This window comes from Tianweitania sediminis, from assembly GCF_017813335.1.
GTDB lineage: Bacteria > Pseudomonadota > Alphaproteobacteria > Rhizobiales > Rhizobiaceae > Tianweitania > Tianweitania sediminis.
Genome location: NZ_JAGIYY010000007.1, coordinates 1 through 196,010, shown reverse-complemented (window position 1 = coordinate 196,010; position 196,010 = coordinate 1). Strand labels below are relative to the sequence as shown.

General features: G+C 61.0%; 195 protein-coding genes and 7 pseudogenes. 139 read left to right on the top strand and 63 right to left on the bottom strand.

Annotated features, from left to right (window positions below; all coding sequences use genetic code 11):
- Nucleotides 1–90: 90 nt before the first annotated feature.
- The 6 genes from J5Y06_RS17800 to J5Y06_RS17775 all read right to left on the bottom strand — a co-directional run bounded on the left by J5Y06_RS17800 (nucleotide 91) and on the right by J5Y06_RS17775 (nucleotide 4,865).
- Nucleotides 91–510 (bottom strand): NAD(P)-binding domain-containing protein, encoded by a 420-nt coding sequence (locus tag J5Y06_RS17800; protein ID WP_209336528.1) that lies wholly within the window; start codon nucleotides 508–510, stop codon nucleotides 91–93.
- Nucleotides 510–1,118 carry a L,D-transpeptidase gene (locus J5Y06_RS17795; RefSeq protein ID WP_209336527.1) on the bottom strand — a complete coding sequence of 203 codons (609 nt, stop codon included), beginning with the start codon at nucleotides 1,116–1,118 and terminating at the stop codon, nucleotides 510–512. The genes J5Y06_RS17800 and J5Y06_RS17795 overlap by 1 nt, the downstream gene beginning before the upstream one ends.
- Entirely contained in the window at nucleotides 1,108–1,983 is an 876-nt protein-coding gene (locus tag J5Y06_RS17790) for a peptidylprolyl isomerase (protein WP_209336526.1), read from the bottom strand. Before J5Y06_RS17790 ends, J5Y06_RS17795 begins: the two co-directional genes overlap by 11 nt.
- Before the next feature lie 10 nt (nucleotides 1,984–1,993).
- The gene (locus J5Y06_RS17785) at nucleotides 1,994–2,626 is read right to left on the bottom strand and encodes a DsbA family protein (RefSeq protein ID WP_209336525.1); all 633 of its coding nucleotides are present in this window, start codon (nucleotides 2,624–2,626) and stop codon (nucleotides 1,994–1,996) included.
- A 66-nt stretch (nucleotides 2,627–2,692) separates the two neighbouring features.
- A complete protein-coding gene (locus tag J5Y06_RS17780; RefSeq protein ID WP_342453452.1) occupies nucleotides 2,693–3,409 on the bottom strand; it encodes a L,D-transpeptidase in 717 nt (238 codons plus the stop codon).
- A 448-nt stretch (nucleotides 3,410–3,857) separates the two neighbouring features.
- Nucleotides 3,858–4,865 carry a L,D-transpeptidase family protein gene (locus J5Y06_RS17775; protein WP_209336524.1) on the bottom strand — a complete coding sequence of 336 codons (1,008 nt, stop codon included), beginning with the start codon at nucleotides 4,863–4,865 and terminating at the stop codon, nucleotides 3,858–3,860.
- 532 nt (nucleotides 4,866–5,397) lie between these two features.
- Between J5Y06_RS17775 and J5Y06_RS17770 the strand changes: the two genes are divergently transcribed.
- Complete coding sequence (locus J5Y06_RS17770) at nucleotides 5,398–5,625, top strand: hypothetical protein (protein ID WP_209336523.1); 228 nt, start codon at nucleotides 5,398–5,400, stop codon at nucleotides 5,623–5,625.
- Nucleotides 5,626–5,820: 195 nt separating this feature from the next.
- Here J5Y06_RS17770 and J5Y06_RS17765 read toward each other — a convergent pair whose 3' ends face one another.
- Both J5Y06_RS17765 and J5Y06_RS17760 read right to left on the bottom strand, forming a co-directional pair.
- Nucleotides 5,821–6,477, bottom strand: a complete 657-nt coding sequence (locus J5Y06_RS17765) for a transglutaminase-like cysteine peptidase (RefSeq protein WP_209336522.1) — start codon at nucleotides 6,475–6,477, stop codon at nucleotides 5,821–5,823.
- Between the two features lie 147 nt (nucleotides 6,478–6,624).
- Nucleotides 6,625–7,095 (bottom strand): copper chaperone PCu(A)C, encoded by a 471-nt coding sequence (locus tag J5Y06_RS17760; RefSeq protein WP_280819246.1) that lies wholly within the window; start codon nucleotides 7,093–7,095, stop codon nucleotides 6,625–6,627.
- Between the two features lie 189 nt (nucleotides 7,096–7,284).
- On the opposite strand from J5Y06_RS17760, the gene J5Y06_RS17755 reads away from it, so the two are divergent.
- Together J5Y06_RS17755 and J5Y06_RS17750 are read left to right on the top strand one after the other, a co-directional pair.
- On the top strand, nucleotides 7,285–7,698 hold the full coding sequence (locus J5Y06_RS17755; RefSeq protein WP_209336520.1) for a MerR family transcriptional regulator: 414 nt from the start codon (nucleotides 7,285–7,287) through the stop codon (nucleotides 7,696–7,698).
- 308 nt (nucleotides 7,699–8,006) lie between these two features.
- Entirely contained in the window at nucleotides 8,007–9,353 is a 1,347-nt protein-coding gene (locus tag J5Y06_RS17750; protein ID WP_209336544.1) for an Nramp family divalent metal transporter, read from the top strand.
- An 11-nt stretch (nucleotides 9,354–9,364) separates the two neighbouring features.
- Here the strand turns inward: J5Y06_RS17750 and J5Y06_RS17745 are convergent, their stop codons facing one another.
- Both J5Y06_RS17745 and J5Y06_RS17740 read right to left on the bottom strand, forming a co-directional pair.
- On the bottom strand, nucleotides 9,365–9,748 hold the full coding sequence (locus J5Y06_RS17745) for a hypothetical protein (RefSeq protein ID WP_245248035.1): 384 nt from the start codon (nucleotides 9,746–9,748) through the stop codon (nucleotides 9,365–9,367).
- A gap of 179 nt (nucleotides 9,749–9,927) precedes the next feature.
- Entirely contained in the window at nucleotides 9,928–10,674 is a 747-nt protein-coding gene (locus tag J5Y06_RS17740; RefSeq protein WP_245248033.1) for an endonuclease/exonuclease/phosphatase family protein, read from the bottom strand.
- Between the two features lie 418 nt (nucleotides 10,675–11,092).
- On the opposite strand from J5Y06_RS17740, the gene J5Y06_RS17735 reads away from it, so the two are divergent.
- The 12 genes from J5Y06_RS17735 (at nucleotide 11,093) to J5Y06_RS17680 (ending at nucleotide 25,568) form a co-directional block, all read left to right on the top strand.
- On the top strand, nucleotides 11,093–11,854 hold the full coding sequence (locus tag J5Y06_RS17735) for a response regulator (RefSeq protein WP_342453451.1): 762 nt from the start codon (nucleotides 11,093–11,095) through the stop codon (nucleotides 11,852–11,854).
- Nucleotides 11,851–13,296 carry an ATP-binding protein gene (locus J5Y06_RS17730; RefSeq protein WP_209336518.1) on the top strand — a complete coding sequence of 482 codons (1,446 nt, stop codon included), beginning with the start codon at nucleotides 11,851–11,853 and terminating at the stop codon, nucleotides 13,294–13,296. Before J5Y06_RS17735 ends, J5Y06_RS17730 begins: the two co-directional genes overlap by 4 nt.
- A 358-nt stretch (nucleotides 13,297–13,654) precedes the next feature.
- The gene (gene hflK, locus J5Y06_RS17725; protein ID WP_209336517.1) at nucleotides 13,655–15,232 is read left to right on the top strand and encodes an FtsH protease activity modulator HflK; all 1,578 of its coding nucleotides are present in this window, start codon (nucleotides 13,655–13,657) and stop codon (nucleotides 15,230–15,232) included.
- Nucleotides 15,229–16,191, top strand: coding sequence for a protease modulator HflC (hflC, locus tag J5Y06_RS17720; protein ID WP_209336516.1), 963 nt, complete (start codon nucleotides 15,229–15,231; stop codon nucleotides 16,189–16,191). Before hflK (J5Y06_RS17725) ends, hflC begins: the two co-directional genes overlap by 4 nt.
- Nucleotides 16,188–17,309 (top strand): FtsH protease activity modulator HflK, encoded by a 1,122-nt coding sequence (gene hflK / locus J5Y06_RS17715; RefSeq protein WP_209336515.1) that lies wholly within the window; start codon nucleotides 16,188–16,190, stop codon nucleotides 17,307–17,309. The genes hflC and hflK (J5Y06_RS17715) overlap by 4 nt, the downstream gene beginning before the upstream one ends.
- Before the next feature lie 341 nt (nucleotides 17,310–17,650).
- Nucleotides 17,651–19,477 carry a peptidylprolyl isomerase gene (locus J5Y06_RS17710; protein ID WP_245248031.1) on the top strand — a complete coding sequence of 609 codons (1,827 nt, stop codon included), beginning with the start codon at nucleotides 17,651–17,653 and terminating at the stop codon, nucleotides 19,475–19,477.
- Between the two features lie 176 nt (nucleotides 19,478–19,653).
- Nucleotides 19,654–22,416 (top strand): heavy metal translocating P-type ATPase, encoded by a 2,763-nt coding sequence (locus J5Y06_RS17705; RefSeq protein ID WP_209336513.1) that lies wholly within the window; start codon nucleotides 19,654–19,656, stop codon nucleotides 22,414–22,416.
- An 88-nt stretch (nucleotides 22,417–22,504) separates the two neighbouring features.
- Nucleotides 22,505–23,014, top strand: a complete 510-nt coding sequence (locus J5Y06_RS17700) for a copper chaperone PCu(A)C (protein ID WP_342453450.1) — start codon at nucleotides 22,505–22,507, stop codon at nucleotides 23,012–23,014.
- Nucleotides 23,011–23,631: an SCO family protein gene (locus J5Y06_RS17695; RefSeq protein ID WP_342453449.1), complete on the top strand. Its 621-nt coding sequence runs from the start codon at nucleotides 23,011–23,013 to the stop codon at nucleotides 23,629–23,631. Before J5Y06_RS17700 ends, J5Y06_RS17695 begins: the two co-directional genes overlap by 4 nt.
- A gap of 3 nt (nucleotides 23,632–23,634) precedes the next feature.
- Nucleotides 23,635–24,084, top strand: coding sequence for a disulfide bond formation protein B (locus J5Y06_RS17690; RefSeq protein ID WP_209336512.1), 450 nt, complete (start codon nucleotides 23,635–23,637; stop codon nucleotides 24,082–24,084).
- The gene (locus J5Y06_RS17685) at nucleotides 24,081–24,737 is read left to right on the top strand and encodes a DsbA family protein (RefSeq protein ID WP_209336511.1); all 657 of its coding nucleotides are present in this window, start codon (nucleotides 24,081–24,083) and stop codon (nucleotides 24,735–24,737) included. Before J5Y06_RS17690 ends, J5Y06_RS17685 begins: the two co-directional genes overlap by 4 nt.
- Before the next feature lie 96 nt (nucleotides 24,738–24,833).
- Nucleotides 24,834–25,568, top strand: coding sequence for a heparan-alpha-glucosaminide N-acetyltransferase (locus J5Y06_RS17680; RefSeq protein WP_209336510.1), 735 nt, complete (start codon nucleotides 24,834–24,836; stop codon nucleotides 25,566–25,568).
- 207 nt (nucleotides 25,569–25,775) lie between these two features.
- Here J5Y06_RS17680 and J5Y06_RS17675 read toward each other — a convergent pair whose 3' ends face one another.
- Nucleotides 25,776–26,975, bottom strand: coding sequence for a DUF1173 domain-containing protein (locus J5Y06_RS17675; protein ID WP_209336539.1), 1,200 nt, complete (start codon nucleotides 26,973–26,975; stop codon nucleotides 25,776–25,778).
- Between the two features lie 392 nt (nucleotides 26,976–27,367).
- Here J5Y06_RS17675 and J5Y06_RS17670 point away from each other — a divergent pair, with 392 nt between their 5' ends.
- The 8 genes from J5Y06_RS17670 to J5Y06_RS17640 all read left to right on the top strand — a co-directional run bounded on the left by J5Y06_RS17670 (nucleotide 27,368) and on the right by J5Y06_RS17640 (nucleotide 31,525).
- Nucleotides 27,368–28,564 carry a DUF932 domain-containing protein gene (locus J5Y06_RS17670; RefSeq protein ID WP_209336509.1) on the top strand — a complete coding sequence of 399 codons (1,197 nt, stop codon included), beginning with the start codon at nucleotides 27,368–27,370 and terminating at the stop codon, nucleotides 28,562–28,564.
- Between the two features lie 181 nt (nucleotides 28,565–28,745).
- Nucleotides 28,746–29,123 carry a DUF2958 domain-containing protein gene (locus J5Y06_RS17665; RefSeq protein WP_209336538.1) on the top strand — a complete coding sequence of 126 codons (378 nt, stop codon included), beginning with the start codon at nucleotides 28,746–28,748 and terminating at the stop codon, nucleotides 29,121–29,123.
- A gap of 544 nt (nucleotides 29,124–29,667) precedes the next feature.
- The gene (locus J5Y06_RS23135; protein WP_245248029.1) at nucleotides 29,668–29,895 is read left to right on the top strand and encodes a hypothetical protein; all 228 of its coding nucleotides are present in this window, start codon (nucleotides 29,668–29,670) and stop codon (nucleotides 29,893–29,895) included.
- Nucleotides 29,892–30,305 (top strand): hypothetical protein, encoded by a 414-nt coding sequence (locus J5Y06_RS17655; RefSeq protein WP_245248028.1) that lies wholly within the window; start codon nucleotides 29,892–29,894, stop codon nucleotides 30,303–30,305. Before J5Y06_RS23135 ends, J5Y06_RS17655 begins: the two co-directional genes overlap by 4 nt.
- Before the next feature lie 8 nt (nucleotides 30,306–30,313).
- Nucleotides 30,314–30,454, top strand: a complete 141-nt coding sequence (locus J5Y06_RS23130; protein WP_245248026.1) for a hypothetical protein — start codon at nucleotides 30,314–30,316, stop codon at nucleotides 30,452–30,454.
- Nucleotides 30,451–30,621: a hypothetical protein gene (locus J5Y06_RS17650; protein ID WP_209336508.1), complete on the top strand. Its 171-nt coding sequence runs from the start codon at nucleotides 30,451–30,453 to the stop codon at nucleotides 30,619–30,621. The genes J5Y06_RS23130 and J5Y06_RS17650 overlap by 4 nt, the downstream gene beginning before the upstream one ends.
- A gap of 299 nt (nucleotides 30,622–30,920) precedes the next feature.
- Entirely contained in the window at nucleotides 30,921–31,325 is a 405-nt protein-coding gene (locus J5Y06_RS17645) for a hypothetical protein (RefSeq protein WP_209336507.1), read from the top strand.
- Nucleotides 31,322–31,525: a hypothetical protein gene (locus tag J5Y06_RS17640; protein ID WP_209336506.1), complete on the top strand. Its 204-nt coding sequence runs from the start codon at nucleotides 31,322–31,324 to the stop codon at nucleotides 31,523–31,525. The genes J5Y06_RS17645 and J5Y06_RS17640 overlap by 4 nt, the downstream gene beginning before the upstream one ends.
- A 4-nt stretch (nucleotides 31,526–31,529) precedes the next feature.
- On the opposite strand, the gene J5Y06_RS17635 is transcribed toward J5Y06_RS17640, so the two are convergent.
- Together J5Y06_RS17635 and J5Y06_RS17630 are read right to left on the bottom strand one after the other, a co-directional pair.
- Complete coding sequence (locus tag J5Y06_RS17635) at nucleotides 31,530–31,916, bottom strand: DUF5615 family PIN-like protein (protein WP_209336505.1); 387 nt, start codon at nucleotides 31,914–31,916, stop codon at nucleotides 31,530–31,532.
- A complete protein-coding gene (locus J5Y06_RS17630; protein WP_209336504.1) occupies nucleotides 31,913–32,533 on the bottom strand; it encodes a DUF433 domain-containing protein in 621 nt (206 codons plus the stop codon). Before J5Y06_RS17630 ends, J5Y06_RS17635 begins: the two co-directional genes overlap by 4 nt.
- A 183-nt stretch (nucleotides 32,534–32,716) precedes the next feature.
- On the opposite strand from J5Y06_RS17630, the gene J5Y06_RS17625 reads away from it, so the two are divergent.
- The 40 genes from J5Y06_RS17625 (at nucleotide 32,717) to J5Y06_RS17430 (ending at nucleotide 62,400) form a co-directional block, all read left to right on the top strand.
- Nucleotides 32,717–34,831, top strand: a complete 2,115-nt coding sequence (locus tag J5Y06_RS17625) for a ParB/RepB/Spo0J family partition protein (RefSeq protein WP_209336503.1) — start codon at nucleotides 32,717–32,719, stop codon at nucleotides 34,829–34,831.
- A gap of 99 nt (nucleotides 34,832–34,930) precedes the next feature.
- Nucleotides 34,931–35,488, top strand: a complete 558-nt coding sequence (locus J5Y06_RS17620) for a hypothetical protein (RefSeq protein ID WP_209336502.1) — start codon at nucleotides 34,931–34,933, stop codon at nucleotides 35,486–35,488.
- Between the two features lie 256 nt (nucleotides 35,489–35,744).
- The gene (locus J5Y06_RS17615; protein ID WP_209336501.1) at nucleotides 35,745–36,137 is read left to right on the top strand and encodes a hypothetical protein; all 393 of its coding nucleotides are present in this window, start codon (nucleotides 35,745–35,747) and stop codon (nucleotides 36,135–36,137) included.
- An 88-nt stretch (nucleotides 36,138–36,225) separates the two neighbouring features.
- On the top strand, nucleotides 36,226–36,489 hold the full coding sequence (locus J5Y06_RS17610; RefSeq protein WP_209336500.1) for a hypothetical protein: 264 nt from the start codon (nucleotides 36,226–36,228) through the stop codon (nucleotides 36,487–36,489).
- Nucleotides 36,486–37,778, top strand: coding sequence for a helicase HerA domain-containing protein (locus J5Y06_RS17605; RefSeq protein ID WP_209336499.1), 1,293 nt, complete (start codon nucleotides 36,486–36,488; stop codon nucleotides 37,776–37,778). Before J5Y06_RS17610 ends, J5Y06_RS17605 begins: the two co-directional genes overlap by 4 nt.
- Entirely contained in the window at nucleotides 37,775–38,458 is a 684-nt protein-coding gene (locus J5Y06_RS17600; RefSeq protein ID WP_209336498.1) for a hypothetical protein, read from the top strand. Before J5Y06_RS17605 ends, J5Y06_RS17600 begins: the two co-directional genes overlap by 4 nt.
- Nucleotides 38,433–38,609, top strand: coding sequence for a hypothetical protein (locus J5Y06_RS17595; RefSeq protein ID WP_209336497.1), 177 nt, complete (start codon nucleotides 38,433–38,435; stop codon nucleotides 38,607–38,609). Before J5Y06_RS17600 ends, J5Y06_RS17595 begins: the two co-directional genes overlap by 26 nt.
- Nucleotides 38,606–38,821 carry a hypothetical protein gene (locus tag J5Y06_RS17590; protein ID WP_209336496.1) on the top strand — a complete coding sequence of 72 codons (216 nt, stop codon included), beginning with the start codon at nucleotides 38,606–38,608 and terminating at the stop codon, nucleotides 38,819–38,821. The genes J5Y06_RS17595 and J5Y06_RS17590 overlap by 4 nt, the downstream gene beginning before the upstream one ends.
- Before the next feature lie 171 nt (nucleotides 38,822–38,992).
- A complete protein-coding gene (locus J5Y06_RS17585) occupies nucleotides 38,993–39,247 on the top strand; it encodes a hypothetical protein (RefSeq protein WP_209336495.1) in 255 nt (84 codons plus the stop codon).
- Nucleotides 39,244–40,008: a DUF6166 domain-containing protein gene (locus J5Y06_RS17580; RefSeq protein ID WP_209336494.1), complete on the top strand. Its 765-nt coding sequence runs from the start codon at nucleotides 39,244–39,246 to the stop codon at nucleotides 40,006–40,008. Before J5Y06_RS17585 ends, J5Y06_RS17580 begins: the two co-directional genes overlap by 4 nt.
- Before the next feature lie 104 nt (nucleotides 40,009–40,112).
- Nucleotides 40,113–40,313 carry a hypothetical protein gene (locus J5Y06_RS17575; protein WP_209336493.1) on the top strand — a complete coding sequence of 67 codons (201 nt, stop codon included), beginning with the start codon at nucleotides 40,113–40,115 and terminating at the stop codon, nucleotides 40,311–40,313.
- Nucleotides 40,313–40,531 carry a hypothetical protein gene (locus J5Y06_RS17570; RefSeq protein ID WP_209336492.1) on the top strand — a complete coding sequence of 73 codons (219 nt, stop codon included), beginning with the start codon at nucleotides 40,313–40,315 and terminating at the stop codon, nucleotides 40,529–40,531. The genes J5Y06_RS17575 and J5Y06_RS17570 overlap by 1 nt, the downstream gene beginning before the upstream one ends.
- Before the next feature lie 158 nt (nucleotides 40,532–40,689).
- Complete coding sequence (locus tag J5Y06_RS17565; RefSeq protein WP_209336491.1) at nucleotides 40,690–41,160, top strand: hypothetical protein; 471 nt, start codon at nucleotides 40,690–40,692, stop codon at nucleotides 41,158–41,160.
- Nucleotides 41,153–41,488: a hypothetical protein gene (locus tag J5Y06_RS17560; protein ID WP_209336490.1), complete on the top strand. Its 336-nt coding sequence runs from the start codon at nucleotides 41,153–41,155 to the stop codon at nucleotides 41,486–41,488. The genes J5Y06_RS17565 and J5Y06_RS17560 overlap by 8 nt, the downstream gene beginning before the upstream one ends.
- A 146-nt stretch (nucleotides 41,489–41,634) precedes the next feature.
- Entirely contained in the window at nucleotides 41,635–42,171 is a 537-nt protein-coding gene (locus J5Y06_RS17555; RefSeq protein ID WP_209336489.1) for a hypothetical protein, read from the top strand.
- Between the two features lie 340 nt (nucleotides 42,172–42,511).
- A complete protein-coding gene (locus J5Y06_RS17550) occupies nucleotides 42,512–44,041 on the top strand; it encodes a hypothetical protein (RefSeq protein ID WP_209336488.1) in 1,530 nt (509 codons plus the stop codon).
- A 194-nt stretch (nucleotides 44,042–44,235) separates the two neighbouring features.
- On the top strand, nucleotides 44,236–44,598 hold the full coding sequence (locus tag J5Y06_RS17545) for a hypothetical protein (RefSeq protein ID WP_209336487.1): 363 nt from the start codon (nucleotides 44,236–44,238) through the stop codon (nucleotides 44,596–44,598).
- A complete protein-coding gene (locus J5Y06_RS17540) occupies nucleotides 44,595–44,930 on the top strand; it encodes a hypothetical protein (protein ID WP_209336486.1) in 336 nt (111 codons plus the stop codon). The genes J5Y06_RS17545 and J5Y06_RS17540 overlap by 4 nt, the downstream gene beginning before the upstream one ends.
- 67 nt (nucleotides 44,931–44,997) lie before the next feature.
- Complete coding sequence (locus tag J5Y06_RS17535) at nucleotides 44,998–45,183, top strand: hypothetical protein (RefSeq protein WP_209336485.1); 186 nt, start codon at nucleotides 44,998–45,000, stop codon at nucleotides 45,181–45,183.
- A gap of 97 nt (nucleotides 45,184–45,280) precedes the next feature.
- Nucleotides 45,281–46,285 (top strand): hypothetical protein, encoded by a 1,005-nt coding sequence (locus J5Y06_RS17530; protein ID WP_209336484.1) that lies wholly within the window; start codon nucleotides 45,281–45,283, stop codon nucleotides 46,283–46,285.
- Between the two features lie 109 nt (nucleotides 46,286–46,394).
- The gene (locus J5Y06_RS17525) at nucleotides 46,395–47,024 is read left to right on the top strand and encodes a DUF1419 domain-containing protein (protein WP_209336483.1); all 630 of its coding nucleotides are present in this window, start codon (nucleotides 46,395–46,397) and stop codon (nucleotides 47,022–47,024) included.
- Nucleotides 47,008–47,445 (top strand): hypothetical protein, encoded by a 438-nt coding sequence (locus J5Y06_RS17520; protein ID WP_209336482.1) that lies wholly within the window; start codon nucleotides 47,008–47,010, stop codon nucleotides 47,443–47,445. The genes J5Y06_RS17525 and J5Y06_RS17520 overlap by 17 nt, the downstream gene beginning before the upstream one ends.
- 76 nt (nucleotides 47,446–47,521) lie before the next feature.
- The gene (locus tag J5Y06_RS17515) at nucleotides 47,522–47,956 is read left to right on the top strand and encodes a DUF4262 domain-containing protein (protein ID WP_209336481.1); all 435 of its coding nucleotides are present in this window, start codon (nucleotides 47,522–47,524) and stop codon (nucleotides 47,954–47,956) included.
- Between the two features lie 109 nt (nucleotides 47,957–48,065).
- Nucleotides 48,066–48,848, top strand: a complete 783-nt coding sequence (locus J5Y06_RS17510; protein ID WP_209336480.1) for a hypothetical protein — start codon at nucleotides 48,066–48,068, stop codon at nucleotides 48,846–48,848.
- Nucleotides 48,849–48,967: 119 nt separating this feature from the next.
- Nucleotides 48,968–49,426, top strand: a complete 459-nt coding sequence (locus tag J5Y06_RS17505; RefSeq protein WP_209336479.1) for a hypothetical protein — start codon at nucleotides 48,968–48,970, stop codon at nucleotides 49,424–49,426.
- Nucleotides 49,427–49,633: 207 nt separating this feature from the next.
- Entirely contained in the window at nucleotides 49,634–50,125 is a 492-nt protein-coding gene (locus tag J5Y06_RS17500; RefSeq protein ID WP_209336478.1) for a DUF5983 family protein, read from the top strand.
- A gap of 29 nt (nucleotides 50,126–50,154) precedes the next feature.
- The gene (locus tag J5Y06_RS17495) at nucleotides 50,155–50,463 is read left to right on the top strand and encodes a DUF4326 domain-containing protein (protein ID WP_209336477.1); all 309 of its coding nucleotides are present in this window, start codon (nucleotides 50,155–50,157) and stop codon (nucleotides 50,461–50,463) included.
- Nucleotides 50,464–50,588: 125 nt separating this feature from the next.
- Nucleotides 50,589–51,020, top strand: coding sequence for a hypothetical protein (locus J5Y06_RS17490; RefSeq protein ID WP_209336476.1), 432 nt, complete (start codon nucleotides 50,589–50,591; stop codon nucleotides 51,018–51,020).
- 122 nt (nucleotides 51,021–51,142) lie between these two features.
- Nucleotides 51,143–51,430, top strand: a complete 288-nt coding sequence (locus J5Y06_RS17485; protein ID WP_209336475.1) for a hypothetical protein — start codon at nucleotides 51,143–51,145, stop codon at nucleotides 51,428–51,430.
- Entirely contained in the window at nucleotides 51,423–51,581 is a 159-nt protein-coding gene (locus J5Y06_RS17480; RefSeq protein ID WP_209336474.1) for a hypothetical protein, read from the top strand. Before J5Y06_RS17485 ends, J5Y06_RS17480 begins: the two co-directional genes overlap by 8 nt.
- A 116-nt stretch (nucleotides 51,582–51,697) precedes the next feature.
- Nucleotides 51,698–51,991 (top strand): hypothetical protein, encoded by a 294-nt coding sequence (locus J5Y06_RS17475; protein WP_209336473.1) that lies wholly within the window; start codon nucleotides 51,698–51,700, stop codon nucleotides 51,989–51,991.
- Nucleotides 51,991–52,191 (top strand): hypothetical protein, encoded by a 201-nt coding sequence (locus J5Y06_RS17470; RefSeq protein WP_209336472.1) that lies wholly within the window; start codon nucleotides 51,991–51,993, stop codon nucleotides 52,189–52,191. Before J5Y06_RS17475 ends, J5Y06_RS17470 begins: the two co-directional genes overlap by 1 nt.
- 401 nt (nucleotides 52,192–52,592) lie before the next feature.
- Entirely contained in the window at nucleotides 52,593–57,080 is a 4,488-nt protein-coding gene (locus tag J5Y06_RS17465) for a strawberry notch family protein (RefSeq protein WP_209336471.1), read from the top strand.
- A gap of 15 nt (nucleotides 57,081–57,095) precedes the next feature.
- Entirely contained in the window at nucleotides 57,096–58,142 is a 1,047-nt protein-coding gene (locus tag J5Y06_RS17460; protein WP_209336470.1) for a DUF7146 domain-containing protein, read from the top strand.
- Between the two features lie 260 nt (nucleotides 58,143–58,402).
- Nucleotides 58,403–59,344: a DUF2493 domain-containing protein gene (locus J5Y06_RS17455; RefSeq protein WP_209336469.1), complete on the top strand. Its 942-nt coding sequence runs from the start codon at nucleotides 58,403–58,405 to the stop codon at nucleotides 59,342–59,344.
- 177 nt (nucleotides 59,345–59,521) lie between these two features.
- Nucleotides 59,522–59,782, top strand: coding sequence for a type II toxin-antitoxin system prevent-host-death family antitoxin (locus J5Y06_RS17450; RefSeq protein ID WP_209336468.1), 261 nt, complete (start codon nucleotides 59,522–59,524; stop codon nucleotides 59,780–59,782).
- Nucleotides 59,772–60,188, top strand: a complete 417-nt coding sequence (locus tag J5Y06_RS17445; RefSeq protein ID WP_209336467.1) for a hypothetical protein — start codon at nucleotides 59,772–59,774, stop codon at nucleotides 60,186–60,188. The genes J5Y06_RS17450 and J5Y06_RS17445 overlap by 11 nt, the downstream gene beginning before the upstream one ends.
- 228 nt (nucleotides 60,189–60,416) lie before the next feature.
- Nucleotides 60,417–60,950, top strand: a complete 534-nt coding sequence (locus J5Y06_RS17440) for a hypothetical protein (protein ID WP_209336466.1) — start codon at nucleotides 60,417–60,419, stop codon at nucleotides 60,948–60,950.
- 731 nt (nucleotides 60,951–61,681) lie between these two features.
- Nucleotides 61,682–62,005 carry a DUF736 domain-containing protein gene (locus J5Y06_RS17435; protein ID WP_209336465.1) on the top strand — a complete coding sequence of 108 codons (324 nt, stop codon included), beginning with the start codon at nucleotides 61,682–61,684 and terminating at the stop codon, nucleotides 62,003–62,005.
- A gap of 65 nt (nucleotides 62,006–62,070) precedes the next feature.
- A complete protein-coding gene (locus tag J5Y06_RS17430; protein ID WP_209336464.1) occupies nucleotides 62,071–62,400 on the top strand; it encodes a hypothetical protein in 330 nt (109 codons plus the stop codon).
- Between the two features lie 78 nt (nucleotides 62,401–62,478).
- On the opposite strand, the gene J5Y06_RS23475 is transcribed toward J5Y06_RS17430, so the two are convergent.
- Nucleotides 62,479–62,892, bottom strand: a complete 414-nt coding sequence (locus tag J5Y06_RS23475; RefSeq protein ID WP_342453448.1) for a WGR domain-containing protein — start codon at nucleotides 62,890–62,892, stop codon at nucleotides 62,479–62,481.
- Nucleotides 62,893–63,258: 366 nt separating this feature from the next.
- Here J5Y06_RS23475 and J5Y06_RS17420 point away from each other — a divergent pair, with 366 nt between their 5' ends.
- A complete protein-coding gene (locus J5Y06_RS17420) occupies nucleotides 63,259–63,819 on the top strand; it encodes a hypothetical protein (RefSeq protein ID WP_209336463.1) in 561 nt (186 codons plus the stop codon).
- Between the two features lie 99 nt (nucleotides 63,820–63,918).
- On the opposite strand, the gene J5Y06_RS17415 is transcribed toward J5Y06_RS17420, so the two are convergent.
- From J5Y06_RS17415 to J5Y06_RS17405, 3 genes are all read right to left on the bottom strand, one after another.
- Nucleotides 63,919–64,422, bottom strand: a complete 504-nt coding sequence (locus J5Y06_RS17415; protein WP_209336462.1) for a helix-turn-helix domain-containing protein — start codon at nucleotides 64,420–64,422, stop codon at nucleotides 63,919–63,921.
- A gap of 164 nt (nucleotides 64,423–64,586) precedes the next feature.
- Nucleotides 64,587–64,943 (bottom strand): hypothetical protein, encoded by a 357-nt coding sequence (locus tag J5Y06_RS17410; RefSeq protein WP_209336461.1) that lies wholly within the window; start codon nucleotides 64,941–64,943, stop codon nucleotides 64,587–64,589.
- Complete coding sequence (locus tag J5Y06_RS17405) at nucleotides 64,940–65,641, bottom strand: ParA family protein (RefSeq protein WP_209336460.1); 702 nt, start codon at nucleotides 65,639–65,641, stop codon at nucleotides 64,940–64,942. The genes J5Y06_RS17410 and J5Y06_RS17405 overlap by 4 nt, the downstream gene beginning before the upstream one ends.
- Before the next feature lie 91 nt (nucleotides 65,642–65,732).
- Here J5Y06_RS17405 and J5Y06_RS17400 point away from each other — a divergent pair, with 91 nt between their 5' ends.
- The 6 genes from J5Y06_RS17400 to J5Y06_RS17375 all read left to right on the top strand — a co-directional run bounded on the left by J5Y06_RS17400 (nucleotide 65,733) and on the right by J5Y06_RS17375 (nucleotide 71,983).
- Nucleotides 65,733–65,987, top strand: a complete 255-nt coding sequence (locus tag J5Y06_RS17400; protein ID WP_209336459.1) for a hypothetical protein — start codon at nucleotides 65,733–65,735, stop codon at nucleotides 65,985–65,987.
- Complete coding sequence (locus J5Y06_RS17395) at nucleotides 65,959–66,315, top strand: plasmid mobilization protein (RefSeq protein WP_342453447.1); 357 nt, start codon at nucleotides 65,959–65,961, stop codon at nucleotides 66,313–66,315. Before J5Y06_RS17400 ends, J5Y06_RS17395 begins: the two co-directional genes overlap by 29 nt.
- The gene (locus J5Y06_RS17390; protein ID WP_209336457.1) at nucleotides 66,315–69,161 is read left to right on the top strand and encodes a relaxase/mobilization nuclease domain-containing protein; all 2,847 of its coding nucleotides are present in this window, start codon (nucleotides 66,315–66,317) and stop codon (nucleotides 69,159–69,161) included. Before J5Y06_RS17395 ends, J5Y06_RS17390 begins: the two co-directional genes overlap by 1 nt.
- A 9-nt stretch (nucleotides 69,162–69,170) precedes the next feature.
- Nucleotides 69,171–69,398, top strand: a complete 228-nt coding sequence (locus tag J5Y06_RS17385) for a hypothetical protein (protein WP_209336456.1) — start codon at nucleotides 69,171–69,173, stop codon at nucleotides 69,396–69,398.
- A 26-nt stretch (nucleotides 69,399–69,424) separates the two neighbouring features.
- Nucleotides 69,425–71,653 carry a hypothetical protein gene (locus J5Y06_RS17380; RefSeq protein ID WP_209336455.1) on the top strand — a complete coding sequence of 743 codons (2,229 nt, stop codon included), beginning with the start codon at nucleotides 69,425–69,427 and terminating at the stop codon, nucleotides 71,651–71,653.
- Nucleotides 71,654–71,773: 120 nt separating this feature from the next.
- Nucleotides 71,774–71,983, top strand: a complete 210-nt coding sequence (locus tag J5Y06_RS17375) for a hypothetical protein (RefSeq protein WP_209336454.1) — start codon at nucleotides 71,774–71,776, stop codon at nucleotides 71,981–71,983.
- A gap of 28 nt (nucleotides 71,984–72,011) precedes the next feature.
- Here the strand turns inward: J5Y06_RS17375 and J5Y06_RS17370 are convergent, their stop codons facing one another.
- Both J5Y06_RS17370 and J5Y06_RS17365 read right to left on the bottom strand, forming a co-directional pair.
- Nucleotides 72,012–72,440 carry a helix-turn-helix domain-containing protein gene (locus J5Y06_RS17370; protein ID WP_280819213.1) on the bottom strand — a complete coding sequence of 143 codons (429 nt, stop codon included), beginning with the start codon at nucleotides 72,438–72,440 and terminating at the stop codon, nucleotides 72,012–72,014.
- A complete protein-coding gene (locus J5Y06_RS17365; RefSeq protein ID WP_342453446.1) occupies nucleotides 72,364–72,600 on the bottom strand; it encodes a helix-turn-helix domain-containing protein in 237 nt (78 codons plus the stop codon). Before J5Y06_RS17365 ends, J5Y06_RS17370 begins: the two co-directional genes overlap by 77 nt.
- A 316-nt stretch (nucleotides 72,601–72,916) precedes the next feature.
- Here J5Y06_RS17365 and J5Y06_RS23125 point away from each other — a divergent pair, with 316 nt between their 5' ends.
- Nucleotides 72,917–73,102, top strand: coding sequence for a hypothetical protein (locus J5Y06_RS23125; RefSeq protein WP_245248067.1), 186 nt, complete (start codon nucleotides 72,917–72,919; stop codon nucleotides 73,100–73,102).
- Here the strand turns inward: J5Y06_RS23125 and J5Y06_RS17360 are convergent.
- The 11 genes and pseudogenes from J5Y06_RS17360 to J5Y06_RS17310 form a co-directional block, all read right to left on the bottom strand.
- Nucleotides 73,075–73,411 (bottom strand): annotated as a pseudogene (locus tag J5Y06_RS17360) (Ros/MucR family transcriptional regulator); the annotation flags it as partial. The gene J5Y06_RS23125 and the pseudogene J5Y06_RS17360 overlap by 28 nt on opposite strands.
- Nucleotides 73,404–73,544 carry a YbaN family protein gene (locus J5Y06_RS17355; protein WP_209336451.1) on the bottom strand — a complete coding sequence of 47 codons (141 nt, stop codon included), beginning with the start codon at nucleotides 73,542–73,544 and terminating at the stop codon, nucleotides 73,404–73,406. The gene J5Y06_RS17355 and the pseudogene J5Y06_RS17360, both read right to left, overlap by 8 nt.
- A 7-nt stretch (nucleotides 73,545–73,551) precedes the next feature.
- Nucleotides 73,552–74,748 carry an FAD-dependent oxidoreductase gene (locus tag J5Y06_RS17350; protein ID WP_245248022.1) on the bottom strand — a complete coding sequence of 399 codons (1,197 nt, stop codon included), beginning with the start codon at nucleotides 74,746–74,748 and terminating at the stop codon, nucleotides 73,552–73,554.
- A 119-nt stretch (nucleotides 74,749–74,867) separates the two neighbouring features.
- A complete protein-coding gene (locus J5Y06_RS17345) occupies nucleotides 74,868–75,479 on the bottom strand; it encodes an SCO family protein (protein WP_209336449.1) in 612 nt (203 codons plus the stop codon).
- A gap of 657 nt (nucleotides 75,480–76,136) precedes the next feature.
- On the bottom strand, nucleotides 76,137–77,468 hold the full coding sequence (locus tag J5Y06_RS17340) for an APC family permease (protein WP_209336448.1): 1,332 nt from the start codon (nucleotides 77,466–77,468) through the stop codon (nucleotides 76,137–76,139).
- Nucleotides 77,469–78,259: 791 nt separating this feature from the next.
- Nucleotides 78,260–80,290, bottom strand: coding sequence for a type IV secretory system conjugative DNA transfer family protein (locus tag J5Y06_RS17335; RefSeq protein WP_209336447.1), 2,031 nt, complete (start codon nucleotides 80,288–80,290; stop codon nucleotides 78,260–78,262).
- Nucleotides 80,287–81,318, bottom strand: coding sequence for a P-type DNA transfer ATPase VirB11 (gene virB11, locus J5Y06_RS17330; protein ID WP_209336446.1), 1,032 nt, complete (start codon nucleotides 81,316–81,318; stop codon nucleotides 80,287–80,289). The genes J5Y06_RS17335 and virB11 overlap by 4 nt, the downstream gene beginning before the upstream one ends.
- Complete coding sequence (virB10, locus tag J5Y06_RS17325) at nucleotides 81,299–82,519, bottom strand: type IV secretion system protein VirB10 (protein ID WP_209336445.1); 1,221 nt, start codon at nucleotides 82,517–82,519, stop codon at nucleotides 81,299–81,301. The genes virB11 and virB10 overlap by 20 nt, the downstream gene beginning before the upstream one ends.
- Nucleotides 82,519–83,328 (bottom strand): TrbG/VirB9 family P-type conjugative transfer protein, encoded by an 810-nt coding sequence (locus tag J5Y06_RS17320; RefSeq protein ID WP_209336444.1) that lies wholly within the window; start codon nucleotides 83,326–83,328, stop codon nucleotides 82,519–82,521. The genes virB10 and J5Y06_RS17320 overlap by 1 nt, the downstream gene beginning before the upstream one ends.
- The gene (locus J5Y06_RS17315) at nucleotides 83,325–84,020 is read right to left on the bottom strand and encodes a VirB8 family type IV secretion system protein (RefSeq protein WP_209336443.1); all 696 of its coding nucleotides are present in this window, start codon (nucleotides 84,018–84,020) and stop codon (nucleotides 83,325–83,327) included. Before J5Y06_RS17315 ends, J5Y06_RS17320 begins: the two co-directional genes overlap by 4 nt.
- A gap of 45 nt (nucleotides 84,021–84,065) precedes the next feature.
- Nucleotides 84,066–85,076, bottom strand: a complete 1,011-nt coding sequence (locus J5Y06_RS17310; protein ID WP_209336442.1) for a TrbL/VirB6 family protein — start codon at nucleotides 85,074–85,076, stop codon at nucleotides 84,066–84,068.
- Between J5Y06_RS17310 and J5Y06_RS23600 the strand changes: the two genes are divergently transcribed.
- Nucleotides 85,063–85,191 (top strand): hypothetical protein, encoded by a 129-nt coding sequence (locus J5Y06_RS23600; protein ID WP_385932353.1) that lies wholly within the window; start codon nucleotides 85,063–85,065, stop codon nucleotides 85,189–85,191. The two genes, J5Y06_RS17310 and J5Y06_RS23600, sit on opposite strands and share 14 nt — an antisense overlap.
- Before the next feature lie 115 nt (nucleotides 85,192–85,306).
- Here J5Y06_RS23600 and J5Y06_RS17305 read toward each other — a convergent pair whose 3' ends face one another.
- The 6 genes and pseudogenes from J5Y06_RS17305 to J5Y06_RS17280 form a co-directional block, all read right to left on the bottom strand.
- Nucleotides 85,307–86,005 carry a type IV secretion system protein gene (locus J5Y06_RS17305; RefSeq protein WP_209336441.1) on the bottom strand — a complete coding sequence of 233 codons (699 nt, stop codon included), beginning with the start codon at nucleotides 86,003–86,005 and terminating at the stop codon, nucleotides 85,307–85,309.
- An 11-nt stretch (nucleotides 86,006–86,016) separates the two neighbouring features.
- Nucleotides 86,017–87,081 (bottom strand): lytic transglycosylase domain-containing protein, encoded by a 1,065-nt coding sequence (locus tag J5Y06_RS17300; RefSeq protein ID WP_209336440.1) that lies wholly within the window; start codon nucleotides 87,079–87,081, stop codon nucleotides 86,017–86,019.
- Nucleotides 87,078–89,492: pseudogene (locus tag J5Y06_RS17295) on the bottom strand (VirB4 family type IV secretion/conjugal transfer ATPase). Before J5Y06_RS17295 ends, J5Y06_RS17300 begins: the two are co-directional and overlap by 4 nt.
- A 2-nt stretch (nucleotides 89,493–89,494) precedes the next feature.
- Nucleotides 89,495–89,794: a VirB3 family type IV secretion system protein gene (locus J5Y06_RS17290; RefSeq protein WP_209336439.1), complete on the bottom strand. Its 300-nt coding sequence runs from the start codon at nucleotides 89,792–89,794 to the stop codon at nucleotides 89,495–89,497.
- Between the two features lie 3 nt (nucleotides 89,795–89,797).
- A complete protein-coding gene (locus tag J5Y06_RS17285) occupies nucleotides 89,798–90,124 on the bottom strand; it encodes a TrbC/VirB2 family type IV secretion system protein (RefSeq protein ID WP_209336438.1) in 327 nt (108 codons plus the stop codon).
- 12 nt (nucleotides 90,125–90,136) lie between these two features.
- Complete coding sequence (locus J5Y06_RS17280; protein ID WP_342453445.1) at nucleotides 90,137–90,829, bottom strand: lytic transglycosylase domain-containing protein; 693 nt, start codon at nucleotides 90,827–90,829, stop codon at nucleotides 90,137–90,139.
- A gap of 329 nt (nucleotides 90,830–91,158) precedes the next feature.
- Between J5Y06_RS17280 and J5Y06_RS17275 the strand changes: the two genes are divergently transcribed.
- The 13 genes from J5Y06_RS17275 to J5Y06_RS17215 all read left to right on the top strand — a co-directional run bounded on the left by J5Y06_RS17275 (nucleotide 91,159) and on the right by J5Y06_RS17215 (nucleotide 104,119).
- Nucleotides 91,159–91,761 (top strand): hypothetical protein, encoded by a 603-nt coding sequence (locus tag J5Y06_RS17275; RefSeq protein ID WP_209336437.1) that lies wholly within the window; start codon nucleotides 91,159–91,161, stop codon nucleotides 91,759–91,761.
- On the top strand, nucleotides 91,758–92,294 hold the full coding sequence (locus J5Y06_RS17270; protein WP_209336436.1) for a thermonuclease family protein: 537 nt from the start codon (nucleotides 91,758–91,760) through the stop codon (nucleotides 92,292–92,294). Before J5Y06_RS17275 ends, J5Y06_RS17270 begins: the two co-directional genes overlap by 4 nt.
- On the top strand, nucleotides 92,291–92,986 hold the full coding sequence (locus J5Y06_RS17265; protein WP_209336435.1) for a thermonuclease family protein: 696 nt from the start codon (nucleotides 92,291–92,293) through the stop codon (nucleotides 92,984–92,986). Before J5Y06_RS17270 ends, J5Y06_RS17265 begins: the two co-directional genes overlap by 4 nt.
- A gap of 1,148 nt (nucleotides 92,987–94,134) precedes the next feature.
- Nucleotides 94,135–94,761 (top strand): response regulator, encoded by a 627-nt coding sequence (locus J5Y06_RS17260; protein WP_209336434.1) that lies wholly within the window; start codon nucleotides 94,135–94,137, stop codon nucleotides 94,759–94,761.
- A 2-nt stretch (nucleotides 94,762–94,763) separates the two neighbouring features.
- Nucleotides 94,764–95,468, top strand: coding sequence for an FkbM family methyltransferase (locus J5Y06_RS17255; protein ID WP_209336433.1), 705 nt, complete (start codon nucleotides 94,764–94,766; stop codon nucleotides 95,466–95,468).
- Nucleotides 95,458–96,003, top strand: coding sequence for a putative pterin-binding protein (locus tag J5Y06_RS17250; protein WP_209336432.1), 546 nt, complete (start codon nucleotides 95,458–95,460; stop codon nucleotides 96,001–96,003). Before J5Y06_RS17255 ends, J5Y06_RS17250 begins: the two co-directional genes overlap by 11 nt.
- Nucleotides 96,000–97,253, top strand: coding sequence for a sensor histidine kinase (locus J5Y06_RS17245; RefSeq protein WP_209336431.1), 1,254 nt, complete (start codon nucleotides 96,000–96,002; stop codon nucleotides 97,251–97,253). The genes J5Y06_RS17250 and J5Y06_RS17245 overlap by 4 nt, the downstream gene beginning before the upstream one ends.
- A 357-nt stretch (nucleotides 97,254–97,610) precedes the next feature.
- Complete coding sequence (repA, locus tag J5Y06_RS17240) at nucleotides 97,611–98,825, top strand: plasmid partitioning protein RepA (protein ID WP_209336430.1); 1,215 nt, start codon at nucleotides 97,611–97,613, stop codon at nucleotides 98,823–98,825.
- A complete protein-coding gene (gene repB, locus J5Y06_RS17235; protein WP_209336429.1) occupies nucleotides 98,822–99,859 on the top strand; it encodes a plasmid partitioning protein RepB in 1,038 nt (345 codons plus the stop codon). Before repA ends, repB begins: the two co-directional genes overlap by 4 nt.
- 276 nt (nucleotides 99,860–100,135) lie before the next feature.
- Nucleotides 100,136–101,488, top strand: coding sequence for a plasmid replication protein RepC (gene repC, locus J5Y06_RS17230; protein ID WP_209336428.1), 1,353 nt, complete (start codon nucleotides 100,136–100,138; stop codon nucleotides 101,486–101,488).
- A 163-nt stretch (nucleotides 101,489–101,651) separates the two neighbouring features.
- Nucleotides 101,652–103,142, top strand: coding sequence for a replicative DNA helicase (locus J5Y06_RS17225; RefSeq protein WP_209336427.1), 1,491 nt, complete (start codon nucleotides 101,652–101,654; stop codon nucleotides 103,140–103,142).
- A gap of 66 nt (nucleotides 103,143–103,208) precedes the next feature.
- Nucleotides 103,209–103,640 (top strand): antitoxin Xre-like helix-turn-helix domain-containing protein, encoded by a 432-nt coding sequence (locus tag J5Y06_RS17220; protein WP_209336426.1) that lies wholly within the window; start codon nucleotides 103,209–103,211, stop codon nucleotides 103,638–103,640.
- Nucleotides 103,637–104,119: an RES family NAD+ phosphorylase gene (locus J5Y06_RS17215; protein WP_209336425.1), complete on the top strand. Its 483-nt coding sequence runs from the start codon at nucleotides 103,637–103,639 to the stop codon at nucleotides 104,117–104,119. The genes J5Y06_RS17220 and J5Y06_RS17215 overlap by 4 nt, the downstream gene beginning before the upstream one ends.
- A 22-nt stretch (nucleotides 104,120–104,141) precedes the next feature.
- Here the strand turns inward: J5Y06_RS17215 and J5Y06_RS17210 are convergent, their stop codons facing one another.
- From J5Y06_RS17210 to J5Y06_RS17200, 3 genes are all read right to left on the bottom strand, one after another.
- Entirely contained in the window at nucleotides 104,142–105,311 is a 1,170-nt protein-coding gene (locus J5Y06_RS17210; RefSeq protein WP_209336424.1) for a site-specific integrase, read from the bottom strand.
- Nucleotides 105,312–105,320: 9 nt separating this feature from the next.
- On the bottom strand, nucleotides 105,321–106,409 hold the full coding sequence (locus J5Y06_RS17205) for a hypothetical protein (RefSeq protein ID WP_209336423.1): 1,089 nt from the start codon (nucleotides 106,407–106,409) through the stop codon (nucleotides 105,321–105,323).
- A gap of 386 nt (nucleotides 106,410–106,795) precedes the next feature.
- The gene (locus J5Y06_RS17200; protein ID WP_209336422.1) at nucleotides 106,796–108,028 is read right to left on the bottom strand and encodes a site-specific integrase; all 1,233 of its coding nucleotides are present in this window, start codon (nucleotides 108,026–108,028) and stop codon (nucleotides 106,796–106,798) included.
- A 126-nt stretch (nucleotides 108,029–108,154) separates the two neighbouring features.
- Between J5Y06_RS17200 and J5Y06_RS17195 the strand changes: the two genes are divergently transcribed.
- Both J5Y06_RS17195 and scpB read left to right on the top strand, forming a co-directional pair.
- Nucleotides 108,155–109,171 carry a DUF1403 family protein gene (locus tag J5Y06_RS17195; protein ID WP_209336421.1) on the top strand — a complete coding sequence of 339 codons (1,017 nt, stop codon included), beginning with the start codon at nucleotides 108,155–108,157 and terminating at the stop codon, nucleotides 109,169–109,171.
- Between the two features lie 5 nt (nucleotides 109,172–109,176).
- Entirely contained in the window at nucleotides 109,177–109,890 is a 714-nt protein-coding gene (scpB, locus tag J5Y06_RS17190; RefSeq protein ID WP_209336420.1) for an SMC-Scp complex subunit ScpB, read from the top strand.
- 237 nt (nucleotides 109,891–110,127) lie between these two features.
- Here the strand turns inward: scpB and J5Y06_RS17185 are convergent, their stop codons facing one another.
- From J5Y06_RS17185 to J5Y06_RS17175, 3 genes and pseudogenes are all read right to left on the bottom strand, one after another.
- Entirely contained in the window at nucleotides 110,128–111,555 is a 1,428-nt protein-coding gene (locus J5Y06_RS17185; protein ID WP_209336419.1) for an MFS transporter, read from the bottom strand.
- A gap of 78 nt (nucleotides 111,556–111,633) precedes the next feature.
- Nucleotides 111,634–112,179 (bottom strand): annotated as a pseudogene (locus J5Y06_RS17180) (membrane-bound PQQ-dependent dehydrogenase, glucose/quinate/shikimate family); the annotation flags it as partial.
- Complete coding sequence (locus J5Y06_RS17175) at nucleotides 112,065–112,631, bottom strand: CoA transferase (protein WP_245248046.1); 567 nt, start codon at nucleotides 112,629–112,631, stop codon at nucleotides 112,065–112,067. The pseudogene J5Y06_RS17180 and the gene J5Y06_RS17175, both read right to left, overlap by 115 nt.
- A 117-nt stretch (nucleotides 112,632–112,748) precedes the next feature.
- On the opposite strand from J5Y06_RS17175, the gene J5Y06_RS17170 reads away from it, so the two are divergent.
- From J5Y06_RS17170 to J5Y06_RS17110, 13 genes are all read left to right on the top strand, one after another.
- A complete protein-coding gene (locus tag J5Y06_RS17170) occupies nucleotides 112,749–113,930 on the top strand; it encodes an acyl-CoA dehydrogenase family protein (RefSeq protein WP_209336417.1) in 1,182 nt (393 codons plus the stop codon).
- Nucleotides 113,927–114,703 carry an enoyl-CoA hydratase/isomerase family protein gene (locus J5Y06_RS17165; RefSeq protein ID WP_209336416.1) on the top strand — a complete coding sequence of 259 codons (777 nt, stop codon included), beginning with the start codon at nucleotides 113,927–113,929 and terminating at the stop codon, nucleotides 114,701–114,703. Before J5Y06_RS17170 ends, J5Y06_RS17165 begins: the two co-directional genes overlap by 4 nt.
- 319 nt (nucleotides 114,704–115,022) lie before the next feature.
- The gene (locus J5Y06_RS17160) at nucleotides 115,023–116,678 is read left to right on the top strand and encodes a thiamine pyrophosphate-binding protein (RefSeq protein ID WP_209336415.1); all 1,656 of its coding nucleotides are present in this window, start codon (nucleotides 115,023–115,025) and stop codon (nucleotides 116,676–116,678) included.
- Nucleotides 116,679–116,739: 61 nt separating this feature from the next.
- Entirely contained in the window at nucleotides 116,740–117,519 is a 780-nt protein-coding gene (locus J5Y06_RS17155; protein ID WP_209336414.1) for a fumarylacetoacetate hydrolase family protein, read from the top strand.
- A gap of 37 nt (nucleotides 117,520–117,556) precedes the next feature.
- A complete protein-coding gene (locus tag J5Y06_RS17150) occupies nucleotides 117,557–118,327 on the top strand; it encodes an SDR family NAD(P)-dependent oxidoreductase (RefSeq protein WP_209336413.1) in 771 nt (256 codons plus the stop codon).
- Between the two features lie 13 nt (nucleotides 118,328–118,340).
- Nucleotides 118,341–119,105 (top strand): SDR family NAD(P)-dependent oxidoreductase, encoded by a 765-nt coding sequence (locus J5Y06_RS17145; RefSeq protein WP_209336412.1) that lies wholly within the window; start codon nucleotides 118,341–118,343, stop codon nucleotides 119,103–119,105.
- Nucleotides 119,106–119,153: 48 nt separating this feature from the next.
- Nucleotides 119,154–119,459: a DUF1330 domain-containing protein gene (locus J5Y06_RS17140; protein ID WP_209336411.1), complete on the top strand. Its 306-nt coding sequence runs from the start codon at nucleotides 119,154–119,156 to the stop codon at nucleotides 119,457–119,459.
- Nucleotides 119,425–120,645: an alpha-hydroxy acid oxidase gene (locus J5Y06_RS17135; RefSeq protein ID WP_245248017.1), complete on the top strand. Its 1,221-nt coding sequence runs from the start codon at nucleotides 119,425–119,427 to the stop codon at nucleotides 120,643–120,645. The genes J5Y06_RS17140 and J5Y06_RS17135 overlap by 35 nt, the downstream gene beginning before the upstream one ends.
- Before the next feature lie 211 nt (nucleotides 120,646–120,856).
- Nucleotides 120,857–122,134 (top strand): ABC transporter substrate-binding protein, encoded by a 1,278-nt coding sequence (locus J5Y06_RS17130; protein ID WP_209336410.1) that lies wholly within the window; start codon nucleotides 120,857–120,859, stop codon nucleotides 122,132–122,134.
- Nucleotides 122,135–122,187: 53 nt separating this feature from the next.
- On the top strand, nucleotides 122,188–123,087 hold the full coding sequence (locus J5Y06_RS17125; RefSeq protein ID WP_209336409.1) for a branched-chain amino acid ABC transporter permease: 900 nt from the start codon (nucleotides 122,188–122,190) through the stop codon (nucleotides 123,085–123,087).
- Nucleotides 123,084–124,103 (top strand): branched-chain amino acid ABC transporter permease, encoded by a 1,020-nt coding sequence (locus J5Y06_RS17120; RefSeq protein WP_209336408.1) that lies wholly within the window; start codon nucleotides 123,084–123,086, stop codon nucleotides 124,101–124,103. Before J5Y06_RS17125 ends, J5Y06_RS17120 begins: the two co-directional genes overlap by 4 nt.
- Nucleotides 124,096–124,839, top strand: coding sequence for an ABC transporter ATP-binding protein (locus J5Y06_RS17115; protein WP_209336407.1), 744 nt, complete (start codon nucleotides 124,096–124,098; stop codon nucleotides 124,837–124,839). Before J5Y06_RS17120 ends, J5Y06_RS17115 begins: the two co-directional genes overlap by 8 nt.
- Nucleotides 124,836–125,552, top strand: a complete 717-nt coding sequence (locus J5Y06_RS17110) for an ABC transporter ATP-binding protein (RefSeq protein ID WP_209336406.1) — start codon at nucleotides 124,836–124,838, stop codon at nucleotides 125,550–125,552. Before J5Y06_RS17115 ends, J5Y06_RS17110 begins: the two co-directional genes overlap by 4 nt.
- A gap of 62 nt (nucleotides 125,553–125,614) precedes the next feature.
- On the opposite strand, the gene J5Y06_RS17105 is transcribed toward J5Y06_RS17110, so the two are convergent.
- Nucleotides 125,615–127,048, bottom strand: coding sequence for an NAD-dependent succinate-semialdehyde dehydrogenase (locus J5Y06_RS17105; RefSeq protein WP_209336405.1), 1,434 nt, complete (start codon nucleotides 127,046–127,048; stop codon nucleotides 125,615–125,617).
- A 37-nt stretch (nucleotides 127,049–127,085) separates the two neighbouring features.
- Entirely contained in the window at nucleotides 127,086–128,498 is a 1,413-nt protein-coding gene (locus J5Y06_RS17100; protein ID WP_209336404.1) for an FAD-binding oxidoreductase, read from the bottom strand.
- 258 nt (nucleotides 128,499–128,756) lie between these two features.
- Here J5Y06_RS17100 and J5Y06_RS17095 point away from each other — a divergent pair, with 258 nt between their 5' ends.
- From J5Y06_RS17095 to J5Y06_RS17085, 3 genes are read left to right on the top strand one after another with little or no spacing between them, the layout of a single operon-like run.
- Nucleotides 128,757–129,503 carry an electron transfer flavoprotein subunit beta/FixA family protein gene (locus J5Y06_RS17095; protein WP_209336403.1) on the top strand — a complete coding sequence of 249 codons (747 nt, stop codon included), beginning with the start codon at nucleotides 128,757–128,759 and terminating at the stop codon, nucleotides 129,501–129,503.
- A 19-nt stretch (nucleotides 129,504–129,522) separates the two neighbouring features.
- Complete coding sequence (locus J5Y06_RS17090) at nucleotides 129,523–130,452, top strand: electron transfer flavoprotein subunit alpha/FixB family protein (RefSeq protein WP_209336402.1); 930 nt, start codon at nucleotides 129,523–129,525, stop codon at nucleotides 130,450–130,452.
- Nucleotide 130,453: 1 nt separating this feature from the next.
- Nucleotides 130,454–131,665, top strand: coding sequence for a CaiB/BaiF CoA transferase family protein (locus tag J5Y06_RS17085; protein WP_209336401.1), 1,212 nt, complete (start codon nucleotides 130,454–130,456; stop codon nucleotides 131,663–131,665).
- Between the two features lie 104 nt (nucleotides 131,666–131,769).
- On the opposite strand, the gene J5Y06_RS17080 is transcribed toward J5Y06_RS17085, so the two are convergent.
- Nucleotides 131,770–132,264, bottom strand: a complete 495-nt coding sequence (locus J5Y06_RS17080) for an NIPSNAP family protein (protein WP_209336400.1) — start codon at nucleotides 132,262–132,264, stop codon at nucleotides 131,770–131,772.
- 30 nt (nucleotides 132,265–132,294) lie between these two features.
- Here J5Y06_RS17080 and J5Y06_RS17075 point away from each other — a divergent pair, with 30 nt between their 5' ends.
- Nucleotides 132,295–133,368 carry an acyl-CoA dehydrogenase family protein gene (locus tag J5Y06_RS17075; protein WP_209336399.1) on the top strand — a complete coding sequence of 358 codons (1,074 nt, stop codon included), beginning with the start codon at nucleotides 132,295–132,297 and terminating at the stop codon, nucleotides 133,366–133,368.
- 66 nt (nucleotides 133,369–133,434) lie between these two features.
- On the opposite strand, the gene J5Y06_RS17070 is transcribed toward J5Y06_RS17075, so the two are convergent.
- A complete protein-coding gene (locus tag J5Y06_RS17070; RefSeq protein ID WP_209336398.1) occupies nucleotides 133,435–134,319 on the bottom strand; it encodes an NmrA family NAD(P)-binding protein in 885 nt (294 codons plus the stop codon).
- A 68-nt stretch (nucleotides 134,320–134,387) separates the two neighbouring features.
- On the opposite strand from J5Y06_RS17070, the gene J5Y06_RS17065 reads away from it, so the two are divergent.
- The 16 genes from J5Y06_RS17065 (at nucleotide 134,388) to J5Y06_RS16990 (ending at nucleotide 150,687) form a co-directional block, all read left to right on the top strand.
- Nucleotides 134,388–135,299, top strand: a complete 912-nt coding sequence (locus J5Y06_RS17065; RefSeq protein WP_209336397.1) for a DMT family transporter — start codon at nucleotides 134,388–134,390, stop codon at nucleotides 135,297–135,299.
- 12 nt (nucleotides 135,300–135,311) lie between these two features.
- Complete coding sequence (locus J5Y06_RS17060; protein WP_245248015.1) at nucleotides 135,312–136,199, top strand: SDR family NAD(P)-dependent oxidoreductase; 888 nt, start codon at nucleotides 135,312–135,314, stop codon at nucleotides 136,197–136,199.
- Between the two features lie 49 nt (nucleotides 136,200–136,248).
- Nucleotides 136,249–137,160: an SDR family oxidoreductase gene (locus tag J5Y06_RS17055; RefSeq protein WP_209336396.1), complete on the top strand. Its 912-nt coding sequence runs from the start codon at nucleotides 136,249–136,251 to the stop codon at nucleotides 137,158–137,160.
- A gap of 30 nt (nucleotides 137,161–137,190) precedes the next feature.
- A complete protein-coding gene (locus tag J5Y06_RS17050; protein ID WP_209336395.1) occupies nucleotides 137,191–137,559 on the top strand; it encodes a MaoC family dehydratase in 369 nt (122 codons plus the stop codon).
- The gene (locus J5Y06_RS17045; protein WP_209336394.1) at nucleotides 137,556–137,981 is read left to right on the top strand and encodes a MaoC family dehydratase; all 426 of its coding nucleotides are present in this window, start codon (nucleotides 137,556–137,558) and stop codon (nucleotides 137,979–137,981) included. The genes J5Y06_RS17050 and J5Y06_RS17045 overlap by 4 nt, the downstream gene beginning before the upstream one ends.
- Before the next feature lie 2 nt (nucleotides 137,982–137,983).
- Nucleotides 137,984–139,150 (top strand): acetyl-CoA acetyltransferase, encoded by a 1,167-nt coding sequence (locus J5Y06_RS17040; RefSeq protein WP_209336393.1) that lies wholly within the window; start codon nucleotides 137,984–137,986, stop codon nucleotides 139,148–139,150.
- Between the two features lie 15 nt (nucleotides 139,151–139,165).
- Nucleotides 139,166–139,582 (top strand): Zn-ribbon domain-containing OB-fold protein, encoded by a 417-nt coding sequence (locus tag J5Y06_RS17035; protein ID WP_209336392.1) that lies wholly within the window; start codon nucleotides 139,166–139,168, stop codon nucleotides 139,580–139,582.
- Nucleotide 139,583: 1 nt separating this feature from the next.
- Nucleotides 139,584–140,819 carry an acyl-CoA dehydrogenase family protein gene (locus tag J5Y06_RS17030; protein ID WP_209336391.1) on the top strand — a complete coding sequence of 412 codons (1,236 nt, stop codon included), beginning with the start codon at nucleotides 139,584–139,586 and terminating at the stop codon, nucleotides 140,817–140,819.
- 1 nt (nucleotide 140,820) lies between these two features.
- Nucleotides 140,821–142,932, top strand: a complete 2,112-nt coding sequence (locus J5Y06_RS17025; protein ID WP_209336390.1) for an acetate--CoA ligase family protein — start codon at nucleotides 140,821–140,823, stop codon at nucleotides 142,930–142,932.
- Between the two features lie 94 nt (nucleotides 142,933–143,026).
- The gene (locus tag J5Y06_RS17020) at nucleotides 143,027–143,827 is read left to right on the top strand and encodes an enoyl-CoA hydratase/isomerase family protein (protein WP_209336389.1); all 801 of its coding nucleotides are present in this window, start codon (nucleotides 143,027–143,029) and stop codon (nucleotides 143,825–143,827) included.
- A gap of 33 nt (nucleotides 143,828–143,860) precedes the next feature.
- Entirely contained in the window at nucleotides 143,861–145,024 is a 1,164-nt protein-coding gene (locus J5Y06_RS17015; protein ID WP_209336388.1) for an acyl-CoA dehydrogenase family protein, read from the top strand.
- Between the two features lie 23 nt (nucleotides 145,025–145,047).
- A complete protein-coding gene (locus J5Y06_RS17010) occupies nucleotides 145,048–146,601 on the top strand; it encodes a long-chain-fatty-acid--CoA ligase (RefSeq protein WP_209336387.1) in 1,554 nt (517 codons plus the stop codon).
- 5 nt (nucleotides 146,602–146,606) lie between these two features.
- The gene (locus J5Y06_RS17005; protein ID WP_209336386.1) at nucleotides 146,607–147,968 is read left to right on the top strand and encodes an MmgE/PrpD family protein; all 1,362 of its coding nucleotides are present in this window, start codon (nucleotides 146,607–146,609) and stop codon (nucleotides 147,966–147,968) included.
- On the top strand, nucleotides 147,965–148,720 hold the full coding sequence (locus J5Y06_RS17000) for an SDR family NAD(P)-dependent oxidoreductase (RefSeq protein ID WP_209336385.1): 756 nt from the start codon (nucleotides 147,965–147,967) through the stop codon (nucleotides 148,718–148,720). Before J5Y06_RS17005 ends, J5Y06_RS17000 begins: the two co-directional genes overlap by 4 nt.
- Nucleotides 148,713–149,873, top strand: coding sequence for an acyl-CoA dehydrogenase family protein (locus J5Y06_RS16995; protein WP_209336384.1), 1,161 nt, complete (start codon nucleotides 148,713–148,715; stop codon nucleotides 149,871–149,873). The genes J5Y06_RS17000 and J5Y06_RS16995 overlap by 8 nt, the downstream gene beginning before the upstream one ends.
- Nucleotides 149,860–150,687, top strand: coding sequence for an enoyl-CoA hydratase/isomerase family protein (locus J5Y06_RS16990; protein WP_245248013.1), 828 nt, complete (start codon nucleotides 149,860–149,862; stop codon nucleotides 150,685–150,687). Before J5Y06_RS16995 ends, J5Y06_RS16990 begins: the two co-directional genes overlap by 14 nt.
- On the opposite strand, the gene J5Y06_RS16985 is transcribed toward J5Y06_RS16990, so the two are convergent.
- Nucleotides 150,688–151,356, bottom strand: a complete 669-nt coding sequence (locus J5Y06_RS16985) for a TetR/AcrR family transcriptional regulator (protein WP_209336383.1) — start codon at nucleotides 151,354–151,356, stop codon at nucleotides 150,688–150,690. It lies immediately after the preceding gene.
- A gap of 173 nt (nucleotides 151,357–151,529) precedes the next feature.
- Here J5Y06_RS16985 and J5Y06_RS16980 point away from each other — a divergent pair, with 173 nt between their 5' ends.
- The 5 genes from J5Y06_RS16980 to J5Y06_RS16960 are packed head-to-tail and all read left to right on the top strand — an operon-like array spanning nucleotide 151,530 to nucleotide 156,223.
- Entirely contained in the window at nucleotides 151,530–152,309 is a 780-nt protein-coding gene (locus J5Y06_RS16980; RefSeq protein WP_209336382.1) for an enoyl-CoA hydratase/isomerase family protein, read from the top strand.
- Nucleotides 152,306–153,886 (top strand): class I adenylate-forming enzyme family protein, encoded by a 1,581-nt coding sequence (locus J5Y06_RS16975; protein WP_209336381.1) that lies wholly within the window; start codon nucleotides 152,306–152,308, stop codon nucleotides 153,884–153,886. The genes J5Y06_RS16980 and J5Y06_RS16975 overlap by 4 nt, the downstream gene beginning before the upstream one ends.
- An 11-nt stretch (nucleotides 153,887–153,897) precedes the next feature.
- Nucleotides 153,898–154,683 (top strand): SDR family NAD(P)-dependent oxidoreductase, encoded by a 786-nt coding sequence (locus J5Y06_RS16970; protein WP_209336380.1) that lies wholly within the window; start codon nucleotides 153,898–153,900, stop codon nucleotides 154,681–154,683.
- A 10-nt stretch (nucleotides 154,684–154,693) separates the two neighbouring features.
- Nucleotides 154,694–155,476 (top strand): SDR family NAD(P)-dependent oxidoreductase, encoded by a 783-nt coding sequence (locus tag J5Y06_RS16965; protein ID WP_209336379.1) that lies wholly within the window; start codon nucleotides 154,694–154,696, stop codon nucleotides 155,474–155,476.
- A gap of 15 nt (nucleotides 155,477–155,491) precedes the next feature.
- The gene (locus J5Y06_RS16960; RefSeq protein ID WP_209336378.1) at nucleotides 155,492–156,223 is read left to right on the top strand and encodes an SDR family NAD(P)-dependent oxidoreductase; all 732 of its coding nucleotides are present in this window, start codon (nucleotides 155,492–155,494) and stop codon (nucleotides 156,221–156,223) included.
- Nucleotides 156,224–156,250: 27 nt separating this feature from the next.
- Here J5Y06_RS16960 and J5Y06_RS16955 read toward each other — a convergent pair whose 3' ends face one another.
- Nucleotides 156,251–157,123 (bottom strand): HpcH/HpaI aldolase/citrate lyase family protein, encoded by an 873-nt coding sequence (locus tag J5Y06_RS16955; RefSeq protein ID WP_209336377.1) that lies wholly within the window; start codon nucleotides 157,121–157,123, stop codon nucleotides 156,251–156,253.
- Between the two features lie 13 nt (nucleotides 157,124–157,136).
- Nucleotides 157,137–158,009 carry an MBL fold metallo-hydrolase gene (locus J5Y06_RS16950; protein ID WP_342453453.1) on the bottom strand — a complete coding sequence of 291 codons (873 nt, stop codon included), beginning with the start codon at nucleotides 158,007–158,009 and terminating at the stop codon, nucleotides 157,137–157,139.
- Between J5Y06_RS16950 and J5Y06_RS23470 the strand changes: the two genes are divergently transcribed.
- Nucleotides 157,893–158,171, top strand: coding sequence for a hypothetical protein (locus tag J5Y06_RS23470; RefSeq protein WP_342453454.1), 279 nt, complete (start codon nucleotides 157,893–157,895; stop codon nucleotides 158,169–158,171). The two genes, J5Y06_RS16950 and J5Y06_RS23470, sit on opposite strands and share 117 nt — an antisense overlap.
- Before the next feature lie 12 nt (nucleotides 158,172–158,183).
- Here J5Y06_RS23470 and J5Y06_RS16945 read toward each other — a convergent pair whose 3' ends face one another.
- Together J5Y06_RS16945 and J5Y06_RS16940 are read right to left on the bottom strand one after the other, a co-directional pair.
- Complete coding sequence (locus J5Y06_RS16945) at nucleotides 158,184–159,230, bottom strand: MaoC family dehydratase (protein WP_209336375.1); 1,047 nt, start codon at nucleotides 159,228–159,230, stop codon at nucleotides 158,184–158,186.
- A gap of 3 nt (nucleotides 159,231–159,233) precedes the next feature.
- Nucleotides 159,234–160,163, bottom strand: a complete 930-nt coding sequence (locus J5Y06_RS16940) for an HpcH/HpaI aldolase/citrate lyase family protein (RefSeq protein ID WP_209336374.1) — start codon at nucleotides 160,161–160,163, stop codon at nucleotides 159,234–159,236.
- Between the two features lie 305 nt (nucleotides 160,164–160,468).
- On the opposite strand from J5Y06_RS16940, the gene J5Y06_RS16935 reads away from it, so the two are divergent.
- The 6 genes from J5Y06_RS16935 to J5Y06_RS16910 all read left to right on the top strand — a co-directional run bounded on the left by J5Y06_RS16935 (nucleotide 160,469) and on the right by J5Y06_RS16910 (nucleotide 166,158).
- Entirely contained in the window at nucleotides 160,469–161,239 is a 771-nt protein-coding gene (locus tag J5Y06_RS16935) for an enoyl-CoA hydratase-related protein (protein WP_209336373.1), read from the top strand.
- Nucleotides 161,240–161,408: 169 nt separating this feature from the next.
- Nucleotides 161,409–162,191, top strand: a complete 783-nt coding sequence (locus J5Y06_RS16930; protein ID WP_209336372.1) for an ABC transporter ATP-binding protein — start codon at nucleotides 161,409–161,411, stop codon at nucleotides 162,189–162,191.
- A 10-nt stretch (nucleotides 162,192–162,201) separates the two neighbouring features.
- Entirely contained in the window at nucleotides 162,202–163,083 is an 882-nt protein-coding gene (locus tag J5Y06_RS16925) for a branched-chain amino acid ABC transporter permease (RefSeq protein WP_209336371.1), read from the top strand.
- Nucleotides 163,084–163,086: 3 nt separating this feature from the next.
- Nucleotides 163,087–164,109: a branched-chain amino acid ABC transporter permease gene (locus tag J5Y06_RS16920; RefSeq protein WP_209336370.1), complete on the top strand. Its 1,023-nt coding sequence runs from the start codon at nucleotides 163,087–163,089 to the stop codon at nucleotides 164,107–164,109.
- A gap of 84 nt (nucleotides 164,110–164,193) precedes the next feature.
- Nucleotides 164,194–165,399 (top strand): ABC transporter substrate-binding protein, encoded by a 1,206-nt coding sequence (locus J5Y06_RS16915; RefSeq protein ID WP_209336532.1) that lies wholly within the window; start codon nucleotides 164,194–164,196, stop codon nucleotides 165,397–165,399.
- A gap of 12 nt (nucleotides 165,400–165,411) precedes the next feature.
- Nucleotides 165,412–166,158 (top strand): ABC transporter ATP-binding protein, encoded by a 747-nt coding sequence (locus J5Y06_RS16910; RefSeq protein WP_209336369.1) that lies wholly within the window; start codon nucleotides 165,412–165,414, stop codon nucleotides 166,156–166,158.
- A gap of 175 nt (nucleotides 166,159–166,333) precedes the next feature.
- Here J5Y06_RS16910 and J5Y06_RS16905 read toward each other — a convergent pair whose 3' ends face one another.
- A complete protein-coding gene (locus tag J5Y06_RS16905) occupies nucleotides 166,334–169,309 on the bottom strand; it encodes a Tn3 family transposase (RefSeq protein ID WP_209336368.1) in 2,976 nt (991 codons plus the stop codon).
- Nucleotides 169,310–169,483: 174 nt separating this feature from the next.
- On the opposite strand from J5Y06_RS16905, the pseudogene J5Y06_RS16900 reads away from it, so the two are divergent.
- Nucleotides 169,484–169,645: pseudogene (locus J5Y06_RS16900) on the top strand (SMC-Scp complex subunit ScpB); the annotation flags it as partial.
- A 10-nt stretch (nucleotides 169,646–169,655) separates the two neighbouring features.
- Here the strand turns inward: J5Y06_RS16900 and J5Y06_RS16895 are convergent.
- Both J5Y06_RS16895 and J5Y06_RS16890 read right to left on the bottom strand, forming a co-directional pair.
- The gene (locus tag J5Y06_RS16895) at nucleotides 169,656–172,898 is read right to left on the bottom strand and encodes a UvrD-helicase domain-containing protein (protein ID WP_245248011.1); all 3,243 of its coding nucleotides are present in this window, start codon (nucleotides 172,896–172,898) and stop codon (nucleotides 169,656–169,658) included.
- A 32-nt stretch (nucleotides 172,899–172,930) separates the two neighbouring features.
- Nucleotides 172,931–175,582, bottom strand: a complete 2,652-nt coding sequence (locus tag J5Y06_RS16890) for a PD-(D/E)XK nuclease family protein (protein ID WP_209336366.1) — start codon at nucleotides 175,580–175,582, stop codon at nucleotides 172,931–172,933.
- A 99-nt stretch (nucleotides 175,583–175,681) separates the two neighbouring features.
- Between J5Y06_RS16890 and J5Y06_RS16885 the strand changes: the two genes are divergently transcribed.
- Together J5Y06_RS16885 and J5Y06_RS16880 are read left to right on the top strand one after the other, a co-directional pair.
- The gene (locus J5Y06_RS16885; protein ID WP_209336365.1) at nucleotides 175,682–177,469 is read left to right on the top strand and encodes an ATP-dependent nuclease; all 1,788 of its coding nucleotides are present in this window, start codon (nucleotides 175,682–175,684) and stop codon (nucleotides 177,467–177,469) included.
- The gene (locus tag J5Y06_RS16880; RefSeq protein WP_209336364.1) at nucleotides 177,462–179,243 is read left to right on the top strand and encodes an ATP-dependent helicase; all 1,782 of its coding nucleotides are present in this window, start codon (nucleotides 177,462–177,464) and stop codon (nucleotides 179,241–179,243) included. Before J5Y06_RS16885 ends, J5Y06_RS16880 begins: the two co-directional genes overlap by 8 nt.
- On the opposite strand, the gene J5Y06_RS16875 is transcribed toward J5Y06_RS16880, so the two are convergent.
- From J5Y06_RS16875 to J5Y06_RS16865, 3 genes and pseudogenes are all read right to left on the bottom strand, one after another.
- Nucleotides 179,170–180,336, bottom strand: a complete 1,167-nt coding sequence (locus tag J5Y06_RS16875) for a TniQ family protein (protein ID WP_209336363.1) — start codon at nucleotides 180,334–180,336, stop codon at nucleotides 179,170–179,172. The genes J5Y06_RS16880 and J5Y06_RS16875 overlap by 74 nt on opposite strands.
- A complete protein-coding gene (locus J5Y06_RS16870) occupies nucleotides 180,333–181,211 on the bottom strand; it encodes a TniB family NTP-binding protein (RefSeq protein ID WP_209336362.1) in 879 nt (292 codons plus the stop codon). Before J5Y06_RS16870 ends, J5Y06_RS16875 begins: the two co-directional genes overlap by 4 nt.
- A gap of 1 nt (nucleotide 181,212) precedes the next feature.
- Nucleotides 181,213–182,861 (bottom strand): annotated as a pseudogene (locus J5Y06_RS16865) (transposase).
- Nucleotides 182,862–182,928: 67 nt separating this feature from the next.
- On the opposite strand from J5Y06_RS16865, the gene J5Y06_RS16860 reads away from it, so the two are divergent.
- The 3 genes from J5Y06_RS16860 to J5Y06_RS16850 all read left to right on the top strand — a co-directional run bounded on the left by J5Y06_RS16860 (nucleotide 182,929) and on the right by J5Y06_RS16850 (nucleotide 187,647).
- A complete protein-coding gene (locus tag J5Y06_RS16860) occupies nucleotides 182,929–184,023 on the top strand; it encodes an RHE_PE00001 family protein (protein ID WP_209336361.1) in 1,095 nt (364 codons plus the stop codon).
- Nucleotides 184,024–184,223: 200 nt separating this feature from the next.
- A complete protein-coding gene (locus J5Y06_RS16855; protein ID WP_209336360.1) occupies nucleotides 184,224–185,306 on the top strand; it encodes an AAA family ATPase in 1,083 nt (360 codons plus the stop codon).
- A 52-nt stretch (nucleotides 185,307–185,358) separates the two neighbouring features.
- Entirely contained in the window at nucleotides 185,359–187,647 is a 2,289-nt protein-coding gene (locus tag J5Y06_RS16850) for a S8 family peptidase (protein WP_245248009.1), read from the top strand.
- 98 nt (nucleotides 187,648–187,745) lie between these two features.
- Here J5Y06_RS16850 and J5Y06_RS16845 read toward each other — a convergent pair.
- The 5 genes and pseudogenes from J5Y06_RS16845 to metC form a co-directional block, all read right to left on the bottom strand.
- Nucleotides 187,746–188,509 (bottom strand): annotated as a pseudogene (locus tag J5Y06_RS16845) (amino acid ABC transporter ATP-binding protein).
- Nucleotides 188,506–189,594, bottom strand: a complete 1,089-nt coding sequence (locus J5Y06_RS16840; protein ID WP_209336359.1) for an amino acid ABC transporter permease — start codon at nucleotides 189,592–189,594, stop codon at nucleotides 188,506–188,508. Before J5Y06_RS16840 ends, J5Y06_RS16845 begins: the two are co-directional and overlap by 4 nt.
- Nucleotides 189,595–189,597: 3 nt before the next feature.
- Nucleotides 189,598–190,758: an amino acid ABC transporter permease gene (locus J5Y06_RS16835; protein ID WP_245248007.1), complete on the bottom strand. Its 1,161-nt coding sequence runs from the start codon at nucleotides 190,756–190,758 to the stop codon at nucleotides 189,598–189,600.
- A gap of 37 nt (nucleotides 190,759–190,795) precedes the next feature.
- Nucleotides 190,796–191,818, bottom strand: coding sequence for a transporter substrate-binding domain-containing protein (locus J5Y06_RS16830; RefSeq protein ID WP_209336358.1), 1,023 nt, complete (start codon nucleotides 191,816–191,818; stop codon nucleotides 190,796–190,798).
- 8 nt (nucleotides 191,819–191,826) lie between these two features.
- Nucleotides 191,827–193,047, bottom strand: coding sequence for a cystathionine beta-lyase (gene metC, locus J5Y06_RS16825; RefSeq protein ID WP_209336357.1), 1,221 nt, complete (start codon nucleotides 193,045–193,047; stop codon nucleotides 191,827–191,829).
- 39 nt (nucleotides 193,048–193,086) lie between these two features.
- On the opposite strand from metC, the gene J5Y06_RS16820 reads away from it, so the two are divergent.
- Nucleotides 193,087–194,073, top strand: coding sequence for a LysR substrate-binding domain-containing protein (locus tag J5Y06_RS16820; RefSeq protein WP_209336356.1), 987 nt, complete (start codon nucleotides 193,087–193,089; stop codon nucleotides 194,071–194,073).
- A gap of 262 nt (nucleotides 194,074–194,335) precedes the next feature.
- Here the strand turns inward: J5Y06_RS16820 and J5Y06_RS16815 are convergent.
- A pseudogene (locus J5Y06_RS16815) lies at nucleotides 194,336–195,886 on the bottom strand (peptidoglycan D,D-transpeptidase FtsI family protein); the annotation flags it as partial.
- Nucleotides 195,887–196,010: the final 124 nt, after the last annotated feature.

The window sequence follows — 196,010 nt, the reverse complement described above, 5'->3', positions numbered from 1 at the left end:
GAGCACCGGCCGCACACGAGCCTGCGCGGCCTCACCCCGAACGAGTTTGCAACCCGGTCCAGATCGGACCACAAGGAGAACAGAGTCCAGTTATGAACGAGGGCTGATCGGGGGCAACGTCACGCCCGTCGCAACGATCACTTCGCTGGCGACGATTATACTTCCGTCGTCTAGCTGTGCCTCAAAACTCTCCCCGTCAGTTTTCGACAGGCGACTCACCTGCCGGCCAAGTGTGATCGGCAGCCGTAGCCGCGCCGCGTAGCTTTCGAGATACTCTGCAAACTCATCGCGCGTGGCATAAAGCTCCCGGTTGCCCACGAGCTCCAGGCCCGGCAGCGCACTGAACTGCCGCGGCGTGAAGAGCGTGAGTGAGTCATAGCGCGTCCGCCAGCTGTCGCCGACTCGGTGATGGCTGTCGACGATTTGAAACGGTACGCCGGCAGCCCGCAGATGGTACCCGGCAGCAAGTCCGGCCTGTCCGGCGCCGATCACAAGGACGTGTCTTTCCATCAGATGACGACGACTTGAGCTCCGACCGGCACCCGTTCGTAGAGATCCTGCACGTGTTCGTTCACCATTCTGATGCAGCCGTTCGAGACAGCCTTACCGATGGTCCACGGTTCATTCGTTCCGTGGATACGGTAGAGCGTGTCCCGGCCGTTGCGGTAGAGGTAGAGCGCCCGGGAGCCCAAAGGATTGTTCGGCCCACCAGGCACGCCACCCGCATAGCGGGCGTACTTTTTGGGATCGCGACGGATCATGTTGTCGGTGGGTCGCCAGGACGGCCATTTCGCTTTGCGTCCGATGAGCGCCGAACCCGTAAACGCCAGACCTGCCTTGCCAACGCCGATGCCGTAGCGCCGCGCCCTCCCATCTCCCGTGACGAGGTAAAGATACTTGTCGCGTGGAACCACGACGATCGTTCCTGCCGGGTAGTCGTATGGCGACACTATGCGCTGCGGAAGGAAACGTTCCTCGAGCTTGAACGTGCGCTTGGTCCCTTGGGCAAGTGCTTGCCCAGGCACTGCCAGCAAGCCAACCGCGCCAATCAAAAATGCCCGTCGTCCGATCCCGATGGGCGACGCTACGCCAGAATTGTTGTCGACATCAGTGCTCATGACCATCCTCCTCGCCCTGCGGTGGCGCTACGTCAGGAACCAGCTTCTCTACCTTCGCGCCGGCCTTGAGCTCGGCAATAATTCGTCTTTCCTCCGTTGCTTCCAGGGATTGTCGAATCTGCGGTGCGACGGTTTCGAACGCCGGGGCTGGCCGGTTTCGTGTTTCCTCGAGCAGGACGACGTGGAAGCCGAACGCACTGGCAACTGGCGTCTGCGTGAACTCCCCGGGCTGCAATTTCGCCGCGGCGACATCGATCTCAGGGACGACTTGTCCATCGGCCACGAAGCCGAGATCTCCGCCGTTGACGTTGGACACCTCATCGGCCGAGCGTTCCTGCGCGAGTTCCGCGAAAGATTTACCCCCTTTCAGCGCGTCGATGACGGCGAGGGCATCGGTCTCGCTGCGAAGCAGTATATGTCGGAGCCGACGTTCAAGAACGGGCGGAATCTTTGCCGCCTGCTCATCATAAGCGGCCCTGACGGACGCATCGGTTATCGCCTCTCCCACGCGCTGCTCCAGGAACAGGGAGCGGAGCGTCTGATCCTCGAAGAATGCGAGCTGTCTTTTGTAGGCTTCCTGCTCGGGCACGTTTGCCGCGCGCGCCGCCTCGGCCACGATCCTGAGGTCAATCAGGGCATCGACCAGAAGGGAACGTTTGGCATCGGCGGGCATTTGGCCGAGCTGCTGCGAATACATCTGCTCGGCAATGGCAAGGTCGTCTGCGGTAATGTCCTTGCCATTGACGCGGCCGACGACGCCGGCGTCCTGCGCGAGGCCGGCCGAGACAAGCGGCAACGACAGCGAAAGGATTGTCGTGCCGACGAGCAGGCCGGCTTTCCATCGGTTCTTGATCCTGGTGGTCATCGGAACCTCCCTACTGCTTGGCCGCGGCAACCAGCGGATCGATGATCTCGCTGAAGCGTTCGATGCTGAGGGCGCCCTTCTGCATCTGCCCATTGATGAAGAATGTCGGTGTGGAATCGACACCGAACGATCTGCCGCCTTCGGCAACAGCCGTGACCTTCTCAAGAAGAGCCTGATCCTGGAGGCATTTTTCGAAGTCGGCGGTGCTCATTCCCGTCATGCCCATGGTCGACTTCAGAGCTGCCGTCCCGTCGGGCACGCGAGCCCAGTTGTCCTGGGTCCGGTAGAGCAGGTCGATCGTCGGATACCATTTGTCGTCGCTCACGCAGCGCGCCAGCATGAAGCCGGCGGATGAACGCGGATCGAAGGGGAACTCGCGCATGATGAACCGGACCTGGCCTGTATCGACATACTTCTTCTTGAGGTCCGGCCACACATTGACGTGAAAGGTACGGCAATGAGGACACGTTAGAGATGCGTATTCGATGATCGTCACCGGTGCATCGTCAGGTCCAAAGCTTTTCTCAGGGAGAGCACCGGGTGCCAGCAGTGCCTCGGGCGTCGGCTGCGCCGACAGTAGCGCCGGATAGGTGACGACCACACCAGTGGCGGCCATGCCGAAGATCAGATTGCGTCGTTTCATGTCGAGGTCCTTTCGTGAGGACAAGGTTGTGCAAGCTCTAGCCCCTTGAGAGGCAAGCGGCTTCTGTCAGACAAATGAACGGGTGCCGCCGCGAACGACGATGGGAGTAGGCGTGGCGACACGGTCATACAGGTCAATGATGTCCTGGTTCATCAACCGGACGCAGCCACTTGAGACCGCCTTGCCGATGGTCCAGTACTCAGGCGTGCCGTGCAGCCGGTAGAGCGTGTCTTCGCCGTTCTGGAAAATGTAGAGCGCCCTCGCACCGAGCGGATTAGTGAGCCCTGGTGGCTGGCCGCCGTTTTCAGCACTCCACTTCGCAAGTTCGGGCTGACGCGCGATCATTTCCGCCGGCGGCGTCCACTTCGGCCAGCGCTGTTTCCACTGGATGACGCCTTCGCCCGACCATTCGAATCCCTGGCGGCCCAGACCAACGCCATAGCGCATCGCCTTGCCACCTGGGCGGACGAGATAAAGATAGAAGTTTCTCGTATCCACGACGATCGTGCCTGGACGTTCACCGGTCGGATCGTCGACAAGCCGCCTGTAGAAGCGCTTGTCGACCTTGGACAGATCGACGGCCGGGATCGGAAAATCCTCCTCCGGCATGGCCCGGTACATGGAGATATAGGATGGATCTTCCGCTGGTTTGACCGGCGCAGGTTCCGCAGGCAGGTTCCCGGTGGTTGAGCAGGCTGACAAAATCAACCCGCTGGTGGCGGTGGCACCAAGGCTCAGGATTTGTCGACGGGAAAACTGTACTTGTTTGTTTTTTTGGGTCACTGTTACGCTCGCAATAAGGTCATCGGGAACCGGCGTCTGCGTGCAAACAGTGCCGGTGTGGAGCAACGACCTATCGAGCGCATCATGTCTGGCAGAACTGCCAACAGTGCGACGGCGATCGGTCTCGCCTCTTCTGACGTTATCGGGGCGGTGGGACGACTGAAGGAAATATCCCCGGAGGGAGGGTACGGACGAGTCTATTCGGGGAAGAGAGATGCGCCTCACGAACTACAGGCACATGCCATTCGGCAAGCCAGCTGCAGCTGTCATGACATTTGGCAGTGGCCTCAGGCGAAGGAGCATCACCACTACCAGTGTCAGCGCCTTCGTCCCCAAGGACAGAGACGAGTTGAGCTGGCTCCTCGCCGGCTGCAGCGGCAGGCAATGCGGCATGCAGACTGACGAAGCAGAGGAGGAGAAGAGCAAGCAGCGTCCGGACCATCGCGGTTTACTCGTCTGGCGAGTGCGGGTCGGCTATCGCCGCATCCGGACGGCTAACTGGAACGGAAGATAGCGAGGTCCGCTTCGCCAACGCGGATTGGCCGCTACGCTCGAGCAGCCTACGAAAACTCGGATGCATGCCACCGTCGGCGTAAGCGTGGGCCGAAAGCACAGTGCCAGCCGTAAGGAGTTCTTCCATCGCAACGCGATCGGACTGCGTCCTGGCGGCGACCAAAGCGTCCGGCGTGTTCAGCGCAGGAGGACATGGAGCAAGCACGTCGCGCGGCTCACCTCCACCGAACTCCTTGTCGAAGACGTAGCGTCCTTCGCAATAGGACACTTTCGGCTGACGCCGGGTGACCTCGAAGATGTCATATCCCTGCTTGAGATCGGACCAAAACGTGAAGTTCGGATCGTTCCGGTTCTTCGCCATGTTTTGAGGGGTCATCCGGAAGGGAAACGCCTGGACCTGGAATGACCCTTGACCGCCCTTCAGGGCCTCGCGCGCAACAGCATAAATCTCGGCTACTCCTTCATCGGTCAGCGCGAAACACCCGGAGGACGAGCATGCGCCATGCACCATGAGCGCCTCACCTGTGTAGCCGAGGGCCGCTTCAAGCTTGTTCGGATAGCCGAGATTGAAGGACAGGTAATATTGGGAATTGGGGTTCAGCATCCCGGCGGAGACGTGGTAGAAGCCTTCGGGAGCCTGACGATCGCCGTTTTGCTTTTTCGGCCCCAGCTTTCCGGACCAGCGACACATCGGGTAAGTCTTGAGCAAGGCGAACCTGCCGCTTCGGTCGCGCTTCCAGATCTCCAGCTCGCTTTCCTGCTTGAAGATTCGCACGAGGATAGGCGCCGAAGGCGACATCGATTTGCGCGACATCTCCGCCGTAACCGCGGTGGGAATCGGCTGCGTCGCCTTGCCGTCAACCTCGAGGACGGTAGAGACGCATGCGCTCAACAAGAGCGTAAGCGCTGCAATCCCTCCGATCCTGACGGCCGTTAGCATCATTGAAAACCATTTCGTTGGCGCGCACCCTCTCCGGCGGCTCCTCGCACAGTTCGCCTATCATAGTTAAAATGGCGTTTCCGCCCACAAATTCGCGAGCGTCAAAGAACCGCAGCCGCAAAAAGCCTCAATTTGTTAGGCCGGCGCTGAGTTACGGAGACAAGGGGTCCAATCAGGAAAGAAGGCAATGCGACGAGTGATGTGTCTATTCGTTGCCGTGAGGACCAGGTAGAGCTTGGATCCTATTCCGCAATAGAGTGCATGCCAAAGCTGTTGTCAGCATTCAATTGCCTTTCAATCCGGAAACCTGAATATGCTAGCGCCATTAGGCATGTCCGAACGGCTGGCGTGGCCAAAACTGATGCCGGCGGGCCCGTGGTGACTACGGTTTCATTGAGGTAGAACCTCGTGTCCAGGGCGACAGCCTTACCTGCGAACAAAAGCTGTTCCCAAGCGCAAGCGTCAAAGAACCGCAGAACCAACCGTATGCTGCGATATCGAAGATCATCTAGGTAAGAAGCTGACCAAGGCTCGAATGGAAGAAAGACCCAACCACGCCATGCCGGAAGGATCGGAACACCTTACCCTTGAAGAATCCAAGACGCTTGCCCGCCGCAGACGGCGCATGAATTGGATGATCTGCGCGCTCCTGGTAGCGTTTGTCGTAACCGTTTACTGGATCAGCTTCAGCCACGTCCGCACTGAGACGAACGAAACGCAATCGCGCTACGAGGTCGATAACGTCGCAATCACCCACGCTTGAGTGGCAGATCGACCTTCTCGGTGTGAAGGTGGACCGGCTTGAAACCGTATCGGTCCACCTCTTGATGATTTTGCGTTTGGCATGCTTTGCGTTGGTTGCGCCTATTGCCTATCTGGCATTGGCCACGCTCTTCAGTTTGGTATGCATCGGTCTCGGGCATAACACCATGGAAATGCTGTACGGAGGAACCGCTGTCTATCTCCTGACACTCGCAGCAGCAGTGGAGGGTGCCTGGCTCCTGCCTGAGGACATCAGGAGCTCTTCCTCGTTTATGAGGCTGACCCAGCGATTCAGGTCTTCTCCAGACTGACGCTTCAGATAGTAGATTTCCGTGTCCTTCCAGAGGAGCACTTTCTGTTCGAGGTTGTCGAGAACGAAGTCGCCCAGATCTGTCACCACGGTCAGGACTGCGTGCCCGCCGCCTTTTGCATCACGAGCGACAGTCAACAGAAGTGCTCCCAGGGGATAGCCCATTTCGTTCAGCCGCTTGCGCTTTAGAAGAGCGTAATCCTCGCAATCTCCGACAGTCGTCGGGTATTCCCACCGCTCCTCAACTCCGAAGATTTCCATATCGGTTAGCGGCGCAATCGCCGTATTCACTTCGGCGTTGACCGATACGATTTCTCGCCAGCTGGGCTCGGTCAACTTGATCATCGTGCCTTCTGGTCCGCGCGCGCACTCGCCGCGATAACGACGGCAATAATCATAATAGCCCACCGGCATTGTTGTTGCGCCGTAAGTGAGCATGTTCCGTGCAGTTGTCGGCTGGGTCGGATTGAAGTGAAAGGCGTTGGCCGAAGCCACCACACAAGAAATTCCAAGCACCAAAGCACTGAGAACAAAACGCATCATTGATCGTCTCCCCGTCGTGTTGGGAAACAGATACAAGGCAAGCCTCAAAATGACGCAAAATCAGTGGGTTAAATTAAGGTCGAATTCTCGACGAATTTTAGTCCGCAATTCAAGGACACATTTACCAACACGTTAGCCGCGCAACCATCAGTCGATGGCAACATCTCCCTGGCCATGGTGATGTATCGTCAGTTGTTTGCGAAACTGCAAGGTATCGGCTGCGACTACCATTTCCTGTCCGCCTTCGAACACCAGAACAAAACTGCTTGCAGCCATGGGGTCCGAGCGCGCCACGGGCTCTTCCAGAAGCAGGCGAGTGCCATTGGGTCGCATCGTAAGTTCCGCATGCCCCGGCACCGGGACGACTCCTTCTACAGGCCTCACGTCGGGCATGTCCGAATCGATTTCGCTTCTGACGATCGAAATTTTGGCGAACGCATCGCTTCGGATGGCCTCCAGACCTACCTGCTGGCCGGTTCCGTTCCAGATCGTGAGGTAGCCCTCAGCGCGCTCCCCCTCATCGTCTGACATCAAGACTTCCGCGTGCTCCACCGTCAAACGCTGAGGCGAGTTTGCGTGATCAACCCTGCCATCGGATGCCTCTAACGGTGTGGCCATGACCAAAGTGGCAAGCGCGGCTGACGCAAGAGATGCACTGTTCACGAGCATTTGTCCCCTCCCGAATGCCTCCTTGATTAAGCACAATCTGGGCGATCCTGTGATTATCGATCCAACGGAATGCGGCAATTAAACACGTTTGCAGGAAGAAATCGTACGACATAATAGCTATAGAAACTGGAGGGAGAGATGCTGACAATCGGAGAGCTGTCACGCGCAACGGGCGTCAAGATTCCTACGATTCGGTATTATGAGCAGATGGGATTGATGGCCGCGGCCGAACGATCCGAAGGCAACCAGCGGCGATACGAATCCCGGGATCGAGAACGCCTGTCATTCATCAGGCATGCCCGCGACCTTGGATTCACAATCGAGGCCATTCGCGAGCTTCTGGAGCTAAGTGCTCATCCCGAACGTCCATGTGCCGACGCGGATCAGATCGCGGTGCGACAGCTCGAAATTGTGCGTGACAAAATTGCGAAGCTCCGGCCACTCGAAAAGGAGCTCGAGCGTATAACGGCTCGCTGCCACGGTGATCATATCAAGGATTGCTATGTTCTGCAGTCGCTGGCGAACCACGACTTGTGCGCGAGTGAGCACTAGAAAGCTGCCGGCCAGAACCGCAATTCCAGCAATCGCTTGAAGGCTAGTGCGTTCCTGACGAGCGCGGGTTCGTGTCCTGGTTGGGCAGATCGACGTGAGTGTCCAGCACGCTCTGCAATTGCCGCCACTGCGGTAATCAATGGAAGTGGGGCGGGTCGACCGATCTGCCTGCCAGTTTGAAGCCCATTCAAAAACAGCACGTGAGACAGGGTCTGTTGCAGCGCAGGCCATGGCAGCGCTCACCTTGCCAACGTTTCGCCAATGCAGTAATTGCAAATAAGATGCAACTGCAAAAGAATGAGCGAGAAATGACCGACCCGACATCGGATGGCGTCACCGGCTGGAAGCGCAGATCGTCCGTCCCCTCGATGTCGGATGTGCATCGATCGGTGGCCGTCAAGGGGATGAGTTCTTCATGGCGCCGCGCCGCCGCCTTCATCGGGCCGGGCTATCTTGTGGCCGTGGGGTACATGGACCCGGGCAACTGGGCGACGTCGATCGCAGGCGGCTCGCGCTTCGGATATACGCTGCTGGTGGTGGCCCTGATCTCCAACATCATGGCGATCATTCTGCAGTCGCTTTGCGCCCGGCTCGCCATCGCTTCCGGACGGGACCTAGCGCAAGCCTGCAAGGATGCTTACCCAAAGGCAGTCTCGCGCACGCTCTGGGCGCTCGCCGAGGTCGCGATCATCGCCACCGACATCGCCGAGGTCATCGGAACTGCCATCGGCCTGAACCTGCTGTTCGGGATCCCGCTCGAAATAGGCGTCGTGATCACGGCGTTAGACGTGTTCCTTATCCTCTATCTGCAAAGGCTTGGCTTCCGTTGGGTCGAAGCCCTGGTAATCGTGATGCTCGCGGTGATCGCCGTCTGCTTCGTGCTTCAAATCGCCCTGGCGGATCCGAACTGGGGCGACGTCATTCGCGGCTTCGCGCCAACCACCGAGATCGTCACCAATCCTGAAATGCTCTATCTCGCCCTGGGCATCCTTGGCGCGACGGTGATGCCGCACAACCTCTACCTCCATTCCGGCATCGTCCAGACCAGAAACTATGGCGACAGCCTGCCGGAAAAACGTGAAGCCCTGAAGTTCGCCACGATCGACTCGACGGTCGCCCTCATGTTCGCGCTTTGCGTGAACGCGTCCATCCTCATCCTCGCCGCGGCCACCTTCAACACGACCGGCCGGACCGAAATTGCCGAACTGGGGGAAGCGCACAGCCTGCTGGCTCCGATGCTCGGCGCGGCCATAGCGCCGACATTGTTCGGGATCGCGCTCCTGTGCTGCGGCATAAACTCGACGGTGACCGCAACCCTGGCAGGCCAGATCGTCATGGAAGGGTTCCTCGACATCAAGCTGCCCCCCTGGCTCCGCCGGCTCATCACCCGGGCGATCGCCATCATCCCGGCCGCGGCAATCACCATCTGGTACGGTGAAAGCGGTACGGCCCAGCTGCTGATCCTGACACAGGTGATCCTCAGCCTTCAGCTGTCATTCGCGGTGTTTCCGTTGGTGATGTTCACGGCCGACCGACGCAAGATGGGAGACCTCGTGGCGCCCCGCGCGCTGGTAGCGTTCGCCTTTTTCATCGCGTTCGTCATCGCCGCCCTGAACATCAAGCTGCTGTTCGACTTTCTTGCTGCAGCGGCCTGATCGGGATGCCCTTAGGCTTCGCTGTCGTCCTCAAACCGGCAGAAGTAGGATACCCTGTCGGCCGCGCCGTTCGACGAAGGAACATTGCGCAGGATGACCGTGATCACTGAGCTGTCGGCAGGCGCGACGATTGTCCCCTCTATCGTGACAGTTGGATGGTCATCCGGGACGAGTTCAAAAAGGATTTCGTCTCCACGGGTCTCGCCGAACCGCAGCGTCCCGGCATCGTAATCGCCTTCCGCAGCATAGGTGGGCTCCATCCTGCTTTGATCAAGGAACAGGTAGAATTCCACGTCCGAACCAAACGGCGCGCGGCCCCAAAGCCATGCCTCGGCCTTTTCGCGGGAGGGCCTCGTAAACCGCACGAGAGCGTCGCAATCCGCAGAGGAAGGCACTACCCCTCGCTCTGGAAACCATAGGAAGACACCGGTCGGCACTTTTGCCGCAGCCGGTGCAATGCTGGAAAGGGATGCCCCAAGAAGGAAGCCGAACAACTGCCATAGCGAGGCTCGTCTGGTCCGCTCAATCCCAAGCATCTGTTCCTCTTGCCTCCAATCCTGACCGGGGGCCAAGCCTATGGAAGTGTCAGCCTCGCAATCACGGGAAGGTGATTTGAGCCGAACGTCGGTCCCATCGCCAGTCTATCCAGACCCACGGCCGGCGACAGTACGATGCGGTCGATCGGCGTCCCAAGCTGCGTCAACGATCCAAACCTCATACTGAAGCGAGTGGGTCGAGGCCACCAACGGGATTCAGTCGTCCTGTATCCTGTAGAGGACAACAGGTCTTTGAAGAAGGGCGACCACGACGGCGTGTTCCAGTCACCCGCGACCACAACCGGCGTATCATGCTGTTCGGATCTGATCGCCTGTGCGAGGTCGCGCAGATAGGCCGCCCGCTCGCGCCACATGCGCGGACTCCTCGGTGTCTGCGGGTGAACCGCGTACACGATCAGAGTCCGGTCGCCCACGGCCAACTCATACCGCATTGCATACCGGCCGCCCGTGTCGCTGCTTTCGGGCGAGATGGTTCTCGCGGCCAGGATCGGGAATCGGCTGAACAGCTTCATGTCGGTGTTGGCATGAAGGGCGCGACTGCTTTCGAACGACCACCGGCCGCTCGCAGCCAATGCGTCCTGCCATCGCGGGGTCATCTCCTGCAGCACCAGGATTTCTGCATCCGCTACGACCGGAAGAGCTAGGAAATCCGCCGGATCGGGATTGTCGACATAGACGTTGGCGCTTACGACCGTGAAAGGTACACCGCCTTGTGTGGAAGCGGGTACCGGCAAGAAAAGGAAGGGGGATAGAGCGCTCAACATCGCAAATGCCCCAAAGGCCGCTGTAGCGAGGTGGTGGAAGAGCAAGCTCAATATGAAAAGGCACGTAGCAAGGAGCAGCAGGTGTGGTCGCAAGAAATTTGCCAGGTCCGCGGTCCATAGAGTTGTCGAGAGAACCATCGATCCTAACGATGCCACGGAAAAGCCTGCACACAAGGCTACCACGACGACGTTCCCGACCGCGCGAAATTTAGCTTTTAGAGGCGCATCGAGCATTCTTCGGCCGCAAGACAGTCGGAACATGCCAATGAATAGTCCGTCTTCCTTGCTCGTGCCACTGAGTCAAACTAACGCGGGGCGGGGTCTCTGAGCGCTCTTGAACCTCTAGCCCCTTGAGATTGTACACTATTCGGCGGAGCCGCATCGAGCGGCTGACATTGGAAGTACAAGGGTAGTACCCGTGTGCTTCAACAGCGATCGAAAAGGCCCGGATGTGTCGGCCGATGTTGTGAACGGACATATTCTGGTGGTTGACGATCATCAGGACATTCGAGACCTGGTAGCAGGGTTGCTCGCCAAGGAAGGATATCGCGTCAGCGCCGCCGCGAACGGGCGGCAGATGCGTCGCCACCTGATCGAGAGTAGCGTCGATCTTGTCGTTCTGGATCTTATGTTGCCAGGTGAGGACGGACTCACACTTTGCCGCGATCTCAGAGCCACGACCAACATTCCAGTCGTGATGCTCACAGCCAAAGGCGACGAATTTGACCGTGTGCTTGGTCTTGAGATGGGCGCCGACGACTATCTGACAAAGCCATTCGGGGGCAGGGAACTCGTTGCCAGAATTCGCGCGGTTCTTAGAAGGACTCGTTCGGTGCCAATGGGTACTCGAGGCCAAACAGCGTGCGTGTGGCGGTTCGGCCGCTGGACCTTCGATACGTCGACACGCTCCCTGAAGTCGACAACCGACGCGCTTCTGTCTCTAAGCACTGCCGAATTCAACCTACTGAGGGTGTTCGTTGAGCGACCGCAGATCGTTCTGACCCGTGACCAACTGCTGGATTTGACCCGCGGCCGGGAGTCCGAATTCATTGATCGGAGCATCGACACCAGAATCAGCAGATTACGCCGGAAAATAGAACAGGATCCACAAAAGCCTCAAATCCTCAAGACGGTCTGGGGCGACGGCTATGTCTTTGCGGCCGACGTGTCTCGTGGATGATCGGGTTGCTGCCGAAAACCCTTAGCGGTCGGACCGTCGTCTTACTCGTGTCCGGCCTAGTTGCGACGCATATCGTGACCCTGCTCGTGCTGTCGGAAGATCGGGTAGAGTCGCTGACGCGCACCGAAGAGCAGCACATCGCGCAACATATCGCATCCATTGCGAATATCGTTTCAAATGTGCCAAATGAATGGAGGGATCGCATCGTTCGGTCTTCCGATGGCCATCTGTTCAACGTCAGAATAACAGAGACAGGTAGCAGAAAGACGCTTCAATCCACCGGCACCAATACCAGCACGCTGGGCGACCTCTTGCTACGACAAGTTCGACCGAGCACGAACGAGCCGATATCGGTGGACATAAGTGACGCTGATCCCGGCAACATGACGCCTGGACGGGATAGCTGGCGTCGCTGGCTGGAATCTCGCCTTAGCCGCCTCGCCTACGGGCACGACCGCGACCAAGCTGTCCTGGTCTCCATTCCGCTCTCGGAAGGTCAAAGGCTCAGCTTCTCGACCTCGATGCCCATGGCTTCGGCGCCTGGATGGGAGCGACAGCTGGCAGTTACCGGGGCGTTCCTGGTTATCGTATTGATGCTTTCCCTGTGGGCCATCAGGAAGATGTCGAGTCCACTTGCGCTGTTTGCGAACGCCGCCACGACCTTTGCACGGAACGTGTACGCACCATCCTTGCCCGAAACAGGGCCGAGTGAGGTCCGTGAAGCAGCTCGGGCATTCAACAACATGCAGAAGCGGGTGCTCCAGATGATCGAAGGGCGCGCCTACATGCTGGGAGCCATCTCCCACGACTTGCGCACGCCGCTGACGACAATTCGTCTTAGGGCCGAGGATTTGGCCGATTCGGAAGCACGGCGTCGGATCCTCGCCTCGATAGAGGAGATGGACACGATGCTCGCTTCTACGTTGACATTCGCCCGCGAGGGCACGGCGCAGGAAGAGCTCCAGGCGACAGACATCGGGTCCCTTCTGGAGGCGATCTGCAGCGACTTTTCGGACACCGGACATGACGTCACTTTGGCCGTCAGTAGCACCATCGTTGCTGCCTGCCGCCCGTTAGCGTTGAAGCGAGCTCTTTCCAACCTTATCGACAACGCTCTCAAGTATGGAGAGCGCGCTGATGTCGCCGCCAACGTCACGGGCGGATTGGTCGACATCACCATCACGGACCAAGGTCCTGGTGTTCCAAATGAGGAACTGGAGCGCATATTTCAGCCGTTCTACCGCCTTGAGAACTCAAGGAACCGCAATACCGGCGGAATGGGCCTGGGGCTGGCTATTGCCCAGATGGCCGTACACATGCATGGCGGATCTATCCAGCTGGAGAATCGAGCAGAGACCTCCGGTCTATGCGTAAGGCTCATGCTGCCGATAGGAACTTGCGGCAACAACGACGAGTCTTCCCGGAACCACCGATCACATTAGCCCGACCGCAATCCCTCGCCGGCGGCCATGCCGAAACGATCGGCAGCGTCTCCTGCCGAGTGACGCCAGCCGGTAGAGTTTGACCGCAAGGGCTGCGCGGCTCCTTCGAAAATTGTTGCGAAATGTGTCAGGGCGACCGTCATGAAAGAACTCGCCATACCACAGCGGGTTTGCGACGAACTCCGGTAAATTCTGTCGTGTACGTGCCACTCAGCACCGTGTTTCTCCGTTGAGCAGTCTCTGTGGGAGGATAGCCACCGGACGGTCTTCGACGCTGGGGTTCGTCCTGCCTGGCCCGACCCGTCCAACGAGCATTGCGGTGGCCCAGACTTGTTCCTTGTCGCGAGAGCGGAGAACGATGGATCGAAAAGAGCGCACCGTATTCGTTACGATACTCATCAATGGGCTCCTGATCCTGTTCAAGTTCTGGCTGTCGACAGCCTCAGGAAGCCTGGCTCTTCGGACAAGCGCTATTCATTCCCTGGCTGATCTGGCGATCGGCATATTCGTGCTGATCGGTCTGTTCCTGAGCCGAACAAAACTGGCAGCAGCAGCTCGATACGGGGCTCGCGCCGTAGAAAACTGGGTAGCGCTCCTCGTTTCGGCAGCGATCTTATATGTCGGTCTCGACATTGTCGGAGAGGTCCTAGGGGGCGAACCACCCGAACTGAGAAATCTCGGGCCAATTACGCTGGCTTCCGTGGTCACCGTCATCGTCGCTTACGTCATCGCCCGCTACAAGCTCTACGTGGGTCGCCAGACGGATTCCCCCGCGCTCGTAGCCAGCGGATATCATTCCCAGGTCGACATCTACGCGTCGATCGTCGTCGTTGCTGGCTTGGGAGGTGCCGCTCTTGGCCTAGAAAACCTGGACACCGCAGCCGCGGCCATCGTCGTCGTCATGATTTTTCTGTCCGGCTTCGAGATCGCGGCGGCGGCGATCACCGCGTTACGAAATCGCGAGCAGCTGCAGGTGGAAGGTCAAGACACACACCGCCATGTCCACAGTCACAGTTGGTTGCGCGTTTATGCGCCTGTCTCAGCACTCGCCCTGGTCGGGCTCTATTTCCTCACCGGCATGTACACAGTCCAACCGGGAGAGGTGGCGGTGGTAAGGCGCTTCGGAAAGGTGATCGAAGAAGCCGGACCAGGTATGCACTATCGCTGGCCGAACCCGGTCGAATCCGTCGACATGGTCGCCCTCGACCTGGTGCGGCGGATCGAGACCGGCCCTCTCCAGATGCTGACGGGAGACGAGAACCTTATCTCTGTGCGGGCCAGCCTTCGGTTCGCGGTCGATGACGCCTCTGCATTCGTCCTGAATGTATCTGCGCCTAACGATCTCATCCTGCAGGCCGGTGTGGCGGCGTTGCGTCAGAGCGTCGGGGGGGAAGCGGTTGACGCAGTTCTCACGGTGGACAAAAGCGCGATACAGGACAAGGCCATAGTTGCCACACAGGCGTCGCTTGACCGCAGCAACTCGGGTATCCGCGTTGTCGGCGTGCAGTTGCTCGAAAGTGCGCCACCTCCGCAGGTGGCAGACGCATTTCGCGACGTGGCAAGCGCCCGGGAAGATCGCAACACGTTCGTCAACGAGGCGCTTGCCTATCGCAACGAGGTTCTTCCCACCGCGCGCGGCGATGCCGACATCATGCGGCAGACGGCACAAGCATACGCAGTCGAAAAGCTCGCTGCATCCGCAGGAGACGCGGCGAACTTCGAGGCGCGGCGACAGGCCTACGCAGCGGCGCCGGATATCACCCGCCAGCGCCTCTACCTAGAAGCCGTCGAGAAGTCGCTGGCAGGCGCGAAGAAATTCGTGATGGACCCAACGATCACATTACAGTCAACCGATCTATGGATACCACAACCGGGCAAGGCTCAATTGCTCCCCCCCAATACAATAGTGACGGGCGCGAGGACGAACATTCCATGAAACCACTTCGAATTGCCGCCTTGGGCATCTTGGGCCTTGGCTTCCTGGCAGCAACCTTGACGCTCTATCAGGTCGATACCACCGAGTATGCGATCGTGACGCAATTCGGCCGGCCCGTCCGGGTTCTGGAAGATCCCGGTCTCTATATCAAGGCACCCGATCCCATTCAAAGTGTCCTGAAGATCAGCAAGCAGATCCAAGTCTACAACCTCCTAAAAACGGAGTTCCTGAGTAGTGACAAAAAGAACATTATGGTGGAGGCCTACGCAACATGGCAAGTGACTGACGCACTGGCGTTTCTCAAGAACGTCAACAATCTGCGCGGCGCGGGCACACAGCTGAACGATATCATCAAGGCAGAGCTCGGAGCTGCGCTGGGCCAGGTCGAACTTAGCAGTCTTGTCACGGTCGATGCGTCACAGGCGAGACTCTCAGATACTTTGAACACCGTGAAAGAAAGAGCCGCAGCACGCACTGGAGCATATGGCTTCACCGTCACGGACGTCCAGCTTAAGGAGCTCACCTTTCCGGAAGCCAACCTGACAAGCGTCTTCCAGCGCATGCGCTCGGAGCGCGAGGCGATCGCCCGACAATTTCGCTCGGAAGGTGCGGAAGAAGCAGCACGAATACGAGCGGAAGCCGACACAGAGAAAGCGAAGATTCTCGCTGCGGCGAACCGCGAATCCTCAGAGACGCGTGGAACGGCCGACGCAGAAGCTATCGCGATCTATGCGAGTTCCTTCGGCAAGGACAAGGATTTCTACCGCTTTTCCCGGACGCTCGAAGCGTACGATAAGTTTATTGATGAAGGCACGACGTTGATCTTGCCCGCCGACTCCGAGCTGCTTCAATATCTCGATCCACGAAATGCTCTGAGACTGCCTTCATCTGCAACTGCGACCGCCCGATCATTGGCTAGCCCGCCCGAGATCGCCATCGGATCGGAGTTCGAAAAATGAAGGACGAGGAGGTCCCCGCATCATCCAGATCAAAATCGACGGACGACGATGGAGTCCGCAGAGTTTTTCGCAACATCACGACCAAATCGATGCTGCTCGCTCGCGCACTCGCCGAAGGTGGGCGTTTCGCCCTGACCGACCTCAAGGTATCTCTTGGCCACTTACGACCAGGCCTCCTGCTGGTTGGCGCCTTGACGCTGATCGGCATCGGCTATGCCTTGACGGGTGTCTATTCCGTTGCGCCCGGCGAAGCTGCGGTGGTGCGCCGATTTGGTGCAATCATCCAACCCAGCGTTGAGCCGGGACTCCACTACCGGATTCCGTGGCCGGTAGATCGCGTGGATATCGTTGATGTAACCAGCGTGCGTCGTGAACAAGTCGGGATCAGCGTCCCCGAGGCAGAGCACATACATCCGGAACCTCCGACGAAGCTACAAGCGCTCTCCGGTGATACCAATGTGGTTGATGTAGAAGTCATCGTTCAATACCAGGTTAGCGTGCCCGCCGACTACGTCACAAACGTCGAGTATGCCCCCTATCGCATTGTGCGGGACGCCCTGCGGGCGTCTGTAACCAGGCTCGTAACGCGGTTGCCAGTCGATGCGTTGCTGACCAGCGGGCGGCAGTCTCTACAACAAGCTATCCGCGAGGAGACGCAATCCCGCCTGGACCAATACCGTACCGGCCTCGTTATCGTCGGCGTCGACCTGCAGAAAGCGTTCCCTCCGTCCAACGTGGCGGACGCCTTTACAGCGGTCAACACAGCACGCGAGGAAAAGGCCCGGCTGATCAATGAAGCGCGGGGCTATGCCAACAGCCGCCTACCGGAAGCCAGGGGTCAAGCACAGCAAGTGCGGGCGGAGGCCTCCGCCTACAGATCCAGAATTCTCGCAAGCGCGAGCGGGACCGCACGCGCATTCGACCTTCTTTGGGACGAATATCGAAAGAACGCAGAAGCGTACGGCGAAGACATAACCCGATATCGGATGTATCTGGAAAGCATCGAAAGAATCATGCCACGTGTTCAGGTCTATGCACTGGACAATGCCAAAGGTGGCACGTTCAACCTGAGGCTCTATGGCGCACAGAATGGAACGACCGAAGAGGCATCGCGCTAGCCATGGCGGATGGGTGGCGGCAGAGTTGGTCCGACTTCCTCGACAGCATCCGAGGAAAGCCATCGCGCCAAACCAGCGAACCCGCAACTGAACCGCAGTCGGAATCGGTGACAAATCCGATCTCGGCCGTACCAGGTTCGCCCGTTCCCATCACGTCACCAGAGCCAATCGCAGCTGACGCATTTGCGGCAGCTACTCACGCCGAAGTCACCGGGCTCACTTCCCATTCCGGGGACGATATCCCGTCAGAGACAAACGGGAAAATCGAGACAGCCCCATCGCAGCCGAACCCGAGGAGACGACCGACCCCAGGGCAGTATGCGGCCAGCGTTCTCGCGATCATGGCCATTCCCGGCACGTTACTGTTCGCTTCGTCTGACTATTTCGCCGACATGGCGCTTCCGTCCCCCCCGGCACCAAACGTTGTCGCGACCTTCGAAGGCGGTCAGATAACCCTCGAAGACATCGAATCTCATCTGGACGTGCTCTTGTCGTCCAATGCCAGTCAAGGCACCATGTCGCAGGACATGCTCCTGGAAACGGTGGAAGACCTCGTATCTGATCAACTCATTCTCCGGTGGGCAGCAAATCGCAAGCCCGAAGCCGAAGAAAGCTTCCAACATGCGGTCAGGCACATAAATGAGAATCTAAACCTTGAATCTTTCGCGGACCAACTCCACACCGAAAGCATTTCAATCTCGGAAAGCAGCATCCGCGAATACTTTGACAAGAACAAAGGGCGCTACGAAGGACGCAGCTTTTCCGACGTCCGCGACGAAATACGGCAGGCCCTGATCGCTGAACAGGAACCCGCCTTTGTTGAAGACTATATACAGAAACTGCGGACCAACGCCTCGATCGCTCGCAGTTTCGAATTGCTTGATGTGCCTTCTCCCACGCAGGAGGAGCTTGAGAACTACTACCGGGAGAATGTTGATCGGTTTAAGCTCCCACGCCGTGCCATCGTCGATGAGTTGGAGTTTTCTGAATCGGAATTCGGCCCGAAGGCCCAACAGGAGGCTGCCAATGCCTTGCTGAGCCTCCAAGGCGGTACAACATTTCCTGCGACAGCCGCGCGGTTCTCCAATGCGCGTTTCTCACCTAGCGCGGAAGTAGCCGAAGGCAGTAGGAATTCTGACTGGGACAAAAGCGTCTTCACATTGGTTCCCGGGGAACTGGGAACGGTGTTTCAGGCGGGCAGGTCCTATTTCGTCGTTCGCCTCCGGCAAGTCGTGCCCGCCGGCGCGACGAGCTTTGCGGAAGTCCGCTCGGAAATCATCACGGCCGTCAGTGCGGAAAAGGAACAGCGATGGTTTGCCGACAACGGCGAAATGACGCTCTTCACGATCAAAGGGCAGCGCTACACTCTGCGTCAATTTTACAAGGAGTATGAGGAAGCTGCCCTTCGCGGCCAATTCGCTGGAGCCGAAGGCATGAAACGCTTGGCGAACGCGTTGATCGATCGAATGCTACTCGTATCGGACACCTATGACAGGTTGCTCGATGTCGCAAACAAGCCGTTAGCCGACGAGACCAGACTCCGGCTGCTACGCCAAATGATGGAGCAGGAGGAAGTAGACGACCGCATCGATGTTACCGAAGAGCAGATAGAAGCTCTGTACTCAGAGAGCCGCGATCGCCTTGTCAGCCCACCGAAATCAAGGATCCGGTACATCCGCATCGGCCTTGGATCAAACGAGGATGAGGCAAATCGCTCGCGCGAACGCGCAGATGAAGCATATGGAAAACTGACGGGAGCCGACACAGCAGCAGCGGAGTTCGCCTCAGTGGCGCAAGAATATTCCGAGGATGTCGAAACATCTTCAAATGGAGGGGAATTTCCGGAGTGGATCGGCGAAAGCGGGGATCCGTTCGGCGAATTGATGAGCCATCCGTTCCATGAAGCGATTCAAGGCATACAGCCCGGAAAACTTGGCACGCCTTTCGAGTTGGGAGGCAGCATCTACATCGTGGAGGTGATGGAGCGGACCGCGCCCCAAAAGCTCTCGATTGACGAGGCCAGACCGTATATCGAGGAGTACCTGACCAACCAACAGCATCGTAGCATGGCCGAGGAGATGCAGAGACGCCAACTGCAAGAGGCAAAAGTCCAACTGTATCCCCAGGTTCTGGAAGAATATCTAGAGCGCACTGCCTCAAACGATTAGCTGAGCTAGCCTCTCGCATTCTTCCCCTTGCTCCGAGCCCGGCGTGTATGAGCGTGCACGCATTTCACTGCATTCTCAGCGAACAACGTTGCGGTAGCGAAGATTTTCACAAAGGCCCTTGACCCTCTAGCTACTACAGGTTCTAGCTTCCTGTCCCTGCGAGACAGGAGACACCAATGACCGCTGCAGGGCGTCGCACCCGCTTTCGGGTTGAGGGCATGGATTGCGCAAGTTGCGCCGCAAAGATCGACAAGGCGGTTCGACGCATACCGGACGTCACAGACGTCAATGTGTCAGTCGTCGCCGGTACGATGAGCGTTCAACATGGTGACAAGCTCGATCTCGATTTACTGACCCAGAAGGTGAGCCGACTAGGCTATAAAGCAACCAAGCTCGGGGCGGTCAAGGGTAGGAAGCCAATGGCGCTGGTGCAAAGCTCGCACCGCGAGCAAGATCATGCCGACGCCCACGCGGGACACGATCATTCGAACCAGGCGCATGCCGGACATGTACACGGCCCGGACTGCAAGCATGATGATGCTGACCACGACCACGCGGGACACGATCATTCAGACCATGACCATGCCGGACATGTACACGGCCCGGACTGCAAGCATGATCATGGTGACCACGACCACGCCAGGCATGATCATTCAAGCCATGACCATGCCGCGCCAAATGGCATTAAGAACCAAGCGCTGGCAGCCCAGAATCAGACTCGTTTTCGCATTACCGGGATGGATTGCGCCAGCTGTGCGTCAAAAATCGACACCGCAGTGCGACGGATGCCGGACGTCACCGACGTAAAGGTGTCGGTTGTTGCCGGAACAATGACCGTCACTCACGGACGCCAGACCGACATTGACGGGCTTGCCCGAAAGGTGGCCAGCCTTGGTTATAAGGCGGCGCCGATAGTTGCCGATGGACAGGCGACGTCCGCCCTGGCGGCGCGCGACGGCCATGGACCGGACCGCAGGCACGCCCCGGATTCCGAAAAAAGTGACATGGCGTTCAGCCCGCCTGATGCCTTGGAGGGGATGCACGGACATGATCACGGACCGCAGGACGGACCGTGGTGGAAAACATCCAAAGCGCAATTGACCATCGTCTGCGGCCTCGCCTTGGCGGTCGCCTTCGGCCTTTCGCAGTTCTTTCCGCAGACTCAACCCTGGGGCTTCATTGTCGCCATGGCGGTGGGCCTCATACCGATCGCGCGGCGCGCATTGTTCGGTGCGATGAACGGAAGCCCGTTCACAATCGAGACGTTGATGACAATCGCGGCCATCGGAGCCGTCATCATCAACGCGGCCGAAGAAGCCGCCGTAGTCGTCTTCCTGTTCCTCGTCGGCGAGCTGCTCGAGGGAATAGCTACAGGTCGCGCCCGCGCCAGCATTCGTGCCTTGGCAGCACTAATGCCCAAAACGGCGCTTGTCGAACGCAATGGAACTACCGAGACCGTGCCCGCCGACAGCCTTGCTGTCGATATGATAGTCCTTGTCCGGCCCGGCGACAGAGTGCCTGCCGATGGCGTCATCGTTTCCGGGGAAAGCGCCGTCGACGAGGCGCCGGTGACTGGCGAGTCGGTGCCGAAACGCAAGGAGACGGGCGACAACGTCTTTGCGGGCACGGTGAATCAGGAGGGCGTGCTCAAGGTGCGCGTTGCGGCAACCGCCGCCGACAACACGATCTCCCGCATTATCGCATTGGTCGAGGAGGCTCAGGAATCGAAGGCGCCGACGGAGCGCTTCATCGATCGCTTCTCGAAATATTACACGCCGGGGGTGATGGTCGTCGCCGCTCTGATTGCGATCCTGCCGCCGTTACTCGCCGGCGCCGAATGGAACACCTGGATCTACCGCGGGCTCGCGGTCCTTCTGATCGGCTGCCCCTGCGCTCTCGTCATTTCGACACCCGCCGCGATCGCCGCCGCGCTGTCCGCAGGCGCGCGCCGTGGTCTCCTCATGAAAGGCGGCGCGGTGCTGGAGAATCTGGGCAAAGTGAACTACGTCGCCCTCGACAAGACGGGAACGCTGACCGAAGGCAAGCCGAAGGTCACCGACATCATCGGTGTCGCTCGGGACAACCGCGAAGTGTTGAGGCTCGCTGCCGCGCTCGAGGCAGGATCGAGCCATCCGCTAGCAGTTGCAATCTTGGCAAAAGCCGCCGACGAAAAAGTATCAATTGCCCAGGCCAGCAACGCCGGTGCCGTCGGAGGCAAAGGTGTCGTTGGCACGGTGGATGGCTTGAGACTATATCTTGCTTCGCCGCGCGCGGCGGCTGATGAGGTCTCATTGGACCAGGCGCTGTTGGCGGAGATTGCCGCACTGAACGATCACGGGAAGACCGTTTCTGTCCTGCTCGTGGGCAAGGAAGTGGCTGGGCTAGTCGCTATACGCGACGAACCGCGCGAGGATGCAAGGCAGGGAATAGCGGCCCTGCACGACCTGGGCGCCGAAACGGTCATGCTAACCGGCGACAACCAGCGGACGGCAAAGGCGATTGCGTCCTCGCTCGGCATGGAGGCGCGCGCAGAACTCATGCCGCAAGACAAGCAGAAGATCGTCGGCGAAATGCGCGCGAAGGGCAAGTTCGTGGCCAAAGTCGGTGACGGGATCAATGACGCGCCAGCGCTCGCCGCCGCCGACATTGGCATCGCCATGGGCAGCGGTACGGACGTCGCTCTGGAAACGGCCGATGCGGCCGTCTTGCACGGTCGTGTGAAGGACGTTGCCAACATGGTGGTACTGTCACGTCTCACCATGCGCAATATCTTCCAGAATATCACCATCTCGCTCGGCCTGAAGGCCGTGTTCCTCGTCACCACTGTCCTTGGCGTGACCGGCCTGTGGCCCGCCATCCTCGCCGATACCGGCGCAACGGTGTTGGTCACCGCCAACGCCATGCGCCTGCTCGCCTGGAAGGGACTTAGTGAAACATGAAATCAAGCCTCTATGCGGCGAAGTGCGTAGTGGTTCGCATGGCACGAAACGACGATAAAGGCGCGAAGATAAAACAGTTGGAGGAGACGTGTTGTCTTCCGGGTTGAAGCTGACGGTGAAGCTCACTTGTATATTGGCTGCGGCGGTGCTTTCTACATCAGCTTTTGCGCACCAATTTTCGCAAGGTGATATCAAGATTGGCCATCCGTGGTCACGCGTCTCGCCTTCGACTGCTCCGGTTGCCGGAGCCTATTTGACGGTGACAAATTCAGGGACGGAGCCCGACAGACTGACTGGCGGCTCGACTCCGATTGCTGATCGGATCGAAGTCCATCAGATGACGCTGGATGACGGAATAGCCCGCATGCGTCCACTTCCCGATGGAATCGAGGTCGCTCCAGGAGCCTCGGTCGAATTGGCGCCGGGCGGCATCCACCTCATGCTCATCAAACCCAACCAGCAACTGATCGAAGGGAGCAGCTTCAAGGCGACACTAGAGTTCGCCCGGGCCGGGACCGTAGAAATCGAGTTTGTCGTGCAAAGAAACCCCGCGGTGGAAACGGGCAGCGGCAACGAGCATGGCGGTCATGGGCAGTGAGCGGACTGCGGGCTTTCCGGTTCATGGTGTGGGCCGGCATCGTGGTGCTCGGCGTGTTCGTGATCGGGTCGACGCCACTATCCGGCGGTAGTCCCACCGACGAGGTTTCGAGTGGCACCGCGAAAGTCGGCGGGTCCTTCTCCTTAGTGTCGCACGGGGGTGAACGCGTCGACAATCAGTCATTGGTCGGCCGAGCCTATCTGGTCTTCTTCGGGTTCACCTACTGTCCCGACATCTGTCCGACGACGCTGTTCGAGCTAACGGACCTCATGACGGAGCTCGGCCCCGTGGCCGACCGCTTCAAGGTTCTATTCATCACGGTCGATCCAGAGCGCGACACCCAAGAAGCTTTGGCAAGTTACATGACGTCGTTCGACAGCCGCATCGCGGCGCTTCGCGGCACGGCTGCCGAGACAGACGCAGCGCTGAAGGCATTTTCCGCCTACGCGAAGAGGGTTCCCTTGGAATCCGGCGAGTACACGATGGATCACACCGCCGGCGTGTTCCTCATGAAAGCGGATGGAGGTTTTGGTGGAATGATGGACATGCACGAACCCCGCGAAACACGATTGGAAAAGCTTCGTCGCTTGGCGAAGGGGCAAGTAACAAGCTCTTGACCGATGCTCAATAAATTATCCAACGATGCGATCGATGAGCACAATAGCTGGTGGCTCCTATTTGCCTGGATGATCGCAGTAGCGGCAACGCTCACTGCCTTGTTCATTGGCGAGATTGTGGGTCAAACGCCCTGCAATCTCTGCTGGTTTCAGAGAATATTCATGTTTCCGCTCGCGATCATCTTGGGAATCGCAGCGTTTCGGTCTGATTCCGGCGTCAGGTTCTACGCTCTTCCGTTGGTCGGGATTGGAGCGGCGATCGCCGCCCTCCATACACTGATTTACTTCGGCCTTGTCGAAGAAGCGATAACCCCTTGCACGCGCACCGGACCATCTTGTGCTGGAGAGGCCATGACAATTCTCGGCAGCGTGCCCTTGCCACTCGCCTCGCTGCTTGCCTTCGTGGCAATCGGCGGGCTCCTTTTCCTGTGCCGCCCGGGGGTCTACCGATGAACCGTCGACAGTTGATAGTCGTATCCGCCGCCGTCGCCTCTGCCATCCTCTTCGCAGGGTCCGCACTCTACTACGACCGTGCCGGTGAAAGTGGGGCCGAGGCGATCTCCGAGGACGCCAGCCTCATCAGGGACTACTCGCCAGTCATCGGACCGGCCAGTGCCCGTGTTACGATCGTGGAATTCTTCGATCCGTCGTGCGAAGCCTGCCGCGCCTTTTATCCTATCGTAAAGAACATCCTTGCACAGTATCCGCAGGACGTCCGACTCGTCCTTCGATACGCCGCGTTCCACGACGGTTCGGACCAGGCAGTCGGGATCCTTGAAGCTGCACGGAAGCAAAATCTTTTCGAACCCGTTTTGGAAGCTTTGTTGGCTGCACAGCCCGAATGGGCCCCACATAGCGGGCCGGTCATTGACAAGGCATGGCAGGCCGCTGCCACGGCCGGATTGGACCTTGGACGCGCACGGCAAGACGCCTCTTCGGACGAAGTCGCCAAGGTGCTCGATCAGGAATCGAAGGACATCGATACGTGGCGCGTCGAGCAGACCCCAACGTTCTTCGTCAACGGCAAGAGCATGCAAACCTTTGGGCCGCAACAGCTCGTCGACCTTGTCGAGAGTGAAGTGAAACTCGCTCAAGGGACTCAATGAGCCGCGCGCCCAGAGCACTGCGTGCCAGTGGTTAAGGGACCAAGGCGCCGTGCCCGAGAACCTGCGGATCCACCGCGCACAGGCGAGACGAAGACATTGGCCCGCGGCCAGCGCATCGTAGCGATAGACATCGCACGAGGACTGGCGATTGGGGGCGTCGTCCTGTTCCATATTGTGTGGGATTTTGAATTCACCGGTATCATCAGCGGTGTAGCACGACATCCGCTCTGGCTTGCTTTCGGACGAAGCCTTGCCGGAACATTCATGTTTCTCGTGGGGGTCAGCCTGGTGCTAGCGCATAACGAAACCATCAACGTGGGAGCTTTCGTCCGCCGTCTGCTCACCATCACTGCATACGCGTTGGCCATTTCGCTGGTCACATGGTTCGTTTTCCCGGAAAGTTTCATCTATTTCGGGATTCTCCACGCAATCGCGGTCGCCACACTTCTTGGCGTGCCGTTTTTACGCGCTAGCGCTGCGGTTTGTTTGAGCGCGGCCGCATTTGTGCTGATTCTGCCATTTGTTATGGATGCACCGGCATTCAATACGCGGTGGCTGGCTTGGATCGGATTTGCAGAACGTCCTCCACCGAGCGACGATTTCGTCCCCATTTTCCCGTGGGTCGGCATAACCCTACTCGGTATGGTAGCGGCGAAGTTGTTCCCATTCCGAAAGGTTGGAATCTCCGCCACGACAAGCGGGCCACGAAGTCGACCCGCCAGGGTGCTGGTCTGGATGGGAAGTCGGAGTCTGCCAATCTACCTCTTGCACCAGCCTATTCTTTTGAGCGTCATCGTGCCCCTGTCCTGGGTTCTTTCCACGCAGCGCTGAGATATCGCGCTAGCAGCGCGTTCGACGTCTCGACGGCCAACGATCATTGTCAGGCGTGATGATGCTCGTGAGCCTCAATCGAAAACGGGGCGACAAGCGACAACCTTCTCGACGAGGCTCATAGCGCGACGATGCCGTCCATTCCGATCGGCCACACATTCCCACTTCTATTCAATCCTGGTTAAGAGGAGACCGAACATGCAGCGTTCATGGAAAATGTGGCAATCGTGGCATCTCGCCATCAGTGATCCTCCAGATCCAGGCGTCGACATCCGGCCGTGAAGAAATCATCTCATTCAACGCGTCTTCGTAGCCGCCCTCAGCCGACGACGGGACGATGTACAGGCCGACCGGTCTGCTTCCAGTCTGGAGCATCGCCACGGCACTCGGCTTGCCAGGCGGCAGATTGTAACGCAATGCCTTCACGCTGCGGGCCCTGACCTTCGCCAACGCATCGACCAGCCGCTTCTCGTAGAGGGTATCGTAAGGCACCCAATTATCCGCGACCACCATCAGCGCGATCTCCTCGATCATAGCGAGGCCAGACGGTGCGATGCCGAAGGTGGCGATCATTGTGAGATGCGATTGTTTGTCCGCATCCCACAAGGCAAGCTCGTTCTCGAAATGAACCAGCAGCCGACGGTGAAGGGTTTCGTCGAGCATCAACGGAAAATCCGGCATGTGCTTGACGACCAGACGATGCCCGCTGCGCGCCGGCGCGACATCCTTGACCTCGCCGACAAGGATCATCAATTTCCGCGGCCCGCTTCTGGGTTGCAAGGCCGGCGCCAGAGCCGCTGCCCGCCTCTGCTCGATCGCCGTCTTTTCCGTGACGCGAAACGGCTCGGGCACGAACAGCACATCGCTCAGCATGCCGCCCTTCACCGTCATCTGGCGAGCCGCTTCGATCAGATGCCATCGGATGGTGAACCAATGCCGCTTTCCCGACCAGCGAGACGTCCACGCCGTCAGTTCCGCCTGGTGCCAGAGATAGTGGAGCAGACTGCGCAAGGAAAGTTTTCGCGCATCGCTTGTGACGCTCTCCACGATACCCGCACCAGCGACTGGAGCTGCCCGGGATCCGAGTTTCGTCAGGCTGAACCCGACCTTGAGAGCCGACAGGCCGGTCTCGGGATCGATCTGAATGGCGTTTCCCATCAATACGCCGAGGCCGGACAGCTCATCAGGGGGGTCGTAAGATGAACACGTCACATCGTGCGCGCTACCTGACAACGGCATTCGCTTGACGATGTACTGATCTCCGACCTGCGCAATATACATGGCAAGACCAGCTTCCTTGCAAAGGCAAAGGGGACGAATGCGGCGACGATACGCATCGGCCAGCGCATCCTGCAGATCGGGTGAGGATTCCTCAATCTCGCGATCACCAAGTCTGAAACGTCGCATCGCCTCCATCGCTCCGGAGGCCACGGCATCCCCCTCTTGTCATTGATTCACGGTTTCCTCGACGACGCAACGGGATGGCTCCATCCCTAAACCATCAAACAGACCTGCCGCTCCCTGAATGCCGTACCGGCACGTGAAATCCCCCCCGAGGAATACGGCGCGAACCTGAAGCTCCGCAGGCCCTTATGTCAGCAGCCGGAGGTCGTTTCCTCTAAGCAGTTTACAGCGCGTCTTTGGCGCCCGTGGTAACGCGTCGATGGCGCTGCGGCTGGCCGCGGCGGCTCGCTCCGTTGGCACACGGCGCTGCCGGCAGAGGGAGAGAGCGGGCGGGGGGCGGGCGGCGGGTAAAGGTCCGGGAGAGAGGCTCCCGGCGCCCGTCGCGGAGCAAGACCATGACCCATATGGAGATTCAGGCGCCTGCGCGCAACGCGCGCAACGGCTACAGGGTTGATGCCAGCCGCGGCCAGCGCATCGGCCGCGTGTCCTCGGAATGGTTCAACCGGCCAGATGACGAACGCTACCTGTGCCTCACTGACCTCAACAATGCAGTGAAGCGGCGGTCCGAACACAGCAAGACCCGGATCGTCGAAAGTGGGGCGATCCGTGTCGAAGCCTCTCGAGACAATCCCGAACGGCTGACACTGATGCTGCCGGACGCTCCCGCGCCTGTCGCTCCGACACACTGGAGTTTTGGCCAACTCGCGAGCCTGGTCGGGGCGCCAGCAACCTATCTGCGTCAGCTGCCGGCAGCGCTCGCCGGGATCAATCTGCAGTACGGGCTTTCCACACACCGGGCCGAGCAGGTGAAAACGTTGGAGATCGAAAACGGCCGCCTCGAGCTCCGGGCGGTGACAGGACCGGACTACGGCAGGATTTTCGACCACGAACTGGTCGATGCAGTGCAGAAGATCGCCGGCAACGGCACGGGCGACACACGCTGGAAAGTGCCCGGTGTGCTCGACTGGTCGACCAGCATCTACAATCCCAATGTCGATATCTCGAAGGACACGACGACGCTTTATGCCTCGGACCGCGACATCTTCGTATTCCTGGTCGACGATCTCAACCCCATCGAAGCCGGCCGTCTCCCAAACGGCGAACCGGATCTGTACTTCCGCGGGTTCTACGCCTGGAACAGCGAGGTCGGCTCGAAAACGCTAGGAATTGCAAGCTTTTACCTGCGTGCAGTGTGCCAAAATCGCAATCTGTGGGGCGTGGAGGATTTCCAGGAAATCACCATCCGGCACTCCAAATACGCCGCCTCGCGCTTCGCCCTCGAGGCCGAACCCGCGCTGATCCAGTTCGCGGAATCCTCGCCGATGCCGTTCATCAACGGCATCAAGGCGGCACGCGAGCGGATCGTCGCACGTGATGATGACGATCGCACTGCATTCCTTCGCAAACGCGGCTTCTCGAAGGGCGAGACCGGGAAGATCATCGATGCCGTGCTTGCCGACGAGGGGCATCCACCGGCGTCGGTCTTCGATTTCGTGCAGGGCATCACACGCGTCGCTCGCGACAAGCAGCACCAGGATGACCGGCTGGAGATGGAAGGCAAGGCGAAAAAACTCCTCGACCTCGCTCACTGATCTCCACTCAGACCAGCGACCCTAGAGCACACACTGCCAGTTCGCGGTTCCCCGTCAGTGCAAGGCGCCGTCCTCCCAGCCAGGAGGACGGCGCCTTTCGTCGTGACGAGTCACGAGGTCGCACAAGCCTTGCGGCCGCCCGTCGCGGAGCAAACCGATGAACAAATCTTCCCAAACTTCCATGCCCTTGCTGACACCTAACCAGCACGTGCAGCTTCTCGCCAACAGCCGCCAGCCGGGCCTCGACCACGTTCCGGTCTTAGAATTCTTCAACCCGGTTGGCATCGGCACATGGCTTGCGACCGAGCTCGATATGAACGGCGACACCCTATACGGATTGGCGCAGCTCAACGACGCACCTGAACTCGGATCCTTCAGCTTGGCTGAACTTGCCACGCTGGTGCTGCCGTTCGGCATGCATATCGAGCGCGATCTCTTCTTCAGAGGCGCCTTCCCGATCTCGGCCTACGCCGAAGCCGCCCGGGAGACGGGCAGCATCAACGAGGCAATCAGTGTCCGTGCCGACGCCGCAAGGGCCACACGAGGGGAGTGCGCGTGATGCGCTTCCGTGCCTGGCCAAAGCCCGAACCCTATCGTGACACATCGCGCAAGCGCGCGGCCTTCAAGCGCAAGCAGCGCCTCGAACGCGAGGCGCTGCCGCTCTTTTCGGAGATGATCGCTGCCGGCCAGCACAGCGTCGACGAAGAAATGGCCCGCCGCCACATCTGGTGGGACGAGCGTGAACGCGAGCAACGTAGCCTGCGCGCCGGCCGGTGGCGCGAAGCCCGTGGCCGGCTGTTCTCATTGCCCGCTGAACTTCGCAGCACAATCCGAAACCTTTGGCGCGGTTGCCCCTATCCGGCGGATCCCACCTATCTGCTCGATCTCCTTCACCAGATTAAGGTCGGCCGCGTCGATCCACATCGGCCTCCCTGGGTTTTCGACGGCAAATTGACAGGACCACGCCGAACCCCGAAAAATTCGATGAAGCCTTTCGCCAGATCGGCCATCGAAAAATCGGCGGTGGCCCGAAGACCACGCCCGCTGACGAGTTCCTGTTCTGCGGCAATCTCGGTTCAGGCATCCTGTTCCTGCGCACCCGCGTGCGCCTCAACGACCCGCATGAGAGCTATTACACTTCATCCAGCCACCGGCTGCGCGACTCTCATGTCGGCCGCGCCGGTCACTGGATCGATCTCGAAGTGCGCGGCGACTGTTCGGATTCCGAACTCGAGCTGATCCGCCGTCTCGCACAGGACGCCGACACACGCCCCGTCGTCGTACGCCGCGTCGATACGATGGCACCCACGCGCGGCGAGGCAGCGCCATGACCACGTCCCTGGTCCCCACTCGCCGTCTTCTCGTTCTCGCCTGCTCGGCCATGAAACGACAGGACCGCGACTACATGCCGTCCCGCCTGCGCTACGACGGCCCGCTCTGGCGCACCCTTCGATCGGTTGATCCGGACGGCACCCGTGCCAAGGTCGCGTTCCTGTCGGCGCATTATGGATTCCGCGATGCCGAAACCCCGATCGCATATTACGATGCGCGGCTGACCCCGGATCTTGCCGAACGCATGATCGCCGGCGGCATGACCACACGCTGGCCGCGTCCCCGCCGTCGCAACGGTCCCGACAACGCCGGTATGCATCCTGGCACCGAGATCGCATCGATGGCGCGCTATGGCCGCGAGCCGTTCGACGATGTCGCACTTGTCGGCGCAGCCTCTATCTCGCGGTGATGCGCGCCATGCTGACCGGCTTCCAACGCATGGGGTGCGTCGTCGACGACGCATCGGTCACCACCATCAACGGCCCGATCGGCCGCATGCGGAAGGATCTGCGCCGATGGCTGCTCATGACTGCGGATGGAAGGGGAGATGCGCCATGATGAGCCATCATGAAGCGCGCCAAACGCTCTCGTGCATGGAAACTCGCCTGCGCGAGACACGGCATAATCTCCACGAACTCGAACGGTCGCTGCGGGAGAAAGCGGAGGCGGCAGCAATCGAGTCACGGCCGAAGGTGCGCCGCTACAACCGGCGCATGTCCAACTGAACCGGGCTGGATGAGGAAACCTATCTTAGGTTGCTCGACCGGCTGATCGACAATGCCGCGCCGGACCTCGATCGATTGCGCCGCAAGATCGACCGTCAGGACGCAGCGATCGAGGCGCTTCGTCGAAAATACCGCGTCAATGCGGAGCGCCCGGTCTACACGCCACTGGAGACGACAACTCCACCTCAGCGACCCCGCCACGGATATCTTCAGCCATCCCTTCGACCGAGGGGGTGGCTTTCACCGTGACGGCTTTCCCGGTCGGGACTTCTCCCGCGGCCGTCACGGAGAAAACCATCATGCTGAAGCCAGCCTGTTCCACCGACTATTCTGCCGACATAGAATCCGCGCTTGCGACCGAAGGAGGCCACCTCTCCATCGGCCGTGGCGGCTTCACGCTTCACTATCGCAATGGCGCGATGCTTTCCGGCTATGATTGCGAGGCGATCAAGGCCCACTGCATCGCGGCCGGGCTCCCTATCATCGACAGCCGGTGCGTGGCGTTCGATGTCGTCGTTCAGCTCACGCTCGGCGTACCGCTGGTCGCAGTTGGCCGTAAGCCCGAGCCCGCCCCCTGGCATGGCCTCTCCTATGCGCCGTTGCACGTGGTCGCCGCGCGTTACGCTGCGGCCGGCGCCGAAATCTGGAACATCCCCGGCGTCGAGCCGATGCCTATGTCAGGCGAACGGAGAATCGGATCATGAGCGGGCGACCTCTCCTCCATCTCTATACCACTCTTGCCGAGTTCGAGACCATGCACGAGCGGCACGATCGGACACGCAGCACCAGCAAGACGGTCACCGTGGACCGGCGAGCGCTGATCCACATCCTCATGGATCATTCCCGCATGCTGGAGGCGCTGCGCAAAGCCGGTCGCGTCGACATTGCCGAACCGGACGGATAGCGCGCTATTCTGGAAGATCGAACCGCTCGATCGTCACGACCCGCTCCGTGTCCATTGTGATCTCGAGCACTTCATTCCATGCCTCTTCGCCATCCAGTTCCGAAAGTGCGAGGCCAAAGAGCCTCATCTGAAGATCGAGGCTCATCAATCCCGGCGCCGTGTTGAACGCAACCAGACCGACATGCAGGTGCTCGCGGCTATAAAGCCCACGAAAGTCCGCGGTGTTGTGGGTGACCAGAACGTAGCCATCATCGACCGCACGCCTGGTCACCACATGATCCTTCGTGCCGGCAAGTCCGAGCCAGCGCACATGGCTGGATTCCGGATACCCACTGTCTCGCGCGAGCTTCGCAAGATCCGGGCTCAGACATTCGTCGATCAGGAACTTCACGAAGCCGCCGGCAGATCGTCCACATCGACTGTGCGCGACGACTTCGCTGGCGCCGCCCGCCAGACTGGTTTGACCGGTGGTCGCCCACGGCGCGGATAGGCCACCACGTAGTCGGCGGCGAGGCCGATCTGGTCGAAGGTCAACTGCGGATAGGCGGAGTGGATTGCCTCGACCGCATCGCCATTGGCAAGCATGTCGGCGACGTCATGAACCGGCACACGCGTTCCGGCAAAGACCGGATGGCCGCCGTGAACGTCGGCATCACATGTCACCATCGCCTTAGCCTTGCGAAGGCGGGTAAGACCGATCTTCACCTCCGCAGCGATCGGCTTGAGGTCTATCTTCAAGGGGTCCGCGGCAACCACCGATGCGGCGTCGGTTGCAATCGCGCGCTCGACGATGCGCCGCCTTGCCATTGGCGTCAGCATGTCGGCCGTCAACCAGGCCAGGCGCAGTCCGACCAGCCCCGTCCCGACGATGACGCGGCTGCCGCGACGCATCTCGACACGGCCACGCAGCAAGCCGGCATCGATGATGCGATGCACCTGCTTGAGCGGCACGCGCGTAACCGACGCCGCCTCGTTGGCGGTTAGCACCTCGGTGTTGATGCCTGCCATGACATTAATCCTTCCACGGTTGTGGAAGATATATAGCGATCCCTCGCAGCACAGTCCAGCATCCTGTCGCGGCCGGCCGCGGACGGTGCGCGGCCGCCAGAGCGGGAGGGGGGCGGGAGGTTTCCTGACGGGTTTGGAGGTCCGGGGAGAGGCCCCGGGCCGCCCGTCATGGAGAACCTGACCATGGCAAAGAGCGCCATTCAGAAGATCACCCTCAATCAGGCGGAGAACATACCCTTCGACAAGCTGTTCCTCTCGCAGAGAAACGTCCGGCGGATCAAGAACGGCGTCTCCGTCGAAGACCTCGCCGATGACATCGCGCGCCGCGGGCTGCTTCAGAGCCTCAACGTCCGGCCCGAGCTGAAGGATGGCGAGGAGACGGGCCGCTACGAAGTCCCCGCCGGCGGCCGTCGTTTCAGCGCGCTCCAACTTCTGGTCAAGCGCAAGGAAATGGCGAAGACCGCGTCGACGCCCTGCATCGTCAACCGCTCCGCCGCGACCAGCATGGAGGATGACTCGCTCGCCGAGAACATCCATCGAGAGAACCTGCATCCGCTCGACCAGTTCCGGGCCTTCAAGGCGCTCAGCGACCAGGGCCTCGGCGTCGAGGAGATCGCAGCCCGCTATCTCGTATCGGTGAACACGGTCAACCACCGTCTGAAGCTCACCGAGGTCTCTCCGGAGCTGCTCGCCCTCTATGAAAAGGGCGAGATCAAGCTCGAACAGCTCAATGTCTTCGCTATTTCTCCCGATCACAAGCGTCAGGAGCAGGTGTGGAAGCGTGTCGCCGGCACGAACATGGAGGACGCCTACTATATCAGGCGCCTTCTGACGGAGACCACGGTTCGATCGGACGATCGCCGTGCCGTTTATGTCGGCGCCGAGGCCTACGAAGCCGCTGGCGGTGTCGTATTGCGCGACTTGGTCGAGCCTGAACACGGTAGCTGGTTCCAGGATGCGGCTCTTCTCGAACAGCTGGTCTTCGACAAGCTGAAGGTGGATGCCGAGGCCGTTCGCGCCGACGGATGGAAATGGGTCAAGGCTGACCTCAGCTTCCCTTACGGCCACACCTCCGGCATGCGGCGGGTCTATGCCGAGCCGGCGGAGATGACCGACGAGGAGATCGCGCGGTATGACGCGGTGAAGGCGGAGTACGATGCGCTTGACGCCGAATATGCCGAGATGGAAGACGCCGACGAGGCCATCGAAGACAAGCTTGAGCAGCTCAGCGCCGAACTGAGTGTGTTCGACGATCGACCCAACGTCTATCCCCCGGCGCTGAAGGCCATCGCCGGAGCGTTCATAACACTCGCCACCAACGGCACGCTTCAGATCGACGCTGGCTTCGTCCGTCCTGAAGACGAACCGCAGGTCGAGTCGGACAATGAGGAAGAGGCCGACGGCGAGGAAATCGACGAGCAACAGGAAGAAGATGACGACGCGGGCTCCGTCGTCGTAAACGGCCGGCCGGTCAACGGCGCTTCCGAAACCGCCGATGAGGCCGAGGAGGAGGGCATCAAGCCGCTGCCCGAGCGCCTCGTCTTCGACCTCACGGCACAGAAGACCCTCGCGCTGCGCAACGTCGTTGCCGGTGACGTGGATATCGCCTTCGTCGCAGTTCTGCACGCCCTCGTGCTGCAGGTGTTCTATCGCTACGCCAAGGACAGCTGCCTCGAACTCACGTTGGTGAGCAACAATTTCGGCCAGGTGCAGGGTCTCGCCGAAACGCCCTGGGCGAAGGAGATCGCCGAACGTCACGAAGCCTGGGACAGGGATATGCCGGACAGTCCCGACCTCTGGAACTTCCTGCTCGGTCTTGACGAAGCGAGCCGCAAGGCGCTGTTCGCGCACTGCGCGGCGCTTTCGCTCAACGCCGTCGTCGAGCCATGGAACAGGCGTCCGGGCGCGCTTGCCCATGCCGATGCGCTTGCGGCCACGCTTCAATTCGACATGGTCGAGGCAGGATGGTCGCCGACGGTGGACAACTATCTTGGCCGCGTGACCAAGGCCAGGATCGTCCAGGCGGTGCGTGAAGCCCGCGGCGAGGATTCCGCTCAGCTGATCGACCACATGAAGAAGGACTTGATGGCGCGCGAGGCCGCCCGGCTTCTCACGGACTCCGGCTGGCTGCCGGAACCGCTCCGACTGGAGGTGGACGACATCGCTGCCGAGGCGGTGGAGACCAGCTCTGGCGACATGTCCGACGAAGCGGCTCTCGCCGACGACAGCGCCGAACTTCCGGCCTTCCTCGCCGAGAGCGTCGACGACGAGCCTGAATCCCTCGCCGCCGCCGAATAGGCCAGCTCTCTCCCGTCGATACACCAAGGCCCGGCAATCATGCCGGGCCTTTCCAGTTGCCACCAACGCCGCCCAAAGCGTGCAACCAAGGACAGTTTCATGATCCCAAGACCCTCAAACACCGCGCCGCTGCTGGACGGCGCCGACAGTGACTCCAAAACCGGCACGCGGCTGACCGGCACGGTCCGGACGATCCCGGGGAGCCTCATTTACGATCTCCCAATCGGAACCCTGATCCGGTTCAGCGACCACATTCCCGAGCCGCCAGCCAATCGGCAGGGCGACCTCGCCGTTTGGCGGCTGTTCAACGGTATCGGCCGTCTCGCCAGAAGAGATCCGCCGCCACATTTCTCGCCTCTCGCGCACCCTGCGAGCATCACCATCCGAACGGCCGATTTCGGCGAGCGCGGCGCGGTCGCGTTCACCTTCGCGCTTGGCGAACCATCCACTGCGGCCATGCGCTTCGAGGTGCTCCAACTCCCACCGGTGGGCTCGGTTCGCATCCTTGCCCGGGACGGGAACAATGCCGAGTTGCTGCATCTCGCTGAAGATGAGGGCGCGGCTGTCGCATGGCTCGCCCGACACGCCGTTCCGGCCGCGATCTTCGATCCCGTCACAGCCGATGAGATTGCTGCGATGTTGGTCGAGGGACGGTGAGCTAACGATTGACGCTACCTACTCCGAAATCCAAACCATCGCTGGCGGTGGGACAGCTTCACGCTGCTCCTTCTGATCAGCCGCTGGCTCGACACGAACGACCTCTCCTAAGGTCTGATCGCCCATCTCGGCGAGCTCGCCGCCGAGGAAGAAGATTTCGACCCCCCATGCGGCGTTTGAGCCGCATCATCCCTTCAACCGCGCGGTCCGACACCACAAGGAGTTCGGGCCGTCGCCATTTTTGAGGACCATGAAAATGTTCGACTGGAGCAAATCCTGTTCATATGACGATGCGCAGAAGCGCCGGTTCCACTCTACTGCCCGTTCCCGCCTGAAGAAACTGGCGGCTGAGCTCCATCTCCCGGCCGGATCCTACGACATCAGATCGAACAGGGCGGGCATCGCGGTCAGCGGTGAAGTCACGCTGCATCACGACGGCGCCTATATCCAGGTCGGTCAATTCGGCCTGACCTCGCATCACGGGATCCTGATCCGCACCTGCAAAGGACGCCGCGACTATACCGGCGGCCGCAACCATTTCCTCGACCTGGACAAGCTCGACGATATCCCCGCGCTCGCCGCAGCTGTCCACGCCATCACCGGCGTCGGCCAGGTTGGCCAGACCGCAGCCCGCGACCGCGCCGCCTGAACCGCTGCCCGTCGCTGTGCCCGACGTCCCGGTGCGCCGACCTCGATCAGAACCATCCACCAGATCGCCAACATGAAAGGAAATCATCATGGCCAATTACAAGAGCGGCCCATCGTCACTTGCAGAGGCCCGCCGCGCCATGGGCTCGGCATATCCAAACCTGCCTTTTGCCGATCCAGAACGCGAGGCGAGCGCTCGACTGTTCGCCCTAGCGCCGGCGATGCTGCAATCGCTGAAAGGCGTTGTCCGCATTCTCGTTGCCGTACGCTACACGGTCGGCTTGGCAGGATCACAGCTTACTCGCCTCACAGAGGCACAGGAGCTTATCGCCAGCGCGGAGGGCAGGCCATGAGCTTCGGCGCCACCACCCTCACCGAGCGGGATCTGTCCCGTCTCGCGCCGATCGAGCAAAAGCTGGCGAAGGCCTTTGCCACCGAACTCGGCAAGACCCTGCCCGTCGCACGGCCCAAGATCCCCGAACACGATTGCATTGGCATCGATCTCGGTGTTTCCGACCCTGGCGGGATGATCCGTCTCAACCTCGAAAAACTGCTCGATGGACGTCTTCTCGTGCAGGGCACGTCGGGCGCCGGCAAGAGCTGGACTCTGCGGCGACTTCTCGAACAGACGCACGGCCTCGTGCAGCAGATCGTCATCGATCCCGAAGGCGAGTTCGTGTCGCTGGCGCGGCATTTCGACTATCCCATCGTCGACGGCTCCCGCCTCGATACGGCCGCGCTTGCCATCGCAGCCTCTCGCGCCCGCGAGCACCGCCTGTCGGTCCTTCTCGACCTGTCGCAGATCGATCGCGAGGCCCAGATGCAGGCCGTGACCGCTTTTGTCGGCGCCTTGATCGCCGCACCCCGGGAGTACTGGCATCCCGCTTTGATCGCCATTGACGAGGCGCACATCTTCGCACCGTTCGGCGGCGCCGGACTCGCGGCGACCTCGGTCCGGCAGGCGGCGACCCATACGCTCACCGATTTGATGAGCCGCGGCCGCAAGCGTGGCCTTGCCGGCGTGCTTGCGACCCAGCGCATCGCTCGCCTGGCGAAGTCGGTTTCGTCCGAGGCGTTGAACTTCCTGATTGGGCTCAACACGCTGGATATCGACATCCGCCGCGCGGCCGAAACGATCGGCTGGGATGCCAGCAAGGCGTTCGACCGCCTCCCGATCCTTCAACCAGGAGACTTCGTCGCGTCGGGTCCTGCCTTTTCGCTGGCGCCGGCGACACTGCGTGTCGGTCCCGTTGAAACCCGGCATATCGGGGCGCGTCCCGAGATGATCGCACCGACGGCGATCAGCGCGGCGGATGCCGCATCGCTCCTCGACCTCGATGAACTGCAGACGGCCTCGCAGGCCGATGAAGACGTCAGATCGGAACAAAGCCTTCCCGTCGGAATGAAGGCCGTGCGATCCTTCATCCGGGAACCGGCATTCGCCGATGCCGGCAAGATACTGGAGGTGTTGACGCCCCTTTCGCCGCAGGGTGCAGCGGTGTCAGATCTCGCCGACTATCTGTCGATCGACGGGTCGCGCGTCGCAGCTGCCCTCGCGCTGCTCGACACCTATGGCGCGGTCGACATCGACGATGTCGGCGAGGGCCGCGCCGTCCGATTGGCGAAGGGGCTGACGCTATGAGCCTCAATCCCGTCTCCTTCGACAGGCCGCTCGCTCACGAACCGCGTCTTTCCGCACCCTACGTTCCAGGAAAGCGCGACAAGCGTTTCTGGACGGACGCCGAATGCGACATCATCCGGCGGTACTTCCCGCTGGGCGGTGCGGCCGCCTGCCTGCTCCGTCTTCCCGACCACCGCACGCCGCAAGGCGTGTATTGCCAGGCGAAGAAGCTCGGCGTGAAGATCCAGGGCGCGCCGTCTGCACGGCAACGACACCGCGCCACGCCGGAACTCGACGAGAGGATCCGTGACGGCTGGCGTCAGATGGATGCCGGCCGCAAGGGCGCCGTAGCCGAGCTTGCCGACCGCCTTAACATTCCTCGCTGGTGGCTCACCAAGCGCATGACCGTCCTCGGCTTGACGCTTCGCCACAAGAAGGAACCGCGCTGGACGGCGGCGGAGGATGCGCTGATGCGCGAAGTCCCCCTTCACCGTCCCGACCTGGCGGCAAGGGTCTTCCGCGAACACGGATTCCGGCGCTCGCCGATGGCCATCGTAGTCAGGGCGAAGCGCCTCGATCTGTCGCGCCGCGCCAGCCGGCCCGACCTTTCCGCCACGAAGGCGGCGTCGATCCTCGGCGTCGACTCCAAATATGTCACCGGCCGCATCCTCACCGGTGAGCTGCCGGCCCGGAAAACGTGACGACCGGCGGCTTGCCCAGCAGGGTGGCAGCTCGTGGGACATAGAACCTGCCGATCTGCGCCGGTGGATCATCGACAACATCGACGTCGTCGACCTGCGCAAGGTCGACAAGGTCCCCTTCATTGCACTGATCTCCGGAGAACCGTCATGAGATACGCTATCAAGGTCCGTAAGAGCGATACGAAGAAATGGGGCTTCCTGACGCCGAGAGGCGGCGTCACGCATCTCAAGATCCACGCCGCGCGCTGGCCGGCCAAAGACGCCTGTGAACAGCTGATCGCCGACAATGCGCCGGACAATCCCGACTGGCAGTTCAAGGTGGTCGATATGACCACAGGCGCAGGCAAGACACTCAAAACCTAGCCCGCCAGGCGCGGCCCGGCCCCGCATAGCGAGCGCGACCGGGCCTGGGCGACGCATCCAGCGCCTGGCGCAGGCCACGCGCCTCCGATCCACCATCACCCATTGCCCACGAAAAGCCCGGCCACCGCGCCGGGCTTTCGCGTTTCCAACCCAGAAATCGAGAGGATCGTCATGCCTGTCTATCGGCTTGGCTCGAGCGAGCTCATCCACGCACCCGGGGTCATCGCCTGGGCCATCAACGGCTACGCCTTCAAACGCGATCGCACGGTTCTGCGCCGCGTCATCGTCGATGGTTGGCCCGGCGTTTCCGCCGCTGCCGCCCATCAGCTGTTGTCCGGTTCGGTCCCCCACACGGTCGAGGGCGACACCGTAGTGTTCACAGTCGAGGACGCCAGCGCGGATCAGCCGGCGAGGAACGAGCCATGAAAGACTATGTCGTCAAGCTCCGCTTCTGGCTCCGCGCCTATGACAGCACCGAAATATCGGCCGCCACGGACGCCGAGGCTTTCCACCTCGCGAAGGCGGCGGCATGCCACATGATGTATTGGCATGGGCACCCCGAGGAGATCGACATGGAGGAGCGCCACGAAGGCCTGATCTCCTATGTCGACACGATGGGAGTCGCCCGATCGGAACTGGTGGAGGGTATCGCCTTCGACGGCGATCGGCCGCTGCATCCCGAGGCGCGGCGGCTGGTCCAAAAGCTGGCCGTGCTCGATCCCAACGTTGATGCGGCACAGGCGCAGGAGTTGTTGCGCACCCTGATCGCCGAAGCGCGCTCTGTCCCTACGGACGCCGTTGCACTCCTATCCGATCCTCCCGTTCAGTCGAGGCCATGGTCTGTCGATCAAACCTACGAGTATCGGGGCAGGCCGGAAGGGTTCAGGGTCGACGTCGTCGACGAGGCCGGCATTGTCCATATGCTCGATCCTCGCCTCGACCTGAACAAACACAGCCCGACGGGCTTTTCGTGGGGCTATTCCGGCTCAGGGCCGGCCCAGCTCTCCCTCGCCATTCTCTGCCATGCGCTGCACTCCGACGAACGCGCCGAAGACCTCTATCAGGAGTTCAAGGACGCCGTCGTCTCGCGGTTCGACCAGAACCAGCCCTGGCGCCTGACTACTGACGACGTGCTCGGCTGGGTGCTGAAACATCCAAGCGTCACCGGACTCGCCGTCGACGCCTGATCCCGATCCTCCAAAACCTCACTCGGACAGACGGTACGGGCGACCGGCCGCGACAGCTCGATTGCCTGACCCGATCCTCAACATCCTGCAAGGAGAAACGACCCATGATCCAATATCGAAACGTGGCGATCTCGCCCCACGAGCGCGACATGATCCTCGCCGCGCTGCGCCTCTACCAGCAGGTCCACGACCAGACCGATGGCGATTTGCCGGACGACATCGTCGACATCGCAACCGATAGCGAGTCCCATGAGGCGATCGATCTCGAAGCCATCGACGACCTTTGCGAAAGGATCAATGTGTGATGATCGAGATTACCATCTTCCCGATGAAGAACACGCCCAATGGGAGTGCCACACTGTGTGAACCTCCTGATGATCCCGATTCCTATGATGTTCTGGTCCGTGATGACGGTGACGTCGTCGCCGAGACAGAAGATCTCGCCACCTATGGCGAGGCAGTCAAGATCGCCGAGAAATACCTCGCGCAGTTTCCGGATGCCGAGATCGATTATGGCGACTGAGCGTCACCCTCAAATCGAATAGCCACGCAGTTCGCTAGAGCGTTGCAATTCCGGCGATCCGGATTCGTGCCGGTTCCGACCAATCGAACCGACTCAGCCCGTCAGCATCCGACGGCTGAATAGCTCGCTGTTCAACGACAAATTCGAAAGGTTTTAATATGCGCCAGTTTCTCGTTTCCCTTACCGTCCAACATCCGTCTCAGCTACCAGTGCCGATAGCTGACGTCGTTCAGCAAGCCCTTCTCGAAGGCATGGCGTCCGGCGATGATGACAGCCAGCCCGTCTCCCATATAGCCGTCGAGGAAATCGACCGGAATAGTCCCAACGGCACTGTCGATACTCTTGAAAGCGCCGAGAGCTTCATCGCCGGTTTTGAGGATGACGACATTCAGGAAGGCATCGACGATCTTCTGGAATCCCTGCACGGCGCGATCGTGCGTGAGCGAGCTCGCCCCGTGCTACTCGATTCCCTGAAGGGGCTGCGCGCCGCAGCAACTGGTTTCAGGGATGACGCCTATCGGCGTGAACCACATCTGCGGATCGGCAGCGAGGCAACGAACATGCTCAGCGCGTTCCTTCTCGATGCCGAACGCAGCATCGCGCTGGCGGAGGGTCGCAGCCATGGCTGATCTCTCGGGCGATTTGTGCGCCGGATACTACATGGCAACCTCGACCGTGCACACAGGTCGGCGCAATCTGTTCTCCCTGGAGCCCGGCGGCGAGCACCATATCGGCACATTGGTGAGCGGTTCCAAGACCCAGCTTCACCGCTTCGACATGGACTGCGACAAGATCGTCCGCGGTCTCGCCTTGCTGGCCGCCGAAGCCGATCTACCGACGGTGCTTCAGGTCATGGCCACATTGCCGGTCAACGGATCGTGGTCGCCAGCCGAAGTTGAGGCACGCGATCTTGCTCTCGCCCTCATCGCAAGGATCGACCGGCGGATCATCCGCTAAGCCGAGGAATCCGCCAGCATCGCCAAACTGAATGTCCTGGCCGCCGAGGCCTGAACACCCTCGATCGTCACTATCAATCCAGTCCGTTCTGCCGGCTTCACGCGGGTGGAGACGACCATGTTGTCTAAGCAAAAGGATTCAAGACAATGCACGCAGCATTTATCCGGTTCGGCCACGGCTATGAGCAGAGCGACCGCGGCCGTTGTGAGGCATTTGACGGCTTCGAGGTTATCGCGTCGCCGCTCGGCGGCTTCGATGAGCCGTCGCGTGAGCGTCGCGTCTTTCGCCGTACCTCCGGCAATGCAACCACCTATGCTAGCCATGCGATCAAGCTGGCAAGACGCGGGACGCCGTCATCGGGACTATACATCCTGATGCATCATGGCGGCGGCCGGGAAGTTCTTGCCGTTCCCTCATTCTACGACGGCGGCGATCTGGAGGCAGCAATCCTCGCCATGCCCGATCGCCTCCAATACGCGCTGCTCTACACGATCTGGAAGACGGCGAAGCACGCACGCGACGAGGCGCAGGCAGAAACCGCCCGTGACTGGGCCAAGGCCTATGTCGACAAGCGAATCCGCCGCCGTCGTGCAACGAAGACGCGCGGCCCACGCGTCGAAATCATCCCGCAATGGGAAATAGATCTCAAGGCGATGGCCTCTCAGTCTTCCCGCGGCAAATGAAGCCGCGCGCTCTGATCCGGGATCGCCTCGATCCGAGAGGGAGAGGCGGGCGGGAGGCGGTGGGCCGCTGGATTCCGGGAGAGGGTTCCTCGCGGCCGCCCGGCGCGGCACGCGAGCGTGCCGACGCCGATCCGCGATCATTCATCCAGCCCGGCCACCCCGCCAACGGTCAGCCCGGCTCAGCCTCATCAGGAGCACCTTCATGACATCCCATTTCTCCTTCAATGCGCAGGTTTCGCCCGAGGCCATCGGAAAGGTTGGACGCCTGTTCAACGCCTCGATCGGAGACATTCTCAACGAACTTCTACAGAATGCGCGCCGGGCCGCCGCCACGAAGGTCGTGATCGACCAGATTGATGATCCCCGCTTCGGCAAGGCGGTCCGTATTGTCGATGATGGGGCCGGCATCGCCGATCCGAGATCGCTCTTTTCGCTCGGCCACAGCGGCTGGTCCAAAACCCTGACCCAGTCCGAGGATGCCGCCGGCATGGGTTTCTTCGCTCTCGCCAATCGCGGCGCAGTTCTTGTCGCGCAGCAGAAAGGCACCGCAGAGTCCTGGCGCATCGAAGCGACGCCAGATGCTTTTCACGGCAAGCAGCCAATCGATGTGGCTCCCGGACCTGCAGGTCATGCCGGCGTGACCATCGTCTTTCCCGAAACAGACCACGACCATCTCGCCGGCGCTGTTCCTGGCGCCGCAAAATTCTTCCCACTTCCGGTCATCTTCAACGGCCAGGAAATGCAACGCGTGGATTTCCTCGCGGAGGCGGAACATGTCGAAGAATGGCGCGGCGTCCGCATCGGAGTATTCCAACGCGACAGCCTCTACAAAGACATTGCGAATGCAAACTTCCACGGCGTGACGCTCAGGATGCCGTTGCCGACCCTGTCGCAACATTGGCATCGCAACTATTGGGCTGGGATCGATGTCGTCGACTGCGCCCATCTCAAACTGGTGCTTCCAGCCCGCAAGGAGGTCGTGCGCAATGATATGTTCGAGGCCCTCGTAGAGGAAATCCAGCGTGTGTATTTCCGACTGGTATCCGCACACGACGCACACAGCCTTTCCTTCGAGGACTATCGGCGAGGGCGCGCCCTCGGCATTGATTTGAAAGAAGCCGAACCACAGCTGGCGCCGTTCGCGCCGTCATGCGCCGATTCCGATCGGTTTGGGCTTCACGCCCCGTTGCCGGTATCGCCGGATGCCCTTCTCTACGCTGGCGAGGGACCCCTCGAGGAACAGAATGTTGCACGAGCGTTTGCGCGAACCCAGGAATCTCTCCCGATGTTCGAGCCGCACGATGCCTTCGCCGGCTATGGATGGTACGACGGCCTGCGGCGGATTACCCTTCGATCATACAGGATGCACACGGCCTCCAACTATCAGAAGATCGAACCGTTCGACGTCTTCGAAGGTCAGGGACGGCCGGATATCCTTGAGGTCGACGTCAATGTCAGCGACGGCAAGTCCGCATGCGGCTGGCTCCTTCCGACAGATCTGATCGTCGCAGGTCCAGATTATGGTGCGCTTGACGAGGTCGATATCCGCGTCACCCACCAATCAGAAATCACGCCGCACGAGTTAGAGACATTCCTGACCGACGCGCTGTTCTGCCCCTCCGATGATGTCGATGCCGGCTCGTATGAGCAACAGCAGCAATGGTTCGGTGACGAAGCCGAGGACGTGTGCATCCGTCTGCTTCAGTCGGAGTCGGACGCCGACCTGAACGCGATCATCCGCACGGTTCGTCGTGAACTTGTCTGGCGCATGCCAAAGAAGGGCTCTTTCCTCATACATATCGAAGACGGCGAGGTTTCGATCGGCGGCCTGCCGCCGGCTTCGAACACGGACGCCGCGACGCCAGCTTGACCTTGCTGACCTGAAGCCGGACGTCGTCGCCGACGGCCTAGGCTACATCTCCGGCTGAAACATTCACCGGCGACCGTGAGGCCCTGCCGTTCGCATCAGCCGAACATTCGCCCCAGCAACCTGCGCCGAACCGCTCTCCGGGAACGACCGACTGGAGCGGCTTGCCATTGCGTTCATCCATAGGGAGAACCCCCATGTTCAAGTCCGACCATCTCACGCCAATGCAGCGCGGCCGCCTGAATGCGGCTCTCGATAAGCATTATAACTACAACGGCGCGATCAAGCCGCTTCGTCAACACATCGAATCGTTGGCCGCCGCCGGTCCCCTCGAACTCAGCGACGGAGACGGCATGATCGACTACTCGCGGCGGCATTTTAATCGCCTCGGCTCCCTGAAAGAGCAGGATGCCTACATCGCGGGCCTCAAGGCCAAACGCTACTATTGGGTCAACGACTGGAAGATCCCCAAACTGGTCCACGATGCGCTCGCGCAGAGCCTCATCGAAAGCTCCGATCGTCAACGGCCCACCCCGTCAGCAATAGAGACCTCTCGATGAAGATCACGCGCCAATTCGCACCCGCGGATCGCTACCTCTACGATTTCGGTCCCTGTTCATACGCCAATGGTTTTGCCCAGATCGATACGGCGCAGGACGCCTCCTATTTTGGGACCTGGGCCAATCCGACGACGCTTGCGATTTTCACCTACTGCGAAGGCGACACGACCCACCAGCAATGCGGTTCCATCGAGGAATTTGTCGCCGAGCTTCGTCGCATCGACTCGTGGAATATCGAGAACGGACATGGGCCGGCCCGCATCGACCCGGGCCTCGATCCGGCCATGAAGGATGCATTCCAGCAGATCGGTCTCGCCGATCTGCTGCATTAGTGCTCGGCGTCTGCACCAGGCTCGGCCACGCTCGCCTCAGATCAACCTATAGACAGGAGACATCCAGATGACCCGCACGACAAGGGAGCAGCGCCGCGCCATCCATCGAAAATGGCGACAGGCAGATCAGGGCCTTCCCTATCGATCTTTCCGCAGGCTCGCCGCGTCGGTCCCCGCCGGCGATGGAGCCATCGCCCTGCCGTGGTGCGGGATGTGGCTGTGTATCGAGGCCGACGGCTACACCCACAGCTAGGACCATTCCCGCCGCTCGACCGCACCGAGGTCCAGTCATCCTGCCCGGCGATTCCGCCGGGCTTTTGTTATCCGGGATCACAACGACGGAGGCTCCAATGCCGCTCACCCACCGGCAACGGCACCAGTTGCGCGCCAAACTTGGCGGCCGCCTTCTCGCCGTCTGCTATGGCGCGGGGGTCGATTCAACCGCCATGCTGGTTGCCCTGAAACTTGCGGGCTTACGTCCCCGCATCATTACCTGCGCCGATCTTAACGCCGAAAAGCAGCTTACCCTGGATCACCTCGACCAGATGAAGCTTGTCCTGGCGCGATGGGACTGGCCACCGATCACCATGTGCCGGAAGAAGACGCTTCCCGACACCGGCTATGACGACCTCTACGGAAACTGCATCGCCAACGAGACGCTGCCGAGCCTCGCTTTCGGCATGAAATCCTGCAGTATCAAATGGAAGCAGAAGCCGCAGGATGCCGCCATCAAGGGCGCCAGGTCCGGCCCCAACGCGGCGCCACCCCATCCGATCTGGCTCGAAGCCCAGCGAACCGGCCGGCGCATCGTCAAGCTGATCGGATACGATTGCAGCCCCGCGGACATTCGCCGGTCGCGCAACCTGCCGGAGGCCGATGCGGACTTCGACTATGAGTACCCCCTGCAGATCCTCGGTTGGGCACGCCCGAACTGCGTCGACATCATCACCGAAGTGCTCGGCGCAGACCATGTGCCGGTCAAATCGGCCTGCTTCTTCTGCCCGGCGACGAAACTATGGGAGCTGTTCTGGCTGGCGGCCCATCAGCCAGATCTTCTGGAGCGCGCCCTCTATCTGGAGCGCAACGCGCTCAGCGGCCGGCACAGCCGTTTCGATGAGGTCGAGTTCGGCGCGTCGTGGGAAGAACTGGTCCACAACGCCGACAGGTTCCCGAGTTCCAACACCACGGTCGGGCTCGGCCGAAACTTCGCGTGGAACCAGTGGGCGCGCGTCAATGGCGTCGTCGACGACAATTTCCGCGTCAAACGCGGCGCTGCCGATCGCGACCGCTTCCTGATCATGTCGAACCGCCTGAGAGGCGACGACAACGCGCGCGACGCACGCTCCGTGGCCTGAAGTCGCCAACGCTTCCACCGCCCATCGGGCCAGCATCCTCAACAAAGCCATGCGGTTGCAACGACGCGGCTCACGCCGCGCGCGGTTGAACCGCGCCCAGGAGAACCCCATGACCGCACATCCGCCTTTCCGCAAGGTGCTCGACGGCGTTGCCACACGCGAGCAAATGTTCCGATTGTTCGACCATCACAAGGATAACCCCGACTTCGACCCACTCTCCGGCAAGCCCTATTCGGGAGAATGGTTCGAGATCGAAGCCGCCAGCTACCACTTCATGCTCGGCCTCCTCCCGCCGCTGTTCCAGCGGACCGGCATGTTCGGCATGTCCGAATACCGGGCCGGCAACGTCACCAGCGTCTTTTTCTCGGTCAGGATTCGCGGCCGCGAACGCTGGTTCCACGGTTTCTGCGACCTGACCGACAGGCACAGCCCTGAAGCCATGCGGGCAGCCATCATCGCCCATGAGACGGGCGCGGCCGACAGCATGACGCGAGAGGAAAAGCTCGAAGCGATCTGGAACGCCACCCATCCGGATTTCCGAGGGATCGCCGGCGAATCCAATCCGGACGCCTGGCCCGAGGGCGACAAAGGCAAGCGCACGATCGTCGTCGGCGATCGTGGTGCCGCCGTCCTCAAACTTCTCGAGCACCTGACCGACGACGAGATCGATGCCAGGATGCCGGCCATCCTCGCCCGGCGCACCAGAAGGGGAGGCAGCAACGATGCGGACCCTTCGTAGAAAGCAAGCGGCCGCGACCCCACACAGCTATGAAGCGCGCTCTACCTATACGGCCAATCTCGGCGTTCCCGATCGCCGCCAATACCGGCGCACGTTGCCCGGCGCGCCGACTGTCGCCGACCTCGTGCGCCCCGGAGACACGGTCGCGACCTCCTACAGCACGGGAGGCGTCGTGATCGAAGTTAAGGAATATTTCTGCAAGGCGCCCACCGACGAAACGTTGTCGCACTTCACCATCGTCTACGTGCCGCCCGATCGCGCGCGAGGATACCGCGATAGCGATCGCCATTGGATCAACGAATGTGTCGCCGTCGGTGACCGCATCCTGATGCTCTTCGAGGCCAATAGCGACGAAGTCTTCGTCGTCGGCCGCATTCGGCCGGCTGATGCCGTGCGTCACAGGAGCATCCTGATCACATAGCCTCCGCCGATCCAAAGCTCACCAGATATTCCGTCCCGACAGAATGTCGGGGCCATCCCAACTGAAGGAGAAACCCATGACGATTTCAGGTTGCATGCGTGCAGTCAGGCAGAATATCGACTCCTACGGACAGCACCTGTTCCAGATCTTCGGAGACGGATCAGATCCCGGCTTTACCTATACGATCGGCAATGTCGATCGCGGTCTGCCGGAGCTTCTGCTGATCGGCGACTTCCCCTCCCACATCGCCGCGGGACTGCTCAATGAACTCGGCGCCAAGATGCGCGAAGACGGCAAGCCGCTTGTTACCGGCCTTGTCGATATCGGCTGGACGGTGCCGGTGAAGGTCCGCCAGGCCGGTCCGCTGGCACGCTCCCGCTACACCATCCAGGTCGATCAATATCTGGGCCACGACAGCTACGACGTTCTGCAGATCATGGTCTGCGATGAGAACGGCCGCTATCCCGGCGATGTCGGTTGCGCCCCACGCTACGACGTTCAGCGACCCTGATCGATGTCGTTGCCGGCCTACCGGCAAAATCTCTCCTCACCCCCATTCGCTCCGACCGCCGTCATCCCGCGAACGCAGCTGTGCGACTTGTTTGAGAAAGGAAATCGCCATGGCCAGAAAGGCCTTCTTCGCAGCCTTCATCATCGACGAAGGCGCCTATACCCCCGAGCCAGGACCCGTCGACAATCACTTCATTGCGGCAGACCTGGCGCAGTCGAATTTCGGCACGCAGTCCGGCGTGTCACACATCGTCGTCTGGGACTCAGCGGACGGTCTGATCGCCGAGCATCAGCAACGCGGTCCGATCACGGTTGATTATTTGCTCGAGGATGGGTCCAGGCACGATCAAGCGTTCCCGCACACGCCCGAAGCCTGCCCCTCCAGACACTGGAATCGCGGCGACGACATCTGTGCCGACTGCGGTGCCGACCTCAACGTGCTCACACCTGATGCGGTGACACCGACCCGGGCACCAAGTTTTTCGTTTCGCGACCACCTTTCACCCACAATGCGGGACACGCTCGCCTTCGAATATTACGAGGTGAGGCCGTGTCTCGAACGCGATCATCAGGTGCGGTCCTTCCGCGATGAGGACGCCTTCAATGTCGAACTCTCCATCGCTCAGAAGGAAGGCAGAGAGTTTCGCGTGTTCTGGTCGCTCTATGGCGTGGATCGAAACACCGCCACGGCAATCGGCGACTTCGTGTCGAAGGACGCCGCACATGAGACCATGAACGCAATCCTCGCGATCCCGGCCGGGGTCCGCAACGCACTTCAGGACCAGGAGTCCGTCAAGAACGCGAACTGCGAGCGGCTGACGCGGACGGCGCGCGTCGCTGCCGAATGGCTCGACGACATGATCAACCAATCCTCCAACCACCAGCGGATCTGACGCCGCGTCTGAGCCGCCACCTTTCCAGAAAGAACCGATCAAAGCCCGGCTCGCCGGGCTTTCGCATCTTCCGGGCCTGCCCAAGCAGCCTCCAACCCGATCCAATCAGGAGAAGCACCATGATCATGCATGACTGGCGATTGAATGACGGAATCTCTCTCAACGTCGACGCAAGGACGTGGGATGTCCAGGCCAAGGAGGCAACGCCCACAAGCTATCGCATCGAAGCGACCTGTCCCGACGGGACCGAACGTCAGCTCTGGCTCGAAATCCAGGACGGCAACCTTGTCGTCCATGCTTACGATCCGGAACACGAGGAGCCGATGAACCTGCGCATCACCATGAGCGACATCAGCGTCGACACGGAACGCGAAGGACAGGCTCCGCAGGTCGCCGACAGGAAACGCTGCGACGCAATGCAGGAATTCGTCCGGCAAATAGCAACCGTGTCGCTTCCCGAGGAAGAGACCACTGGCGATCTCGACGAGTTCATCGCCGATCTCGATGAAGAGCGCCTCTTTGGAGAGTACCACACCTTCATGGACGTGGTCCGATCAGCACGGGAGATCGTACGATAACCATGGTCGCCGGCTTCGCCATCACCAATGTCGATGCCACCATCGAGGATGAGCGATCTGTGTCGAACTGGCGCCCGCGCGCCGGCGCTGGGGTTTGGCGCGCAGGGCGCCGCCCGAGAGCCAGAGGCGGGCCGGGAGGGGCCGGTGTCTGGGACCGGAAAGGGTGTCCCACATCGTCGACCACGAGCATCAACGACGGAGCCTGCCATGAAAGCCTATATCGCCACTGTCGATCTTGTCATCCGCGCCGGATCGTGGGCCGAGGCCTGTGATGGCCTGAACTGCCTTCTGACCGCAAGCGGTATCCATGACGATACCGATCCGGTTCTTTTCGACTGGGCCTATGTGCCTGAACAGAAGTTTCCCCAAGATTGGCCGAAGGAAATCGAGCTGCCGGACGGATGGATCGATCTGCCAGGGGAGGAAAGCAACGTTGCGCAGCTCTTCCCCAATCGCGAACATATCGAGCCGATGCTGGTGATCAGCACCGCCCATCTCGACGCACAGGCCCGCATGTTCCTCGAATCCGGCAAGGGCATCGTCATCCCCTACGAGCACGGCTGGATCGTCTACGCGAAGATGCAGCACGATGGTCCGCTCACGCCCCTGCTCGATTACGCGCTCTCACACGCTTGCCTGTGGATCAAATTCGACGGCGCCGGTCCGCTGATCGATGACCTGCCGGTCTTCGACTGGTGATCGTCCTGGGGATCACGGGAGCAGGACCAATGTGCAGAGTTCTCAACAAACATGTGGACGGGATCCCGAAGGGCGCCCGTTACATTGGCCGTGGGTCAAAATGGGGCAATCGCTTCATCATCGGCCGCGACGGCGATCGGGCGACCGTTATCGCCAAATACGAACGATGGCTTGCGGACCAGCATGACCTGCTTCGCGCGCTCGATGAGCTACGGGGCTGTGACCTGGTCTGCTTCTGCGCGCCAAGGCCCTGCCACGGCCACCTGCTGCACCGGCTGGCGAACGCGACGCGTCAGGAACGCATCGCCTGGTGGCACGGGATGAAGGCTGCAGCGTAAGCGACGGCCGCGCCAAGGGGAATGAGCCAGTCGAACCCGGCCGCCCATACAGCCAATACCACTGACATCCGTACCCGGCCCGGCCTTCGCGCCGGGCTTTGTCGTTTCAAGACAGGAGCAGAACCATGCCCATCTTCACCATCGAAACAACCTATCGCATACCATACTACCGGCAGCACACATTCGAAGCCGCAACCCCCGAGCAGGCATGCCGTCTGGCCGTCGAGGATGAAGACTGGTCGGGCGAACTGCCCGACTACGAATGCGTCGGTCCCACCTATGTTACCGGGATCTGGAAGGGTCAGGATGCCGCCTACGAAGGCGAGGAAATCGACGTGCCGTCGCATTTCGACGCAACGGCGCACCGCATGGTCACCCACTTTCACGAGCTGCTTGAACAGCTCGCCTCCATCGCCCAGCCGATCGGTCTGCCGGCATCGGAATTCGACCGCTGGCTGCCGAAAGCGAGGGCCGCGGTCGACAAGGCGCACGCCATCATCGCCGGGCGATGCGATCCGGATCAGCCATCCGCAGCTGGCGTGCCGGCGGCACCATGACGATCCGCCGCGCCGGGCTTGGCGCGGGAGGTAGAGGCTGGCCGGGAGGCGCGGCCGTTTGGAGCCGGAGAGAGCGCACTTCATCCGGGCAGGTTCCTCTCGCGCTCCATGGAGAACTTCCCATGCGACATGTCGTTCATCAACGCCTGCAGATCGCCGACGCCATCGAGAAATGCGACTGGTCGGGTTGTCCCATCGGCAACAAGGAAATCCTGAAAGCGGCCGTGATCGCCCTACGGTCATTCCCCGTGCATGCCGATCTCGCAACCGACCTGGATGAGGTTCGCAAGGAGGTGTTCGGCGATGTCGGCGACGAACCTAACGTTTTTGCCGACTATGACCGGGCGTGCGAACTGTCGGGAAAGTTGCAGAACGCGATCTCCATCCTGCGGGGCGACGGCAATGCCTAAGCAATGCTGGATCATCGACTGGCAGATCGAAGGCACGGTTGAAATCGAGGCCGAGGACGCGAACGACGCGCAGCAGATATTCGACAAACGCTTCGGCTCCAGGAATTTCCTCGACCCGCCCTACCGCGTCCAGGCTCGCCGCCAAGAATAACGCCGATCCCGCCCTCCCACCGAACATCGTCGAACTGGTTCTCGAGACGGCAACGCCGTCTCGGATGCGCCGTCGTCGATCCTTCCCGACGCTCGAACAAGAACAGGAATTCACGAATGACACGCACACGAGAAGTAAACGCCGCCAATCACGCTCGCGAGGAAAGCCTGCCGAAGACATCTGCCGCGACGGTCTCGGCCATGCTGTCGGAGCTTATCGAAACACACATCGTCAAGTGTGACGAGGCATTTCCCCACCCCGACGACTGCCCCGCGCATGTCATCAGCAATGTCCACAAGACCGCAGCCCGGATCCAGAGCATCCGGACTAGCAGGACAGGTGCCTGTCATCTGATCGAACTGGCGCTGGACGACGGCACATCGTTCACCATTCGCGTGGAGGAAGTCTGATGTTGCGCAAGGTGGAAGGCTTCAAGCTGATCACGGACGGCAGCAGGGTGTACCGCACGCGGCCAGACGGGACCGGCCGGCTCAATGTGTATGTCAAAATAACCCGATGCGTGAACGACGTGTATGACGCGGTCTACTGGCAGCGCATCCCCGATGGCCCGCGCGCACGCGCGGTCATTGCCAAGATGGAGGAAGCCTGATGTCGCCTCCGAATGAATCCTGAATTACGCAGAGCAACGGCGCCAGGTTGCTGTGCGCCGCCTATCCCGAGCAGGTCTCCCGAACTCCTGTGGTCGATGCCAGGATAGGGAGATCGCTATCGAACGGTCGATAAAGTCTATGAAGACCCCGCCGATGTCCTCGGCGCGATCGTCTGGGCCGTGCTTGGCAGACAGGAGCTAGGCATCGTGCCACCGGACCGCTGAATGCCGCAACGCCGTCCCGGTGGGCGCCTCGCGAGCGGCCCCAGCGTCGACTGCCGCCGGATGCGCCACCAGCGGTCGTCGGCGGCGCGAGAGGGAGAGTGGGGCCGGAAGGGGCGTGGCCCGGAGGCGCGGAGAGAGCGCCGCCGGCGCCTTTCCTCACAAGACAGGGATCTCCCATGAACATCGTCACAACACCTTCGGCCGCTGCCGTGACGGCCGGCCCTCTCGCCACGTCTGGCCATAGGCCCGCGCAACGCGCGGCCGCTATCCTCTCGGCCGCGGGCCACCGCCTCCACGATCTGGAGCGTGGCCAGTCGATCGACGCTTCCGCGCTGCGCAGCGCGATGACCGAGGCGTTCGGCGGCACCGATGCCCAAGGCCACTGGAACTGGAAAGACGCCTATGAGGCGACCGAGGTGGCGCAGGTGCTGTTCCTGCGCAAGTTCGGCGCCGCCATCACCGCACAATCGCCATCACCGCAGGCAGCGCTTGCCATGCTGATGAAGGTCGCCGAACGTGTTCCGAGCCATACGCGTCGTTCCGAGGAGAGCCAGGCACTTCAGCAGCTCTCGACGCCGATGCCGCTTGCCTTCGTCGCCTCCCGCGCCGCCGGCGTGATGGCCGACGATGTCGTGCTGGAACCCTCCGCCGGCACCGGTCTGATGGCAATCTGGGCCGAGCTCGCACGCGCCCGACTTTCCCTCAATGAATACGCGCCGGTTCGCCATGCGCTTCTCGCGGAACTGTTCCCCCGCGCGACGGTGACGCGGCACGATGCCGCCCACATCGATGACTATCTCGACCGGCCGATCCGCCCGACCGTCGTGCTGATGAATCCGCCCTTCTCGGCGGGCATCCATGTCGAGGGGGTCGTGGCAGACGCGGCCTGGCGTCACCTGTCCTCCGCCTTCGCGCGCCTCGCGCCCGGCGGCCGGCTGGTCGCCATCACAGGCGCGGGCCTGTCTCCTGACAATCCGAAATGGCGCACCGCCTTCCTGCGCCTGCAGGAACACGGCACGGTCCTGTTCAGCGCCGGAATTGACGGTGCCGTCTACGCGCGGCACGGCACGACGGTCGAAACGCGGCTGACCGTCATCGACAAGATCGCCACGGCCGATCCGAAGCAGCTGGTCACCTCGATGGGCGTCGCGCCCGACCTTCAAACCCTGCTCCGCTGGATCGGCGATCTGCCGCCACGTTCGCCGTCGACGTCGGCGGCGTCGATCGGCGCGCTGGCGAACGGCGTCCTGCGCGATGTCGCGGCGAAGATGGCCGCCAGGAAGGCAGCCGACGCCAGACGTCCGGCTGCGGTGATCGCCCCATCCGGCCGGAAGACGGCGCCTGTCCCCAATCCACGCCCCCTCGCGCTGCGCGCCACTCCAGCCCCCTCCGAAGACGAGATCGTCGAACTCTCCTACGAGTTGCGCGATGCGCCGGCCGGCGATCACGCCGCCGCGGCCGACGGCATCTATGAGCCCTACCGGGTCCAGTCGATCCACGTCCCCGACGCCAAACCCCATCCCGACAAATTGGTCGAGTCGGTCGCAATGGCTTCGGTCGCCCCGCCGAAACCCAGCTATCGCCCGCATCTGCCCAAGCGCATCATCGCCAATGGCGACCTGTCCGACGCCCAGCTCGAGAGTGTCATCTATGCCGGCCAAGCGCATTCCGGCCATCTCGCCGGTTTCTGGTCCACCGACGCCACCTTTGACAATCTCAAGGCGGTGGCGCCCGATGCCGAAGGCGCCGTCCGGTTCCGGCGCGGCTGGTTCCTCGGCGATGGCACCGGCGTCGGCAAGGGCCGCCAGATCGCCGGCATCCTCCTCGACAACTGGCTGAAGGGCCGCCGCCGGCATGTCTGGATCTCCAAATCCGACAAGCTGATCGAGGACGCCCAGCGCGACTGGAGCGCGCTTGGCCAGGAGAAACTGCTGATCACGCCGCTCTCGCGGTTTCGGCAGGGCAAGCCGATCAAGCTCAAGGAGGGCATCCTCTTCACCACCTTCGCCACCTTGCGGACCGACGAGCGCGAGGGCAAACGGTCCCGCGTCCAGCAGATCGTCGACTGGCTCACCGGCGCCGATGAACCGGACCTTTACCCGACCGACGAAACGCACATCTTCGATGGCGTGATCGTCTTCGACGAGGGCCACGCCCTGGCCAATGCGGTCGGCGGCAAATCCGACCATGGCGCCAAGGCGCCCTCGCAGCAGGGCAGGGCGGGCCTTCGTCTCCAGCGCGCCGTTCCCGATGCCCGCATTGTCTATGATTCCGCCACCGGCGCGGCAGACGTGGAATCCCTCGGCTATGCCGAGCGGCTCGGCCTGTGGGGCAGCACCGATCTCCCCTTCGTGACACGGTCGGAGTTTATCTCGGCAGTCGAAGACGGCGGCGTCGCCGCCATGGAGGTGCTCGCCCGCGATCTCAAGGCGATGGGCCTTTACGCAGCGCGATCCCTGTCGTTCGAAGGTGTCGAATACGACATCCTCGAACACGAGCTGACACCCGAACAGATCCGCATCTACGATTCCTACGCCGAGGCCTTCCAGGTCATCCATGCCCATCTCGACGCCGCGCTCGAAGCGGCCGGGATCACCAGCAAGGACGGGACGCGCAACAAGCAGGCCAAGGCGGCAGCCCGCTCTGCCTTCGAAAGCTCCAAGCAGCGTTTCTTCAATCATCTGCTGACCTCCATGAAGACGCCGGCCCTGATCGCCGCGACGAACCGCGATCTGGACGATGGTCTTGCAGCCGTCATCCAGATCGTGTCCACCGGCGCGGCGCTGACCGAACGGCGGCTGGCCCAGATCCCCACCGAGGAATGGGCCGACATCCAGGTCGACGTGACGCCGCGCGAATACGTCATCGACTATTTGATGCACTCGTTTCCGGTGCAGCTCTTCGAGGAATATTCCGACGAGAAGGGCGACATCTTCTCGCGGCCTGTCTACGATGACGCCGGAAATCCGGTGATCTGCCGTGATGCCGAGCGGCGGCGCGACGACCTGGTGGAACGGCTCGGCAGCCTGCCAGCCGTCCCCACGGCGCTGGACCAGATCGTCCAGACCTTTGGCACGGAGCGGGTCGCCGAGATCACCGGGCGGTCGCGCCGAATTGTCCGGCGCGCCGACAGCGGGCCGATCGCCCGCTTCGCCGTCGAGAACCGGCCGGGCAGCGCCAATCTCGATGAAGCTCGCGCCTTCATGGACGACGAGAAAGGCATTCTCGTCTTCAGCGACGCCGGCGGTACCGGGCGCTCCTACCATGCCGATCTTGGCGCCAGGAACCAGCGCCGGCGTCGGCACAATCTGCTGGAAGCCGGTTTCCGCGCCTATGTCGCCATCCAGGGTCTCGGCCGCTCCCATCGCACCAACCAGAAGCAACCGCCATGGTTCCGCATGATCGCGACCAACGTCAAGGCCGAACGGCGGTTCCTGTCGACGATCGCGCGGCGCCTCGACACGCTCGGGGCGATCACCCGCGGACAGCGGCAGACCGGCGGGCAGGGCATGTTCCGCGCCGAGGACAATCTTGAATCGCAATATGCCCATGATGCGCTGCGCCAATTCTATGGCCTGCTCCATCAGGGCAAGATCGACGGCTGTTCATTGACGCGCTTCGAGGCGATCACCGGCCTGTCGCTGACCACCGAGGAGGGCGGATTGCGCGACGAACTGCCGCCGATGCACACCTTCCTCAACCGGATGCTGGCGCTCACCATCTCCATGCAGAACCTTCTGTTCGAATCCTTCGAGCAGCTGCTCGCCGCGCGCATCGAAGGCGCGATCGCCGCCGGCGTCTACGACCAGGGTCTGGAAACGCTGTCGGCCGAACGCATGACAGTCAAGGAACGTCGCCTGATCCACACCCATCCGGCCACCGGCGCGCAGTCGCACCTTTTGACCATCGAGCGCCTGATCCGGAACCGGCCGATGACGCTCAAGGAGGCCTTGTCGATGGCCTCCTTCGATCCCCGCGCCAGATTCATGGTCAATGGCAAGTCCGCTCGCGCGGCCGTGATGGTCCCGACCCGCTCGATTATGCTCGAAGACGGGACCGTGGTGCCGCGGGTCTCTCTCCACAGGCCGATGGGCGATATCCGTTTCGAAACGCACCAACTCGAGGAGACGAACTGGGAAGAGGCAGACAAGCGGGTCTTCGCTGAAGCCTGGGAGGCTGAGCTGACGACGATTCCCGAGTTCACGACCTCGACCCTGCATGTCGTGACCGGTCTGCTCCTGCCGATCTGGAAGCTCCTGCCACGCGACCACTGCAAGGTGTTCCGCCTGCAAATCGATGGTGGCGCACCGATCGTCGGCCGGATGATCGCGCCGTCCGAGCTGGCGCGGCTTTGCCGCAACTTCGGGATCGATCAGACGCAAATCATCAGCGCCGATCAGGCGTGGAAAGCCGTTCTCGCCGGATCGTCGATCATCGGCCTTGCAGGCGATATGACGCTGCGCCGGGTCCGTGTGATGAACGACTATCGCATCGAACTGGCTGGATTCAGCGAGGGCATGCGCGACTGGCTGAAATCCATCGGCCTGTTCTCCGAGCTGATCAACTGGAAGCTGCGCTTCTTCGTCCCGACCGGCGAGGAAGGGCCCGCCATCCTGGCCAGGCTTCTGCAGCGCCATCGCCTGATCGACATTACCGGCAGCTGAGCGCGGAGGACATCCATGTCATCCGCATCGGACCTGGCGCGGCGGCTCGGCCAATATGCCGAGGCCGTGTGCCGCGCGTACCTTTCCAACGGCCGTCGCTCGGGCAATCACTGGATTGTCGGCGACGTCCGCAATGCAAGCGGCCGGTCCATGCATGTCCGGCTGAAGGACAGCCCGAAGGGCCCGGCCGGAAAGTGGGTCGATGAGGCGACCGGCGAATATGGTGATCTGCTCGATGTGATCGAGCTCAGTTGCGGCCTCGCCGAATTCCGCGAGGTCGCCGACGAAGCCCGCCGGTTCCTGAACGAACCGCATCCGGAACCGGCCGCTCCAGCCCCTGGTGCGCAGCGCCAGCCGGCCGCCCAACGCGGCTCTCCCGACGCCGCCCGTCGCCTGTTCGCCATGTCGGAGCCGATCGCCGGCACGCTTGCCGCACGCTATCTTGCCGCGCGGGGCATCCTCTTGCCCGCGCGCGAGCGCGCCCTGCGTTTCCACCCCGGCTGCTACTACCGCGATCTCGTGACGGGCGAGACGTCCGCCTTGCCCGCGTTGATCGCGGCCGTGACCGATCCCGACGGGCGCGTCACAGGCATCCAGCGCACATGGCTCGATCCAGCGGGTGCAGGGAAGGCGCATCTCGACGACCCCCGCCGCTCTCTTGGTCATCTGCTGGGCAACGGCATCTGGCTCGGCCTTTGTCCCGGTGCGCCCATCCCGGTCATGGCCGCCGGCGAGGGTTTGGAGACGATGGCCTCGCTGCGCACGGTGATGCCGGTCCTGCCGGTGGCTGCCGCCACTTCGGCCAGCCACCTCTCGAGCCTGACCTTTCCGGCCGGCTGTCGACGCCTCTACATCGCGGCCGATGCGGACGCCGCCGGCCGGCACGGTATTCGGCGTCTCAGCCAGCGCGCAGGTGAGGCCGGCATCCTCACCATGGTGCTGCGCCCGCAGCTCGGGGATTTCAACGACGATCTGCGCCAACTCGGCCCGGCGCATCTCGCGGCGTCGCTCGCCGATCAGCTCGTTCCCGAGGATGCCCGCTCTTTCCTGCCGTCCGGATGACCCGCCCAGACCGGCAATCTGGCCGGCACGCAGGGAGGGGCGCGGCGTCATTGGAAAGGTCGCAGGCATGCCGGCTGACCGGCGGAGAGGCCGCGCCCGCGGCCTGCCTGAGAGGCGATCCCTGCCACCCCCCGGTCACGGCCGCAACGGCTGCGCCGTCCTCCACTGCGTTCCGGCCTTCGGTGCGGCCGCGCCCGGGGCGCGGCCGGGTTTCGCTGTCAGGCCGCGATGGGCGCGGCCACAACCGACGGAGACACGCCATGACCTACGAGCTTCCTTTCGACGACGCCTACGAGCCCTATCACGCCTCCTCGCCGACCGACCGCGTCATCCTCGAACTGCAGATGTACGGCCATCGTCCGCATCAGGACGAGCCCGATCCCCGACCGCTGCCCGACGACGGGGTGATCCGGGCCGGTCTCGCCGGGATCGTCGAGACCTTCACCGGCATGCTCGGCGAAACCAGGCTCGAACCCGACCTCGACGACCTGCTCTGGTCCTTCACCAACGTGTTTCACCGTGCGGCCGAGCGCGTCGCCCGCAACCTCGACCGCAACGAGGAAGCACAGCGGTCGAGCCAGAACGAGCAGGACGGTTCGGAGGTGAAGTCCGTCGAACTGGAACGGCTGACCGCCGAAGGCATCACCTATGTCGAGCGCCGCAACGTGCTCGAAATCATGCGCGACGAGGCCGCCGACCTCTACGAGGCGCAGACCGGCTCGGCGTGGCGTCCGCGCACCGGCTCCAAGGTCAGCCACCAGGCGATGACGTCGGCGGTGATCGACAGCCGGGACTTTCTTGCCGCACGCCGCCGCGCCGAAACCGAGGTTCTGGTCCCGGCCGGCACCAAGATCGCCTTCGCCGGCGGCCTCGACTGCAACGATCACGACCGGATCTGGGACGCGCTCGACAAGGCCCGCGAGAAGCACACCGACATGGTGCTGCTACACGGCGGCAGCCCGCGCGGCGCCGAGCGCATCGCCGCCTGCTGGGCTGAAAATCGCAAGGTCAAGCAGATCGCCTTCAAGCCGGACTGGAACCGGCACGCCAAGGCCGCCCCGTTCCGGCGCAACGACCAACTGCTGTCGGTCATGCCCTACGGGCTGATCGTGTTTCCGGGCTCCGGCATCACCGAGAATCTGGCTGACAAAGCACGCCGGCTCGGCATTCCGGTCTGGCGGTTCACGGAGGGTGGCGCATGAGCGCCACTTTTCCCGCATCTGGAGCGCGCTGCCATCATGTCGACGAACCCGACCCTGCGGCGTCGGGTTCGTCGAACGCCGACAAGTCGCGCTCCGCTATCGCGCCATCCAGCAGACAGCGTTTCTTGCGAATATGGGAAATCTGGATATTATGGAGATCACCAAGGAGACATGGCTATGCGGCAATTCACGACAGGCGATCTCAACAAGCAGGTTGGCGACGTCACCGATGCGGCCAGCCGCGAACCGATTGTGCTCACAAAGCACCGCAAGCCGCGTTTTGTGCTAATGAGCTACGAACATTACGAGCGGATGCGCACCGGCCGCGATCCGCGTCGCGTCTATCATACCGCCGACATGCCGGAGGAGCACCAGAAACTGTTCGCTGCCGAATTAGAGCGGTTGGCGCGCGGCGAAGGCTATGACGATGAGCCATGAATTCCTGCCCGGCCTGGTCATCGCCTATCCCTATCTCTGGGCATGGCAGCAGGAGCGCGGCGAGACCGAAGGCCGCAAGGTCCGCCCGACCTGTGTCGTCATCGCCATGCGCAGCGACGGTGGATTCACTCACCTGGCGTTGCTGGCGATAACCACACAACCGCCGCGTCCGGGTCGAACGGCGCTGGATATCCCGGAGATCGAACGTAAGCGCGCGGGTCTCGGCGATCTCAAGCAGTGCTGGATCGTTGTCGACGAGTATAATTATGATGTCGTTGAGCGCTCCTGGTACATTGAGCCTGGCAGCAACACCCTCGGCCGCTTCAGCAAAACATTCGTCGCCAGGATCGCCAGCGCCTTCATCGAGGCACGACAGTCGGGGCAGCGCGTCAGCCGTCTGGATTGACGCCTTCCGGCAGCCGACACGTTGTCCGCTTCCGAAGCATTGTGACATCAACAGCGACGCGAGCCGGCTTTGGGCCGGCCGGGCTCTTGGCGCGGCGTGCGGCCGCGCCCGTCTCACCACGTCTCGCCCCCAAAGGGGGCGGCTTTGCCTGCGGCGGTATCCGGCGCGCGTGAGAGGGAGGGGAGGGCCGGCGCCGGGAAGCTTTGTTCCAGAGAAAGGAGAGCGACCATGGCGATGATATTCCTCGGAGGCTCACGCGACATAATCGAACTGCCACCCCCGGCCGTCGAGCGGATTGGCGCGATCGTCGCACAAGAGCATGGCGTCCTGATCGGCGATGCGCCGGGCGCCGATGCCGAAATGCAGGGCCTGCTCGCAGGGTATAGCTACGAGCATGTCGGCGTCTTCCATGCCGGGGCCGAACCACGCAACAATCTCGGCGACTGGGCCGCCTATCACATACCGCCGCCTGATGGCGCAAAGGACTTCGCCGTCCATGCCGAGAAGGACCGCGAGATGGCCCGCCGCGCCGATTTCGGCCTGATGGTCTGGGACGGCGCGTCGCCCGGCACCTGCCTCAATATCTTGCGCCTCACGGGAATCGGCAGCCCTTGCGTCGTCTACGACATGATGCGCGGCAAGGCCGCCACTGTCCACACCATTGCGGATGCACGGGCCATGCTCGCCAGCGCCGGCGACGAGGTCCGCCGCGCCGTCGCAGCCCGCATGAGCGATGACGAGCGTTTGGCCCTGTCCGAATGATCGCCGCTGGCGCTGTCCGACCGGGCGGCGCAAGCCGCCCGCCTTAACCCGGCCGAAGGCCGACCTATGGCGTTTCCGACGATCGCAACGAACGTTCACCTGCCCCTTGCGGGCCATCCTCAGCCGCTGCTCCGGGCCTCTCCGAGGAACAGGCTGCCTGTCCGTCGCGCCAGAGACGGGAGCGAGGTTGCAGATCAGGCAGCGCATGCCGGTTCCTGCAGCTTGACCGAGATGACCGCGCCGGCGTTGGAGTCGGGCACCACCAGTCGGCTCCAATCCGGAAGCCGGGCGCGTGACGCAAGATGGGGCAGGGGATTTCGCGCGGGCGGTTGGCACGGAACGGTGCTGCAGGGGCAGTTCCGCAGGGCGGCAAAACGCTTAACCGCAACCGTCGCGCTGCGTGTGATGGATCTGCGATGGTGGCCGGAGGCATCGCCTGCGCTCACATCCGCACCATTCCCGTGTTTATGTCGCCTTTGTAGGAGACCGCCTGCTTTTGCGGTCAACCCCCGTTGGGGGTACGCTCGACACAAATTCAGGAAAATTCGATTTCGGTCTTTTGTTCGCGGGCCAGGCACTTTCCTTCCCGCAAGCGGGGCCCTTTGAAAGTGCGGCCCGCTGTCTGCGGCAAATAGAATTTTCCAGAATTTGTTGCCGAGTGACCGCAGCAGGACGGTCCCCTCCTTTGGCGCCATCGGGAATGGTCCCGATACAACCGAAGGAGAAGTACCATGGCCACCACGATCGCAAACCTCACCGCCAAGGCAGACGGCTCGATGGAAGGCGTGTTCGCCACGCTCAGGGTCAACGCCCCGATCACCCTGATCCCGAACGCCAACAAGTCCCGCGAGGATGCTCCCGACTACCGCATCGTCAACAAGCGCACGGGCTTCGAGATCGGAGCCGGCTGGCACCGCATCTCCCAGCGTTCGGGCGAGGAATACCTCTCGGTCAAGCTCGAAGCCCCCGAGATCGGCGTGATCTTCGGCAACCTCGCGCCCGCCCCGGGCGGCGAAGAGAACAAGAAGGTGATCCTCTGGAACAACCCGCAGTGAACCGCAGCGAGCCGGCCCCGCAAGGGGCCGGCTCTCTTTTTGCTCTCATCGAACAGGAGGCTTCCATGAGCCGCTACATCATCACCGTCACCAGCAGCGACGGCCGCTCCGACGCCGATGCCACGATCGGCTACGATCCGCCGCTGCGCACCTTCTTCCTGCAGGCATTCCCGGACGAGGCCGGCGACGATCTCGCCCTGTGGCTCGGCACTGCTGACCGTGAATATGAAACGATCGACACCCTGCACGCAGCCGCGCAATCACGCGGGTTCGACTTCATGCCGCTGCCCGCCGAAATCGCCGCGGACCTTATCGCCGACCTCGCCGCCGAGGCCGATCGCCCAGCGCAAGACGGGCCGCTGGCCGCGTTGCTCCGGCATCTTCAATCGGAGTAGCCAGAATCAATAAAGCCCGCGCCGGACGACCGTCCGCCGCGGGCTTTTTTGTGTCATGACATTTCGACATCTCCGCCATCATCGCTCACGCGATACATCACGATAACCGCGCTGGCGCTTGACGCGCGACAATGCCTCACACGCCGCGCATGCCTCCTCGAAGGATGCATAGAGATCAATCCGCATCCGGCCGGTTCGGCCGATCCTGCCCCACTCACGCACGAGGCAGACATCGCCGAACAGGCCCGGCATGGACGAGAGACGATAGTAGCGTGCCATGTTGCGCGCAGGATCGATGCGGTGGAGATGGATCGCGTCGTCAATGTTCATGAGACAAGTGTTGTGGATGGAAGCCTTCACGTCCAACGCGTTCTCTGAATCGGTCGGGCGCAACCGATTCAAAATGGTGATGGATGGGATGCAGAGGCCCGGTTTGGGCGAGCCGGCCTGCGGCCGACCGCGCTCTACTCGCGTCGCTGGCGCGCCGCTCACGGAGCCTGCAAAGCAGTCTCCGCCTGCGGTAACGATCGCCTCTCGCGGGGCATCGAGGACCGGATCGACCGGCCCCCGACGCCACGAGGGGCAACCCCTCGCACACCCCACCGGCTGGTCGCCGGACAGCGACGCATCCCCTGGCGGGGATGCGGGGTCTATCTCTCTGACGTCCCAGTCTACTGGCCGCTCCCATCGCCTCAAGGACTGCGCGGCCCCTCCAATTTTCAGGCCCGACCCTGACGGGCCGGACCAGAAAATCGGCACCTCCGCTTGCCGCCTCCGGCGGTCGCTTCGCGCTCCTTGACCCGATGCTCGACTTGCCCGTCGCCGGGCCTCCGTCATCAAGATGAAGGAGACCATGTCATGGCACACAACACGCTCATGCTTATCGCGCAGCTCTCCGGTTTGCGCATCAACGTCCTTGCCAATCGCCTCGGATGCGACACAGAACTGGCGCGCACCGCGCACGACACCCTCGCGGCCAAGCTCGCAACAATGATCGACGCGCAGCGTAAGATCCTCGCCGCAGAGCAGGCACGTGTCGCAGCACGCGGCACCGAGGACGAGCAGGACGCATTCTTCGACATGCATCACTACCAGACAGCCTGGTATGAGACGTGGCTGGTGGAGCCGGTCGCGCTTCTCGACAATTATCTGGTCGACGATCTCTCAAGCGAATATTTCGACTTCCGCACCGGTGAATGGCATCATCGGGACGGGGAAGTGCCGATCGCGGTGCCGGTCCCGACCGAGAAGCTGTGCGGTCTCGCTCCGATCATCGCCGAGGTCGAGGATATCACCGGCGCGCGGTTCAGCATCCAGAACGTCTACTACAGCGAGGCCGAAGCCGAGGCCGCATGGTGGCAAAACACCGGGCAGGATCCGGAAACGTTCTTCGCAAGGATGGATACCGGCTGCGACTGACGCCGGGATCGGGGCGCAAGCCGCCTCGATCCTTTGATGTGTCAGACGAGTCGCGCCACGGAGGCGGCGCCGCCTGCCTCCCGTCTTCCTTCCAGACGGTCAGGCGTCCCGCCGCTTCTTCGGGTCTTCCGAGGTCCCGTCATCCGGGGCGTCAGGCGCCAGTTCCTCGACAAGCAAGAGCAGGTTCTGCGCGGTCGCAGGTGGCAGGTCGAGGATGCGCTTGACGAGCTTGTTCTTGACCGCCGCCTCTTCCTCGCTGTCGCCCAGAAACTGCGGCGCTGCCGCATAGATCGCCTCGAAGGGCGAAAATCCCAAAAGTTCGGCCAGATGCAGCAATCGCGTAACCCGCAGCTTGGCGTCAGCCCGCTCGTGGCGCGCATAGATCTCGTGATGAATCCCGATCATCATGCCAACCTGCTCACGATTGAGGTTGAGAGCGTCACGCCGTTCGCGCAGGTAACGGCTCAACCCCTTTTCCATGTCGAGCAGACTGCGAACGCCGCCGTAACCCGGCTTGCGCCAGATCGGCTTGTCGACCTCGGAATCTTCGGTCTCGACGAGGCCGTGCTTGTCGATGAAAGTCTGGATGTCCTTGATGGCCATCTGGATGTAGCAGCCTGCCGTTGCCCGTCTATACCAAATTGGTGGCGAAATTTCCACCAACCCCGCGTGAATGTCTAAAATCCACGCTAAATCGACCTCGCTCCTAGCAGGGATTCGCGCTCCGTTTCAACTCACCTGCCCAACGATACCGCATTTCCTTTCGTTCAATAGCCATTGCCGTCAAGATATTGCCGGATCGCCTTCTCCATGATCGCCTGCATGGATGTGTCCGCATTGAAAGAGGCCAGCTTGAGCCGCCGCTTGGTCTCGCGGTCGAGATTGACATTGACGAAATGGCTCGACCCCTTCATGCGCTCGCGCTTCACCCGCCGCAGCGCCTTTTTCGCCTCACTGGACGTTTGCCCCTTGTCTACGACCGCCGGGATATCCGGTTCGGCGACGGTTTCCACGGCGGCCGACGCTTCGCTCCCGATGCGCACGGACGCAGTCCCCGTTGCCGATCTCGCCCTGTGCGGGGCGGTGGCGAATTCATCCAGAGAGAGTTTGTCCCGGCCGCTCATGCCACATATCCCGCCGCCGGTTCATCGCCGAGCAGCGCGTCGACTTCCGCGACCAGCGCCAGTGTCTCACGCCGCGCCTTGGCGATCGCCTCCGTCACCTCCTGCATTTGCAGCGTGCCGATGCCGTTATGGATGTCCTTGTAGACGTTGCGCTCCAGCACCTCGGTGCGGAACAGATACGTGCCGACCTTGTCCTCGATGATCGGCCGGACCTTGCGGTAGAGTTCCGTGTGGCGCACCGTCACCGTGATCCGGGTCCGCAGCACCCCATGCTTGCAGTTTCGGCCACTGGCCTCGTTGACGCGCAGCACACTCTCGAAACAGTCGATCGCTCCGGTTACTTCGCGTTTTGACGGCTGGACCGGCGAAATCACCAGATCGGCCGCCGCGATCACAGGGTCGACGATCGACGTGTCCTCGCCGGGCGTATCGATCAGCACATAGTCGAACGCATCGGCATGCTCTTCCATCCAGCGGCCAAGCCCGCGCGCCGTCTTGTGGCTATAGACGTCAATGCCTTCGGGCTGGAAATCCTTCTCCTGACAATCCGTCCACCATTTCATCAGATTGTTGCGCGCGTCCATGTCGATCATGGCGACGCGTCCGCCACGCAGGGCATACTCGCCGGCGATGTTCATCAGCGCAGTGGTCTTGCCAGCGCCTCCCTTGCCATTGATGGCGGCGATCACGACGGTCATCGGCTCATCTCCCACGAAAATGTGTTTCTACTCACACACGAACCCATTTCCGTGTGGTCGTGGATTCACATCGATATAGGAACACACGAACATGCAAAAACACAACCATATTGATATGGAAAATGGCATCAGATGCGCAAAAATCGCGAAAAACACTATCGAAAAGAGTTGGCAGGATACGGAAAAATGTGATACATTTTTCCTGACGATCGAGGGACAAGCCCTCGATCCGCGGCCTGCGGCCGCAACCACCACTATCAAGGGTGCGTATGTCGATGGCCGGCAGCCAATCAGATGCGTCGAAACGGAAGGACAGGGTGGCGCATGTCCGCTTCTCGCCGGCTGAGTTCGAAGCCCTGGAGGTGGCTGCGAATGCTGCCGGGATGACCGTTTCCGCGTTTGTCCGATCGCTGTCGATGGAAGGCGCCGGCGTGCGGCCGTTCCTGGCAGAGGGGGATCGTGCCGTTCTCGGTCTTCTTGCCGATGGCATGCGGGCGATCGGCGGCAATCTCAATCAGATCGCTCGTGCCATCAACACCGGTAAGAAGACGGTGGCCGATGGAGACGTGGCCGGCAGCATCCGCGACGCGCATGGGGTGGCGACGGCTCTCGCGGTCGAGCTTGGAGAGATGACCAGGCGGTCTTCCGCCGTCAGACGCGGGGAGGATGGCTGATGGAAATCCTTCCCGGCGCCTTCGAACGGGAGTGGGAACGCCGCCGCGCCGTTCTGATGCATGAAATGCAGCTTGGCCAGGTCGATAAGGGCGATTGGGAAGAGCCGCGAAGGGGAGGGGTGGCGCGGCTTCCTGAGGTGGGCGCTGGCGGCTTTGGCCGGGGGCCGCGACGGGGCGATGCCGGCAATATGCGGGGCGGGCGGGGTGGCCGCTCGATGCGGACACGGTTCTCGGCGCTGGCGCGCGGCAGTCAGCCGGCGGTGGTCAAGCTCGCGTCCTATGGCGGCGGCTCGCGCGCCGGAGCGATGATGAGCTACACGTCGCGGGGAGGCGAAATTGCTGTCGAAAACGAGCGCGGCGAGCGTATTCTCGGCAAGGACGCGCTCGCCGAACAGCGTGCAGGATGGGAGCATCTGTTCGACAATCGCACGGCCAGCCGCGATCTTGGCGTGTTCCACGTTTCGGTCGATGCGAGTTCGCTGCGCGACGATGTCGATCAGGACGATCAACTGCGCGAAATCCTGCGTTCCGGATTCGGTGACCGGCGGTTCGTCTATGCATCTCGGGAGCGGGGTGCTGGCGAGCTCCATGTGAGTGGCGTTGTCGTTCTGCGGTCGGGGGATGGCGAGCGCCTGACCGGTGACCGTAAAGCTGCCGAGATCGTCCAGCAACGCTTCGATATTTCCGATTCCGGTCGAGACGTTGAAGCGCGGTTCCGCTTCCACGGCTATGGCAATGGCGTGGAATGGGGCACGGCGCGTGTGCGCGAGCTGGTCGCCGGAACCGACGGTGAGGTTCGCGACGACACCGGCCGGTTGATCGGTGACGCCACGCAGGCCGGTGATCTGCTCCAGAAGGATTGGCGCAGCGAACTGCACAGCCGAAAGGGCAGGGACATCATGCACCTGATCGTGTCGGCGCGCGCCGGAACGGACGGGGCAGCCTTCGAAGGAGCGGTGCGGGAGTTCTTGGGCGAGCAGTTTGCCGGACATCGCTACATTTTTGCCGTCCACGATCCGGCGCTCGATCCGAAAGAGATGGCCGAGGGTGGCAAGCGTCCGCATATCCACGCCCATGCCATAGTCACCATGCGCTCGGAGACTCGCGAGCGCATCGTCACGAGCCCGCAGACATTCAGGGAATGGCGCTCCCTGATGGCCGAAAAAGCCCGGGAGCAAGGGATCGACATGGAGCTGACCGACCGTCGCGACTTCGCCAACGCGCCGGCCTACACGCGCAACCAGGTTCGTCCGGTCAGCTATCGCGGCCGGACAGAACACGAGGGAACGAGCGCGGCGGCGCACTCCCGCTATCGAGCGAAACGGACGAACGAGATCAAGCTCGCAACCACCAACCGAAGCCGGCAGTACGCAGCGCAGGCGGCGCGGGCCTGGAACGATTTGGCGAGCGAGACTCCCGACGCCCAGGAAGGCAATTTCGCGGCACTTCAGATAACCCGTCTCGAAGGCGTTTGCCATAGCAATCAAAATGACATTGTTTTTAGAGATCAGAAGCAGAGGACTGTCGAAAATGCAGCTAATATGATAGAGTTGAACCAGATCGTGAATGGTGAGGATGGACAGATGTGGGAGATGACGCGTCCGGAATTCGAAGCCTACGAAAAGCGGGTCGAGGGCGTCCTCGACAGGGTCGGCAGTTCGATCGACGAGGTGGACCGGAAGGATTTTGAGGAGGTCGCCGCCGCCGCACTCGAGGTCGTAGGCATTCGGCGTGAGTATCTGGAGCTGTCGGAACGGCAGGCTGGTGTTGGCGAAGCCCCGCATGATCGTCAGATTTTGCGCGATAGTGGTGTGCATGAGGGAGTCGTGCCGGTCGAAGTCGAGGCGACCGAGGCCCAGCAAGGCATCCGCGCGACCCATGAGGGTGAAAACCGCGTCGAATCCGTCAGGGAAATCAGCCCAACGCTGACAGCGCTGCACCAGCGCTATTTCAACGAGAATCTCGACAATGCCGCGCGCGACAGGGCAGGGGCTCAACAGCTCATGGACCATGTGGTCGAGAGCTATCCGAAGGACCAGCTCAGGGACGACACTGACCTTGGAGAAGTCGCCGATCACTATGTTCGAGAGCACTTCCCCAACGAAACGCCGGCGCGTCAGAATGAAATTGCTGCTCGCATCGAAGAAGCCAATGAAATTCGGCAGGGCTATTACTCGACATGGCGCGAATTGGAGGCTGAGGCTGCAGCTGGCGATCCAGACGTCCTCGGCTGGCAGGCCGAAATGGCTTTCGAGCGGAAACAGGACGAGGAGCGCGACGCCGCATATAATGAGGGGTTTGAGGGAAGGCCGATCCCGGACATAGCGAAGGGTAATGGTGACCTCCTCGCGAAATACGAGCAAGGGCTAAGGGCGCTCGAAATGGAGATCGCCGTGACCGATGTGGAAAATGGGATCGGGTCCGTGGGCTGGGGCCGGGTCGACGGCTCCTGGACCAGGCAGGATTCGGAAGCTGCATGGGAGAACTACAACCGGCGAAGCAGCGAACTTCAGGCGTTTCTGGCCGAACAAGAGCAGAGGGCACAGAGGCGAGAAGGTCCGGCGACTGCGGCAGAGTCGGCCAGCGACGATCGAGCACAGGAACGCCATCGTGATGATGAGCGCGCCTCGCCGCCTGAGCCTGACGAGATTGCGCGTGAGCGCGACGGCAATCTGTCAGGTCCGGAGAGGCAGCAGGTGTCGCCAGCGGTCGTTCGGGACGGTCCCGAGCGCACGGCGGACGCCGCACGGTCCGATCCACCGCAGCAGCACGTTCCACGCTTGCAAGAGCTGGAGCGCGAGATCGAGGAGCGTCGCGAACGGGATCGCGATGACCGTGAACGCTAGGTGCGACCGATGAAACGCCCTTGGGACATAAACCCGCTTCCCCCGCCGGATGGTTCGGACGACAAAGGCCCCGATCCCATCTCGACGTTCCTGCTGCTGGCGTTCGTCGTCGTCGGCCCGCTGATCTATTTCGGGCCGCAGTTGCGCACGATCGAGACCTGGCTCGTCAGCGCCTATGGCACTGTCGAAAGCTGGCTCATTCCGATCAGGGACTGGTTCCTCGGCCTGATGGGATAACACACGCCTGGATCGTGGACCGTTCGATGCAACAGATGACCCGGCCCGAGTTCGAAGCTTACGAAAGACGCGTCGAAAGCGCCCTTTCCAGCATGGAGCGGTCGCTGGACGAATCCGAGCGGGCGAGCTTCGAGGAAATCGCGGCCGCCGCGCGTGAGGTGATCGGCATTCGTCGCGAGCATGTCGAGCTGTCGGAACGCAAGCAGCTGGAGGAAGCGGAGAGGCGTGGCATCACGCCGGAATATTATCTGGTCAGCGAGGAGCAGGCGGCAAGGTTCGGCGTGCACGATGCTGCGATAGCTCATGGCACCTACACCCTGTTGATGGACATTTCCCAGGAACTCGAATTTGCCCGACGCGAGGATCGGGACACAGCCGCGCTTGAACGGGAAGAGGCCGATGCCATCAGGATCGCAGGCGAACTCGCAGCTTCAGGCAACCAATCGCTGCGCGACGACGCTGATCGTTGGCCGGAACTTCGTGAGGCGATCCATGTGGCGGAGGCGAGGCAAGTCATCGACGAGCTCGCGACGGCGCGTCAGGTGGTCGATGACGCCAGGCGGGAGATGAACGACACCGACCTCGTCGACGAAGATCTTGCGATGGCTCTGAGTAAGGGCGTGGAGCTCGCGCTGAACGGCAACCAGCACATCCGTGACTATGCCGAAGGCGATCCGCAACTGAACGAGTGGATCGATCGAGGACTGCGAGAGTCGGCCGACCGTATGGCTTCACAGGAAGCCGAGGGTCCTCATGGGGAGCCGGTGAAAGCGCTGGATGAGCAGCGGGACGACGCCACAGCATCTCGGGACCTTGCCCGCGCCAAGGCGCAGGAACTGCTGGTCGAGATCGCCGCGGCTCGCGACTTGGCCCCCACCGCTCCTGCTGGCGAACTTTCCGAGCTGAAGGCGATGAAGCACCAGATCCAGCTCGAAAAACATCAAAGTCAGCTGGATAGTGCCCTATGGAAGGCGGCCGTGCTGACCGTGAACAAGGCAAACCAATATCTGCGCGAGGCTGCGGAGAAGGATCAGGTCCTTCACGACCGCATCGCCCACCTCGAAAAGCGGGACGCATCCCTGATCGCCGGCAGGGATGGTCTGCCTGTACCGGATGTCGCCAGAGGCGACGCGGAGATGTTGGGCGCTTACGAGCTTGGCCTCGCAAAGTTCAAATCGGATCTCGTCAAAGGGGAATCGGGCGACACAGCCCACGGTCGTGCCAGCGGGACATCCGAGACGGCCTGGGCTGAATTCGGGCAGCTGGAACAGGCGCTTCGAACAGCGCGAGAGCCATTTGCCAGGAGGGAGAATGACGGCAGTTCGCCTCACGAGAAAGCTCTGCTCGGCTATGCGAATATGGCGGCCGCCCTCTCGCCGGACAATAGCTTCGCCGAGGCCATCACGCGTCATGGCGAGCAGGCCGTGCGCGAAGGCAACAAGATCCTGGCAGATCTTGATGTAGCCGATGCCGCATTCTCCTACGCCACTAACGAGGTCAGCCGAGCAGGGTGGAGCATCGTTCGGGAACGGACAACCGATGAATATCGCGATGTCGTAGGAGCGGTGTATCGCGATACGCTGGAGCAATATGAGGGCGTGATGACGCGCTATGCACGGGCCGCACTCGATGGAAACACGTATCTCTACGAGCTCTCAAAGAGCGAAGAGAATTTGCATGTAGCTATTCGCGATGAGGTCCAAAGCCGTCAGGTTCGCTATCCGAACCTGCGCTTTCGGGACGATCATTCCGCCGAGCGTCATGGCGAGGACGCGGTCCACTCGGCGAAGGAGCTATTCGCACAGATCGACGATGCCGCCGGCGCCGTTCGCGATCTCTACCAGGTCCGGGAGGAGCGTCAGTCAGGTTCCCCGAACTATGGGAGCAACCAGGCAGAATACGATGCGCGGGTCGCGAAACTGGATGAGGCCGAGAGCCGGCATGACGCGCTGCTCCAGCGCGCGGCCAGGGAGGCGCTGGACAGCAATTCCTACATGATGGAAGCGAGAAATGTCATGCCCGACCTCAACAACGAGATTCACATGGAGAGCCGACGCCGCGAGGAAGCACAGTTGGCTCGCGGTGACGATGCGCAGGGTGTTCCCAGGCAGTCTGACCGGACCGGGCACGCCGCCGCCAGGTCGAACGACGAGTATCGGGCAGATCCGCCTCAGCAGCGGATGCCTCGCCTCCGCCAGATCGAGCTGGAGCTTCAGGAGCGGCGAGATCGAGAACGCGATGCTCGCGAACGGTAGGCACCGGCCAGCTGGGAGAACGCCCATGCCGGAATTACTGCCGCCCTTTGGTCTATTCCGGACGGGGAAGAGATGAGACCTACCAGGGAGGAGCTCTACAAGCTCGTTTGGTCCAAGCCGATGACCGATATTGCCGGGCAATTCGGCGTCCGCAGCCAACTAGTGGCCAAGGCGTGTGACGGCGCCGAAATCGCGCGCCCTCGAGCAGGCCATTGGCAAAAGATCGAGCACGGAAAATCCGTATCGCAGTCCGCGCTTAATAATGATCGCTTTGCTGCGGGCGACGTCGTTGTGATCGATGCATCGGGCTGGTCGATTTTGCGAACCTAGCTGAACGTTCGCGGGCTGCTTCCTGCTGCTACGGTTGTCGCTCTGTGGACAGAGCGCGCACCAACGTCCTGACCGCGGCACGAACCCTCCGATCCTCGATTCCAGCAAGCGCCTGGGCCAGCCTGGCGTCGCGTCCATACAGCGTTGGTCGCTCGGGTTCCTGTCGCTGCGGCCCTATGCCTTCCAGGAAGAAGGACAGCGGTGCGTCGAGAACCGCGGCCGCACGTACAAGCGTCGTGACCGCAATGCGATTCATGCCGCGCTCATACTTCTGAATCTGCTGAAAGGTGACGCCCAGAGTCTCTCCCAATTTCCTCTGGCTCAAACCTAGAGATTGGCGGCGGGTTCGCAGTCGGTGTCCGACGAGAACGTCAACAGGATCAGGACCGTTTTCGTTTCCGCGCGGGCGCCTCCGGGATCGGCGGAGGTGGGTCGATGAAGAAGTCGGTCGGGGCAATATCGAGAATCTCAGCCAACTTCTCCAGCATGTCGACGGTCGGAGAATGAACTTCACGCTCCAGGCGGCCGACATAGGTGCGATACAGGCCCGCTTGCGCAGCCAATTCCTCCTGCGACATCCCTTTGATGTGGCGCATCCGCCGCAGGTTCTGCGCCACCACCGTCCTCAGCTTCATAACCGAAGACGGAACAGAATACGCAGTAAACAGCGACGCAGTATAATGCGTGTTTAAGAGAAATCCAGAGTTAGCCGCCTGTTTGTCAGCGCTCCAGGTTTCACGAACTGGTGCTGGGTTTCGCGAACTCGTTCCAGGTCCTTTGACCTGGAGAGGCGGACAAAACGTTGAGCAGCGATCTCTGTCGTAGTCGGGAGATGAGATGATTAGGTTGTCAGATTCCAGATTGATTGGTTGTTTCAGGGTTCAGGAGTCGAGGGTGTAGGCACTCGTTGGAGCGTGAGGCTGAGTGTTAGCCATGAACTGGGCGGCTCCGGCCAAGCCGATCGATCCGGCCGCCATCATCGTCGGGCATGTCAAGGCCAGCAAGGAAAGAGCCTTCAGCGTGCGGCCATCTCTGTGCCCGGCCGTTGAAGAAGGGGCTGCCGCACGACCACAAGACCAGGCTCTATTGGGTCAGGCGGTCGCCTTCCTGCGGCTATGATTCGCCGGCGGTGGCGCCGGAGCCGGCGGCTCCGGTTGCTTCGGCTTGCGACCGAGCCCATGGTCTTGGCCAATGCGGAACGGGCGGCGGCATAGATCGGCGCCACCTGCGCGTCCAGGCCCCATTCGGCCCGATATTCGCCCGGGGTCAGCCCGTAACGGGTAGGCAGACGCTGCTCAGCGACTTGAACTTCTTTCCGTCTCCGAGACAGATGATGAAGTCGTCGGTGATCGATTTCCTGATCGAAACCGCAGGCTTGGCAGGCTCGGGCGCAGATTCGGCCAAGCCGCCGCGGACACGCTCAAGCGCTGCTCAGAAAGAGCTTGGTCGGCAGGACCGGCCTTGAGGCGCCAATCAAGCCGAGCGCCACGAACAGCAGGCCGGCGGCGAGATAGACGCCGCGCAGGACAGGGTCGCCGTGCAGGTCGGACCTGTCGATCACGATCGTTTCACAGCCTGATCGCCTCCGGCCGGAAACCGATGCCGATCAATCGGCCTGTCAGATGCGGCAAGAGCCGCGAGCGGGCGATGAAGCGCATGAAGGCCGGCGGTCCGGAGGAAGGCTGTCCGCCCTGCGGCTTGCGCTTGCGCCGCATCATGAGCTGAACCTTCTGCGTCGCCTTGGTCGGGAAGCTCCTGCGTTTCTGGACGGCGCGCAGATGCGCGTCCGTCAACGTGTCTCCCCGGAGTGGTCCCGCGAGGATGTTGGCGGCCGCGATCGCGTCCTGAATGGCGAGGTTCACGCCGACGCCGCCGATCGGCGACATGGCGTGCGCCGCATCGCCGATGCACAACACGCCGGGCTTCCACCACTGCCTGAGCCTATCCATCCGAACCTTCAGCAGATGCACCTGCTCCCAGCCCGCTAGCTCGTCGAAACGCTCGGAAGGGAGAGGGGCGACGGAAGCGAGCTTGGCACGCAACGCAGCGATGCCGTCCTGCTTGACCTGCCTGTAGCTCCCCTTGGCGATCACGTAGCCGATCTGCCAGAAATCGCCGCGATCGATCATCACCAGCCCTTGGTTGGGGCCGGCATGGCTCATCGGCTGCGCCGGATCAGCGGCACGACGCGACAGCTTCATCCAGAGAACGTCGACCGAAGATCCCAAATCCTCGACCTGAAGGCCTGCCAATCGGCGCACGTCGGAATCTCGGCCGTCCGCGCCTACCACTAGCGAAGACTGGATGTCGTGTTCCGTACCATCGGCGCCCCGGACGATGACGCCGTGAACTACGCCATCCCGTTCGGCTAGGCCGGTGGCCGTCGTGCCCATCTGCAGCCGGAAGCCGGGCAAGGCGCTCGCCTTGCCGGCGATGAAGTCGAGAAAATCCCATTGCGGCATGAAGGCGATATATTTGCAGCGCGTCGGCAGACGCGAGAAGTCGGCGATCGTCGCCGTCCTGCCGCCGATCTCGGCGTGAAGCGCAGGGGCCTTCTGGTGCGGCAGCGCCAGAAATTCGTCGAGATAGCCGAGCTGGTCCATGACCTCGAGTGTCGAGGGATGGATGGTGTCGCCGCGGAAATCGCGCAGGAAGTCGTCGTGCTTCTCGATGACGGTGACGTTGACTCCCGCGCGGGCAAGCAAGAGCGCCAGCATCAGGCCGGCAGGTCCGGCTCCCACGATAATGCAATCCTGTTTCAACATGCGCATCCTTCGGTTCTACGGCTGAGTGATACCGCGATCGCCTGCCGGGTGGGTCCGAACTTGCCGGGATGTACCTGGACGATGGGCATGAACTGTCCTGAATGTGAGTCCTGCGAGCGTCAGCCTTCGTTCACGAGCCGTTTCAATTTGGCCAGCATCACATCCGCCGCTTCTTCATAGGCCATTGTGCCGAAAAATTTGCCCTGCCCATCCATGAGCAACACCGATGCGGTGTGGTCCATGGTATAGTCGCCATTCTCAAGCGGGACCTTCGCGTAGTAGATTTTGAATGCCTTTGCGGCAGCGTCGATTTGCTCAACGGTACCCGTCAGCCCAATAATCCGGTTGTCGAAAGCGGATATGTACTGCTTCATCTCCTCTGGACCGTCACGTTCCGGGTCGACCGAGATAAACACGAAATTTAGCTTGTCCGCATCCGAACCAAGTTGCTCAGCGAGCGCGGTCAGTTCGAACAATGTCGTCGGACAAACCTCCGGGCAAAAGGTGAAGCCGAAGAATATTGCGCTCGGTTTCCCCAGAAGATCCTTCTCCGTCACCGTCTTCCCGTCGGTTGCCGTCAACGTGAACGGACCACCAACGGTAGCGACCCCGGTGCTGCGAGGCTGTCCTGGGCCAACCTGATTGGACCCAGTGACGATGGTAAAGCCTACCACGGTCAGCAGCAGAGCAAGGATGGCAGCCGCCAGAAGTCCTATCGTGCGGCCATTCATCAGTTGCCGCCTGCGGGGCGAATAGATTTAAGCATTTGATATCTCTCCATCGATTTGTTCTGCGTCGGGGACGCGCGCGTGCGTGTGCCCCGACGAGGTGGCTGTCAGAGGGAGAGGCTTGGAGGGCCGCGAGGTTCAGGGATGACACCGGGTTCACGCGGAGGCGCCTGCTGCATCCCGAGTTGGAACAGCTTTGCGCTGAGCACCAACGGAAAGACGAGATCCACCGCCCAGCGGGTGGGCTCGATCAAAGGTCCAACGGTGCTGGCGGCCTCGCAAAGAGCAGAACAACACTTTCCAGCTATGCGCTCGAGCGGAGAATCGAGGGGCTGTTCGGTCTTGCCGGAAGGCGAGCAAATAACAAAGTTCGGACCGAACTGGTCGGTCGCCATCAGTGTCCGGGCATAGGCAGCTGCCAGTCCCTGCAGCAAGAAGACGTAAGCAAGCAGAAATGGCAGGACGAAGCCCGCTATCCCTGTAGCTCGCCGCTTCCCGAGACTGCGCATAGCAGATTCATTATCTTGGGCGCGGCTTTTGTCACTGCGACAAATCCGTCTCCTCACCCAGATTCCATGGTCTGGCAGTGTGAAGGGATTGTCAGTCCGGACAATCCCTTTGGAAAGGGAGTGATTGTCGCGGTCGCCCACTGTCGCACTATCATTGCTGACGAGCATCCGTACGTTTGGGTAGCCGTTGGCTCCGCCGGATAAACACGTAGGGAATCGCACCAACCAGGAACACGGCGGCGAAAGTCGTGTAGACGGCCCAGTCGTATTGCGCAGCCAGCAGCAGCGACGTAACAATGCCAAGCACCGCTGTCGGAGGGATGTTTCCGATTGACGGCAGCCGAAATGGCCGAGCGAGGTTCGGTTGGGTATAGCGGAGCACGATGACGGCGCTGTTGATTGCGGCGAATACGAGCGTGACACCGAGCGAGGAAAGGCTCGCGACGAACTCGATCTCGCCGACGGCAGCGAAACCGCATGCCACAGCCAGAAACGCAAGCGCGCCTACCCACGGACTTTTATTGGTCCCTCGCGTCCGCGCAAGTAGTCTTGGCAGGTCACCATCTCGAGCCATCCCGAACAGCAATCGGCTTCCGGAGAGCGATGCGCTCAGCACTGCGTTGGCTGTCGCCATCAAAGCCGCGGCGACAATTATTATGCCGAACGAACCACCCAACTGCCTCGCAGCATCCGCTAGTGGGGACTCGGAGCGAGCGAGGCTGTCGGCGTTGACCAGACTCAGCACACCCAGAATGACAAGCAGATAGATGACTGTAGTGGCGACGAGGGCGATCATGAAGGCACGCCACAGGTCACGGTCTGGACGCTTCGCTTCTTCGGATAGGGAGGCCATATGTTCATAGCCGGAGTAGATGAAGAAGAGTATGGCAGCACCTTGGAGCATACCGTCGAGATTGTCTGACCAGGCTGTGATGTCGGGAAGGCCCCGGTTGCCAGATGAAATCGCGATTGCTGCAAACCCGATCAAACACGCGACCTGGACTATCGTGAGACCCGCGCTGACGAACGAAGCCTTTCCTATCCCGGCGACATTGACTGCCGTCGCAACGCCCATGAGTGTCAGCGCGACGATGACCGCGGAGAACGGCAGGAACGGTTGTGCATAGTTGCCGAAGGTTAGCGCCACGGTTGCCAAGGTGGCGGCGCCATGCACTGCGATGAACAGTCCTACGGTGAAGGCCAGGGCAGGAATGGCAGGAAAGGTCTTTCGCAGGAAATTGTGCTCTGCACCAGCACCCGGCAGCGCCGAGGCGATCTCGGCATAAGAGAGGCCTGAAAATGCGGAAATGACTGCGGCAACTAGGAAGCTTAGCCAAATGCTATCGCCAGCCGCGGCTGCCGCAGGCCCAATTACGGAGTAAATCCCGGCACCGATGATGGTTCCGACACCATAGAGACACAACCGCACCAGCCCGAGTGACTTGGCGAGCCCCCCATTGAGATCGGCATTGTTCGTAGTCATTCGAATAGAACCACCGCAACCATCTCCTGCCTTTTCAGTTGATGTGCCAATTTCTGGTTGCTTCACAAATTTCAATGCACAGCGGCAACGCCCTTTCAAGCGTACAACCTCCACCTAGTGGAGATTCAAGCTCCGATTAGACGGGGGCTTTAGAATCGCGCATCTCGCGGCCGGCTTCCAGCAGCCGTTCCAGCAAGGCCTCTCCCATGGCGACGGTGTCTCCCTATATCGAGCGACAGCATCGTCCTTGGACAAATCCTGATATGTCGCTTCAGCTGCCCGCTCGGATGAACGGGCAGTCCTGCCGGAGGCGGGCTTTCCCGCTGCGCTTGCCACCTCCGCAACAAGCGTTTCGATTCCAGGATTTTCCTCCGGGCGCCAAATCGCTCCAGTTCCAAGCAGATCAGCGCGCAACGGATCAAATCTCGACCAAGCGGCCTCAGAAAATTCCTCGGTCCAATATTCGGCAGCAGGACCCCAGCCACCGATGGCCGTTCCCGGCTTCGGCCGTCTGCGCACGGTATGTGGCGACTACCTCAGCAGATCGCACATCCTGTTTGAATTGAGCGTGCTCGCCGGCAGCCTGTTGCTCCGTGATTTCCAGCCGCCGCGGCCACTTCCCCGAAATCTTCCAAGTCCGCCTCGTTGATCGAGTTGTCGATCCTGGTCTGAACGTCCTCGACACGCTTCTCATACGCTTCGAATTCGCTGACGCGTCATCGTTCGCATCTGTCCCTCCTCAACTCTTGTCGGCCCGGCGCTCATGGTCCATTTCGAGAGGGCTACACCCCTTAGCCGGCGCCAGCCTCCACGATCTCCATCGCGTCGGGCACGGTTTCATCGAATATCCGGGACCAATCGATGTCCCTGACACTGGTCTTGGCCGCTTTGGCCCGTGCGTGAACAAGCGTACGCAGCTTGCGCGCCGCCGGGACGAAGCGGGCCTCAATGGAATCGGGAGATGTCCTTGCGGCTGGAGTAGGATGCGCTTCGCCAATGTCGCTCTCCGCTCTCCGCTTGGCAGGCCTTTTTCGCTGCACCCCGCTATCGGTCTCCAAACCTCGAATAGAGACTTTCTTTGTCTGTGCGCTCTTCGTCGGCTCTTCCGACGCTCGGGTGTCGTCGGCCTCGCCTAAATAGCCCAAGGTGATTGCCGGTACCGGTCGCGGTGGGAGGAACTCGGTCGCCGGCACGTCGGGCAAATGACTCCTCGAAAATCTCTCCATCTCCTTGAACGGCATCGTCCGGAAGAACCGCAGCTTGTCCGCGAACACCGGCCCCTGCCCTTCAGCGAGAATGATCATCTTGTCGCCTGACATTTGCCGGACCTCCTGCGGCATCATCAGGTCACGCTCACGAAGTTGCTCTACCTTGGTGCGACGATGCAGGCCCATCAGCTCGATCGTGCGGGATTCGGTCTTGTAGCGGACGGTACGCTTGCCCAGTCCCTTCGAGATAGCTTCCGCTGTCACCTGGTCATTGGCGCCGAGGACGAGTTGATAGCCGCAGTTGCCCATCAATGAATGGCGGGAGGTCTCGCCATAGATTTCGTCCAGGTTCTTCAGATCCTGGACTACGAAGGCCATCTTCACATTGTAGCCGGCCACATAGGGCAGCTTTGTCGTGATCTCGGTCATTTTCTTCAGCTGCCGGAATTCGTCGAGCAGGAAGTACACGGGAACCGAACGCTCCGAGTGCTCCAGCATGAGCGTATCGAGCGTTTGCTGCACGAACAGCGCCAGCAGCGGCCGCAGAAGGGTGATGTCGGTGACGTTGGGAGCGAGGTAGATAGAGATCGGACGATGCTTCAGCGCACGCAGGTCCATGTCGGTGACCGACGTCGCCGCGACCACGCGTTCATTGCGGAATGGCCGCAGAGCTTTCTGGATGTCGAGCAGCGCGGATGCGGCGGCGCGTTCTGACAAGGCGATATAGGCGTTGAAGCTTTCGACGGTGAACCGGGACAGGTAAGGCTCACGCTCTTTGATCAGCGTCATCATTGCCTGAAGATTCACGCCGCTGTTGAAAAAGGAGGTCACCTCACCGAGGGTGCGATGTCCCTCATAGTAGATGCTTTCGTTGATGTAGCTGATCGCGCCGGCGATCACCTGCTGGGCGGTGGCCTGCCAGATCGAATTCTCAGACTCTGTCACTTCCGGAACGAGGATCGCGGCAATATTCTGGATGTCGGTGGTGCGGTCGCCGCGATCCATGCGGATGAAGTCGAGGGGATTGTAGCGATGCGACCTCTCCGATCCCGGCGCGAACAGAAAGACCTGGCTGCCCTTCGATTTCCGGTAACCGGCGGTGCTGCGGAAGATCTCTCCCTTGAGGTCGGTGACGATCATCGAACCTTCGTGGGAAAGCGCATTGGGAACGACGTAGCACGCCCCTTTCCCCGAACGTGTCGGCCCGATGATGAGGTGATGCCGATCGTCGTTGACGCGAAGGACCTGCCGCCCGAACCGGCCAAGGATTTTTCCCTTTTTCTTGAACCAGCCGTCTCGTCGAAGCGACATTGCACTCTGGAAATGGGCATCGCCGAGGGGGCTCGTATTTGCCCGAAGGCCTGCATAGGCGACGATGCCAGCGACGAGGGCGGCAGGCAGCAGCGCTCCAAGCGCCACGACACGAAGGATGCCACTGTCGCCATAGGCGACGAGTTGTTGAAACGGGGCGAATGGGTTCGTGGTGATGGTGGCCTGCAGGATCCGGCCGTCACCATAAAGCAGTTGCAGTCCGAGACCGTAGGCCAGCAACCAGACGGCGAAGGCAACGGCCAGGCAAAAACCGAGATAGAAGATGCGCAGCGACCCGGTCATGGCGCGCCCATCCGTTCCCGCGCGAAGAAGATTTCCGACACGCCGCGGCGGCCCCCTTCCCTGCGCAGCTGTACGACGATCGGGATGACACTCTGGATATAGGAGATGAGGTCGACCTTGGGATAGGCGGCCGACAAGCCAGACTGCATGACCATCATGGCGAGCTGCTCATAGGCGCCGAGGGGCGTGTCGGCGTGGACCGTCGACATGGACCCCGGGTGACCGGTATTGATCGCGCGCAAGAAGGCGAAGGCCTCAGCTCCCCTTACCTCGCCGACGAAGAGACGATCCGGTCGCATGCGCAACGATGCCTCGAGCAAGGACTGTATCGTGACGCTGGCCGTTCCCTGGTCGCCGCGTGATGCCAACAGATGGACTGCGTTCTTCTGGGGTGGAAAGAGCTCGCGTGTGTCTTCCAGCGTAATAATGCGCTCAGCCGGATCAACTGACTTGAGACAGGCGTTCAGAAACGTCGTCTTTCCGCTGGAGGTGCCGCCGCTGATCAGGATCGAGACGCGATTGACGATCGCAGTGCGGATGAAACCATAGATATCCCGGGACGCGAGCTGATCGATCAACATCTGCTCGGTCTCGCTGAGCCCGCCGACAGCAACCGTCACCTGGTCGAGCGCCCCTTGGTCGCGATAGTCTTCCAGGGTGAAATTGCTGATGACCTGCTTGCGGATGGACAGTGTGCCGCCCTCCGGCGCGGCCGGTGGCAGGACGACTTGGATGCGCTCGCCTGTCGGCAGTGCCGCGCTGAGGATCGGATTGGCCGGGCTGACGAACTGGTTGGTGCTCGCCGCCACACGCTCTCCGATATTGATGATCTCTGCAGTAGTGAGCACCGAACTCTCATGGCACTCCATATGGGCGCAGCCCAGTCGTTCGACGTAGATCTGTCCCGGCCGATTGACCGAGATCTCGACAACCTCACTGTCCTCGAGGAACGGCTTCAGCGGAGCTAGCGCCCGATAGAGAAAGTAGTGCCGATTGTCGGAGGCAAGTTCAGGGGAGGCCGCGTTCACGCCGGATCTCCCTAAGTGCTTCGGTGACGGGATCCTCGTACATGGCGGAGAAGTCGAGGTCCTGCCGCACGAAGACGAAGATGCGTGTGCCCTGGCTGACGCTGATCGTGGGTGGGATACGCAGGGAATCCCCCAACGCCTGATTGGCCATATCGGAAAAAGTCTGGGCGAGAGTTTCGCGGGCGAGTTCCTCAGCGTTCTGCGCATCGTCGTTGTCACCGCTCGCCGTCTGGCTACCGTATCCTGTCAGGTAGCTCGCGCCAGCGCCGACGACCGAAAGCAGGATGGCCGCGCCGAACCGTTCACGGAACTTCTTGTCGACGCGTCCAGCCAGGCCGGCACGGCCGAGACTATCGGCTCCGATCGAGTTCAGCCGCACCGAGACGCCGTCATCGCGCAGCATGCGGGTCCAGACCACAAAAATTCGCGTCTGGCCGCGCGTGATTTCGGACTGGTACTCGCCGATGAGCCTTGTACCAGTGGGAACGAGGATGCGCCGACCGTCGAAGGAATAGACGTCCTGCGACACGATCGCCCTCACCTGTCCTGGCAGATCACTGACGATGGCCGTCTCCAGGATACCGGGTATCAGCGTGCCCTCGGGAACAAGGGCGTCGATGCGCTCGATCTTCCGAGCTTTGGAGCTGCGGTCGCCAATGCTCGACGCCGCGGCCAAGAACCTGCTGCTACGGTCTTCACCGGCGACGGTGAGCCCCTCGCCCTCGCCACCCGAGAGACCCCCCGGCCCGCCTGATGCCGGATTGTCGATTACGACGAGGTTCGACCGGAAACGAGCGGGGAATTCCTCCGGTGGCGTCTCAACCGCCCCAGGCGGTGGTGGTGTCGCGCCCGGCACCGGCGGGGGCGGCACCTCGAACTCGGTCGTGTCGACCTCTTCGGTGGCAGGTGGTGGCGGAGGAGGGGGTGGTATCTGGACGATTTCAGGCGCGGGCGGTTCTGGTTCCGGCTCACCCTCGCGCACGAAGGATGGGGGACGGAAGGTTGTGGTGGTGAACTCCTCGTCTCCGTCGAGCATGTCGCGGACCGGCGGCTGCCTGCTGGCGAGAACCATGTAACCGGCAACCAGACCGAGGAGGACGAGAATAGCGCCGCCGACGAGCTGTTTCCTCCGAACGGCGTTGTCGGCAATGACGGGATCGTCAGCCTGACCGAGGGCCTCGAGTTCGGGCGTACGCTTCATCAGTTTCCGCTCCGACGCCGGCGTTTGGCTAGGTCGTCCTCAACCGGTCCCAGAATTGCAGGGTCGGGTGCGGCGAAATCCGGCTTTCTCAGATTGAAGATGCAGATCCACTGATCGCCGTCGCGTAGCGTGAATTGCGTCGCCGTGCCGTCAACAACGAGGTACTCCCCTTCCCTCCTGAAATTTCGGAGCGTTTCGGAGAAGTCCGAGTTGACGGCGAAGATCGCGGGAACCCGACGGTCGAACTTGAAGAAGGTCTTGTTGCCGTCATCGAAGACCATCAGCGGCTTCAAACGTGCGTCTCCTGAGAAGGAATAGTCGATATTGACGTTGGCCTTGTCGATACCGGAGATGTTCGGCCAGGCAGCACGCTGCTCCGCCTCCTGCCGTAATGCGGCGTTGAGGTTCTTTTCGGGGTATTGGAAGCGGATCCCGAAGACCTTGCGCCCTGCCTCGGGTGCGAAATCGTGCAGTTCGAGATAGTAGATGCGCTTGTCGGTGACGACATTCATATTGGTCGTCACGTCCCTGGCGATCGGCTTGACGAAGAGGATATTGCCCTTCTCGGCCGGCACGACCTGCCAGCTCTCGGTGTCGCCCAGCGAGATCGTCTCGAATTTTTCTTCCTCGTCGAAGATGATCATCGTCGAGATGCCATAGGTGGCGAAGACCTGGACGACGTTGTTTTCCTGATAGGTGACGCTGGTCACGCGCGAATCGAGAGAACCGCCCTTGGGCGTCTGGGCCGCATGCCCTGGCCCTAGGAATCCGACGAGCACAAAGGCGGCGGCAAACGCGCTTTTCCTCATCGGCCGTCCCCTGGCGTAACGGTCTCCTGGTCGCGCCGATAGGAATAAACCTGGAAGCCGAGCGGGTTCTCGAAGCGCCATTCGTTGCGGGTCGGCGTGTCGGTGTAGCGGAAACGGACGACGGAGATCCAATGGCGGACGATCGATTCCGTATCGCTGCGTTCGTTGGTGGAGAACCTGACGATCGCGGTGCTGGTGTTGGGAAAGGTGACGGATTTGATGTCGACCAGGACCCGCTTTAGTCGCCCATAGACCTTGGTGGGGTTCTGGGCGTTCGCCGAGCTGAACAGGCTCTGCAACTCGCGGGCCGCTTCGTCTGCGGACAGCAGCGCCGCGATGCCGAAATTCTCGGTGATGGCGTATGGATCGTAGCCTTCGCGAGCGCGGATGTAGCGCACGACGTTCGCCTGGGTGATCGCCTGCTGCTCGGTAAGGTTGGCGGGCCGCGTCAGGCCCGACTTTACCTCGATGTAGCCCGTGGTCTGGTCGACGGTAACGACATAGGGCTCGAAACTCTTCAGCGGCAGCATCAGCACCACGGCAAGCAGGCTGAGCAGGGCAATCCCGGCAAAGACGATCGAGAAGAACCAAGCGACGCGCGCCGAACGCTTCGCCCGCTTGATGATCTCCTGTTCCCAGATGTCGCCCTGCTGGAAATAAGACCGCAGAGCGGTTTCGGACTTGTCTGCCATCCCTGCCCTTATCTTGTCGTTCTGAATCCCGCATCACCTTGCCGATCAGGGTTGTCGCGGATTTCCGTTGGATGTTATCGCTCGCTGCATGGAGGCGCCCGCGGTATTCTGCGATGGTGAGTGAAGTCGCGCCTGAACCCGATGCACAGCGGCCTGTGTCTGGCGGGCGGATGCACCGATAGCGCGGCGGCCCCAAAAAATGCCCCTACCAGTGAGGTGCCTCGACCGCGGGCCAACCGGCGTCGCCAAGCCACCTGCGATACCCTGCGCGAGTGATTGCACCTGCAGAAGAACGAAGCTGCCGGCGAGGCAAAGCATGATGAATGCAGCGAAATCGCTGAGCTTGAGCTCGCGATTGCCGGAGATGCTGTCGATACTGGTGAGTTCCGGCTCCATCGCCGCGATCAGGAACGCGGCGATCACGTAGACGAACAGCGGAATGATTGCGTAGAGCAGCGACTGATTGAGCCAGCCCATCGAATAGCTGCGGGTCGCATCGAAAAAGAAGCAGGCAATGAAGATGGGCGCGGTCCCCAGCAACACCCACAGCACGACCTTGGCGAGCACCAGAATGCCGAGCGCGATCGCGACAAACAACCCGGCGAAGACCATAATGATCATGCCGATCAAAGCGGGCAGGACGGAGAGATAACCAGCCTGCTCCGAGAACGCCGCGGCGGCGACGTTAGCGGTTTCCCAGATTTGCGACAGCCCGTTGGTGGGTTCGGTCACGCCCGTGCCGGACGCCGCCAGAATGGCGCGGCCGGCCGCTTCCGGCACTGTGGTCAGCCAATCATAGACAAGATCGTTGAAGTTCGACCAGGTGCCGACAAGCACGAGAATGACGAAAACACGCACCAGCCGGCCGATGATCTCGGCAACGCTGAGGCGTGACGTCCCGAGGAAAAGCTGCACCCCATAGAACAGGACCGCAAGGACGAAGAGCAAGCGAAGCAGCGGCTCTAGGTCTTGGCTCAGCGCCTCATAGGCGCTTTGAGAAAAATTCTGTCCCGAAGCATCAATCCGGTCCAGCAGTTCGCCAATGAAGTCGTCCACTGCCCTGCCCTATTCTTCATCCTCGGTCGCCAGTTCCTGGATCGCGGCCAATGCCGCTACCCTGTCGGGATTTATCGACCGCATCGGCCCGCAATCGTCACCCGTGCTGGCATAGCTCGTGAGATTCGCCGGTCGCTTGCACGGAGCGGTCTTCTCGCGGGGCGTGCCGCATCCACTGGCCAGGACGGCCAGCATGAGCACCAGGACGCCCGCGCTCCCTCGCCCGCTGTTCATTCGTACCGCAGTGCCTTCTTAGTGTTCGACATGTCGGTGAGCTTGCGCTGGTTTTCCGCATGCAGCGATTGCACCCCGGCGTTCAGCACACCGATCATCTCGTTGAGCGTCAGGCCGGTCTGGACCTGCAGCTGCGTGTTCTGGTCGATCGACCCCTTGATGTCCTCGGCCTTGCCAATTTCGCCGCCTGCGCTTTCAAGCGCGGAGCGGCGCGTCTCGACCGCCTGTTGCGAGCCGGTGATCAAGGCCGAGACACCCATGACCGTCTTCATGAGTTCCTCATAGGATTTGTCGCTGGCAATCGAACTGTTCTCCTTGCCGGACAGGGAACGCACGAGTTGAAGACCGTTGATGAACAGCGTGGCCACTTCCACGACCTTCGGATCGAGCGATCCGAAATCGGCGATCCCGCTTTTGAGGATATTGTCGAAAGAAGGCATCGACGAAACGCTGAAGCCGTTGCCGATCGCGATATCCTTCAACGGGCCGGCATCGCTCCCGCGATCCCCTGTTACCGCCTTGAGGGTTTCCTCGACGGTGGTGAGGATTTCCTTGTTCGTGTCGAGGATCTTGCCGGTCTTTTCCGCAGTGTCGCGCGCGACGGCGTAGTTGGTCTTGTCGATGACAGGAATGTCGGCCGCGGCCGGCGCTACGCCCGCGCCGATCAAAGTTAGGATTGCCAATGAATGCTTCATGAGCATCTCCATCATTGTGTCTCGAGGAGCAGTTCGGCCTGAGCATCAATGCGCTGGACACATGCCTTCGCGTCGGCATCCCAGACCGAGCCTTCCCGCCCATCGCAGAAGCCCGCCACCGGCCGGTCGTCCTCTCGTCCGCTTGTGTCGTAGCGGGTCGAACGGTTCGATCCGGAAATATCACCAAGCGTGATGGCATTGCTGGAATTGGCGAGGTCGGCGAAAGCCGTGCCGAGCAGGATCAGCCGGTTCATCAACTCCATGTTCGCATTGCGCGCCCCGGAATTGTGATCCCAGCTGTCCTGGATCGTGCCGGAGCCGAGTCCTCCGAACTGAGTGAGCCAGGACATGACATCGCCGGACCCTTCCCCCATTGCAGCGGTGAGGCCCATCGCATTCATCGTGCTGGTCCGGGCGCCTTCGTAGGCACCGCCACCGCCATAATTGAGGGGCATGCCAGACTTGTCGGAGCCGCCAAACGCAGGAAGCCATTTCTGGGTTATGTTGGCGACGTACCCTTGCGTCTCCTTGAAGGGCGGGATGCCGCCATATTTGTTCACGTTGCCTGAGCCGGCGTTGTAGGCGGCGAGCGCCAGGGAGACGTTGCCGTTGTATTTTCGCAGTTGCTGCTTGTAGTAGCGCGCACCGCCGCGCAGGTTCTGCTCGATATTGTAGGGATCAACGCCGAGATCGCCGGCCGTATCGGGCATCAACTGGGCAAGGCCGATCGCACCCGCAGGCGAATTGGCGCAGGGGTTGAAACGGCTTTCCTGATAGACGAGCGCCAGAAACTGGTTCTCGTTGACCCCCTCCTCCCGCGCAATTCTACGGACCAGACCGGCGATTGCCGGATTGGCGTTCGCCGCGCCGACGGGGTCTTCTTTTCGCCCCGGCCGGTACATCGAACAGGTGACACTCTGGTTGTTGACGTAGCGGTCCTCGTCGACCTTTTCGATCTCGCCGGTTTTCTGATCACGCTCCTCGCGTTCATCGAGCACGGTCCCATCGATCGTCGGGATATCGGCAAACGCCGGCGATGCCGCACAGACCAAGAGGATTGAAAGGCGTTTGATCATGTCGCTCGCTCCCAACCGCAGAACACAGGCAACCACTTTGCCGGATCGTCGCCATGCTGCGCGCGTAGCGCTGCACATTGCTCGATCGTGTCCTTACGACCGGACATCACGCGGACAAGGTCCGGCATGGTCGAGAGATCGAGCCTGGCGATGACGGAGTCGTTGCCGTGCTTGATGAGGAAGGTCCGCCGTTCTGGCGGCGTGTTGCGGATGAAGGAATATTCCTTGGTGGTGAGACCAAAGCGCCGGATATAGCTTTCTTCGTCCGCACGCGGGTTTGGGAAATGCAGATTGGTCGCGGATTGCTCGATCAGCGTATGCGACTGCGGCGAGCGCGCGATATCCGCTGCCGACTGGGTCCCAAACCCGACGATCCCGTTGAGCTTGCGGATCGTCTTCATCTTGTCGACGATATAGTTGGAAAAGACTGGGTCCTGCAGGAGTTTCCAGCCTTCATCCATGAAAATGAGCACCGGCTCGCCGTTGAGAAGCTCGTCAAGGCGGTGATAGAGGTACATCAGCGCTGGCGTCCGGACGTCCTGATTGTCGAGGATATGGGTCATATCGAAGCCGAAGATCCTCCGGCCGGAGAACGACAAAACGTCCTGCGGGGCGTTGAAGAGCCAAGCCTTTTCCCCCTCGTACCAAGGGCGTAGACGTGACTGGAGATCGTTGGCGTCGGATCGCGCCCTGCCCATCAGCAGCCCGGACAGGTTGGCGAGCGTGCGTTGCTCGACCGGTTCCTGGGCGATCCGGCCGATAGCCCGCTAGAGCGTGTCATCCTCTTCCTGGGAGAAACCTCTGCCATCAGCCGGATCGAGCATGGCCTTGAGGAGACGATGCAGGAACTCGCGGTTGGTCGCGTTGTTCTCCAGCTGCAGTGGATTGAAGCCGGTGGCGACGCCCGGCTGCAACACTTCATAGTCACCGCCGACGGCGCGGATGAAGATCTCGGCGCCCCGGTCCTTGTCGAAGAACACCGCGCGCGGTTCCGGGGAGATCCGGAATGCCTGCGCCAGCAGGAAGGTTAGCGCCACGGTCTTGCCCGACCCGGTCGGGCCGGTCACGAGAAAATGACCGATGTCGCGCTGATGGAAATTGAACCAATACGGTGTCTGCGATGTGGTCTCCAGAATCGAAATCGGCAGGCCCCAGTGGACGTCGGAAGCCTTCCCGGTCGCGAAATTATGGAGTGACGAGAACCCAGAGAAGTTTGCGCTGGACAGCATGCAAGAGCGCGCGATGTAGGCGTGGTTGCCCGGGAGTTGCGCCCAGAACGAGGCTTCCATGTTGAGGTCCTCGCGCAGCCAGTTGATGTTCATGTCGGTGAGACAGGAACCGAGCTCTGCGACGGCCTTGTCGAGGCCGGCGAGATCACGCGACAAGCACAGCAGGCTGAAATGGTGGTAGCCGAAGACGGCTTCCTGATTGAGCAGGCTGTTCAATGCGAAATCGATATCGGTCTCGACCGTGCTGCCGGACTCATCCGACGCGTGGATCTGGCGCTGCAGGCGTGAAATGCGTTCCTGTGCGATCGGCTTGTCGGCAAGGGTAAAGGACTGGGTGCAGATGAACTCGTGGTTCATCTGCAGGAGCCCGTCCAACATCCCCGGTCCCGAGAAAGGCGGGTATTCCTTGATCGACAGCATGGCGCCGAAACGGCTTTCGGCCTCGCTCGGACCTTGGGCCTGCAAAGTTCGTTTCGAGAAGTGCAGGCGCGATGAGCCCACATAGCTGCGGATACCCATGCGCGGCAGGCGCATGTCCCGCGAAATGCCGCAGGTCAGCAGTGTGTTGAAGAAGGAGCAAGGCTCCGAATAGGGCTCGTTGTCCCGGTAGACGATGCCCAACGGCCGGGCGCCGTACTTCTGCAGCTCACGCGTGATGTTGCCGAGGATCTCCTCGAGCTCGTTGACACGTTCATGCAGGCGCTGCTCGATGACCTCTTTTCCGGAAGAACGGTCGAGCAGTCGCGAGAACCCTTCGGCGGCTCCGAGTGCGCCGCGCATGCCGGAGCGGACGATCGTGAGATAGAGTTCGTTGGTGAACATGCGCTTCTCGCGCAGCGATGCCATGTAGCGCGTGTTCAAAAGATCGCAGAGCGAATCTGAGTAGGTGCCACCGATGGCGGGCTTCACCTCCTTGCGGATCACCGTCGACCATAGCGAATAGCGGCTCGAGCCGAGCGCCCGGATCATCGTATTCTGCACGGCGCCGCGCATGTTGAGCTCCGCCTGGTCTTCGGTCTGGAAGAACAAACCGTCGAGCTTGATCACCGACAGAATCGCCCCGCTCTCGAGGCCGATGACCGTGTCAGACACATGGCGCAGATAGGGGATATGGGTTGCCATCGCGCGCTCGCGCCGGCGTTCGCGCCCAAACCCAAGTTCTTCTACGACGACGTTCAGCATGGTCATGGTCCGTAGGAGTTGGTTCGCCAGAACAGCCGGTTCGGCGTCCGCGGTGTGCGGCGGCCGACGACCTGCGCAAGGTCGAGGATTCGAATGTCGCGGCTGCAGAGGGCGAAGAGGGCGAGATAGATGAGAGGTGCGATCAGGACCGACCAGAAGCTCGAACTCACGAGGAACGCGATCAGCGTGACGCCGACGATGACGTAGAAGGCGTTGAGGGGAATGCCCCACATCATTGGCGGCCGGGTCAGGCCAATCACCAGCGGAGTCAACCGCGGCTTCTCATCGGTGAACTCAACCATCACTCAGTTCCCTACGGCCGAGATCATCTCGTCAACGATCGCTGGCGCGCCAAAGACGAGACCTATGCCGAGGACGACCGCGCCGGCCGTGAACCAGGAAAGACGCCCCGCGAAGGCCAGGAAACCTAGGGCGATGACCGCAATGATCGCCAGCAGGCGTCCAAACGGCCCTGTGATGAAATCGACGATCATCTGAACAGCCGTTTCGAGCGGTGCGAAGGCGCCCGACGACTGAGCAAAGGCCGGCTCGGCCAGCGTGGAACAGATGAAGGCGACCGCGATCAACTTAACAATGGTGGCTGTGGAGCAATCTTGAGATGGGCTATTCATGTCGTCCTCCGGCTAGAAATGCATGACGCCGCCAAGCCATTGGCGACGCTCGCGCACCGTGATGACCCCGCTGACATTGGAAGAGAGCTCAGCAGCGTCGGGTGCGCGGCGCTGCTTGCTTGCGCTGCTCCCGTCGAGACCCAGCTGGATATTGAGGATCTCGGCGATGTAGCCGAGCGTTTCCTTGAACGGAGGGATTCCTCCATGCGCGCGCACGCTCCCCTCGCCGGCATTGTAGGCGGCAGCGACCAGGAGTGGATTGCGGAATTCGTCTGTCAGCTCGCGCAGGTAGCGGACACCACCGTCGATGTTCTCTTCCGGATCGCAAATATCTGCGACGCCAAACCGGCCGGCCGTTTGCGGCATGAGCTGCATCGGCCCCCGGGCGCCTCTGGGGGAATTGCGGAGTCGGTCGAGACGGCTTTCGGCGGTAACGACCGCGACAGCGAAGCCGACATCAACCTTGTGCCGCTGCGCCGCCTCGATAACGAGGCGGGTGATCTCCTCTGGAGGCAAGGGTGAGGGCCCGCACTTGGGGGCGTCTTGCGAGGCACCACCACTAAAATGATTGTCAATTGGCTTCGGTTCGCCAGTACTGCCTTCCGGCACGCCGGTAGTCGCGAGGGCCTTGCGCTGAGGAACGATTTGACCGCCCTCCCCCAGCACAAAGTCGTCGGGAAGACGCGCCCAGCGTTCTTCGGCCACGCTGTCTGCGGCTGATCGAGTGCCATCCTGTTGCCGACTTTCGGCTGTCCGAACTGGCTGCAGCGCCATGCGCGAGGACAGGTCGGACGCCATGCCTGGCCCAAAGGGAGTGACACATATGCACGTGAGGATTGTCACCGCCAGAAGCGGACGTATCGTCGGTGTTGTAGCGTGCATCGCCATCGGTCCGCATCCAAAGCCTTGTAACGCTGGATTTCGGAATGGTTAGGCGAGTCAAAAAACAATGTCAATTTGATTGTGATTTTTCTTGCAATAGCGAAGGAGGCAGGTCAATGTCGAGCAAGATGACAACCTGGAGGCGACAGCCGATGAGACGAGCAGCGGTCTGCCTGGTCGCGATCACTGCGTCCCTGCCAGCCCATGCGGCCGGGCCAATCGACGAGGCATATATCCGTTCGCTCGCCGCGCCGGGAAAGACCGTGCTGGTCATGGAGTACTACGACGGGCAGCAGAAAGTGACCGGTCAGAAAGGCTTCGCCTCGGCTTCCGGCTTCCGCGCGATCTCTGCGACCGATTTCCGCGTCGATGCCAATCTGACTGTCCATCTCTACGGGATCGAACCCTGCAAAGGGGACATGGTGAACCTCAAGGAGGATTTTACCGGCTCCTGCGAAGACTACGCTCGCCAGGGTCTGGCGACGCTCCTGCAGTCTCCCCGCGTGATCTATTGCCGGGCCTTTGTCAGTGAGACCGGTGCTCAGGCGCAGGATGCGACGTGCTACGGCTACTACAACTATCCGGGCAGCCTCGACTCGATCGACATGTTCGAGGAGCAGCTGGTTTCGCTGGGCACCCACCGCATCGCCAAGAAGCCCGACGGAACGCTGGCTCGTACCGATCTGAACGAGGCCGAGGCCATCGGTCGCAAAGGCTACGGCATGTGGGCAGATCCAAGGATTGCAGCGCAATGAGGTCCCCTGCCCTTCTCCTGGCGCTGGTACTCGCACCTATGCCGGCGACGGCGGCGCCACCGGAGGGCTACTTCGAACTGAAACCGGGAATGACGCTGGAAAGCGGCGATAGCTGGCGTGACGGTGAAGGCCACTTTCGGCTCTTCGGTGTTCAGGCGTGTCTGCGCGGGACGTTCTATACCGACAAGGCGGGCTCTCGACGCGACTGTGGTGAGGCCTCGCTGGCCGTGCTTGCAGCCTATATAAAGGATACGACGCCCGTGTGTGCGCGGGTTGCACGATCGGCCGAAACAGTCTTCGTGTCCTGCTATGCTACGATCGGTGCGGATCGCCTGGATCTCGCAAATTTGATGATTTCCTCTGGCTTTGGTTTCGCCTCCCTCGACGGTCGCGGTCTGCCCCATCACGCTCCTTATGCGGTGGTCGAGCAAGCTGCGCGGGAAAAGAAGGTCGGTCTCTGGCAATTCGAGGATGTCCAGCATCCTGCGATCCTGCTTGGCCAGAGCGCAAACGGCGGATGGACATCGCCATGAAGCCGGCTATCGTCACGTCGACCGTGGTCGCCTTGGCAATGACCGCCCTGCCCCATCCGGTTCAGTCTGCGGATGCCCTGCGTAACCAGCAACGTTCTCCCATGGAGAGTAAACCGGCCCCCTACGCAACTTCCTTGACCAAAATCTCCGGCCGAACCACCGTCATCGATGGCCAGACACTTTGGTTCCCAAAGGGCGGATACAAGGTCCGGCTCGCCTCCATCGACGCCTGCGAACTGCCGCAATGGTCCTACGATCCGCGTCGCCACGGCGAAAGCATGATCCCCAAGCCAGTGCCGTGCGGGCCGCTTGCGAAGGCATGGTTGAAGCGAACGGTCGGTAGCGCCAAGGTCAACTGCCAGGTCCATGCCTACGACGCCGACGGTGCGCTGCTTGGCCGATGCGCCGTGAGGAGTCGAGACCTCGCGCTGGAGATGTTGAAGGTTGGCTGGGCCCGGGCGAACGTGGCTGCGCCTGCCGAGTACCTGACTTGGCAGAAATACGCCATGTCCGCGCGTTACGGCATGTGGGCGACTTACGTGCTCGATATGCCGGAATGGCGCGCCAAGGCCGTCGACCGAACGCTGTCGCGTCGACCGATCGCCGATTTCAACCTGCTTGCCGAACGTGAAAGCGAGATCTCGCCGCCGTTCGAAGATGCGCGACAGCGCCCGAAGCGGACTGATCGATAGACGGATGGGAGGAGAAGTTCCATGAATCTTGTCAAGCTGACCGGGATCGCAACGATTTTGTCCGCTGCGGGTTGGCTGTCGCTCGCTAACAATGCTGACGCAAGTGAGTGGGGTTGTGAGGTTCTTCTTTGCGCTTCGTCGTCCAACCCATCATGGCGCGGCGTTCCGGCGTGCCAGCCACCTATGAAACGGCTTATTTCAGCAATGCGAGGCTGGAATTTCTCGTGGCCGACCTGCCCCGAGGCTGGCACCGGAAAGCCGGGTTATGAGCGCTACGCTGATTGTCCGAGCGGCTGGAATGTCGATTACAGCGAACAAGATCGGGGAGGCTCCCAAGCGGACATTTGTGTGCAGGTGCGGAACACCTGCCCGCGGGGATTTGGAGCAGAGGAGGATTGCCGGCAAACAGTCACCATGCCTCGGCCGGCTCGGGAAGATCCTTACTATTTCGACATCCGAAGCGACGATGGGAATGTTGCCCGGCATTGGTTCAACCTGAAGCGATAATCACCCCCACCGAAAGTGCCAAAGAGTCAACGCTCGGCAGATGATTCGTACACTCAATTCTGACGAGCGGGCTCACCCTTTGGGCCGTTGAAGGTAATCAACCAACGTTGCTTGATGTGGGCGAAGTGTCCCGATTACTTGGTCGAGAAAGGCCACACTGGGGATGGTCCGATCTGCCACCACGAGCGCTATACAATAGAGAGCCTTCCTCTTAGCGTCTTCCGGCCCTTCGGGGCATTTCGACGCTAGCCGCCGAAGCGCGCGCATCTCCATCCACCTGGCAACACAGGCGAACGGGTAAACTAAAATTGACCAAGTGGCTGACGGGCGACTTTCGAGTTTCAGCCGTATCGCACGGGTGCCCTTATGCCGCGCAATATTGTCGTCCAACGAAGTACGGAACAGTCTGAAATATCCTCGCATCTCCCTTTTCCCAAGGATTCTCGGGGGTTAGGCCTCCCGGTGCCTGTTACTCCTCGATGTCATCGCTTTCTGCCATCGGACGCCAACAACCGAAAGTGACGGTTGCGTCCCGTTTTGAGGGGGATGGCACCATCCCTATGAACCCGGTTCTGTTTGGGTTTCTATATAGTTCAACGGCAATTCCGGGGGGAGGCACCAGGTCAGGCTCGGAGTCGACCATGCGCCGTGCACTGGTAATAGAAGATCAAGACCTGATGCGTCAGGCCCTGATAGTCGAACTGAAGGACAGTCTCGGCGATTGCATTATCGCCGGCGCGCAAACTTACGCCCTCGCCCAGAGTGCGCTGGCGGATGAAATGTTCGACGTCGTCCTGATCGATCCTGGCTTACCCGGCTTCGACCCAACATCATCCGATCAACGCCTCAGAGTGGTCGAGGCGATTGTCCGAGCCGCACCCTCCGCCGTTCACATCGTCATCACTGGCTCGGACAACGACAAAGAAGCAGCTGCATGTCGTGAACTGGGGGTGGCAGCCTATCTCGGAAAGACCGGCCTTCCGCGGGGAGGACTCGGCAAAGTGCTGGAGCAAGTGGCGCGCGATGAATTCTCGCTGCGCTACTCCTCTGCCAACGCGCAAGCAACCGAAGTCCACATCTCTGGCCTCACACCTCGTGAAAGTCGCATCACCGAACTCATGATGCAACGCCGGCCCGGAGAACGGCGCAAAGACGTCTTTGTAAAGATGGCCGAAGAATTGAGAATAGAGCCAAACAGCGCGGAGAGATACTTCAAGCAGGCGCGCGCAAAGCTCTTGAAATATGGTCGATTGCCCCGGGGTTTGTAACCATGAAAACGTTGAACGTGCATGGCGTTGAGGTACCACTATGCTCAAATGAGGTCTCACCTGAAATTTGGGCAGCGCTCCAGAACGGACGCTACGAGGCAAACGAAGCAAGAAGGATCGCCAGAGCAGTCCGCCGTGGTGATCGGGTCCTCGAGCTCGGCGCTGGGATCGGCGTGATCACGTCGATTATTGCGTCGATCGAGTCTGTTCGGGTGTGGAGTTTTGAAGCTGATCCTCGCACAGCTTGCTTGGCGCAGCGCGTTATCGATCAGAATTGCGCCGGCAATGTGATTCTTTCAAATGGGATACTCGCCGCAGGCCCCTCGGCGAAAGTGACATTCTATCGGCGAGCCGACTTCTGGATGTCCTCGAAGTTCCCAGAACAAGGCCCTTATGAGGGCAAAGTCGAACTAATGTCCCTCGACATCGATGAGTTCATCGAGACGCATCGAATAAACGTTTTGGTTATGGACATCGAGGGTGCGGAGCTCGAGATACTACAGCGAGCTCGACTTCCCGGGGTGGAGCGCGTCTTTCTGGAGCTTCATGACCATTTGTACGGTCTGTCTGGCATCCAGGAGATTACGAGAGCGATGTCGCGCAAGGGGCTCATCTATGATCCCAGAGGTTCCAGTGGACCATGCGTTCTCTACTCGCTCGACGATGGAGAAAGAGAATTCGATGCGGAGGTCGCCCATGCTGTTTAGAGCAATCGCCCTTTTGTTGTCTGTGCTGCTACTGCCGAACAACGCAACTTTCGCCGCGCTTAGCGATCCCACGATTCTCACTATCGAAGACGAGCAGCACCAGGCGCCCGACAAATATCCCGTCGATATGTTGCGTTCGAGATACGAAAATGTCGAGATTCAGACACGAACACCTTGGTCCAAGGCGGGGGACGTCGTCACGTTTCGAGGGCCGAGGATCGGCGATGTGCTCCGCGAACATGGACTCAGCACAGGCAAATCCGTGCAGTTCATCGCCTATGATAACTTCACGTCGGAAATCACGCTAAAGGAAATTGAGGCCTACAACCCAATTTTCGCGATCGATCGGGCGTGCGTCGAGGCAGACAAGGCATCCGGCAGATGCACCCCTCAGCAAGACTTCACGCCCCTGTCGCCAGAGGAGCAGGGTCCGATATTTCTGGTGTGGCCTTACGACGACCTCCCGAGCGCGTATATCCCTGCTCGCAATTCGATATGGGTCTGGTTCGTTGTCGCCGTCCGACAATCACTATGATGCCCATTGCCGCGCTTTCAAGGACCGCCCTGCCCTTCATTTGTTTGGGAATCGCGCTGGTCCTGTGTGGCTGGGCGTTCATCCGTTCGGAACATTACCGCGCAGAATCAGATCTAAAATTCGGCCAGACTTACGAAATACAGTGGCGGACGACTCAGATCCGTGAACGGCTGGCGCGGATTCATGGCGACCTCCGCCTGGCGAAGGTCACGGGAACAATCGAAGAGCGTCTCAGCCGTGAGATATTTCTGCTCCAAGCGAATGTCGGTCAGCTCCTCAATCTGGAATATGCCCCGGAATTTTTGCGGCAACGTGATATCGAGTTGGTCGAAGGCCTACAAACGATCGCCGAAACTAGTCTTAGGCCAGTTCTTGAAGACTTATCGAGGATTGAGGAAGCTCTTGCGGACATGCCGGATTTGGAACAGCGCATGTTTGAGGTTTCAGGAACTGCGGTTGCACACGCCGAGACGTTGAACACTACGCTACATATTGCGGCATCCGCCTCCAGAAACCGCTTTCTGTTCGCTACCGCACTGGCTCTTGCTGCACTTGGTTACACCATCATTCATTTTCGGAATGTTTTTGCGCGCAGGCGGGACCAACAGATGCGGTCTTTCTCCACACTTTACGCCCACATGACGCGGTCGCGGGTCACTGCTCTCAGGCTCTTCCTCGACTATCAAGATGAGGCAAGCGTGCGCCACCCGGAGATGCTTTCTTCCGCGAAGGAAGCTGTTCAGCAGCTTGAGACCATTACGATTGGGCTGAACTCAATAGCGTCCGCAGACAGCGATACTCCACGCGAGCCGCTCTCGAAAGTACTTGCAGCGCTTGCAGCTGAACGATTTGTCCAGCCGGCGGTGCTCGCAGACGAGGAAGTGGGCGCGACACCGGTACCATCTATGCAGGTTCGCCTGTTGATCGACGAGCTCCTGCAGAATGCAGAGGCTGCTGTAAAAGACATCCCAAATGCGCGCATCGAAATCTCAGCGCGGCTGACGAAAGCGGCGATGAGCGGGAAGGCCAAGCTGTCGTTGGAAGTAGCCGACAATGGTCCCGGCATGACACCGGAAGTGCTAGCCAGGGCAGTTGCTCCGTTCTTCTCAACGAAGGCTGGCTCCCATACAGGGTTGGGCCTAACGGGCTGCGCGCAGATGGTTGCGGCCCTCAAGGGGAAAATCAGTATTGCCTCGCAGCCTGGTAAGGGCACGTCTGTTCAGATCGTGCTACCTATTCAGAGCGCGTAAGTCGCGCCTGCCTATAAACGAAATTGCGCCTTCCGCGGTCGCAATACAACAGAACTACGATCAAAGTGGCGAATCGGTCTGTCGTTCCTATTGTGCAGAACACGTGCGGTTAACTCTGGTCGTTCGTCCTTTGAGCTTATAGATCTATCTGGTGCCGGGCGCGACACCCATGTGAGCGTACGGAGCTAAGGCTCGGAAATCGTGCGCAAAAGATCGCCCTGGTGACACCGTGAGTCTAGCGCCTAAGATTTCGTTAACCAAAAATGGCTGGACGGGGTGCGAGAATCGTGGCCTACAGTTTGTCGGGCCGAGGCCGCCAAAGCGCCGACAGCCCGCCAATAGAAAAGCAGGGCGACAATGTCTGGTCCGGTCCTTATCACTCCAGTGGTCGAAGACGCTGCGGCGAAGATCGTCCGCCACTCGGAAACTCTCTCTACTCAGCTTCAGTCTATTCGGCAGAGGCTCTATATGCCGGAAGGCCACAAGGAGCTCAGACCATTCTCAACGAAAGAGGTTTCGGATCTGACATCAATCCCCGAGTCGACCTTGAAATTGTTGTCTAGCCAAGGAAAGGGCCCAAAACCAGCCCGTTTGGACAACAACCATCGCTCCTACACCCTCACCCAAATCAATGAGCTTCGCGCTCTCATGGCTGAACAGAAGCCCACGGAGGCGCTCCGATATCTGCCACATAGACGCATGAACGAGCACCTTCAGGTGCTTGCAATGGTCAATTTCAAAGGCGGGAGTGCGAAGACCACAACCAGTGTTCACCTCTCTCACTATCTCGGTTTGCATGGCTATAGGGTGCTGGTCATAGATCTTGATCCACAGGCTTCGCTATCGGCCTTGTTTGGCGCTCAACCAGAAACTGAGGTGGGTCCCAACGAGACCATTTATGCGGCTCTGAGATATGATGATTTGCGTCGACCTCTTCGTGACGTAGTCAGGAAAACGTATTTTCCAGGGGTGGACCTAGTCCCCTCGAATATTGAGATCATGGAGTATGAGCATCAGACGCCGATGGTGCTCGCGAACAAGCTTATTGGGATCGAGGATATTTTCTTCGAGCGTCTCAGATTGGCGATCGAGGAAGTAAAAGCCGACTACGATGTTGTGATCCTCGACACGCCGCCGTCGCTCGGCTACCTCACACTCGGTGCCGTATATGCGGCAACAGGAATGGTTTTCACGGTTCACCCCGCGATGCTAGATGTCGCTTCGATGAGCCAGTTTCTCCGAATGATGAGCGACCTGGTTGATCAACTGACGGAGGTTGGCGCCTCACTCAGGAAGGATTTTATTCGCTACCTTTTCACGCGCCATGATCCCAACGATCAACCGCAGGCTCAGATCGTGGCGATGCTTCGGCAGCTGTTCGAGAATGATGTGCTTGTGCCCACTGTTCTAGAAAGCACCGCGGTCGAAGCAGCGGGCCTGGCAAAACGCAGTTTGTATGAACTCGAACGTGGCCAGGTCGGTGCCGACACGGTTCGTCGTGCGCGTGAGTCTATGGACGCGGTGAATGCACAGATCGTCGAACTTATGAGACATAGTTGGGGGCGGTCATGACCAAGCGGCCGTCTAAATCCATTACCGCTGCGTTCGGGCTAGCGAACACCGTTCCATTAAGGCCTGACGAACAAAGGGCGACGGAAGGAAAGGAAAGCCCCCTCCCCGCCCCTATCGGTCAGAGATCGATGTTGACGCCGGGTGTAATTCAAGCTTCCCAAAAGTCGATTTCGGACCTTCGCCAAGAGCGTGATCGTTTGAAGGCATTGGTGGAACAGGGCGGCACAGGCCAGGATCTCGATCCTGATCTGATCGATCCGTCACCATTCCGAGATCGATTGCCTGACGATGACGGGCAAGAGTTTCAGGCTTTCAAGGAGGAGTTCGTAAGCGAAGGGCAGAAACTTCCTATTCTTGTGCGAGTGGACCCGGAGAACCCAGAGCGCTATCAGACCGCGTTCGGGCACCGTCGGACGAGAGCGGCACGTGAGGCTGGTATTCGCGTTCGGGCTGTAGTTGCGGAGCTTTCGGATCGCGACCTCGCTATCGCACAGGGTGTTGAAAATGATGGGCGCAGGCAACGGCTATCCTGGATCGAAAGGGCCCGCTTTGCTGCGGACATGGAGGCTAAAGGTCTTAAGGCGCGAGACATTCGAGCAGCCCTGTCTGTTGATGACCCCGAACTCACGCGATTTCGCGCAGTCATTGGGGCTCTTTCCATGGAAGTGGTCGAGAAGATTGGTCGAGCACCAAAGGCGGGACGACCCAAGTGGGTCTCTTTGGGAAAGCTCGTTGCAGACTCGCCTGAAGCAGGACGTGTAGTCGACGAAACCTTGGCAGTTGCCAAGGTTTCCTCGCTTTCGTCCGATGAGCGCCTCGACAGCTTGATCAAGGCCCTGAGATTGCCAGGCACATCCCGCCGCACGGATCATGATCTCGATGATGGCAAGGGCAATCGCATTGGGACAGCTGTCTTCGGTCAAGGAACAATCAAGCTTTCCCTCGCGCCAAAATGTCACGATTTTTCGGAGTTTTTGAAAGACGAGATGCCTGACCTGATTGAAAGGTATTTCTCACAGCGTAGAGCGGAGTGATCCCTCTGGGTCAAAAACCTTGGCAGCTGCCAAGTTTTTTCAGCCCGGAGGTTCGGTAGATTAAGGTCGCAAAAACGGCCCCAGGCTTTGAAGAGCAACCAACCAGGAAAGGGGATAGCGGACAAAAAGAAAAGGCCCCCAGACGGCGAACCGACGTGAGAGCCTTCGTTTTCTTTGTGGCGAAGATACGAATAAGCCTCACCGAATCACTTGTCAACGCAAATTGCGCCGTTCGGGCGAGCGATATCGTATTGTCTGAATCCAGATAGACCAATCATGATTACGCATCTCGCAACGACGCCCTTCGGGGCGCGGCCGATGTCGCTTGGCTTAATTTCAAGCCAGCTCACGGCTAAGGAAGTCAAAAAAGACGCTACAGTCTCTAAGTGGCGCGTGTTCGGGGACATCCGGGAAGCTAAGGACGCACTTGGTGCAACGGATCGCGCACTGGCGATTCTCGACGCGCTGCTTTCGTTCCATCGGGGAGATGAGCTAACCGCCCAGGGCGGCTTGGTGGTCTTTCCGTCGAACAAGCTGCTAATCCGACGCGCAAATGGCATGTCGCCGGCGACGCTGCGTCGGCACCTGGCCGTACTGGTGACATGCGGCTTGGTAATCCGGCGCGACAGCCCGAACGGCAAGCGTTATGCTCGTAAGGGCCAAAATGGAGAGATCGAGCAGGCTTATGGGTTCGATCTGTCGCCGATCGTCGCGCGGGCCGAAGAGTTCGAGAACCTTGCGGCCGCTGCTCAGGCCGAGCAAAAAGCTTTCAAGCTGGCCAAGGAACGCCTGACCATCTGTCGCCGAGACATCGTCAAGATGATCGATGCCGGCATCAACGAAAGTGTTCCTGGCAACTGGCGGGGCTTTCTGACGCGCTACGAGACAATCGTCAGCCGACTACCGCGCACACCGCCACGACAAGTTCTCGACGCTATCGTCGCAGAGCTGGAGGAGCTTTGGGCTGATGTGCATGAGACGCTGGAAACATTCGTTAAATCAGAAGATTCGAACGCCAATGAGTCTCATTCTGATCGCCACATACAAAATTCAAACCCAGACTTTAATTCTACCGATGAATCTGAACATCGCTATGGAAAAATAAATGAAGCGAGCGGCAGCGCCGAGAAAACCGACAACGTACGCAACCTGCCAAAACGCGAACTGACCCTTGGGGTGGTGCTGAACGCCTGCCCGGAAATCGCCAATTTTAGCCGCAGCGGCCCAATTCGGATGTGGCGAGATCTTGCCGCCGCCGCCGATGTGGCTAGGCCGACCATGGGCATCAGCCCGAGCGCCTGGCAAGAAGCCGTCGAGGTCATGGGGCCGGACAAGGCTGCGGTCACCGTTGCCGCAATCCTGCAGCGGGCTGACCAGATCAACAGCAAGGGCGGTTATCTCCGAACCCTGACTGAACGGGCCCGAAACGACCAATTCTCGGTCTGGCCTATGGTGATGGCGCTGCTGAACGCCAGGATGGAGAGGATGGGAAGCGCGGCCGGAGCCGTCGAGATGCCCGAGCGCGGGCAGGGCGGATCTGATGGGGGCGGTGCGGGACATGAAAAGCCCACTTCGATCGAAATCAGCAGTGCCCTCGCCAAAACGATGAAGGGTAAGGGGTGGAAATGATGGCCGGCGGCGCGCTCGCAGTGAGCGCCGCCAGTCCCATCGGTCCTGCTGAAGGTCTGCCGAGGTACTGCTTTCGATCTAACTGTTTGATCTGGCCTATAATTTTTGGTGCTTGTCGATTCTGCGTTTCATTCGAGTCCTTCACTCCAGGGAAAACAAAGCCATGCTAAATGCAGCGCTCAAAATTGAGGCCGAACCGCAAGCGCGCCATCGGGAAGCACCGAGCAACATCGAGGCCGAGCAGGCGCTGCTCGGCGCGATCCTGGTCAACAACGACGCATTTTACCGGGTTTCGGATTTCCTGAAACCGGACCACTTCTACGAGCCGCTTCACCGGAGGATCTTTGAGGTGCTGGGCGACCTGATCCGGATGGGCCGGGTGGCCAGCCCGGTGACCATGCGAACATTCTTGCCGGCGGAACAGAAGGTCGGCGACATCACGATCGGCCACTATCTCGTGCGTCTCGCGGCGGAAGCTGTCACCGTCATCAATTCTGTCGACTACGGCCACGCGATCCATGACCTTGCTACCCGACGCATGCTGATCGGCATCGGCGAGGACATGGTTAACATCGCCTACGATGCACCCGTAGATATGTCGCCGGCCGACCAGGTTGAGGCGGTCGAACGGCGTTTGTTCGAAGTTGCTGAAACCGGACGCTACGATGGCGGTTTCGAGAAATTCGACGATGCGGTTCAGAGCGCGATAGACATGGCGAATGCCGCCTTCATGCGCGACGGACATTTGTCGGGTATCGCAACCGGGCTGCGTGACCTCGATCACCGTATGGGCGGTCTACAGCCCTCGGACCTCATCATTGTCGCAGGGCGGCCGGGCATGGGCAAGACGTCGCTCGCTACCAACATTGCCTTTAGTATAGCGGACGCCCATGAGCCCGACCAGCAGTTCGACGGCGCAGCGAAGGCCGCGAAGGGAGGGGTAGTAGGGTTTTTCTCACTCGAAATGTCGGCGGAGCAGCTCGCCACACGCATCATCTCCGAGCAGATCGAGATTTCATCGTCACGCATTCGCCGAGGCGAGATCTCCGAAGCCGATTTCGAGAAGCTGGTGTCTTGTTCTCAGACGATGCGAAAAATCCCGCTCTACATCGACCAGACCGGCGGCATCTCCATCGCCCAGCTCGCTACCCGAGCCAGGCGCCTCAAACGCCAGCGCGGCCTCGATGTACTGGTCATCGACTACATCCAGCTCATGCAGGGCTCCACCCAGCGGTCGTCACAGAGCCGCGTCCAGGAGGTGACCGAGATCACGACTGGCCTCAAGGCCTTGGCCAAGGAACTTGCCGTGCCGATCATCGCGCTTTCCCAGCTCTCTCGCGACGTGGAGAAGCGCGATGACAAACGGCCCCAACTGTCCGATTTGCGCGAATCCGGCTCGATCGAGCAGGACGCCGATGTGGTGCTGTTCGTCTATCGCGACGAGTACTATCTCACCGGCAAGGAGCCGGCACCCGGTACGGACGAACACCTGACGTGGGAGGCCACCATGGCGCGGGCTCGTGGAAAGGCCGATGTGATTATTGCCAAGCAGCGGCACGGACCGACGGGCACCGTGCAACTCGGATTCCAGGGCGAGTTTACCCGCTTCTTCGACCTGGCCGACGGCGATCGCCTGCCGGAACGGTTCGAGTGACCATTTCCCTTGCCGCTTACATCAAGTGAGACTATATTTTGTCTCAGTTGAGAAGGAGATTGGACCATGCTGGCAATCGCAAACGTCGCCGACGTGCTGGGCCTGCCCGGCAAGGAAGGGATGAGGTCGCCATTCGGGCTCATCACCCGGATCGAAGATGGGCTTCCGGTCGATGCGCTCGAGCGCATAGCGCGGCTCCTCGCACCTGCCGACGGTCAGTTCAAGTATCGCCTCGTGCCAAGGGCGACTTATGAGCGCCGCAAGCGCGGAGCCGTTAGACTTTCGTCGGAGGAGGGCATGCGTGTGGCCCGGCTGGCGCGGGTCTGGAATCTGGCCGTCGAGGTCTGGGGCAGTGCGGACGAGGCACGCGACTTCCTGTTCAGGCCGCACGCTATGCTCGAGGATCGGCGGCCTGTCGACGTCGTAATCCAGAACGAGATCGGCGCCGAGATGGTACTCGATATCCTCCAGGGCCTAAAATACGGCGGCGCTGTGTGACAGCGCAGACCCTCGACCGTACACTGTCGGCCTATCGCATCGGGGATCCGGCTGGAGCCTATCCGATCTTCGACGCGACCGGCTCAACGATCGCGCCAGGACGCTGGAATACGCCTGGAAGCCCGGTCATCTACGCCTCGGAGCGCTATTCGACCGCGTTGCTCGAAAAGCTGGTTCACGGCAGCGGCCGGCTGCCTCCCAACCAGCACTATGTCGAAATCACCATCCCGCGTGGGCTGAGCTACGAGATGTTCTCGCCGGCCGCGCTGCCGGGCTGGGACGTGATGCCGGCGACCGTCAGCAGGCAATTCGGCGAGGCTTGGTGTGTCGGGCGCCGAAGCGTTATCCTGATCGTTCCGAGCGTCGTCGCTCGGCTCGACAGCAACATCCTCATCAATCCCCATCACCCGGAATTCCCGTCGATCACCGCGAGCCTGCACCGGCCCGTCTATTGGGACCGCAGGCTGTTCGGGACATAGGTCGGCAAGGACCGGGAAACGTCTATGTGATCAGCCGCGCCGCGCGACCCAATTGCCGCTCGGCGTCGTTGTAGTAGCGCGAGGCCTGGCTGATCGACTTGTGCTGCGACTGCTGCATGGCTTCGGGGAGGGGAATGCCACGTCGTCCGGTTTCAGTAAGGTAGCCCGAACGCAGACCGTGGGCGGAGAACAGTTTTGGGTCGAGCCCGGCCCTGGCGATGCGCCTCTTCACGATTAGGTTGACCGACTGCGGCGTGAGCGCCTTTCGCTCGAGATGGCCCCAGCGATCGACACCGCGGAAGATCGCACCTTCACTGATCCCGCCTCGCTCCAGCCATTCCTGGAGTGCCAGCACGGGTCGGCCGATCAGTAGCACGGAGTTGTCGTCGTCGGCCTCGGTGGTCTTGGTGCGGCCGAGGCGGATTTCGAGACAGGGCAGCGTTGCGCCATCCGGATCCCTGGGGTCGACCGGAACGGGATCCTGCTCGATCAGCTGCTCGACGCGCAGCGACGCCACCTCGCTGCGACGACGTCCGCCGGAGGCAAAGGCCGTGAGCAGCAGAGCGCGGTCGCGAACGTCGACCAGGCGCTCGCCGGCGCAGGCCTGCAGGAGGGCGGCGAGTACATCGGCCGTCACCGCCTTGGGGCTTTTGCGGCCGCGCGGCCGGGCGCTGGCCCGCGTAGCGAGTTTCAGGGCTTGGCGCAGGCCGGGCGCATTGAACTTGCCCTTGAGATTGCGCCACCCGGTCAGCGTCGACCAGCTCGACAGCCGACGTCGCACAGTGCTCGGCGCATGCGGCCCATCGGCGCGCAGCAGTTCCGCGTCTCGGAGCGACGCCGCCACATCCTCGGGCATGCCGTGGCTTGGATCGGTCTCACGCTTGACGGGATCCCACAGATGATGCGCCACGAATTTCAGCAGCAGCGGCTCAGGCGCCGGCCAGGGCAGGGGTGATCCGGTCGCGGCGCGGCACCAGGCCTCGAGATAGCCGAGGTCGGAGGCGAGCGCCCGCAAAGAATTCTCGCCCATGCCTTCAGTCGCCAGATGGCGCAGCGTGGCGACATCGTCGTCGGTAAGCAGCTCGGCCAGGAAATCGCGCCGATCGAAGGGCAACACCGAATCCAGCGCGTCGAGCGCCTCGGCGCGGCGGTGTCTTGCATCGGAAAGGGGTTTTGGCAGTCTGGCATCCATGGCGGCGGCTCAGAACAAGTATCGCTCGGCAGCCCAGTCGAGCAGAACCGCGGCATCGCGATCAGCCAGCCGCACGCGGCCGGTACGCAAGCCCTTGGCAATCGCGTCACCGACGTCCGGATCGACCCAATGGCCGTGTGTCATCAGGAAAAACCAGGCGAAGGACAGGCCGATCTCGGCGTCGATCGCCTCGATACGCTCCATCAGCCGGTGGACGGAGATTCCCTCTTCGGCGAGAAGCCGTTCGGCCGGCATCTTGAGCGGCCGCGGGATGAAGCTCAGATGGCGCTCGCCCCGCTCCTCGTAATCCTTGATGTCGCAGGCCCAATGATCGAGGATCCGTGTTGCCGATGCGCTCGACCGTTCCCAATCCGCGAAAAAACGGTTCTCGCGCGGCACGAACGAGAACCAGTCCGGATTGCGCTCTAGGAACGGCGTCTCCTTCACGTAGTCGCGGCCGACCTCGCGGATGACGCGCGCCTCGATCTCAGGCCGCTGCGCCTCGCGGTGCTCGCGTTCGAGGCGCTTGCGGGTGGCGAGAAAGCTGCGCATGTGGACGAGGCCGCTGCGCCGCTGCAGGCGATAGACCGGGCCGGCGAGCACTGGTGCGTCGGTGACAGGCTCGCGCTTGACCCAGGACGGCTCCAAAAGGTCGTCGGCGCTCCAGGGGCGGTAGCCGGGATCAACCACCGGGCCGGCTAACACCTCGATCTCGCGGCCGAGCGAAAGCTGAACGAAATCGGCGACGCCCGGGCCGGTCGGTGCAAAGGCATAGACGGTCGTGCCTCGCCATTCGGCAAAGCCGAATCCGCTGGTGCGGTGCCGATTCCAGAATGCTGTGAGATCGCCCCCCACGGTGGCCAGTTCTCGTTTGGCCCACGTCTCGTGATTGCCAAGGCGTGCCCCTTCGGCACCAATCACCGTGCGATCGGCGCTGTGCCAGTAAAAGTCGTCGACAGGTGCGGCCGTGAAACTGAAACCGGGAAACGCGGCCGAAAGGGCAGGGGCGAGATCCACGTCTGCCGACGCCGGATCGAGGCTCTGTAGCACGGCTTCGACCGTGGCGGCATCGGGCAGGCGGATCGGTGTTTCGGACATGCGCAACGCCTCGTTCGGCCGGGAAGGGCCGTCTGGCGCGGGATTCCACGGCGCCGGCGGCGATGATCAGCGCGATTCTGAACGATTTGGGTGCTCAAATCAATCACTATCGATAAGAGGTCATTATCGATAGTTAAAAGATTCGCTAGAGAAGCAGCCTGTTGGTCAAGTGAGATGGCGACTAGCTTGACATTCGCAAATCAGCTACTATGAAAACAATGGCTTACGACATCGGCAAGCTGCCTCTCGAAACCCTCATTGGCCCGGTCGCGAAGGCGACCGAGTGTCGGTTTTACTTCCCGACTTCAATTGAAGCGCTAAGGTAAAAATCCCACCCTCCCGAGCCACTATCCGGCGGCCGAAAACGGGGGAGGGGAGGGGGCTTTTTACAGCCCCGAGGCCTTCGTGAGGTTTACCCGGAAGCGGTCGCGCCGCCGCTGATACTTGCGGGTCATCTCTGCGCTCGAGTGGCCGAGCTGCTTCTGGACATAGCGCTCATCGACCTCGGCCGAGGACGCAAGGCCGGCGCGAAGCGAATGGCCGGCAAACATCATTCCGCGTTGGCCTTCGGGCAGATCTCCGCGCACGCCAGCCGCCAGTGCGGTCCGTTTTACCAGGCGGGCGACCTCCTGGTCGTTGAGCCGATTGGCGCCGACCGTCTTGCCCTGGCCGGTGACACGCCGGAAGAGGGGGCCGTGGGCGATGCGCGCGAGCTTGAGCCAGGCTTCAAGCGCCACAACCGGGCAGGTCGCATCGGACGAGCCGCGCCCGACCTCGACCTCGCGCCAGCCGGTCTTGCCGCGCAGCCGCAACAGCATGCCCTTGTCGAGGATCTCCACCCAGCCGGACGAATCCTCGGTCTGGTCACGGCCGCAGTCGAGGCCGACGACTTCGGATCGGCGCAGGCCGCCAGCAAAGCCGAGCAGCAGCATGGCCCGGTCGCGCAGCCCGCGCAGCGTCCCGCGGTCGAGCGTTTCCAACATGGCGATCAAGTCCTCGGGCAAGACCGCCTCTTTCTGGCGGGGCGGGGCGGCATGCTTGTTGCGGATGCCGGCCATGACGGTGGCGATGTGGCGGTCCTTCCTGTCGAGCGGCTGGCCACGCTGCGCATAATTCCACGTCAACGCAGAGAGGCGGCGTTCGATCGTCGACACTGAATTGGGCGTCTTGTCGCCGGTCGCCTTTCCCGAGGCGCAGGCGGTGATGTAGAGGCCGACCACCTGGGGATCCGGCGGCAACATCTCGACGCCCTGACGCCGGCACCAGCTCGCAAACTGCTTCCAGTCCGAAGCGTAGGCGCGGCGCGTGTTGGCCGAGCTCGCCGCCTCGACATAATCGCGGGCCCGGTCGGCCAGCGCGTCGAGGTGCGCCGGCAGGCGTGGGTTCGAGACGACCGGAAGAGGAGGGGAGGGGGCTCCGGCGTCCGCCGGCGGCTCTTCCGGCACGCGGCCCATCTCCAGGACGACATCGATGATGTCGGGCAGGTCGTCGGCGATCCGCTCATCGTGCTCGGTCGGGCCAGCCGCCGCGGTCTGGTCGACACCCGGGGGCGTCTCCTCTGATCGAGCGGAGCCGAGCGGAGTACGATTTTCGAGGTTTTGGTCGACGATTCGGGCCATTCTCTATATAAAGAGCAATACGAACGATAATGCAACATTATCATTCGTTTTGAGTTGGCGACAAGCGCGGCGGTTAGAGGGCGAAAGCATTGCTAAAAGCGCCGCAATGATTCATCCTGTCTCGCGATGATTCTCCGTCCCAAATCTTCTCCACGCCATCACAGCACGCTCACCGGCGTCGCCCCGCTCACTCAGGTGTCGGCGGTGCCGACTTGGATACGCAGGGACATCCCGAATGCGCAAAGCCTTGCGGGAAAAGACGTCGAGGACGTGGCGCTCGCCGCGGGCGCCGCCATCGGCGCGCTCGACGCGGTGGTCCGCCGGAAGGAGCGGTGGGCTGGCGCCTGGCGTCAGCAGCAGGCGCTTTTGGCGGCCGCAGTAACGGCCAAGCAGGCCGGCCGCGTCGAGGATGAAAGCGCGCTGCGCGACGCCCTGCTGTTGACGAAACCCGGCGATGATGTCGGGCCCGCCGGCCGCATGCTTCTTGCGTGGCGTCGACTGGCAGCACGGCCCGCTGAGGAGCTGCTGACGAAGAAAAGCCTCACCTGCGTTCGCGAAGAGTTAGGTTGCGCCCCGGATGAGGAGGGGGTCAGTGACCTGGTGGATGATCTCCGGCAACTCAGTGCCGACACCGGAACGGTCGGCATGCTGACCGGCGTGTTCATCACTGCGGAACGACATGGTTTTGGGCGCGCCCTTGGAGCTTGGCTTGCCGACGCCCTACTGGCGCAGCGGCTGGGTTGGGTCCACGCGGTGCCGCTGTTCGGCGCCGAGGCAGCCTTGGGAACAAGCGCTCGCTCGCGTCGATTGGCAGCCGCCTCTGTGGCGACAAGCGTTGGGTCAGATGCTGAGCGTATCAAAAATCTGCTTGCCGCGCAGGCGCGTGCTGCGTTGCGCGCCGTCGATCTGTCAGCCGAGCTCGGGCGTCGCGCGGATCGACTGCTCGCGGTTTCGCCAAAACTCAGGGCCAAGGCGGCCGATACCGTCGTCGACAAGCTTTTGTCCGATGACGCCATCGTTGCGTCCGAGAAAATCGCTGGCATGAGCGACCGCGGCCTGCGTCGCCTGTTCGATCGGCTGGTCGAACTCGGCGCTGTGCGCGAGCTGTCGGGTCGGCCGACCTTTCGAATTTACGGCTTGTAACGGCGATGGCGGAGGCGGCGCGTAAACGACGGGGCAGGGCGGACGAAGATGCCCTGTTCGATCGAGAGTTGGATCATCTGCCGCCGGAGGCGCGCTGGCGCGAATGGATGCATCGGGTCGAGGCCACGATCTTTGCCGCACAAGAACCGGTCGGCCGCGAGACACTGGCGAGGATCGTCGGCAAAGGCTGCGCCATCGAGCTTTTGATCGACGACATTCGCGAGGAACTGCGTGGCCGGCCATACGATCTGGTCGCAGTCGCCGGCGGCTGGAAGCACCTGACCCGCCCCGCCTATGCCGACGCGATCCGGGCGGCGGTCGGCGGCAGTGAGACGAAAGCCGACCTTACGCAGTCCGAAGTTCTGGTGTTGATGTGCATCGCCTACTTCCAGCCGATTACCCGTGCAGAACTTTCTTCCTTCTTTGGCAAGGAAGTGTCGCGCGACCTGATCGGCCGTCTGCGCGGCGCCAAGCTGATCGCCTCCGGGCCGCGCAGTCCCACGCCTGGTGCGCCCTATACCTACGTTACGACAAAAGAATTCTTGCTCGAGTTCGGCCTCGCCACGCTGCGCGACCTGCCGGATTTCGAGGCGCTTGAAGATGCAGGCCTGTTGAGCAAGGAGAAACTGCTGACAGGGGATATTCCGGTCGGGTTATTGGGCCAGGAGGGTGACGAAGAAGAAGCAAAGATCGATATCGTTGGAGACGAGACGTTCTGAATGATAGCGACGACCAAACTGGCGGGCATCGAGATGGTTCAAATGTCCCTCAAACGGCTGAAATTTGCAGCGCTGCCACCCAAGCCGGGTAAACCCGGGTGGACGTCTGCTGCGCCAACCCGGGAACGTCGGGAATACACTTTGTTGCGACGCTAGTTAGAAAGCCGCAGATGCGCTGCGTTCGGCGCCGTCTCGATCGATCCGTGATCCCGCCCTGCGTTCGCTGGTGTGTGGCGCTTACGGCGCCGGATACCTGAGCCCGGAATATCCCAACCTGATGGGGGCTGTCAGTGGCTCGCCCTCCGTCACGATCGATTTTAGCTGTTGATATCGACGTCCTTCGTTTCCGATCAGGAGCGAGATGAGGGTCAGCACAGCCATGGCCGAAAGGTAGATGCCTACCCAGAACGGGCTGCCGCCACCGGCGCTCCAGAGCGCCACGGCGATGAAGGGCGCAACCGCTGCTCCGAGGATCGAGGAGACGTTGTAGGAGATGCCGGAACCCGTATAGCGGACATTTGCCGGAAACAGCTCCGGCAGCAGCGCGCCCATCGGGCCGAAGGTCATGCCCATCAGCGCAAAGCCGATGATGAGCCAGGCCATGACGCCGACGTTTCCGGCTGCGAGCATGGGCACCCAGAGCAGACCGAACACGAAGATCCCGAGAGTGATCCAGATAAGCGTCCTGCGGCGGCCCCAGCGATCGGCCCAGGGGCCGGAAACCAGCGTGAAGATGCCGAAGAACACAACGCCGATAATCATCATCAGCACGAAGGTGGTGTAGTCGTATCCGAGACCCGGAACCGCGCCCGCAGGAGAGGCGCGGCCATAGCTCAGCGAAAAGGTCGTCATCAGGTAAAACAGCACATAGGTGGCAAGCATGTAGAAAGTGCCGAGGATGAGCTGTTTCCAATGGCTCTTCAATACCGACCCCAATGGCAATTTCCTGATCTGTCCTTTCCTTACGGTATTCTCGAACGCTGCGCTCTCGACGAGACTGAGGCGCACCCAAAGTCCGATGGCCACCATGATGATCGAGAAAAGGAAGGGTATGCGCCATCCCCACGCCAGAAACGCAAGCGATGGGCGCGACGGGTCGTCCGAGGGCAGTGCGGCGGCGATCACCAGGAACAGCCCGTTTGCGATGATGAAACCGATGGGCGCGCCGAGTTGCGGGAATGTGCCGTAGACAGCGCGCTTGCCTTTTGGCGCATTCTCTGTCGCGACCAGCGCAGCACCGCTCCATTCTCCACCGAGAGCAAAGCCTTGCGCCAGGCGCAGCACCACCAGCATGGCCGGCGCGAGCCAGCCTGCGGTCGGATATGTTGGCAACAACCCGATCAGGAAGGTGGCGACGCCCATGGTGAGGAGCGCGCCGACCAGCGTGATCTTGCGGCCGCGCCTGTCACCGAGATGCCCGAAGAAGATTGCGCCGAGCGGGCGCGCCAACATGGCCGCGCCGAACACGGCGAAGGATGCCAGCAGCGCGGTCGTATCGTTGCCTGCCGGGAAGAACAGATGCGGGAAAACCAGCACTGCCGCCGTGGCGTAGACATAGAAATCGTAGAACTCGATGGTGGTGCCGATCAGGCTCGCAAGAACGACGCGGGAACGCGGATTGGCGGGAGTAGCCCCCGCCGGGGCCGATGCAACTATGGATGACATTTCAAGGGATACCCGAGCAGGAATATGACGGCAGAGGCCTGACCGCCAGTGGCGGCCAGGCATTGATTTTCAAAGATGCTAGCTCTTCGGCAGCGCGTAGGCCACGATGTAATCGCCGCGATCGGGAGATTGGCGCGCGCCCCCGGCGGACACCACCACGAACTGTCGCCCGCTCTCCGGCGATACGTAGGTCATCGGTGTCGCCTGCGCGCCGACCGGAAGCCTTCCCTTCCACAGTTCTTCGCCGGTTTTCACGTCAAGCGCGCGCAGATAATAATCCTGCGTGCCGGCATAGAACACGAGGCCGCCCGCCGTGGTGGTCGGCCCTCCGAGCGAAGGCATTCCGATCGGAATCTGCAGCCCGGTCTTGATGCCGAGCGGACCCGTATCCTGAAGCGTTCCGGCCGGAACCTGCCAGACGATCTGGCGCGACTTAAGGTCGATGCCGGTGATCGTGCCGTAAGGAGGCTGGTGGCATGGCACGCCGAGCGGTGACATGAAGCCGTTCTTCAGTGCGCCGTAAGGCGTGCCGAGCTGTGTTCCGAGTCCGTCATGGGCAGCCGATGGACCGTAATTGTCGGCCTGCTCGCGAGGCAGCAGGATGACGAACTGCGGCATGCGGATGCCGCAGAAGACCCCGTCGCGTAATCGATGTAGGACACGGCGGCGCGCATCGGGCGCTGCCCGGTTCCGCTCAGATACATGGCCCCGCTCAGCGCCTGCCCCATTCCGTCAAAGCCGACCCGGTTGCGGTCGTTGCCGGAATAGGCAAAAGCCGAGATCGTTGTCAGGATGATGTCCCTGCGCAGGTGCTTCAGGCTCTCATAGTCGAGGCCGAGCTTGTTCAGCGATTTGTAGGGCAGGTTGATCACCACCACGTCGCTGGTTGCAATCAGCCTTTCAAGTATCTCGCGTCCGGCTGGCCGCTTGAAATCGAGCGTCAGCGATTTCTTGTTGCGGTTCACCTGCATATAGAGGCTGCCGCGACCCGGCGTGCCGATCGGCATCACGTCGCGGTCTGATGCGCCCTGCGGGGCCTCCACCCGGATGACTTCCGCGCCCTGATCCGCCAGCATAGCAGCGCAAAGCGGCGCTGCGATGTAGCGGCCCAGATCCACAACGCGGATTCCCGAAAGCCCTCCGGGTCCGTGAACGAGCTGGCAGATTTGATGAATTCCTGGAGGAGTAGACAGATGAGCGAGCTTTTCTTCACCGAGGAGCAGGAGGAATTCAGGCAGACGGCGCAGCGCTTTGCGCGCGAACGTCTCCAGTCAGGCTATATCCAGCGAGCCAAGCTCCATATTATGGACCGCGCGCTGATGAAGGAGATGGGCGCGCTGGGGCTGATCGGCGTGGACCTTCCGGTCGAGTTCGGCGGGCTGGGTGCAGGGTCGGTCACGTCGGGGCTGGTCATGGAGGAAATCGCCTATGCCGATTTCAACATGAGCTATGTGCTTCTTCTGGCCTCGCTGATGGCGGGCATGGTGGCGAAATATGCTTCGCCCGACATTGCGCGCGAATGGGCGCCACAGGTCATTTCCGGCGACAAGATCATCGCTCTTGGGCTGACCGAGCCCGGCGGTGGATCGGATGCAGCCAACCTGCAATTGCGCGCCGAAAAGGCACCGGACGGCTGGCGGCTGAACGGCGAGAAAACCTCGATCAGCTTTTCCACGCAGGCCGACGCCGCCGTGGTCTTTGCGCGCAGCGGCGATCCTGCGGGGGGATCGCGGGGCGTCAGCGCCTTCTTCGTCGACCTCAATTCCAAGGGCGTCACCCGAACGCATCTCGATGATATCGGCACGCGGCCAGTCGGGCGCGGCTCGCTGTTCTTCGACGACGTGCATGTGCCTGCGGAATGCATCATGGCCGAGCAGGATCGCGCCTTCGGGACGATCATGGCCGGTTTCGACTACAGCCGCGCGTTGATCGGGCTGGAATGCGTCGGGCCGGGTCAGGCATCTGTGGATGAGAGCTGGGCCTATACGCAGGAGCGGCAGGCGTTCGGCGCGCCGATCATCCAGTATCAGGGGGTGAGCTTTCCGCTCGCCGAAGCCGAAACGCAACTGACGATGATGCGCCAGCTCTGCTACCATACGCTTGCGCTGCGCGACGCCGGGCGCCCGCACACGGCGGAAGCGGCAATGTGCAAATGGTATGTGCCGAAGGTAACATGCGAGATCATCCACCAATGCCTGCTGCTGCATGGTCACTTTGCCTATACGAATGGCCTTCCGTTCCATCAGCGCTACAATGATGTCCTGGGACTTCAGATCGGCGACGGGACAGCGCAGATCCAGAAGCTCGTCATCGCCCGCGAAAAGGTGGGACGCGTGGCGCTGCAATATGCCGCTCGCCGGGCAGCCGCCAAATGAGCGCACCCGTTATCATACAGGTCCAGGACGGCATCGGGATCATGTCGCTGAACCGTCCCGACAAGTTCAACTGCCTGTCCTTTGCCGCCCATGAAGCCATCCAGGAAGCGTGCAGCACGCTTGAGGCTGACGCCTCGGTTCGAGCGATCCTGATCCGGGCCGAGGGAGAGCATTTCTGCACTGGTGCGGACTTGCAGGAAATTACCGGCATAATGGACGACGCTGCGGCGGTCGAACGATTCATGAGCTTCGGCCATAAGACAATGACGCGGATTGAAGAAAGTCCGCTGCCGGTCGTCGTCGCGGTTCAGGGCTTATGCCTCGCTGGCGGTCTGGAACTGATGCTCACCGCGGATGTCTGCTTCGCGGCCGAAGGAGCACGGTTCGGCGACCAGCACTCAAGGTTCGGCCTGCTGCCGGGATGGGGCGCCAGCCAGCGGCTGCCGCGCCTCATCGGTATGCGCCGCGCGCTCGACCTGATGTACTCAGGCCGCTGGCTGGGAGCCGAGGAGGCGCGGCTCATCGGTCTCGTCAACTATGTGATATCCGACGCGGCTCTGAGCGAAGAAGCGATGAAATATTGCCTCGAACTTGGCGTGCGTGCGCGCAGCGGCCTGTCGGAAATGAAGCGGCTGGCCCGCACGGGCGCCGAAATGCCGCTGACTGATGCCTTGCAGCTCGAATGCGATGCGGTGGTGCATCATCTGCAAGGAACGGACGCTGCCGAGGGCATCGCTGCCTTTCGGGAGCGGCGCAAGCCATCCTTCAAGTAAGTCGCGGGCGCGCCGGCAGTGTGTCTGCTATGGAATGCTGACGGCACGCTACGAATTGGCGGCCATGCACCGGCCACCCGGCGCCGAACGAATCCGAACGGCCTCCCTGAAATCCGATGAGATCGGGTTTTCAGGTCACTTGACATCAACTTGATTTTGAACAATCGTTAGAATCTAAGTTGACTGGCGCTGTGACGCACAGCACCCGGTCGCCGGTGCAGAGACATAAGGTTCGCTTGCTCTTTCCCAGCCTTCACATGCCACCCATGCCGGGCGGGATGTTGGGCTGCTTGCTGCGAACCCGGGAGGAAGAATTTTCATGACCGACTACACCGTCGGAGACCTTGTCGCCGAGTTCCTGGAAGGCTGCGATGTTGATGTCGCGTTTGGCATTGTTTCCGTACACAACATTCCGATGCTCGATGCCATCGGCAGGCGCAGCCGCATCCGCTTCGTGATGGCGCGCGCGGAGGTTGGCGCGAGCCACATGGCCGATGGTTACGGACGCGCCAGCGGCAGGCTTGCCGTGCTCATATCCAGCACCGGGCCGGGGGCGGCGAATGCCGTGCCGGGGCTGCTGGAGGCCCAATTTGCAGGCACGCCGCTGCTGCACATAACGGGCCAGAGCCCAAGCCGCTTTACCGACCGCAACAACGGCATGGTGCATGATGCGCGCGACCAGCTCGGCATGCTCAAGTCCGTGTCCAAATCGGCCTATCGCATCCGTTCGCCGGAAGAGGCGCTTGGCGTGCTGACGCGGGCGGCGGTGGACGCGCTTACCGCGCCGTTCGGGCCGGTCAGCGTCGAGGTTCCGATCGATATTCAGAAGGCGAAGCTGGCGCGCCCGGAAACGCTGGACGGTTTCCGCCTGCCGCTGACACCGCCGCGCACTGCAACCGGCTTTGAACTCGACGCGCTGGCGGACCGGGTCGCCAAGGCGCACAGGCCGATGCTTTGGTTGGGCAACGGCGCGCGTGAAGCCGGCGACGTCGCGGAGAAGTTTATCGATCTGGGCTTCGGCATGGTTTCGAGCCTGGCCGGGCGCGGCATCGTTCCCGAAGACAACCCGATGAACCTCGGTCCGCTCAGCGGTCACGGCATTCCGATTGTCAACGACTTCTACCAAAGCGTCGATCTCATGCTGGTGGTGGGTTCACGTTTGCGCGGCCACGAAACGGGCGAGTTTGCAATCAAGCTGCCGGAGAACCTCGTTCACATCGACGTCGATCCGCTCGCGAACGGGCGCACCTATTCCAACAAGCTTTTCGTGTGCGCCGACGCTTCCGACACCCTCGGCCAGCTCTACGGACGCATCGCCAACCGGATCGCGGTGGAGCCTGCCTTCAAGCAGGATTTCACCGAGCTGAAAACGTCCGCCCGCCGCATCTTCCGCAAGTCACTGGGACCCTACGCGGATTTCGCTGAGCAGCTCCGCCAAGTGACGCCGCGCGACGCGCTGTGGGTTCGCGACATCACTATCAGCAATACGACCTGGGGCAACAGATTGTTCGAGGTGCTTGCTGCCCGAAGCAGCATCCATCCCGTCAGCGCAGGCATCGGGGAGGGGCTTTCGCTCGGCGTCGGCGCAGCCGTTGGCGCGAACGGACGCAAAACGGTCATTATGACAGGCGACGGCGGCTTCTTCTTCAACGTCAGCGAGCTGTGGAGCGCGATCCAAGAGAAGCTCGACATCACCATTATCGTCATGAACGACAATGGCTACGGCGTCATCAAACACATCCAGGACACCACGGCGAAGGGCCGCAGATATTACACCGACCTCGTCGCGCCGCCGCTTTCCGAAGTGGCGGGCCTTGCGAAGATTCCCTACTGGCGCGTCGATGATCCAGCCCGCTTCGGGGCAATCGCCGGAGAGGCGATAGGCCAGCGCGGACCGAACATGGTGGAGGTGGACATGCAGGCGATAGGCACGCCTCCACCCTACTATCCGTTCGCTCCGGCGCCGACCGAGTAGATTCAAACACACACGTGCTGCGCAGACGTGCGGTCGGCAGCAACAATCGGAGGAAGACACGATGCGTATCGTCCGCTTTGTCAGCGCGACCACGACAACCCCGTCCTACGGTCTGGTCGAGGGCGATCAGGTTCGCACCGCGGAAGGCTCGCCCTTCGATGGCGAACTGCAGCCGACGGGAACCCTGACGCCGCTTTCGCAGGTGACGTTGCTTGCCCCGTGCGAGCCGACCAAGATCGTCGCCGGCGGCATCAGCTACCGTTCGCACGCCAACGAAATGAAGCTGCAAATTCCCGATGAGCCGGTCTTCTTCCTGAAGCCTGCGACCTGCATGACGGGGCACAACGCGGAGATCGACTATCCGCGCCAGTCGGAGCGGCTGGAATATGAAGCCGAGCTCGCCGTCATCATCAGGAAGAAGACCTACAAGGCCTCGCCCGAGGAGGCCAAGGCCAACATCCTTGGCTACGCCTGCGCCAATGACGTGACGGCGCGCGATATCCAGGCCAGGGGCGGCAACATGGTGCAGCTGTGCCACTCCAAGGCATTCGACACCTTCTGCCCGGTCGGACCGTGGATCGAAACCGAACTGGACGCGAACAATGTCGATGTGAGCCTGACCGTCAACGGCGAGACGCGCCAGCAGGGCAACACCTCCGACATGATCTTCACGATCGAGGAGATGGTTAGCTTCTTCTCTCACATCATGACGCTCCTGCCGGGCGACGTGGTCTTGACCGGCACGCCCTACGGCGTCGGCGAAATCAAGTCTGGCGATGTGGTCAATGTGACGGTGCAGGGCATCGGAACGCTGAGCAACAGGGTCGGGTTCAAGAGCTAGGCTCCGGCTGACGGGCCACGGATTCAGGGAGACATCGATGAACGGCCAATCGACACAAACAGCTATCGTCACCGGCGCGGGTTCAGGGATCGGTCGCGCCATCGCGATTCGCTTTCTGGGCGGCGGGTGGCGCGTCCTCGCAGCCGAAAAGGACAGTGCCGGCCTCAAATCCCTTCTGGACGAGCAGGCAGGCGCGGGCGAGCGTCTCGCCGGATTCGAATGCGACGTCGCTGCCGAAGGTGCTGCGGACAGGATATTCGACAAATGCGAGAGCGCATTCGGAAAGGCGGACTGCCTTGTGAACAATGCCGGCAAAGGCAATGCCAAGGAAGCGACCTCCACCTCCGACGCTGACTTCCAGTTCTTCGTCGATCTGAATCTCGGCAGCGTGTTTCGGCTGAGCCGCACCGCGGTGGATCGCCTCGCGCCGCAGGGGAATGTCGTCAACATCGCCTCGGTGTTCGGCATGACGGGGTTCAGGGGCAGCGCGCCCTATTCAGCCGCGAAGGCGGGGGTAATCGGCCTGACCAAGCAGATGGCGTCGGACTATGGCCGCAAGGGCATCCGGTTCAATGCGGTCTGCCCGGGCATCACCGTGACAGCCGGGACCGCCGAGCGCATCCAGAGCAACAAATGGCTGATCGAAGCCATGGTTGGAACGGCCCCGCTAGGCCGGCTGGGACAGCCGGAAGACATTGCGGAAGCCGTCTTCTTCCTTGGATCGAAGGCAGCGTCCTATGTGTCCGGCGTCGTGCTGCCCGTCGATGGCGGCTGGACCGGCACGCACTATTACCCCGACCTTGCGTGACCGGAGTCGAGACATGACATCTCTCAATGGAATCAGCGCAATCGTCACCGGCGGTGCATCCGGCATCGGTGCTGCGATCTGCCGACATTTCGTCACGCAAGGCGCAAATGTCGTCGTGGCCGATCTGCAGGAAGACCGTGGTCAGGAACTTGCGCGGGAACTCGGCGCGGCGGCGGCGTTCGTGCGCGTCGATCATACCTCGCTTGAGGACAACAAGGCGGCGGTCGATTTCGCCGTCGAGCGGTTCGGAAAGCTCGATGTGCTTTGCAATAACGCGGGCTTGCTGGTCGAGGGCAACATACTCGACCTGAGCGCCGATCAGGTCGAACGGGTCATCCGCACGAATCTCGTCGGACCCTATCTGATGACGCAGGCGGCCTTGCCCGCCCTGCGAGCTAACGCGGCGTCGAACGACCGTTCCATCCTTTTCACAGGCTCCGTGCAGTCTTCGAAGGGAAGGCCGCGCTTCACGGCATACGCGTTGACCAAGCATGGCATTGCCGGATTTGTGAAGGCGCTTGCGCTTGAACTGGCCCCTGAAGGAATCCGTGTGAACGGCGTGGCGCCCGGCCCGACGGACACGCCGCTATTTCGCGAGGCGGTTGCTGCCGCTGAATCGCCGGAAGCGTTTCATGACCGGTTTCGGACCGGAATACCCCTGCAGCGGCTGATCCAGCCGGACGAAGTCGCCAGCGTTGCGGCCTTTCTGGTCTCGCGAGGAGCGAGCGCGGTCACGGGGGCGATGTTCTCCGTCGACGGAGGCGTTTGCGCGGGCTGAGGCCGTTACAGGCAGGCGACGAAATGAGGCGCAGGGAGGAACAGGCGCATGGCTAAAGCATACATCGTGGCGCAGGTCGATCACGCCGATCCGGACGCGATCGCGGAATACCGGGAAAGGGCCCCGCTCTCCGTCGGCCGGTTCGGCGGACGCATGCTCGTGCGTGGCGGTCGCCAGGAGTCGCTGGAGGGCGCGGAGCCCCGCAGCCGGGTCGTCCTGATCGAGTTCCCGTCCTTCGACAGGGCCAAGGAATGGTACGATTCGGAAGAATATACCGCTCTGCGCGCAATCAGGATGGCGGCCTGCGACGGCGACCTGTTTGTCGTCGAAGCGCTCGAAAAGCCCGTTCCTTAGCCCGCTCAATACCTTCCTCTCATGCCCTGGATTTCAGCCGATGGCGCGATACGAGAAAGCACATTGCATTGAGGATTTCAGGCGGATTGCGCAATCCAGCCTGCCTAAAATGGTGTTCGATTTCATCGATGGCGGATCGGGAATGGAAGCCACCCTGCGCGAGAATCGCGCCGCGCTGGACAGGGTCAAGCTGGTAGCCTCGGCTCCGGTCAATGTGGCTACGCGCGATCAGTCGGTGACGCTTTTCGGCCAGACCTACGCTATGCCGCTCATCATCGGGCCCACCGGCCTCGTCAGCGTGGCGTGGCCGCAGGGCGAACTGGTGCTGGCGCGCGCGGCCGGCAAGGCGGGGATACCCTATGTCATGAGCACCGCCGCCTCGGCCACCATGGAAGACGTGGCGCGCGCGGGTGACGGTCGCAAGTGGTTCCAGCTCTATGCGTTTCGCGATCGCGAAATCAGCAAGGCAATGGTCCGCAAAGCCGCCTCGCTGGATTTCGAGGTTATAGAAATTGCGGTCGACAATCCGATTCCGGGAACCCGGCTGCGCGACAGCCGCAACGGTTTCTCCATTCCCTTCAAGTGGACGCCGGGCAAGCTGTGGAACGTCGCGACAAGGCCGGGATGGCTGTGGCGGATGATGCGCAACGGCGCTCCCAAGATGGAGCTTCTGAGCGAGGCGTTCGGTCTTCAGGAAGCGCCGACCATCGCAGCCGTTCTCCAGAAACAGCTCGATCCGGGCGTGGACTGGGATTACATCCGGGAGTTGCGGGACCTCTGGCCGCGCGCCTTCGTGGTCAAGGGAATGCTCGATCCTTCCCATGTCGAAGCTGCGGTTGCGAGCGGCGTCGACGGCGTCGTGATCAGCAATCATGGCGGGCGTCAGCTCGACGGCGCAGCGTCCTCCATCGAGATGCTTCCCGAATTCGTCGCGGCTGCCGCCGGAAGGCTGACCATGCTGATCGACAGCGGGTTCCGCACCGGGACGGACATTGTGAAGGCATTGGCGCTGGGCGCGCATTCGGTCCAGGTCGGTCGGCCGACCCTGTTCGCCGCTGCGTCCGGGGGACAACCGGCGGTCGAGCGCGCGCTGGCGGTTCTACGCAACGAGATCGACATTGCGCAGGCGCTGCTCGGAGCCGCCGCAATCTCCGATCTAAACCCATCACACGTTAGATTCCGGTAGATGGCTTGGAATGTCGTCGGCTTGTGAAGGCAAGCTGACAGCTTGCGAACGTATTGGAATTCATGGAGAAAATATCATGGTTGGTGGGTTTGGAATGGGGATTCGAATCCGCTTGAATAAAATCTAACATCTGTTAGTTATGGGGGGACACCGCGGGAAGATAGGGCTTCCGACGCGGTCGCCGTCATCACAACTTCTGGGAGGAATCGACATGGCTCGCTCGTCAAGACTCAATCTCAACAGGCGAACGCTCTTGCAGGCCGCCGGCGCCGGCGCGCTCACTCTGGCAGCACCCGGAATTTTGCGGGCGCAATCCAAGCGGCCGGCTGAAGTGCATATCGGATCGCTGTTTTCGTTGACCGGCCCTGCCGCGGCTTTCGGAAATTCGGGCAAGAACACGTTCGAGCTCAGCATCAATGAAATCAACAACGCCGGTGGCATCTGGGGCGACGGGACGGGCATCATCAAGATGACGTTCGCGGACGACCAGAGCAAGGCGGAGGTCGGCGTTGCCGAGATCGCGCGGCTTTCCCGCGACCCGGCGATCGTCACCCTGCCGTGTCTTGTCGCGGGCCCCTCGATCCTTCAATCGACCATCGAGGCCGAGCGCCAGAAAATCTCCATCATCAACATGGCGTCGACGCCGCCGGAGATCAACGAGCGTGGGCTGAAGTACACCTTCAGCACCTGCAACAACGCTGACGGCATGGTGAAGGCCTATCTCGAGTTCACGAAAGGCATCATCGACAAGTCGGGCGTGAAGCCGAACAAGGTGGCGTTCGTCTTCGAGAACAAGTTCGGCGGGCCGTCCTATCATCGCGCCTTCCAGAAGTTCGCCCCGACCACGGTCGACTGGAATATCGTGGAGAGCTACCCTTACGATCCGGTCGCTTCTGATTTCGGTCCGCTCATCTCGCGCCTGAAGGCAGACGAGATCGATTTTCCGATTGTTATTTCATTCCCGCAGGACGCGGTGCTTATCGTGCGCGCCATGATGGAGCAGGACTACAATCCGCTCGGCATTTCGTCGGTCTATGGCGCGATGCCGAACCTCGAATTCATTCAGGCGCTCGGCAAGGCGGCGGACTACATCATGGGCCAGTCGCCCTTCCTGCACGACCTCAATGTTCCGGCGAGCCAGAACTTCGTCAAGCTGTTCAAGGAGAAGACCGGCCGGCTGCCCGATCCGCTGGCAGGCGTCAGCTACAACGGCTTCAATGGCGTCATTGCCGCCATCCGCGCCGCCGAAGATCCGAACGACCGCGACTCGGTGCGCGACGCGCTGGCCGCGCTCGACATCAAGGTCGGCGATCAGGGCGTCGTCATTCCCGATGGCATCAAGATCAGCGAGAACGGAGCCAATCCCGTCAGCCGTGGTGCCTATTACCAGATCCGCGACGGTCTGCACCGTGCGGTGCTGCCGGCTGAATTTGCGACGACCGAGGTTGTCTATCCGCGTCCGAAGTGGGACGAGATCATGAAGGGCTAGCCTTCGGGCCGGCCTGCCAACCGTCGATCGTCATTCGCAAGGACTGATCCAATATGCAGCTGTTTCTTCAGGCCCTGGCCTCGGGGCTGGTTGTCGGCGCAATGTATGCGCTGATAGCCGTGGGCTTCTCGCTTGTGCTGGGAACCTTGAAGGTGGTCGACTTCGCCTATGGTGCTTATGTGGTGCTTGCCGGGTTCATCACCTACTGGGCGAGCACCAACATCTTCACCGGGCAGACCGTGTTCGACGCCATCGCCTGCATCGTGCTGGCGATGGCGGTGTCGGCCTGCCTTGGCGGGTTCGTGTGGGGTGTGCTGCTGCGCAAGCTGCTGGAGCGGGATCACCTGCCGCAGCTTGTCGGGACGATTGGCATCTCCGTCATCATCGGCGGCGCGCTGCTGACCAAGTTCGGCTCGGACATTGTGCTGTCGCACTTCCCGTTCGCTCAGTCGACGGTCAGGCTCGGGCCGACCTATCTGAGTTCCGGGCGAATTTCGGCCGGCATCGTCGGCATCGCGACGTTGATCCTGTTCATGTACATGCTGAACACCCGCTACGGCCAGATGATCCGGGCCACCGCAGCCGATCCGAAAGGCGCGGCGCTTGTGGGCGTCAGGGTGTTCCGCGTGCGCATCGCGACGGTGTCGATTGCCGCGGCGCTCGGCGGACTGGCGGGCGGTCTGCTTGTCCTGTTCATGCCGCTGGCTCCGGCGGATTCCAACAAATACATCCTGATCGCGTTTTTTACGATTGCGGTCGGCGGTCTGGGCAGCCTGCGCGGCGCGATGATCGCGGCCTTCCTCGTGGCGCTCGTTGAGATATTCTCGCAGACCTACATGCCGAACATGATCAAGAACGCCGTGCCATACCTGTTCGTCGGCCTGTTCATTGCCTTCGTGCCGCAGGGCCTTGGCAACCTCAAGCTCAACCTCGGTCTTGGAAAGAGGGCATGACGATGACGCCTGCGTCCAATCCTTTCCTCGGCACTGCCGCGATCATCGTCGTCGGCATCGTTTGCCTGCTCGCGCCGTCACTGAACCTGACGACCATCGATTTCCTCATCGGCTTTGCCGTTTACGCAGCGCTTGCCGTCAGCTGGAACTGGGTCTGCGGGCTTGGCGGGCTGATCAACATGGCGCATATCGCGTTCTACGCGATCGGGGCATACAGCTGCGCCATTGCCGTCGCCAAGCTCGGCCTCCATCCGATTGTCGGCATCGTTGCAGGTGTCGTCATCACCGCGTCCCTCGCCGGCATCGTGAGCTATCTGAGCTTCCGCCTGCAGGTGTCGGAGCTTTACTTCGCTCTGCTCACCCTGATGCTCGCGGACGGCATCGGCGCGCTCAGCCGGGGCTTCGAGAACGAGTATTCGCTCGGCGGCGTCTACCTTCCGTTCGTGAACGACCCGCTGCGCTTCGCGTTCCTCGACAAGGTCTATTATTACTACGCCCTCATTGCTCTGGTCATCGCGCTGTTGCTGCTCCAGCATTGGGTCACCCGGAGCAAATGGGGCCTGCTCATCGCTGCCGCCAAGGACAGCGAGCGCGCCGCTTCTTCGCTCGGCGTGCCGGTGGTCAGGATCCTGACATCGGTAGCGGTGGCAAGCGCGATTCCGCCCGCCATCGTCGGCTCCATCTTTGCTTTGAGTTCGCTGTACGTAACGGCTGACAACGTCTTCCTGTTTGAGCTGCTTCTGGCGACGGTCATCGCAACGGTCATCGGCGGGCTGGGCACGCTCTGGGGGCCGTTCCTCGGAGCGCTTGCCATCACGCTGATCCACGAACTTATCCGCAGCGGCGTGGGCGTGACCGACGTGGTCGGCCTGACGGACATGGTCTACGGCGCTATCCTGGTGTGCATCGTCGTGCTCTTCCCTGGTGGCCTGATCGGCGCGTTCAGGTTCGTTCGTGACCTCTTCTCCCCGAAACCCCGAAACGCTGTTCTTGATGAGAAACACTCCGATGCCTGAAGCGCCTGTTTTCGTTGCTGAGAATGTCAGCAAACGGTTCGGCGGTCTGATCGCTGTCGATAAGGTTTCGCTCGAAGCGCACGCCGGTGAGATCCTTGGCATCATGGGTCAGAACGGCGCCGGCAAGACCTCGCTGTTCAACACCTTCGCCGGCATCTATGTCGCGGACGGTGGGCGCATGACGCTCAACGATGTGGATGTGACCGCACTTCCGGCGTGGCGCCGGTCGATTGCGGGCATCGCGCGCACCTTCCAGATCCCGCAGCCGATCTGGTCCCTGTCGGTCTGTGAAAACGTGCAGGTCGGCCTGATCGCGCATGGCAAGTCCAAGGCAGAATCGGCCGAGATCGCGGAAGAGACGCTTGTCGGTCTCGGCCTGCAGGCGAAGTTGAAAAGCGATCCGGGCGATTTGACACCGGGGCAGTTGCGCCTGCTCGAATTTGCGCGCGCGGCGTCGCTGCGGCCGAAACTGCTGCTTCTGGACGAGGTCTTCGCGGGTCTTAGCCTTCCCGAGCAGCAAAGCACCGCGGATGTGGTGCGCAAGCTGCGGGACAGCGGAATCGCAATCATCTGGATCGAACACAATGTTCGCCTGATGATGGAACTCGCCGACCGTATCGTGGCGATGGATCACGGCCACAAGATCGGAGCCGGCACACCTTTGGAAGTGGCGAGGAACCCTGATGTCATCCGCGTCTATCTTGGTCGCCAGGCTGCAGATGGAAAGAAGTCATGATTGAACTAAAAGGGGTTTCCTCGGGCTATTCGGTCGTCACCGTCCTTCAGGACATCAACCTCGCTTTTTCCAGCGGCGACCGGGTGGGCCTGATCGGTCCGAACGGGGCGGGCAAGACCACGCTCCTTGAGACAATCGCAGGCTTCGTGGCCCGTCGCAGCGGCACCATCACCTTCGACGGGCGCGACGTCAGCAGCCTGAAGCCGGAACAGCGCGCCGAGCTTGGCATCGTACTCGTCACCGAGAAGCGGAACCTGTTCACCGACATGACCACGGCGGAAAATTTGAAGCTCGGCAGATGCGCTGCGCCGGCCAATCTGCGATGGGACCGCGCCAAGGTCGATGAAGTGACGGAGCGCGTGCTGACGCTGTTTCCCAAGCTCAAGGTTCTTCACAACCGTCCGGTCGGCGTGCTGTCCGGCGGTGAGCAGCAGATGGTGGCAATTGGCCGGGCGCTGATGGCCGAGCCCAAGCTCCTGATGCTCGATGAACCTTCGCAGGGGCTGGCGCCGCAGATCGTGGAAGCCGTCTACAACGCAATCGACTCCATCAGCACGGACATGACCGTTCTGCTTGTCGAGCAGGATCTTCAGATCGTCGCGAAGACAACGCGAAATGTCTACATCATGATCAATGGACGAATTCGCCGGATATCTGATTCGGAGATCGACGACGAAGCCCTGATGACCCGAGAAATATTCGGAATAGAGTAGACCCGCCTAAAAGACAAAAAGCCCGCAGATCCTGCGGGCTTTGTTTTTCGCGGTGCAGTTTCTCACATTTCGCTTATCGACTTCGTGTGCAGGAATGCGTCGAGACCTTCGATGCCGCCCTCGTGACCGTAGCCGCTTTCCTTCACGCCGCCGAACGGTGCTTCGGGTGTCGAGATCAGCAGCGTGTTGAGGCCGATCATGCCCGCTTCCACCGCTTCGCCCAGGATGATCGTGTTCGACGTGGACCGGGTGAACGCATAGGCGGCGAGCCCGTAAGGCAACCTGTTCGCCTGTGCGATGGCATCGTCAATGTCGCTGAACGGATTAACGACCGCCACCGGGCCAAAAGGTTCGGTGTTCATGATCGCCGCGCCGGTGTCCACATCGCTGATGACAGTGGGCTGCCAGAAATTCCCCTGATTGCCGATCCGCGCACCGCCGGTGCGCACCTTCGCACCGCGTGACGAGGCGTCGGAAACGAGTTCGTCCATGGCCTGGATGCGCCGTGGATTTGCGACCGGTCCCATTTGCGTGCCGGTGTCCAGGCCATTGCCGACGGCCAGTTGCGATGCGGCGTTGGCGAATGCGTCCGCAAATCGCTCATGCGCGGTTTCCTGCACGTAGAAGCGGGTGGGGGAGATGCAGACCTGACCGGCATTGCGATACTTGCCGGCCACTACCGTCTTCACCACCTGATCGATATCCACGTCGTCGAAAACCAGCACGGGAGCGTGGCCGCCGAGTTCCATCGTGTTGCGCTTGACGCCCTCCGCAGCAAGCTTGGCGAGTTGCTTGCCGACAGCGGTGGAGCCCGTAAAGGTGATCTTGGCGATGATCGGCGAAGCGATCAGATGCGTCGAGATTTGCGACGGAACGCCGAACACCATCGACAGCACGCCGGCGGGCAGACCTGCCTGTTCCAGCGCTTCCGCAATCGCAATTGCGGTCATCGGAACTTCTTCGGACGGCTTGACGATGCAGGAGCATCCGGCGGCGAGGGCGGCTGCGATTTTGCGCGCCGGGCCCATCGCGGGGAAGTTCCAGGGGGCGAAGGCGGCAACAGGTCCGACCGGCTGGCGGATCGTCAGTTGCCGCTGGTTCTGGTTGCGCGCGGGGATGACGCGGCCATAGGCGCGGCGGCCCTCTTCGGCAAACCAGTCGAATGTATCGGCTGCAACGGCAACCTCGATGCGCGATTCCGGAAGCGGCTTGCCCTGTTCCCTGGTCATCAGCGTTGCGATGGCTTCCGCCTTGCTGCGGATGATGTCGGCTGCCTTGCGCAGCACCTTCGAGCGCTCGAAAGCCGTAACGCGGCGCCAGACTTCAAAACCGTTCTTCGCCGCTTCCAGCGCATCGTCCAGATCCTGCACCGTTGCGTAAGGGACAAGCGCGATGGTCTCGCCCGTTGCCGGATTGATCACGGGTTCCAGATGTCGGCCTTCGTTGCGCCATTCGCCCGCGACGAAGAGCGAGAGGTTGGTCGGAGTGGTGGTCATGGCATTTCCTCGGTTCGTTTGTTGTTCTGTGGGCCGGTCAGAGGCGTTCAGGGATCAGCTTTCCGGGGTTCATGATGTTGCCCGGATCAATCGCTTCCTTGATCGTCCGCATCAGCTCGATGGCGGCGTCCCCATGTTCCTCGAGCATGTATTTGCGTTTCATCTGCCCGATGCCGTGCTCGCCCGAGCATGTTCCTTCCATCTCGAGCGCGCGCTCCACCAGCCGGTGGAGGAAGCCTTCGACGGCGGCGAGTTCCGCTTCGCTGTCCATATCGACCAGCGGCACGACGTGGAAGTTCCCGTCGCCCACATGGCCCGCGATCGTGGCGATCAGCCCGGTTTCGCGAATGTCGCGCTGCGTAGCCTCGACGCATTCCGCAAGGCGCGACAACGGCACGCAGACATCTGTCGCAACGGTTTTGGCCCCCGGCCGCAGCACATTGCATGCCCAGAAGGCGTCATGACGGGCGGTCCAGAGCCGGTTGCGATCTTCCGCAGCGGTGGCCCATTCGAACCGTCCGCCGCCCAGACCGGCGACGATTTCGCCAAAGCGTTCTGCCTGCTCGACGACGCCCTTGTCCGTGCCCTGGAATTCGACGAACAGCATCGGCACTTCGGGCAAGTCCAGCTTCGAGTAGATGTTGCAGCCCTTGACCTGCATCTCGTCCATCAGTTCGACGCGCGCGATGGGGATGCCCGACTGGATCGTCTGGATCGCCGCATCGCAGGCCGACCTGACATCGGGAAAGGAGCAATAGCCCGCGGAGATTGCCTCGGGGATGCCGTGCAGCCTCAATGTAATTTCCGTCACGATGCCGAGCGTGCCTTCCGAGCCGATGAACAGCCGCGTGAGGTCGAACCCGGCCGAGCTCTTCTTGGCCCTCGATCCGGTCCGCACGACCTCGCCATTGGGCAGGACCAAGCGCAGTGAAAGCACATTGTCCTTCATGGTGCCGTAGCGAACCGCATTGGTGCCGGACGCCCGCGTGCCGACCATGCCGCCGATGGACGCATCCGCTCCGGGGTCAATCGGAAAGAACAGGCCCTTGTCGCGCAGATATTCGTTGAGTTCCTTTCGGGTTACGCCGGGCTGGACGACACAATCCAGATCCTCGTCATGAACCGCCACAATGGTCTTCATCCGCGACGTGTCGACCGATACGCCGCCCAGCGGGGCGTTGATCTGGCCTTCGAAAGAGCTGCCGGCGCCAAACGGAATGATCGGTATGCCGTACTCACTGCAGATGCGCACGATGTCCACGACCTCCTGCTCGCTCTCCGGGAACGCGACCGCATCGGGCGGCTGGCTGACGGCCCAGGCGATGCTGTTGGCGTGCTGGCGGCGCAGCGAGTCGTTTGTGGTGAAACGCGCGTCAAGCATGTCGGACAAGGCTTTGAATGCCTGCTCGAACGAGGGCTTTGGGCGTTTGTCAAAAGCGGTGACGGCCATTTCGATATCCAATACACGGCAAGCCAAGTGATGGCGGGCGAGATTATCTAACATTTGTTCGAATGCAAGAGCGACGAAAATTTTCGGGTCGGTGAGAAAGGCGCTTGCAATTTTCTAACAAAAGTTAGAATTTGCCGACGCTGGAGGAGCCAATGCCCTGCGAGGAGGATGCATTCAATCATTGCGACGCCAATGCGCATCGGGCGCCAGCGCCGCCGCGAAGGGCGCGCTAAGTTTTTCTGGAAAGGAAATGGACGCATGAGAGTTCTGGTTCCCGTCAAGCGGGTTGTCGATTTCAATGTGAAGATCCGCGTCAAGCCGGATGGCTCCGGCGTCGATCTGGCAAATGTCAAGATGTCCATGAATCCGTTCGACGAGATCGCGGTGGAAGAGGCGATCCGGCTGAAGGAAGCCGGCAAGGCGAGCGAGATCGTCGTCGTTTCGATTGGCCCGGGGCAGGCGGCGGAAACGCTGCGCACCGCGCTTGCCATGGGTGCTGACCGCGCCCTGCTGATCAAGACGGATGCGGTGGTGGAGCCGCTGGCGGTGGCCAAGCTGCTCAAGGCGGTCGTTGCCGAGGAGAAGCCGGAACTGGTCATACTCGGCAAGCAGGCAATCGACGACGACGCCAACCAGACGGGGCAGTCGCTGGCCGCGCTGCTGGGCTGGGCGCAGGCGACCTTCGCGTCGCAACTCGAGCTTGAGGGCGGTTCCGCAAAGGTCACGCGTGAGGTCGATGGCGGTCTCCAGGACATCGAGGTTAAGCTGCCGGCCGTGTTGACCGTGGACCTGCGCCTCAACCAGCCGCGCTATGCATCCTTGCCGAACATCATGAAAGCGAAGAAGAAGCCGCTGGACGAAAAGGCGGTTGAGGATTTCGGCATCGACGTCAAGCCACGGCTTGCGGTGCTGAAAACCGAGGAGCCTGCATCGCGCAAGGCGGGCGTCAAGGTCAAGGATGTTGCGGAACTGGTTTCCAGCCTGAAGTCCGCAGGCGTCCTGTAAGGAAGAAAGGAAAATTCGAATGGCTATTCTTCTTGTTGCCGAACATGACAATGCCTCGCTGTCCGACCAGACCGGCAAGGCCCTTTCAGCAGCCCTGAAAATCGGCTCCGATGTCGATGTGCTGGTTGCGGGCAAGGACGCCAAATCGGCTGCCGATGCGGCTGCGCGGCTGGCGGGCGTTCGCAAGGTCCTGCTGGCCGAGGCCGGCGAACTGGCCGAGCGGCTGGCGGAGCCGACCGCGGCGCTGATCGTCGGGCTTGCCGCGAACTACGACACCGTGATTGCGGCGGCGACAAGCACGGGCAAGAACGTGCTGCCGCGCGTTGCCGCACTTCTGGACGTGGCGCAGGTCTCGGAGGTCATCGAGATCGTCGCGCCCGACACGTTCAAGCGCCCGATCTATGCGGGCAACGCCATCCAGACCGTGCAGACGAGCGATGCAAAAAAGGTCATCACGGTGCGCACCGCTTCCTTCGCGGCGGCGGCTGAAGGCGGCTCCGCAAAGGTCGAAAGCATTCCGGCGGTTGCCAACCCCGGCCTGTCGAGCTTTGTCGAGAACAGATTCTCCAAGAGCGAGCGCCCGGAACTCAATTCCGCGAAGATCATCATTTCGGGTGGCCGCGCACTCGGTTCAGCGGAAAAGTTCAACGAGGTCATCCTGCCCGTCGCAGACAAGCTCGGCGCGGCGGTCGGCGCAAGCCGTGCTGCCGTCGATGCCGGCTATGCGCCGAATGACTGGCAGGTGGGACAGACCGGCAAGGTCGTCGCGCCGCAGCTTTACATCGCGGCAGGCATTTCCGGCGCGATCCAGCACCTTGCGGGCATGAAGGATTCACGCATCATCGTGGCGATCAACAAGGACGAGGAAGCGCCGATTTTCCAGGTGGCAGACTACGGCCTCGTCGGCGATCTCTTCACCGTGCTTCCCGAACTTGAAAAGGCTCTGTAACATGACAGGCGCTCTCGCCGGGGTGCGCGTCATTGACCTGACGCAGATGCTTGCCGGTCCTTACTGCACCATGATGCTCGCGGATCAGGGCGCAGAAGTTATCAAGATCGAGCCGCTGGGTGGCGATCCCACCCGGCATTTCGGTCCGTTCCGCGAGGATGATAAGGACCATCATTTCGGCGGCTATTTTCAGAGCACCAATCGCAACAAGCTCAGCGTTGCGCTTGATCTGAAATCGCCGCAGGGCAAGCAGGTTTTCGTTCGTCTGGCGAGCGGCGCAGATATTGTCGTGGAGAATTTTCGCGCCGGCGTCATGGACCGGCTGAAGGTCGGCTACGAAACGCTTGCCGCTGAAAATCCGCGTCTGGTCTATGCCGCAATTCGCGGCTTTGGCGATCCGCGAACGGGTGCCAGCCCGCATGTGGACCGGCCAGCATTCGATGTGGTGGCACAGGCGATGGGCGGCGCGATGGGCATTACCGGTCCCGATGCGAATACACCACTGAAAATCGGGCCGGGCATTGGCGACATATTCCCGGCGGCACTTGCATCGTTCGGCATTCTCGCCGCCTTTCATCACGCGCAGCGAACCGGGCAGGGCCAGTTTGTCGATGTCTCCATGTATGACGGCATCGTCTCGCTGTGCGAGCGCATCATCTATCAATATTCCTACACCGGAAAGTCGCCCGTTCCGGAAGGCAACCAGCATCCGATCCTTTGCCCGTTCGGCACCTATCCGGCTCTCGACGGTCAGGTGACGATCGGGTGTCCGCGCGATTCCTTCTGGGTTGAACTGACCGCAATCATGGGCAGGCCGGAACTTGCCACCGATCCACGTTTCCGCACGAACAATGATCGGCTGGCGCATCGCGCCGAGACGGTGGGCATCGTCCAGGAATGGACGAGCAGCCGCACCAAGGCGGAGATTGAGGCAGAACTCGGGCTGCGCGTGCCGTTCGGTCCGGTCAACACCGCTGCCGATATTTACGCCGATCCGCATATGGCTGCACGCCAGATGCTGGCCGAGGTCGAGCATCCCGGTTCTGCAACGCCCGTGACGATTGCGTCCACGCCGATCCGCATGACTGCGACACCCGGCGGCGTGCATAGCCGTGCGCCGCTTGCGGGCGAGCATACCGATCTGGTGCTGCGCTCCGTCGGCTACAGCGATGCGGAAATCTCGGCACTCAAGGCTTCCGGCGCAGTCGCGTAACGCTGCTCTTTGCTGTCATTGCCGAGCTATCCCTTATCGTTTCGGCGATGCGGAAGGCCGGAGCCTCCCGCATCGCAGCGCCTGGGAGGATGCGCTTCGGATATTCAGCGGATTGGTGAGAACTTCGTCGGAAGCAGGATTTCCGTTTCCATTTTCTGGATCAGCGGCGTCGCCTTGGGCGCGAAGGCGATCCATCTCGGATCGGCATAGAGGCGGGCGCGCTTTTCATCACGCTCGGCCATGCTGGCATAGCCCCACAGGCTAACCGCCTGATTGAGCATGCCGATATCTGTGGTGAAATAGCCGATCAGCGGCAGGTAGCTGGTGTGAACCTCAAAGGCTTCCTTCTCGTACAGCGTCAGAAATTCCGCCAGCTTGCCCGGATGGAAGGTGTAAGTGCGCTTTTCTACGATCATTGGAATTCCCCTGTGCTGAGCATAATACAGCCGCGTGATCTCAAAATCAAACAATTGTTCGAAATTATTGCCTCTATCGGATAACATGTTAGAGAGGTGGCTGAACACGGCGGCGGCGGCGATCGCCGGAAGGCATTCAGGGAGAAGATCGTGATCGAGCGGACATTGTTTTCTGAGGAACATGAGATTTTCAGGGCGTCTGTGAGACGCTTCATGGAGGAGGAACTCGCTCCTCATCATGAGGGATGGGAAGAAAAGGGCGAGGTGCCGCGCTGGGCGTGGAAGCGGGCGGGTGAACTGGGCTTTTTGTGCACAGCTATACCCGCCGAATCCGGCGGTGTGGGCGCGGATCGCCGCTATGCCATCATCCTCATGGAAGAACAGGCGCGTTTGAACCTGACCGGCCTCGGCTTTGCGCTGCATTCAGATATCGTCGCGCCCTATATCGATCATTACGGCACGCCGGAGCAGCAGCAGCGCTGGCTGCCGAAAATGGCCAGCGGCGATTATATTTCCGGTATCGCCATGACGGAGCCGGGTGGCGGTTCGGACTTGCAAGCCATCCGCACGACAGCGGTGCGCGAGGGCGACGAATATGTAATTTCCGGCCAGAAAACATTCATCACCAATGGCCAGACGGCGGACCTGTTTCTTGTCGCCTGCAAGACCGATCGTGCGCAGGGCGCGAAGGGCATCAGCCTGATCGTGGTCGAAGCGGACAGGCCGGGCTTCGAGCGCGGGCGTCGCCTGAAAAAGCTCGGAACCAAGGCGCAGGATACATCCGAACTCTTCTTCAACGAGGTTCGTGTGCCTGTTTCGAACCTGATCGGTGAAGAAGGCAAGGGCTTCGGCTATATGATGCGAGAGCTTGCATGGGAGCGAATGCATGTCGGCATCCAGGCGGTTTCCTGCTGTGAGGCCGCACTTGACTGGACGATTGAATATACCCGCAACCGTCATGCTTTCGGCAAGCCGGTTATCGATTTCCAGAACTCGCGCTTCACGCTGGCGGAGATGAAGACGGAAGTGCAGGTCGGGCGCATCTTCCTCGACCGCTGCCTTGAACTCGTGCTGGAAAACAAGCTCGACACTACCACTGCGGCGATGGTCAAGCTGTGGACCAGCGAGATGCAGGGCAAGGTTCTGGACGCACTGCTACAGCTTCACGGCGGCTACGGCTTCATGTGGGAGTATCCGATTACCCGCGCCTATGCCGACGCCCGCGTGCAGCGCATCTATGCTGGAACCAATGAGATCATGAAGGAACTGATTGGGCGGACTTTGTAGGCATATCGGCTCCCATCGGCCGTCATCCTTGGGACAAGCCCGAGGGTGACGGCCGAGAGGGTGATCTTACCCAGCGGCCGGAAGTTCGCCGAGCCGTGTGGTTGCGAAGTCGCGCCAGTCTATCGGCTTGCGACCGATGAGCGTCTCCACATTGTCGAAGGTTGCGCCAGCCTCTGCAAATTCGCCTGACTCGATGGCCGCTATGCCTTCAGCAAGGCTTTTCGCATAATTTGCTTCCGCACCCTGTCTCTGCATCACCGGGAAAAGCTCCGCAGCCGGGCGCGGCATATATGTAACCTGTCTGCCGGTGACTTCCGACAAGACGGCAGCTAGCTCATTGAAAGTCACCGCTTCGACTGCGAGCGGATAGGATTTGCCCTTGTGAGCCTGCGGATTGCGCAGCGCTTCGGCAGCAACCGCTGCCATATCGTCGGATGACACGAAGGATGCGCGGCGATCACCGATGAAATGGACGAGTCGGTCCGGGCGGCGAGCGAATCCGTTCCAGACGGTGTCCATGAAGAAGTTCGGATGCAGATGCGTCCAATCGAAGCCCATTGCTTCGGTCGCGCGCTCGATAAGCTGATGCCATGCGAAATGCGCGTGCGGCGTGTCGGGCGCGGCGAATGCACCCAGATGCACGATATGGCGCACGCCTTCGGCCTTGGCTGCATCCAGCAGACGCTTGGCCTGCACCAGCATATCCACCGAATAACCAGTGAGCAGGAATACCGAATCGACGCCTTTCAGCGCCGGGCGCAAGGTGGAAACATCGTCGAAATCGAAGCTGACCGGCGCAAATCCGGCGTCACGCAGCTTGTCTGCGCCTTCTGAACTGCGCGCCGCTCCAAGCAACTCGACCTTGCCCGCTTCGGCATCGGCCTTGAGGGCGCGCAAAGTGGCCCCGCCCACCGTTCCGGTGGCTCCTGTAATCAGAATACGATGTGCCAAAGCGTCCTCCCTGCTTGACTGGAGATAAATTCTAACGAATGTTCGTTTCTATACGGGGAGGAGCTATCATGTCCAGTGGCACAGCGACGGTGCAGCGTTTCGGCAAGCCGGGCGCGACTGAGTTTATACTGCTTGGCGTTCTCAGTACCGCCTGGGGTTCATCCTATATGTTCACCAAGGTTGCGGTGGCCGAGTTCTCGCCGATATCGCTGGTTGCGATTCGGATATTCATCGCCGCCATCATCATGTGCTGCATACTAACAGCCCGAAATGGCTGGCCTCGTCTTACCCGTAGGGATTTGGCAGCGTTTGCATTTTTGGGTTTTATCGCCAATGCCTTGCCGCTGACCCTGATCGCCACTTCCGTGTCCTATGTGGACTCTTCGGTGCCAGCCGTGACAATGGCGCTTGTGCCACTGATTACCGCGTGCTTCGGGATATTGCGCAAGGAATATCCCGACTGGCGCAACGTGCTTGGCATAATCGTCGGGCTGGCAGGAATTTTGGCGCTCTTTGGCCCGGATGCATTCACCTCGTTCGGTTCGAGTGCGAAGGGGCTGCTTGCCGCCAGCAGTGCGGCCGTTGTGTTTGCGGCATCCTTGTTTGGCATGGCCTTGGTGCGCCATCATAATTCCTTCACCACCACGACACTCATCCTGATTTTCGCAACGTTCTGGATGATTCCGGTTGCGTTGTTGGTGGATGGATTACCGCCACATTTACCCACACATGCGGTGATGGGCGCTGTGCTCGTGCTGGCGACCCTGAACACGGCGATGGGAAATCTTTTGTTGTTCGCTCTGGTCAGCCGCGCCGGTCCAGCCTTCACATCCTACAATAATTATCTCGCGCCCGTCGCCGCCGTAACCTGCGGCGTCGCGTTTCTCGGTGAAGCGCTAACCTTGCGAGCGGTCGTAGGTATCATTCTTGTCTTGCTGGGCGTCGCCATATCCACACTTCGCCGCCGCGCCGGAGCGTGAAAAACTGCAAGTTTGAAGCGGGAGACATCAATTTCGCACTTGCACGATTTTCGAACGGGTGTTAGGTTTTATTTGATCGAGGCCCACCTCAGGCAGGGCCGCCTTGCGTCAGCGAGGGGAGGAGGAGAGAGTAAAATGCTTCGTCTGGAAGGGAAGAATGCCGTCGTTACTGGCGCGGCAAACGGTATTGGGCGCGCTTCCGCGCTGCGCTTTGCCTCTGAAGGCGCGAATCTTGCCATTCTCGACCTCGACTCTGATGGGTTGGAAGCGGTGGCCGAGGAAGCCCGCGCGAAGGGCGCGAAGGGCGCGAAGGTACTGACAATTGCCGGCGACTGCACGGCAGAAGCGTTTATCACCGACTCGTTCGGCAAAATCTATCAAGAGTTCGGTTTCGTCGATGTGCTGATGAACAATGTCGGCCAAAGCGCGCGTGAGCGCGCGTCGGAATTCTACAATTCGAAGCCTGAGGTCTGGAGCTTCGTCCTGAACGTTTCGCTGTTCTCGACACTGCTTGCCTCACGGCAGGTTGTCCCTTCGATGCGTGAGGCCGGCAAGGGCAAAATCGTCAATGTCGCATCCAATGCCGGTTTGGCTGGCGAAGTTGGCATCAGCGAATATGCCGCGGCCAAGATGGGCGTAATCGGTTTCACCCGGTCGCTTGCCCGCGAACTGGCGCCTTTCAAGGTCAATGTGAATGCAGTCTGCCCCGGCGTTACCAAGACGCGGGTGATCGACCGCATTCCTGAAGACATTCTCGAGAAGATTCGGGTTTCGATACCGCTCGGCTTCTTTGCTGAGCCGGAGGATATCGCGGCGGCTGCCGCTTTTCTGGCCAGCGATGACGCCCGCTACATGACCGGTCAGTCGGTCGTTGTGGATGGCGGACGCTGGATGATCTGATCCGCTCCCACGGATCGAAGGCAACAAATAAGAGGTCAGGTTAGAAACAATGTCGGAATTGCTTGCAAACAAGGTTGCGCTCGTCACCGGCGCAGGTCGCGGAATTGGCCGCGAAATCGCTTTGATGATGGCCGCCCACGGCGCAAAGGTCGTCGTGAACGATCCCGGCGTTTCGCTGACCGGCGATGACGAAACCGACGGCCCGGCAAATGAAACCGTGCGCGACATCAAGGCCGCAGGCGGCGAAGCGGTTGCCGATTACGGCAGCGTGTCGGATTCCGCTGCGGCGAAAGGCATGGTGCAGCGTGCGGTAGACACGTTCGGCAAGATCGACATCGTGGTGAACAATGCTGGCATCCTGCGCGATGTGATCTTCCACAAGATGACCGAAGACGATTGGGATTCGGTAATCAAGGTTCACCTCTACGGTTCATTCTATGTCGCCCGCGCAGCCGCCGAGCATTTCCGCAAGCAGGAAAGCGGTGCTTTCGTCAACATGACCTCGACGTCGGGTCTTGTCGGCAATCCGGGACAGGCGAATTATTCGGCGGCGAAGATGGGCATTGTCGGCCTGTCGAAATCGCTGGCCATCGACATGGCCAAGTTCAACGTTCGCTCCAACTGCATTTCGCCCTTCGCATGGAGCCGCATGGTTGGCTCGATCCCGAACACGCCGGATCAGGAAGAGCGTCTTGCGGGCCTGCGCATGCTGACGCCGGACAAGATCGCGCCGGTCGCGGTGTTCCTCGCCAGTGACGATGCGAAGGAAGTCAATGGCCAGATCTTTGCTGTGCGCGGTAATGAAATCTTCCTGATGAGCCAGCCACGCCCGCTGCGTTCGATCCATCGCTCGGAAGGCTGGACGCCGGAAACGCTGCGTGACCATGCGATCCCTGCGCTGAAATCGTCCTTCGTGCCGGTTCACCTGTCGCGCGACGTATTCTCCTGGACGCCGGTCTGACACATGAACTACCGGCGATATGATGAGGTGGTGGTCGGCGATGTTTTCCCTGCCGACCCGCTCCGCTTCGAGGTCACGCAGGCTGTCGTGGATAGCTTTCTTGAGGCGACCGGAAATGAACGCCGTGGCAAAGACGCGCCGTCAATGCTCGCAAGCGTTTATCTGGTCGATCTGCTGAGTGCGCGTCAAAGCCCTCCGGGTGGTATTCACGCCAAGCAGTCCATCCGGTTTTTCAGATCGCTCAAGGTCGGCGAAACGATCTCGATTCAGGCGCGGGTGGTCGAGAAATATATTCGCAAGGAACGGCCCTATGTTGTCTCGGATTTCGAGGCGAAGGGCGAGGACGGCACGTCGGTTTCGTCGGGCCGCATCACCTCGATATGGGGTAAGGATCAATGAGCGCGGATATCAGCAAGGGTGCGGGTCAGTTGTCCGCAAAGCTGCCGGTTATCGTGCGCCCCGTCGATCAGGCGCGCATCGACCGCTATGCGGCAGCCTCGCATGATTTCAACCCGATTCATGTCGATCCGGAGTTCTCGAAGACCGGGCCGTTCGGTCGCCCCATCGGCCACGGGCTAATGACCCTGGCGTTTGTGTCACAGATGCTGAACGAGTGGAGTGATGGCGCCTTCGACGCTTGTGGTGAAATCGACATCACCTTCATCGCGCCGGTGTTTGCTGGCGATGTGGTGGAAGTTACCGGCGAGATCGAGGGCAAGGTTGAGCGCGATGGCGAAGATTGCCTGCGCGTGAAGCTGTTGGTCAGCGCAGGCGGTCGCCAGATCCTCGCAGGATATGCAATTCAGCCGGTGGGAGCGTAAGCATGGCGCGTGAAGCAGTAATCGTCGGCGTTGGCGACGTTCCGCTGGAAGGTGGCAAGGTGGTGGGCGGCGGCTCCGTCTTGCAGGTGCAGGCGCGCGCTGCAAAGGCCGCGCTCGACGATGCCCGTCTATCGATGCGCGATGTGGACGGCCTGCTTGTCGCTGGCCTTTGGGGCGTGCCGGGTCCGGGGCAATTGCCGTCGGTAACGCTTGGCGAATATCTCGGCATTCATCCGCGCTTTGCTGACAGCACGAATATTGGCGGCTCGGCATTCGAGGCACATGTCGCGCACGCGGCAATGGCCATCGAAAAGGGCTATTGTGACGTTGCGCTCATCTCTTACGGCTCCATGCAGAAGAGTGAACGCAGCCGCACGCTGGGCGGGCGTCCGTCGATTCTCACCATGCAGTTCGAGAATGTGTGGGGCATTCCGCAGCCGGTCGGTGGCTACGCGCTTGCCGCGCAGCGCCACATGCATGAGTTTGGCACCACTGAAGAACAGCTTGCCGAAATCGCGGTCGCCACGCGCAAATGGGCGAGCATGAACCCGGCAGCGACGATGCGCGATCCGCTGACCATCGATGACGTGATGAATTCGACGCGCATTGCCGATCCGCTCAAGCTCCTCGACTGCTGTCTGGTGACTGATGGTGCTGGCGCAATCGTGATGACCACGGCAGAGAATGCCCGCGCTCATGGTTCGAAGCCGATCCACATTCGCGGCTATGGCGAGGCGCATACGCATTGGTCGATTGGCGCAATGCCCGACCTCGCTCGCCTCACGGCGGCGGAAATGGCCTCGAAGCGCGCATTCGAAATGGCGGGCATCAGCCATGACGCCATTGATCTGGTAGAGTGCTACGACTCCTTCACCATCACCGTGATGATGACACTCGAAGCTCTGGGCTTTTGCAAGCCGGGCGAGGGTGGCGCGTTCGTCTCCGGTCAGCGCACGGCACCGGGCGGGGCATTCCCGCTCAACACCAATGGCGGCGGGCTGTCATATTGCCACCCCGGCATGTACGGCATCTTCCTTCTCGTTGAGGCTGTGCGCCAGCTTCGCGGTGAGGCGGGCGCAAGGCAGGTGGCGGATGTTGCGACCGCACTGGTGCATGGCACTGGTGGCACGCTGTCATCCGGCTCAACCGTCATTCTGGCGAACAACTAAGCGAGGGGCGAGCAAATGAGCGAGACCTACGAAAAGCCCCAGCCCGTCATCGATCCCGGCACCAAGCCGTTCTGGGACGCCGCGCGTGAACACAGGCTGCTGCTGCCGCGTTGCCGTTCTTGCGGAGAGCACCATTTCTATCCGCGCGAGCTTTGCCCGCATTGCTATTCCGACGATCTCGAATGGGTCGATGCGTCGGGCGATGGTGAAGTTTATTCCTACACGATTGCGCGCAAGCCTGCTGGTCCGACATTTGCGGCCGACGTGCCCTATGTGATTGCCATGATAAAGCTGGATGAAGGGCCGCGTATGCTGACCAACATCATCACGAGCGATGTCGAAAGCGTGCGCATCGGTGCGCGGGTCAAGGTCAGCTTCGACGATGTGACGCCGGAACTAACGCTGCCGAAATTCAAGCTTGAGAGTGAATGAGATGAACAGGTCGCTGGTCCCCGAAGAAATCATTCAGATCGGTGATAGCCTGATCCGTTTCGTCGAGCAGGAAGTGGTGCCGTTGGAAAGTGCCAACAAGGCTCTGCTTGCATCGGATCGCACGATTTACGATGAGGAAGGCCGCTTCACGCCTGAAGTGCAGGAACTGCGCCGTCAGGTTCGGATGAAATCGTCGGAGGCCGGTTTCTACACTATGTTCGGACCGGGAGAGCTTGGCGGCGGCGGGCTGGGTCCGGTTGCTTCGGTCTATCTCAATTGGCAATTGTCTGCGCATTGCGGGCCTGAGCGCACGCTCATCCATCCTGTTGTCATCCCCTCGCCCTTCACCAATGGCCTGTCGCCGGTGCTCACGGTTCTGGATGAAGGTCTGCGCGATCAATACCTGCCCTTACTGGCCAGCGGCGAAAAGACATTGTGCTTCGGATTGTCGGAGCCGGATGCCGGTTCCGACGTATTCAACTTGAAAACCACCGCTATCCGCGATGGTGACGACTGGGTAATTTCCGGTTCCAAGCAGTGGATCACCAACGGACCCTATGCCGACTATGCGATGATCTTCGCCATAACCGATCCGGCGCTCGTTGCGCAGCGCAAGGGCGGCATCACTGGCTTTTTCGTGGAAACCGGCTGGAAGGGCTTCAAGGCGGTTTCGACCATCCCGATCATGGGCCATCTCGGTGCGGAAATCGGCATTCTGGCATTCGATGAATTGCGCGTGCCTGACCGCTATCGCCTTGGTGCGGTTAATGACGGCCTGAAGGTCGCGCTGCGCGGCGTTAATCTGGGCCGTCTCGGCCTGTCGGCCACCTGTGTCGGTCTGGCGCGCTGGGCGCTGGTGCGGGCGGTGGAATATTCCAAGATGCGCAAGACCTTCGGGCAGCCAATCGGCGAGCACCAGGCCGTGCAGATGCTGCTGGCGGAAAGCGCGACCGAAATCTATGCCGCCGAATCCATCCTGCTCGATTGCGCGATGAAGCTGGAGCGTGGCGAAAAGGCTTTGGCCGAAACCTCGATGGTCAAGCAGTTCTGCACCGACTCGTCGAACCGCGTTTTCGACCGCTGCATGCAGGTGCATGGCGGCATGGGCCTGACCAACGAATTGCGGCTTGAGGCCGGGTACAGATTTGTTCGCTCGATGCGCATTCCCGATGGCACCAGCGAAATCCAGAAGCGCACTGTTGCGCGCGATCTCTTGTCGAAGGGCGTGAATTTCTGAGATGAACAGCCAGCCTGTCGCTTCCCGGCTTGATAATCTTTTCCGCCCGCGTTCGGTGGCGATCTTCGGCGCGTCGGACGATGCCACGCGTATTTCCGGTCGCCCGCTGCGCTATCTGCTGGAAGGCGGGTTCGCGGGGCCGATCTATCCGATCAACCCGAAGCGCGACACGGTTCAGGGCGTGAAATCATATGCCAGCCTCGCCGATGTTCCCGAAGTGCCAGACGTGGCGCTGGTCGCGGTTCCGGCGGCGCTGACCGAACAGGCCCTGCGCGACTGCGTTGCAAAGGGCGTCTCGGCGGCGGTTATCTTCTCGGCTGGCTATGCCGAAAGCGGCGACGAAGGCCGTGCGATCCAGCAGAAGCTGGTCGATATTGCCAAGGCGGGCGGTCTGCGCCTGCTCGGTCCCAATTGTCTCGGACTGTTCAATCCGCAGATCGGGTTTTACGGCACTTTCACCCAGTCGCTGGACAAGGAAATGCCTTCCGCCGGTCCACTCGGCATTGTCAGCCAGTCGGGAGCGTATGGTTCGCACATCGCCTATCTTGCCCGTCAGAAGGGTCTGGGGATCAATTACTGGATCACCACCGGCAACGAGTCCGACATCGACGTCGCCGAATGCCTTGAGTGGATGGCGGTGCAGGACGATATCAAGGTCATCATGGCCTATGTCGAAGGCGTTCGGGACGGACAGCGGTTCCGCCGCGCGCTGGAGCTCGCCCGCCAGAACCGCAAGCCCATCGTCATGATGAAGGTCGGGCGCTCGGAAATCGGCGCGAAGGCCGCTTCGTCGCACACCGCTTCACTGGCCGGGTCCGACGCGATTTACGATGCGCTGTTCCGGCAATATGGCGTACATCGCGCCGACACGACCAGCGAACAGATCAACGTCGCCTATGCCTGCACACGCGGCATTTTCCCGGAACACAACAAGCTCGGCGTGGTCACGCTTTCCGGCGGCGCTGGCGTGCTTATCTCCGATGCAGCCGAACGCTTCGGGCTGGATGTAGCCCCGATGCCTGACGCGGCGCAGGAAGTGCTGCGCGAACTGCTTCCCTTTGCAACCGTGACCAATCCGGTAGACACCACCGCGCAGGCGCTCAACGAGATGAGTCTGCTGGCGCGCAATATCGAGGTGATGCTGGATCAGGGCGGCTATGACGCGCTGCTTGGCTTCTTCTCGACCGTGCCGAACACGCGCACCCTTTCAGGACCGTTGCGTGGAGCGATTGAGAAAGGCTGCGAGCGGTTTCCCGACCGCCTGATCGCACTGGAAATGGTGGCGGCCCCGGAAGTGGTTCGCGCCTATGAAGATGCGGGCTTCCTCGTGTTTGAGGATGCATCCGATGCGGTGGCCTCGCTGGGCGCTCTTGCGCGTTTCGGCAAGGCTTTCCGTGAAGGCGGAGTGACGCGGCCCGTGCCGCAGGCTGTTCCGATAAGCGTGGCGGCGCTGTCGGAACACGCTGCCAAGCAGCTTCTTTCGAAGGCGGGGGTGCCCTTTCTCGACGAGCGGCTTGCCGGCAGCGCGGATGATGCAGGCACCGCGGCCGACGCCATCGGCTATCCGGTGGTGATGAAGATCGTCTCCCCGCAGATTGAACACAAGACCGAGATCGGCGGCGTCATTCTTGGTGTTGCGGACCGCGCTGCGGTCGAGGCAGCTTATGTCACGCTGATCGAACGCGCGGCGCATCACTGCCCCGACGCGACGATTGAAGGCGTTCTGGTCGCGCCGATGGCGGGTAAGGGTATCGAAGTCATCATCGGCGTGTCACGCGATCCGGTATTCGGTCCTGCGGTGATGTTCGGCCTTGGCGGCGTGCATGTCGAAGTGTTGAAGGATGTGACCTTCCGGCTGGCACCATTCGACCGCGAAGAGGCGCACCGCATGATCGACCAGATCAGGGGCCGCGCGCTGCTGTCGGGTGTGCGTGGCGCGCCGCCTGCCGATGTGGATGCACTCGCCGATCTGCTCGTCAATATATCGAACTTTGCCGCTGCTCACCGCGACGACATCGAAACCATCGACCTCAACCCCGTAATCGCTCGTGCGAAGGGGGAAGGCGTGATCGCGCTCGATGCTCTGGTGGTGCCGCGTTCCGTTGCGGAATGATCTGGCTCAACGGGTTTTCGTTGCAGTCGTTTCATTTTCGAACTATTGTTAGAATATGAGTGGCCAACCTAAGCGGCCGCGATGGAGGAACCTCATGGACGTCGATTATTCAGGTTACAGATATTTCCTGTTCGAGAAGGAAGGCCGCACTCTTACGGTGACGATGAATCGTCCCGATCAGCTCAACGCGATGACCGGGGAGATGCATGAGGAAACCTCGAGGTTGTTCTACGATCTGGGCATGGATTACTCCATCGACGTGGTGATCCTGACGGGTGCCGGTCGTGCCTTTTCGGCTGGCGGCGACATTGCCGGCATGCGCGAGATGTATGAAAAGCCTGAACTGTTCGACTTCTCCATCCATGAAGCCAAGAAGGTCGTGTTCGGCATTCTCGATTGCGAGAAGATCATCATCGCCAAGGTCAACGGCGATGCGGTTGGCCTCGGGGCGACGATTGCGCTGTTCTGCGATGTTATCTTCGCTGCGGATCATGCCCGCTTCGGCGATCCGCACGTCAAGGTTGGCCTTGCGGCTGGCGACGGTGGCGCGGTGATCTGGCCGCAGGCAATTGGCTATGCGCGCGCCAAGGAATATCTTTTGACCGGCGATCTGATCAACGCCAAGGATGCGGCTGCGATGGGGCTCATCAACCACGCCGTTCCAGCCGATGAGCTGGATGCACGCGTCGATGCCTTCGCCAAGAAGATCGGCTCGGGCGCAATGAAGTCGATCAAGTACAGCAAGATGGCCATCAATATCGGCCTCAAGCAGCTTGCGCATTCGATGATGGATAGCTGCATCACCTATGAGGCGCTGACCAATCACAGCGAGGACCACGGCGAAGCGATCACGGCGTTCGAGGAAAAACGCAAGCCGAAGTTTACCGGACGCTGAACTCCAAGAATTGGCCTCAGAAGGAACGTAGGGATGGATTTCGGCGAGCCAGAACACATTACCATGTTGCGCGAGAGCATCCGCCGGATGCTCGACCGTCATGCGACGCGCGAGATGATGGCCAAGTGGGACGAGGAGGACAGGGTTCCGCGTTCGCTCATGGAGCACATCACCGCGCTCGGCGTCTGTGGCATGACCATACCGGAGGAATATGGCGGCACAGGTCGCGATATTCTGGCGACGATGGTTACGGTCGAGGAGCTTTCGCGCCGTTCCATGGTCATCGGCACGCTCTACCTGATGAATGCCTGCTATGGTGCGATGAACATTCTGGCATCGGGCAGCGAAGCGCAGAAGCGCGACCTTCTCCCGAAACTGGCGAATGGCGAATTGCTGTTTGCCTACGGCCTGTCGGAGCCTGATGTCGGCTCCGATCTCGCCAGCGTCAAGACACGCGCCGAGCGCAAGGGCGACAAGGTCATCATCAACGGCTACAAGCGCTGGTGCTCGGGTGCAGAAAGTGCGGATTACATCTATGCGCTGGTGCGTTCCGGCGATCCCGACCAGCGTTACAAGAACCTTTCGCTTGTGCTCATTCCGCCGACCGCCAAGGGTGTCACGCTCACGCACATTCCGGCGATGGGCGCGCGCGGCCTGAACACCAACGACGTATCATTGGACAATGTCGAAGTGCCGTTTGAAAACGTCATCGGCGGTGAAGATGGCTGGAACAATGGCTGGACTCGCCTTGCCGGCCCGGCGCTCGAAGTCGAAAAGCTGGAAGTCGGCGCGATGGCTATGGGCATCGCCGCGCAGGCTGTCGATGATGCTTGGGAATATTCCCAGACGCGCAGCCAGTTCGGCAAGCGCATCTGCTCGCATCAGTCGATCCGCCACATGCTGGCCGACGTGCAGACCAAGCTGGCGGCAGCGCGGATGATGCTTTATCGCGGGTGCTGGTATGCGGACAACAATTTGCCCTGTTCGGTCGAAACCTCAATGGCGAAGATGTTCGTCTGCGAGACCGGGCTGGACATTGTGCTGACCTGTCAGAAAGTCATGGGCGCATATGGTTATGCCCGCGGTTTCGACATGGAACGCCATGTGCGCGACATGCTGCTGATGCCGATCATCGGCGGCTCGACAGCAATTCAGAAGAACAACATAGCAAACCGGATGGGCCTTCCGAAGGCTTGAACCGGAGGTGGGGGAGGACGTAAATGATTGATACGCTTGGCGATTTTCTGCGCAACAACGCCTACAAGTTCCCGAACGAAACTGCCTACACGTTTGAAGGCGAGCATGTCACGTTTGCCAAGTATTTCGAGCGCGGTAATCGGCTGGCTTCGGCGCTGTGGAAGCGCGGCATCCGCCGTCAGGACCGAATATCCATTTTCTCCCAGAATTCGCTCGAGTTTATGGAAGCCTATGCGGCCTGTGAGCTTGCCGGCTACGTTGCTGCGACGGTGAACTGGCGACTGGCTGCGCCGGAGATCGAATGGATACTCGGAAACTCTTCGCCACGCGTGCTGGTGTTTGAGGCACAATATGCCGAAACCGTAGACAAGATCCGCGACCAGCTGGATTTTGTAGAACTGTTTCTGTGCGTTGGCGGCACAACTCCCTCATGGGCGGAAGACTATCATGCCTTCCGCGATTCCGGTGATAAGGAAGGCGCGCCGACGCGGCCGCAGCCCGACGAGATCATGCATCTGATCTACACGTCCGGCACGACCGGGCGTCCCAAGGGAGCCATGCGCACCCATCGCGCGGAAATCGCGGTCGGCATATTGATGGCGACCGAGCTTGGCCTGATCGTTTCCGACAGGCTGCAACTCATAATGCCGGTGTTCCATGTCGGGGCGCGCTTCCTGCAATTGGCGGTGCATATGCGCGGCGGCAGCGTCGTGCTGCATCGCAGCTTCAATCCCGCCGAAGTGCTGGACGCTATTGAACGCGAGCGCGTAACCATGACGCACATGGCGCCGACCATGGTGCAGATGATGCTGGAGCAACCTGGCATCGAAACGCGCGATCTGAAATCGCTGCACACCATCTGCTATTCCGCAGCGCCCATGCCGGTGCCGGTTCTCAAGCGTGGGCTTGAGCTTCTTGGACCTGTGTTCCTGCAACTTTACGGGATGACCGAGGGCGGCGGCACGACGCTGCACAAGCGCCAGCACAAGCTCGACGGCACCGCGGAAGATCTGAAGCGTCTCGGCTCAATCGGGCAGGCCGCGCCGAATGTCGATGTGAAGATCATCGATGAGGAAGGCAACGAAATGCCGGTCGGTCAGCCGGGCGAAATCCTTACCCGCACCGAAACACATATGGCCGGCTACTGGAACAACTCCGCCGCCACGCTGTCTGCGCTGCGCGAGGGATGGTACTACACCGGCGATCTTGGCTATGTGGACGAGGAAGGTTTCGTCTATCTGGTCGATCGCAAGAAGGACATGATCGTGTCCGGTGGCGAGAACATCTATTCCCGCGAGGTCGAGGAAGCGCTCGCTACACATTCCGCCGTTTCGGATGTGGCGGTTATTGGCGTCAAAGACGACCATTGGGGCGAAACGGTGCGGGCAATTACCGTGCTGCGCGCGGGCAAGTCCGTTTCGGAAGCCGATTTGATCGAGCACTGCAAGACGCAGATCGCCAGCTACAAGAAGCCGAAATCGATCATTTTCGTGGATGAACTTCCGCGCTTGCCGAGCGGCAAGATCAACAAGGTCACCCTGCGCCAGATGTATGGCGCGACGGTTGTGAAGGCTTGAACGAAATGGCGCGCGAGGCGCATAACACTCCGGTAACGCGCTGGCTTGCCGAGCGCGCATCGAACATCCAGCGCGGCGACCTGCCGTCAGATGCGGTGACGGTTGCGCGTCAATGCATATTGGATTGGTACGCTGTCACCATTCCCGGCGCCAGCGAACCGGCGGTAACGCTTCTGGCCGACGAATTGCTGGAAGATGGGGCGGCACCCCTAGCCTCGCTGGTCGGTCTTGAGGGCCGGACATCGCCGCTCAATGCCGCACTTATCAATGGCACCGCCTCGCACGCTCTAGACTTCGATGACGTGAACCTCGCCATTCTTGGCCATCCGACCGTGGCGTTGCTGCCGGGTCTGCTGGCACTGGCCGAACAGACTGGCGCGACACAGGATGACATTCTGACCGCGTTCACAGCGGGCTATGAGGTGGTCTGCCGGGTTGGGCTTCTGACCAGCCCCAGCCATTATAATCACGGCTTTCATGCGACTTCGACCGTGGGCAGCATCGGTGCTGCTGCAGCCTGCGCGCGGCTTCTCGGCCTCGATGCGGAACAGACGGCGACCGCCCTTGGCATTGCCGCGACCAAGGCGTCCGGCCTGAAATCCATGTTCGGAACCATGTGCAAGCCGCTTCATGCAGGCATGGCCGCGCAGAACGGCTTGATGGCCGCGCGGCTTGCCGCTCGCGGCTACACAAGCCGCGCCGATGCGCTGGAATGTGCGCAAGGTTTTGCCGCTACGCAGAGCGTGGATTTCAACGCAGATGCGGCGATGGAAGGCCAGCCGCTGGACTTCCACCTGAAGAACAATCTCTTCAAATATCATGCTTCCTGCTATCTCACCCACGGCGCTATCGAGGCAGCGCTGGCGATCCGTGAGAAGAACGGCCTCGAAACGGCATCGATCCGCACGATCACCATCAGCGTGCCGCCGATCACCGACCGGGTTTGCAACCTTGCACGTCCAACCACCGGGCTTGAGGCGAAGTTCTCGCTGCGCCTGACCGTTGCCATGGCGCTTTCGGGCCGCAACACATCCGGCATCGAAACCTACACCGATGAGCTGACGCAGGAGCCGGAATTATTGCGACTGCGCGATCTGGCGACAATCGATTTTGTCGAAGGTTATCCGCAGGCAAAGGCCGACGTCGAGGTAACGCTGGACGATGGCCGCAGCTTCAAGGCCAGCCATGATGCGGGCCTGCCCGACGCTGATCTTGCGCGCCAAGGTCGGAAGCTGGAACAGAAGTTCGACGCGATGATCGAGCCGCTACTTGGCGCTCGAACCTCGCAGTTGCGTGTGGCACTTGCCGGTTTCGGCGGTGGTGACAGTCTGGCGGAAATTTCTGAAATGGCGCGAGGCGCGCAATGACCGACGCGAAAGAAACCGCACTCATCACCGGCGCGGCAAAGGGCATCGGCAAGGGCATAGCCGAACGCCTTGCCGCCGATGGCTATCGTGTCGTCGCCATGGACATTCTGCCCGCTGTCGACCAGGTGGCGGCGGACCTGCGAGCGCGGGGCCATGATGTCAGTGCTGAGGTTCTGGACATACGCGACCGCGCTGCTGTCGCTGAAATGCTGGAGCGTTACGCGCCGTTCGATGTGATTGTGAACAATGCGGCTATCACCGCATCCTATCCGTTTGACGAGCAGAAAGAAGAATACTTCCGCGAAACCTTCGACATCAATGTGGTTGGCACGTTCATCGTTGCGCAGGAAGGCGCGCGGCGTATGCGTAATGGCGGGCGCATCGTCAACTTCACCTCGCGCTCCTTCGCCGGCGCGCCGAACATGGCGCATTATGTTGCCTCCAAAACGGCGGTGATCGGCCTCACGCGAGCGATGGCAATCGACCTTTCTCCGCGTGACATCAAGGTCAATGCAATTGCGCCCGGCGTGGTCAATACGGACATGCTGCACGACCTGACGCAGGAACAGCAGGCACTTATGCTGTCGCGCCAGTTGCTCGGTCGCATCGGCGAGCCGGAAGACATTGCGCGCGCCGTCGCCTTTCTGACCTCGGCTGAAAATCGCTACATAACGGGACAGGTGCTGATTGTGGACGGTGGCCGTTCGCTTGGTCAGGGCCAACTCCCGCCAGAGGAGTCTCCTTATGACTGAGCTTACAGAAGAGCAGCGTCTCATCCAGGAATCCGCGCGTACCTTTACGCGCGAAGTGGTGCGCCCGCTTGCCGACAAGCTCGATCCGGTCAAGGGCGAAATTCCGCGTGAACTGATCGAGCAGATGGCCGAACTCGGCTATTTCGGCATTCTCATTCCGGAAGAATATGGCGGGCTTGGCCTTGGCGCGCTCGAATATTGCCTTGTTGCGGAAGAGCTAGCGCGTGGCTGGATGAGTGTTGCCTCGATGATCGCGCGCGGCAATGCCCTGATCGGTTCGCTCAAGGCGATGACGCCGGAACAGAAGAGCGTCTATCTCCCGCGCATGGCGCAGGGTGATTTTCTCGGCGCGTTCTCGCTGTCGGAGCCGGATGCCGGTTCGGATGTGGCGAACATTTCCTGCCGCGCCAAGCGCGTCGGTGACGAGTGGGAAATCACCGGCAACAAATATTGGTGCACCTTCGCCGATGGCGCGGATTTCATCATGGTATTCGCCCGCACCGGCGCGGAGGTCGATCCCAAGGCGCGCCATAAGGGCATTTCCGCCTTCATGGTCGAAAAGCCACGTGGACAGTTGCCGCAAGGCGTGTCGGGTTCGCCTATCCCGAAGATCGGCTATTTCGGCTGGACGACGTGGGAACTTGCGTTGGACAAGTGCCGTGTGCCTGCCGCCAATCTGATCGGTGAGGAAGGCAAGGGCTTCTATCTCGCAACGGCGGGTCTGGAGACAGCGCGCGCTCACACAGCGGCGCGCTCCATCGGTCTTGCTCAGGCGGGCTTGGATGACGCCATCGCCTATTCCAAGGAGCGCCGCCAGTTCGGCCAGCAAATCGCTTCGTTTCAGGCCATCCGCTTCAAGATCGCTTCCATGGCGACCGAGATCGAAGCCGCGCGCGCGCTGATGTACTCCGTGTGCAGCAAGATCGACAGTGGCGTGCGCTGTGACAAGGAAGCTTCGATGGTCAAATTGTTCGCTTCCGAAATGTCGGAGCGCGTGACCAGCGAAGCGTTGCAGGTTCTTGGCGGCGGCGGCTACACCACGCTCAATCAGGTTGAGCGCCATTGGCGCGATGCTCGCCTGACAAAGATTTTCGAGGGCACATCCGAAATCCAGATGCGGATCATTTCCGATCATCTGCTTGGACGCGGCTGATCTGTCCGAGCTTGCGGCGGGAGGGCATGACATGACCTTACATGCGCTTGAGAATGTCCGTGTCGCGTTCGACGGTCATGTGTCAATTGTCACGCTCGCCCGCCCGCCGGTCAACGCGCAATCTCCTCAATTTCAGGAGGAGATTGCCTACGCGTTCGACTATCTTTCCGATCTCGATGAGGTGCGCGCGATTGTGCTTACCGGTGCTGGTAAGGTGTTCTGCGCGGGCGTCGATCTGAAGGAGCGCGCAGGCAAGCAGTGGGCACCTGCTGAGCGTCGCAACACCTTGCGAAGCGCTCGTGAGAGCTATCATGCGATCATGGAATGCACCAAGCCGGTCATCGGTGCCATCAATGGTGCCGCACTTGGTGCCGGGCTGGCGCTTGTCGCCTCCTGCGACATATTGATTGCGTCGGAGGATGCATCGCTCGGCCTGCCGGAAGTGACAGTCGGGCTGATGGGCGGCGCACGCCATGCCATGCAATTGTTTCCGCGCTCGCGCCTGCGTCGCATGATGCTGACCGGCGACCGTGTCGACGGGGCGGAGCTTTACCGGTTAGGTATCGTGGAAGCCTGCGTGCCGGCCGCTGAACTTATGACGTCTGCGATGGCAATGGCCCAACGCATTGCGGGTCACAGCCCGGTTGCTACGCGGCTGGCAAAGCACTCGCTGAACGCAATTGAAAACATGAGTTTGCGCGACGGTTACCGCTTCGAGCAGGACATGACGATGCGACTGGCCGAATCGGCGGATAGCCGCGAGGCGATGCTGGCGTTCAAGGAAAAGCGCGCACCTGTTTTCAAGGGAAAATAGTTACACCACGCGGCTAGGTGCCTGGGCGCGCATTTTCGGCTTCACTGGCGAAACCGCGCTATCCGCAGCGGACTTGTCCGACAAGCCATCGAGAATGAGGTCGGTGAACTCACTAGCAACTTCCTCAATTGAGCGACCGCCCGGCTTGAACCATTCGACCGTCCAGTTCAGCGCTCCCAGCACGAACAAACGCACAAGCGACATGTTGGCCGAAGCGCGGAACTCGCCACCCGCCTGCGCGCCCTTGAGAATATCCTGCCAGATCGCCGCGTAGCTGTCACGCAGCCGCATGTTCTGGTTGCGGATGGATTCCGGTACCTGTCCGATGACGCGCCGCGAGGAAAGCGTGTAGTCGCCATTGGTCAGGATCGAGGAAAGGTGGGCATGCATCGCTGCCTGCACCCGGTCGCGTCCGCTTGCTCCTTCGGGCAAAGCAGCCAGCGCGCCCTTCACGTCGTCGATAAGCAGCCGGATACTGAGATCGAGAACGGCGGAAATCAGCTCGTCCTTGGACTTGTAGTGATAGTAGATACTGCCCGCCTTCAGATCGGCCTCATCGGCGATGGTGCGCATCGTGGTTCCGGCATAGCCGTAGTCGCGGAATATTCTGGCGGCAGCGTCGAGAACGCGTTTCTGTGACACTGCGGATTTAGCGAGCTTCTTTGCCATACAGGCGTTCTCTCCCCCTATTAGTCATAACGGCACGCCGGGCCGGTCATCTGCTCAATACCACATGCCGGGACAAATTCTAACAGTTAGTGACGGTTAAGGCAATTTTCGAACTAGCGTTTGATTTTGTGTTGCGCTAGGGTTTCATCGTAAGCGTGCTTGAGGAGGAGCAGGTGGGTCTGATCGATATCGAACGTCATCCGCGCGGCATTGTGCGTGTCGTGATGAACCACGCCGAGGCGCGCAATGCGATGGGCGAGGCGCTTCGCGGTGAACTGCTTCCAACCTTCATTGATTTGCTCAATGCGCCCGATTGCCGGGTGATTATTATCGCGTCCGGGCTGAAGGATTTTTCCGTCGGCGGCGATTTGTCGAGAATGGATGAGCTTTCCGATCCAAAGGCCGCGCGGGCCCGCATGGCCGCCGCACACCGCCTGGCGCGTTTGCTCCTGACCGCCGATAAGCCGATGATTGCCGAATTTCGCGGCTATGCGATGGGTGCAGGCGCTGGCCTTGCGCTGTGTTGCGACACGGTTGTGATGGGCGAAAGCGCGGCAATGGGCTTTCCATTCCCGAAGGTCGGGTTGGTGCCGGATTTCGGCATTGCCTCCACGCTGGTGCGGCGCATCGGCGAGGCGCGCACGCGGCAGGCACTGCTTTATGCGCGCACCTACAAGGCAGTCGATGCGCTGGCCGCGGGGCTTGCCGATGAAGTGACCGCCGATGACGCGCTTGCGACGCGCGCGATGGAACTGGCGATGGAACTGGCGGAATTGCCTTCACATGCGCTGGCCCTGACCAAGCACATGCTGGGCCACAACGCCGACATTGAGGCAGCACTTGATCTTGAACTGACATCGCAGGTTGCCTGCTTCACCGGCGAAGATTTCCGCGAAGGGGTTGCTGCATTCAAGGAAAAGCGCAAGCCGCTTTTCGACGGAGACGTAAAGTGAGGCATGCGTCCGCGCGGCCATTGATTACGGTGCCGCAAACCCTCGCCGATATGCTGGATAACAATGCCTGGAAATATCCTGACCAGACGGCATTCGTCTGGCAGAACCAGCAGGTCACCCATGCACAGCATCATGTGCGCGCCTCGAAGCTGGCCAATGCGCTTTACCGCCTTGGGTTGAAGCGGCAAGACCGGATAGGCATTCTCAGCCAGAACCGGCAGGAATTTCTGGAAATCTACAGCGCGTGTGAGCTGACCGGCTTCATCTGCTCCACCGTTAACTGGCGGCTCGCCGTGCCGGAAATGCAGTTCATCATCAATGACAGCGCGCCTAAGGTGTTCATCTTCGAGGCGTCCTACGCGCATGCCGTGCTGGCCATGCGCCCGCATCTGACATCGGTGCAGCATTATGTCTGCATCGGCGGAAAGGGCGTGCCGGGTCTGGAGTTCGCGCTCGACTTCGACGAGCTTCTCGCTTCTGGCGATGAAGCGGGCGCGCCATTGCGTCCAAAGCCGGAAGATATCGCTTTCCTCATCTATACGTCCGGCACGACAGGTCGCCCGAAGGGCGTGATGCTGACGCAGGGCGGTCAGGTCGCGGCAGCGGAAATACTCGGTTCGGATCAACGAAATTCACCAGCCGACCGCCTGCTTATCATGATGCCGCTGTTCCATATCGGCGCGAAGATAATCCAGCTTGCGCAGCACTGGCGCGCTGGCACCGTGTTCCTGCAAAACGGCTTCGATCCGCAAAAGATACTCGCTTCCATCGAGCAGGACCGCATCACCGTCACGCATATGGCGCCGACGATGATCCAGAGTTTGCTCGATGCGCCGGGTGTGGAGGAGGCGGACTTCTCCAGCCTTCGCATGGTGGTCTATGCCGCGGCACCCATGCCATTGCCGGTTTTGCGCAAGGGGCTGCGCCTGATCGGTCCGGTGTTCCAGCAACAGTTCGGTCAGACGGAAGGCATCGGCACCACGCTTCTGGCGCACCAGCACAGGTTGGACGGCACCGAACGCGACCGTGAAATACTCACTTCGGTCGGGCAGGTGTCGCCGCGCGTCAACGTCCGCATCGTGGATGACAATGGCGCTGATCTGCCGGTCGGCGAAGTTGGCGAGATATTGCTGTCCAGCCCCGGCGTGATGAAGGGCTATTGGAACAACAGTGGTGCGACCATCGACACGCTGCGCGACGGCTGGGTGCATACCGGCGATATGGGCCGTCTCGATACGGAAGGCTTCCTCTATCTGGTCGATCGCAAGAAAGACATGATCATCTCCGGCGGCGAGAACATCTATTCGCGCGAGGTCGAGGAGGCTGTCGTCACGCATGACGCGGTGTCCGAAGTCGCGGTGATCGGCAAGCCAGATGAAAAATGGGGCGAGGCGGTGATGGCCGTTGTGGTGCTGAAGCCGGGGGCTTCGGCCAGCGAGCAGGTGTTGATAGATCACTGCCGCACGCTGATCGCAAGCTACAAGAAACCGCGCCATGTGGTTTTCACGGACGAGATCGTCAAGCTGCCGAGCGGCAAGATCGATAAGGTGCGCCTGCGAAAACTGTACGGCGCATGAGGGAGGAACCCATGCTGGAAATGTTTTCACTCAAGGGCAAGGTTGCCATCGTCACCGGCGCGTCGGGTGCGCTGGGTCGTGAGGTCGCGCGTGGCCTTGCAGGCGCAGGCGCGGAAGTGGTCCTCGTTGGCCGCAATCTCACGGCACTTGAAACCCTGAAAGCCGACATCGAAACCGCGAATGGCAAGGCTCGCACGCTTCAACTCGACCTCACCGATGAAGCGGCCGTGGTCGCGGCTATCGGACAGGTGGTACAGGACTGCGGCCAGATCAACATTCTGGCTAATATCGCCGGTATCATCGAATGGAAGCCGTTGGAGCAGAGCACGGAGGCGGATCTTACGCGCGTGCTCGACACCAATCTGCGCGCCACCTTCGTGATTTCGCGCGAATGCTCCAAGGCCATGATCGAACGCGGGCAGGGCGGGCGCATCATCACCACCTCTTCTGTGCTTGGCCCGCTTGGTCGCGCCAACCTTCATGCGTACAGCGCTTCAAAGTCCGGCCTTATCGGCCTGACGCGGGCGATGGCCGCCGAACTCGGCAAGTCCGGTATCACCGCAAACTGCGTTGCACCGGGATATTTCGAAACCGAAATGACCGCGCCGCTGCGGGACAAGCCGGATTTCGCTGCCGCAATCGAAGGCGTGACGCCGTTGGAGAGATGGGGTCGGGCCGAAGAGATCGTTGGCGCGTTCATCTTCCTCGCCTCGCAGGCTTCGAGCTATGTCACCGGACAGGTGCTGTATGTCGATGGCGGCCTGACCGCTTCCTTCAAGTTTCAGCTTGCAGCGTGAGGCAAGAGACATGACACGACGCTTTTCCCTTGAAGGACAGGTTGCCATCGTCACCGGCGCTTCGCGCGGGCTTGGCTTTGAAATGGCCCGCGCCATCGCAGAATCTGGCGCACGGGTTTGGATCACGGCGCGGGGTGCTGCACAACTCAACGCGGCAGCGGAAACGCTGCGCGGTGAAGGGCTGGATGTGTGCGCTCATGCCTTTGACCTGGCCGATACCAGCGCCTGTGCCGCCGCAATAGAAACGATTGCCGAACAGGAAGGCAGGCTCGATATTCTGGTGAACAATGCTGGCATCAATGTCTGGCAACCGTTGACGCAAGCCACCACTTCGTCATGGGACAACGTGATGAACACCAATGTGCGCGGTCCTTACATGCTATGCCGCGAGGCAGCGAAGCATATGGTCGAGGCCGGTTATGGGCGCATCGTCAATGTCGGCTCGGCGCTGGCCGCGGTCGGGCGCGAAAACGTATCGTCCTATGTGGCGAGCAAGCACGGGCTGGCTGGCATGACGCGCTCGCTTGCCGCAGAACTTGGCCCGAAGGGCATCACCGTCAACATGATGGCGCCGGGCTATTTCCTGACCGAGATCAACACCGAGATTCTTGCGCGACCCGGATATGAGCGAGGCGTTTCCGCGCGCATTCCGCTTGGCCGCTGGGGCGATCCGGAAGAAGCGGGCGGTGTCGTAGCCTTCATGGTTTCCAAGGCATCGGGCTATATGAACGGCCATGTGTTGATGGTCGATGGTGGTCTAACGGAAACATTCGTCCTGCCGGTGGACGCGTAACAGGGACAGAGCATCATGCAGGAAAAAGAGATCGCCATTGTCACCGGAGCCGGTCGCGGCATCGGCCTCGCCGCCGCGAAGCGGCTGGTTGAGGACGGGTTCCATGTCGTCATGGTCGATGTGAAGGCTGATCCGCTGGCAGAAAATGCAGAGGCTTTGAAACAGTCGGGCGCTTCGGTTGAACATCACGTGTTGTCGATTACCGATCGCGAGGCGGTTGCCGCGTTCATTGCCGCACTGCCGAGGTTGGATGTTCTGGTCAATAATGCCGCCGTGTTCTGGGACGGCAAGTTCGATGAAATCACCGAAGACGATTTCCGCACCATGTACGATGTCAACGTGGTGGGAACCTTCGTTATCTCGCAGGAAGCGGCGAAGCGCATGGAGCGCGGGGCGCGCATCGTCAATGTCGCTTCCCGCGCATATCTCGCAGGTTATGCGCACGCGCCATACATCACCTCCAAGGCCGGAACCATCGGGCTTACGCGCGCCATGGCTATTGACCTCGCGGCGCGTGGCATATTGGTCAACGCGATTGCACCGGGATTGATCGAGACGGAGATGTTCCGTTCGCTGACGCCTGAGCGCCAGCAGCAACTCATCGCCTTGCAACCGACGCGCGATGTCGGCCAACCGGAAGATATTGCCAACGGCATCGCCTTTTTCGCCAGCCCGCGCACGAAAAACGTCACCGGCCAGATCCTGACGCTCGACGGTGGCCGCTCGATGGGCATTTCACTGTATTGATGAGGCGGGCGGCGCTATCGCCCTCGCTCACCCCTCAACACGCGCCTTTGCGAGCACCTTGCGGGCGATGTGAAGGTGCAGCAGTTCGACCATCTTGCCATTTATCGAAATGACGCCCTTGCCGGCATTTTCCGGTTGCGCGAAAGCCTCGATCACCGCCTTGGCCTCAGCCACCGCAGCTTCAGAGGGCGAGAACGCCGCGTTTGCCGGGGTGATCTGCGCGGGATGGATCAGCGTCTTGCCATCGAAGCCGAGCAACGCGCCCGACCTGCATTCGGCGGAAAAGCCTTCTTCATTTCGGAAGTCGTTGTAGACGCCGTCCACAACATCGATGCCGAAGGCGCGGCCATGCAACACCAGCGAGGCGAGCCAATGCTCCATCGTCTTGCGCCCTTCCGGTAGAGGCAGGCCGGTTTCCTTGGCGATGTCATTCGTTCCCGCAACAAAACAATCCAGCCCGATTGCGGCACTTGCACCGAATGATGACAACGGCCGCAGATCGACAATGCCGCGCGGCGTTTCGATCATCGCCCACAGGCGAATCATGGCGTCGGTCCGTTCGGTGAGCATGTCGCGGGCGGCGGCCAGCATGTCGGTGTTTTCAAGCTTCGGCAAAAGCATGGCGTGCGGCTTGCACGCTACGACTGTATCAACGTCTTCCGGGCTCAAACCGCCCGGCGTCGTGTTGATGCGAATGACCCACTCCTGCGACGCGGGCGGCTGGTTGACCGCGAAAAAGTCGATCAGGTTCTGCCGTCCTTCGCCCTTTGCTTCGGGCGCAACCGCATCTTCGAGATCGAAGATAATCGCATCGCAGTCGAGCGACGCGACCTTCGACATGGCCTTGGTGTTGGTTGCCGGTACGTAGAGAACCGAACGGCGGCTTCTGGTCTGGGTCATGGTGCTCTCCGGTTCACGCAACGGCTTTGTAAATCATCTTGCCGGGCTGTTCCGACACATTGGCGACCAGCCCTTCGCGGATCAAATAATTCACATGCGCCAGCGCCTCGCCGAATGCAAAGCCGAGATTGTCGACGCCTTGAACCTTGGGGAACATGGCGCGGATCAGGCTGTATCCGGTGCGTGGTTCTTTCAACAATTCCAGCGTCATGTCGAGCCGTTCCCGATGGTGATCGCGCAGCTCGGTTATACGGCGGCGAATGCCACGATAGGGCAGGCCGTGCGACGGCAACACCAGAACATCATCCGGCACATGGTCGAATTTCGAGAATGAGACGAGGAAATCGCGCAGCGGATCGCCATGCGGAACCATCTCGTAAACCGCGACGACCGGGCTGATTTTCGACAACAGATGATCGCCCGCGATGAGGATATTTTCTTCTCTGTTGAAGAAGCACATATGCTCGAAGGAATGACCGCTGGTCTGGATCGCCTGCCAGTCGCGCCCGCCCATGCTCACGGTATCTCCGTCACGAATCTCGTGAAGGCTTCCCGGCAGCGGTGTGGCAAGATCGAGAAAGCGGTCGCGGCTTTCGAGAAATTCGCGTGCTTCCTGCTCGCTGAAACCGTTGCTCATAAGGTGAGTGTATTGCGCGTCAGCAGCGCCGGGAATGCCCTTGATGTGGCTGATGCGCGCCCATATCCACTCGCCGAAGCTGCCCCAAAACTCCGCATCGAAGCGCTCATGCAACCAGCCTGAAAGGCCGATATGATCGACATGGCCATGCGTTGCGACAACGCGGTCAATCTTGCGACCTTGCATAGGTCCGGCAAAAAGCGTTTCCCATGCGTTGCGAACGTCAGGCGTGTCGCAACCCGTGTCGATGCAGGTCCAGCCTTCGCCTTCATCGAGCAGCCAGCTATGAACGTGATTGAGCCTGAACGGCAGGGGATGCCGCGCCCAAAGCAGGCCCGGCGCGATTTCGATGGTTTGCCCCGGAACTGGTGCGTTGGCCCAAGGAAATTCCAGCTCTCCCGAAATATTTGACATGGCGGCCCCCTATCGCGTTGCGCGGGGCATCAGCACCCAATAATCGAGATCGAGCAGGATGGAGCTCTCATTCGGCCCGCCAGTTTGCGGGAAGTCCGCGCAGGGCAGATCCTTCGTGGCGATGGTGCGCAAGCGCAGTGCGCCGACGTCGGCGCGCTGTTCATATTTTTCCAGAACACTCGACCAGCAATAGATCGTATTGCCGCCCGCTGCCGGATTGACGTGACGTCCACCATTGATGGCCGCGACAAACCCCGCATTGGCAAGACCGTTGAAGGACAGCGAACGCGCAAGCGAAATTACATGACCACCATAGACAATGCGGCGACCGAAGCGGCTTTCGCGTTGCAGGCGCTCGTCGAAATGGCCCTTGGCGGTGTTCTGGTAGAGCCGCGTGGCGATCTGGTGCTCGGCTTCCTCAATCGTCATGCCGTCGATGTGGTCGATGCGCTCACCTACTTCGTAATCATCGAAAAAATATGGGCTGCCAGCAACTGCACGATCATAGGCTGAGAAAGCCAATCCTTCCGGCAAGGCGAGCGCTTCCGGCGCAACGCGCTCTGGAAGTTCAGGCACGAACGTTTCGGGTGCGGGGGCTGCAAGGTCGCGCTTGGCGACCATAACCCAGCGCACATAGCTCAGGACTTCCTCGCCGTGCTGATTGAAGCCGGTCGACCGCACATAGACGATACCGGTCTTGCCGTTGGCGTTTTCGCGCAAACCGATCACCTTCGAGCGTGCGGTGAAGCTGTCGCCGGGATAGGCCGAACGAATCATGCGGCAATCGGCATAGCCAAGATTGGCGACGGCATTCAGCGAAATGTCCGGTACGGTCTTGCCGAAGATCACATGAAACAACAGCAGATCGTCAATCGGTGCGCGTTCCAGTCCGACCGATTGCGCAAAGGCGTCGGATGACTGAACCGGGAAACGCATTCCGTAAAGCGCGGAGTAAAGCGCCGTGTCGCCGGTCGTGATGGTGCGCGGAACGGCGTGGACGATCTCCTGTCCAAGCCGGAAATCCTCGAAGAAATTGCCTGAGCTGGATTTTGCCATCTTCTAAAGCCCCGCCGATGGCTTGATGCCGAAAAGCTCTGCCTCGTCGAGAATGCGTTGAACGAGGCGTACGGTGGCGACATCGACCATCTGGCCGTCGACCTGAATTGCACCCAGACCCTGCGCCTGTGCTTCACGATAGGCGGCGACGGCCTTGTAGGCGCGATCAACCTCCGACTGTGCGGGGCTGAAAACTTCTTGTGAGATTGCGACTTGGCTTGGATGAATGGCCCATTTGCCGACCGCGCCAAGCTGCTTTGCTCGAACGCATTCGGTGCGATACCAGTCGCCATCGCGGAAGTTGACGAAGGGTCCGTCCACCGCATCCAGCCCGTAAGTGCGCGCGGCGACAATCATCTTGTAGCGGCCATAGTGCCAGATGTCGCCGGGATAGCCGCTATCGCCTGCGATGGCGCGCGGGTCGATTCCTTGAGAGGCAGAATAGTCGCCCATGCCGAAGATCAGCGCTTCGAGACGCGGCGATGCGCCTGCGATTTCCTCGACGCGCATCATTGCTTCGGCTTCCTCGATCAGCACTTCGATGCCGATCTTTCTTTCCAGGCCGAGCTTGGTTTCGATCTGCGTCAACAGGCGATCCACGAAGCGAACGTCGAACGCGTTGCGAACCTTTGGCACCAGTATCGTGTCCAGGTTTTTACCCGCGCCTTCAACGACGGTGATGATGTCCTCATAGGCATAGTGCGTGTCGAGGTCGTTGATGCGCACACAGCGCACCGAATTGCCGAAATCCAGCGTGTTGAGTGCATTGACGATCTGCGCGCGCGCGCCGACTTTTGCATTCGGTGCAACCGCATCCTCAAGATCGAGAAAGACGTGATCGACCTCCATCCCCGCGGCCTTGGCCATCATCTTGTCGCTCGATCCGGGAACGGCAAGCTGGCAGCGCCGGGGTCTCCTCACCTTACTGGCCATAATTTCCTCCGTGTTTCGTACGTCCCTTCCGGGTCCGATACGATTCTTTTCGATCTTCCTCGTAACGGCCTTTGACAGAGCGCGTCACCATCGATAATCTAACTATCGTTCGAAAGTGATGCGGTCAATTCCGAATCTGATTTACGGTCATTGCTGTGACGCCATAGCGGCGACGTTGCAAGCCCGGAAAGACAGGCGGAAACAGGCGCGGGCGACGGTGAAGCGATGCCCTGACACCTGAAAGCGAGATTCGCGCTGTCATCGCCATGATGCAACCGAGCGGTATGAATGCCAGGGAGGAAGACATGGCCAATGTTCTGGTAGAGCGCGCAGGGACCGATGTGGTTCTGCTGCGCTTGAACCGTCCTGAAGCCCGCAATGCGCTTTCGCCTGAATTGCGCGAGGAATTGCGCGACCTGTTTCTGGCACTCGATAGGGATGAAAGCTGTCGCGCTATTGTTATCACCGGTGACATGCGCGCTTTCGCTGCGGGCGCGGATATCAAGGCGATGGCAGAGGCCACGCCTGCCGAAATGATGGAGCGCGACGACGAGACGAATTGGGCCGCGATTCGCAATTGCCGGAAGCCGGTGATAGCTGCGGTTAACGGTTATGCGTTGGGCGGCGGCTGCGAACTGGCGATGCATTGCGACATCATAATTGCGGGCAAATCTGCGCGTTTCGGCCAGCCGGAAGTCAAGCTCGGCATTATGCCGGGAGCGGGCGGAACGCAACGCCTGACCCGCGCAATCGGCAAGTTTCGCGCCATGCAGCTTTTGCTGACGGGCGATTTCCTGTCGGCTGAGGAAGCGCATGTCGCAGGTCTGGTCAGCAGCGTTTCCGAAGATGACGCCGTGGTGGGTGACGCTCTCGCGCTTGCAGCAAGAATCGCCGCCCTGCCGCCCTTGGCGGTCGAAGAGATCAAGCGGGTGGTGCTGACCGGCATGGACATGCCGCTGGAAGCCGCGTTGAAGCTGGAAATGCGCTCAGCCTATCTGTTGTTCGGAACCGCGGACAAGGGTGAGGCCATGCGCGCCTTCGTGGAAAAGCGTCCGGCTGTTTTCACCGGAAAATGATCACAATCGCGGCATCGAATAATTCGACAATGACACACTTTCGAACGCTGGTTAGATATTGTATAAGAGGTTCTGGAGCATCCCGGTTCGCCGGGATTGTGGGAGGAAGTGACATGCAGGTGAACGAAGGCGCGCGTTCGCGCGGCTCTTCAGGTCCGGGGCGTCGCTGATGCTGCGGGTCGAAAATGTTCAGCTTTCCTTCGGCGGGGTCCATGCCCTGTCGGGTGTCAGCGTTCATGCAAAGAAGGGTGAGATAACGTCGGTCATCGGGCCGAACGGCGCGGGCAAGACGAGCCTCTTCAACGTGATTTCAGGTTTCTACAAGCCGCAATCCGGCACGGTCATGCTCGATGGCGAGGATGTTTCCTCGCTCAAGCCGCATGCGCGCGCTTATCGCGGCATGTCGCGTACCTTCCAGAATATAGCGCTGTTCCACGGCATGACCGTTCTCGACAATATCAAGCTTGGCGCGCACACCAATCTGCGCAGTGGCGTTCTGTCGGCTGGTTTCGGCCTCTCGCTGACTCGGCGCGAGGAAGACGAACTCGACCAGCGGGTCCGCCGCGATGTCGTCGAGGCGCTGGAACTCGATACTGTTCAGAACCACTATGTCGAGGATTTGGCTTACGGCTTGCAAAAGCGCATCGAACTTGCCCGCGCGCTTGTGATGAAGCCGAAAATCCTTTTGTTGGACGAGCCGGTCGCGGGCATGAACCGCGAGGAAAAGCAGGAAATGGGGCGCTTCGTTCGCGGCGTTCGGGACAATTGGAATACGACCGTGCTGCTCATCGAGCATGACATGGGCATGGTCATGAAGATTTCCGACCATGTTGCGGTGCTGTCTTTCGGCAAGCCGATTGCATCGGGAACGCCCGATGAAGTGCGCGCCAATCCCGCAGTAATCAAGGCATATCTCGGCGCGTCCGATGATGCCGTGACTGAGAAGGCGTGAGGAGGCACCCTTGAGCCCGCTGCAACTTTTCATCGAATATTCTGTCGTAGGCATCGCCGCAGGCGGTGTCTATGCGCTGATTGCGCTCGGCATAATCGTCATCTTCAAGGCGTCGCATACCTTCAATTTCGCCATGGGCGAAATGATGATGCTGTCTGCCTATTTCTTTTATGCGGCCAGCGTCACCTTCGCGCTGGGACCGTGGCTTGGCCTCGGTGTCGCGCTTCTTAGCTCGGTGGTTGTCGGCCTGATCATTGAACGTGTTGCAATCCGTCCGATGCTGGGCCGCCCGTTCATCGCCGTGGTCATGGTAACCTTTGGTATTGGCGCGATCATTCGCGGCATTGTCGGTCTGGTCTGGGGGCCGAACGAGCTTCAGATACCTGCCATTCTGGCGCGCACCCCGGTCATGCTGGGCGACATCTTCGTGCCGGGGCGCACCGCCCGTGCTTTTGCGATTGCGGTTGTCATCGTTGTCGGCCTCATCCTTTACCTGCGCTATTCGCGCGCTGGCGTGGCGCTGCGCGCCGCTGCGGCCGATGCCGTTACGGCCTATTCGATGGGCATAGACGTTCGCCGTATCGTCGCCTTTAGCTGGGTCATCGCGGCCATTACCGGCTGCATCAGTGGTGTTCTCATGGCCAGCGTCAATACGCTGACCCCGCATCTGGGCGTCGTAGCCATGAACGTGCTGGCAGTCATTATTCTAGGCGGCCTGAACTCCATCGGCGGCGTTCTGGTGGCCGGCCTCATCATTGGCTGGCTGGAGGCTGTCACTGGCATGTTCCTGCCCACCTCCTTCCGCGAAATCACGCCGTATATCCTGACGCTGATCGTGCTTCTGATCCGCCCGAACGGCCTCTTTGGCGCACGCCAGGTCGAGAGGATCTGACAAATGAGTGCTGCTGAAACCACTTCGCTTGCGCCAGCCGCCAAGGGCAAGATCATGCAACGGATCTGGCTGATTGTGTTGCTTGTAGCGCTGCTCGCGCTGCCGCAGGTCGCGCCGGGACACTGGGTCTATTTCGCGGGTTTGCTGGGCATCAACATCATCGCCACGCAGGGCCTCAACCTGATGATGGGATATGCCGGGCTGTTGTCGCTCGGCCATGCCGCCTTCGTCGGCGTTGGTGCCTACACGGCTGCACTTCTGCAGATCCATCTTGGGCTTCCCTTCTGGATCACATTGCCTGCTGCCGGCATCATGTCCGCGTTGGTCGGTGCGGTGTTCGGCCTGCCGTCGCTGCGCATTCGCGGGCTTTATCTCATCATCGCTACGCTGGCCGCGCAGTTCATCCTGCACTTCATCTTCGTGGGCTGGCAGTCGGTGACGAATGGCGATGTCGGCCTGACGGTCGCGGCAGCTTCGATCTTCGGCTATCCGCTGAACAACGAGGTCCGCATCTACTACCTCATTCTCGTGGTAGCGATTTTGGCGACGATATTTGCGCGCAATGTGGTGCGCTCACGTGTCGGACGTGCCTTCGTTGCCATTCGCGAACGCGATCTCACCGCGCAGGTGCTTGGTGTCGAGACCATCCGTTATAAATTCATCGCCTTTGCGCTCGGCTCTTTCTACGCAGGCGTTGCCGGTGCGCTGCTGGCCTATTTCAACCGCTATGTGAATCCCGAACAGTTCACCCTGCTTCTTTCGGTGTTTTTCCTGTCCGCCGTCATTGTCGGAGGAATGGGGTCGATCCTCGGTGCCATTCTGGGCGCGACCTTCATGACCTTGCTTCCCGAAATCCTGCGCGAGGGCCTCATACCTTTGGCGGGAATGATCGGCTTCGATCTGTCGGCGGTGATGACGCCGCTACGCGAGGTCGTGTTCGGCCTGCTGATTGTCGGCTTCCTGCTTCTTGAGCCGCGCGGGCTGGCGCAGTTGTGGAAGCGGGCGAAACGAAAATTCTCACGCTGAACGGCGTGCGAACTTCCTTCGCCGGCAGTTCCGGCAAGGACATCCAAACCGCGATCCAACGGATCGCACAACGTGGAGGAAATTATGCTCAACAGACGTAAGCTACTGAAAGGTGCTGCCGTGGCGGCGGTGCTGGCTCCGCTCGGCTTTCCCGGCGCAGCATTTGCGCAGGAAAGCCTGAACTGGTTTGTGAACGCCGACCTCAGCGGCCCGGCGGCCTATTCGAGCGCGGCTGAAGCCGAAGGCATTCAGGATTTCGTCGCTTGGAAGAATGCGCAGGGCGGTATCCGTGACCGCAAGATCAACGTCACGGTGATGGATACCGGCTTCCAGCCATCGGTCAGCGTTGCCAACTTCAACAAGGCCGTGGCCGGTGGTCGTCTCGACTTCGTTTACGCCGACAGCACGGGCATGGTGCAGGGCGTGACGCCGGAGAACAACAGCACCTACAAGATTTATATGGGTGGCGGTTCGCAGGCTTCGGAATTGGCGGACCCTTCCAAATATCCGTACTACTTCATCAACGGCGCGACCTATGGGCAGCAGATGCTGGCTCTGGTTCGCTACATCGACCAGAACCGCAAGGGCGATGAAAAGCCGAAGCTGGCCATCGTGCATTCCAGCGCGGCTTTCGGTCGTGACGGCATCGAGCTTGCGCAGAAGGAAGCAGAAAAGCTCGGCATCGAGGTCGTGCTGCTGCAGCAGACGAAGATGACCGAATCCGACGTTTCCGCTTTCGCTCTCGCAGTTCGTCAGGCAGCACCGACGCATGTGATCTTCCACGGCTATGCAATGGGCGTGTGGCCGGAAGTGATGCGTCTCGTGCGTGATTACGGCATGGATGACGTACAGTTCATGGGCACGGTCTGGCAGAACGAGCGTGAGAAGATCATGGAACTCGGCGACGTTGCCGATGGCCTGATCGGCGTGGCGATGTACAACATCAAGACGGAAGGCAGCGATGGCGAGATGATGAAGGTCATCGACGAAATCCATCGCAAGAAGAAGCCGAACTATGATGGCTATGTGACCATCGGTTATCTGGACGGCTGGCTTGACGCGATGATGGCTTCCGTGGCGACTGAAAAGCTTATCGATGAAGGCAAGGAGATCAACGGCGATAATCTCGTTGCCGCGGTCAACAGCCTGAAGGATTGGGATACGGGCGGCATCATCGAATCGCCGGTCACGTTCAAGAACAACGCGATCGGTCTCGCCCGCATCTTCAAGTGGGACATGAAGAACAACTGGAATCCAGAGCCAATCTCCGACTGGATGTACGTAGAGTAGGATTGACCGGCCGTGCTTGAGATCAAAGGTTTGGAAGTTATCTATCAGGGCGTGATCCAGGGTCTCTCGGATCTCAGCCTGAAGGTTCCTCAGGGTTCGATTGTCGCACTGCTTGGCGCCAATGGCGCTGGCAAGACGACGACCCTGAAGGCAATTTCGAACTTCCTGCCGCTTGAGGACGGTCGCGTCACCAAAGGCACCATCACGCTTGAAGGTGACAACATACTCAAGCTCGCGCCGCACGAAATCGTGCGGCGCGGCGTCTTCCATGTCCGCGAAGGCCGTTACGTATTTTCGGATATGACCGTTGAGGAAAACCTCATTGCCGCGACCTTCGCCAAGAAGGGCAGTCAATCGCGGCAAGCCGCCTTCGACGAGGTCTATACCTATTTCCCGATTCTGTCGCAGCGCCGCCGCCAGATGGCCGGATATCTTTCAGGCGGCGAACAGCAGATGCTGGCAATCGGTCGCGCGTTGGTCGCCGATCCGCGCGTCATCCTGCTTGACGAGCCGTCGCTCGGTCTGGCGCCGCTGATCGTCAACGAGATTTTCGAGATCATCGCCCGGATCAACCGGGAGAAGAAAGTCTCGATCCTGCTGGTTGAACAGAATGCCATGATCGCGCTGAAATACGCGTCCTATGGCTATGTGCTGGAAAGCGGCCATTCGGTACTTGAGGGAACGACTCAGGACCTTGCCGCAAACAAGGACATTCAGAAGTTCTATCTAGGCCGTGTGGACGAATTTGAGCAAGCATAGGCCGGCAGCGAAGCTGACGATCGAGCGGAAATTCCGTGCGGTCTTTTCGCATCGCAGAGCGACGCGCTTGAAGCGCTTGAGCCGCCCGAAGCCTTGCTCGATACGAGCCGCGCCTTGTAGGGGTCGGAACAAGAGCAGTGCGAAATCGTACGCTAAGGACGAACGAAGCGGGAACTCATGCGGCCCGCCGCAGGCCGACTGGAAGGCGAAGTTTCCGGAAACCTTCAGGCATATGCTGCTCGCTATCCCAGGTGTAGATGCCGGTCAGGTTGATATGCTCCCAGCTCAGCGGCGAGATGTGCTTGAGCAGATGATCCGGAATCTCGCGACGCGCGTTGCGTAAGTGGGTGACGGCCCGTTCGATATAGACTGTGTTCCAATGGACGATCGCGCTGACGACGAGATTAAGACCGGACGCGCGGAACGCCTGGCTTTCGAACGATCGGTCCCGGATTTCGCCACGCTCGTGGAAAAAGACAGCGCGCTTCAGCTTATGAGCGGCCTCGCCCTTGTTGAGGCCGGCCTGGCAGCGTCTGCGCAATACCGGACTCGAGTACCACTCGATCATGAACAGCGATCGCTCGATCCGACCAAGCTCCCGTAGCGCCCTTGCGAGCTGGCTTTCCTTCGGTGACGCCGACAGCTTCTTCAGGATCGTGGACGGCACCACGGATCGAGTCGTGATCGACGCCGCCAGATGGAGCAGATCATTCCAATGATCGAGGATCAGGGTGGCGTTGATCGGTGCCCCGATATGGTTCGACAGCGCCGGGTATGCATCGCTTTTCTCGAACGTGTGGAACTTCCGATCTTTGAGGTTGCGCAGCCGCGGTGCGAACCGCTTGCCGATCAGCGCGAACAATCCGAAGACGTGATCGCTGGCGCCGCCGGTATCGGTAAAGTGTTCCTGGATGTCGAGGATCGTGTCTTGGTCGAACAGCCCATCAAGCACATAGGCAGCCTCGCTTTCGGTCGGGCTGATGGGCAGAATGCTGAAGTAGCCGTACTGATCCGACAGATGGCTATAGAACTTCGAACCTGGCTCGCTGCCGTAGTGTAGATTGACGTCGCCGCGCTTAGCGGCGCGATCACTGGCGCGAAAGAACTGCCCGTCCGACGACGCGGTCGTTCCGTTGCCCCACAGCCGAGAATGCGGATGGCGGGTGTGTGCGTCCGTCACGCAGGCCTGCGCCGCCCGATAGGTCTCCGATCTTGCATGGAAGGTGCGCATCCAGCCAATTTGGTGAGCACTGATCCCCTTGGACGCACTCGCCATCCGCTTCGGACCGAGGTTGGTTGCATCCGCCAGCACGCCGGCCAGCATGGCCGAGACATTTCTGGGAACGTCACCGGTGCGGACATGCGTGAAGTAATCGGCGAAGCCAGTCCAATCGTGCACTTCTCTCAACAGGTCTGGCACCTCAACCATTGGATATATATCGCTGATCTCGGCATTCAGTTCTTCGGCGGCGGCAGGCACTTCGCCGACGGTCGGTGTGACGATCAACGTTCCGGCTTCAAGACGAACACCTTCGAGCTTCCCGGACCGTGCTCTGTGAGCCAGACGCTTCAGGTTGAAATCGAGCATCTGCCGCGCTTCGGCAAGCCACGCCGCGCCATCGCCTTGGACGCCCAGTCCGAGGCGGTTCTCTTCCTTCATGGCGTCGAACGTTGAACGCGGCATGAGATGCTCGTCGATCGGCCGGAAGGATCTGCTGCCGTCGACCCAAATGTCTGCAGATCTAAGCCGATCTCGCAAAGCCGCGAGCGTGGCGATCTCGTAGAGCCGGCGATCAGGCTTTCCTTGTTCGAAGATGAGCCGTCGATCAGTTTGGCTGAGGTGGGTGACCGGGACGCGCTCCGGGAGTGTCCGACGCTTCTCGGCATACATGCGCTTCAAAAGCGAGATTGCCGCCAGAAGCGGATCGTGCCGCCGACCCGATTGGAACGTGAACGCCCGCAGGAATGCACCCGCAAATTTACTGACGGTCGCATACTGCTCACCCGCCACGACCAAGGGCGACGCCTCGTTGTCCTCGACCATCGACTCGAGCTCTGGCTTCATGCGGAGCAGCCGATGCCAGCCGACTTTCTGATCGAGAACCTCCAAAGCGTTGCGACCATACTCATTGGCGGATTGCAGGGCTGTGATCGTATCGAGGAACATGCGCAGTGCCTTGGCGGTATCTGGCCTGCAATCCATGTGCCGCTGCTTCTTGCGGTTGTTGGCTTGCGAGAACAACCGACCCATCAGCTTGATGAACATCGTCACGGCATCGTCGGTGAGCTTCTGTGCGAGTTTGATGACCTGCGCCACGATCAGAGCGTGCCGGCGGCTGGAGTTGAAGTCGCTGGCCAGCCAGGCCGGTGTGGCGTTCCCCTCGCGGATCATCTGGTCCCACCGACCCGAGGAAATCCGCATCTGCAATTTCGGGTCGATTTCCAGCTTGCGCAGGAATGCGATCCGTTCTGTCAGCCCGACAAGGTTCGACGCACCCGGCGCTTCCGGCGCCGACCGCAACCAATGGAAGCGGGTCTTACCGATCGACGGGTCGACATCTAGCAGCCTATCCAATGATTGGAGCGTACCGAGAGAGATGTCTTCAATTAGATTTCTCTCCGCCCGCCGGCGGGCTATCGCGCGCCCGGCAAGGCCGATGCGTTCGATCGTGTCGACTGCTGGCAGAAGGGACCCGCGTTCTCGAAACGTCGCGACAATGGAGCTGACTATCGCGGCACCGTCGTCGGACATCGTCGCCGCTTGGACTGCGGCCAATAATGCCGCTCGACGATCTTCCGCCGTCGCGCTTTTTATATCCAGATATACCAATAGGCGCGCGGCGTGATCGCGGCGGGTTTCTTCACGGCGCGAGTAGAGCGCAAATGATGCTTGGTCAGCACCGATTTGGTCAGCAACATATTTGAGCATCGCGCGAGGCGGGGCCTCTTCTGCTCCCAGCACTCGGCCAGGATATCGCATCAGACATAGCTGAATGGCAAAGCCGAGCCGATTATGGTCACGCCTCCGCAGTTCGACCTCCAGCCGATCCGCCGGTGACAACGAATAGTGTCGGATCAGGCTGTCCTCATCGACCGGTATGTCGAAAAGCTTCCGTCGATCTTGCTCTTTGAGAAGCTTCCGCTTTGCCATCTTCCGTCCCTATACACGGCCATCTGGCTGAAGCGTTGTCGAGTCGGGCAGATGAGGAAATCAAAACCGACGCGTCGCGATGACAATCCACAGGATCCGGCGCTGCTCATCCATCGCCGTTCATGGTGCGTTCGACCTAAGCGTACGATTTCGAACTCCTCTTGTTCTGACCCCTTCCTGCTCGAGTTCGGGCTCGACACCTTGCGCGATCTTCCCGACCGCGAGGCCCTGGAGGACGCAGGACTGCTTAGCAAAGAGAAACTGCTGGCGGGCGACATCATACCGGGGTTTGCAGATATCGAAGATAGTGGTGCCGGCGTCCCGCTCGACGAATAGATGATGCCTGTTAGGACCGGAGGACCCAAGCGACCTCGCCGCTCGTCAGATAGACAATCGCGCCGCGTAGGGCGCCTGTCGCGGACAGATAGTCATGCAGTTGCTGTAAATGTGCCTCGCGCATAGCGGGTGTAGGGTTTACGTCAGATTTCCAATCGATCGCAGCGTCAATGCGTTCTTCGATGACCGCCAAGGCGTCTGCCCGCCCGGCGATAAGACCAGCCTCGTCGTGGCCCCAGATTGCGACCTCGGGCATGAGATAGGGCCGCAATTCGGCAATCTGTGGCAAAGAGAGGCCGCGAATTGCCACTGCGGCCATCTCTTTGGGATCGGGTCGAGGCTCGTCGACGTCGACGATCAGTTGATCGAGCAGTTCACGAGCACGCGAAACGCCCGCGTCCAACTCTTCCGCAAGCTCGCCGGTCAGAAGCTCTTCCATCAGCTTGTGAAGGATGACACCGCGGCGAGCTCCGGCGCCGACCACGTCGAGATGTTCAATATGGTTCTCCGAAATCACGACGCCATCGAGAGGGTCGCCGCGCCGATCGGCATCATGCTCGCTGGGCCGGCGCCAGACGACCAGCGGCGCGCTCTCCTCGACGGATCGCTGCTCAGCGGCAAAAATGTCGGACGACTGTTCGTTTGGCCGAGACGCCGGTTCCGGCCTTCTTTGAAGCGCAAAGGACGACAGATCCAACTCGGGAACGTCGTGCTGATGCAGGTCTATCGAGCTGAACCAGGAGTCTTTGGACGCCTGGGGGATGTGCGGGAGGATCAGGAGATCCCGCGCCCGCGTGCAGGCCACATACCAGATCCGTTCTCGTTGATTGGCGTCTTCAAGGCTTTCGGCGGCACGCGCGGCGGCGAGCTCCGGCGGCGCGACGCCGCCGAGCATCCAGTGTAGGCTGTTGTCGGATTGCCGGTGCACGAACTGATCGGGCCGGTAGAGTTCGGTCGTGGAATTGACCGGAATCACGACAGGCCACTCCAATCCCTTGGCGCTATGAATGGTCACGATTTCGATGGCGTCCGAGGCGGCGTCGATGCGGCCTTCCTGCGCTCGCGCCTTGCGCTCCCAGTCAGACTGGAGATCGGCAATGAATGCCCGCAGCCCTGCGACCGAATAGCCGCGCGCTCTCTCGATCAAGGCATCGAGATTGGCGAGCGCGCGGGCGTTGCGGTTGCCATGACGCGCCGCCATGATCACGCGGACGTTCAAGCGCTCGATGGCGTCCGCGAGGATGAGACTTGGCGTCATGATCGACGTCCGTCGCCGAAGCTGTTGCAGCTCGACGAGGATATGCCTTGCCACCTGATGCTGCACTAGTTCGGGATCCGTCCGGACCGTGAAGAAACTTTGGCCCTCCTCGCTCTCGGGAAGGGCTGCTGTGATGTCGAGGAGTTCCTGTTCGCTTAGGCCAACCAGGGGGCCTCGCATCAAAGCACCGAAGGCCAAGGTGTCGGAGGAGTCGGCCAAGACCCGCAGCAGGGCGAGAATGTCCTGCGTTTCCTGCCGTCGCATCAGTGTCTGGCCTGCTTGCGAGGATACCGCGACCCCGCGCTGCTCGAGCGCTCGCTCGTAGCGCCATAGTTCCGTATGTCCCGGTGAGAGTAGGGCGATGTCGCCGGCCTGGAACGGCGTGCATGTCTTGTCGGGGCGTTGTATCGACACGTTGCCGATCAAGGCGGCGCAAAGGTCGGCAACCCGCTCCGCCTCGGCTTCTCGGAACATTTCCGCGTAGATGCGGCCCTCGGTCGCCACCTCGACGGTGAAGCGCGCCACGCAAGGAAGCGAATGTGACGCCTCGAAGAGCGTGGGTGCGAGCGCGACGTATCGGGGCTGCGAGGGCTTGGCAAAGACCGGCTCGAAGCAGGCGTTCACATGCTCGATGATTGGGCTCAGCGATCGGAAATTGGCGGTGATCTCGAGCACGGCGCCATGATCCTGGCGGTCGATCAACTGGCGACAGAGTTCATATGCTTCGATGTCGGCGCCGCGGAAACGATAGATCGCCTGTTTCGGATCGCCGACGAGGAAGAGCGCTCCGCGCTGCAGTTCTGACTTCTCCCATTGTCCCGGCCGTGGTTCGGTCGCGGCGATCGAGAACAAGATCTCGTTCTGGATGCCGTCCGTGTCCTGGAACTCATCGACCAGGACATAGCGATAGCGTTGGCTGATGGCCTGACGCACCTCTTCGTGGTCGCGGACAAGGGTACGAACGTGGATCAGCAGGTCGTCGAAATCCAGGACGGCGGCAGCCCGCTTGCGTGTCTGATAGCTTTCCAGCAACTGGTCGAGGGAGACCGACAGCGAGCATACCAGCGTGCTGGCGATATGACCTACGAGTTCGCTCCAGGCGATGACGACGGTTTCGTAGAGCGTCCGGCCGTCACCGGGACCAGCGTCATTGCGGTGAGCGCCGAAGCCCCGCGCCGCCTCATCGTAGGTTTTCAGCTGCAGGCCCTTGCGCTCAAAGAGGCGGCCGGTTCCCGGCTCGCAGAGCCGCCACAGGGATCGGAAATCCGCTTTGCCTGCGAGACAATCCTGATAGCGCTCTTGAAGCCGGCGCAATTCGTGCGCGATGTCGGAAAGCCATTTGTCGGGTTCCCCACTCGCGTGCCACCGGTCGAAATCGTCGACCGCCTGAACGAAATCGATGTCGGGCCGTGCGTCGAGCGACGGAGGAATCGGTTGGGCATCGGGGTGCTTGCGCCGAAGGCTCGCGAGTTCGCGAATGAGGTTGACGACCTGAAGGGGAATTTCCTCGGCGAGGACCACGATTGGGTCGCCTTCCACCGCGTCAGCCGCGAGCCGTTGGGAAAACCAGGCCGACAGCTCGGCCATGAACAGATTGTCGGCGACCGTCGCGTCGACCACACGGGCGCCAGGGTCGAGGCCGGCCTGCACACCATGGCTGCGGATGATTGCCTGGCAAAACCCGTGAATGGTGGTCGCTGTCAGCTCATCAAGCTGGGGAGAGGCAGTGATCAGCGCTTTGCGCTGTTGCTCCGAAAGCCCCTGCGGAAGAACCGTCTCAAGGAATGCGGGAACATCCCCCGACAGCAGCGTGTCGACTGTCTCCCTGATTCGGCGCGCGAGTTGGCTCGCCGCAAGCTCCGTGAAGGTGATGGCGGCGATCTCACCAGGCCGGCGGCCGTCCGCCAGCATCATCGCCACGCGACCGGCCATCAGTGAGGTCTTACCGGTTCCCGCAGCCGCCTCGACCAGCAGAATCGAGGAAAAATCGGTCATTGCCCGACAACGGGCATCCTGATCGACGAGCGTCATGTCGAGGCGCTCCAGAGCCTGTTGAGCGACTGATTGGCCACCCGGAACTCGGAAGCCTTTCGGCGCAGATAACTCTCGCGATCGGCCGGCATCGCGAGGCGCATATCGTCATAGTCGGCGTCCTGCTCCCAACGCGGCGCGATCCGACCGCTGCGTAGAATCATCATGGCAGCCGACAGATAGCCGGCCGCCTCGGTTACCACCTGATCGAGTTCGTCGCCCTTGAGCTCGAAGGTCGCCGGATCGTCGGCGAGATAGACCAAGCGCGCCACGACGGTCCTGACTTCAGGCAGCAGCGCACGGGCTGCAATTGCATATAGCACACGCTGCAGCTCGCGACCCTGGCCCAATGCGATGCGTTGATGTCTCGGAGGTGGCTTGGCGCTCTTGTAATCGGTAATCCGCGCGGCGTCGCCGGTGGCGCGGATATCGAGCCGATCCATGCGGCCGCCGAACACCAGGCCGGTCTGCTCGATCGACACCGCGATCGTCGTGTCCCACGGCGCATCTTCCTCTGCAGCACTGCCTTGCCCAAATGGCACCTCAGTCCAACTTCGCGTATCAGATCTGACCTGATCGTCGGCGGCGAGACCCTTGGCAGTGCGATGTGCAGCCTCGCTCACTGTATGTCGCCACAGGATGGGTGGTGGAACCGACCGCTGCAGCGGCCACGCGTTCAGGATAGCCGTCGAAGCATCCATGATCGCAGCTTCGATCTCGCTAGCGTTCGCACGCGCAAATCCCGGCGCTGGTTCGAGCATCGCGATCGCGCCGCTGATCAACTCATGCACCAGCTCGCCGAAAACAACCGGGCCGAGTTGCAACGCGTCGGACTGGAACCGGATTGGGCGCCAGCCCAGAGCGTAGCGCCAGACGAAGCCGAGCGGATCCCGCAGCAGTCGCTGCAGTGATGTCGTCGACTGAACCCGCGACAAGGCTCTCTCAATTGCCGGATGATTGGCGCCTGAAAACCCGTCATGTGGCGTTAGATCCGAGGGCCGATGCCAATCGCGCCAGCAAAGCTGGCTTTGCCGGACATGGGCGAGTTGACCGGCATCGCGTGGCCGGGCCAGCAGCCTGTCCGCCTCGCTGAAAGCGTGCTCGGGAATGCGATCGCGCTTATGCACGATCTCCGCCGAAGGCCAAAGCGAACTGGTTGAAAGAACCCCACCCTTGCCGTTGCGCAGCGAGCGCGACAGAACGAGTTCTTCGCTTGTGTGCGCCTGGATGATCTCGAAATGGCGTCGGTCGCGCTCGGCGACTCCCATGGGATGAAGCCTGCGGCGGTCTAGCAAATGGTGCGGCAGCAGCGGATCGTCGTTTTCTGAGCGCGGCCAGGACCGGCTGGTAAGGCCAAGCAGGCGGGTGAACGGCCGCGGACACGCCGCCAACTGCGATGCCGGGCACCAGACGACGCTGTTGGCCGGGTCACGCCGATCGGCGACACGCAACGATTGCAATGACAGGCCGATGGCTTGCGCCGGCGCGCTTCGCAGCGCCTCCTCCCACATCGCCAAACTGGCGCCGCTCAGCAACCGCGTGCCCGCCTCTCCGCCCACCTCTGCCCCGCGCGCGAGAAGCTCGAGAATTGGGAACAAAATCTGCTCGCCAAGCTCGCCATCGCTTCGGTACGGCCCCGCTGCCGCCAAGACTTCTCGCCACTGGTCGAGGCTACGCAAGCCAGCGTTGCGCGGGATCGCGGCGAACCAGTCCGGCGGAAGCTGGCTGGTGAACGGGTGCGCGGGCAGCCGCCGGATCAAGCGCCAGACCCGTTCCTGATTGAGCCCGTTTGTGAGAATGTCGGCCAGTGCGGCACAGGCTTGGCCCTCCGGCGTGCTCAAGGCAGGGACGCCGTGAGAGAAATGCAATGGCACCCCAGCGCTTCGCGCATAGGCCAGGAAATGATCGTCCCAGTCCTGCGTCGACGTCGCGGCGATGGCGATGTGCTCAGCTTGCACCTTGCCAGTCGCCAGCAGCTGCCGGGTCCAGCGTAGCGCCTCGACGACCTCCGACTTGGGGTCCGCGCTCGCCTCGGCGGACCTGCGCGACGGGGCGGTCACCGCCTTTTGCTTGATCTCACCTTCGAACCATGGTTGCTCGACGGGCGCCGGCAATTCCCAGGTGAGGTCGGTGACGCGCGCAAGATCGTTGAGAAGCGGCCGCCAGAGCGGATCGACGTCCACCAGTCCCGACAGCGTCACTGAACCCAGGAGGCCACGCGCAAGTTCGACCCGCTTGCCAGCTGCGTCTCGAAGATCGCGCGGCAGCATGTGCGCGGGCGGAATGTGATCGCGGATAAAGGCCTCGATGAGATGAAGGTCACCGAACCGCGGCGTCTCGCCCGCCAATAAGGATAGATCGAGATCCGCCCGCCAGACGCAATCCAATGCGTGGAGAACGGCGCGCGGCATACCAGGCAATCCGGCGACCGTTCCGATGTCGCCAAAGCTCTCGGAAGCGAGCGCGGCCTGAATTGCGGGATAGAGAACGTCAGTACCGGCCGGCGTGGCAAAACCGCCGACCAAGCGCGCGGCGAGCAGGGGCAAGGTGACGATCTCACGACCGATTGCTCCGCCTCGCGCCGCTGCGGCGCGAGCGCTGCGCAGCGCTAGCATTCCATCGACGACGTGAGTAGTGCGAATAAGCATCGGGTTTCGTGTTGTTCGTCCAACAGGGCACTGTGATCGCCCAAAATCACCGGCTATTGAAGCTCAGGCAAAGAAAAAGATCAGGCGTCGGGGACGGAAATGCATCTAAGCAAGTTGAAGATCAGCAATTTCAGGAACTTCCAGTCGATCGACGTCGCCCTGGCCGGCAATGTAGTGCTCCTTGGCGAGAACCGGGTCGGCAAGAGCAATCTGCTTTTCGCGATCCAGCTCATCCTCGACCCGACATTGCCCGATTCGGCCCGGCAGCTGAAGCTCACCGACTTCTGGGACGGTGGGCCGACCGACTATAGCGCGCCCATCGAGGTGCATCTGGAGCTCTCGGATTTCGCGGCGGACATGGCGCTTACCGCGCTCCTGACCGATTTCCGGTCGCCTCATGATCCGGCGACTGCACAGCTAAGCTATGTCTTCCGCAAGAAGTCGGATGTCGCCGGCGCGCCGCAGTCGGGCGCAGATTGCGAGTTTCTGGTCTTCGGCGGTGGCGACGAAACGCGTTCACTGCCGGCGAAGGTTCGTCGCCGCATCGCGATCGATCTGCTGGATGCCTTGCGTGACGCCGAGGGCCAGCTCGGCAGTTGGAAGGCGTCGCCGCTCCGCCATTTGCTGGAGGAGGCCGTATCCGGCATCAGCCGCACGGATCTCGACGCCGTAGCTGCCGAACTCGACAAGGCGAGCAAGGCGCTTGAGGCGTTTCCGACCATCAAGACGTTGGAAGATGAACTGCGCACCGGCATAGCCCACCTGTCCGGAAAAGCGCATGACATAGACGCGCGCCTCAGATTCGCGCCGGCCGACCCGCTTCGTCTCTTCCGGGCCATCGCGATGTTCATCGATGATGGCAAGCGCGGCATTGCGGAGGCCAGCCTCGGATCGGCGAACGTTGCGCTGCTCGCACTGAAGCTCGCGGAATTTGCATGGCGCCGCAAGAAGAACGAACGCAACTTCTCGCTGCTGTGCATTGAGGAGCCGGAAGCGCATCTCCACCCGCACCTGCAGCGATCGGTTTTTTCCAAGCTGCTTGGCAATGCCGAGGCTTCCCAAGCCATGATTGTCACAAGCCACTCGCCCACTTTGGCCGCCGTGGCGCCTTTGCGGTCGATCGTCCAGCTGAAGAGACAAGGAGGCGCGACACAGGCATTCTCACTGGCGACGTTGCCGGTGACATCCGACGAGCTTGACGATCTCGAAAACTACCTCGACGCAACCCGCGCCGAACTGCTGTTTGCGCGTGGCGCCATCTTCGTCGAAGGCGACGCGGAGGAGGCGCTCATGCCCATCTTCGCTGCGTCGCTCGGCTATTCGCTCGACGATCTCGGCATAACCGTCTGCAATGTTGCCGGCACGAATTTCCGTCCCTACGTCAAGCTCGCCGAGGCGCTGAAACTGCCCTATTGCGTCATCACCGACTGGGATCCGCTCGACGGGAGCAAGCCTCCTCTCGGCAAAAAGCGAACCATGGATCTTTGGGCGGACATGCTCACCATTCGCGGCAAGCCGCCACTGACGCCGGCGCAGCTGGCGGAGTGGGAGGGAAAGGACTATGCGGCATTCAGTGCCGGTGCGATGAAGACCAGGGTCTTCCTCAACGAACGGACCTTCGAAGTCTCCGTCGCCAACACGCCCGCCCTGTTGGAACCCCTGCTCGACATCCTCAGCGAACAGGATTTCGGATCGGTCAGGACCAACCGCATCGCCAACTGGCGTGCAGGCGCGGCAGTCGATGCCGAACAGCTGCTGGCGATGGTCGCGAGTGTCGGTAAAGGCCGGCTCGGCGCCCGCCTGGCGAAGAAAGCCGTCGGCATTCGGCCGCCCACCTATATCGAAAACGCCATCGCCGCTCTTGTCGCGTTGGTCGCCAATGCTTAGCGACCGGGCCCTTGTTCGGGCCTTGGCCGAGCTCCAGGGCAACCCTGAGCAGGCGGCCGCCGTGGTCGAGAAAGGTCATTGCGTGGTGCTCGCCGGCCCGGGAAGTGGCAAGACCAAGACGCTGACGATCGCTATGGCACGTGCCCTGATCCAGGACGTGCCCGATCCTCGCGGCGTTGCCTGCATCACCTACAACAACGACTGCGCGATCGAACTCGAAACACGCCTCGCCCGCTTGGGCATCACGCCGGGCGACCGCGCTTTCATCGGCACCGTGCACAGCTTTGCGCTCAGCCAGGTCATCGGCCCATACGCGCGCTGCGTACCTGTAGGGCTTCCCGCGGATTTCAAGGTCGCAAGCAAATCGCAGATGCGGGCCGCGGTGGAAGTGGCGCACGGGATCTCGATCGGCGGTTACGGCAACCCGCACGACCGATGGAAGTTCGCTTCGGAAAAGCGCGTGCGTGACGTTGATCGCACGCGGCCCGAATGGCGGGGGTGCAATCCCGAGCTGGCGGATTTCGTTGAAGCCTACGAGGCGGAGCTGCGCCGACAAGGGCTGATCGACTTCGACGACATGCCGCTGATCGCCTATCGCATGATCAAGGAAAACCTCTGGATTCGCGATGCTGTTCGAGCTCGTTTCCCCGTGTTGTTTGTCGACGAATACCAGGATCTCGGTCATGCGCTGCACGAACTCGTCCTCCTGCTTTGCTTCGAAGGTGACATTCGTCTGTTCGCTGTCGGCGATACTGACCAGTCGATCTACGGCTTCACCGGCGCCAACCCTGAGCTGCTGGAAAGCTTGACCCGCCGTTCCGATGTCCGAACGATCAGGCTTCGCTTCAACTATCGTTCCGGCGCGAAGATCATCCGAGCTTCGCTCGGCGCTCTCGGCGAGGAGCGCGACTACCACGGCATCGATGGCGCTCCCGACGGCGATCTCAGCTTCTGGCCTGTTCCGTACGGACACGACAATCAGGCTGAGGCCGTCGCCAAAACGATCATCCCGAAGCTTGTCGAACAAGGGTTCGAACTGGGGCAAATTGCGGTTCTCTATCGGGCCGCCTGGCTCGGCGACAAGGTGGCCACCGCTTTGAAAGAGGCGGCAATCCCCTTTTTCCGAACCGACACGAACGCGCTGGTCAAGAGAAGTTCCCGCCTTGCGCGCTTCATCGAGGAATGTGCCCGCTGGATCGCAGGCGGTTGGCGCGATGCCGAGCCACCATATGCGCGGCTCTTGTCGCAAGCGAAGACACTTGTGTACGGTCGCCACGCCAGCGAACGCGAGGAACAGGAACTATCCGCCCAGCTCATGGGATTTCTCACCGCCTCGCTCGGAACGAGCGAAACCACCCATGCCTGGCTGCAACGGGTCGCACGAGGACTCATCACGCCATGGCGCACGATCGCTCGCAATTCGGAACAGGAGTGGGATGTCTGCGACGAGATGATTTCCAACACCGATCCGGCCCGGGATCTGGACATGCCATTGGCGCATTTCGCTGGACGGACGGAAGGCTCTGGACGCGTCAACCTCAGCACCCTTCACAGTGCCAAGGGACGGGAATTCGATGCGGTCATCATGTACGGCGTGAACGCTTCCGACATGCCAAGCACGCGCGATAAGAGCAGCCCCGGAAGCCTTCGCGAGGCCAGGCGCTTGTTCTATGTCGGAGTGACGCGCCCGAAAAAACACCTCAGCCTGGTTTATCAGGAGCACCACCACTCACCGTGGGTCTTCGAACTGTATCAGCGCAGTCAGCAGAATTGACCCTTCTGTCGACAATCACGCACCTCTTGTCGTCGCTCTCACCAATCTGGTGTTGGTGTCGATACTCTACGTGATCTCGCTGGGCGCGGACGCCTTCAACGCACATAACCCGCAAGTAGGCCTCGAATAGTGCAGCTCGATCGGCTCCCGCAGGAGAAGAGCGCTTCGGTCGCGGCGATTCCTGATGCTTCTCCAGGAGATTTGCGAAGCGAGCGATCAAGGGCTCATGACCGCCTGCAACAAGAATAGCCCACCGGCGGTATGCGGTGGCAGCATCGGTGTTGCCGGCCAGCCAATCTGGAGAATCTGCCGCGAGCTGCTCGAAGCAGCGAACGCGCGCCGACGTCGAGAGGGTAGTGAGCGTCTTTGCAAAGGAAATGCCGGCGCTGACCGGCGCTCGCAGCAAACGTGCAATCAGATCTTTGGCTGTTCGCGAACCCGTGGGTAATTCCAGCCGGCATAAGTCCGCAACAGAGCGGTCCAATTGCCGCGCCGCTACCGAAATCGAGGCTTTTGGTGCAGCCCGCAGATCGAAGCCGCATTTGGCGCAATAGTGTTGAGGGAGCAGTTCGGTCTGGTTGAAGGTGGCAATTCCGCTCCGGCAGGCCGGGCATCGATCCCGAAGACCACAACGGTGCTCGAAACAGGAAACGCGGGAGGCGATACGCCACTTCCTGCGAAAATACGGCATCGCGTCACCGGCAAGGCACGAAGGGCAATACTGCATCCAGGTCGAACGGTTTCGGCGCGCGTTCTCGCGGAGCGGAAGTAGAAGCGGAGCCAGTGCGCCGCCGGTCATCGTCATCTTTAGGATCGTATCATGCGCGATCGCCGTCCGATGGCCAAGCAATACGGCGACGTGGCGCGGAAGCGCCAGGTCGAGCCGGGACGACCACATCCCGACGCCGAGCCCGAGGACACTTGCGAACGACCTCGGCGCGATGCCGTTCGCGATCGCAAGACGATGGAGCCAGCTTGATAGCAGCTCGTCCGGAAGAGGATCTATAGAGACGGGCCATCGATCGCTGACGAGATTCCCGTATCGCTCGCGCAGCTCGATGTTGAAGCCCGCGCCGGTCACTTGGCCGTTCACAGCAGATTGCTGCGCACGGGCGGCCGGCGGCGCTTCGAAACCGGAATGTAGTGCAATTCCTCGATCCCGAATTTCGTGATCCGCTCCACTCCAGATCTTGCTGCTGCTACGGCCGCCGCGATGACGACCGCCACGACCTCACCGATCAATCCCTCCGAGAGCTGGAAAATCGTTCGCGCCAAGGGCTCATCCGAAAGATCGGACGCAAAGGCGAGAGGTAGTGCGCCTTCCAGGCTGTCGAGCAGCGCAAGGAACTCCTCGCCATATTGCCAACGCGGCACGGCATGCAGGTCGAACCGGGTCGCCATTTCGGCGGTCTGGTTGATGAAGTCGTAGACGGCGACCTCGCCGATCAAAACAGGCGAGATGTCGAACTGGCGACCGATCCTCCGCAGGAAGGCAAGCACGGCTTCGACGTCGCGCGCCCGACCGCGCAGAGCATTGTGGAACTCATCGAAGATCAGGATTCTGGGCTTCAGCCTGTCGAGCAGATGATCGACCTGCTCGGCCTTGCGGCCAATGTCGCGGCTGCTACCGGTCGGAGCGCGCAACGCCTGCAGAATGCTGCCATAGAAATGGGCAAGACCTGCGCCCTCGCGCGTCTGCACCACCCACACCCGCTGCTGTTCGGCTGTTCTCAGATGTCCGACGGCGAAACGTTCGGCGATCATGGTCTTGCCGTTGGCATAGGGTCCGACGAGCATCAGTCCTCGGGTCCGCAGCGATGGCGGCCGCCACAAAAGCTCGGCGAGACGTTCGTGCGCTGTGAGCGCCACCTGATGTCCGATCCACCGCGGCGCCTGGATGTAGGCGATCCGCTCTTCCGTGCTGCGGTCAAGGTGCGGGCGAACGTGATCAAGCAGATGGTCCGCCACGTCACCAATCCTCCACCGGAAGGCGGCGCTTCGGGCGAACCGGATGATCGGCAGGCACCGGCGTTGCCGGTTGCATCGCGTCATAGGGCTTGGGCGCGTCTGCGGCGTGAGATTTGCGCACGACATTGCGCAGCTCTGCCTTCGACGGCTTCGGTCCGCTTGCGATCTCCGCGATTTGGCGGCGCAGCATCACCTTCTCGACGTCCGTGCGTGCATTCGCGGTGCGTCGCGATAGCCGGTCGGCTTCGTGCTCCCACAACGTCATCGGCGCAAGCATGCCGTCGCGCCGCTCCACCGATCGAAACTCCCTGGTCTCGGGATCGCGGGCATAAATGCGGCTGATGTCGCGCGGGTCGTATCGAAGATCGAGCTTGCCCAGCCGATCCCGCTGCGGAACCAACTCACCTAGCCAAGGTGATAGTCGAGCGCAAACATACTGACGCCCTGCGGGGAGATGCGCCGCTCCGTTCCGGGCATGAATGCCAGCAGGACCCGCATGGGATCATCGTCGAAGCGTGCAAGTTCATGTGCCTGCCTATCCCATTCTGATGCCGGCACCCTCAGGATCCTGGCGTTTTGCTGCAGGTTATGGTCGATCACCGTGAGCGCGACGCATCGCTCGAGATCTGTGAAGCTGAGACGCGCCCGTCGCTCGGCAGGATATTGGTCGCGGTCCGCCACGGATCGGCCCGTCGAGCCAGGCTGCGTTGCAAGAACCCCGTTGAGCTTCCCAAGCAGCCTTTCGACCACGCCACCCTGATGCACGCGGCCGCGATCCCGGTAGCGGATACGAATGCCGTAGTCCTCGCACCCGCGCTGAAAGGCATTCCCCTTAAACTCCTTGGCGGAGTCGGTAACCAGCAATCGGGGTCGACCGAACATCGGCCACCCATGCGCGATACTGCGCGCAACCAGCCATTCGTCCTTCGGACACATTGCCTGCGCCAGGCACAAGGCGACCGACAGCGCCGACGGCTTTTCGAGCGTGAGGCAGAATCCTAGTATGCAGCGCGTCGCCACGTCGGTGACGATCGTCAGGTAGGCCCGGCCGACGAACGTTCTGCCGCCCTCGATGACCTCGACGAAATTGATGTCGGTCGGCGTGTGATCGATCTGGCAGACATCCATCGGGTGCGCCGCGTGGATGTATCCGGGCCTGGCCCTGAGCCGATGGAGGTGTTTCGGGTTCGCGGATCGCTTCTTTGCGATCTCCTCCGGGCTAAACAGTGCCGGTATCCGACGAGCGACAGTTAAATAGGACGGAGGAGCCAGGCCTGACTCCTCGCAGCGGGCCCTGATCTCGGCCACGACCGGAGCAAGGGGTGGAGCCTCCAGCACCAACCACTGCTCTCGCAGTGTCGTCGCGATGATCTCCTCGATGCCCGGCTGAAGGCGCTTCTTTCGGGTCTTGTCTCCGCCGCGCAAGAGTAACGTCACCGTCCGATCGACACGGTAGCGAGCCAGCAGATTGTAGACGTGTCGCGTCGAGAGGCGCAGCTCGGCGGCTGCTCGAACTATCGCTGCCCGTCGGGGACCCGAGCTGTCCAGAATCCTGTCGAGCTCGCGCGCTATGCGGCGCGCCGTCGACCACGCTTCCTCGGAATGCGACGGAGCCGGCGCCAGTTTAAGGATATGCAATCGGTTCGGCAAAATGAGCGGTCAGTGAAATCGTTAGCGAAAAATCGTGCCCTTAGTAGCGCCCAAACCTAAACAGCACATGTCTCTTTCGCGATTGAAATCGGGAAGTGAAAGCGACACCGAGGCTCTGGTGCGCCTCGACGAGCGCCTGGCCTGCTCACCGGTGTGTGAGGGCTGGATCGAGCGATCGCACTTCCACGACGCGGCTGCCGCGCTCTGGGTCGAGGGCGAGCTCGTGCATGTCGAGGACCTGGTGTTCCATGATGCCAATATGGACCTGCGCACGCCCACCCACGAACTCACCCGCGCGCACGCGGTGCTGCGCATGCGTCGGCGGATCCTCGCGCAGCATCGCGATTGGGCGCTCGGCCGGGAGGGGATGCGGGAACTCACCGGGCGTGGCCGAGCGGCGCTGGCAGCGGTGGTCGGCCGGGAAGGGAAGGGGACTTCTGCTGGGGAGGATGCGGCGGATGGGTGGGATGAACCTGAAGAGGATCGCTTGGCCGAGGAGTTCGCCGAGATCGATGCCGTGCTCGCGCGGTCGTCGAAGGTGCTCGCCGGCGCCGAGGTGCCGGCGAAGGCTCCGCGGTCGGACGAGCGGCCGGAGCTAATCTACGATCTCGATTGGGACGAGGACGCCCGGCTCGCCGAGTGGCAGGCCGTCGCCGCCGACACGCGCGGCCTTCCGTCGATCCTGCGCGCCGGACTTCTACTCGACGCCTGGCAGGACATCGAGGTGCTGCAGCGGGGCGGCTGGATCGGACCGCTGCTTGTGGCAGCCTTACTCCGACAGGAACGCGCTGCCGACTATCATCTTGCATGTCTGCATCTCGGCGCGCAGAAGATCGCGCGGGAGCGCCGCCGCGCCCGCGGCCGGACTGAGCGCGTGCTGGCCTTCATCGATGCGATCGGCGAGGCGGCGGGGTTCGGGCTCAAGGAGCACGACCGGCTGCTAATGGCGAAGACCCAGATGGAGCGCGTGCTGCGCGGCCGGCGCGCGAACTCGAAGCTCCCGGCGCTGATTGATCTCGTCATGTCCCGTCCGGTCATCTCCACCGGCATGATCCAGTCCGCGCTGAAGGTGTCGCGACAGGGCGCGCTCGACCTGGTGGGCGCGTTCAACCTGCGCGAGATGACCGGCCGAGGACGATACAAAGGCTGGGGGATCATCTAGCCAGACTCATTGTCAGCGCATTGTTCGCGCAGAGCACGGGTGCGAAACTGTCGGGAACCGGCAGGAGAAGTCGCAATTTACAAGTGGACCATTCGCCTGCGAGGTGCGGCATGCTGGTCTGTTAAGAAAATCTGTCTATAAACTGGCCGCAGGCGCTGATTTGCCATGGTCGCGCGGGCCGGGTTGGGAAGGTAATTGCAATGGCATCGGCTCAACAACTGATCGGGCTCGTGAAGAGCCACGCTGAAGGCGACGCGCAGCGCTTCTTCGACCTTGCCATGCAGCTTGCCGCTGCGGAGGAGCAAAAGGGTCACGCTCGTCTGGCCGAACAGCTACGGCAGTGGGCCGAGGCAGGCCAGCAACCGCAAAGGCCGACGCGTGTCGCGCCCACGCCGATCGCTGCTCCACGCGGTGACCTGGCAGGATTCTTGAGCGCCAGCTACCCGACCACGCGGCTCAACGACCTGATCCTCCCGGCCCACATCGAGGACGAGCTGTCCCACATCGTCACCGAAACCCGCATGACGGAGCGGCTCGAGGAGAAGGGCTTGCGGCCCCGGCGCCGGCTGTTGCTTGCCGGTCCGCCGGGGACGGGCAAGACGCTGACGGCCGAGGCGCTCGCCGGCGAACTGAAGTTCCCGCTGTTCACAGTTCTCCTCCACGGCCTGATTACCAAGTTCATGGGCGAAACCGCGCAGAAGCTGCGGATGATATTCGACGCGGTTCGGACGAACCGCGGCGTTTACCTGTTCGATGAGATCGATGCGCTCGCGGCATCGCGCGGATCGGAGTACGACATCGGTGAAGCCCGTCGGATTCTGAACTCGTTCCTGCAATTCCTCGACGAGGACACGGGACCGTCGATCGTCGTGGCGACCACAAATCTGCCGGAAATCCTCGATCGCGCGGTTCTTCGCCGCTTCGATCTGGTGCTGCCCTATCAGCTGCCGGATGCCGATGCGATCGGAAAGGCCATGCGCCGACGATTGCGCGGCTTTGGCGTGGAGTCGGTGAATTGGAAAGACGTAGTGCACCACGCAGAAGGGCTGTCGACGGCTGATGTGGTGGCTGCAGGGGAGGATGCGGCGAGACGGGCGGTCCTGGGCAATTCGAGCGAGATCAGGACGGTGGCAATCGTTGCGTCCCTCGAGCGCCGCCGGTCGCTGCACAGCATAGGGGCGGGAACGTATGCCGAGGGACCGAAGACACTTCATTCTCAACGAAATCTCAGCCGCAAACCCGTTCAAGCCAAAGGGCGGCGGATCCGCAAAGCATCCAAATGACGTAGCCAACAGAGCGGCCCACGCCCAGTCCCTCCTTCAAGCATTGGATCATTTGCCTGACGTAAGCGCCGCTGCGCTTCCAGGTGTTTACTTGGAGGTCGAGGGCAGGGCGGGCGAGCCGATGATCACTGCGGGCCTCAACGCCAGCGATCTGACCCTTCTTCGCGTCGAGCCATCGCGGCCCGCTGCGAATCAGCCAGCTCGCGCCACGGTGTTCGCGACGGAGGAGGGGGTCGCGAAACTTCGCCGGAAGGTCGAAGACTTCGCTGGCAAGGACAGGAAATCCGGCCGACCCTACAATGCCGATCTGGTCCAGAGCATCGGCACCATTGTCGAAGCCGGCCTGCGGGCATTGTGGCGCAGTCCGCCTCAACGGTTCCCTGCCCAGGAAGGCGCCGTACCGTGGGAGGTCTGGCTCGACAGGGGCCAGGCGCAAGCGTTTGTCGCCGGTGCGCCTGAACTCGGTGTCGTCATCGGCGCCGATCGGCTCGAGTTCCCCGAAGACCTCGTGATCATCGTCACAGCAACACGTGATGCGCTTGCGTTGGCGGTTCGGCGGCTGGCCGGCGTGCGGGCCCTCGCCGCGCCGACGATCACGGCCGACTATTTTGATGCGATGAACCCCGACGAGCAGGCCGATTGGGTCGACAACCTGTTCGACCGGACAACCTTTGAGGCCATTGAGGACCCGAACTATGTGACCCTGCTCGACCGCGGGGTTAGCCGGGCCCATCCGCTGATCGAGCCGGCGCTCGCCGCCGCTGATCGACACGCCGCCGATCCTGCCTGGGGGGTCGAGGATATGGTCGGTCATGGCACGCAACTCGCAGGGCTTTCCCTGTTCGGCGATCTGACGCCGGCGCTCCAGTCCATGCTGCCGATCCGGCTTCGCCATCGGCTGGAATCGGCAAAGATCATTCCCGACGCAGGTCACAATCCTCATCACCTTCTCGGAGCAATGACGAGGGCTGGCATCAACGCTGCCGAGACGGCAGGCGCTCGTCGCCGGACGTTTGCGCTGGCCAGCACCACCGAGGACGACACGCCGCATGACGGCGCACCGACCTCATGGTCCAGCGAACTGGACCAGCTGGCGGCCGGCGTGTCCGGTATCGTCGCGACACCGCGCCTCGTGCTGGTGTCTGCCGGAAACAGCGACCAGAACAGATTTGGCAACAACGAGTATCTGGCTACCTGCGACCATGCCGACAATGAGATAGAGTCTCCTGCACAGGCGTGGAATGCGATTTCCGTCGGTGCCTACACGGAAAAGAATGTTCTCCCGGCCGGCGAGCCCGGTACGCCTCTTGCTCCGATCGGTGATCTCGCGCCGTCTTCGAGAACCGCGAGTTGGTCAACGCACTGGCCGATCAAGCCGGACGTGGTGATGGAGGGTGGGAACTGGATCGTGAACGGCCCACCACCGCCGATGAAACATCCCGCACTTTCGCTGCTGACAACCGACCGTCAGTACCCGATGCGGGCCTTTACGACCGTCGGAGAAACCAGTGCCGCGACCGCACTTGCCGCTCGCGCCATCACTGAATTGTGGTCCGACTACCCGGAGCTTTGGCCCGAGACGATTCGCGCCCTTTTCGTCTCCTCGGCGCGTTGGACTGCCCGGATGCGGTCGCATCTGCCGGCAAGTCCGGGAAAGGGGCACTATGGTCCGCTGTTCAAACGCTATGGCTATGGCGTGCCGGACATGGAGCGCGCCCGGCGCAGTGCTTCTAATGCATTGACGTTGATCGTGCAGGACAGGATCACTCCCTATCGCGAAAGCGACACAGGCGGTGCGGATCATGTTCACAACGAAATGCGTCTGTTCGAGCTACCCTGGCCAGTCGAGGCATTGCGCGCGCTGGTCGCCCACCCCGTCAGGTTGAGGGTTGCTCTCAGCACCTTCATCGCGCCAAATCCCTCCGAGCCTGCTCGCGGCTCGAAATTCCGATACGCATCTCACAATCTGCGGTTCAAACTGAACAGGCCCAATGAGGACAGGGCTGCATTCATTGCTCGCATAAGCAAGGTCGAAGACGAGCCCGAGGGGCCGGCCATCGATGAAAATGACGGCTGGACGTTCGGTCGCAATCGTCGGGACGTCGGCTCGCTTCAGATCGACGAGCTGATCTGCCCGGCTTCCGATCTTGCTCGCCGCAACCTGCTAGCCGTTCATCCGGTGGCAGGATGGTGGAAGACGCGAGCGGTTTTGAATCCGAATGAGAGATCGGTTCGGTTCGCTCTGATCGTCGAGATCGATGCGGGAGAGGTCGAGTCCGAACTCTACGCCGAGGTGCAGTCTGCGATAGAAGTTCTCAACCTCGCCGAGATCGCTGTCTAGCTTGGTGGAGCCGTCGAGCCGTGCTTACATCTATAGTTCGACATCCCGATACCAACGCCAGGCGATCGTCACGGCGATCCTGAACTAATGAACCCCGATCAGTGCCCGAGGATCTGGCTGAGAAACAATTTGGTCCGTTCGCTGCGGGGCGACGAGAAGAAGGCGACAGGCTCGTTCTCTTCGATGATCTGGCCGCCGTCCATGAAGACTACTCGATCGGCGACCGCTTGCGCGAAGCCCATCTCATGCGTCACGCACACCATCGTCATGCCCTCGTTCGCCAGTTCGATCATCGTGTCGAGCACCTCTTTGATCATCTCCGGATCGAGAGCGGAGGTTGGCTCGTCAAACAGCATGATCCGGGGTTTCATGCACAGGGCGCGAGCGATGGCAACGCGCTGCTGCTGGCCGCCCGAAAGTTGCCCCGGATACTTGTCCGCCTGTTCGGGTATGCGAACCTTGCGCAGGAAATGCATTGCGATCTCCTCAGCCTCCTCCCGCGGCAACTTGCGCACCCAGATGGGTGCGAGCGTGCAGTTCTCAAGGATCGTCAGGTGAGGAAAAAGGTTGAAATGCTGGAACACCATGCCGACTTCGGAGCGGATCTTCTCGATCCCCTTGAGGTCGTTGGTCAGTTCGGTACCTCCACCACGATCCGCCCGGACTGATGCTGCTCCAGCCGGTTTATCGACCGGATGAGCGTGGACTTGCCGGAACCGGATGGACCACAGACGACGATCTTTTCGCCTTGGCAAACCGTCAGGTTAACGTTCCGCAACACCTGAAAGTCGCCGAAGGACTTCCCGAGGTTCTCGATCCTGATCGCCGGAGCGCGATCACTCAGTTTTTCACCATCGTTCATCCACGCTTCTCCGCACCGCTGCGTTCCAGGAAGTCTGCAAACCGCGCGAACGAAAAGGCGAGCGCGAAATAGATCAAGCCAATGAAGAGGAACGTCTCGGTGGACGGAGCCGGCCATGCCGGATCGGAGAGCGCGGCTTTGCCCGAACTGATGAGGTCGAAGAGGCCGACCACCAGCACGAGGCTCGTGTTCTTGATCATCACGATGATCGTGTTGGTCAGCGCAGGAATCACGATCCGGATGGCCTGCGGCAGGATGATCAGCCTTTGCGTACTCCAATAGTTCAGGCCGAGAGCCTCGGCTGCTTCCGACTGGCCGCCCGGTATGGCCTGGAGTCCTCCGCGGAGGACTTCCGCGAGATAAGCTGCGGCAAAGATGGTCAGGGCAAGCAGGGCGCGCACGAACTTGTCCGGAAGGAGCGATTCCGGCAGGAACAGCGGCAGCAGGATCGACGCGACGAAAAGCAGGCTCAGAAGAGGCAGCCCCCTTATCGTCTCGATGAAGAGCACGCTCAGAGTACGAACGACCGGGAGGCTCGACCTGCGACCGAGCGCGAGGAGGATGGCGGCCGGAAAGCCGAGCCCAATGGCAAAGACGGTGAGAATGAGCGTTACAGGCAGCCCGCCCCATGAGCTTGTCGGAACCGAGACAAGGCCGAAGCCGCCGCCCATCAGCCAAAGGACGATCGCCATCATACCCACCCAAATCGCCGCCAGCCCGGGGCGCCATGCGGACGGGCGAGCGGATGCTAAGAGCGTCATGATGATGAGGATGCACACCAGCCCAGCGCGCCATCTTTCCGCCGGCGGAAAGATGCCGAAAAGGATCTGACCGGACTTTGCGATCACGAAGCTCCAGCATGCCCCGGTCGCGGCGGCGCAAGTTTCCGGTTCTGCAGGGAACAGGGCTGCGTTGAGGATAGCCCAGTCCACGAGCAGCGACCCGAGCCGGACCATCAGCCAAAGCAGGATCAGGGTCAGCGCAGCATTCAGCGGCGTGCCGAAGAACGGCGCGAGACGACGAAGCAATGAACGCGCGTCGGGCGCGGCGGCACGTGCAGTCGTATTGGACGCTGTATCGGCCATGTCTCAGCGCTCCACGATTGCAATGCGGCGATTGTAGGCGTTGAGCAGCGCGGACAATGCCAGGTTCACGGCTAGAAAGACCCCCAGGATGATTGCCACGCCCTCGATCGCATGGCTGGTCTTGTTGATCATGGTGCTGACCACTGTCATGAAATCCTGGTAGCCCACGACGATTGCCAACGTGGAGTTCTTGACCACGTTGATGTACTGGCTGTTCAGCGGCGGAACGATGCTGCGCAGCGCCAGCGGCACGACCACGAGCCGATAAGTCTGGCCTCGCGACAGCCCCAGCGCCGTTGCTGCCTCCCACTGGCCTTTGCGAACGGCGAGGATGCCGCCGCGCACGATCTCGCCGATAAAACCCGCAGTGTAGAAGGTGAGCCCGATCAGGATGGTGGTCAGTTCCGGGGTTAGCGACCAGCCGCCGGCAAAATTCGCCCGGCGAAATTCCGGAATGTCCAGGGAAATGACGTCACGATAAGCGAACAGAAAGATCCCGGCGGCGACCGCAACGAAAAGCCACGCGGCGCTCACATAGGCAGGGCGGCTTCCTGTCTCGATTTGCCGCCGCCGCGCAGCATACGAGGCGCCGGCTAGAATTACGGCACTCACGCCGACGAACGCTACCGGTGCAAATGTCGAAGTCGACCAGCCGAGCGCGGGCATCGACAGGCCTCGGACAGATATGTGCGTTCCGGGCGCGAGTTTCCATGCTTCGGTTGCGAGCGGCAGGATCTCCCACCACAGCGCGTAGTTGAAAATCAGCAGGACCACCAACGGCGTGTTTCGCGCCACCTCCACCCAGACACGGCATAGGCCGCTCACCAGCGGATTGGAGCTGAGGCGGCCAATTCCGATGAATAGGCCGATCACACTTGCGAGCAGGATCACGAGGACGGAAATGAATAGGCTGTTAGAAAGGCCGACCACAGCGGCCCACCAGTTTGGATCGGAAGACGAATAAGGCAGGATCGTCTCGGCGATCTGGAAATTTGCCGGCCGCCAGAGAAACCCGAAACCAAGCGGAATTCCACGAAGCTCGAGGTTTCGCGCCGTAGCTGTGAAGAGCATGAATCCGAGCGCTGCGATCCCTGCAAGAAGGGCGATCTGAACGATGATCGCGCGAAATCGTACATCCTGCAGCATCTCTGTCTCCTCACCCATTTGGCCGTCCGACCTTCGCCGGACGGCCCGTTAGCGCTTACTTGAATGGTATGGGGAACAGTATTCCGCCGTCCCGGGGAAGCGCGTTGAAGCGCCGTTCAGCCTTTAAGGGGCTGTCTTCGCCGAGATTGCGCGCGAAGATTTCACCATAGTTGCCGACTTGCTTGATCACATTGTAGATCCACTTGTCGTCGAGCTTGAGAGGCTCGCCAATACCCGGATCCACACCAAGCGCCTTACGGGTTTCGCCGTCCGTCGCGCTTGCGGCGATTTCATCGACATTTTGCGACGTGATGCCCCGATCTTCCGCCCACACCATGGCATTGAACGCGTAGCGGACGATATCGAACCAGCGGTCGTCCCCACGTGGTATAGCCAATGCGAGCGGCTCCGTAGTCGCACCGCTCTGGAAGATCGCGTGTTCGTCGGGATTGCCGGCGACAGCTGCTCGCTGTCCAGCGATCGCGAAACCGTCGCTCATATAGCCGTCGCAACGTCCGCCGAAGTAAGCGTCGCGCGCCAGGATCGTGGAATCGAAATAGACACGCTCCACCTTCACCTGATTGCTTTGCTCAATAATGTCGAGTGCATTCTCAACGAGGCTGCCGCCGCCTTGAAGGCAGATTGTGAGCCCGTCGAGGTCGGCTGCTTTCGCCACGTTCAACGCCTTGCGCAACATTATCGCGTCGCCATCGACGAGATTGATGGCAACAAATCGGACAGCGACGTCGCGGGTATAAGTCCAGGTCGTTGTGCGTGACAGTACGTCGACCTCGCCGGTCTGGACTGCGGGTATTCGCTGGGCCGCATTCAGCGGCACGAATTGGGCCTTCTGGCTGTCGCCAAAAAAGGCAGCGGCGACCGCGCGGCAGCTGTCCACGTCGAACCCTGTCCAGACACCCTTGTCGTCAGGACGGGAAAGCCCGGGCACTCCCTGACTGGCACCGCAACTGACATAACCGCGTTCACGGACTTTGTCCGCGATGGATTGCGCATTGGCCGATCCGGCCCCAATCATCGCCGTGGCCATGGCGGCGGCAAACTGAATTGCAAGTTTCATCTGCGTTATCACTCCTCTTTTTGTAGTTCCCTCTGATGAACAACACGCTCCTGCGCGCCAGGCACGGTGCCCGCGGATAAGCTCATGAGAGCCGCTTCGATGTCCGCCTGCAGATCCTCGACGGGCTCAAGCCCGATAGAAAAGCGGATGAATTTTCCTGGTGTGGAGCCAGGTGCGGCGGTCAACCTGAACGCGGATTGGGGGGTCACGATGCTGTGAGTGCTGCCCCAGCTCGCCCCAATGCGGAAAACCCTGAGAGCATCCACGAACACTGAAGTGCAGTCCTGATATTGCGGCGCCAGCTCAACAGAAAAGAGGCCGCTCGCACCCTGAAAATCGCGTTGCCAGAGGATGTGCCCCGGATCGCCTGGTAAGGCCGGGTGGAGTACCCGAGCGACTTCCGGGCGAGCAGCAAGCCAGTGCGCCAGGGTTAGCGCAGAGGTTCCCTCCCGCTCCAGGCGAAGAGGCATCGTCTGAAGGCCACGCAGAACCAAACTTGCGTCATCGGCGGACACCCCGAGTCCCATCAGTCGGCTAACGTCCTTCAATCGTCGAAAAAGCACCTCGTCGCGAGTAACGAGAGCGCCAATGAGCACGTCTGCATGTCCCCCCGCATGTTTGGACAACGCCTCCATGACTATGTCAGCGCCGAGATCGAGCGGGTTGCAGTGCAGAGCGGAGGCCCAGGTGTTGTCGGCCAACACTCGTCCTCCCGACGCATGTGCCGCTTGCACGATAGCGGGGATGTCCTGGATCTCCATCGTGTTCGAGCCCGGTGACTCAACCACGACCACGCGAGTGCGATCGTCAATGAGAGCGCCTATGCCAGAGGCGATGGTGGGGTCGTAGAGCGCAACCTCGACACCAAATGATGCGAGCACTTCAGTACAGAAGGTACGGGTCGACCCATAGGCAGAGGTTGGCACCAGCACGCGATCTCCGGCTTTCAGGAGGGCGCTCAAGGCGAGCGCTGTCGCAGACTGCCCCGACGGCAGGCAAAGGCAATATTCCGCTGCATAGAGTTCAGAAATGCGCGCCTCAAGCGTGCGGCTGGTAGGCGTGCCGTAAAGCCCATAGGTATAGCCGTCGTAGAACTGCTCATACCGCCGTTCAAAGGCGTCACATGTGGGGAAGACGATCGTCGAAGCCCGGGTCACCGGAACCGCGAGGCTGCTGAAGCCTTTGTCGTTTGCGGGTTCAGCGCGCAGCAATCTGGTTTCTGTCTTCAAGGTCACTCTCCTGTGCGAGAGTTGTAGCGCAGCGCGCCTATGTGCAATAATGTTCTTGAGAGGTATACGTTATGCGTTGGTGTTATCATGCATCTGGGAGAACTTGAGGCATTCGATGCCGTCATGCGGATGGGCAGCACAAATCGGGCCGCCGACTTTTTGGGTATCAGCCAGCCGGCGATCAGCCGCGCTATTGGCCGGCTTGCCAAATCCACAAGGCTGACTCTGTTTCGCCAGGTTGGTGGCCGTCTTGCGCCGACGCCCGAAGCGTTGAGCCTGCACGAGGAAGTCCAGCGTGCGTTTGTTGGTTTGGACCAGTTGCGCGCGCGAGCCGCGATGATCCGCGAATTCGGCGCTGGCGGGCTTCGACTGGCTTGTTATCCCGCGCTTGGTTTGTCTTTCGCACCGAGAGCTATCCAGAGATACCGCGCCAAGGACCGGTCAGGACATGTGACCCTCCTGATCGCGGGGTCCAACGCTGTGCGCGATATGGTCGCTTCGGGTCAGGCAGATGTCGGACTCGCTGCAGATGAAATCGATGCGTCGCGCGTCTCTACGCAACCCTTCATGTCCGCGCCCGCTGTGTGTGTCATGCCGGCGGGCCACCGCCTGGCCAGCTACGAAACAGTTGCGCCGAAAGACCTTGCCGGTGAGCCGTTCATTGCTCTTTCGCCGGATGATACTGCCCGTAGGCGAGTCGAACGTATTTTCGAAGAAGCCGGCGTGCAGGCGCGCACTGTGGTCGAGACGCAATATTCCGAGGTTGTCTGCAATCTGGCACTTGAAGGCGTTGGTATCGGAATTGCCAATTCCATGACATTCAGGGCCAGCAAATTCGAGAACCGAGGCTTAATCGCTCGTCCATTCCACCCGCAGATCGCGTTTCGGGCCCTAGTCCTAACTGCAAAGGAGCGAGTAAAGTCTGCGCAGACACAGGCCCTGATTGCGGCGCTGCACGACACACGTGGTCAATTTGGAATTATGGCTGCGCCTACAGCGTCCTATGACTCGCCCAGCGGGATCTAATGGGTTTCGGTGCCCGGGAATATGGCGGTCCCCACCCTGAGACTCGCATCCCGTAATCATGCAAGCGGAATGTGCCGCCGCTTAGTACGGTGGCCGACGATCAACGCGTCATGCAGGAAGCCCATTTTCCAATGCAGCAGACAAGCATCTAAACGGCGCCGCAGTGCTGTCTGAGCTAAGGAAATAAATAATCACTACGATGCCCCAGAGGGATATCGAACCTGCCATCAATCTTGACAAGGTCGACTACTCAACGAGCATTCTACTGCAACGTAAAATCCGGTGTCACTCCCAGCATCGTTGCAGCGCGGCGAATGATGTTCGCTGCCATTGGCGCTGCGCTTACCCCCGCCGTGGCCGCGCGGCTAGATCCCTGGAGCTTTGGCTCGTCGACTATGGTCAGGATCACATACTTGGGGTCTTCGATCGGGAAAGCGGCTAGGAACACGTTGAAATTGCGATCCCTGGAATAGCGGCCACCGACGACCTTTTCGGCTGTGCCGGTTTTTCCCCCGACCCTATATCCCAGGACCGCTCCGCCCTTGCCCGACCCACCCGCCGCGGTGGCGTTAAGATTGTAAAGATAGCGCATATCATCGCTGGTCCTGGCACCGACAACGCGTTCGGAAAGAGCATTCGCTTCCTCAATCGTCCGCGGCAGAAATGTTGGCGGCATGAGACGTCCGCCGTTCATGAACGCTGCCGCCCCTACGGCTGTCTGCAGCGGAGTGGTTGAGAAGCCGTGGCCGAAGGCTGCTGTAATCGAATGTACTTTCTTCCAGACGGGCGGTTCTGTTGGCTTCGCCACCTCCGGCAGTTCCGTTCGCAGCCGGTCCAGCAGTCCCATACGTTGCAGAAAACTGCGATGCGCTTCGACGCCGACGACTTCCGCCTCGCGGGCGGACCCGATATTGGAAGAGCAGATGAACACTTCCGGGACAGTCAAAACGCGCCCTTTGCCACGGAAGTCGCGAATAGTCTGGGCACCGATCCTTATCGGCTGGCGCGCGTCGAAGGTGCTGGCAAGGGTAACCTTGCCCGAATCCAGCGCCATCGCGGTGGTGAAGCTCTTGATCGTCGATCCCATCTCGTAGAGACCCGCTGACATCCGGTTGAGCCTGTCTTTGTCCAGTGCGCTCTCGGGAAAGTTGGGGTCGTAATCTGGGACGGAGGTCATGGCGATCACCTCGCCGGTTTTTGCATTAAGGACGACGCCACCTGCTGCGATGGCGCGGAAGTTCTCCATTGCCTGCATCGCTTCATCGCGCACGATATGCTGGACGCGCAGGTCGAGTGACAGCTGCAACGGCTGCAAATCTGAAGCGAGGCCGAGCGATTGGAGATCGGTGAGGCCCTGATCGTCGAGATATTTTTCCAGGCCTGAAATTCCGCGATTGTCCCGGTCCGTCAGACCGATCACGTAGGAAGCGGTCGGGCCTGAAGGGTAGAAGCGCCGCTTCTCCTGGCGAAATCCGATCCCTGGCAAACCCAGTCCCATAATCTGGTTCTGCTGGCCTGGCGAAAGCTGCCGGCGCAACCAGACGAAGCCCTTGCCTGTTTTCAGCTTTTCGTAGACATCGCGATACTCCAGATCGGGAAAAACCGTCGAAAGCTTCTCTATGGTTTCGTCGACATCAAGGATGCGGCGGGGCTCGGCAAACAGCGAAAATGTCTTGAGGTCGGTTGCAAGCAGTTCGCCGTTGCGATCAACGATGTCCGGACGCGAAGCGACCGCAGCAACCAGAACCTGCGCACTTTTAGGGCTCGGCTGCAGACCGAGGTGGATCAAACGAGCGCCTATCGTGCCATAGATGGTGGAGTTGACCCCGTTTCACCGGACAGGCGGCGGTTGGTTTAAGCACTGAGGCGCAGGAACTCGCGTGGTGAGCGGAACTTGAGACCGGAGTGCGGGTGGACTTCACAGTAGTCGTCGATCC

Excerpts from the sequence above, each read along its gene's own strand:
- J5Y06_RS17800 (WP_209336528.1), bottom strand. The coding sequence starts at position 510 with ATGGAAAGACACGTCCTTGTGATCGGCGCCGGACAGGCCGGACTTGCT.
- J5Y06_RS17795 (WP_209336527.1), bottom strand. The coding sequence starts at position 1,118 with ATGAGCACTGATGTCGACAACAATTCTGGCGTAGCGTCGCCCATCGGG.
- J5Y06_RS17790 (WP_209336526.1), bottom strand. The coding sequence starts at position 1,983 with ATGACCACCAGGATCAAGAACCGATGGAAAGCCGGCCTGCTCGTCGGC.
- J5Y06_RS17785 (WP_209336525.1), bottom strand. The coding sequence starts at position 2,626 with ATGAAACGACGCAATCTGATCTTCGGCATGGCCGCCACTGGTGTGGTC.
- J5Y06_RS17775 (WP_209336524.1), bottom strand. The coding sequence starts at position 4,865 with ATGATGCTAACGGCCGTCAGGATCGGAGGGATTGCAGCGCTTACGCTC.
- J5Y06_RS17770 (WP_209336523.1), top strand. The coding sequence starts at position 5,398 with ATGGAAGAAAGACCCAACCACGCCATGCCGGAAGGATCGGAACACCTT.
- J5Y06_RS17765 (WP_209336522.1), bottom strand. The coding sequence starts at position 6,477 with ATGATGCGTTTTGTTCTCAGTGCTTTGGTGCTTGGAATTTCTTGTGTG.
- J5Y06_RS17760 (WP_280819246.1), bottom strand. The coding sequence starts at position 7,095 with ATGGCCACACCGTTAGAGGCATCCGATGGCAGGGTTGATCACGCAAAC.
- J5Y06_RS17755 (WP_209336520.1), top strand. The coding sequence starts at position 7,285 with ATGCTGACAATCGGAGAGCTGTCACGCGCAACGGGCGTCAAGATTCCT.
- J5Y06_RS17750 (WP_209336544.1), top strand. The coding sequence starts at position 8,007 with ATGACCGACCCGACATCGGATGGCGTCACCGGCTGGAAGCGCAGATCG.
- J5Y06_RS17740 (WP_245248033.1), bottom strand. The coding sequence starts at position 10,674 with ATGTTGAGCGCTCTATCCCCCTTCCTTTTCTTGCCGGTACCCGCTTCC.
- J5Y06_RS17730 (WP_209336518.1), top strand. The coding sequence starts at position 11,851 with ATGATCGGGTTGCTGCCGAAAACCCTTAGCGGTCGGACCGTCGTCTTA.
- hflK (WP_209336517.1), top strand. The coding sequence starts at position 13,655 with ATGGATCGAAAAGAGCGCACCGTATTCGTTACGATACTCATCAATGGG.
- hflC (WP_209336516.1), top strand. The coding sequence starts at position 15,229 with ATGAAACCACTTCGAATTGCCGCCTTGGGCATCTTGGGCCTTGGCTTC.
- hflK (WP_209336515.1), top strand. The coding sequence starts at position 16,188 with ATGAAGGACGAGGAGGTCCCCGCATCATCCAGATCAAAATCGACGGAC.
- J5Y06_RS17710 (WP_245248031.1), top strand. The coding sequence starts at position 17,651 with ATGGCCATTCCCGGCACGTTACTGTTCGCTTCGTCTGACTATTTCGCC.
- J5Y06_RS17705 (WP_209336513.1), top strand. The coding sequence starts at position 19,654 with ATGACCGCTGCAGGGCGTCGCACCCGCTTTCGGGTTGAGGGCATGGAT.
- J5Y06_RS17690 (WP_209336512.1), top strand. The coding sequence starts at position 23,635 with ATGCTCAATAAATTATCCAACGATGCGATCGATGAGCACAATAGCTGG.
- J5Y06_RS17685 (WP_209336511.1), top strand. The coding sequence starts at position 24,081 with ATGAACCGTCGACAGTTGATAGTCGTATCCGCCGCCGTCGCCTCTGCC.
- J5Y06_RS17675 (WP_209336539.1), bottom strand. The coding sequence starts at position 26,975 with ATGCGACGTTTCAGACTTGGTGATCGCGAGATTGAGGAATCCTCACCC.
- J5Y06_RS17670 (WP_209336509.1), top strand. The coding sequence starts at position 27,368 with ATGACCCATATGGAGATTCAGGCGCCTGCGCGCAACGCGCGCAACGGC.
- J5Y06_RS17665 (WP_209336538.1), top strand. The coding sequence starts at position 28,746 with ATGCCCTTGCTGACACCTAACCAGCACGTGCAGCTTCTCGCCAACAGC.
- J5Y06_RS17655 (WP_245248028.1), top strand. The coding sequence starts at position 29,892 with ATGACCACGTCCCTGGTCCCCACTCGCCGTCTTCTCGTTCTCGCCTGC.
- J5Y06_RS23130 (WP_245248026.1), top strand. The coding sequence starts at position 30,314 with ATGCTGACCGGCTTCCAACGCATGGGGTGCGTCGTCGACGACGCATCG.
- J5Y06_RS17650 (WP_209336508.1), top strand. The coding sequence starts at position 30,451 with ATGATGAGCCATCATGAAGCGCGCCAAACGCTCTCGTGCATGGAAACT.
- J5Y06_RS17645 (WP_209336507.1), top strand. The coding sequence starts at position 30,921 with ATGCTGAAGCCAGCCTGTTCCACCGACTATTCTGCCGACATAGAATCC.
- J5Y06_RS17640 (WP_209336506.1), top strand. The coding sequence starts at position 31,322 with ATGAGCGGGCGACCTCTCCTCCATCTCTATACCACTCTTGCCGAGTTC.
- J5Y06_RS17630 (WP_209336504.1), bottom strand. The coding sequence starts at position 32,533 with ATGGCAGGCATCAACACCGAGGTGCTAACCGCCAACGAGGCGGCGTCG.
- J5Y06_RS17625 (WP_209336503.1), top strand. The coding sequence starts at position 32,717 with ATGGCAAAGAGCGCCATTCAGAAGATCACCCTCAATCAGGCGGAGAAC.
- J5Y06_RS17620 (WP_209336502.1), top strand. The coding sequence starts at position 34,931 with ATGATCCCAAGACCCTCAAACACCGCGCCGCTGCTGGACGGCGCCGAC.
- J5Y06_RS17615 (WP_209336501.1), top strand. The coding sequence starts at position 35,745 with ATGTTCGACTGGAGCAAATCCTGTTCATATGACGATGCGCAGAAGCGC.
- J5Y06_RS17610 (WP_209336500.1), top strand. The coding sequence starts at position 36,226 with ATGGCCAATTACAAGAGCGGCCCATCGTCACTTGCAGAGGCCCGCCGC.
- J5Y06_RS17605 (WP_209336499.1), top strand. The coding sequence starts at position 36,486 with ATGAGCTTCGGCGCCACCACCCTCACCGAGCGGGATCTGTCCCGTCTC.
- J5Y06_RS17600 (WP_209336498.1), top strand. The coding sequence starts at position 37,775 with ATGAGCCTCAATCCCGTCTCCTTCGACAGGCCGCTCGCTCACGAACCG.
- J5Y06_RS17590 (WP_209336496.1), top strand. The coding sequence starts at position 38,606 with ATGAGATACGCTATCAAGGTCCGTAAGAGCGATACGAAGAAATGGGGC.
- J5Y06_RS17585 (WP_209336495.1), top strand. The coding sequence starts at position 38,993 with ATGCCTGTCTATCGGCTTGGCTCGAGCGAGCTCATCCACGCACCCGGG.
- J5Y06_RS17580 (WP_209336494.1), top strand. The coding sequence starts at position 39,244 with ATGAAAGACTATGTCGTCAAGCTCCGCTTCTGGCTCCGCGCCTATGAC.
- J5Y06_RS17575 (WP_209336493.1), top strand. The coding sequence starts at position 40,113 with ATGATCCAATATCGAAACGTGGCGATCTCGCCCCACGAGCGCGACATG.
- J5Y06_RS17570 (WP_209336492.1), top strand. The coding sequence starts at position 40,313 with ATGATCGAGATTACCATCTTCCCGATGAAGAACACGCCCAATGGGAGT.
- J5Y06_RS17565 (WP_209336491.1), top strand. The coding sequence starts at position 40,690 with ATGCGCCAGTTTCTCGTTTCCCTTACCGTCCAACATCCGTCTCAGCTA.
- J5Y06_RS17560 (WP_209336490.1), top strand. The coding sequence starts at position 41,153 with ATGGCTGATCTCTCGGGCGATTTGTGCGCCGGATACTACATGGCAACC.
- J5Y06_RS17555 (WP_209336489.1), top strand. The coding sequence starts at position 41,635 with ATGCACGCAGCATTTATCCGGTTCGGCCACGGCTATGAGCAGAGCGAC.
- J5Y06_RS17545 (WP_209336487.1), top strand. The coding sequence starts at position 44,236 with ATGTTCAAGTCCGACCATCTCACGCCAATGCAGCGCGGCCGCCTGAAT.
- J5Y06_RS17540 (WP_209336486.1), top strand. The coding sequence starts at position 44,595 with ATGAAGATCACGCGCCAATTCGCACCCGCGGATCGCTACCTCTACGAT.
- J5Y06_RS17535 (WP_209336485.1), top strand. The coding sequence starts at position 44,998 with ATGACCCGCACGACAAGGGAGCAGCGCCGCGCCATCCATCGAAAATGG.
- J5Y06_RS17530 (WP_209336484.1), top strand. The coding sequence starts at position 45,281 with ATGCCGCTCACCCACCGGCAACGGCACCAGTTGCGCGCCAAACTTGGC.
- J5Y06_RS17525 (WP_209336483.1), top strand. The coding sequence starts at position 46,395 with ATGACCGCACATCCGCCTTTCCGCAAGGTGCTCGACGGCGTTGCCACA.
- J5Y06_RS17520 (WP_209336482.1), top strand. The coding sequence starts at position 47,008 with ATGCGGACCCTTCGTAGAAAGCAAGCGGCCGCGACCCCACACAGCTAT.
- J5Y06_RS17515 (WP_209336481.1), top strand. The coding sequence starts at position 47,522 with ATGACGATTTCAGGTTGCATGCGTGCAGTCAGGCAGAATATCGACTCC.
- J5Y06_RS17510 (WP_209336480.1), top strand. The coding sequence starts at position 48,066 with ATGGCCAGAAAGGCCTTCTTCGCAGCCTTCATCATCGACGAAGGCGCC.
- J5Y06_RS17505 (WP_209336479.1), top strand. The coding sequence starts at position 48,968 with ATGATCATGCATGACTGGCGATTGAATGACGGAATCTCTCTCAACGTC.
- J5Y06_RS17500 (WP_209336478.1), top strand. The coding sequence starts at position 49,634 with ATGAAAGCCTATATCGCCACTGTCGATCTTGTCATCCGCGCCGGATCG.
- J5Y06_RS17495 (WP_209336477.1), top strand. The coding sequence starts at position 50,155 with ATGTGCAGAGTTCTCAACAAACATGTGGACGGGATCCCGAAGGGCGCC.
- J5Y06_RS17490 (WP_209336476.1), top strand. The coding sequence starts at position 50,589 with ATGCCCATCTTCACCATCGAAACAACCTATCGCATACCATACTACCGG.
- J5Y06_RS17485 (WP_209336475.1), top strand. The coding sequence starts at position 51,143 with ATGCGACATGTCGTTCATCAACGCCTGCAGATCGCCGACGCCATCGAG.
- J5Y06_RS17480 (WP_209336474.1), top strand. The coding sequence starts at position 51,423 with ATGCCTAAGCAATGCTGGATCATCGACTGGCAGATCGAAGGCACGGTT.
- J5Y06_RS17475 (WP_209336473.1), top strand. The coding sequence starts at position 51,698 with ATGACACGCACACGAGAAGTAAACGCCGCCAATCACGCTCGCGAGGAA.
- J5Y06_RS17470 (WP_209336472.1), top strand. The coding sequence starts at position 51,991 with ATGTTGCGCAAGGTGGAAGGCTTCAAGCTGATCACGGACGGCAGCAGG.
- J5Y06_RS17465 (WP_209336471.1), top strand. The coding sequence starts at position 52,593 with ATGAACATCGTCACAACACCTTCGGCCGCTGCCGTGACGGCCGGCCCT.
- J5Y06_RS17460 (WP_209336470.1), top strand. The coding sequence starts at position 57,096 with ATGTCATCCGCATCGGACCTGGCGCGGCGGCTCGGCCAATATGCCGAG.
- J5Y06_RS17455 (WP_209336469.1), top strand. The coding sequence starts at position 58,403 with ATGACCTACGAGCTTCCTTTCGACGACGCCTACGAGCCCTATCACGCC.
- J5Y06_RS17450 (WP_209336468.1), top strand. The coding sequence starts at position 59,522 with ATGCGGCAATTCACGACAGGCGATCTCAACAAGCAGGTTGGCGACGTC.
- J5Y06_RS17445 (WP_209336467.1), top strand. The coding sequence starts at position 59,772 with ATGAGCCATGAATTCCTGCCCGGCCTGGTCATCGCCTATCCCTATCTC.
- J5Y06_RS17440 (WP_209336466.1), top strand. The coding sequence starts at position 60,417 with ATGGCGATGATATTCCTCGGAGGCTCACGCGACATAATCGAACTGCCA.
- J5Y06_RS17435 (WP_209336465.1), top strand. The coding sequence starts at position 61,682 with ATGGCCACCACGATCGCAAACCTCACCGCCAAGGCAGACGGCTCGATG.
- J5Y06_RS17430 (WP_209336464.1), top strand. The coding sequence starts at position 62,071 with ATGAGCCGCTACATCATCACCGTCACCAGCAGCGACGGCCGCTCCGAC.
- J5Y06_RS17420 (WP_209336463.1), top strand. The coding sequence starts at position 63,259 with ATGGCACACAACACGCTCATGCTTATCGCGCAGCTCTCCGGTTTGCGC.
- J5Y06_RS17415 (WP_209336462.1), bottom strand. The coding sequence starts at position 64,422 with ATGGCCATCAAGGACATCCAGACTTTCATCGACAAGCACGGCCTCGTC.
- J5Y06_RS17410 (WP_209336461.1), bottom strand. The coding sequence starts at position 64,943 with ATGAGCGGCCGGGACAAACTCTCTCTGGATGAATTCGCCACCGCCCCG.
- J5Y06_RS17405 (WP_209336460.1), bottom strand. The coding sequence starts at position 65,641 with ATGACCGTCGTGATCGCCGCCATCAATGGCAAGGGAGGCGCTGGCAAG.
- J5Y06_RS17400 (WP_209336459.1), top strand. The coding sequence starts at position 65,733 with ATGCAAAAACACAACCATATTGATATGGAAAATGGCATCAGATGCGCA.
- J5Y06_RS17390 (WP_209336457.1), top strand. The coding sequence starts at position 66,315 with ATGGAAATCCTTCCCGGCGCCTTCGAACGGGAGTGGGAACGCCGCCGC.
- J5Y06_RS17385 (WP_209336456.1), top strand. The coding sequence starts at position 69,171 with ATGAAACGCCCTTGGGACATAAACCCGCTTCCCCCGCCGGATGGTTCG.
- J5Y06_RS17380 (WP_209336455.1), top strand. The coding sequence starts at position 69,425 with ATGCAACAGATGACCCGGCCCGAGTTCGAAGCTTACGAAAGACGCGTC.
- J5Y06_RS17375 (WP_209336454.1), top strand. The coding sequence starts at position 71,774 with ATGACCGATATTGCCGGGCAATTCGGCGTCCGCAGCCAACTAGTGGCC.
- J5Y06_RS23125 (WP_245248067.1), top strand. The coding sequence starts at position 72,917 with ATGAACTGGGCGGCTCCGGCCAAGCCGATCGATCCGGCCGCCATCATC.
- J5Y06_RS17350 (WP_245248022.1), bottom strand. The coding sequence starts at position 74,748 with ATGTTGAAACAGGATTGCATTATCGTGGGAGCCGGACCTGCCGGCCTG.
- J5Y06_RS17345 (WP_209336449.1), bottom strand. The coding sequence starts at position 75,479 with ATGAATGGCCGCACGATAGGACTTCTGGCGGCTGCCATCCTTGCTCTG.
- J5Y06_RS17340 (WP_209336448.1), bottom strand. The coding sequence starts at position 77,468 with ATGACTACGAACAATGCCGATCTCAATGGGGGGCTCGCCAAGTCACTC.
- J5Y06_RS17335 (WP_209336447.1), bottom strand. The coding sequence starts at position 80,290 with ATGACCGGGTCGCTGCGCATCTTCTATCTCGGTTTTTGCCTGGCCGTT.
- virB10 (WP_209336445.1), bottom strand. The coding sequence starts at position 82,519 with ATGAAGCGTACGCCCGAACTCGAGGCCCTCGGTCAGGCTGACGATCCC.
- J5Y06_RS17320 (WP_209336444.1), bottom strand. The coding sequence starts at position 83,328 with ATGAGGAAAAGCGCGTTTGCCGCCGCCTTTGTGCTCGTCGGATTCCTA.
- J5Y06_RS17315 (WP_209336443.1), bottom strand. The coding sequence starts at position 84,020 with ATGGCAGACAAGTCCGAAACCGCTCTGCGGTCTTATTTCCAGCAGGGC.
- J5Y06_RS23600 (WP_385932353.1), top strand. The coding sequence starts at position 85,063 with ATGAAGTCGTCCACTGCCCTGCCCTATTCTTCATCCTCGGTCGCCAGT.
- J5Y06_RS17305 (WP_209336441.1), bottom strand. The coding sequence starts at position 86,005 with ATGAAGCATTCATTGGCAATCCTAACTTTGATCGGCGCGGGCGTAGCG.
- J5Y06_RS17300 (WP_209336440.1), bottom strand. The coding sequence starts at position 87,081 with ATGATCAAACGCCTTTCAATCCTCTTGGTCTGTGCGGCATCGCCGGCG.
- J5Y06_RS17290 (WP_209336439.1), bottom strand. The coding sequence starts at position 89,794 with ATGGTTGAGTTCACCGATGAGAAGCCGCGGTTGACTCCGCTGGTGATT.
- J5Y06_RS17285 (WP_209336438.1), bottom strand. The coding sequence starts at position 90,124 with ATGAATAGCCCATCTCAAGATTGCTCCACAGCCACCATTGTTAAGTTG.
- J5Y06_RS17275 (WP_209336437.1), top strand. The coding sequence starts at position 91,159 with ATGAGACGAGCAGCGGTCTGCCTGGTCGCGATCACTGCGTCCCTGCCA.
- J5Y06_RS17270 (WP_209336436.1), top strand. The coding sequence starts at position 91,758 with ATGAGGTCCCCTGCCCTTCTCCTGGCGCTGGTACTCGCACCTATGCCG.
- J5Y06_RS17265 (WP_209336435.1), top strand. The coding sequence starts at position 92,291 with ATGAAGCCGGCTATCGTCACGTCGACCGTGGTCGCCTTGGCAATGACC.
- J5Y06_RS17260 (WP_209336434.1), top strand. The coding sequence starts at position 94,135 with ATGCGCCGTGCACTGGTAATAGAAGATCAAGACCTGATGCGTCAGGCC.
- J5Y06_RS17255 (WP_209336433.1), top strand. The coding sequence starts at position 94,764 with ATGAAAACGTTGAACGTGCATGGCGTTGAGGTACCACTATGCTCAAAT.
- J5Y06_RS17250 (WP_209336432.1), top strand. The coding sequence starts at position 95,458 with ATGCTGTTTAGAGCAATCGCCCTTTTGTTGTCTGTGCTGCTACTGCCG.
- J5Y06_RS17245 (WP_209336431.1), top strand. The coding sequence starts at position 96,000 with ATGATGCCCATTGCCGCGCTTTCAAGGACCGCCCTGCCCTTCATTTGT.
- repA (WP_209336430.1), top strand. The coding sequence starts at position 97,611 with ATGTCTGGTCCGGTCCTTATCACTCCAGTGGTCGAAGACGCTGCGGCG.
- repB (WP_209336429.1), top strand. The coding sequence starts at position 98,822 with ATGACCAAGCGGCCGTCTAAATCCATTACCGCTGCGTTCGGGCTAGCG.
- repC (WP_209336428.1), top strand. The coding sequence starts at position 100,136 with ATGATTACGCATCTCGCAACGACGCCCTTCGGGGCGCGGCCGATGTCG.
- J5Y06_RS17225 (WP_209336427.1), top strand. The coding sequence starts at position 101,652 with ATGCTAAATGCAGCGCTCAAAATTGAGGCCGAACCGCAAGCGCGCCAT.
- J5Y06_RS17220 (WP_209336426.1), top strand. The coding sequence starts at position 103,209 with ATGCTGGCAATCGCAAACGTCGCCGACGTGCTGGGCCTGCCCGGCAAG.
- J5Y06_RS17210 (WP_209336424.1), bottom strand. The coding sequence starts at position 105,311 with ATGGATGCCAGACTGCCAAAACCCCTTTCCGATGCAAGACACCGCCGC.
- J5Y06_RS17205 (WP_209336423.1), bottom strand. The coding sequence starts at position 106,409 with ATGTCCGAAACACCGATCCGCCTGCCCGATGCCGCCACGGTCGAAGCC.
- J5Y06_RS17200 (WP_209336422.1), bottom strand. The coding sequence starts at position 108,028 with ATGGCCCGAATCGTCGACCAAAACCTCGAAAATCGTACTCCGCTCGGC.
- J5Y06_RS17195 (WP_209336421.1), top strand. The coding sequence starts at position 108,155 with ATGATTCTCCGTCCCAAATCTTCTCCACGCCATCACAGCACGCTCACC.
- scpB (WP_209336420.1), top strand. The coding sequence starts at position 109,177 with ATGGCGGAGGCGGCGCGTAAACGACGGGGCAGGGCGGACGAAGATGCC.
- J5Y06_RS17185 (WP_209336419.1), bottom strand. The coding sequence starts at position 111,555 with ATGTCATCCATAGTTGCATCGGCCCCGGCGGGGGCTACTCCCGCCAAT.
- J5Y06_RS17175 (WP_245248046.1), bottom strand. The coding sequence starts at position 112,631 with ATGCTGGCGGATCAGGGCGCGGAAGTCATCCGGGTGGAGGCCCCGCAG.
- J5Y06_RS17170 (WP_209336417.1), top strand. The coding sequence starts at position 112,749 with ATGAGCGAGCTTTTCTTCACCGAGGAGCAGGAGGAATTCAGGCAGACG.
- J5Y06_RS17165 (WP_209336416.1), top strand. The coding sequence starts at position 113,927 with ATGAGCGCACCCGTTATCATACAGGTCCAGGACGGCATCGGGATCATG.
- J5Y06_RS17160 (WP_209336415.1), top strand. The coding sequence starts at position 115,023 with ATGACCGACTACACCGTCGGAGACCTTGTCGCCGAGTTCCTGGAAGGC.
- J5Y06_RS17155 (WP_209336414.1), top strand. The coding sequence starts at position 116,740 with ATGCGTATCGTCCGCTTTGTCAGCGCGACCACGACAACCCCGTCCTAC.
- J5Y06_RS17150 (WP_209336413.1), top strand. The coding sequence starts at position 117,557 with ATGAACGGCCAATCGACACAAACAGCTATCGTCACCGGCGCGGGTTCA.
- J5Y06_RS17145 (WP_209336412.1), top strand. The coding sequence starts at position 118,341 with ATGACATCTCTCAATGGAATCAGCGCAATCGTCACCGGCGGTGCATCC.
- J5Y06_RS17140 (WP_209336411.1), top strand. The coding sequence starts at position 119,154 with ATGGCTAAAGCATACATCGTGGCGCAGGTCGATCACGCCGATCCGGAC.
- J5Y06_RS17130 (WP_209336410.1), top strand. The coding sequence starts at position 120,857 with ATGGCTCGCTCGTCAAGACTCAATCTCAACAGGCGAACGCTCTTGCAG.
- J5Y06_RS17125 (WP_209336409.1), top strand. The coding sequence starts at position 122,188 with ATGCAGCTGTTTCTTCAGGCCCTGGCCTCGGGGCTGGTTGTCGGCGCA.
- J5Y06_RS17120 (WP_209336408.1), top strand. The coding sequence starts at position 123,084 with ATGACGATGACGCCTGCGTCCAATCCTTTCCTCGGCACTGCCGCGATC.
- J5Y06_RS17115 (WP_209336407.1), top strand. The coding sequence starts at position 124,096 with ATGCCTGAAGCGCCTGTTTTCGTTGCTGAGAATGTCAGCAAACGGTTC.
- J5Y06_RS17110 (WP_209336406.1), top strand. The coding sequence starts at position 124,836 with ATGATTGAACTAAAAGGGGTTTCCTCGGGCTATTCGGTCGTCACCGTC.
- J5Y06_RS17105 (WP_209336405.1), bottom strand. The coding sequence starts at position 127,048 with ATGACCACCACTCCGACCAACCTCTCGCTCTTCGTCGCGGGCGAATGG.
- J5Y06_RS17100 (WP_209336404.1), bottom strand. The coding sequence starts at position 128,498 with ATGGCCGTCACCGCTTTTGACAAACGCCCAAAGCCCTCGTTCGAGCAG.
- J5Y06_RS17095 (WP_209336403.1), top strand. The coding sequence starts at position 128,757 with ATGAGAGTTCTGGTTCCCGTCAAGCGGGTTGTCGATTTCAATGTGAAG.
- J5Y06_RS17090 (WP_209336402.1), top strand. The coding sequence starts at position 129,523 with ATGGCTATTCTTCTTGTTGCCGAACATGACAATGCCTCGCTGTCCGAC.
- J5Y06_RS17085 (WP_209336401.1), top strand. The coding sequence starts at position 130,454 with ATGACAGGCGCTCTCGCCGGGGTGCGCGTCATTGACCTGACGCAGATG.
- J5Y06_RS17080 (WP_209336400.1), bottom strand. The coding sequence starts at position 132,264 with ATGTTCCTCAGAAAACAATGTCCGCTCGATCACGATCTTCTCCCTGAA.
- J5Y06_RS17075 (WP_209336399.1), top strand. The coding sequence starts at position 132,295 with ATGGAGGAGGAACTCGCTCCTCATCATGAGGGATGGGAAGAAAAGGGC.
- J5Y06_RS17065 (WP_209336397.1), top strand. The coding sequence starts at position 134,388 with ATGTCCAGTGGCACAGCGACGGTGCAGCGTTTCGGCAAGCCGGGCGCG.
- J5Y06_RS17055 (WP_209336396.1), top strand. The coding sequence starts at position 136,249 with ATGTCGGAATTGCTTGCAAACAAGGTTGCGCTCGTCACCGGCGCAGGT.
- J5Y06_RS17045 (WP_209336394.1), top strand. The coding sequence starts at position 137,556 with ATGAGCGCGGATATCAGCAAGGGTGCGGGTCAGTTGTCCGCAAAGCTG.
- J5Y06_RS17040 (WP_209336393.1), top strand. The coding sequence starts at position 137,984 with ATGGCGCGTGAAGCAGTAATCGTCGGCGTTGGCGACGTTCCGCTGGAA.
- J5Y06_RS17035 (WP_209336392.1), top strand. The coding sequence starts at position 139,166 with ATGAGCGAGACCTACGAAAAGCCCCAGCCCGTCATCGATCCCGGCACC.
- J5Y06_RS17030 (WP_209336391.1), top strand. The coding sequence starts at position 139,584 with ATGAACAGGTCGCTGGTCCCCGAAGAAATCATTCAGATCGGTGATAGC.
- J5Y06_RS17025 (WP_209336390.1), top strand. The coding sequence starts at position 140,821 with ATGAACAGCCAGCCTGTCGCTTCCCGGCTTGATAATCTTTTCCGCCCG.
- J5Y06_RS17020 (WP_209336389.1), top strand. The coding sequence starts at position 143,027 with ATGGACGTCGATTATTCAGGTTACAGATATTTCCTGTTCGAGAAGGAA.
- J5Y06_RS17015 (WP_209336388.1), top strand. The coding sequence starts at position 143,861 with ATGGATTTCGGCGAGCCAGAACACATTACCATGTTGCGCGAGAGCATC.
- J5Y06_RS17010 (WP_209336387.1), top strand. The coding sequence starts at position 145,048 with ATGATTGATACGCTTGGCGATTTTCTGCGCAACAACGCCTACAAGTTC.
- J5Y06_RS17005 (WP_209336386.1), top strand. The coding sequence starts at position 146,607 with ATGGCGCGCGAGGCGCATAACACTCCGGTAACGCGCTGGCTTGCCGAG.
- J5Y06_RS17000 (WP_209336385.1), top strand. The coding sequence starts at position 147,965 with ATGACCGACGCGAAAGAAACCGCACTCATCACCGGCGCGGCAAAGGGC.
- J5Y06_RS16995 (WP_209336384.1), top strand. The coding sequence starts at position 148,713 with ATGACTGAGCTTACAGAAGAGCAGCGTCTCATCCAGGAATCCGCGCGT.
- J5Y06_RS16985 (WP_209336383.1), bottom strand. The coding sequence starts at position 151,356 with ATGGCAAAGAAGCTCGCTAAATCCGCAGTGTCACAGAAACGCGTTCTC.
- J5Y06_RS16970 (WP_209336380.1), top strand. The coding sequence starts at position 153,898 with ATGCTGGAAATGTTTTCACTCAAGGGCAAGGTTGCCATCGTCACCGGC.
- J5Y06_RS16965 (WP_209336379.1), top strand. The coding sequence starts at position 154,694 with ATGACACGACGCTTTTCCCTTGAAGGACAGGTTGCCATCGTCACCGGC.
- J5Y06_RS16960 (WP_209336378.1), top strand. The coding sequence starts at position 155,492 with ATGCAGGAAAAAGAGATCGCCATTGTCACCGGAGCCGGTCGCGGCATC.
- J5Y06_RS16955 (WP_209336377.1), bottom strand. The coding sequence starts at position 157,123 with ATGACCCAGACCAGAAGCCGCCGTTCGGTTCTCTACGTACCGGCAACC.
- J5Y06_RS23470 (WP_342453454.1), top strand. The coding sequence starts at position 157,893 with ATGATCGACATGGCCATGCGTTGCGACAACGCGGTCAATCTTGCGACC.
- J5Y06_RS16945 (WP_209336375.1), bottom strand. The coding sequence starts at position 159,230 with ATGGCAAAATCCAGCTCAGGCAATTTCTTCGAGGATTTCCGGCTTGGA.
- J5Y06_RS16940 (WP_209336374.1), bottom strand. The coding sequence starts at position 160,163 with ATGGCCAGTAAGGTGAGGAGACCCCGGCGCTGCCAGCTTGCCGTTCCC.
- J5Y06_RS16935 (WP_209336373.1), top strand. The coding sequence starts at position 160,469 with ATGGCCAATGTTCTGGTAGAGCGCGCAGGGACCGATGTGGTTCTGCTG.
- J5Y06_RS16930 (WP_209336372.1), top strand. The coding sequence starts at position 161,409 with ATGCTGCGGGTCGAAAATGTTCAGCTTTCCTTCGGCGGGGTCCATGCC.
- J5Y06_RS16920 (WP_209336370.1), top strand. The coding sequence starts at position 163,087 with ATGAGTGCTGCTGAAACCACTTCGCTTGCGCCAGCCGCCAAGGGCAAG.
- J5Y06_RS16915 (WP_209336532.1), top strand. The coding sequence starts at position 164,194 with ATGCTCAACAGACGTAAGCTACTGAAAGGTGCTGCCGTGGCGGCGGTG.
- J5Y06_RS16905 (WP_209336368.1), bottom strand. The coding sequence starts at position 169,309 with ATGGCAAAGCGGAAGCTTCTCAAAGAGCAAGATCGACGGAAGCTTTTC.
- J5Y06_RS16895 (WP_245248011.1), bottom strand. The coding sequence starts at position 172,898 with ATGACCGATTTTTCCTCGATTCTGCTGGTCGAGGCGGCTGCGGGAACC.
- J5Y06_RS16890 (WP_209336366.1), bottom strand. The coding sequence starts at position 175,582 with ATGCTTATTCGCACTACTCACGTCGTCGATGGAATGCTAGCGCTGCGC.
- J5Y06_RS16885 (WP_209336365.1), top strand. The coding sequence starts at position 175,682 with ATGCATCTAAGCAAGTTGAAGATCAGCAATTTCAGGAACTTCCAGTCG.
- J5Y06_RS16880 (WP_209336364.1), top strand. The coding sequence starts at position 177,462 with ATGCTTAGCGACCGGGCCCTTGTTCGGGCCTTGGCCGAGCTCCAGGGC.
- J5Y06_RS16860 (WP_209336361.1), top strand. The coding sequence starts at position 182,929 with ATGTCTCTTTCGCGATTGAAATCGGGAAGTGAAAGCGACACCGAGGCT.
- J5Y06_RS16855 (WP_209336360.1), top strand. The coding sequence starts at position 184,224 with ATGGCATCGGCTCAACAACTGATCGGGCTCGTGAAGAGCCACGCTGAA.
- J5Y06_RS16840 (WP_209336359.1), bottom strand. The coding sequence starts at position 189,594 with ATGGCCGATACAGCGTCCAATACGACTGCACGTGCCGCCGCGCCCGAC.
- J5Y06_RS16835 (WP_245248007.1), bottom strand. The coding sequence starts at position 190,758 with ATGGGTGAGGAGACAGAGATGCTGCAGGATGTACGATTTCGCGCGATC.
- J5Y06_RS16830 (WP_209336358.1), bottom strand. The coding sequence starts at position 191,818 with ATGAAACTTGCAATTCAGTTTGCCGCCGCCATGGCCACGGCGATGATT.
- J5Y06_RS16820 (WP_209336356.1), top strand. The coding sequence starts at position 193,087 with ATGTGCAATAATGTTCTTGAGAGGTATACGTTATGCGTTGGTGTTATC.